The sequence below is a fragment of the Janthinobacterium sp. SUN073 genome (assembly GCF_030397665.1).
Classification (GTDB): domain Bacteria; phylum Pseudomonadota; class Gammaproteobacteria; order Burkholderiales; family Burkholderiaceae_D; genus Janthinobacterium.
Map to the genome: position 1 here is coordinate 1,403,652 of NZ_JAPUBT010000001.1, position 230,686 is coordinate 1,634,337.

At 60.5% G+C, this 230,686-nt stretch carries 211 protein-coding genes, 2 tRNA genes and 4 pseudogenes (2 of these 217 only partly in view); 97 read left to right on the forward strand and 120 right to left on the reverse strand.

Features of this window, described 5'->3' with window-relative positions:
• The 5 genes from hutG to O0882_RS06370 all read right to left on the reverse strand — a co-directional run.
• On the reverse strand, positions 1-292 hold the beginning of the coding sequence (gene hutG, locus O0882_RS06350) for an N-formylglutamate deformylase (protein WP_289946212.1). The gene continues 497 nt to the left of window position 1, outside the view; only the first 292 of its 789 coding nucleotides appear in the window; it begins with the start codon at positions 290-292; its stop codon lies off the left edge, out of view.
• 20 nt (positions 293-312) lie between these two features.
• The gene (gene hutH / locus O0882_RS06355; RefSeq protein ID WP_289946214.1) at positions 313-1,872 is read right to left on the reverse strand and encodes a histidine ammonia-lyase; all 1,560 of its coding nucleotides are present in this window, start codon (positions 1,870-1,872) and stop codon (positions 313-315) included.
• Between the two features lie 19 nt (positions 1,873-1,891).
• The gene (hutU, locus tag O0882_RS06360) at positions 1,892-3,595 is read right to left on the reverse strand and encodes a urocanate hydratase (RefSeq protein WP_289946215.1); all 1,704 of its coding nucleotides are present in this window, start codon (positions 3,593-3,595) and stop codon (positions 1,892-1,894) included.
• A gap of 118 nt (positions 3,596-3,713) precedes the next feature.
• Positions 3,714-5,387: an amidohydrolase gene (locus O0882_RS06365; RefSeq protein WP_289946217.1), complete on the reverse strand. Its 1,674-nt coding sequence runs from the start codon at positions 5,385-5,387 to the stop codon at positions 3,714-3,716.
• Between the two features lie 66 nt (positions 5,388-5,453).
• Entirely contained in the window at positions 5,454-6,068 is a 615-nt protein-coding gene (locus O0882_RS06370) for a GNAT family N-acetyltransferase (protein ID WP_289946218.1), read from the reverse strand.
• A gap of 119 nt (positions 6,069-6,187) precedes the next feature.
• Between O0882_RS06370 and O0882_RS06375 the strand changes: the two genes are divergently transcribed.
• The 6 genes from O0882_RS06375 (at position 6,188) to O0882_RS06400 (ending at position 10,124) form a co-directional block, all read left to right on the forward strand.
• Positions 6,188-7,255 (forward strand): hypothetical protein, encoded by a 1,068-nt coding sequence (locus O0882_RS06375; protein ID WP_289946221.1) that lies wholly within the window; start codon positions 6,188-6,190, stop codon positions 7,253-7,255.
• 467 nt (positions 7,256-7,722) lie between these two features.
• A complete protein-coding gene (locus tag O0882_RS06380; RefSeq protein ID WP_289946223.1) occupies positions 7,723-7,923 on the forward strand; it encodes a hypothetical protein in 201 nt (66 codons plus the stop codon).
• 187 nt (positions 7,924-8,110) lie between these two features.
• Positions 8,111-8,569, forward strand: a complete 459-nt coding sequence (locus O0882_RS06385; protein ID WP_289946225.1) for a hypothetical protein — start codon at positions 8,111-8,113, stop codon at positions 8,567-8,569.
• Between the two features lie 10 nt (positions 8,570-8,579).
• Complete coding sequence (locus tag O0882_RS06390; protein WP_289946227.1) at positions 8,580-9,086, forward strand: hypothetical protein; 507 nt, start codon at positions 8,580-8,582, stop codon at positions 9,084-9,086.
• An 8-nt stretch (positions 9,087-9,094) separates the two neighbouring features.
• Positions 9,095-9,607 (forward strand): hypothetical protein, encoded by a 513-nt coding sequence (locus O0882_RS06395; protein ID WP_289946228.1) that lies wholly within the window; start codon positions 9,095-9,097, stop codon positions 9,605-9,607.
• Between the two features lie 13 nt (positions 9,608-9,620).
• Entirely contained in the window at positions 9,621-10,124 is a 504-nt protein-coding gene (locus tag O0882_RS06400; RefSeq protein WP_289946230.1) for a hypothetical protein, read from the forward strand.
• Between the two features lie 54 nt (positions 10,125-10,178).
• Here O0882_RS06400 and O0882_RS06405 read toward each other — a convergent pair whose 3' ends face one another.
• The 3 genes from O0882_RS06405 to ada form a co-directional block, all read right to left on the reverse strand.
• Positions 10,179-11,834 (reverse strand): mechanosensitive ion channel domain-containing protein, encoded by a 1,656-nt coding sequence (locus O0882_RS06405; protein WP_289946231.1) that lies wholly within the window; start codon positions 11,832-11,834, stop codon positions 10,179-10,181.
• Between the two features lie 74 nt (positions 11,835-11,908).
• Positions 11,909-12,598, reverse strand: coding sequence for a 2OG-Fe(II) oxygenase (locus O0882_RS06410; RefSeq protein WP_289946232.1), 690 nt, complete (start codon positions 12,596-12,598; stop codon positions 11,909-11,911).
• Positions 12,595-13,650: a bifunctional DNA-binding transcriptional regulator/O6-methylguanine-DNA methyltransferase Ada gene (gene ada, locus O0882_RS06415; protein WP_289946233.1), complete on the reverse strand. Its 1,056-nt coding sequence runs from the start codon at positions 13,648-13,650 to the stop codon at positions 12,595-12,597. Before ada ends, O0882_RS06410 begins: the two co-directional genes overlap by 4 nt.
• Before the next feature lie 341 nt (positions 13,651-13,991).
• Between ada and hutC the strand changes: the two genes are divergently transcribed.
• From hutC to O0882_RS06455, 8 genes are all read left to right on the forward strand, one after another.
• The gene (gene hutC, locus O0882_RS06420; protein ID WP_289946234.1) at positions 13,992-14,711 is read left to right on the forward strand and encodes a histidine utilization repressor; all 720 of its coding nucleotides are present in this window, start codon (positions 13,992-13,994) and stop codon (positions 14,709-14,711) included.
• A gap of 330 nt (positions 14,712-15,041) precedes the next feature.
• Positions 15,042-18,365 (forward strand): PAS domain-containing hybrid sensor histidine kinase/response regulator, encoded by a 3,324-nt coding sequence (locus tag O0882_RS06425; protein WP_289946236.1) that lies wholly within the window; start codon positions 15,042-15,044, stop codon positions 18,363-18,365.
• 71 nt (positions 18,366-18,436) lie between these two features.
• Entirely contained in the window at positions 18,437-18,895 is a 459-nt protein-coding gene (locus tag O0882_RS06430; RefSeq protein WP_289946239.1) for a response regulator, read from the forward strand.
• 302 nt (positions 18,896-19,197) lie between these two features.
• Positions 19,198-19,524 carry a thioredoxin TrxA gene (gene trxA, locus O0882_RS06435; RefSeq protein WP_071075390.1) on the forward strand — a complete coding sequence of 109 codons (327 nt, stop codon included), beginning with the start codon at positions 19,198-19,200 and terminating at the stop codon, positions 19,522-19,524.
• A gap of 156 nt (positions 19,525-19,680) precedes the next feature.
• Positions 19,681-20,943, forward strand: a complete 1,263-nt coding sequence (gene rho, locus O0882_RS06440) for a transcription termination factor Rho (protein ID WP_034746249.1) — start codon at positions 19,681-19,683, stop codon at positions 20,941-20,943.
• Between the two features lie 234 nt (positions 20,944-21,177).
• Complete coding sequence (locus O0882_RS06445) at positions 21,178-21,447, forward strand: type B 50S ribosomal protein L31 (RefSeq protein WP_010401544.1); 270 nt, start codon at positions 21,178-21,180, stop codon at positions 21,445-21,447.
• Between the two features lie 153 nt (positions 21,448-21,600).
• Positions 21,601-23,325, forward strand: a complete 1,725-nt coding sequence (locus O0882_RS06450) for a glycosyltransferase (RefSeq protein WP_289946241.1) — start codon at positions 21,601-21,603, stop codon at positions 23,323-23,325.
• Positions 23,326-23,520: 195 nt separating this feature from the next.
• Positions 23,521-24,501 carry a choice-of-anchor A family protein gene (locus O0882_RS06455; protein WP_289946242.1) on the forward strand — a complete coding sequence of 327 codons (981 nt, stop codon included), beginning with the start codon at positions 23,521-23,523 and terminating at the stop codon, positions 24,499-24,501.
• Between the two features lie 76 nt (positions 24,502-24,577).
• Here O0882_RS06455 and O0882_RS06460 read toward each other — a convergent pair whose 3' ends face one another.
• Positions 24,578-26,257 (reverse strand): AMP-binding protein, encoded by a 1,680-nt coding sequence (locus O0882_RS06460; protein WP_289946243.1) that lies wholly within the window; start codon positions 26,255-26,257, stop codon positions 24,578-24,580.
• 133 nt (positions 26,258-26,390) lie between these two features.
• On the opposite strand from O0882_RS06460, the gene O0882_RS06465 reads away from it, so the two are divergent.
• Together O0882_RS06465 and O0882_RS06470 are read left to right on the forward strand one after the other, a co-directional pair.
• Positions 26,391-28,754, forward strand: a complete 2,364-nt coding sequence (locus O0882_RS06465) for a DNA polymerase II (protein ID WP_289946244.1) — start codon at positions 26,391-26,393, stop codon at positions 28,752-28,754.
• A 263-nt stretch (positions 28,755-29,017) separates the two neighbouring features.
• Positions 29,018-30,334, forward strand: a complete 1,317-nt coding sequence (locus O0882_RS06470; protein WP_289946246.1) for a hypothetical protein — start codon at positions 29,018-29,020, stop codon at positions 30,332-30,334.
• A 79-nt stretch (positions 30,335-30,413) separates the two neighbouring features.
• Here the strand turns inward: O0882_RS06470 and O0882_RS06475 are convergent, their stop codons facing one another.
• Positions 30,414-31,178: an SDR family oxidoreductase gene (locus tag O0882_RS06475; protein ID WP_289946248.1), complete on the reverse strand. Its 765-nt coding sequence runs from the start codon at positions 31,176-31,178 to the stop codon at positions 30,414-30,416.
• A 174-nt stretch (positions 31,179-31,352) separates the two neighbouring features.
• On the opposite strand from O0882_RS06475, the gene O0882_RS06480 reads away from it, so the two are divergent.
• The 12 genes from O0882_RS06480 to O0882_RS06535 all read left to right on the forward strand — a co-directional run bounded on the left by O0882_RS06480 (position 31,353) and on the right by O0882_RS06535 (position 40,340).
• Positions 31,353-31,439, forward strand: a tRNA-Leu gene (locus tag O0882_RS06480).
• A 175-nt stretch (positions 31,440-31,614) separates the two neighbouring features.
• A complete protein-coding gene (locus O0882_RS06485) occupies positions 31,615-32,838 on the forward strand; it encodes an integrase arm-type DNA-binding domain-containing protein (protein WP_289946250.1) in 1,224 nt (407 codons plus the stop codon).
• Between the two features lie 13 nt (positions 32,839-32,851).
• The gene (locus O0882_RS06490; protein ID WP_131689431.1) at positions 32,852-33,493 is read left to right on the forward strand and encodes a hypothetical protein; all 642 of its coding nucleotides are present in this window, start codon (positions 32,852-32,854) and stop codon (positions 33,491-33,493) included.
• A 141-nt stretch (positions 33,494-33,634) separates the two neighbouring features.
• Entirely contained in the window at positions 33,635-33,838 is a 204-nt protein-coding gene (locus O0882_RS06495) for an AlpA family phage regulatory protein (RefSeq protein WP_131689430.1), read from the forward strand.
• Positions 33,835-34,416 (forward strand): hypothetical protein, encoded by a 582-nt coding sequence (locus O0882_RS06500; protein ID WP_289946259.1) that lies wholly within the window; start codon positions 33,835-33,837, stop codon positions 34,414-34,416. Before O0882_RS06495 ends, O0882_RS06500 begins: the two co-directional genes overlap by 4 nt.
• On the forward strand, positions 34,413-34,652 hold the full coding sequence (locus tag O0882_RS06505) for a hypothetical protein (RefSeq protein WP_289946261.1): 240 nt from the start codon (positions 34,413-34,415) through the stop codon (positions 34,650-34,652). The genes O0882_RS06500 and O0882_RS06505 overlap by 4 nt, the downstream gene beginning before the upstream one ends.
• Positions 34,649-35,002, forward strand: coding sequence for a hypothetical protein (locus O0882_RS06510; protein WP_289946264.1), 354 nt, complete (start codon positions 34,649-34,651; stop codon positions 35,000-35,002). The genes O0882_RS06505 and O0882_RS06510 overlap by 4 nt, the downstream gene beginning before the upstream one ends.
• Positions 35,002-35,184, forward strand: coding sequence for a hypothetical protein (locus O0882_RS06515; protein ID WP_289946265.1), 183 nt, complete (start codon positions 35,002-35,004; stop codon positions 35,182-35,184). Before O0882_RS06510 ends, O0882_RS06515 begins: the two co-directional genes overlap by 1 nt.
• Positions 35,181-37,367 carry an AAA family ATPase gene (locus O0882_RS06520; RefSeq protein ID WP_289946267.1) on the forward strand — a complete coding sequence of 729 codons (2,187 nt, stop codon included), beginning with the start codon at positions 35,181-35,183 and terminating at the stop codon, positions 37,365-37,367. Before O0882_RS06515 ends, O0882_RS06520 begins: the two co-directional genes overlap by 4 nt.
• Entirely contained in the window at positions 37,364-37,873 is a 510-nt protein-coding gene (locus O0882_RS06525; protein ID WP_289946269.1) for a hypothetical protein, read from the forward strand. The genes O0882_RS06520 and O0882_RS06525 overlap by 4 nt, the downstream gene beginning before the upstream one ends.
• A gap of 170 nt (positions 37,874-38,043) precedes the next feature.
• Entirely contained in the window at positions 38,044-39,114 is a 1,071-nt protein-coding gene (locus tag O0882_RS06530) for a tyrosine-type recombinase/integrase (protein ID WP_289946271.1), read from the forward strand.
• 527 nt (positions 39,115-39,641) lie between these two features.
• A complete protein-coding gene (locus O0882_RS06535; RefSeq protein ID WP_289946274.1) occupies positions 39,642-40,340 on the forward strand; it encodes an SET domain-containing protein in 699 nt (232 codons plus the stop codon).
• On the opposite strand, the gene O0882_RS06540 is transcribed toward O0882_RS06535, so the two are convergent.
• The gene (locus O0882_RS06540; RefSeq protein WP_289946276.1) at positions 40,330-40,896 is read right to left on the reverse strand and encodes a recombinase family protein; all 567 of its coding nucleotides are present in this window, start codon (positions 40,894-40,896) and stop codon (positions 40,330-40,332) included. The genes O0882_RS06535 and O0882_RS06540 overlap by 11 nt on opposite strands.
• A gap of 341 nt (positions 40,897-41,237) precedes the next feature.
• On the opposite strand from O0882_RS06540, the gene O0882_RS06545 reads away from it, so the two are divergent.
• Entirely contained in the window at positions 41,238-41,507 is a 270-nt protein-coding gene (locus O0882_RS06545) for a hypothetical protein (RefSeq protein ID WP_077409174.1), read from the forward strand.
• 444 nt (positions 41,508-41,951) lie between these two features.
• On the opposite strand, the gene O0882_RS06550 is transcribed toward O0882_RS06545, so the two are convergent.
• The 3 genes from O0882_RS06550 to O0882_RS06560 form a co-directional block, all read right to left on the reverse strand.
• Positions 41,952-42,197, reverse strand: a complete 246-nt coding sequence (locus O0882_RS06550; RefSeq protein WP_289946277.1) for a hypothetical protein — start codon at positions 42,195-42,197, stop codon at positions 41,952-41,954.
• Positions 42,198-42,579: 382 nt separating this feature from the next.
• On the reverse strand, positions 42,580-43,158 hold the full coding sequence (locus tag O0882_RS06555; protein ID WP_289946278.1) for an NnrU family protein: 579 nt from the start codon (positions 43,156-43,158) through the stop codon (positions 42,580-42,582).
• 69 nt (positions 43,159-43,227) lie between these two features.
• Positions 43,228-43,620 (reverse strand): Imm10 family immunity protein, encoded by a 393-nt coding sequence (locus O0882_RS06560; protein WP_096237964.1) that lies wholly within the window; start codon positions 43,618-43,620, stop codon positions 43,228-43,230.
• A gap of 147 nt (positions 43,621-43,767) precedes the next feature.
• Between O0882_RS06560 and O0882_RS06565 the strand changes: the two genes are divergently transcribed.
• The 3 genes from O0882_RS06565 to O0882_RS06575 all read left to right on the forward strand — a co-directional run bounded on the left by O0882_RS06565 (position 43,768) and on the right by O0882_RS06575 (position 45,495).
• A complete protein-coding gene (locus O0882_RS06565; RefSeq protein WP_289946280.1) occupies positions 43,768-44,184 on the forward strand; it encodes a GNAT family N-acetyltransferase in 417 nt (138 codons plus the stop codon).
• Positions 44,184-44,930: a M56 family metallopeptidase gene (locus O0882_RS06570; RefSeq protein WP_289946283.1), complete on the forward strand. Its 747-nt coding sequence runs from the start codon at positions 44,184-44,186 to the stop codon at positions 44,928-44,930. The genes O0882_RS06565 and O0882_RS06570 overlap by 1 nt, the downstream gene beginning before the upstream one ends.
• A gap of 64 nt (positions 44,931-44,994) precedes the next feature.
• The gene (locus tag O0882_RS06575; protein WP_289946285.1) at positions 44,995-45,495 is read left to right on the forward strand and encodes a hypothetical protein; all 501 of its coding nucleotides are present in this window, start codon (positions 44,995-44,997) and stop codon (positions 45,493-45,495) included.
• A 3-nt stretch (positions 45,496-45,498) separates the two neighbouring features.
• On the opposite strand, the gene O0882_RS06580 is transcribed toward O0882_RS06575, so the two are convergent.
• Positions 45,499-46,299 (reverse strand): class I SAM-dependent methyltransferase, encoded by an 801-nt coding sequence (locus O0882_RS06580; protein ID WP_289946287.1) that lies wholly within the window; start codon positions 46,297-46,299, stop codon positions 45,499-45,501.
• Between the two features lie 421 nt (positions 46,300-46,720).
• On the opposite strand from O0882_RS06580, the gene O0882_RS06585 reads away from it, so the two are divergent.
• Positions 46,721-47,557: a universal stress protein gene (locus O0882_RS06585; RefSeq protein WP_289946290.1), complete on the forward strand. Its 837-nt coding sequence runs from the start codon at positions 46,721-46,723 to the stop codon at positions 47,555-47,557.
• Between the two features lie 69 nt (positions 47,558-47,626).
• On the forward strand, positions 47,627-48,496 hold the full coding sequence (locus tag O0882_RS06590; RefSeq protein WP_289946293.1) for a hypothetical protein: 870 nt from the start codon (positions 47,627-47,629) through the stop codon (positions 48,494-48,496).
• 52 nt (positions 48,497-48,548) lie between these two features.
• Here the strand turns inward: O0882_RS06590 and O0882_RS06595 are convergent, their stop codons facing one another.
• The 4 genes from O0882_RS06595 to O0882_RS06610 form a co-directional block, all read right to left on the reverse strand.
• Entirely contained in the window at positions 48,549-50,867 is a 2,319-nt protein-coding gene (locus O0882_RS06595) for an NADP-dependent malic enzyme (RefSeq protein WP_289946295.1), read from the reverse strand.
• Positions 50,868-51,097: 230 nt separating this feature from the next.
• On the reverse strand, positions 51,098-51,712 hold the full coding sequence (locus tag O0882_RS06600; protein WP_289946296.1) for an SMI1/KNR4 family protein: 615 nt from the start codon (positions 51,710-51,712) through the stop codon (positions 51,098-51,100).
• Positions 51,693-52,289: an SMI1/KNR4 family protein gene (locus tag O0882_RS06605; protein WP_289946298.1), complete on the reverse strand. Its 597-nt coding sequence runs from the start codon at positions 52,287-52,289 to the stop codon at positions 51,693-51,695. Before O0882_RS06605 ends, O0882_RS06600 begins: the two co-directional genes overlap by 20 nt.
• Before the next feature lie 40 nt (positions 52,290-52,329).
• Positions 52,330-53,517 carry an MFS transporter gene (locus tag O0882_RS06610; RefSeq protein ID WP_289946300.1) on the reverse strand — a complete coding sequence of 396 codons (1,188 nt, stop codon included), beginning with the start codon at positions 53,515-53,517 and terminating at the stop codon, positions 52,330-52,332.
• Positions 53,518-53,642: 125 nt separating this feature from the next.
• On the opposite strand from O0882_RS06610, the gene O0882_RS06615 reads away from it, so the two are divergent.
• A complete protein-coding gene (locus tag O0882_RS06615; protein WP_289946867.1) occupies positions 53,643-54,161 on the forward strand; it encodes a MarR family transcriptional regulator in 519 nt (172 codons plus the stop codon).
• Here O0882_RS06615 and O0882_RS06620 read toward each other — a convergent pair.
• Positions 54,158-54,766 (reverse strand): hypothetical protein, encoded by a 609-nt coding sequence (locus tag O0882_RS06620; RefSeq protein WP_289946301.1) that lies wholly within the window; start codon positions 54,764-54,766, stop codon positions 54,158-54,160. The two genes, O0882_RS06615 and O0882_RS06620, sit on opposite strands and share 4 nt — an antisense overlap.
• A gap of 89 nt (positions 54,767-54,855) precedes the next feature.
• Here O0882_RS06620 and thiL point away from each other — a divergent pair, with 89 nt between their 5' ends.
• The gene (thiL, locus tag O0882_RS06625) at positions 54,856-55,836 is read left to right on the forward strand and encodes a thiamine-phosphate kinase (RefSeq protein WP_289946302.1); all 981 of its coding nucleotides are present in this window, start codon (positions 54,856-54,858) and stop codon (positions 55,834-55,836) included.
• Between the two features lie 7 nt (positions 55,837-55,843).
• Here thiL and O0882_RS06630 read toward each other — a convergent pair whose 3' ends face one another.
• Genes O0882_RS06630 through O0882_RS06640 form a run of 3 tightly spaced genes read right to left on the reverse strand, consistent with a single transcriptional unit; the run spans position 55,844 to position 61,043 of the window.
• A complete protein-coding gene (locus tag O0882_RS06630; protein ID WP_289946303.1) occupies positions 55,844-58,420 on the reverse strand; it encodes an EAL domain-containing protein in 2,577 nt (858 codons plus the stop codon).
• Positions 58,417-60,447, reverse strand: coding sequence for an ATP-binding protein (locus tag O0882_RS06635; RefSeq protein ID WP_289946305.1), 2,031 nt, complete (start codon positions 60,445-60,447; stop codon positions 58,417-58,419). Before O0882_RS06635 ends, O0882_RS06630 begins: the two co-directional genes overlap by 4 nt.
• A gap of 2 nt (positions 60,448-60,449) precedes the next feature.
• Positions 60,450-61,043, reverse strand: coding sequence for a YfiR family protein (locus O0882_RS06640; protein WP_289946307.1), 594 nt, complete (start codon positions 61,041-61,043; stop codon positions 60,450-60,452).
• Between the two features lie 222 nt (positions 61,044-61,265).
• Here O0882_RS06640 and O0882_RS06645 point away from each other — a divergent pair, with 222 nt between their 5' ends.
• Positions 61,266-61,748, forward strand: coding sequence for a CinA family protein (locus tag O0882_RS06645; protein WP_289946309.1), 483 nt, complete (start codon positions 61,266-61,268; stop codon positions 61,746-61,748).
• On the opposite strand, the gene O0882_RS06650 is transcribed toward O0882_RS06645, so the two are convergent.
• Positions 61,738-63,510, reverse strand: a complete 1,773-nt coding sequence (locus tag O0882_RS06650) for a GGDEF domain-containing protein (protein ID WP_289946310.1) — start codon at positions 63,508-63,510, stop codon at positions 61,738-61,740. The two genes, O0882_RS06645 and O0882_RS06650, sit on opposite strands and share 11 nt — an antisense overlap.
• Before the next feature lie 213 nt (positions 63,511-63,723).
• On the opposite strand from O0882_RS06650, the gene O0882_RS06655 reads away from it, so the two are divergent.
• From O0882_RS06655 to O0882_RS06665, 3 genes are all read left to right on the forward strand, one after another.
• The gene (locus O0882_RS06655; RefSeq protein ID WP_289946312.1) at positions 63,724-64,452 is read left to right on the forward strand and encodes a hypothetical protein; all 729 of its coding nucleotides are present in this window, start codon (positions 63,724-63,726) and stop codon (positions 64,450-64,452) included.
• Positions 64,453-64,824 carry a hypothetical protein gene (locus O0882_RS06660; protein ID WP_289946313.1) on the forward strand — a complete coding sequence of 124 codons (372 nt, stop codon included), beginning with the start codon at positions 64,453-64,455 and terminating at the stop codon, positions 64,822-64,824.
• Between the two features lie 79 nt (positions 64,825-64,903).
• Complete coding sequence (locus tag O0882_RS06665; RefSeq protein WP_289946315.1) at positions 64,904-67,723, forward strand: pitrilysin family protein; 2,820 nt, start codon at positions 64,904-64,906, stop codon at positions 67,721-67,723.
• A gap of 2 nt (positions 67,724-67,725) precedes the next feature.
• Here the strand turns inward: O0882_RS06665 and O0882_RS06670 are convergent, their stop codons facing one another.
• Entirely contained in the window at positions 67,726-68,127 is a 402-nt protein-coding gene (locus O0882_RS06670) for a DUF2809 domain-containing protein (protein WP_289946317.1), read from the reverse strand.
• 89 nt (positions 68,128-68,216) lie between these two features.
• Positions 68,217-69,122 carry a LysR family transcriptional regulator gene (locus tag O0882_RS06675; protein ID WP_289946319.1) on the reverse strand — a complete coding sequence of 302 codons (906 nt, stop codon included), beginning with the start codon at positions 69,120-69,122 and terminating at the stop codon, positions 68,217-68,219.
• Between the two features lie 99 nt (positions 69,123-69,221).
• On the opposite strand from O0882_RS06675, the gene O0882_RS06680 reads away from it, so the two are divergent.
• A complete protein-coding gene (locus O0882_RS06680) occupies positions 69,222-70,517 on the forward strand; it encodes a GDSL-type esterase/lipase family protein (RefSeq protein WP_289946320.1) in 1,296 nt (431 codons plus the stop codon).
• On the opposite strand, the gene cysK is transcribed toward O0882_RS06680, so the two are convergent.
• The 3 genes from cysK to O0882_RS06695 all read right to left on the reverse strand — a co-directional run bounded on the left by cysK (position 70,478) and on the right by O0882_RS06695 (position 72,969).
• Positions 70,478-71,410: a cysteine synthase A gene (cysK, locus tag O0882_RS06685; protein ID WP_289946322.1), complete on the reverse strand. Its 933-nt coding sequence runs from the start codon at positions 71,408-71,410 to the stop codon at positions 70,478-70,480. The two genes, O0882_RS06680 and cysK, sit on opposite strands and share 40 nt — an antisense overlap.
• A gap of 84 nt (positions 71,411-71,494) precedes the next feature.
• Positions 71,495-71,959, reverse strand: coding sequence for an FKBP-type peptidyl-prolyl cis-trans isomerase (locus O0882_RS06690; protein ID WP_096237983.1), 465 nt, complete (start codon positions 71,957-71,959; stop codon positions 71,495-71,497).
• A 164-nt stretch (positions 71,960-72,123) separates the two neighbouring features.
• A complete protein-coding gene (locus O0882_RS06695) occupies positions 72,124-72,969 on the reverse strand; it encodes a tRNA threonylcarbamoyladenosine dehydratase (RefSeq protein WP_289946324.1) in 846 nt (281 codons plus the stop codon).
• Positions 72,970-73,081: 112 nt separating this feature from the next.
• Between O0882_RS06695 and pdxH the strand changes: the two genes are divergently transcribed.
• Positions 73,082-74,290: a pyridoxamine 5'-phosphate oxidase gene (gene pdxH, locus O0882_RS06700; RefSeq protein WP_289946325.1), complete on the forward strand. Its 1,209-nt coding sequence runs from the start codon at positions 73,082-73,084 to the stop codon at positions 74,288-74,290.
• 127 nt (positions 74,291-74,417) lie between these two features.
• The gene (locus tag O0882_RS06705) at positions 74,418-75,653 is read left to right on the forward strand and encodes a cyclopropane-fatty-acyl-phospholipid synthase family protein (RefSeq protein ID WP_289946326.1); all 1,236 of its coding nucleotides are present in this window, start codon (positions 74,418-74,420) and stop codon (positions 75,651-75,653) included.
• A 27-nt stretch (positions 75,654-75,680) separates the two neighbouring features.
• On the opposite strand, the gene msrA is transcribed toward O0882_RS06705, so the two are convergent.
• Complete coding sequence (gene msrA, locus O0882_RS06710) at positions 75,681-76,214, reverse strand: peptide-methionine (S)-S-oxide reductase MsrA (RefSeq protein ID WP_289946327.1); 534 nt, start codon at positions 76,212-76,214, stop codon at positions 75,681-75,683.
• Positions 76,215-76,390: 176 nt separating this feature from the next.
• Here msrA and O0882_RS06715 point away from each other — a divergent pair, with 176 nt between their 5' ends.
• Positions 76,391-76,897, forward strand: coding sequence for a flavin reductase family protein (locus tag O0882_RS06715; protein WP_096237985.1), 507 nt, complete (start codon positions 76,391-76,393; stop codon positions 76,895-76,897).
• Positions 76,898-76,935: 38 nt separating this feature from the next.
• Here O0882_RS06715 and O0882_RS06720 read toward each other — a convergent pair whose 3' ends face one another.
• From O0882_RS06720 to O0882_RS06770, 11 genes are all read right to left on the reverse strand, one after another.
• Positions 76,936-77,622: an OmpW family outer membrane protein gene (locus tag O0882_RS06720; protein WP_289946329.1), complete on the reverse strand. Its 687-nt coding sequence runs from the start codon at positions 77,620-77,622 to the stop codon at positions 76,936-76,938.
• Between the two features lie 99 nt (positions 77,623-77,721).
• The gene (locus O0882_RS06725) at positions 77,722-79,092 is read right to left on the reverse strand and encodes an SGNH/GDSL hydrolase family protein (RefSeq protein ID WP_289946330.1); all 1,371 of its coding nucleotides are present in this window, start codon (positions 79,090-79,092) and stop codon (positions 77,722-77,724) included.
• Positions 79,093-79,334: 242 nt separating this feature from the next.
• Positions 79,335-80,354 carry an L-threonylcarbamoyladenylate synthase gene (locus tag O0882_RS06730; RefSeq protein ID WP_289946331.1) on the reverse strand — a complete coding sequence of 340 codons (1,020 nt, stop codon included), beginning with the start codon at positions 80,352-80,354 and terminating at the stop codon, positions 79,335-79,337.
• Positions 80,351-81,547 (reverse strand): 5-(carboxyamino)imidazole ribonucleotide synthase, encoded by a 1,197-nt coding sequence (locus O0882_RS06735; RefSeq protein ID WP_289946334.1) that lies wholly within the window; start codon positions 81,545-81,547, stop codon positions 80,351-80,353. Before O0882_RS06735 ends, O0882_RS06730 begins: the two co-directional genes overlap by 4 nt.
• Positions 81,548-81,562: 15 nt before the next feature.
• Complete coding sequence (purE, locus tag O0882_RS06740; protein WP_289946336.1) at positions 81,563-82,069, reverse strand: 5-(carboxyamino)imidazole ribonucleotide mutase; 507 nt, start codon at positions 82,067-82,069, stop codon at positions 81,563-81,565.
• 1 nt (position 82,070) lies between these two features.
• Positions 82,071-82,964 carry a phosphoribosylaminoimidazolesuccinocarboxamide synthase gene (locus O0882_RS06745; RefSeq protein WP_289946339.1) on the reverse strand — a complete coding sequence of 298 codons (894 nt, stop codon included), beginning with the start codon at positions 82,962-82,964 and terminating at the stop codon, positions 82,071-82,073.
• Positions 82,965-83,072: 108 nt separating this feature from the next.
• On the reverse strand, positions 83,073-84,137 hold the full coding sequence (gene fba / locus O0882_RS06750; protein WP_071075342.1) for a class II fructose-bisphosphate aldolase: 1,065 nt from the start codon (positions 84,135-84,137) through the stop codon (positions 83,073-83,075).
• A gap of 79 nt (positions 84,138-84,216) precedes the next feature.
• Positions 84,217-85,665 carry a pyruvate kinase gene (gene pyk, locus O0882_RS06755; protein WP_289946342.1) on the reverse strand — a complete coding sequence of 483 codons (1,449 nt, stop codon included), beginning with the start codon at positions 85,663-85,665 and terminating at the stop codon, positions 84,217-84,219.
• 110 nt (positions 85,666-85,775) lie between these two features.
• Positions 85,776-86,987 (reverse strand): phosphoglycerate kinase, encoded by a 1,212-nt coding sequence (locus O0882_RS06760; RefSeq protein ID WP_096237992.1) that lies wholly within the window; start codon positions 86,985-86,987, stop codon positions 85,776-85,778.
• A 77-nt stretch (positions 86,988-87,064) separates the two neighbouring features.
• Complete coding sequence (locus O0882_RS06765) at positions 87,065-87,415, reverse strand: AzlD domain-containing protein (protein WP_096237993.1); 351 nt, start codon at positions 87,413-87,415, stop codon at positions 87,065-87,067.
• Positions 87,408-88,154 carry an AzlC family ABC transporter permease gene (locus tag O0882_RS06770; RefSeq protein ID WP_289946346.1) on the reverse strand — a complete coding sequence of 249 codons (747 nt, stop codon included), beginning with the start codon at positions 88,152-88,154 and terminating at the stop codon, positions 87,408-87,410. The genes O0882_RS06765 and O0882_RS06770 overlap by 8 nt, the downstream gene beginning before the upstream one ends.
• A gap of 259 nt (positions 88,155-88,413) precedes the next feature.
• Between O0882_RS06770 and O0882_RS06775 the strand changes: the two genes are divergently transcribed.
• Genes O0882_RS06775 through O0882_RS06790 form a run of 4 tightly spaced genes read left to right on the forward strand, consistent with a single transcriptional unit; the run spans position 88,414 to position 90,706 of the window.
• Positions 88,414-88,608, forward strand: coding sequence for a zinc-finger domain-containing protein (locus tag O0882_RS06775; protein WP_070220739.1), 195 nt, complete (start codon positions 88,414-88,416; stop codon positions 88,606-88,608).
• Positions 88,609-88,666: 58 nt separating this feature from the next.
• A complete protein-coding gene (locus O0882_RS06780) occupies positions 88,667-89,092 on the forward strand; it encodes a nuclear transport factor 2 family protein (protein WP_289946350.1) in 426 nt (141 codons plus the stop codon).
• Positions 89,092-90,117 carry an alpha/beta fold hydrolase gene (locus O0882_RS06785; RefSeq protein WP_289946352.1) on the forward strand — a complete coding sequence of 342 codons (1,026 nt, stop codon included), beginning with the start codon at positions 89,092-89,094 and terminating at the stop codon, positions 90,115-90,117. The genes O0882_RS06780 and O0882_RS06785 overlap by 1 nt, the downstream gene beginning before the upstream one ends.
• The gene (locus tag O0882_RS06790; protein ID WP_289946353.1) at positions 90,110-90,706 is read left to right on the forward strand and encodes a DUF2946 family protein; all 597 of its coding nucleotides are present in this window, start codon (positions 90,110-90,112) and stop codon (positions 90,704-90,706) included. Before O0882_RS06785 ends, O0882_RS06790 begins: the two co-directional genes overlap by 8 nt.
• Here O0882_RS06790 and O0882_RS06795 read toward each other — a convergent pair.
• Positions 90,703-92,292: a M48 family metalloprotease gene (locus O0882_RS06795; protein ID WP_289946355.1), complete on the reverse strand. Its 1,590-nt coding sequence runs from the start codon at positions 92,290-92,292 to the stop codon at positions 90,703-90,705. The two genes, O0882_RS06790 and O0882_RS06795, sit on opposite strands and share 4 nt — an antisense overlap.
• Before the next feature lie 152 nt (positions 92,293-92,444).
• Here O0882_RS06795 and moaC point away from each other — a divergent pair, with 152 nt between their 5' ends.
• Positions 92,445-92,951, forward strand: a complete 507-nt coding sequence (gene moaC / locus O0882_RS06800) for a cyclic pyranopterin monophosphate synthase MoaC (protein ID WP_289946357.1) — start codon at positions 92,445-92,447, stop codon at positions 92,949-92,951.
• Here the strand turns inward: moaC and O0882_RS06805 are convergent, their stop codons facing one another.
• The gene (locus O0882_RS06805; protein ID WP_354670247.1) at positions 92,952-93,332 is read right to left on the reverse strand and encodes a DUF6713 family protein; all 381 of its coding nucleotides are present in this window, start codon (positions 93,330-93,332) and stop codon (positions 92,952-92,954) included. It lies immediately after the preceding gene.
• 163 nt (positions 93,333-93,495) lie between these two features.
• On the opposite strand from O0882_RS06805, the gene O0882_RS06810 reads away from it, so the two are divergent.
• Positions 93,496-94,218: a flagellar brake protein gene (locus tag O0882_RS06810; protein WP_289946360.1), complete on the forward strand. Its 723-nt coding sequence runs from the start codon at positions 93,496-93,498 to the stop codon at positions 94,216-94,218.
• Between the two features lie 21 nt (positions 94,219-94,239).
• Here O0882_RS06810 and O0882_RS06815 read toward each other — a convergent pair whose 3' ends face one another.
• From O0882_RS06815 to recA, 7 genes are all read right to left on the reverse strand, one after another.
• Positions 94,240-94,704, reverse strand: coding sequence for a pilin (locus O0882_RS06815; RefSeq protein ID WP_289946361.1), 465 nt, complete (start codon positions 94,702-94,704; stop codon positions 94,240-94,242).
• Positions 94,705-94,917: 213 nt separating this feature from the next.
• Positions 94,918-95,799, reverse strand: a complete 882-nt coding sequence (gene sucD / locus O0882_RS06820) for a succinate--CoA ligase subunit alpha (protein WP_065306949.1) — start codon at positions 95,797-95,799, stop codon at positions 94,918-94,920.
• Between the two features lie 13 nt (positions 95,800-95,812).
• A complete protein-coding gene (gene sucC, locus O0882_RS06825) occupies positions 95,813-96,982 on the reverse strand; it encodes an ADP-forming succinate--CoA ligase subunit beta (RefSeq protein ID WP_099761992.1) in 1,170 nt (389 codons plus the stop codon).
• A gap of 75 nt (positions 96,983-97,057) precedes the next feature.
• Entirely contained in the window at positions 97,058-97,618 is a 561-nt protein-coding gene (locus O0882_RS06830; RefSeq protein WP_219132569.1) for a DUF2889 domain-containing protein, read from the reverse strand.
• Positions 97,619-97,907: 289 nt separating this feature from the next.
• On the reverse strand, positions 97,908-99,446 hold the full coding sequence (locus O0882_RS06835; protein ID WP_289946363.1) for a class I SAM-dependent methyltransferase: 1,539 nt from the start codon (positions 99,444-99,446) through the stop codon (positions 97,908-97,910).
• A 95-nt stretch (positions 99,447-99,541) separates the two neighbouring features.
• Positions 99,542-99,997, reverse strand: a complete 456-nt coding sequence (recX, locus tag O0882_RS06840) for a recombination regulator RecX (protein WP_289946364.1) — start codon at positions 99,995-99,997, stop codon at positions 99,542-99,544.
• A gap of 227 nt (positions 99,998-100,224) precedes the next feature.
• On the reverse strand, positions 100,225-101,325 hold the full coding sequence (gene recA / locus O0882_RS06845; protein ID WP_096238005.1) for a recombinase RecA: 1,101 nt from the start codon (positions 101,323-101,325) through the stop codon (positions 100,225-100,227).
• A gap of 248 nt (positions 101,326-101,573) precedes the next feature.
• Between recA and O0882_RS06850 the strand changes: the two genes are divergently transcribed.
• The 7 genes and pseudogenes from O0882_RS06850 to O0882_RS06880 all read left to right on the forward strand — a co-directional run bounded on the left by O0882_RS06850 (position 101,574) and on the right by O0882_RS06880 (position 110,423).
• Positions 101,574-102,308, forward strand: coding sequence for a response regulator transcription factor (locus O0882_RS06850; RefSeq protein WP_071075323.1), 735 nt, complete (start codon positions 101,574-101,576; stop codon positions 102,306-102,308).
• Positions 102,305-103,843 (forward strand): sensor histidine kinase, encoded by a 1,539-nt coding sequence (locus tag O0882_RS06855; protein ID WP_289946367.1) that lies wholly within the window; start codon positions 102,305-102,307, stop codon positions 103,841-103,843. Before O0882_RS06850 ends, O0882_RS06855 begins: the two co-directional genes overlap by 4 nt.
• Complete coding sequence (locus tag O0882_RS06860; protein WP_289946369.1) at positions 103,836-104,150, forward strand: DUF4212 domain-containing protein; 315 nt, start codon at positions 103,836-103,838, stop codon at positions 104,148-104,150. The genes O0882_RS06855 and O0882_RS06860 overlap by 8 nt, the downstream gene beginning before the upstream one ends.
• A complete protein-coding gene (locus O0882_RS06865; protein WP_289946370.1) occupies positions 104,147-106,195 on the forward strand; it encodes a sodium:solute symporter family protein in 2,049 nt (682 codons plus the stop codon). Before O0882_RS06860 ends, O0882_RS06865 begins: the two co-directional genes overlap by 4 nt.
• A 110-nt stretch (positions 106,196-106,305) precedes the next feature.
• Positions 106,306-108,333 (forward strand): alpha/beta fold hydrolase, encoded by a 2,028-nt coding sequence (locus O0882_RS06870; protein WP_289946371.1) that lies wholly within the window; start codon positions 106,306-106,308, stop codon positions 108,331-108,333.
• A gap of 159 nt (positions 108,334-108,492) precedes the next feature.
• Positions 108,493-109,163: pseudogene (locus O0882_RS06875) on the forward strand (prolyl oligopeptidase family serine peptidase); the annotation flags it as partial.
• 33 nt (positions 109,164-109,196) lie between these two features.
• Positions 109,197-110,423, forward strand: a complete 1,227-nt coding sequence (locus O0882_RS06880) for a 6-phosphofructokinase (protein WP_289946372.1) — start codon at positions 109,197-109,199, stop codon at positions 110,421-110,423.
• Here O0882_RS06880 and O0882_RS06885 read toward each other — a convergent pair.
• A complete protein-coding gene (locus O0882_RS06885) occupies positions 110,420-111,268 on the reverse strand; it encodes an IclR family transcriptional regulator (protein WP_289946374.1) in 849 nt (282 codons plus the stop codon). The genes O0882_RS06880 and O0882_RS06885 overlap by 4 nt on opposite strands.
• A 163-nt stretch (positions 111,269-111,431) precedes the next feature.
• Between O0882_RS06885 and O0882_RS06890 the strand changes: the two genes are divergently transcribed.
• Together O0882_RS06890 and O0882_RS06895 are read left to right on the forward strand one after the other, a co-directional pair.
• Entirely contained in the window at positions 111,432-113,048 is a 1,617-nt protein-coding gene (locus O0882_RS06890; RefSeq protein ID WP_289946376.1) for a choline dehydrogenase, read from the forward strand.
• A gap of 126 nt (positions 113,049-113,174) precedes the next feature.
• Complete coding sequence (locus O0882_RS06895; protein ID WP_289946377.1) at positions 113,175-114,506, forward strand: MFS transporter; 1,332 nt, start codon at positions 113,175-113,177, stop codon at positions 114,504-114,506.
• A 65-nt stretch (positions 114,507-114,571) separates the two neighbouring features.
• Here O0882_RS06895 and purM read toward each other — a convergent pair whose 3' ends face one another.
• Positions 114,572-115,615, reverse strand: a complete 1,044-nt coding sequence (gene purM / locus O0882_RS06900; RefSeq protein WP_289946379.1) for a phosphoribosylformylglycinamidine cyclo-ligase — start codon at positions 115,613-115,615, stop codon at positions 114,572-114,574.
• Positions 115,616-115,803: 188 nt separating this feature from the next.
• Here purM and O0882_RS06905 point away from each other — a divergent pair, with 188 nt between their 5' ends.
• From O0882_RS06905 to panB, 6 genes are all read left to right on the forward strand, one after another.
• Complete coding sequence (locus O0882_RS06905; protein ID WP_133989202.1) at positions 115,804-116,886, forward strand: AI-2E family transporter; 1,083 nt, start codon at positions 115,804-115,806, stop codon at positions 116,884-116,886.
• 76 nt (positions 116,887-116,962) lie between these two features.
• On the forward strand, positions 116,963-117,631 hold the full coding sequence (gene hda / locus O0882_RS06910; protein ID WP_034788687.1) for a DnaA regulatory inactivator Hda: 669 nt from the start codon (positions 116,963-116,965) through the stop codon (positions 117,629-117,631).
• Positions 117,631-118,302: an HAD family hydrolase gene (locus tag O0882_RS06915; RefSeq protein ID WP_116746131.1), complete on the forward strand. Its 672-nt coding sequence runs from the start codon at positions 117,631-117,633 to the stop codon at positions 118,300-118,302. Before hda ends, O0882_RS06915 begins: the two co-directional genes overlap by 1 nt.
• A complete protein-coding gene (pcnB, locus tag O0882_RS06920; protein WP_289946382.1) occupies positions 118,295-119,668 on the forward strand; it encodes a polynucleotide adenylyltransferase PcnB in 1,374 nt (457 codons plus the stop codon). Before O0882_RS06915 ends, pcnB begins: the two co-directional genes overlap by 8 nt.
• A complete protein-coding gene (gene folK, locus O0882_RS06925; protein WP_289946383.1) occupies positions 119,668-120,144 on the forward strand; it encodes a 2-amino-4-hydroxy-6-hydroxymethyldihydropteridine diphosphokinase in 477 nt (158 codons plus the stop codon). Before pcnB ends, folK begins: the two co-directional genes overlap by 1 nt.
• 109 nt (positions 120,145-120,253) lie before the next feature.
• Positions 120,254-121,135 carry a 3-methyl-2-oxobutanoate hydroxymethyltransferase gene (gene panB, locus O0882_RS06930; protein ID WP_289946386.1) on the forward strand — a complete coding sequence of 294 codons (882 nt, stop codon included), beginning with the start codon at positions 120,254-120,256 and terminating at the stop codon, positions 121,133-121,135.
• Between the two features lie 101 nt (positions 121,136-121,236).
• On the opposite strand, the gene O0882_RS06935 is transcribed toward panB, so the two are convergent.
• The 7 genes from O0882_RS06935 to O0882_RS06965 all read right to left on the reverse strand — a co-directional run bounded on the left by O0882_RS06935 (position 121,237) and on the right by O0882_RS06965 (position 129,590).
• Positions 121,237-122,724, reverse strand: a complete 1,488-nt coding sequence (locus O0882_RS06935) for an aldehyde dehydrogenase (RefSeq protein ID WP_289946389.1) — start codon at positions 122,722-122,724, stop codon at positions 121,237-121,239.
• 30 nt (positions 122,725-122,754) lie between these two features.
• Entirely contained in the window at positions 122,755-123,606 is an 852-nt protein-coding gene (locus tag O0882_RS06940; protein ID WP_289946391.1) for an ABC transporter permease subunit, read from the reverse strand.
• Positions 123,603-124,532 (reverse strand): ABC transporter permease subunit, encoded by a 930-nt coding sequence (locus O0882_RS06945; protein ID WP_289946394.1) that lies wholly within the window; start codon positions 124,530-124,532, stop codon positions 123,603-123,605. Before O0882_RS06945 ends, O0882_RS06940 begins: the two co-directional genes overlap by 4 nt.
• A gap of 7 nt (positions 124,533-124,539) precedes the next feature.
• Positions 124,540-125,688: a polyamine ABC transporter ATP-binding protein gene (potA, locus tag O0882_RS06950; protein WP_289946396.1), complete on the reverse strand. Its 1,149-nt coding sequence runs from the start codon at positions 125,686-125,688 to the stop codon at positions 124,540-124,542.
• A 213-nt stretch (positions 125,689-125,901) separates the two neighbouring features.
• Positions 125,902-127,293 carry an aspartate aminotransferase family protein gene (locus O0882_RS06955; RefSeq protein ID WP_289946870.1) on the reverse strand — a complete coding sequence of 464 codons (1,392 nt, stop codon included), beginning with the start codon at positions 127,291-127,293 and terminating at the stop codon, positions 125,902-125,904.
• An 80-nt stretch (positions 127,294-127,373) separates the two neighbouring features.
• Entirely contained in the window at positions 127,374-128,744 is a 1,371-nt protein-coding gene (locus O0882_RS06960) for a glutamine synthetase family protein (protein ID WP_289946398.1), read from the reverse strand.
• Positions 128,745-128,822: 78 nt separating this feature from the next.
• Complete coding sequence (locus tag O0882_RS06965; protein WP_289946400.1) at positions 128,823-129,590, reverse strand: gamma-glutamyl-gamma-aminobutyrate hydrolase family protein; 768 nt, start codon at positions 129,588-129,590, stop codon at positions 128,823-128,825.
• A 285-nt stretch (positions 129,591-129,875) separates the two neighbouring features.
• On the opposite strand from O0882_RS06965, the gene O0882_RS06970 reads away from it, so the two are divergent.
• Positions 129,876-131,021: an MFS transporter gene (locus tag O0882_RS06970; protein WP_289946403.1), complete on the forward strand. Its 1,146-nt coding sequence runs from the start codon at positions 129,876-129,878 to the stop codon at positions 131,019-131,021.
• A 6-nt stretch (positions 131,022-131,027) separates the two neighbouring features.
• Here the strand turns inward: O0882_RS06970 and O0882_RS06975 are convergent, their stop codons facing one another.
• From O0882_RS06975 to O0882_RS06995, 5 genes are all read right to left on the reverse strand, one after another.
• Positions 131,028-131,828 carry a hypothetical protein gene (locus O0882_RS06975; RefSeq protein ID WP_289946406.1) on the reverse strand — a complete coding sequence of 267 codons (801 nt, stop codon included), beginning with the start codon at positions 131,826-131,828 and terminating at the stop codon, positions 131,028-131,030.
• Complete coding sequence (locus O0882_RS06980; RefSeq protein WP_289946408.1) at positions 131,825-132,382, reverse strand: sigma-70 family RNA polymerase sigma factor; 558 nt, start codon at positions 132,380-132,382, stop codon at positions 131,825-131,827. The genes O0882_RS06975 and O0882_RS06980 overlap by 4 nt, the downstream gene beginning before the upstream one ends.
• 49 nt (positions 132,383-132,431) lie before the next feature.
• On the reverse strand, positions 132,432-134,324 hold the full coding sequence (locus O0882_RS06985; protein WP_289946410.1) for a beta-propeller domain-containing protein: 1,893 nt from the start codon (positions 134,322-134,324) through the stop codon (positions 132,432-132,434).
• A gap of 106 nt (positions 134,325-134,430) precedes the next feature.
• Positions 134,431-135,054 (reverse strand): trimeric intracellular cation channel family protein, encoded by a 624-nt coding sequence (locus O0882_RS06990; protein ID WP_289946411.1) that lies wholly within the window; start codon positions 135,052-135,054, stop codon positions 134,431-134,433.
• A 4-nt stretch (positions 135,055-135,058) separates the two neighbouring features.
• Entirely contained in the window at positions 135,059-137,488 is a 2,430-nt protein-coding gene (locus tag O0882_RS06995) for a PBP1A family penicillin-binding protein (RefSeq protein ID WP_289946413.1), read from the reverse strand.
• 144 nt (positions 137,489-137,632) lie between these two features.
• Here O0882_RS06995 and O0882_RS07000 point away from each other — a divergent pair, with 144 nt between their 5' ends.
• Positions 137,633-138,520 (forward strand): HTH-type transcriptional regulator ArgP, encoded by an 888-nt coding sequence (locus tag O0882_RS07000; RefSeq protein ID WP_289946415.1) that lies wholly within the window; start codon positions 137,633-137,635, stop codon positions 138,518-138,520.
• A 14-nt stretch (positions 138,521-138,534) separates the two neighbouring features.
• Here O0882_RS07000 and O0882_RS07005 read toward each other — a convergent pair whose 3' ends face one another.
• From O0882_RS07005 to O0882_RS07020, 4 genes are all read right to left on the reverse strand, one after another.
• The gene (locus tag O0882_RS07005; protein ID WP_289946417.1) at positions 138,535-139,407 is read right to left on the reverse strand and encodes an ABC transporter permease; all 873 of its coding nucleotides are present in this window, start codon (positions 139,405-139,407) and stop codon (positions 138,535-138,537) included.
• The gene (locus tag O0882_RS07010; RefSeq protein WP_289946418.1) at positions 139,404-140,249 is read right to left on the reverse strand and encodes an ABC transporter ATP-binding protein; all 846 of its coding nucleotides are present in this window, start codon (positions 140,247-140,249) and stop codon (positions 139,404-139,406) included. The genes O0882_RS07005 and O0882_RS07010 overlap by 4 nt, the downstream gene beginning before the upstream one ends.
• Position 140,250: 1 nt before the next feature.
• A complete protein-coding gene (locus O0882_RS07015; RefSeq protein WP_289946871.1) occupies positions 140,251-141,207 on the reverse strand; it encodes an ABC transporter substrate-binding protein in 957 nt (318 codons plus the stop codon).
• 209 nt (positions 141,208-141,416) lie between these two features.
• Positions 141,417-142,307, reverse strand: coding sequence for a TauD/TfdA family dioxygenase (locus tag O0882_RS07020; protein ID WP_289946872.1), 891 nt, complete (start codon positions 142,305-142,307; stop codon positions 141,417-141,419).
• A 214-nt stretch (positions 142,308-142,521) separates the two neighbouring features.
• Between O0882_RS07020 and O0882_RS07025 the strand changes: the two genes are divergently transcribed.
• Positions 142,522-143,007 (forward strand): sel1 repeat family protein, encoded by a 486-nt coding sequence (locus O0882_RS07025; RefSeq protein ID WP_289946420.1) that lies wholly within the window; start codon positions 142,522-142,524, stop codon positions 143,005-143,007.
• Positions 143,008-143,028: 21 nt separating this feature from the next.
• Here O0882_RS07025 and can read toward each other — a convergent pair whose 3' ends face one another.
• From can to O0882_RS07060, 7 genes are all read right to left on the reverse strand, one after another.
• Positions 143,029-143,700, reverse strand: a complete 672-nt coding sequence (can, locus tag O0882_RS07030; RefSeq protein WP_289946423.1) for a carbonate dehydratase — start codon at positions 143,698-143,700, stop codon at positions 143,029-143,031.
• Between the two features lie 136 nt (positions 143,701-143,836).
• Positions 143,837-144,970: a molecular chaperone DnaJ gene (gene dnaJ / locus O0882_RS07035; protein WP_071075292.1), complete on the reverse strand. Its 1,134-nt coding sequence runs from the start codon at positions 144,968-144,970 to the stop codon at positions 143,837-143,839.
• Positions 144,971-145,130: 160 nt separating this feature from the next.
• On the reverse strand, positions 145,131-147,074 hold the full coding sequence (gene dnaK / locus O0882_RS07040; RefSeq protein WP_289946426.1) for a molecular chaperone DnaK: 1,944 nt from the start codon (positions 147,072-147,074) through the stop codon (positions 145,131-145,133).
• A 91-nt stretch (positions 147,075-147,165) separates the two neighbouring features.
• Complete coding sequence (gene grpE, locus O0882_RS07045; RefSeq protein ID WP_071075290.1) at positions 147,166-147,687, reverse strand: nucleotide exchange factor GrpE; 522 nt, start codon at positions 147,685-147,687, stop codon at positions 147,166-147,168.
• Positions 147,688-148,031: 344 nt separating this feature from the next.
• Entirely contained in the window at positions 148,032-149,141 is a 1,110-nt protein-coding gene (gene hemH, locus O0882_RS07050) for a ferrochelatase (protein WP_289946428.1), read from the reverse strand.
• A gap of 149 nt (positions 149,142-149,290) precedes the next feature.
• Positions 149,291-150,958: a DNA repair protein RecN gene (recN, locus tag O0882_RS07055; protein WP_289946430.1), complete on the reverse strand. Its 1,668-nt coding sequence runs from the start codon at positions 150,956-150,958 to the stop codon at positions 149,291-149,293.
• A 47-nt stretch (positions 150,959-151,005) separates the two neighbouring features.
• The gene (locus tag O0882_RS07060) at positions 151,006-151,977 is read right to left on the reverse strand and encodes an NAD kinase (RefSeq protein ID WP_232730743.1); all 972 of its coding nucleotides are present in this window, start codon (positions 151,975-151,977) and stop codon (positions 151,006-151,008) included.
• Between the two features lie 255 nt (positions 151,978-152,232).
• On the opposite strand from O0882_RS07060, the gene O0882_RS07065 reads away from it, so the two are divergent.
• The 3 genes from O0882_RS07065 to gloA all read left to right on the forward strand — a co-directional run bounded on the left by O0882_RS07065 (position 152,233) and on the right by gloA (position 153,560).
• Positions 152,233-152,499 carry a hypothetical protein gene (locus O0882_RS07065; RefSeq protein WP_289946433.1) on the forward strand — a complete coding sequence of 89 codons (267 nt, stop codon included), beginning with the start codon at positions 152,233-152,235 and terminating at the stop codon, positions 152,497-152,499.
• Between the two features lie 106 nt (positions 152,500-152,605).
• Complete coding sequence (locus O0882_RS07070) at positions 152,606-153,028, forward strand: OsmC family protein (protein ID WP_289946435.1); 423 nt, start codon at positions 152,606-152,608, stop codon at positions 153,026-153,028.
• Between the two features lie 124 nt (positions 153,029-153,152).
• Positions 153,153-153,560: a lactoylglutathione lyase gene (gene gloA, locus O0882_RS07075; protein ID WP_289946438.1), complete on the forward strand. Its 408-nt coding sequence runs from the start codon at positions 153,153-153,155 to the stop codon at positions 153,558-153,560.
• A gap of 4 nt (positions 153,561-153,564) precedes the next feature.
• On the opposite strand, the gene O0882_RS07080 is transcribed toward gloA, so the two are convergent.
• A complete protein-coding gene (locus O0882_RS07080; RefSeq protein WP_289946439.1) occupies positions 153,565-154,470 on the reverse strand; it encodes a LysR substrate-binding domain-containing protein in 906 nt (301 codons plus the stop codon).
• Between the two features lie 93 nt (positions 154,471-154,563).
• Here O0882_RS07080 and O0882_RS07085 point away from each other — a divergent pair, with 93 nt between their 5' ends.
• Positions 154,564-155,031 (forward strand): DMT family transporter, encoded by a 468-nt coding sequence (locus tag O0882_RS07085; protein WP_289946442.1) that lies wholly within the window; start codon positions 154,564-154,566, stop codon positions 155,029-155,031.
• Between the two features lie 69 nt (positions 155,032-155,100).
• Here the strand turns inward: O0882_RS07085 and O0882_RS07090 are convergent, their stop codons facing one another.
• From O0882_RS07090 to O0882_RS07105, 4 genes are all read right to left on the reverse strand, one after another.
• Entirely contained in the window at positions 155,101-156,441 is a 1,341-nt protein-coding gene (locus O0882_RS07090; RefSeq protein ID WP_289946444.1) for a TolC family outer membrane protein, read from the reverse strand.
• 140 nt (positions 156,442-156,581) lie between these two features.
• Positions 156,582-156,905 (reverse strand): rhodanese-like domain-containing protein, encoded by a 324-nt coding sequence (locus O0882_RS07095; RefSeq protein ID WP_289946446.1) that lies wholly within the window; start codon positions 156,903-156,905, stop codon positions 156,582-156,584.
• A gap of 13 nt (positions 156,906-156,918) precedes the next feature.
• Positions 156,919-157,569: a protein-L-isoaspartate O-methyltransferase gene (locus O0882_RS07100; protein ID WP_289946448.1), complete on the reverse strand. Its 651-nt coding sequence runs from the start codon at positions 157,567-157,569 to the stop codon at positions 156,919-156,921.
• 170 nt (positions 157,570-157,739) lie between these two features.
• The gene (locus tag O0882_RS07105; RefSeq protein WP_289946449.1) at positions 157,740-158,390 is read right to left on the reverse strand and encodes a TetR/AcrR family transcriptional regulator; all 651 of its coding nucleotides are present in this window, start codon (positions 158,388-158,390) and stop codon (positions 157,740-157,742) included.
• A 336-nt stretch (positions 158,391-158,726) separates the two neighbouring features.
• On the opposite strand from O0882_RS07105, the gene O0882_RS07110 reads away from it, so the two are divergent.
• Together O0882_RS07110 and O0882_RS07115 are read left to right on the forward strand one after the other, a co-directional pair.
• The gene (locus tag O0882_RS07110) at positions 158,727-159,596 is read left to right on the forward strand and encodes a head GIN domain-containing protein (RefSeq protein WP_289946454.1); all 870 of its coding nucleotides are present in this window, start codon (positions 158,727-158,729) and stop codon (positions 159,594-159,596) included.
• Between the two features lie 71 nt (positions 159,597-159,667).
• A complete protein-coding gene (locus O0882_RS07115; protein ID WP_289946456.1) occupies positions 159,668-159,940 on the forward strand; it encodes a YkgJ family cysteine cluster protein in 273 nt (90 codons plus the stop codon).
• Between the two features lie 36 nt (positions 159,941-159,976).
• Here the strand turns inward: O0882_RS07115 and O0882_RS07120 are convergent, their stop codons facing one another.
• Entirely contained in the window at positions 159,977-160,213 is a 237-nt protein-coding gene (locus O0882_RS07120; protein ID WP_289946458.1) for a hypothetical protein, read from the reverse strand.
• Between the two features lie 148 nt (positions 160,214-160,361).
• On the opposite strand from O0882_RS07120, the gene O0882_RS07125 reads away from it, so the two are divergent.
• The 5 genes from O0882_RS07125 (at position 160,362) to O0882_RS07145 (ending at position 165,620) form a co-directional block, all read left to right on the forward strand.
• The gene (locus O0882_RS07125) at positions 160,362-161,132 is read left to right on the forward strand and encodes a DeoR/GlpR family DNA-binding transcription regulator (protein ID WP_289946460.1); all 771 of its coding nucleotides are present in this window, start codon (positions 160,362-160,364) and stop codon (positions 161,130-161,132) included.
• Positions 161,133-161,164: 32 nt separating this feature from the next.
• Entirely contained in the window at positions 161,165-162,313 is a 1,149-nt protein-coding gene (locus O0882_RS07130; RefSeq protein WP_289946462.1) for an MFS transporter, read from the forward strand.
• A 167-nt stretch (positions 162,314-162,480) separates the two neighbouring features.
• Positions 162,481-163,326 carry an undecaprenyl-diphosphate phosphatase gene (locus O0882_RS07135; protein ID WP_289946464.1) on the forward strand — a complete coding sequence of 282 codons (846 nt, stop codon included), beginning with the start codon at positions 162,481-162,483 and terminating at the stop codon, positions 163,324-163,326.
• A 6-nt stretch (positions 163,327-163,332) separates the two neighbouring features.
• On the forward strand, positions 163,333-165,156 hold the full coding sequence (recQ, locus tag O0882_RS07140; protein WP_289946466.1) for a DNA helicase RecQ: 1,824 nt from the start codon (positions 163,333-163,335) through the stop codon (positions 165,154-165,156).
• Complete coding sequence (locus O0882_RS07145; RefSeq protein ID WP_289946467.1) at positions 165,156-165,620, forward strand: hypothetical protein; 465 nt, start codon at positions 165,156-165,158, stop codon at positions 165,618-165,620. Before recQ ends, O0882_RS07145 begins: the two co-directional genes overlap by 1 nt.
• Before the next feature lie 34 nt (positions 165,621-165,654).
• Here the strand turns inward: O0882_RS07145 and O0882_RS07150 are convergent, their stop codons facing one another.
• Positions 165,655-168,432, reverse strand: a complete 2,778-nt coding sequence (locus O0882_RS07150) for a pitrilysin family protein (protein WP_289946469.1) — start codon at positions 168,430-168,432, stop codon at positions 165,655-165,657.
• Between the two features lie 187 nt (positions 168,433-168,619).
• Here O0882_RS07150 and O0882_RS07155 point away from each other — a divergent pair, with 187 nt between their 5' ends.
• A complete protein-coding gene (locus tag O0882_RS07155) occupies positions 168,620-169,600 on the forward strand; it encodes a LysR family transcriptional regulator (RefSeq protein WP_116745716.1) in 981 nt (326 codons plus the stop codon).
• Positions 169,601-169,877: 277 nt separating this feature from the next.
• Positions 169,878-171,164, forward strand: a complete 1,287-nt coding sequence (locus tag O0882_RS07160; protein ID WP_219308343.1) for a Glu/Leu/Phe/Val dehydrogenase — start codon at positions 169,878-169,880, stop codon at positions 171,162-171,164.
• Between the two features lie 178 nt (positions 171,165-171,342).
• Here the strand turns inward: O0882_RS07160 and galE are convergent, their stop codons facing one another.
• The 3 genes from galE to O0882_RS07175 form a co-directional block, all read right to left on the reverse strand.
• A complete protein-coding gene (gene galE, locus O0882_RS07165) occupies positions 171,343-172,362 on the reverse strand; it encodes a UDP-glucose 4-epimerase GalE (RefSeq protein WP_289946477.1) in 1,020 nt (339 codons plus the stop codon).
• Between the two features lie 146 nt (positions 172,363-172,508).
• Positions 172,509-173,189, reverse strand: coding sequence for a tRNA (guanosine(46)-N7)-methyltransferase TrmB (gene trmB / locus O0882_RS07170; protein ID WP_289946874.1), 681 nt, complete (start codon positions 173,187-173,189; stop codon positions 172,509-172,511).
• Positions 173,190-173,281: 92 nt separating this feature from the next.
• Positions 173,282-173,355 (reverse strand) — tRNA-Gly (locus O0882_RS07175).
• A 287-nt stretch (positions 173,356-173,642) separates the two neighbouring features.
• Between O0882_RS07175 and O0882_RS07180 the strand changes: the two genes are divergently transcribed.
• The 11 genes from O0882_RS07180 (at position 173,643) to O0882_RS07230 (ending at position 184,504) form a co-directional block, all read left to right on the forward strand.
• Complete coding sequence (locus tag O0882_RS07180) at positions 173,643-173,897, forward strand: hypothetical protein (RefSeq protein ID WP_289946478.1); 255 nt, start codon at positions 173,643-173,645, stop codon at positions 173,895-173,897.
• A 302-nt stretch (positions 173,898-174,199) separates the two neighbouring features.
• Positions 174,200-174,556 (forward strand): diacylglycerol kinase, encoded by a 357-nt coding sequence (locus O0882_RS07185; protein WP_289946479.1) that lies wholly within the window; start codon positions 174,200-174,202, stop codon positions 174,554-174,556.
• Between the two features lie 273 nt (positions 174,557-174,829).
• The gene (locus tag O0882_RS07190) at positions 174,830-176,248 is read left to right on the forward strand and encodes a mannose-1-phosphate guanylyltransferase/mannose-6-phosphate isomerase (protein WP_289946481.1); all 1,419 of its coding nucleotides are present in this window, start codon (positions 174,830-174,832) and stop codon (positions 176,246-176,248) included.
• Positions 176,249-176,324: 76 nt separating this feature from the next.
• The gene (wbaP, locus tag O0882_RS07195) at positions 176,325-177,788 is read left to right on the forward strand and encodes an undecaprenyl-phosphate galactose phosphotransferase WbaP (RefSeq protein ID WP_354670252.1); all 1,464 of its coding nucleotides are present in this window, start codon (positions 176,325-176,327) and stop codon (positions 177,786-177,788) included.
• 54 nt (positions 177,789-177,842) lie between these two features.
• Complete coding sequence (gene rfbB, locus O0882_RS07200; protein WP_289946486.1) at positions 177,843-178,922, forward strand: dTDP-glucose 4,6-dehydratase; 1,080 nt, start codon at positions 177,843-177,845, stop codon at positions 178,920-178,922.
• Entirely contained in the window at positions 178,922-179,815 is an 894-nt protein-coding gene (gene rfbA / locus O0882_RS07205) for a glucose-1-phosphate thymidylyltransferase RfbA (RefSeq protein WP_289946488.1), read from the forward strand. Before rfbB ends, rfbA begins: the two co-directional genes overlap by 1 nt.
• 24 nt (positions 179,816-179,839) lie before the next feature.
• Positions 179,840-180,385, forward strand: coding sequence for a dTDP-4-dehydrorhamnose 3,5-epimerase (rfbC, locus tag O0882_RS07210; RefSeq protein WP_289946490.1), 546 nt, complete (start codon positions 179,840-179,842; stop codon positions 180,383-180,385).
• Positions 180,386-180,413: 28 nt separating this feature from the next.
• A complete protein-coding gene (rfbD, locus tag O0882_RS07215) occupies positions 180,414-181,298 on the forward strand; it encodes a dTDP-4-dehydrorhamnose reductase (protein WP_354670253.1) in 885 nt (294 codons plus the stop codon).
• Between the two features lie 640 nt (positions 181,299-181,938).
• Positions 181,939-182,730: a sialate O-acetylesterase gene (locus tag O0882_RS07220; protein WP_289946494.1), complete on the forward strand. Its 792-nt coding sequence runs from the start codon at positions 181,939-181,941 to the stop codon at positions 182,728-182,730.
• Positions 182,731-182,745: 15 nt separating this feature from the next.
• Positions 182,746-183,759 (forward strand): acyltransferase, encoded by a 1,014-nt coding sequence (locus tag O0882_RS07225; RefSeq protein WP_289946497.1) that lies wholly within the window; start codon positions 182,746-182,748, stop codon positions 183,757-183,759.
• Complete coding sequence (locus tag O0882_RS07230; protein WP_289946499.1) at positions 183,743-184,504, forward strand: hypothetical protein; 762 nt, start codon at positions 183,743-183,745, stop codon at positions 184,502-184,504. Before O0882_RS07225 ends, O0882_RS07230 begins: the two co-directional genes overlap by 17 nt.
• Before the next feature lie 148 nt (positions 184,505-184,652).
• On the opposite strand, the pseudogene O0882_RS07235 reads toward O0882_RS07230, so the two are convergent.
• From O0882_RS07235 to leuS, 30 genes and pseudogenes are all read right to left on the reverse strand, one after another.
• Positions 184,653-185,063, reverse strand: a pseudogene (locus tag O0882_RS07235) (transposase); the annotation flags it as partial.
• A 1-nt stretch (position 185,064) separates the two neighbouring features.
• A pseudogene (locus O0882_RS07240) lies at positions 185,065-185,667 on the reverse strand (IS3 family transposase); the annotation flags it as partial.
• Positions 185,668-185,835: 168 nt separating this feature from the next.
• Positions 185,836-187,107: a hypothetical protein gene (locus O0882_RS07245; protein WP_289946501.1), complete on the reverse strand. Its 1,272-nt coding sequence runs from the start codon at positions 187,105-187,107 to the stop codon at positions 185,836-185,838.
• Between the two features lie 104 nt (positions 187,108-187,211).
• Positions 187,212-188,267: pseudogene (locus O0882_RS07250) on the reverse strand (glycosyltransferase family 4 protein); the annotation flags it as partial.
• Between the two features lie 116 nt (positions 188,268-188,383).
• Complete coding sequence (locus O0882_RS07255) at positions 188,384-189,373, reverse strand: glycosyltransferase family 1 protein (protein WP_289946503.1); 990 nt, start codon at positions 189,371-189,373, stop codon at positions 188,384-188,386.
• A gap of 46 nt (positions 189,374-189,419) precedes the next feature.
• Positions 189,420-190,460 carry a glycosyltransferase family 2 protein gene (locus O0882_RS07260; protein WP_289946505.1) on the reverse strand — a complete coding sequence of 347 codons (1,041 nt, stop codon included), beginning with the start codon at positions 190,458-190,460 and terminating at the stop codon, positions 189,420-189,422.
• The gene (locus O0882_RS07265) at positions 190,453-191,112 is read right to left on the reverse strand and encodes a hypothetical protein (protein ID WP_289946507.1); all 660 of its coding nucleotides are present in this window, start codon (positions 191,110-191,112) and stop codon (positions 190,453-190,455) included. The genes O0882_RS07260 and O0882_RS07265 overlap by 8 nt, the downstream gene beginning before the upstream one ends.
• Positions 191,113-191,165: 53 nt before the next feature.
• Positions 191,166-192,176: a glycosyltransferase gene (locus O0882_RS07270; protein WP_289946509.1), complete on the reverse strand. Its 1,011-nt coding sequence runs from the start codon at positions 192,174-192,176 to the stop codon at positions 191,166-191,168.
• Positions 192,173-193,225, reverse strand: coding sequence for a glycosyltransferase family 2 protein (locus tag O0882_RS07275; RefSeq protein ID WP_289946511.1), 1,053 nt, complete (start codon positions 193,223-193,225; stop codon positions 192,173-192,175). Before O0882_RS07275 ends, O0882_RS07270 begins: the two co-directional genes overlap by 4 nt.
• Positions 193,218-194,984, reverse strand: coding sequence for an ABC transporter ATP-binding protein (locus tag O0882_RS07280; protein ID WP_289946513.1), 1,767 nt, complete (start codon positions 194,982-194,984; stop codon positions 193,218-193,220). Before O0882_RS07280 ends, O0882_RS07275 begins: the two co-directional genes overlap by 8 nt.
• Position 194,985: 1 nt before the next feature.
• Positions 194,986-195,885: an NAD(P)-dependent oxidoreductase gene (locus O0882_RS07285; RefSeq protein ID WP_289946515.1), complete on the reverse strand. Its 900-nt coding sequence runs from the start codon at positions 195,883-195,885 to the stop codon at positions 194,986-194,988.
• 152 nt (positions 195,886-196,037) lie between these two features.
• Entirely contained in the window at positions 196,038-197,363 is a 1,326-nt protein-coding gene (gene rfbH / locus O0882_RS07290) for a lipopolysaccharide biosynthesis protein RfbH (RefSeq protein WP_289946516.1), read from the reverse strand.
• 18 nt (positions 197,364-197,381) lie between these two features.
• Entirely contained in the window at positions 197,382-198,449 is a 1,068-nt protein-coding gene (gene rfbG / locus O0882_RS07295) for a CDP-glucose 4,6-dehydratase (protein WP_289946518.1), read from the reverse strand.
• Positions 198,449-199,219, reverse strand: coding sequence for a glucose-1-phosphate cytidylyltransferase (gene rfbF, locus O0882_RS07300; protein ID WP_289946520.1), 771 nt, complete (start codon positions 199,217-199,219; stop codon positions 198,449-198,451). Before rfbF ends, rfbG begins: the two co-directional genes overlap by 1 nt.
• Before the next feature lie 65 nt (positions 199,220-199,284).
• On the reverse strand, positions 199,285-200,505 hold the full coding sequence (locus O0882_RS07305) for a Wzz/FepE/Etk N-terminal domain-containing protein (RefSeq protein WP_289946522.1): 1,221 nt from the start codon (positions 200,503-200,505) through the stop codon (positions 199,285-199,287).
• Between the two features lie 104 nt (positions 200,506-200,609).
• Entirely contained in the window at positions 200,610-202,370 is a 1,761-nt protein-coding gene (locus O0882_RS07310) for an SLBB domain-containing protein (RefSeq protein ID WP_289946524.1), read from the reverse strand.
• A gap of 172 nt (positions 202,371-202,542) precedes the next feature.
• Positions 202,543-205,497, reverse strand: a complete 2,955-nt coding sequence (locus tag O0882_RS07315) for a YjbH domain-containing protein (protein WP_289946526.1) — start codon at positions 205,495-205,497, stop codon at positions 202,543-202,545.
• 370 nt (positions 205,498-205,867) lie between these two features.
• Positions 205,868-206,572, reverse strand: coding sequence for a DUF4197 domain-containing protein (locus tag O0882_RS07320; RefSeq protein WP_289946527.1), 705 nt, complete (start codon positions 206,570-206,572; stop codon positions 205,868-205,870).
• A gap of 181 nt (positions 206,573-206,753) precedes the next feature.
• On the reverse strand, positions 206,754-208,358 hold the full coding sequence (locus O0882_RS07325) for an SEL1-like repeat protein (RefSeq protein WP_289946528.1): 1,605 nt from the start codon (positions 208,356-208,358) through the stop codon (positions 206,754-206,756).
• Positions 208,359-208,361: 3 nt separating this feature from the next.
• Positions 208,362-210,566: an EAL domain-containing protein gene (locus tag O0882_RS07330; RefSeq protein WP_289946530.1), complete on the reverse strand. Its 2,205-nt coding sequence runs from the start codon at positions 210,564-210,566 to the stop codon at positions 208,362-208,364.
• 5 nt (positions 210,567-210,571) lie between these two features.
• Positions 210,572-212,725 carry an HDOD domain-containing protein gene (locus O0882_RS07335; protein ID WP_289946532.1) on the reverse strand — a complete coding sequence of 718 codons (2,154 nt, stop codon included), beginning with the start codon at positions 212,723-212,725 and terminating at the stop codon, positions 210,572-210,574.
• A 4-nt stretch (positions 212,726-212,729) separates the two neighbouring features.
• Entirely contained in the window at positions 212,730-212,921 is a 192-nt protein-coding gene (locus tag O0882_RS07340; protein WP_289946534.1) for a hypothetical protein, read from the reverse strand.
• Positions 212,922-212,927: 6 nt separating this feature from the next.
• On the reverse strand, positions 212,928-214,208 hold the full coding sequence (locus O0882_RS07345) for a multidrug effflux MFS transporter (protein WP_289946536.1): 1,281 nt from the start codon (positions 214,206-214,208) through the stop codon (positions 212,928-212,930).
• 151 nt (positions 214,209-214,359) lie between these two features.
• Positions 214,360-215,529 (reverse strand): class I SAM-dependent RNA methyltransferase, encoded by a 1,170-nt coding sequence (locus O0882_RS07350; protein WP_141172846.1) that lies wholly within the window; start codon positions 215,527-215,529, stop codon positions 214,360-214,362.
• 113 nt (positions 215,530-215,642) lie between these two features.
• Positions 215,643-216,260, reverse strand: a complete 618-nt coding sequence (locus tag O0882_RS07355) for a 2-hydroxychromene-2-carboxylate isomerase (RefSeq protein ID WP_289946538.1) — start codon at positions 216,258-216,260, stop codon at positions 215,643-215,645.
• Between the two features lie 10 nt (positions 216,261-216,270).
• Entirely contained in the window at positions 216,271-216,708 is a 438-nt protein-coding gene (locus O0882_RS07360; protein ID WP_289946540.1) for a CopD family protein, read from the reverse strand.
• A 70-nt stretch (positions 216,709-216,778) separates the two neighbouring features.
• On the reverse strand, positions 216,779-218,050 hold the full coding sequence (locus O0882_RS07365) for a glutamate-5-semialdehyde dehydrogenase (RefSeq protein ID WP_289946542.1): 1,272 nt from the start codon (positions 218,048-218,050) through the stop codon (positions 216,779-216,781).
• 23 nt (positions 218,051-218,073) lie between these two features.
• Entirely contained in the window at positions 218,074-219,090 is a 1,017-nt protein-coding gene (gene holA / locus O0882_RS07370) for a DNA polymerase III subunit delta (protein WP_092802781.1), read from the reverse strand.
• A gap of 10 nt (positions 219,091-219,100) precedes the next feature.
• Complete coding sequence (gene lptE, locus O0882_RS07375) at positions 219,101-219,691, reverse strand: LPS assembly lipoprotein LptE (RefSeq protein WP_289946545.1); 591 nt, start codon at positions 219,689-219,691, stop codon at positions 219,101-219,103.
• Positions 219,692-219,693: 2 nt separating this feature from the next.
• Positions 219,694-222,333, reverse strand: coding sequence for a leucine--tRNA ligase (gene leuS / locus O0882_RS07380; RefSeq protein ID WP_289946547.1), 2,640 nt, complete (start codon positions 222,331-222,333; stop codon positions 219,694-219,696).
• Positions 222,334-222,465: 132 nt separating this feature from the next.
• On the opposite strand from leuS, the gene O0882_RS07385 reads away from it, so the two are divergent.
• Complete coding sequence (locus O0882_RS07385; protein ID WP_289946550.1) at positions 222,466-223,254, forward strand: helix-turn-helix domain-containing protein; 789 nt, start codon at positions 222,466-222,468, stop codon at positions 223,252-223,254.
• A gap of 76 nt (positions 223,255-223,330) precedes the next feature.
• On the forward strand, positions 223,331-223,696 hold the full coding sequence (locus O0882_RS07390) for a VOC family protein (protein ID WP_289946552.1): 366 nt from the start codon (positions 223,331-223,333) through the stop codon (positions 223,694-223,696).
• On the opposite strand, the gene O0882_RS07395 is transcribed toward O0882_RS07390, so the two are convergent.
• Positions 223,693-224,598 (reverse strand): LysR substrate-binding domain-containing protein, encoded by a 906-nt coding sequence (locus tag O0882_RS07395; RefSeq protein WP_289946554.1) that lies wholly within the window; start codon positions 224,596-224,598, stop codon positions 223,693-223,695. The genes O0882_RS07390 and O0882_RS07395 overlap by 4 nt on opposite strands.
• A 159-nt stretch (positions 224,599-224,757) precedes the next feature.
• Here O0882_RS07395 and O0882_RS07400 point away from each other — a divergent pair, with 159 nt between their 5' ends.
• Both O0882_RS07400 and O0882_RS07405 read left to right on the forward strand, forming a co-directional pair.
• Entirely contained in the window at positions 224,758-225,939 is a 1,182-nt protein-coding gene (locus O0882_RS07400; protein WP_096238083.1) for an acyl-CoA dehydrogenase, read from the forward strand.
• Positions 225,939-227,186, forward strand: coding sequence for a CaiB/BaiF CoA-transferase family protein (locus tag O0882_RS07405; RefSeq protein ID WP_289946557.1), 1,248 nt, complete (start codon positions 225,939-225,941; stop codon positions 227,184-227,186). Before O0882_RS07400 ends, O0882_RS07405 begins: the two co-directional genes overlap by 1 nt.
• Positions 227,187-227,265: 79 nt before the next feature.
• On the opposite strand, the gene O0882_RS07410 is transcribed toward O0882_RS07405, so the two are convergent.
• From O0882_RS07410 to O0882_RS07420, 3 genes are read right to left on the reverse strand one after another with little or no spacing between them, the layout of a single operon-like run.
• The gene (locus O0882_RS07410) at positions 227,266-227,592 is read right to left on the reverse strand and encodes a barstar family protein (RefSeq protein WP_289946559.1); all 327 of its coding nucleotides are present in this window, start codon (positions 227,590-227,592) and stop codon (positions 227,266-227,268) included.
• 8 nt (positions 227,593-227,600) lie between these two features.
• Positions 227,601-228,410, reverse strand: a complete 810-nt coding sequence (dapB, locus tag O0882_RS07415) for a 4-hydroxy-tetrahydrodipicolinate reductase (RefSeq protein WP_092711959.1) — start codon at positions 228,408-228,410, stop codon at positions 227,601-227,603.
• A 19-nt stretch (positions 228,411-228,429) separates the two neighbouring features.
• Positions 228,430-229,065 (reverse strand): outer membrane protein assembly factor BamE, encoded by a 636-nt coding sequence (locus O0882_RS07420; protein ID WP_354670254.1) that lies wholly within the window; start codon positions 229,063-229,065, stop codon positions 228,430-228,432.
• A gap of 195 nt (positions 229,066-229,260) precedes the next feature.
• Between O0882_RS07420 and fur the strand changes: the two genes are divergently transcribed.
• Positions 229,261-229,692 carry a ferric iron uptake transcriptional regulator gene (gene fur, locus O0882_RS07425; protein ID WP_099761922.1) on the forward strand — a complete coding sequence of 144 codons (432 nt, stop codon included), beginning with the start codon at positions 229,261-229,263 and terminating at the stop codon, positions 229,690-229,692.
• A 48-nt stretch (positions 229,693-229,740) separates the two neighbouring features.
• Here the strand turns inward: fur and hrcA are convergent, their stop codons facing one another.
• Positions 229,741-230,686, reverse strand: partial view of a heat-inducible transcriptional repressor HrcA gene (hrcA, locus tag O0882_RS07430; protein WP_289946566.1) — the 3' portion only. It continues 71 nt past the right edge of the window; only the last 946 of its 1,017 coding nucleotides appear in the window; its start codon lies beyond the right edge, outside the window — the gene reads right to left on this strand; its stop codon occupies positions 229,741-229,743.

Here is a 230,686-nt window from a genome sequence, read left to right on the forward strand (position 1 = left end):
CACGGTAGAAGGTATCGTTGGGCAGCAAGCCCGTCGTATCCTGGCCCGGATACAGATTCGTGTCTTCCTGCGGCCGGTTCAAGTCGATGGTGTAGCGCGACCAGCGCGCCGACAGCACGGAAGCGTCCATCTCCCGCAAAAAACCATACAGCTCGCGCAGATGCCAGTCCGTATCGGCCTTGATCAAGGCCTGCGGCGTCATGCGCGCGGCGATATCGTCCGGTATGTCGGTGCCCACGTGGGGCATCGACACCAGCAGCGGGATGCTGCCTTCGTTGAAGCGGAAATCCATGCTTGTCTCCTTGCGCCCGCTCAGGCGTACAGCGGGGCGAACAAATTCTTGCACGTGCTGCTCAACTCGCCATGCAGCACCATCTGCTTGGCCGCTTCGATATCGGGCGCGAAGAAGCGGTCGGCATCGAAGAACGGTACTTTCTGGCGCAACTGGTGATGCACGTGTTCCAAGTGCGGCGAGGTTTTCAGCGGACGGTGGAAATCGATGCCCTGCGCAGCGGCCAGCAGCTCGATGCCGACGATGACGGCCGTGTTGTGCGCCATGTCGTCCAGGCGGCGCCCCGCGAACGTGGCCATGCTGACGTGGTCTTCCTGGTTGGCGGACGTGGGCAGGCTGTCGACGCTGGCCGGATGGGCGAGCGACTTGTTTTCCGACGCCAGCGCGGCGGCCGTCACGTGGGCGATCATGAAACCGGAATTGACGCCCGGATCGCGCACGAGAAACGGCGGCAGGCCGGACAGCGTGGCGTCGATCAGCAGCGCGATGCGGCGCTCGGCCAGCGCGCCGATTTCAGAAATCGCCAGCGCCAGGGTGTCGGCCGCAAAGGCGACAGGTTCGGCGTGGAAGTTCCCGCCCGAGACGATTTCCGCCTGTCCGCCGGGACCATCCTGGAAGATCAGCGGATTGTCCGTGACGGCATTGGCTTCGATCAGCAGGGTGCGGCCCACATTGCCGATCAAATCGAGGCAAGCGCCCATGACTTGCGGCTGGCAGCGCAGGCTGTACGGGTCTTGCACGCGCTCGTCGCCTTCCAGGTGCGAGGCGCGGATAGCGCTGTTGGCCACCAGCTGGCGGTACATCTGCGCGGCCAGGATCTGCCCCGGCTGGCCGCGCACGGCGTGCACGCGCGCGTCGAACGGCGCATCGCTGCCCTTGGCCGCGTCGAGCGACAGCGCGCCCGTGACCATGGCCGCTTCCAGCAGGCGCTCGGCCATGAACAGGCCATGCAGCGTCAGCGCGTTCGACACTTGCGTGCCGTTGATCAGCGCCAGGCCCTCTTTTGCCGCCAGCACGACCGGCGCGATGCCCGCCTGCGCCAACGCCTCGGGGGCCGGCATCAATTCGCCGTTGACGCGCACGTCGCCCACGCCCAGCATGGCCAGGCTCATGTGCGACAGGGGCGCCAGGTCGCCCGAGGCGCCGACGGAACCCTTGGCGGGAATGGCCGGCATGATGCCCGCGTTGTACAGGGCGATCAGGGTGTCGACGATCAGCGGGCGCACGCCGGAATAGCCGCGCGCCAGGCTGCCGATCTTCATCAGCATGATCAGGCGTACGACGGCGTCCGACAGCAGTTCGCCCGTGCCGACGGAATGCGACAGGATCAGGTTGCGCTGCAATTGCTCCAGCTTTTCATCGGGGATGCGCGTCTTGGCGAGCAGGCCGAAGCCCGTATTGATGCCGTAGGCCGCATCGCCCTTGGCGACGATGGCTTGCACGGCGGCGGCCGACGCCTCGATGACGGGATAGGCCTCGGCGGAGAGGATCAGTTTCACGGGTGCGGCCCAGACGGCGCGCAGGTCGGCCAGGGTCATCGCGCCCGGTTTCAGGGTCCAACTTTTGGCATGCTGTGTCATAGTCATTCGCATCTAGGTCTCAAGGAAGCATGGGAAGAATCAGGCCGTTGCGCTTGGCGCAGGCGGCCGCTGTTTCGTAGCCGGCATCGGCATGGCGCATCACGCCCGAGCCGCTGTCGTTGACCAGCACTCTAGCCAGGCGTTTCGCCGCGCTGTCCGTGCCATCGGCCACGATGACCATGCCCGCATGCTGAGAATACCCCATTCCCACGCCGCCGCCATGGTGCAGCGAGACCCAGGTGGCGCCGCCGGCCGTGTTCAGCATGGCGTTCAACAGCGGCCAGTCGGAGACGGCGTCGGTGCCGTCCTTCATGCTTTCCGTCTCGCGGTTCGGGCTGGCGACGGAACCCGTATCGAGGTGGTCGCGGCCGATGACGATGGGCGCCTTCAGTTCACCCGTGCGCACCATCTCGTTGAAGGCCAGGCCGGCGATGTGGCGCTCGCCCAGTCCCAGCCAGCAGATGCGCGCCGGCAGGCCCTGGAAGGCGATGCGCTCGCGCGCCATGTCCAGCCAGTGGTGCACCTGCGTGTGGTGTGGGAACAGCTGCTTGATCTTCGCGTCTGTCTTGTAGATGTCTTCCGGGTCGCCCGACAGGGCCACCCAGCGGAACGGCCCGCGACCTTCGCAAAATTGCGGGCGGATGTAGGCGGGCACGAAACCAGGGAAATCGAAGGCGTTCTGCACGCCCTGGTCGAACGCCACCTGGCGGATGTTGTTGCCGTAATCGACAGTGTGCACGCCCATGGCGTGGAAATCGAGCATGGCTTGCACATGGGCGGCGCAGGAATCGGCGGCGGCCACCGTCAGGCGCGCATGGCGCTGCGGGTCTTGCTGCGCCGCCTTCCAGTCCGACACGCTCCAGCCGCGCGGCAGGTAGCCGTTGACCAGGTCATGCGCGGACGTCTGGTCCGTCACCAGGTCGGGCAGCAGGCCGCCCGCCTTCGCGCGGCGCACTAGCTCCGGCAGCACTTCGGCCGCGTTGCCCAGGAGGCCGATGGAAATGGCTTCCTTGCGTTCGGTGTGGTATTTGACCAGTTCCAGGGCTTCGTCCAGGCTGGCCGCCTGCTTGTCCAGGTAGCGCGTGCGCAGACGAAAGTCGATGCTGCTTTGCTGGCATTCGATATTGAGCGAGACGGCACCGGCCATGGTGGCGGCCAGCGGCTGCGCGCCGCCCATGCCGCCCAGGCCCGCCGTCAGGATCCAGCGCCCGCCCCAGTCGCCGCCAAAATGCTGGCGGCCCGCCTCGGCGAAGGTTTCATACGTGCCTTGCACGATGCCCTGCGTGCCGATATAGATCCAGCTGCCGGCCGTCATCTGGCCGTACATGAACAGGCCCTGGCGATCGAGTTCGTTGAAGTGTTCCCAGTTGGCCCATTTCGGCACCAGGTTGGAGTTGGCGATCAGGACGCGCGGCGCGTCCGCGTGGGTCTGGAACACGCCCACCGGCTTGCCGGACTGGATCAGCAAGGTCTGGTCGTCTTCCAGTTCGCGCAGCGAGGCGAGGATCTGGTCGAAACAGGCCCAGTTGCGGGCCGCCCGGCCGATACCGCCGTAGACGACCAGGTGCTGCGGATTTTCCGCCACTTCCGGGTCCAGATTATTTTGCAACATGCGGTAGGCCGCCTCGGCCTGCCAACTCTTGCAAGCCATGACCGTGCCGCGCGGGGCGCGGATGGTACGGCTGGCATCAAAGCGTGGATCGGTGTCCATTGTGCTGTTCATGCTGTCTCCTCGTAGGGTGCGAGCGGGCGTACCTGGCCCGATACCTGGCCCGCTCTGGTACTCCCAGCATAGGTTGTCTATACAACCAAGTCAACAGGTTTTTGTTGGCGTCAATTCCTTATTTTTTCTCGAACACACGCTTGCCCGCCACCCACGTCTGCAGCACCTGCGTCTTGCCGATGGCCTTTGGTTCCACCTTGAACAGGTCCTGGTCGACGACGATGAAGTCCGCCCATTTTCCCGCTTCCAGCGTGCCGATGACCTTTTCCTGGTGCGCCGCCCAGGCCGCGTCCAGGGTGAAGCAGCGCAGCGCTTGCGTCACCGTCATGGCTTGCTGCGGATACCAGCCACCGGCCGGGAAACCGTCGCTGTTTTGCCGCGTGACGGCCGCGTGGATGCCTTCGAACGGATTCGGCGACTCGATGGGGAAGTCCGAGCCGCAGGCGATGCGCGAACCTTGCGCAAGGAAGGTGCGCCACGCATACGCACCCTTGATGCGCTCGTGGCCCACGCGCTGCTCCGCCATGTTCTGGTCGGACGTGGCGTGCGTCGGCTGCATCGACGGCACGATGCCCAAGGTCTTGAAACGGGGGATGTCGGATAATTGCACCACCTGCGCGTGCTCCATGCGGTGGCGCAGGCCCACGCTGCGGTATTGCGCGGTCAAGGCTGCATAGCCGTCGAGGATTTGATGGTTGCCCGCGTCGCCGATGGCGTGCACGTTCACCTGGTAGCCGGCGCGCATGGCTTTTTCCATCTTCGCGCGCATGGCAGCGTCCGGGTAGAACAGCAGGCCGCGGGTAGAAGGATCGTCGCTGTACGGCGCCAGCAGGGCCGCGCCGCGGCTGTCCAGGGCGCCGTCGGACAGCAGTTTCACGGCGCGCAAGGCGTACATGTCGCGCGCATAGCTATTGACAGGGCCATTTTTCGACAGCGCGTCGAAGTCTTCCGTGGTGTCTGCAATCATGCCGTACACGCGCACCGTCAGCTTGCCGTGGTCCGCATAGTCGCGGAACAATCGGTCCTGCATCTGGCCGATGCCCGCATCGTGCACGCTGGTCAGGCCCACTTGCGACAGCTGCGCCAGCGCGCCATCGAGGGCGGCGCGGTTTTCCACGTCGCCGGGCTTGGGCAGCACGGCGTCCATCAAGTCCATTGCGCTGTCGACCAGCACACCGGTGGCATTGCCGTCCGCATCGCGTTCGATCTTGCCGCCCGCCGGATCTGGCGTGGCGCGCGTGATGCCGGCCAGCGCCAGCGCGCGGCTGTTGGCCCAGCCCGCGTGGCCATCGACCCGACGCAACCACACGGGCCGCGCGCTTTCCGCCGCATCGAGTTCTGTGGCCGTGGGAAAGCGCCCCAGCTTCCAGATTTCCTGGTTCCAGCCATTGCCGATGATCCAGCTGCGCTCGGGGTGCGCGCGCGCGAAGTCGCCCACGGCCTGCACGGCCGCCGGCAGCGAGGACGAACCGTACAACATCACGCCGCTGGCGATCGTCCCCAGGCCGAACACGTGGCCATGCGCGTCGATCAGGCCCGGCAACACGGTTTTTCCCTGCACGTCGACGTGGGTAGCGCCCTTGGCCGCCTTGCGTTTCACCTGCGCGGCGCTGCCGACGGCGAGCAGCTTGCCAGCGTCGTCAAAGGCCAGCGCCGTGAAGCGCAGCACCTTGCCGGCAGCATTGAGGGTGTAGCCGTTGGCATTGTCGATGACGGTATCGGCATGCGCGTGGGCGAAAGTGCCCAGGCAGGCGAGAACGAGCAGGGTGCGGGGCAAGTGCAGGGTCGGCATTTCCATCTCCAGGTCTTTTAGGCGTTAGCAAAAAGACGAGTGTATAGAAATTGGCAAAATGGTCAATCAGGCAGCGGAAGGTGGTCGTACCATCAGCCAGTAGTCGCTGCCCGTGAGGGCTTGCGCGTAACGCCCCGCCACCACGAAGCCCAGGCGGGCATAGAACTGCAGGCTGCGCTCGTTGTAGGTCTCCAGGAAGCACGCGGCACGCGCCGCATCGACGGCCGCCAGTCCCGGCGCCAGCACGGACGCGCCCAGCCCCTGCCCTTGCGCGGCGGGAGCGATGCCGGCGATCGACAAATACCACGCGTCTTGCAGACCATGCGGCGCCAGCGCGTGCTCCATGTTCGCGACGATGGCAGAGAAGTACGCAAAAACCTGAGGCCCCAGCAGCGTGCGCAAGCCTTGCTCGCGCTGCGCATACGCGGCCTGGCGCAGGGCCGCCGGCGTATCCGTGGTCCAGATGGCGGCGCCATGGCCCGCCGCATCGGCCAGGTCGACGCGCCCCGCCTGCTCGCCCTCGGCCAGCGCCAGCGCGAAGTACGCCTCCAGCATGGCCAGCCGCGCCGCTTCGTCCTCGCCGCATGCCACCGTGACGGTGCGGTAGAACGGATCGCCGGCCAGGGCGGCGGCCAGGCTGCGGGCGATGCGGGGAAATGCGATGTTGGATGGGCTGGACATGTGTTCTCTTTCTTTGTGTTAAAACGCCCGGCATCTTAGCGCAAGCGCGCAGGCCTTGCGCCCGGTCAATACCCGCATGGCGGCGCGGGCCTACGCTGGCGTTTTATCGCGGAGTCCCCATGGCCAGGCACCATGTCATCAGCACCACCGCGTGCGACGTGTTCTTCAAGCTCGTGGCGCACCAGAAGAGCAGCCTGGGCGCGCACTTCGACAGCATGATCGTCACCTTCAGCGCCGACGGCCAGCCCGTACGCGGCGCGGCCCTGCGCGACGCAAAAAGTGGCTGCGAACTGCACCGCCTGGCCGGCCAGCCCGACGAATGCTGGTGCTGCGGCTATGACGAGCAGCTGGAATTCGTCTCGCAAAACAAGGTGCCGCTGGCGTACGCCGACTACCGCCTCACCTTGAGCAATGGCGAAACGTGGACGGGGACGACGGATGCAAAGGGGCGCACGGGGCGCGTGGCCAGCAAGCGGGAGGAACAAATAACAATGGTGGAATTTTTTCCACAAGAAGATAGTCTTCCTTGCTGCTCCGCCGCACCTGCTCCATTGGCGCCGACGGCGATCATACTGGAACTACAAGACGTAAAAACGACGGACAAGGATATCGATACATCAGTAAAACAGGTAAAAATCGATAGCATGGCTCGCCCACTCACCCAGGGTGAAATAGACATGGCATGGATGATTTTCGAGGATGCCGTCGACTATAGCAAAGTCAAAATTCACAAGAGGCCTTATCTATGGCTGTTCCAACCAAAAAACACTGCCATGACACCCAATGGGGAAATGTACTTTCATGAGTCGAGATTTCTGGACGATTTTTCTAATACTGATAGGATCCGGCGCCGTTGGTTCATTCACGAAATGGTCCATGTTTGGCAGTATCAACTGAGATACCCGGTGGCAATGCGGGGCGCATTCAGAATTGGGTTGGACTATAACTATGAGCTCAGCCACACAAAAAGACTAGCTGACTACAACATGGAAGCACAAGGGGATCTACTGGCTGACTACTATGCGTTAAAGTATTTGAAGCATCCTCCAACGATGCAACAGGAGCAATATGCCAATGACCAAGCACTATACGAAGAAGTACTCAGTGACTTTTTCACAGACAGAAAAAGCGAAAAAAATTTACCTGGCGGCAATGTCGAGCGTACTCCTCTCGTCGATATCCCTTGAAGTATCCGCAAGATCGCGCATCGCCGACGCAGAAGTAAGTTCGGTTGACGGCGTACCGTGTTTCACAATCTCACAGAAGGAAGAAAATCGCAACGGCCAGCCACTCCTGGGAGCACTCAGCATTTCAGACCTGTCAGAAAAGCCCGCCGTTGGTGTATGGAGTTTTTATATGACTGGTGGAAAAAAAGTACCGCTCTCGTCAAAAAGCTGCCTTCGGTATGCTGATCTTCCTCAGGGAGCGAACGGCATGCCCGCCCCTGAACTGCAAACAGGACGGGTCTACAGCATTTTCCTCAATGGAAGACCAAATGATCCTTCCGACCCCACCTACGGTTACATGGGAAAATTTTGCATAGTAGCCACATCCACTGGTGAACGAAAAATCATCGCCATTGGCAGCGACACGCCAGCGTGGAGACAGGATAGTTGCCCGGAACATTCGCTCATCAGATAGTGCGAGGCTCGCCATGCCATATCGTCACACGCCTCTATTCCTGCTTGCCACCCTGATGGCTATCGATGCCTCGGCATGGTCGCGCATCGCTGATGCCCACGTTCACTCTGGCAACGGCATGCCCTGCTTCTCCATTACAAAAAAGGAAGAGGCACGCAATGGCCTGCCATTTCTTGGCGCACTCATGGTTTCAGACATGTCTGAGGTACCCTGACTTTTTCGGACACTCTAGTTTGGTAAACTTCACCAACTGGAGAACTTATGACACGTTCAAAAACCTATACACCGGAGCTTCGGGAAGAAGCGGTAAAACTGGTCCTGACACAAGGCCTGCCCAACGCCTCCTTAGCCACATGGCCTTGCGTCATCAAATGCTGTTCATACTGCTCGCGTTCTCGAGCATGAACAGCGACGCGCGCTCACGCATGGCCGATGCCGAAGTCACCTCGATCAATGGCGTGCCCTGCTTTAGCATTTCCAGAAAGGAAGAGAGGCGCAACGGCCAGCCTTTCCTTGGCGCCTTGAGCGTGTCGGACGTGACGCTCAAGCCAACGACGGAAATATGGGGGTTTCTCATGACAGGTGGCAAGAAAATTCCGTTGTCATCAGCAAATTGCATTCTTTATGGAAGAATTCCAGCCAGTGCGGAAGCTGCGCCGGCTCCTGAACTGAAGACCGGCAGGGTGTACGAAGTATTTCTGAATGGCCGGCCTATGGATACTGCCGATCCAACCTATGGATGCGTGGCAAAATTCTGCCTAGTCCAGCAGGTCTCTGCCAAGCCACGTCTTGTCGTCATCCAAAGCGATACACAGGCCTGGATGGATGATACGTGCCCAGCCGAAAATCCTGTCCCATAGAAGGTATGCAATGAATCATCGTCACCGTATTCTTTGTCTGCTGGCGACCTTGACGAGCATGGATGCCGCGGCGTGGTCGCGCATGGCCGAAGCCGAGATTAGCTCATTCAAAGGTATGCCATGCTTCACCATCTCAAAAAAAGAAGAACGACGTAATGGAACGCCAATGCTGGGCGCACTCATGGTTTACGATATCTCCATAAAGCCGCCTGTAGAAGTCTGGTCCTTCATTCTCCCTGGAGCGACGACCCTCCCCATGCATGCAAAAACCTGCTATTTGTATGGCCAAGTACCGGCAGGAGCCGAATCGACTGCCGTGACGATGCTGAAAACAGACAGGATGTACAGCGTCTTTTTGAATGGCAGGCCGGATGACCCATCTGACTCGACCTACGGCTACAAAGGGAAATTCTGTCTCATCACGACAGCGAACAGTGGCCAACAGGTCATTCCCATCAAGCGCGATATGCGGGCCTGGATAGACGAAATTTGCCCAGCAAACACTTCGGCACAATAAGGTCAATAATGTCCATTTATAACAAGACCCTACCGCTGCTCACCTTGCTGACCTGCATGAGCGCCTCGGCCACTTCCCGCATGGCATACGCGGAAGTACAGCTAAAAAATGGCACTCCCTGTTTCTCTATTTCTGAAAAAGAAGAAGCGCGCAACGGGCTTCCTCGGATTAGTGCGGTCGTACTGACAGATGTATCCGTCAAGCCAGCAGTCAAAGTATGGTCTTTTCTTTTACCGGGCGCAGCGACTATTCCTATTCATGCCAAGTCCTGCCTTCTGTATGGAGTTGCACCAGCAACAGCAGAGGTCAAGCCACCCAAAGCCCCGCCGCTGAAAACAGGACGCATGTATGACGTCTTCCTGAACGGTGGGCCAGCCGATCCCTCAGATCCTACTCGCGGTTACGTAGGGAAATTTTGCTTAATCAGCGGCATCTCTGGGGAGCGCAAAATTCTCCGTATCGACAGCGATAGCCAAGCCTGGATAGATGAAATCTGTCCAGAACAGTCGCTCATCAGATAGTGCGAGGGTCGCCATGCCATATCGTCACACGCTGCTATTCCTGCTTGCCACCCTGACGGCTATCGATGCCTCGGCGTGGTCGCGCATGGGTCCCGCCGCCGTCATCACGGAAGCGGGCCTTCCCTGCTTCCAGATTGCCAATGAAGAGGAAAGATCAAGAGGCCCCGTCAGCCTGAAGATGCTGACGATCAGCACACCTGGGCCGAATGGCTGGAAAAATGTATGGACGGTCATGTTCCCCAATGCCTCGTTTGGCGATCCCACCTATCGTCTGCCAGACAGGGGATGCGTGCGCTACGGCAAGGCTCCCGAGGGGGCCGAGAGCAGCGATGCCGCGCCACTGGTTGCGGGAAAGGTGTATGGCGTATCCTTCCTTGGAAGGCCGCCATCCGCATCCGATCCGACTTCGCGCTACTCGGCAGATTTTTGCCTGCTCACAGCCCAAGCTGGGAGATTTCACGTCGTTCAACTGACAAACGGCAAGAATACCTGCGCCCCCGAAGAACTGTCACGATAAGGCATGCAGCATCAGGGAATTGGCCAAAACACTCAAGGTTTGGGCGGAACCACTTCAATCGACGCCTCCCCCCCGCTGCGCCGGCGCCCTGAACCACTCCTCCGGCGGCACCACGTGCGACTCTTTCGGGTCATCAATGTAGTGCGGCGAAGTGATCTGCACGTCGAATTCGTTGAAGACGTCGATGATGTTCTGGTGCAAGCGGTTCAGCACTTCGGCGCGCTGGCGGGGGACTTCGGCGCTGGCGTAGGCGACCAGGCGGTATTGCACGTAGTAATCCTGCAGGGCCAGCTGCATCACGTACGGTTTCGGCGTGGTCGACAGTTCCGTCGTGCGCGACGCGGCCAGTTCCAGCATGGCGTGCACTTGCCGCCATGGCGTCGCGTAGCCGATGGTGACGGTGGAGTCGAGCACGAAGCCGCCACCGGGCTGGGCGCGCGAATAGTTTTTCGTCGTTTGCGACATGACCCAGGCGTTCGGCAAGGCGACTTCCTCGCCCAGGCCCGTGCGCAGGCGCGTCTCGAACATGCCCACGTCGACCACGGTACCCTCGCTGTCGCCCACGCGCACATATTCTCCCTTGCGCAGGGCGCGCGTGTACATCAGGATCAGGCCGCTGGCGCCCTGGCCCACGATGCTCGACGCGCCGATCGACACCATCAGGCCCACCAGCACGGACAGGCCCTGGAAGGCGGCCGTATGCGAGCCGGGCAGATACGGGTAGGCCATGGCCAGCGCGAACAGCCAGATCACCACGCTGGCGATGCGGCGCGTGGGCAGGGCCGTGTCCTTGTCGAGCCAGCCGATCTGCAATTCGCCGCTTTCCACGCGCTTGAACAGCGAGGCGGCGGTAGCGGCGATCAGGCGCGCGATGGCGAAGATCACGCACACCAGCACCAGCCCCGGCAAGGCACCGATGATGGCGTGGAAGACGTCAGCCGCCACGTCGAACAAATAACCGCTCAAGCTTTCGCCCCATGAACGCGTGTAGGGCAAACGGCCCAGCACGAAGGCAGCCCACAAATAGGTGGCCATCAGGCGCAAGCCCCATAGCACGGCGCTCAGCAGTTGATACGCGAAGGCGATGTAGTGCTCGGCGTCGAGCACGCGCACGTTTTTCAGGCGTACGTCGCGCAGGCGCGAGGCCAGCAGAATGCCGCTGCGGCGCTTGGCCCAGCGGTACAGACGCGTCAGCCCCATCCACACCAGCCAGAACACGAGGGTGGCGGCCGCGCATACGGCGGCGGCAATCGCCAGGTAGCGCCAGCTGCCCTGTTCACGGTAATCCAGCACGGCCTTGCGCAATTCCTCAGCGGCCACCTTGGCCACGCTTTCCGTCGTGTCGCCGGCCAGCTGGTTGACGTCGCCGGGCACGACGACGAACAGCTGCACGCCGTCGAGCAGCACCTGCGTGCCTTCCGGAATCATGCGCGTGCTCGTCTGCAAGGGGCCATTCTTCGCCAGCACGCCTTCCAGGCGGCGCTGCGCGCCGATGGCGCGTTCATCGGGCGGATAGCCTGCCAGCGCGGCGCGGAAGACGAATACCTTGCGGTTGGCAAACATCAGCGGCGCAGTCCTGGCCGCAGCAAGCTGCGACGGCGCCACGACGGATGCGGCTTCCGCAACGAGCGCGGGCACGCCATCGTCCGCATGGGCTGCGGGCAGCAGAAAAATGGTCAACAGGCACAACAGGCGGAACAACGCGGACATGGCAGAAATGAAAGAGTGACAAGAAGAGCCATCATGCCATGTAATCCTGGAAACTCAAGCGCCGCAGCTACCGTTCAGCTCGCATCATGGAAAATGATGCCCAGGGTGTGGCGCAAGCCCGCATGCAGGCGCGATACGCCATGGCGCATGTTGACGCGGTAACTGCCGCGCGTGCCGTTGACGGGGCGCTGCGCCACGGGAAAGAGGACGGCGTCGCCCTGCGCCAGCGGCACGACCTCGGCGCGCGACTGCATGCGCGGGCGCTGCTCCGTCAGCACGAACTCGCCGCCCGTGAAATCGTCTTGCGGGCGCGACAGCAGCACGGCCAGTTGCAGCGGAAACACGTGCTCGCCATACAGATCCTGGTGCAGGCAGTTGTAATCGCCTGCGCGGTAGCGCAAGAGCAAGGGTGTGGGCCGGGTTTGCCCCGCCGCATGGCAGCGCGCCAGGAAGTCCGCGTGCTCCAATGGGAAGCGGCTATCGAGTCCCATGCTGGCGTGCCAGCGGTTGGCGATCGCCGCCAGGGGCGAATACAAGCGCGTGCGCAGATCGGCGACGACGTCGGGCAGCGGATACGCCCAGTACTGGTACTCGCCCTGGCCAAAACCGTGGCGCTGCATCACGACCTTGCTGCGAAAGCGCGGCGCCTCGTCATACTGCGCCGCCAGCGCGGCGCAGGCATCCGCATCGAGCAAGCCCGGCACGACGGCATAACCGTATTGATTCAGCGCATCCTCGATCTGGCGCCAGTCCAGCGCCCTCACCGTTCGCCCTCGCGCTCCAGCAGCGCCTGCTTGCGCTCCACGCCCCAGCGGTAGCCGGACAAGGCGCCATCGTTGCGCACCACGCGGTGGCAGGGGATAGCGACGGCCAGGGCGTTGGCGGCGCAGGCACCCGCCACGGCCCGCGCGCCGTGCGGGGCACCGATGCGCCGTGCCAGCTCGGCATAGCTGACCGTGCTGCCGGCGGGAATCTCGCGCAAGGCTTGCCACACGCGCTGCTGGAACACCGTGCCGCGTACGTCGAGCGGCAAGTCCAGTCCCAGGCCCGGCGCCTCGACCAGGCCGACCACCTGCGCCACCGTCCGTTCGTAGTCGGGCTCGGCGCCGCGCAGCTCGGCTTGCGGAAAGCGGTCCTGCAAGTCGCGCAGCAGCACTTCCGGGTCGTCATCGATCAAAATGGCGCAAATGCCCTTGTCCGTGCTGGCCACGAGGATGGCGCCCAGCGAACAGGCGCCGATGGCGAAGCGGATCACGGCGCCGCTGCCGCCAGCGCGAAACGCGCCCGGCGTCATGCCCAGCAAGCCCGGCGTGGCGGCGTACAGGCGGCCGCTGGAATTGAAGCCGGCCGCATATAAGGTTTCCGTGACGTTCGCCGCGCCCTGCAAGCCAGCCTTCAGGCGCTCGCCGCGCCGCGCCGCCGCATAGGCTTTCGGCGTGATGCCCGTGTGCGCCTTGAAGACCCGGTGAAAGTGAAAGCGGCTCATGCCGGCGGCCCTGGCAAGGCTGTCCAGGTCAGGCAACTCGTCGCTGGCGTCGATCAGCCGGCAGATATCGGCCACGATGGCCGCCTGGCGCTGGGCCAGAGGCGGCAAGTTCGGTTTGCAGCGCAGGCAGGGGCGAAAGCCGGCCGCCTCCGCCTGCTCGCACGTGGCGTGAAAAGCCACGTTGCGGCGCAAGGCGGGACGCGCGGCGCAGGAAGGACGGCAATACACGCCCGTCGTGCGCACCGAGTAATAAAAGACGCCGTCGGCGTCGGGCGCGCGCCGCTGCAGGGCATCCCAGCGTTCATCATCGGTCGAATAAGAGTGTTCCATGGCGAACTCCATGCAGGTCAATAGTAAGAGCCTATCCCAGTAGATGAATACATCCCCTGCTGGCGCCCCTCAGAAGCGGGGACGGCGTTGCTCGTCGTCGCGTGGCTCGCCACGCGTCCTCCTCACGCCTTGTCCGCGCTCCTGATGAACTGCCAGCAGAAGACGCTCCCTACTGGGATAGGCTCCAAGTCACCAGCATAGCCAGCGCCCATACGCGCCACACTCCGGCGCTTGCTTTTGAATTCAAAAAAGGCTGGCGGCAGGCATCATGCTCGGTGCTAAAATCGGCCATCGCGCCTCCAGCCGGCGGCGCGCCCTGCCTGCGCCCCGGAGAAACCGCATTGGACGATCACAATACACAAGAAAATACGCCCATTTTCCAGCGCATCAAGGATTTTCTGCTGGCCGGCATCGCCGCCGGACGCTGGAAGGAAGGCGACGTGATTCCCTCCGAGCAAGCCCTGGTAAAACAGTTCGGCGTCTCGCGCATGACCGTCAACCGCGCCGTGCGCGAACTGACCAGCGAGCAGATACTGACGCGGCGTCAGGGTTCCGGCACCTATGTGGCGCAGCAAAAATACCAGGCGACCTTGTTGGAAATCAAGAGTATCGCCGATGAAGTGCGCGCGCGCGGGCATATCCACCGCAGCAGCTTGCAATTACTCGAACGCACCAAGGCGTCCGATTTGCTGGCCAAGCAATTCGGCTTGCCGCCGGAACACCCGCTGTTTCATTCGCTGATCGTGCATTTTGAAAACGGCGTGCCGATCCAGGTGGAAGACCGCTGGGTCAATCCCGAGTGTGCGCCCGACTACATGACGCAGGATTTTTCCAGCATCACGCCGAACGAATACCTGATGGCCGCCGCCCCCCTGCAAGGCGCCACCTACAGCATCGAAGCGCTGTCGGCGCCGCGCGACATCGCCGAAATGCTGGCCATCGACACCAAACAGCCATGCCTGGTGCTGCGCCGCCAGACGCGCTCGGGCGGCAAGATCGCCTCGATCGCCACCATGTGGCATCCCGGACACCGCTATCAGTTTGCAGGAAGTTTCACTTAAGGCTATCGCCGCGATTGAGTAGCACGATTTCGCGCCAACTTTCTCACGAATTCTCACCAAATCGCAAAAAAAATGGCCATTTCGGGGTGAAAAAAATCCCGTTTTGGCCGTTTCTGAACTTAAATACTCCGACTAAATATTCGATGCTATAGTTGCCGCCAGAAAGCGCCGCAGGCGTTTATTTGAGCGCGCATCATGCACTGTCAGCCCAGCCCAATCACGCCCCAGAAAGGGATGCATTTGTCGTATTGCAGCCACACGAGTTTCAGCGCACCACGCCGACGGCGCCCTGCGCTGCGCCGGCTCGCTCGCATGATACTGGCGGCAGGCATGGCATTCTCGCTGCCGGTGCAGGCGGCGGTACATGGCATGGCGCCGACACTGCTGTGGCCGTACGCTGCCGCCAGCGCCACCGCCCTGGCGGGACTGGCTTGCTGGCAAGCCTGGCGGCTGCGGCAACAACTGCGCCACCTCCTCCTGCCCGCACATGCCCTGACCGAACAGGATGCGGGGCAAGCCTTGCGCGGCGCGGCCCTGACTGGCTGGACCTGGCGGCGCCAGTCCGACCGCTTGCAGTTCGCGCCCCAGTACCAGGACGTGCTGGGCGACAAGAACGCCAGGCTCGACCATACACTGGCCGACTGGCTGGCCGAAGTGCACCGCGACGACCGCGCGCGCCTGAGTCTTACATTCCGACAACATCTGGATGGCCAGGCGCACGGCACCTTCAATTGCGAATTCCGTTTGCGCCACAGCGACGGCCACTGGCGCTGGCTGCTGGCGCGCGGCGCCGTGCTGGCACGCGCCTCGGATGGGGCCGCCACCCACGCCAGCGGCATCGTCTGCGATATCAGCGAACGCAAGCAGGACGAACAATCGCGCATGCGTTCCATGCTGGAAGCGGCGCCTGAAGCCATGCTGGTGGCCGACGTCGAGGGCAAGGTGCATTACGCCAACCAGATCGGCGCGCGCTGTTTCGGCTATCCTTTGGCCGAATTGATGGGCATGTCACTGGAACAACTGGTACCGGAAAGCACGGCCAACCACTCCGTGGGCGACCCGCAAGCGCGGCACAGCCTGCCGGGCCGGGTGATGATGGCGCGCCGCCGCGATGGCACGCACTTCCCTGCCAAGGTCAGCCTGTCGCCGCTGAGCATGGCCGGGCAAGTGTTTTCCATCGTCTCGCTACGCGACATGACGCAGCGCCAGCGCGCCGAAGAAGCCTTGCACGCCAGTTCGGAGCGCTACCGCCTGATCGTGCAGACGGCCGCCGAAGGCATCTGGATGACGGATGCGGACGGCAAAACCACTTTCGTCAACCCGAAGATGGCGCATATGCTGGGCTACACGGTGCAGGAAATGCTGGGGCGTCCCATGCTCGACTTCATGGACCGCGACAGCCAGTTGCTGATGCAGCGGCGCCTGGCCAGCCATGGCAGCTTCGCCAGCCAGCCGGACCAGGTCGACTTCCGCTTCTTCCGCAAGGACTTGTCCAGCCTGTGGGGCTTGCTGTCGAGCACCAGTATCCAATCGGACAATGGCGAGCCGGGCGGCACGCTGGCGATGATTACCGACATCACGGAACGGCGCCAGGCGTCGATCGCGCTGTCCAATTCCAGCCAGCGCATGGCCTCCGTGTTCGGCGCCGTGACGAATGGCCTGGTGGTGCAGGACAGCCACGGCCACATCCTGGAAAGCAACGCCGCCGCCGAGCGCATGCTGGCGGCCAATCCGGCCAGTCAGGCCAGCCTGTGGCAAGCCATCCACGAGGACGGTTCCGCCTTCGACCAGCGCAGCCATCCCGTGCACATCACCCTGTCGACGGGTGTCGCCATGCGCGACGTGCTGATGGGCGTGCAGCAGCCCGACGGCAGCCTGTCATGGCTGTCCGTGAATACCGAGGCCATCCGCGATGAGTACGGCAAGGTGGGCATGGTGGTGGCCAGCCTGACGGACATCACGTATCACAAGCGCAGCGAGAGTGCCTTGCGCGAACTCAATGAACATCTGGAAGAGCGCGTGGCTCAGCGCACGGAGCAGCTGGACCAGGCCAAGCAGGTGGCCGAAGAGGCCAGCCTGGCGAAGGGCCAATTCCTGGCCAACATGAGCCATGAAATCCGCACGCCGATGAATGGCGTGATCGGCATGGCGTATCTGGCCCTCAAAACAGATCTGGAACCGCGCCAGCGCGATTACCTGGAAAAAATCCGCTTCGCCGGCGAGCATTTGCTGGGCATCATCGACGATATCCTCGACATCTCGAAAATCGAGGCGGGCAAGCTGGAAATCGAGCGCGTCAATTTCAGTTTCGACCACGTGGTGCAAACCCTGATGACGGTGGTGGCACCGCGCGCCGCCGGCAAGAACCTGGAACTGCTGTTCGAGATCGACCCGCAATTGCCGGCCGTGCTGGTGGGCGACCCGCTGCGCCTGGGGCAAGTGCTGATCAACTACGCCAATAACGCCATCAAGTTCAGCGAACAGGGCAGCATTACCGTGAAAGTGCGCAAGGTGGTGGCGGACGCGAAACACTGCCTGGTGCGCTTCGAAGTGTGCGACCACGGCATCGGCCTGTCGCAGGATGAAATGAGTAAATTGTTCCAGTCCTTCCAGCAAGCCGACACCTCCACCACGCGCGAATATGGCGGCACGGGCCTGGGCCTGGCCATCTGCAAGCAGCTGGCCCAGCTGATGGGTGGCGACGTGGGCGTCGACAGCCGTCCCGGCGCCGGCAGCACCTTCTGGTTCACGGCCAACCTGGGCATTTCCGACCAGGCGGCGCCGGCCATGCTCGACAGCATGGCGCAGACGGCAGCGGCCATGCGCGCCAGCGCCGACGCCGCCCTGGTCCTGCGCACGCTCAAGCATGCACGCATCCTGCTGGTGGAAGACAATACCTTCAACCAGCAAGTAGCGCTGGAATTGCTGGAAGAAGCGGGCGCCTCCGTCTGCCTGGCCAACAATGGCGAAGAGGCGCTCGACCTGCTGCGCCAGACGCAGTTCGACTGCGTGCTGATGGACGTGCAAATGCCGCTGATGGATGGCTTGCAAGCGACGCGCCATATCCGCGCCGACCCGCAGCTGGCGCATCTGCGCGTGCTGGCCATGACGGCCACGGCCACCAGTGAAGACCGCGTGCGCTGCCTGGAGGCGGGCATGGACGATTTCATTTCCAAACCGATCCAGCCGGCCATGATGTACCAGACCATCGCCAGCTGGCTGCCGGCGCGTGAGACGCCGCCGCCCGCGCGCAGCCGCGCCGCGCCCGCCTTCAAGACCACCCTGGCCGGCGACCCGCAAGTGATCGACCTGTCCATCCTGGCCAAGTTGCTGGGTTACAACCCGGAAAAAGTGCGCAAATTTGCCTTCAAGTTCCTGCAGACCACGCAGGATGGCTTTGGCGACATCGATGCGGCCCTGGCGCGCGGCGACGTGCACCAGGTACGCGAACTGGGGCACCGCATCAAGTCGTCGGCGCGCACCGTGGGGGCTCTGGGGCTGGCCGAACTGTGCCACAACCTGGAAACCCTGGCGCCGGGCGAACCGGCCGACGAGGCTGAGCGGGCACAACGCATCGTGGCGCGCCTGTGGCCCCTGCTGGAACTGATTACCGAACAAATCATGAATAACACCAGCTTTGCCAATGACGATTAGCTACCGCCAGTACGTTACGGCAAGGTATCGGCATCGACAACGATGCAGCATATCAATAGGAAGACAGGACGATGAATACTGTATCAAACCAAGCAAGCCGGGAACACAACGAAGCAGGCCTGGCGCCGTTGCGCGTGCTGCTGCTGGACGACGACGTTTTCATGCTCGACGTGCTCAGCGACATGCTCGAACAAATGGGCCCGTTCGACATCCGCTGCGAATCGCACAGCGAACAGGCGCTGGCGACCCTGAAGCAGCACCAGCCCGACCTGCTGATCTGTGACCTGTCCATGCCCGACATCGACGGCATCGAATTTTTGCGCATGGCGGCGGAGAACGGCTTCCGCGGCGGCGTGGTCCTGCTGTCGGGCCTGCATTCGGCCGTGCGCCTGGCGGCCGAACGCCTAGCCATGGCCAATGGCCTGCATATATTAGGCACCTTCCGCAAGCCGATGGAAAGCGCGGAATTGCAGCTCATGGTGAACTTGCAACTGCAGCACACGGCCCGCCAGGCCAGCGCACAGGCCTGAGCGCGGAGGAGGGCCGGAGGGCGGGTACGGTGCTGCGGACCAGCAGGCATGCGGCTTTGCCGCCCTGCCGGCACGCGCGGTGGCGATATGCCTCAAGTTTTTCTGCAATAATCGCCACGCTTTGAAAAAATGGGTTATTATTTCAGCCATCCCCGCCTGCATACCTCTGGTCGCACCTTCCAAGAATATTGAATTTGTGCCCATTGCCCCCATCTGCTAGCTGCATTCCAGGAAGCATGGATGGCGAACCAGCGTATGGTTAATCCCAGGCATTATTGATCCCACCCTCATTTGAGGAAAATATGAGCGAAAATATCAAACACATTAGCGATGCATCTTTTGAAGCAGACGTCCTGAAATCCGACTTGCCCGTCCTGGTGGACTTCTGGGCTGAGTGGTGCGGTCCCTGCAAGGCCATCGCCCCGATCCTGGAAGAAGTGGCCAAGGAATACGCCGGCCGCATCGTGATCGCCAAGATGGATGTGGACGCCAACCAGGCAGTGCCTGCCAAGTTCGGCATCCGCGGCATCCCGACCCTGATCCTGTTCAAGGATGGTGTCGCAGCTGCTCAAAAAGTGGGCGCCATGGCCAAGGGCCAGTTGACCGCTTTCGTCGACAGCAACATTTAATGTATGATAGGCAGCGCTGCGCCCGCAGCGCCGCCTGACTGGAACGACCGGGAAGCAGCTTTGCCATCATTCGTGCACAGCCTCCCCCAATAATTAATCAACGCCACGCAGTCCCCTCCCCTACCTTTACATCCCGTCTCGGGACACTCAACACATATGCATTTATCCGAACTAAAGGCCCTACACGTATCCGCCCTGCTTGAGATGGCGATCGGTCTTGACATTGACAACGCAGCCCGCTTGCGCAAACAGGAGCTGATGTTCGCTATCCTGAAAAAACGCGCCAAGTCCGGCGAACAGATTTTTGGCGACGGCGCCCTGGAAGTGCTGCCAGACGGCTTCGGCTTCCTGCGCTCGCCTGACGCCAGCTACATGGCGTCCACCGACGACATTTACATCTCCCCTTCGCAAATCCGCCGCTTCAATCTGCACACCGGCGATTCGATCGAGGGCGAGGTACGGACCCCGAAAGATGGCGAACGCTATTTCGCATTGGTCAAAGTCGACAAGGTCAACGGCGAATCACCGGAGATGTCGAAACACCGCATCCTGTTTGAAAACCTGACGCCGCTGCACCCGAACGAGCCGCTGCGCCTGGAACGTGAAATGAATGGCCAGGAAAACATCACCGGCCGTATCATCGACCTGATCGCCCCGATCGGCAAAGGCCAGCGCGGCTTGCTGGTGGCATCGCCGAAATCCGGTAAATCCGTGATCCTGCAGCACATCGCGCATGCGATCACGGCAAATCACCCGGATATCACGCTGATCGTGCTGCTGATCGACGAACGTCCGGAAGAAGTTACCGAAATGCAACGCTCCGTGCGCGGCGAAGTCGTCGCCTCGACCTTCGACGAGCCGGCCACGCGCCACGTGCAAGTGGCCGAGATGGTGCTGGAAAAAGCCAAGCGCCTGGTCGAAATGAAAAAAGACGTGGTGATCCTGCTCGACTCGATCACCCGTCTGGCCCGTGCCTACAACACCGTCATCCCTGCCTCGGGCAAGGTCCTGACCGGTGGTGTCGACGCAAACGCGCTGCAACGTCCAAAACGCTTCTTCGGCGCCGCGCGCAATATCGAAGAAGGCGGCTCGCTGACCATCATCGCCACGGCGCTGATCGAAACGGGTTCGCGCATGGATGACGTGATCTTTGAGGAATTCAAGGGTACCGGCAACATGGAAGTGCATCTGGAACGCCGTCTGGCTGAAAAACGTGTCTATCCGGCAATTAACCTGAACAAATCGGGTACCCGCCGCGAAGAATTGCTGATCAAGCCGAACGAACTGCAAAAAATCTGGATCCTGCGCAAGTTGCTGTACTCGATGGACGAGATCGAGGCGATGGAGTTCATTCTGGACAAGATGAAGGCGACCAAAAACAACGCCGAATTCTTCGACATGATGCGCCGCGGCGGTTAATTTGGAGTGAACCCTTGAACCGCCGGGGTCGGACCCTCAGGGTCCGACCCCAGTTTCTGCCTTGGGTTATCGATGCAAGCCGCTCATTGAGCGGCTTTTTTATTGCCTGCAGCCCGAAAGCGCTATATAATCGACGGTTGCATTATTTTAAACCCTGGCAAGTGATCGGCAATCGGGTCAAGAAGCAAGACGACCGACGAAGTGCTGTTTGGCTACCTACTTAGAGAGAATTCCATGAAAGTCGATACCCATCCAGAATACCGCGAAGTTGTTTTCCACGATCTGTCGTGCGATTTCAAATTCGTTACCCGCTCGACCATCCAAACCCGCGAAAAAATCACCCACGACGGTAAAGAATACCCACTGGTGAAGATCGAGGTTTCGGCTGAATCGCACCCATTCTTCACGGGCAAGCACAAAATCGTCGATACCGCTGGTCGCGTCGAGAAGTTCCGTCAGAAGTTCGGTACCGTTGGTTCGAAAACCGCAGTCGCAGCAGGCTGATTTTTGCCGCTCTGCGGCAAAAAAAGGGCAGCTTCGGCTACCAGAGAAAAGGCAGCTACGGCTGCCTTTTTTGTCTTTGGCCGCTTTACTTTATACTCGCGCATACCCGACGCCATTCGTCGCGTCTTGCCACTATTCTGATACCGATTATCGATGAAGCCAGTCCGCCTTCCTGCCGCTGCCACACTCGCGCTGCCACGATGGGCCTTGTTTGCGCTTGGCCTGCTGTATATCCTGCCTGGCCTGATCGGCCGCGAACCGTGGAAGAACGATGATGCCGCCAGTTTCGGCATCATGTGGACCATGGCACATGGCGGCCTGAACGACTGGCTGTGGCCCAACGTGGCCGGCTTGTCGCTGCCAGATGAAGGCCCGCTGGCCTTCTGGCTGGGCGCCATTTTCATCAAACTGTTCGGCTGGATCGACGGCGACGTCTTCGGCGCACGCATGTCGACCATCGGCATCTTCGTCGTCAGCACCCTGTCCGTCTGGTACACCGCCTTCAACCTGGGCCGCCGCAATGACGCCCAGCCCCTGCGCCTGGCCTTCGGCGGCCAGCCCGAGCCGGACGATTTCGGCCGCACCCTGGCCGATGCCGCCGTACTGATCTACCTGGGCTGCCTGGGCTTGCTGCAGCACAGCCACGACATCACGGCCGAAGCGCTGCATGTGTCGCTGATGGCCTATTTGCTATACCGCGCCGTTCGCTATGTGGAAGGCCCATCCATGCGCAATGCCGCCCTGCTGGGCCTGGCGCTGGGCGGCCTGACCCTCACGCGCGGCTGGATCACGCCAGCGGCGCTGAGCATCGCCCTGCTGCTGTGCACCGTCTTCCTGCGCCTGCCGCTGCTGCGCAGCATGCGCCACCTGGCGCTGGCCGTGCTCGTGGCCATCGCACTGACCCTGGTCTGGCTGTTGCCGGGCGAACTGCTGCAACCATACGGCCATTCGCCGCTGCAGGCATGGATAGAGTGGAATGGCCGCCAGTTCAGCGCCCCGAGCCTGAAAAGCCTGCAATATTTCTTGCGTGTCGGCATCTGGTTCTTCTGGCCCGCCTGGCCGTTCGCCGCCTGGGCCGTGTATGCCTGGCGCCGCCAGCACCACGTGCTGCACATCGTCGTGCCGCTGACCTTTGTCGCCATGCTGGCCATCCTGGGCCTGTGCCACCCCGATCCCGAACCGAGCCAGCTGTTGCCCCTGCTGCCGCCGCTGGCCGTGATGGCCGCGTTCGGCCTGCTGACCATGAAACGGGGCGCCATCAACGCCATCGACTGGTTCTCCGTGATGGTGCTGACCATCTGCGCCCTCGTACTGTGGCTGTTCTGGTTCGCCATCCTGACGGGCTGGCCGCCGCAACTGGCCCACAATGCACTGAAACTCGTGCCAGGATTCAAGCCCGAGCTGGAACTGGTGGCCTTCTTCGTCGCCGCTGGCGTCACGGCCGGCTGGATCGCCCTGGTGCACTGGCGCATCTCGCGCCAGCCTGCCGTGCTGTGGCGCGCCGTGGTGCTGTCGTCCGGCGGCCTGATCCTGATCTGGGTCCTGATCATGACACTGTTCCTGCCGCCGCTGAACTACAGCAAGAGCTACGCCAGCGTGGCGCACCAGATTTCCATCCACCTGCCGCCAGGCAGCAAGTGCATCAACAGCAACGTCGGCGCCGCCCAGCGCGCCTCGTTCGCCTACTACGGCCACCTGCCGTTTGCCAGCGTGGAGCAGCAGCAATGCGATGTGTTCTTGTTGCAAGACAGCATCAAGGTTCCTGACAGCAAGGAACAACTGCCAGAGCATCACGGCGCGGACTGGATCAAGCTATGGGAGGGACGCCGCCCCACCGACAATGTGGAGCGCTTCCGCCTGTACCAGCGCGTCAGGTAACACACGAAAAAACCGGGCATGTCCCGGTTTTTTCTTGCCCGCCAGGCCAGCGTCCAGAACAGACAAAATATTGTCTTTAAGTATAGTCAATTAGCTAAAATGAACTAGAATTGCTTTTTATATTATAATGTCGGCCAGCGCGATGGCGGTGTACTTGCTTTCCCGCCCTTCCGTCCCTATTACTAGAGAATATTTATGACATTTTTTGCCTCACGCACCTTTTCGCTCATCAGCGCCGCCCTGTTCGCTTTTTCCTTCAGCGCCTCGGCCCAGGCGACCGTGATTGACCTCGGCGTCGCCAACGGCTACTCGGCCTTCATCTTCGGCAACATCGGCAGCAGCAACTCCAGCGGCTTCACCAGCGTCGGCGGCAGCCTGGCCGCTGGCGGCAGTATCTACCTGGACGGCTACAGCGTCGGCACGAACAAGAAGCCGGGTAGCGCCGCCAACACGCTGGTCGCCGGTAGCAACCTGAACATCGGCGGCGGCACCATCAACGGCACGGGCGTCTACGGCGTGAGCAATGCCAACGGCAGCGTGACAGCGCCATCGTGGTACCCAACGGGCACCTTCAGCAAGGGCAATGCCTCCACCCTGGACTTTGCAGCTGCCCAGCAGCAACTGACGACCCTGTCGGGCGACGTGGCCAAGCTGCAATCGAACGGCACCGTGATCTCCCAATACGGCGGCTTCAAGCTGGTGGGCAACATCAACGCCGACGTGAATGTCTTCACGATCGATGCGGACAACCTGCATAACCTGATCCTGGACGTGTCCTCGCTGAAAAGCACGGCCAGCATCATCATCAACGGCACGGCCACCAAAATCACCATGAGCGGCGGCTTCGACAATTTCGCCAGTTTCGCCGACCGTACGCTGTTCAACTTCGCCAACGCCACCACCACCAGCCTGCAGAACGTCGGCATCAACGGCAGCATCCTGGCGCCGAACAGCGCTTTCTCGGGTTCGGGCAATATGAACGGCACCCTGATCGCCAATTCGGTCAGCTCGATCAATTATGGCCACGTCTCGATGAACGGCTCCGGCTTCAATACCGTGAACGTATCGGCCGTGCCGGAACCCGGCACCTGGGCCATGCTGCTGGCCGGCCTGGGCTTGCTCGCCTTCGTACGCCGCCGTACGCCAGCGCGCGCACCGCAAGCGCAACTGGCCTGAGCTTCACGCTGCAGCCATTAAAAAAACACCGGGCCGCGCGAGCGTCCCGGTGTTTTTTTATGTGCTGGCAAAAGGATTACTCCGCGCTCAGCCCCAGATCCGTGGCAACTTGCTGGCGCAACAAATATTTCTGGATCTTGCCCGTCACCGTCATGGGAAATTCCTCGACGAAGCGCACATAGCGGGGAATCTTGTAATAGGCGATTTGCCCCTCGCAAAAGGCGCGGATATCCTCGCTGGTGGCCTGCGTGCCGGGCCGCAGGATGATGCAGGCGCACAACTCCTCGCCATACTTGGCGTCGGGCACGCCCACGCATTGCACGTCGAGCACGCTCGGGTGGCGGTACAGGAATTCCTCGACTTCGCGCGGATAGATGTTTTCACCGCCACGGATGACCATGTCTTTCGAGCGGCCGACGATGCTGCAAAAGCCGTTCTCATCGATGACGGCCAGGTCGCCCGTGTGCATCCAGCGCGCCGTGTCGATGGCCTCATTTGTTTTTTCCGGGTCGCCCCAGTAGCCCTGCATCACGGAGTAACCGCGCGTGAGCAATTCGCCCTTCTCGCCGCGCGGCACGATCCGTCCTTCCGCATCGACGATTTTCACTTCCAGGTGCGGGTGGACCCGGCCGATGGAAGACACGCGCATCTCGCGCGGGTCTTCGATCGACGTCTGGAAGCTGACGGGCGACGTTTCCGTCATGCCATACGCGATGGTAATTTCCGCCATGTGCATCAACTCGATAACGCGCGTCATGACTTCCATCGGGCACGGCGAGCCGGCCATGATGCCGGTGCGCAAGTTCGACAGATCGTATTGTTTGAAATCAGGATGGTCGAGGATAGCGATGAACATGGTCGGCACGCCATGCAGCCCCGTGCAGCGCTCGGCCTGCACCGTTTCCAGCACGGCCTTCGGATCGAAGCCTTCGCCCGGGAACACCATGGCCGCGCCATGCGTGACGCAAGCCAGATTGCCCAGCACCATGCCGAAACAGTGGTACAGGGGCACGGGTATGCACAAGCGGTCCTGTTGCGTCAGGCGCATGGCTTCGCCGATGAAAAAGCCGTTGTTCAGGATATTGTGGTGCGTCAAGGTGGCGCCCTTCGGCGCGCCCGTGGTGCCGGAAGTGAACTGAATGTTGACGGCATCGTCAAACTGCAAGGTGGCGCTGACGTCTTCCAGGTGGGCCAGGTCGGCGTCCGTGATGCCCTCCATCACCGCGTCGAAGTTGTGCATGCCGGGCGTGGCGGCCACGCCCAGGCGGATGACGTGGCGCAATTGCGGCAGGCGGGGCGACTGCAGGGCGCCCGCGCGCGAACGGGCGATCTCCGGCACCACGTCTTGCACGATGGCCAGGTAATCGCTGGACTTGAAGCTGGGCGACAGGATCAGCGCGCTGCATTGCACCTTGTCGAGCACGTATTCGAGTTCCGAACGCCGGTAGGCGGGGTTGATGTTGACCATGATCAAACCGGCTTTCGCCGTGGCAAACTGGGTCAACACCCATTCGGCACAGTTTTGCGACCAGATGCCGACCCGGTCGCCCGGCTGCAAGCCCAGCTTCAGCAAGCCTGCGGCCAGGCGGTGCACGCGCTGCTGGAATTCGGCATACGTCCAGCGCACGTTCTGGTGCGCCACGATCAGGGCATCGTGCTGCCCGTAGCGGGCGGCGACGCCGTCCAGGTAGGCGCCTATGGTTTCGCCGATCAACGGCGTCTCGTGGGCGCCATGTACATAACTCATTGCTTGCATGCTGTCTCCAGGGTGTGTGGCGCGACGCGCTCTTGTTATCGTCTTCGATGCTGAAAATTATAGCCGCAACCGCCCCCGCCCTGCACCGGCTTGCTGTAATGTGCAGGCCAGCACACCAGACACTCACTGCACCATGACAGGCAACGCGCAGCAACCGCCCGAACAGGGCTTTATTTTGACCCGCCACTGGCGCGACACGCCCGCCGGCACGGAAGTCGATTTTTGGCTGGCAACAGACGCCGGGCCACGCCACGTGCGCCTGCCCGTGCAGACGGCCGTCGCCTTCCTTCCCATGGAGCAGCGCGAGCAGGCGGAGCTGTTGCTGCGCGGCGAGCGCCACGCCGAGTTGCGGCCCCTGTCGCTGTGCGATTTTCACCAGCGCCCCGTGCTGGGGCTGTACTGCAAGCAATACCGGCATTTGCTGAAGCTGGAAAAGCAGCTGCGCGCGCACGGCGTCGACGTGTACGAAGCCGACATCCGCCCACCCGAGCGCTACCTGATGGAGCGTTTCATTACGGCGCCGGTAAGCGTCAAAGGAGAAACAGGACAGGAAGTGCAGCTGAGGCCGTCGCCCGGCTACCGCCCCACATTAAAACTGGCATCGCTCGATATCGAGACGACGGCGCACGGCGAGCTGTATTCGCTGGCCCTGGAAGGCTGCGGCCAGCGCCAGGTCTACATGCTGGGGCCGCCAAACGGCGGCGACGAGGAACGCGATTTCGACCTTGAATACTGTGACACGCGCGCACAAATCCTCGAACGCCTGAACACGTGGATGGAGCGCCACGATCCCGACGCCATCATCGGCTGGAACCTGGTGCAGTTCGACTTGCGCGTGCTCAAGGAACATGCCGAGCGCTATCAAATTCCCTTGCGGCTGGGACGCGGCGGCGGCGTGATGGAATGGCGCGAACATGGCGGCAAGCAGGAACACTATTTTGCCGCCGCGGCGGGACGGCTGATCATCGACGGCATCGAAGCATTAAAATCGGCGACGTGGAATTTTTCCTCGTTCAGCCTGGAAAACGTGGCGCAAACGCTGTTGGGCGAAGGCAAGTCCATCGACAATCCCTACCAGCGCATGGCCGAGATCGACCGGCGTTTCCGCGAGGATAAACCGGCGCTGGCGCGCTACAACCTCAAGGATTGCGAACTGGTCACGCGCATCTTCGCGAAAACCGAGTTGCTGACGTTTTTGCTGGAACGGGCCAGCGTGACGGGCCTGGCGGCCGACCGCAGCGGCGGCTCCGTGGCCGCCTTCGAACATTTGTACTTGCCGCTGATGCACCGGCAGGGTTATGTGGCGCCCAACCTGGGCGACATCTCGGGCGAAAACAGCCCGGGCGGCTTCGTCATGGATTCCCAGTCGGGCCTGTACGACTCCGTGCTGGTGCTCGACTACAAAAGCCTGTACCCGTCCATCATCCGCACCTTCCTGATCGATCCCGTGGGACTGGTGGTCGGCACCAGCGGCGACGAAGCCGATACCGTGCCCGGCTACCGGGGCGCGCAGTTTTCGCGCGTCAAACACTGCCTGCCCACCATCGTGGAACAGGTGTGGCAAGGGCGCGAGACGGCCAAGCGCGAGCGCAACGCGCCCCTGTCGCAAGCGTTAAAAATCATCATGAATGCGTTTTATGGCGTGCTGGGATCGAGTGGTTGCCGCTTCTTCGATCCGCGCCTGGCCTCGTCGATCACCCTGCGCGGCCACGACATCATGCACCGCACGCGCGAGCTGATCACCGAACAGGGATATCAAGTGATCTATGGCGACACGGATTCCACCTTCGTGTGGCTGAAAACGGCGCATACGGATGAAGAGGCGGGCAGGATCGGCCGCGCCCTGGTGGCGCACGTCAACGCCTGGTGGGATGCCCATCTGCGCGAGGAGTTCGGCCTGGAGAATGCGCTGGAGCTGGAATTCGAGACGCATTACCGGCGTTTCCTGATGCCCACCATCCGCGGCTCGGAAGAAGGCAGCAAGAAGCGCTATGCGGGCCTGGTGGGCAAGCCCGATGGCAGCGAACAGATGGTCTACAAGGGCCTGGAAACGGTGCGCAGCGACTGGACACCGCTGGCGCAGCAATTCCAGCAAGAGTTATACCGGCGCATCTTCCAGCGCGCCGCCTACCAGGATTATGTGCGCGACTACGTGGCGCGCACCGTGCGCGGCGAATGCGATGCTTTATTGGTCTACCGCAAGCGATTGCGCCGCCCCCTCGGCGATTACCAGCGCAACGTGCCGCCCCATGTGCGCGCGGCGCGCACGGCCGACGCCTACAACCTGGCGCAGGGCCGGCCGCTGCAATACCAGAACGGCGGCTGGATCAGTTATGTCATCACGGTGGCAGGGCCGGAGCCGCTGGAAACACAGCGTTCGCCCATCGACTACCATCACTACCTGACGCGCCAGCTGCAGCCGGTGGCCGACGCGATCCTGCCTTTCCTGGGCGACGACTTTTCGCGCCTCGTGTCCGGGCAGCAGGATTTGTTTTAGGTCAATTTTACTGACCGGCATGGCCAAGCTGAGGTAATATCGGCGCCTGCCAGGCCAGTCCGCGGGCGCTGTGCGCCGGGGCAGCGTAAAATACGCCATGGCGAAAGAATAAGAGCTGCATGCAGAAGAAGATGCCATTCCAGACGAGAATCGTTCGCAACAGGATTTTCCTCGCTGAAATGGCGCATAATTTACAACTATGTTGAACCAGCGGGCAGTCGCATCAGCCATCTGTCCTGCTAATTTTAGAATGAATTGACACCATGACCGAGATCACGTCCCTGAGAGACATCCCGCAAAAAAATATCTTCCGCAAGGGCGACACCTTTGTGCTGTTCGGCGAGCTGTTCGGCCGCGGCTATGTGAATGGCTTGCTGGACGAAGCACGCAAGGCGGGCATGAATATCGTCGGCATGACGGTCGGCCGCCGCGATGAAAACATGGCGCTGCGTCCATTGAACGCGGAAGAACTGGCCGAAGCCGAAGCCAACCTGGGCGGCCGCATCATCAATGTGCCGCTGATGGCCGGTTTCGACCTCGACGCGCCAGCCGGCGAACCGACGCCGACGGCCCTGCTGGCCGACATGACCCTGAAAAGCTGGCAGGAAGACAAGCTGGACTGGGCGCAGATCGAACGCTGCCGCGAAGCCGGCATCGCCCGCTTCAGCGCTTCCGTGGCGAAAGCCATGGCTGAACTGGATAGCTTGATTCCTGACGGCAGCAATGTGTATTTCGCCCACACCATGGCGGGCGGCATTCCAAAGGTCAAGGTCTTCCTGGCGATTGCCAACCGCATCTACAAAGGCCGCGGCGAGCGCTTCATGTCCTCGCGCGCCCTGCTCGACAGCGACCTGGGCAAGCTGATCCTGATGAACTTCGACGAAGTCACGGCCAACACCCTGCAGCACCTGATCGACGGCAGCGCCGCCATCCGCGCCCGCATCGAGCAAACGGGCGGCCAGGTGCGCTACAGCGCCTACGGCTACCACGGCACCGAGATCTTGATCGACGGCAAATACCAGTGGCAAACCTACAGTAACTACACGCAAGGCCTGGCCAAGAAGCGCCTGGAAAACGTGGCCAAGGCCGCGTGGGACAAAGGCATCAAGGCGACCGTCTTCAACTGCCCGGAAATCCGCACGAATTCGTCCGACATTTTTGTCGGCGTGGAACTGTCCTTGTTCCCTCTGCTCGTCGCGCTGAAAAAAGAAGGCGGCGCAGCCTGGGCCGAAGAGCAATGGAAAATCTGCCAGGGCTTGCTGGAAGACGGCGTCTCACTGCAAGACTTGCTCGACCGTATCGCCACCTACAACGGCGACGCCACCAGCGTGCAGTTCCGCAACTTCGCCGCCTGGCCGATGGACAACACGCCAGAACTGGCCGACGTCATGATCGGTACCTCGGACGACATCACCAAGCTGCACAAGGACCGCAAGGAACTGATCACCGACCACCTGAGCTCGCTGGTGCTGGAAGGCACGGGCCCGCTGATGTTCCACGCCATGTCGGAACCGCCAGCACCCGTCATCTGGCTCAACCACGACATCATCGCTCGCCAGCTGAACTCGGTTCACAACTGAGCTTGATGTAGCGTAAGGTAAGCTGCAAGACACCGACGGCCCGGCTCATCCCGGGCCGTCGGCGTTTCCGGCACCGCGTTTATGCCCGCAGAATGGATACGCCGCCATCGGCCAGCAGCGCCGTGCCGGTGGTGAAGCTCGATGCATCGGATGCCAGGTACAGCGCCGAGCGGGCGATCTCGTCCGGCGTGGCCAGGCGTTTCAAAGCATGCAAGCCCGCCACGAAGGCCTGCGCCTCGGGCGTATTCGCCACTGCCCGTCCCAAGGGCGTATCGGTGCCGCCCGGCAGCAGGGCATTCACGCGGATGCCCGCCGCGCCATACTCGGCCGCCAGGGCCTTCGTCAAGCCGATCACGCCCGCCTTGCTGGCCGCATACGCCGCCATGCCGGCCATGCCCACCGTATGGCCGACAAACGTGGAGGTAAAGATCAGCGAGCCGCCGCCGCGCGCCGCCATCGCAGGCAGCTGGTACTTGGCCGCCAGGAAGGCACTGGTGAGATTGGTATCGACCGCCGCCCGCCAGTCATCCAGGGCAAGCTCCGGCGTGGGCCCCATGGGGCCCAGGGTGCCCGCATTATTAAAGGCGATATCGAGGCCGCCAAAGCATTGCAGCGCCAGCGCCACGGCCCCTTGCGCGCACGCCTCGTCGCCCACATCGCCGGCGCAGGCCACGGCTTGCGCGCCACCGTCCGCCAACTGCGCCACCAGCGCATCGAGTTCCTTCCGCCGCCGCGCCACCAGCACCAGTTGCGCGCCATGGCGGGCAAACAACCGCGCCGCCGCATGGCCGATGCCCGAGCTGGCGCCCGTGATGATGGCGACCTTGTTTTCCAGTTGCAACATTTGATTCCCCTTCAAGTGGTTGAAAGGGAAAAGATAGGACGGCTGGCCAGCCGCGGCACTCCGCTTCTTGCGCTGGAATCGGCACCTTCAAGGATACTCAATGCTGGTGTAAAACACACGCCAAGCATAAAACTTGCCAGATTGTGACAAATCAGTGATAATGCGTCTCGCGTTGCCGGGATGGCGGAATAGGTAGACGCACGGGACTCAAAATCCCGCGCTGGAAACAGCGTGCCGGTTCGATTCCGGCTCCCGGCACCAAATGATCATGTCATATCGTATTAAGAAGTCTTGAAACCCGCCCTTCTCATAGGAGGCGCGGGTTTTTTGTTGTCTTGTGTCGTCTTACGACGTAGCATGACAACGTACAGTTTTGTCGGTACTTATGGCGGTACTTCTGGATACCGCCAAAAAAAGTACCGTCACGGAGAATGACATGGCGCTGACAGACACATTTGTAAGACAGGTGAAGCCCACCAGGCCCACCGGCGACAAGCACACGGACGGCGGCGGAATGTACCTGCTGGTGAAGGAGGCCGGCAAGTATTGGCGCCTGGACTACCGCTACCTGGACAAGCGCAAGACACTGGCCCTGGGCGTCTACCCTGCCGTATCGCTGGCCACCGCCCGCAAGCGGCGCGACGAAGCACGCGAGCTGCTGGCCGGTGGCATCGACCCCGGCCAGGCCAAGCGCGATGACCAGCATGCCAAGACGGCAGCCGCTTCGCATACCTTCGAGGCCATCGCGCGGCAATGGCTGCGCAAAACGAAGGCCGAACGCGCCGAGAGCACCCAGCAAAAGAACACGTCCTGGCTGGAAAAGAATATCTTCCCTGAGATTGGGGCGATGCCGATCGCCTCCATCAAGCCCCGCGACGTGTTGGCTGCCCTGCGCAAGATTGAAGCGCGCGGCGCCATCGAGTCGGCCCACAAGATCAAACAGCTGTGCGGCCAGGTGTTCCGGTTTGCGGTTGCATCAGATCTGGCTGAGCGCGACGTTACCGCCGATCTGCGTGATGCGCTAGCCGCCGTGCCCGGCACGCACTATGCCGCCATCACCGAACCCAAGCAGGCAGGCGGCCTCCTGCGCGCCATCTTCGACTACAACGGCCATCCCTACGCCGTGGCGGCGCTCAAGCTGGCGCCCCTACTGTTTGTACGACCTGGGGAGCTGCGCGCTGCTGAGTGGGCGGAAATCGATCTCGACGATGCACTCTGGCGCATCCCCGCCATCAAGATGAAGATGAACCTCGACCACCTGGTGCCGCTGTCGAGCCAAGCCGTAGCCCTGCTGCGCGGTGTGCACGCGATGAGCGGCACCGGCCGGTACGTCTTCCCCAGCATTCGCACGCAAGAGCGCTGCATGAGCGACAACACCGTCAATGCGGCCCTGCGCGGCATGGGCTACCCGAAGGAAGCAATGACCGGACATGGCTTCCGCGCCATGGCAAGAACCATCATGGATGAGGTGCTGGGCGAGCGTGTTGATCTGATCGAACACCAGCTGGCGCACGCGGTCAAGGACGTGAACGGCAGGGCCTACAACCGCACCAGTCATCTACCGGCGCGCCGGGAAATGATGCAGCGCTGGGCTGACTACCTGGACAAGCTGCGCGTAGGCGCTGATGTCGTAACGCTCCATGGTATTCGCATTAACTAATAAGGAAAATATTATGGAAGAGTTCATAGATAAATCACCTATTGATGAGCGAACACCGACATCGGAGGCTAAAAAAATCTTATCTGGATTAGCTGAAATTCACGTTGAGGCTTTCGGAAATTCTACGGATTTTTATAAAATATGCGTAGAACCAATGTGGAACGACGATGTCCTCGGGGATGATTTGGTCGGCCGAGTGCATAGTGATCCCGAACTGGTTGGATGGGTTGAGAATCCGGTTTTCTCCGGTGAGCGGGAGGCGCGGACATTGGTGGCTTTGATGCGTACAGCCTGCGCCTATGCGATTCAATCGATGAAGGCGCCGGAGATGAGTAGTAGCGCGTGGGCCTATGCTTGCAAAGCGAGCGAGTGGATGGGGATGTCCTTCGGCTTCTTTTCCCATTGTGGTCGGCATGTTGGCAATAAAAAACTATCGCAGAAAGGTGGTATTGCAAAGAATGTCAATACAAATAAGTTAAAAGAATGGGTTCTAAACGAATACAGAGATGGTTCATGGAAATCAAAACGCAACGCCTCATTTGGATTAGTAGACCGTACCATTAAAAAAGCACCTGACTTTAACGCTCGCATTAGTGATCAGGAGGCCCAAAGAACAATTTACAAATGGATACTGTCGGCCTCCGGCAATAAATAGTAATCGCATTACGATGAGCGGCCAGAGGTGTACTGTGTGCCGGCACAGGTGTACCGTGTGCCGGCACATGCAATAGCTCATCGCCATCAATTCAGTAACGATGCCCCCATTGCCTTACGGCGTATTTACAAGGGGTGCATCATGGCGCAACGCATTATCAGACTCGCTGAGCTGGCGAGCACAAAGGGTAAGCCAGGTAAGCTGCCCGTTTCCCCTGACACCATTTGGCGCTGGGTGCGCAGTGGCAAATTCCCTGCTCCGTTCAAGCTGAGCGCTCGCGTCACCGTTTGGGATCTCGACCAGGTAGAGGCATTCATCGCGCAACGCGCCGACGGTGCCGCATGACGCTACACCACCTCTCCCACAAAAATTCTGTTGACGTATGGCGTTTGTCCGCCTATCCTGAAAAGGTCGCGAAAAAAGAAGCGACCGGGTTTGGCGACCTGAATTTGACAAAGGCGGACGACCGCCACCAGGCGGCTTTTTTTCGTCCATTGCACCATTACGTCCTCTATGAGCGGCAGTGGTGGGGATACCTTCGGGTATGCCGGTTTCCTTTGTCACCGGTTCGCCAACCCCACCATCTGCTGCTCTCCCCGTTTGGCGACGGGTTGCGCGGTTTTACAACCGACAAGGAGGCAATCATGCCAGGCACCACCACATCCCAACATTCCCCATCATCGATCACCGGCACCCTGTCCGTCGATCAGCTTTTCCAAACCGCGTTCTACAACGGCCGTACACCACGCAGCCAGGAATACAAGGCCGGCGCCCGCATGGCACTCGAGCACCGCATCGAACATAAAGACCTCGATATGCCGTACCAGGCCGGCACTGCAGCCGCTGATGCCTTCTTTGCCGGTATTGAAGAAGGCAAAACCATCTGGCGCACTGCCATTGCTAAGATCGGCGGTGTGGCATGAGCGCCCGCACTAACATCAAGCCAGCAGACGTCATTGTGCTGGATACACCTTTCGCTGAAATGCACATCACCTTGCAAGCAGCGCCCCAGCACGCCCGCATGCGCGCCCGACAGTTGGTAGAGCTGCTCCGGACAATCAGGCCAAAGAAAGAATCTGACACGTTGCTTTGGCTGGCCCAGCAACTGGCCGACGAAGTTGCTGCCACGCTGTCCGAGCTGGCAGGAGCTGCAGCATGAGCGCCCGTCATATGCCCACACCGGCCAAATTGCCGCTGACCGCCGCAGTACACGTGCCATTCTCATTCTTGCGCGCCAGCCTGAAAGGTGATCAGGATGCGCAATTCGTCGCCATCATGATGGATATTGCCCGTGGCATTGGCCTGTGCCTTGAAATGGCAAGTAACAGCGATTTGGTCAGGACAATGAACGCCGATGCCGATGCGGGCGACGAGGAGCTGCCGTTGCTCGATCCGGCGAGTACCGACTTCCTCATGCGCTTTGCCACGTCCGCCGCGAAATTACTGGCCGAGCATGCAGAGGGCCGCATCAAATGGCTGAACGAGTACCGCGCAAAGGAGGCGAAATAATGGCCACTGCACCACACAAGCCCTGGGGCGTTACCTTTGCTGGCGCAACCATTTCCTTCTCTACGCGCGCAGAAGCCAAGCGCTTCATCCGCATCAATCACCAGGACGTGGCAGATCGCCGCGGTGGCACTTTCAAGGCTGTCATTGTCCGCATTCCTGTGCCGAAGGAGGCTATCCATTGAACGCATCGCTTTCAAACATTGAGGCACAGTTTGCCATCGCCATGGCCGGCTACGACCTGGCCCCGCCCGATATCGTCGCCGATGGCTTGCGCCACCGCTTCGATGCCCCGGACGACAAGAAGGGCAAGAAGTCGGCCTGGTACATCCTCCATAGCGACGGCGTGCCGGCCGGCGCCTTCGGCAACTGGAAAACCGACCTGTCCGAAAAGTGGTGCGGCAAGTCAGACCAGGTGCTGACGCCGGCCGAACGCGCAGAGTACCGCGCGCGCATCGACAAGGCAAAACAGGAAGCCGAGTTCACGCGCCTGCAGCTGGAAGGCGAAGCAGCGGCCGTGTGCGTGCGCATACTGGCCGGCGCGCGCGATGCCACCGACGACAATCCGTACTGCGTCCGCAAGGGGATCAAGCCGTATGGCCTAAAAGAGTTCAAGGACAAGCGCACCCTGATCGTGCCAATACGCGACGCCACCGGCGCCATCACCAGCGTGCAATTCATCTACGAGGATGGCAGCAAGCTCCTCAAGTCGAACGGCAAGGTCAAGGGCTGCTACTACAGCTTTGGCGGCAAGCCTGCCGATACGCTGCTGGTCTGTGAAGGCTTTGCTACTGGCGCTAGTCTGTATGCCGTGACTGGCTACCCGGTGGCCGTGGCCTTCAATGCTGGGAACCTGGAGGCGGTGGCCAAGGTATTGCGCGGGAAACTGCCGGGCATCCGGATCATCGTGTGCGCCGATGACGACAGGTTCAAGGAGAGTAGCAATACCGGCCTGATAAAGGCGAAGGCTGCGGCCGCTGCTGTTGGCGGCTTGCTGGCGGTGCCTGTGTTCCAGTCTGACGATGGACAGCCTACCGACTTCAACGACCTGCATGCCCGTGAGGGAAGCCAGGCTGTCATGGCGGCAATCAGCGCGGCCACGCCGCAGGACGGTAGTCATGCTGCGCCTGTTGCGCTGGCGGCACCGGCGGCAGGGCCAGCTACGAGCTTGACCACGGATCGCTCGATGATTCCGGCGACCGACACGCGCACCGTGAAAATCCGCTGCGCCACCGATATCAAGCCGCTACCGATTACCTGGCTGTGGCCTGGCTGGGTGCCAGCCGGCAAGCTGACCATCCTGGCGGGTGCCGCCGGCACAGGCAAGACCACTTTGGCGCTCGGCCTGGCCTCAGTGCTGACGGCAGGCGGCACCTGGCCGGATGGCAGCGCCTGCAAGCGCAAGGGTAACGTGCTGGTGTGGTCGAGCGAGGACGTGGCCGACGATACCCTGGTGCCGCGCCTGATCGCCTCTGGCGCCGACCTCAGCCGCTGCCATTTTATCGAGGGCATTACGCAAAACGGCGAGAGCGTACCATTCGATCCGGCGCAGGACATTCCCGAGCTGCACCGCGCGGTGGCCGCCATCGGCGGCGTGAGCCTGCTGCTGATCGATCCTATCGTGTCTGCCGTGGCCGGCGACATGCACCGGGCCAATGATGTGCGCCGCAGCTTGCAAGCCGTGGTGGACTTCGCCGAGGCTCACCAGTGCGCGGTGATCGGCATCACCCACTTTGCCAAGGGCGGCGCTGGCAAGGCACCACAGGACCGGGTGATCGGCTCCCAGGCATTCGGCGCGCTGGCGCGCATGGTGCTGGTGACGGCAAAAGAGGAGGACGGCGCCCGCCGCGTGCTGGCGCGCGCCAAGTCGAACATCGCACCGGATGACGGTGGCGTGGCATACGCCCTCGGCATGAAAACGATTGATGGCGGCATCGAGGCCACGCACGCGGTGTGGGAAGGCGTGATCGAGGGCACGGCGCGGGAAATCTTGGGCGACGTCGAGCACGATGAAAACGATGGCGGCGACGGTGGCCAGCGCGCCGACCTGGAGCGCATGCTAATTGACACCCTCACCGATGCTGGCGGTCGCATGGCCACCAAAGCTTTGCAAGGCGAAATCCGCGATGCCGGGCACTCATGGGATGCGGCCAAACGCATCAAGAAATCGCTGGGAATCGAGGCTGTGAAGGCCAGCATGGGTGGTGCATGGATGTGGTGTTTGCCTGGCGCAATTCCCCGAAGGGAGCACGAAGGGAGCGAAGGGAGCACAGAAAATACAGCGCTCCCTTCGCTCCCTTCGGCGCTCCCTTCGCAAAAGATGCGATCCAATGTCATACCAATTTCCTCGGTTGAGGTGACGATATGACCCCCGCAAGCCTGCTGATGGAATGCCAAAAGGTAGGCGTAATTGTCGAGCTGGCAAGCGGGGCGCTCAAACTGAAAGGCCAGCCCGATGCGGTGCATTTCGCCGCCAGCATGCTGCGCCCCTTCAAGGATGAGCTGGTGCGGTACCTCGATCAGCCGATCGCTGAACAACTTGCCCACGTGGCACCACCTTGCCAGGCATCGAGCACGGCGCCGCCCGACGATACCACCCGCGCACGGGCGGCACTGTTTCGTGGCCGGGGCTTGAATCAGGCGGCGGCCATGGTGCTGGCGCACCGGCTGACGGTACGCGACCAGCTGCGCGACGAACGGCGAGTATGCCTGGAGTGCGCGCACATGGCCGGCACCGCCAACGCCAGGCGCTGCGGGCAATGGCGGCAAACCCGGATGAAGGGCCCGGCCATGCCCGCCGACCTGGTGGACGTACTGCAGCGCTGCCACGGCTTTGCGATCCGGGTGCTCCGGGATGGCGAAGCATCACCATGACGGCGCGGCCCGCAAGCCCTGTAACGCTCCGGTAACGCCGCTGTAACGGTGACTGCGTTACTTCGCTACTGCCAAGCCAGCGGCGCGCGCGGATGCGCGGCCCTGGTGCCGCGCCAGCCGTTGTATCTCACACAGCATTGCCACAAAAAATAACTACGTTAGGAAAAAACATGAGCGCAACTTTATTTCGAGTTGGAGAAAGCAAGATTTGGCATTACCGGTACCAGGTGGCCGGCCAGCGCGTCCAGCGCACCACGCGCCTGACGGTGAAGCACGAAGCCGAGATTGTGGCCGCACGGGCCTACGCCGACGCTGTTACCCGGGCGAACGGCGGTAAGCCGGTGCCAACGCTGGCCGAACTGTTCGCCGAGTGGCAGCTGGTGCGCGCCCCTGTGGCCAGCATCCCGCACCGCCGTTCGGTGGACGTGATCCGACGCCTGCACCTTTACGACCTGGGCGACCTGCCTGTAAGCGACATCACCACCCTGCACATCGAGAAAGCACGCAACCTGCACCTGGTCGACCACAAGCCAGCGTCCGCCAATGCCTGGTTGCGGGTGATCAAGCTGATGGTCAATTGGGCCGTCAAGCGCGAGATCCTGCTTCGGTTGCCATGGCGAGTAACCATGTTGAAGGTCCAGAAAGTCCCGCGCGCCATCTTGTCGCTCGCTTCGGCTGGCGACTGGCTCGCCCAAGTCGATGCCGCGACGGAAGACACGCCCGAAGTTGCCGTGGCCATACGGTTGCTGTTCGGCCTGGGCCTGCGTGAGGGAGAGGCAGCCACTGCGCGCTGGGAGTGGATCGACTGGGAACGCAAGACCTACACGCCGGGCATCACCAAGGGCCGCGAGGCCGAGCCTTGCCCTATCCAGCCATGGCTGGTCGACTATCTGGCACCCTTGCGGAAAGGCGAAGGCCTGATCGCGCCGCGCGCCGACGGCACACAGCTGCAATCCGGCTATGCCCGTACGGCGATGAAAACCGCCAATGCGAAGAGCCAGATCAAGGGGCTCACGCCGCACCGCCTGCGCGGCAGCTACGCCACGCTGCTGTCGGAGGCCGGTGCGAACATCCAGACCATACAGGCAGTCATGCGTCACAAGAGTCCCATCACGACGATGGCCTACCTCGAAAAGGATATGGATTGCGTGAAAGCTGCGCAAGCGAGGATGGCTGAGAAGATGGGTTTTGGCCGGCGAGAAAGTGAAACGGCCGCTCTGCTCCCTCCTGCGGAAAAGTAACCACCATGTTTATCGGGAATCATCGGAGATTTTCACGCCATTTTCACGGTTTTGGGCCATTTCGAGGCAGTTTCGACCATCGGCCCCACTACTGCCAGGGTGGCGATTCGGCCCAAAATAGAGCCGAAGCAACGCCGAACACTTTTCACGCGCTTGGGCCACAACATCAGTGGCCCCTCATAGGGAAAAATCCAAGTAGGCCAGCAAGGCATGGAACGCCCTGTTGCGGCGTTTTACCGAAGGCGCGGCGCTATCCGCTCGATGTAAAAGACGGTATGTCGACAAACTTTTACACACCGTCCTCGGTCACACGTGGGGCGCACTGCTTGATTCGGCTGCGCTCGACGATATTTGACCATCGCTTAAGTTTTTTGCTTGAAGCACGACGCGGCCTTAAGTGCGCACCAAAGCCCCCCTTTGGTGATGGCTTTGGTGAAGGGCCGCGACGTCTTTACCGGGTAGTGCAACGCTGAACGCCGCAGCACCTCCAAAAAAGGAAACATAACCGAAATCAGAAAGTGCGATACATGCAACTCGCGACAACGAATGAAACCGATCTCAACGAGATCCGGTATGACTATGAGCGGTGGCTCGTTGAATATGGCTTTTCGCATGAATTTGTGCGTGTGGTGGTGGAAGATTTGAGCGATCACATTGCTATGCCACCCGAGTTCGACGCCTTCGAACTTCGCGCTTCGGCCATCCACGGGCAGGGACTATTTGCCACGCACCTGATATCCGCCGGCGAACTGATTGCTCCGGCCCGAATTGCAAGGAAGCGCACGCATGCGGGGCGTCTCACGAACCATTCAATTCGGCCCAATGCCAAGTTCACTCGGAAGGCAGAGGCAGCCGACAGCGACATGGATATGGTTGCCACCCGTCTGATCGACGCCGGTGAAGAGGTGCTGGTCGACTACCGCCAGGCCAGCAGCGAAAACGGGAATGGGATACGGCCAGACAGGGCCAAGTCGATTGAAACCGTAGTTCTGCGACTGCATCGTAGCGGCTTTACAGGTGTCACCGAGCTTGAGTTAGAGCATTTCCTGACCGGTGTCCTAGTGGCGACCGGCTACATACCATCCGACTTGGTCTCTTGGATATGCGCCGGACGGATCAACAATATGGCCGAACATGTTGGTTACCTACGCGCTGGGCTGTTCGTAGGGAAGATGTTTGCGCTTGGCGCGGTGGCCGGCAAACACTCCTGGCCGATTATGCCTTGAGGATGCGCCCGATGCTGGCACGAGATATATCGTAGGTGCGGGCCAGCTCGCTGATCGACGAACCTTTTGCATGCTGCGCAACGATGGCCAGTCGCTGGCTGTCATTTGTTTTGGTCGGGCGGCCCAACTCCGTTCCTTGCTGCTTGGCGCGCGCCAACCCTGCTTGGGTACGCTCGACCAAAAGATCCCGCTCCATTTCCGCGACGGCGCCCAGCATGGTCAGCATGAGCTTTCCTGCCGGCGAGGTCAGATCAAGCTTGCCGAGCTGCAGCACGATCACCTCGATGCGGCGGGCGGCCAGCGCCTTGATAGTGGCGCCGACGTCCTGCGCATCACGCCCCAGGCGGTCAAGCTTGGATACAACCAGCGTTTCGCCAGCGCGTATCTGCTGCTGTAGCTGCGCAAACTGTGGCCGCTGCGCTGCTGGCACCTTTCCCGATACGCCCTCGTCTGCGAACCAGTAATCGATCACGATCCCGGCACGCTCAATCTCCTGGCGCTGGTTCTCGGTGGTCTGGTCTGCCGTGCTGACTCGGCCGTATGCGAAAGTTGCCATTTCTATCTCCAAGGGTGAGCAAGCATGTTCAATAACGTGTTCAATATATATGAACATGCCCATAAATCAAAGGGGTATTTTATGAACATCACTGAGGAGGGGTTTTATCGCCTGTTCATAAACGGTCGTTTTTGAACATGTTGTTGAGACGCTGGTGCCCTGGTTCAAGTGCGTGCAACATGACCAGGATTACCATATTGTCGATATCGGCCATGCGCATGCTGTTTGATGATGCTGGCAAGCTGGCCCCTCGGCAACGGTGCGTGAATCAAATACTTACTGGCCAGGCTGCGATGGTACGGCCCGGCGTTACCTCAATGACGAAAAATAGGAGCACGAGCATGACACCTACCGAAATCGATGTCCTCACCAGACTTGCGGAAGCAATAGAAAAAATGCAGCGCACTCCACTACCGCTATCCATAGACCTTTGGGATATGGAAATGCTGGGGCAATACTTTAAGCGAAACCCGCAGGTCGTGCGCCAGAACATCGCCTGTCTTCCCAGCTTCCCAAAGGCGATCAGGCTGCCGACGAAAGCGAAATCGCATCCGCTGTACAGTGCAAAGGAAGTGGTCGAGTGGGCACAGCGCCACCGTGACAAAAACTGATAGTCTGGCCCGGCGACGAATTTCAGCGTCTTCGCCAACCCTGCAGTTGCCGAGTGCCCCGCTCAGCGCCATCGATGTAGGAGTTGGTATCGCAACAGCGATCCATCCGGGCCGTGATCCCAAGCACGCAATACAGAGTACTTTTCTTTTTGACGGTACTTTTGACGGTACCTCAATGCCGTAACGGCGAAGAGTTAGCCGTTCATGCGGGTTTCTGGTGCAAATTCGATTCCGGCTCCCGCACCACAGAACACATCAAAGAAGTACCGATAAAGCCATTAAATCCAATGAAAACAAGGATTTAGTGGCTTTTTTCTTGTCCGTTCATTCCGAACACCAGCGATTATTCCCGATGGCGCTCCATGACCCGCCTGCCGCTGCTGCCCTGGCCGCAGCGGGGAAGTGCGGCCGCGTCACTGGATAGCGGCCGACTATTCCTTGCCATCATAGGAAGGTCATTTCCAGACCGGCCATCCTGACAACGAAGAAGGTGACGATCCCCAAGGCCAGGAGCAACAGCATGAAGACTGCGACCACCTTGCCGCTTGCGCGCAGCACCGCGCGGTTTTGCTTCGCCTTATCCTGATCCTTCTTCCCTTGGTCGTAATGCCACTTGATGGCGAAGAACATGCCCGTGCAGAGCACGAAAGCCTTGAATGTCACGAAGACTATGGGGGTCCAATCGATCATTTTGCGTATTTCCAGTCTATTACTTGACACTATCTATCGTGAGGAGCACTACCTCAAAACGCTGCTTCAGCAGCTTCTGTTCCAACCATCCCCCAGGCATCCTGTTTGACTCTTTCATTATAGCTACCTATGAAATAACAATGGCATCGGGCGCAGTGATTGGCCGAATACGGATGAGAGAGGAGAAAACGTCAGCGACTGCCATGCAAGGATGCTGCCGCACGTTCTGAAGCATACTACTTCAAAACAATTTCCATACATTGAGACAAAATGTCCCAGTTGAAAACCATGCAAGATGATCATTTGGCCATCTGCTTGCCGCGATGCGCCGGGAACGAGGGAGCGGAACAGCAGCAGGGAAGCTGCCGCCTCAGGCGAGTACTTAACCAAACGGCCGCACGCCAAACAGCACGCCGTGCAGCCAGAACGCCAGCAGCAGCCACAGCGCGACCCCGGCGCCGATGGCGATCAAGGTGCCTGGCATGCTGCCACCCTGGTAGCGGGTGCCGGCCGCGCGGTCGCGCCGCACGGCCGCATACAGATCCACTGACGACCAGACGAGGAAGCCGCCGAACAGCAGCACGTCGGCCACGCTGCCGTTGGCCAGCAGATGCGCCACGGCCCAGAGTTGCGTGCCCAGCAGCATGGGGTGGTGCACCCAGGTCTTGATGCGGTTGCGCGGCACATTGGCCGCCGCTAATAAAATCAGCGAGAACAGCATCAGCAGGCCGCTGGCGTGGCGCAAGCCCATGGGCGGCGCCCACAGCACCAGCGGCTGCTGGCGCGCCAGGGCGTAGCCCCAGATGATCAGACCCAGCCCGGCGAACGCCACGAGCGAATACAGTCCCTTCCAGCGCTTTTCGCCGAGGCGCGCCAGCTGGGCGCTGCGCCAGCCGTCGGCGACGATGCGCACCGAGTGCAAGCCCAGGAATAACAGCAAACCGAGTATCAGCACCGTCATCGTCTTCTCCCGCAGTCAATACCAGCTACCGAGCATAGACGACGCCATGGCCGGCGTCGTCCGCGCAGATCAACGTTCCTCGCGATAGTAGTCGCAGCCCTCGAACGTGGTGCGCAGCGCCTGCTGCAGTTGGGCGTAGCGCTCCGGCGTCAGGTTGAAACGCACGTCGATCTGGCCGTCGTCATCCATCTGCATGGCCGCCTCGGCATCCATCTGCACGGACAGGCGGTTCGGATGCAGGATCACGGCGTGCATGTGGCCATACCAGGCAAATTCCTGGCCGCAATATTCAATATAGGGTTCGTCCATGCCCATGGCGACGTCCTGCTCGTCATACTCGTCGGCGCGCTGCAGCATCAGGTAGACGGGCTCGCCTTTGCCGGCCGGCGCGGCCAGGGTGGTGATCAGGGCGTCGTCTTCATTCATAACGGACAACTCGGTGGCGGTAAATCCTGCGGACATGGCGTGCTTTCAACAAATAGGGGGATGACGCCACCATAGCGCAAAAGCGACCCGGACGACATAGGCGCGGGCGAATAAAGCGTGCCGTCACGAAAATCCATCGCCGCCTATAATTACCGCTCCAAACTATTTCCACAGGAGACAGCCTTGACCGCAACATCGCCCTACACCATCCGCCTGGCCATTCCCGCCATCGACACCTACCAGCACCTGCGCGTCGCCGCCGGCATGAGCGCGAAAACCGCAGAGGCGGCGGCCAAGGGCTTGCCCAACTCCCTGTTTGCCGTGCAAGTGCTGCTGGGCGACGAGGTGGTGGGCATGGGCCGCATCATCGGCGATGGCGGCTGCTTCTTCCAGGTGACCGATATCGCCGTGCTGCCCGCGCACCAGGGCAAGGGCCTGGGCAAGCGCATCATGGGCGAGATCATGCAATTCATCGAGAAGGACGTCCCGCAAAGCGCGTATGTCAGCCTGATCGCCGATGGCCAGGCGCAAGAGCTGTATGCGCAATTCGGTTTCAAGCATACGGCGCCCGTCTCCGTCGGCATGGCACTGGTACGCTAGTGCCGGCCTGGCTGGCTGCCAGCACGGCGCTGGCGCTGCTGTTGAGCGCCGCCGCCTGGCGCGCCGAGCGCCTGCTGCAGCGGCGCGGGCGCACGACGCGCTGGCTGTGGCTGGCGGCCATCGCAGCCTCCGTCATCGTGCCGCTGGCGTGGCTGCCCGGCGTGCTGGCGGCCATGCCTGCGACACAATCGCAGCTGAAACTGGGCTGGTTTGTCTTATCCAGCGGCATGCTGATGCTGTTGCTGCTGCGCAGCGCCTGGCTGCTGTCGCACCAGCGCCGCTGGCAAAAAACCACCTTGCTGGGTACGCCCGTGTACTTGAGCGGCGGCATCGGCCCTTGCGTGGCGGGGCTGCTGCGGCCGCGCATCGTGATGCCCGTCTGGCTGCAACTGATTCCTCCCCGGCAACAGGCGCTGCTACTGGCGCACGCACAATGCCGGCTTGCCGCGCGCGACCCGCAGCTGCTGGCCCTGGCCTACGCCTTGATCGTGCTCATGCCCTGGAACCTGCCCCTGTGGTGGCAGCTGCACCGGCTGCGCTTTGCCATCGAAGTCGATTGCGACGCGCGCATGCTGGCACACGGCCACGCGTTGCGCGACTATGCCACGGTGCTGCGTCGGCACGGCCAGTATTACTCGGGCTTGACGGGCGCCGCCCCCATCGTGCTGGGCGACCCGCGCGCACTGCGCCGGCGCCGCCATCTGATGGCCAGATTTACCGGGAAGCAGACGGCGAACTTGCTATAGTAGCGGCAACGCCGCGCGGCGCGCCCGCGTTCCCGGCTCCCCCCTTAGAAATCAGAGAGATACCATGCTTTACCTGCTTGCCATCGTGATCGTCATCGCCCTGCTGTACTACGTCTTCAGCGGCCGCACGCCCGCCAAACCGCTGCACAAGCCGCTCATGTCCGTGCGCCAGTACGTGCCGGCGATTCCCGCAGGCGCACCGGCGCACCACTGGAGCGACGAGGGGCGCTTTGCGTCGGAGGTGGAAAACGAAGCGATGTACCAACCCGCCATCGCCAAACTGGCCGGCGAGCACGGTCCCGGCAACGCGGAAGAAAAGTGCCTGGCCCTGCTCGTCTGCGACGATGCCAATCCGTTCCAGGACAAGGCCATCGCCGTCTTCATCGATGGCCAGCTGGTGGGCTACCTGTCGCACAACGACGCCCTGCGCCTGCGCCGCAACCTGGGCCGCCAGGACCTGGTCGGCCAGCTGACCTCATGCGACGCCGTCATCCGTGGCGGCGGCCTGTGGAACGGCAAGCGCCTGTCGTATGCCGTCTGGCTGGACTTGCAGCCCTACAATTAAAACCTATCCCGCGCGCGCCAGCCTGACAGCGCGCGTGGCAATAAAGCTGGGCAGGTATTTTTCAATTTCAAAGCGCGGGTGGGGATGCATTTCCTCGTGGTAGCCTGCCAGCACGAAGCCCGCCGCCAGCTGGCCGCCGATCTGGCTGTCCAGGCCATGGCCGAAAACCAGCGCCTCGCCCTTCTCCATGCGCGTCGCCAGCGCATCGGCGTCCATATCCTCCACATCCGAATACGGCAACACGAAACGGGGCCGTATCAAGCCCTGCTGTGCCCATTGCGGGTCGCGGTCGCCGATGAACACGGCCGGGTTGAAGAAACTGCTCAGCAGCACGCCGCCATCGGCCAGCACGCGCGCGCATTCGCGCCACACGGGGGCGATATCGGGTACGTACTGGTTCGATACAGGATGGACGATGACATCGAAGCTGGCGTCGGCAAAACAAGCCAGGTCACGCATGTCGCCCTGCACGGTGGCCAGCTGCAAACCGTCGCGTTCCGCCACCATGCGGTCTTGCGCCAGTTGCTGCTCAGACAAATCGAACACGGTGACGTGCGCGCCAGCGGCGGCCAGCACGGGCGCCTGCTGCCCGCCGGCACCGGCCAGGCACAGGATGCGCTTGCCGCTTACCTCGCCCAACCAGCCGGCCGGCAAGGGGCCGGGCGTCAGATGGATCTGCCACTGCCCGGCGCGGGCAGCCGCGATGGTGGCGCTGTCGACGGGCTGCGACCACGGGCTGTTGCGTGCAGCCTGGGCATCCCAGGCTTGCTGATTATGCTGCAAGAAGTTGTTACTTAAAGGCATCGTCATCCTTTCAGAAAAAAGCAGGATGCGAATGTAGCATGACGCCAGGCAAGGCGTCGCACTGCGCATGCTGGCCGAAAAAGGACTACGAGAAAGTATCGAAACCTGAGAAGTGAACTCCCGCCACGGCCAGCGTTGTTGCGTCACACAAAGCAATGCCGGACAGATGGCGCCGGCGCCGATGCAGACCACTGGAAGGGCAAGGAGTTCAATGCCATTATCGCTGGCACGGGGCCAGGCATTTTGATGCACATCAAACAGCTCGCAATTTCCTGGCCGTGGCCTTGCGGAAGGCCACGGCCCGTGTTTTTTTGACCCATATCAAGTCCAGCATAAGAAAACCGCCGCCCGGCACGGCAATGCTGGACTTGCCCGTGTTGCCGTTCTAGCCTTGTTGCCATCCTGACTACCGAGTGACCACATGGCTTACAAATCCATCCTCGTCCACGCCGACCTGTCGCGCCATGCGCCGCAGCGCATCGCCATCGCGGCGCGGCTGGCGCACGCACACCAGGCGCACCTGATCGGCGCGGCGATGACGGGCCTGTCGCGCTTTACCCTGGAAAACAACCGCGGCATGCGCGGCGGCGCCGTGGCGGCGCAGATCAACGCCCTGCACGGGCAGGCGGAACAGGCGCTGGACCAGTTCGAAACGCTGGCGCGCCAGGCCGGCGCCGTCTCGCTCGAGCGGCGCCTGATCGAAGACGATGAAGATGGCGGCATGGCCGTCAGCGCCCGCTACAGCGACTTGACAGTGCTCAGCCAGCACGACGACAGCGAAGCATTGCCCGGCGCCATGAGCGACCTGGTGCCCTACGTGATGCTGAACGCGGCCCGTCCCGTACTGATCGTGCCGCGCAGCGGCCAGTTTACGGAAGTCAACAACACCGTGGTGGTGGCCTGGGATGGCAGCATGGAAGCGACGCGCGCCATCGGCCACGCCCTGCCGCTCTTGCGCGCGGCGCGCCTGGTGGTGCTGGCCCTGCTGCACCCGCCGGCCGGCCACGCGCAGCCGGCCCGCCACCCGGGCGCCGACATCGCCGCCTACCTGAGCCGCCATGGCGTGCCCGTCGAAGTGCGCCCCGCCATCGCCACGGGCGACATCGGCGCGGCGCTGCTGGCCATGGCCGCCGAAGTGCATGCGAACCTGCTGGTGATGGGCGGCTACGGCCACGCGCGCTTCCGCGAAATTTTATTGGGCGGCGTCACGGAAACCGTGCTGCGCCAGATGACCTTGCCCGTGCTGATGGCGCACTGAGCTAAGGCGCGCCACGTTTATTTGCTAAATAGCTATAATTGCCTGATTAATTACTTCAAGGCAATGTACATGAAGCAACAACTGATCAATTGGGGCAGCACCCTGGCGCCGTTCGGCAGCGACCTGCTGTGGACGGTCCTGCCGTGGATGCTGCTGTATGGCGTGATCGGCTTTGTGCTGGCGCTCGGCATCTGCTACCAGCTGGCCAGAAAATGCCTGCTGGTGCGCCGCCCGCCCGCCTGGCACGTGGCCGCCAAGCTCAGCTATGTGTTGATCCTGCTCGCGCTGCCGCTCCTCGGCGGCGGGCTTGGCGCCGTGCATAGCGTGCACCGCGTGGTCGACCAGGCCCTCGAGCGCGACCTGCAGCCGGTATTCGAAGCACAGATGCCGGCGCTGCGCGTCTACCTGGAACAGCAGGTCAAGCTGATCGCCCCGGGCCAGCCGATCAGCGTGCGCAGCCTGCTCGAACCGCTCGTGCAAGGCATGTATTACCGGCCCACGTCCGGCAGCTACTGGGAACGCAGCAAGGCGCGCTGGATCAATGAATTCATCCTGCGCCGCGGCAGCGTGCTGCTGACGCAGGTGCTGCAAGAACAACTGATCGCCAGGGTCGGCCTGCTCGGCGAAGCGCTCAAGGGCGCCAACTTCCGGGGCCAGGCGACCGGTGACTTGGCCGCGCTGGGCACCGACCTGGCCGTGCGCCTGACCACCGACGTGGCGCGCCAGGCCGATTTCAGCAAACTCGACAAATCGGTGCCGATGATTTTCATCGACGCCATCAAACGCCAGGCGGGCGCCTATTTCAATTCGTTCAAGATCACGCTGGGCCTGTTCGCGCTGGCGGCGCTGCTGCTGGTGTGGGGCGAGATCATGCTGTACCGCCACTATTACCTGCGCCGCCATCCGCCCGCCGCGGCCCTGCCCGTGGCGCCCATGTAAAAAAGCCGCGCCTCCTTGCGGATGGCGCGGCCTTCAAGCGGCAGCTAAAACCTTAGGCTTTGCGCTGTGCCACTGCGTCGACCACGCACAAGGCCGTCATGTTGACGATGCGGCGCACGGTGGCCGATGGCGTCAAAATGTGCACGGGCTTGGCGCAGCCGAGCAGGATCGGCCCCACGGCGATGCCGTTGCCGGCGGCCGTTTTCACCAGGTTGTAGGCGATGTTGGCCGACTCGATGTTGGGCATGACCAGCAGGTTGGCATCGTGCTTCAGTGCCGAGTTTGGCATGATTTTTTCACGCAGCTTGCTGTCGAGGGCCGTATCGCCGTGCATTTCGCCGTCGATTTCCAGGTCCGGCGCACGTTCCTTGATGATGGCCAGCGCGGCGCGCATCTTTTGCGCCGAGGCGCTGTCGCTGGAACCGAAGTTCGAATGCGACAGCAGGGCCGCGCGCGGCGACAGGCCGAAACGCGTCATTTCCTCGGCAGCCATGATGGTGATCTCGGCCAATTGCCCGGCGTCCGGGTTTTCGTTGACGTGCGTGTCAACCATCACCAACTGGCGCTCCGGCATGATCAAGACGTTCATGGCCGCGTAGACATTGCTGCCGGCGCGCTTGCCCAGCACCTGGTCGATGTATTTCAGGTGCAGCTGGGTGGTGCCGAAGGTACCGCAAATCATGCCGTCGGCGTCACCCTTGTGGATCATCATCGAACCGATCAGGGTATGGCGGCGGCGCATTTCCAGCTTCGCGTACTCCTCGGTGACGCCTTTGCGGCTGGTCATCGCGTAATACGTGTTCCAGTAATCGCGATAGCGCTCGTCGAAGTCCGGGTTGATGACGTCGAAATCGACGCCTTGCTTGAGGCGCAGGCCGAACTTCTGGATGCGCGCTTCGAGCACCGGTGGACGACCCACCAGGATGGGACGCGCCAGTTTTTCATCGACCACCACTTGCACGGCGCGCAGCACGCGCTCTTCTTCGCCTTCGGCGTAGACGATGCGTTTGAGTTCGGCCGGGGTGGATTTGGCCATCAGGAACAGCGGCTTCATGAAGGTGCCGCTGCGGTAGACGAATTGCTGCAGGCTGTCCGCGTACGCTTGCAAGTCCTTGATCGGACGCGTGGCGACGCCCGATTCCTCGGCTGCCTTGGCCACCGCTGGCGCGATCTTGATCAAGAGGCGCGGGTCGAACGGCATCGGGATCAGGTATTCAGGACCGAACGACAGATTGCTGATGCCGTAGGTGGTGGCGACGATGTCCGACTGCTCGGCATGCGCCAGGTCGGCGATCGCGTGCACCACGGCGATTTCCATCTCGCGCGTGATCGTCGTCGCGCCGCAATCGAGGGCGCCACGGAAGATGTACGGGAAGCACAGTACGTTGTTGACCTGGTTCGGATAGTCCGAACGGCCCGTGGCGATGATGGCGTCGCTGCGCACGGCCTTGACTTCTTCCGGCAGGATTTCCGGATTCGGATTGGCCAGCGCCAGGATCAGCGGGTTCGGCGCCATCTTGCGCACCATGTCCTGTTTCAGTACGCCGGCGGCGGACACGCCGAGGAAGATGTCGGCGTCCGGGATGACTTCGCCCAGGGTGCGCAGCGGCGTGTCTTGCGCGAAGCGTTCCTTGTCCGGGTCCATCAGTTCCGTGCGGCCCTTGTAGACCACGCCGGCCAGGTCGGTGACGTAGATGTTTTTCAGGGGGAAGCCCAGGTCGACGATCAGGTCCAGGCAGGCCAGCGCCGCGGCGCCCGCGCCCGACACGACCAGCTTGCAGTCCTCGATTTTCTTGCCGACGGCTTTCAGGCCGTTCAGGATGGCCGCGCCGACGATGATGGCGGTGCCGTGCTGGTCGTCATGGAAGACGGGAATCTTCATGCGGCTGCGCAACTGGCGCTCGATATAGAAGCACTCGGGCGCCTTGATGTCTTCCAGGTTCACGCCGCCGAAGGTCGGTTCCAGCGAAGCGATGATGTCAACCAGCTTGTCCGGGTCCATCTCGTTGATTTCGATGTCGAAGACGTCGATGCCGGCGAATTTCTTGAACAGCACGCCCTTGCCTTCCATCACCGGCTTGGCGGCCAGCGGGCCGATATTGCCCAGTCCCAGCACGGCCGTGCCGTTGGTGATGACGGCCACCAGGTTGCCGCGCGCCGTATATTTATAGGCATTCGCCGGATCGATGACGATTTCTTCGCACGGAGCGGCCACGCCTGGCGAGTAGGCCAGCGCCAGGTCGCGCTGGTTGGTCAGTTGTTTGGTGGGCGTCACGCTGATTTTGCCGGGGCGCGGGCACTCGTGATATTCGAGTGCGGCCAAGCGCAATTGTTGACGCAATTCTTCTTTTTTATCAGATGACGAATCCATGCTGTGCAGCCTTCCTGTTTGGTCGATCGGGTGTTCCGGATTTTATCAGACCGATTCTTTCAATTAGCTAGGTATTTTCCGCTAGCCACAGTCTGATATCACGAAAACGCATAACCTAGCATTGTAAGGCCGTCCGGCGGCACAAACGTCCCCGGCAGGAAAAACTATCAAATTTTATATTTCAATTAATTTTCATAATTACCATCCGCCAGCGCGCGGCGATGGTGCATCTAGTCGAAATTTTCATCGGTCAAGAAGGCATACTCGTCATCGATCAGCATTTGCAGATAGGCGTCGAAGCTGTCGGCGATGACCAGGTAGCTATCGGGATCATGCAGGAAGCGCACCACCTGACCGCAGGTACCGGACGCCGTCGGCGTGAAATCGATATACAGCCGCGACGAGCCGCCATTGTTCATGCAATGCGAAAAACACAGGCGCCGGCCCTGCTTGATGCCGGCGTCGATGCGGGCGTCGACGATGCCGGGATCGTCGTCAAGGTAATGGCCGTAGATCTCGGCGATGCTACGCTGGTTCGCCAGTCCGTCCTTGAGGATTTGCTCGACGGAGCTCAGGTAATACGGATACTCGAACACGTCCGAGCCCAGCAGATAAACGGACACCGTGCCGCCAGCATATTTTTCATGATAGGTGCCGTTATAGATACTCAGCAGCTGCAACAGGGTGTCCGGGCACAGCGGATAAGCCTGGCGCAACTGATCGAGTTGCTGCGCGCTGGCGCCGCTGGCCAGCGCCAGCTCGTCCAGGCTTTCCTGCGGCAAGCGCTCATGCACGCCGGCGAGGTAGGTTTCAAGAAGGGGGGATTTATTGATCGGGGTCGACAAACGCATACTCCTGGTTGATCTGCAATTGCAGGTAATCATCAAAACTGGCAGCAATCACGCGGTACTCATCGGGGTCGTGCACAAAACGGATTACCTGTCCCGTCACGCCGCCAGAGCCTGGCGCAAAATCGAGCGACAGCATCGAGGTGCCGCCATTGTTCATGCAGTGCGCAAAACACAGCCGTTCGCTGCCGCTGGCCTGCGCATCGATTTTACTGTCGAGCGTGACGCTAGCGTCGCCCGCAAGCTCGCCATATATCTCCACTATGCTGTCGGGATACAGTTGCCGGTCTTCCAGTATCTGTTCGACCGAGCGCAAGAAATACGGGTAACGGCCCATGGCAGGGTCGGCGCCCAGCACCAGCACGGCCGTGCCGTTGCCATCTGCGTCATCGTCCCAGTGAGTGCCGTTGAGTTGGCCCAGCAGGGACAGCAGGCTGGCGGGACAGTCAGGAAACGCCCGCAGCAAGCGTTGCAGCTGCGCCGCGCTGGCGCCGCTGGCGCCGGCCAGCCGTGCCAGCGGGGTGGGCGGCAAGGCCAGTCGCAGTCCTGCCAGATAGTGGTCGACGATGTTCATGGGCGAAATATAGCAGCTGCCGGCACCCGGCAGGAGCACGCTAACGCGACGGGGCCAGATGAGCACCGGGCGCGAAGCGCATGGCGATCAGCAGCAGCAGCACCACGCCGCCCGCCATCACCATCCATGCCTGGGCCAGGCTGGACGAATGCTGGCGGATCAGGCCGGCAATGAAGGGCATGCTGCTGGCGATGATGTAGCCGCCGCCCTGCACAAAGCCCAGCAGCGCGCCGGCGCCGGCCGGGTCCGCCACATGGTCCATGCTGACGATCAGCGACAACGGGAAAAGGGAACCGATGCCGCAGCCCAGCAGGATCACGGCGGGCAGCGCCAGTTGCGCCGGCGCCACGATCAGACAGGCCAGCCCCCCCAGCACGGACAACAAGACGGACAGCAGCAGGATGCGGCGGTCGGGAAAGCGGTGGATGATGCTGGAAATCACCAGTCCCGCCAGCACTTCCACCAGAGTCAGGGCGCCCAGCAGCAAGCCGCTGTCGGCCGCGCTCCAGCCCAGTTCCGTGTAAAACGGCGGCAGCCAGGCCAGCACCAGGGTGTAGGCGCCCGTGCCGATGCCGAAAAACACCATCAACAGCCAGGCGCGGCCACTGCCCACGGGCAGGCTGGCGCCCACGCCGCCGGCCACGTCCACGCGCGCAGCGGCAGCGCGGCGCCACAGCAGGGCGGCGGCCACGGCGGGCAGCGCCCACAAGGCCAGCAGCGCGTTCCAGCCCCAGCTTTGCGCCAGCGGTGAAGCGGACGCGGCGGCAATGGCCGCGCCGCCCATGATGCCGGTCGTATAAAACCCCATCAACTGGCCCGCCCGCGCGGGAAAATGCCGTTTGATGAAGGCTGGCAGCAAGGCTTGTACCAGTGCGATGCCCAGGCCGCCCAGGGCCGCCGTGGCGATCAGGCCGCCGCTTCCATGCAAGGGCCAGCGCAGCGCGCAGGCGGCAGCGATGATGGCGATGCCCAGCGCGATGCCACGCGCCACGCCCAGGCGGCGCTGCAGCTGGGCGCCCGCCAGCGCGCACACGCCCATGGCGAACACGGGCACGGTGGTCAGCAAGCCCGCATCGGCATTGCTGATGCCCGTGCTGGCCTGGATGCTGTCGAGCAAGGGGCCGATCGCGGCCAGGATGGGCCGCAGGTTCAAGCCCAGCAGGATGATGGCGGCCACCAGCAGGGCGGACGAGGGCAGTGGGGAAGATACGGGGCGTTCAAGAGGCATGGCAGAGTTGTCCTTGCCTCGCAGGGAGGCACATGGTTTAATGCGTTACATAATAACTTGATGAAAAGTATCTTAGCATAAAGATAGAAATCTATCTTGATGTCGAGATAAATGCATACACCATGATGGATATCCCGCAAGAACACACGCGCGCGCAATTTGCCGCCGCACAATGGCAGCGCGAATTGCCGCAGATGGATACGCATGCCATGCAACTGGTGGGCCAGCTGGGCACGGTAGCGCAGCTGATGGCGCGCGACTGGCTCAATCCGCTGTTTGCCGAACATGGCTTGCAACCGGGCGAATTCGACGTGCTGGCGACATTGCGCCGCTCGGGCACGCCCTATGCGCTGACGCCGACGGCCCTGTACGAGGCGGCCATGCTGTCCTCGGGCGGCATGACCAACCGCATCGACCGGCTGGAAGCGGCCGGCCTGATCGAACGCCAGAAACACCCGGCGGACCGGCGCGGCGTGCTGGTGGCCCTGACGCCGAAGGGATTGGCACTGATTGACAAGCTGGTGTTGCTGCACGTGGAGAACGAACGCGCCATGCTCTCGCCTTTGAGCGCGGACGAGCAGCGCCAGCTCGACGAATTGCTGGCCAAGCTGCTGCAGGGCATGGCGCAGGCGAAGAAAGTTTAAGGAGCGAGCAGCTGCGCCAGCTCGCGCAGCGCCGCATTGCCGCGCCGTGCCAGGCGCTGCAGTTCGGCAGGGTCGCGGCTGTCGTACAGGGCCTGGACATGGCCCACGCTGGCCGCGCGCAAGTCGATATCGCTGTCGCGGTCCGCAAGCTGGGCGTCGGCCACGTGGCCCTCGACCAGTGTCAGATAGTAATGGCGGGGCTTGCCGCGCAAGTTGGCGGCAAACTGCAGCACCAGACCACTGTCGAACAGCAGGGCGCCGCTGCGGCCCCCCTGTTCCAGCAGCACGCGAAACGCCGGCAAGGGCTGCCGCGCCGCGCGCAGGAAACTGGCCAGGTGCACCTGATAACCGAGGTCCAGGCCATTCGCGCCCAGTTGGTCGCGCTGCAGATACGCCTTGAATGACGCCTGCACCTGCCGCTTGCCCCTGCGGAACAGGCGCTCGTCCTCGTACAGGCACAGCTGGCCGCCGTCGCTGATGGCGTCGAAGCCCCACGCCACCAGTTCCTGCGCCTCGAAGGAGGCCAGGCCGACGGCTTGCGGGTCGCGCAGCCAGCCATGGTCGAGCCAGGATTGCAGCAGGTCGTGAATATCGAGAATGGGCATGGCAGGTTGCTCGGCAGTGGAAAAGACCCGTATTGTAGGCCAGCCTATAATAGCCGGGCCACACCATCACTCAACGCACAGACTACGCCATGGCCCCACACGACGCGCTTTCCGAATTCGACCTGATCAAACACTATTTCGTGCGCCAGCGCCCCGGCCGCGCCACCCTGGGCATCGGCGACGATTGCGCGCTGATGACACCCGGCACCGGCAAGCAGATCGCCATCTCCTCGGACATGCTGGTCGAGGACCGGCACTTCTTTGCCGGCGCCGACGCCCGCATGCTGGGGCATAAAAGCCTGGCCGTGAACCTGTCCGACCTGGCCGCCATGGGCGCGCGTCCCGTGGCATTTACTTTGGCGCTGGCGCTGCCGCAAGCCGAGCGCGCCTGGCTGGCCGGCTTTGCCGAAGGCCTGTTTGCACTGGCCGATGCATTCGGCTGCGAACTGATCGGCGGCGACACCACCAAGGGCCCCTTAAATATCTGCATCACCGTATTCGGCGAACTGGCGCCGGGCCAGGCCTTGCGCCGCAGCGCGGCCGTGGCGGGCGACGATATCTGGGTCAGCGGCACCCTGGGCGACGCGCGTCTGGCGCTGGCAGGCTACCGCATGGAACAGGAACTGGCGCCAGACGACCTGCTGACGGCCGCCGCGCGCATGCACACCCCCACGCCGCGCGTGGCGCTGGGCTGCGCGCTGGCCGAAGCGGGCCTGGCGCATGCGGCCATCGACATTTCCGACGGCCTGGTGGGAGACTTGGGGCACATCTTGAAAGCGTCGCAGGTGGGCGCCACCCTCGACGTCGACGCCCTGCCGGCCGGCCCCGTGCTGGCGCGGCAGGAAACCAGCCTGCGCCGCCGCTACACGGCCGCCGGCGGCGACGATTATGAGCTGTGCTTCACGGCGAGCGCCTCGGCGCGCGAGGCCATCGCCGCGCTGGCGGCCAGCTGCGGCACACCCGTCACGCGCGTGGGCCGCATCGAAGCGGAAAGCGGCTTGCGACTGGTCGATGCGGCCGGCTTGCCGCTCGATCTGGCGTTGAGTTCTTTCGACCACTTCAGCGAATAAACAAGCGCTAGCGTACCGCCGCCCGCGCCAGCCCCGGCTGGTTCACCATCCAGTAGTGCTGGAAGGCCAGGCGGATGTTGTCACGCAGCTGGGTGTCGTCCCACGGTTTCGTATAAAAACGGTAGATGGCGCCCCGGTTGATCGAGTCGAGCACCGCTTCGAGGCCCGTGTAGCCGGACAAGATGATGCGGATGGTTTCCGGGTACAGCTCTTTGACTTTGCTCAAGAACTCCGTGCCGCTCATGCTGGGCATGCGCTGGTCGCAGACGATCACGTGCACGCGGTGCAGGGCCAGCATTTCAAACCCTTCGGCCGGCGTGCTGGCCGTGAGGATCTGATAGCCCTCGGGACGGAACAGGCGGTGCAGCGAGGACAGCACGTTGACGTCGTCGTCGACGATGAGCAGGGTTTGCGCCGGCTGGGCAGCGGGATCGTGGCCGGGCGGCAGGCCGGCGCCGGCGGCGATCATCTGCCCCAGTTCCAGCGCCGGCAGGGCGCGGCTGAAATAAAAGCCCTGGATCTCGTCGCAGCGGTTGCGCCGCAGGTATTCGAGCTGCGGGCGCGATTCCACGCCCTCGGCCACCACGCTCAGTTTCAGGCTGTGCGCCATGCTGACGATGGCCAGCGCGATGGCCGCGTCGTTCGGGTTGCTGGTGATGTTGCGCACAAAAGCGATGTCGATTTTCAGCTTATCGATGGGGAAGCGCTGCAAATACGCGAGGCTCGAGTAGCCGGTACCGAAATCGTCGATGGCCACCTTCACGCCGATTTTTTTCAGTTTGCCCAGCACGACGATGGTGCGCTCGGCGTTCGACATCAGCGCCGTTTCCGTCAGCTCCAGCTCCAGCAGTTCCGGCGCCACGTCGTACTGCGCCAGCGCGCGCGTCACTTCGCCTTCCAGGTCGCCTTCGGCAAACTGGCGGCTCGACACATTCACGGCCACGCGCACGGGCCCCACCTCGCTGTCGCGCCACTCGGCGATCTGGCGGCAGGCGGCCTGGATCACCCAGGCGCCCACGCGCACGATCAGGCCCGTGTCTTCCAGCACCGGCACGAATTCGGCCGGCGCCACCAGGCCGTAGCCGGGACGGCGCCAGCGCAGCAGCGCTTCCACGCCGCTGATGCGGCCCGTGCGCAAGTCCACCTTCGGCTGATAGTACAGGATGAACTGCTCGTGCTCGAGCGCATGGCGCAGCGCCAGTTCCAGGTCCAGGCGCGCCAGCACCTGCACGTTCATGCCGGCCGTGAAAAAGCGGTAACCGTCGCGGCCCGCCTGCTTGGCGCCGCCCATGGCCGTATTCGCGTATTTAATGAGCGTTTCCGGGTCGGTGGCGTCGTCCGGATACATGGCGATGCCGATGCTGGCCGTCAGGGTGGCCGCGTGGCCGCGCAAGTCGAACGGCGCGCGCAAGGCTTCGCGCACCTGGTTGGCCACCGCCACGGCTTCCTGCTGGTTGCGGCTCATGGTGAGTATCAGCGCGAATTCGTCGTTGCCCAGCCGGCCCACCGTGTCGCGCAGGCGCACGCATTCGACCAGGCGGTTGCTGAACTGGCGCAGCAGCTCGTCGCCCAGCGCCGCGCCCAGGGTGTCGTTGATGCTTTTGAAGCGGTCCAGCGCGATGAACAGCACCACGATGCGCCAGCTTTTCTCTTGCGCCAGTTCGACGGCCTGCGCCAGCGTCTGGTAAAACAGGCTGCGGTTCGGCAGCCCCGTCAAGCCATCGTAATGGGCCAGGTGCTTCAGGCGCTCCTGCGCCTGGCGCCGCTCGCTGATGTCGCGCGCCACAGCGATCAGCAGCAGGCCTCCCGTGGCATGGCCGCCGGCCACGGGCGCCTGCGCATACCAGTGCCAGCCCAGTTCCACGGGCACCGGGCTCAGGTCGCGCCGCAGCAGTTCGCATTCCGTCACTTCCGTGGCCAGGTGGGCCGGGCCGCCCGGCAGCGCGGCCAGGGGCGGGGCCGGCGGCGGCGGCAGCAGGGTGCCGGGCGCCAGCGCCAGCAGTTCGGCGCGCGCATAGCCGAGCAGGCGGCACGCGCCGTCGTTGGCGTCGACCAGGGTCATGCCCTGCACGTCGACGAGGAAGATGGCGTCGGTGGTGGCGTCCATGGCGCCGCGAAAGCGCTGCAGTTCGGCCGTGCGCTGCCCCACCGTGCGTTCGAGCAAGGTGTTGTAGTGGCGTGCGGCGCGGTGCAGCAGCCGCACTTCGAGCATGTTGCGGATGCGCGTGAGCACTTCGAGCGCGTCAAACGGCTTGCTGATGAAGTCGCGCGCGCCCGCTTCCAGCGCGGCCAGCTTGGCGTCCGGGTCGGCGGCGATGACCAGCACGGGCAGGTAGCCTTCCAGTTCCAGCGGGCGCAAGGCATCCATCACGTCGTAGCCGCTCATGCCGGGCATCACCAGGTCGAGGATGATCAGGTCGAACTGGTGGCGCTGGTGCAATCCGGCCACGGCGCGCGCGTCGAGGGTGCTGCTGATGGCCGTGTAGCCGCCGCTGCCCAGCAAGTGCTCGAGCAGGCGCAAATTGACTTCCTGGTCGTCGACGATGAGAATTTTCGCCGCATAGATATCGGCCTGGCTGATCATGGCGCGCGTGTTCCCTTCTGCCGGCGCTGCTGCGCCACATAGGCCAGCGTGCTGTTGATCGCCTCGGTAAATTCATCGAGGTTGATCGGCTTGGTCAGATAGCGATAAAAGCCCAGCGCCATGCTGCGCTCGACGTCGCCCGGCATGGCGTTGGCCGTCAGGGCGATGACGGGGATGTGCGCCGTGCGCGGATCGGCGCGCAACAGTTTCAGCGCGTCCGTGCCGTTCACATGCGGCAGGTTGATGTCCATCAAGATCAGCTGCGGCAAATGCGTGCGCGCCATCTCCACGCCCAGGCGGCCATCCGTGGCCGTCAGCAGCTGCAATTGCGGGCAGTAGCGCACGATTTCCTCGACCAGGGTCAGGTTGGCGGGATTGTCTTCCACATACAGCAAGGTCACGGGGGCGCTGTGTTCGAGCAGCGCGCCGGCCAGGTCCGGCCGCGGCAAGGCCGGGGCCACGGGAATGGGCACGGCGTCGACCACGCGCAGCTCGATCCAGAAAGTGCTGCCCTCGCCGGGCGCGCTGGAGACGCCGATATTGCCATCCATCAACTCCACCAGGCGCTTGGTGACCACCAGGCCGATGCCGCTGCCTTCTTCCGTGCCGCCCTCCTGCCCCAGCCGGTTGAAGGGCTGGAACAGCAGCGCCAGCTGTTCGGCATCGAGACCCACGCCCGTGTCGCGCACGCTGATGCGTACCCTTCCGCCCGCGTGCGGCGCGCAATCGATGGCCACCTGCCCCTGCTCGCGGTTGTACTTGAGCGCATTCGACAGCAGGTTCAACAGGATTTGCTTGAGGCGCGTGCGGTCGGCCAGCACGTTGAGGGGACAGGCATCGGGAAAGGCCATGCCGATGCCGCGCTGGCTGGCCAGCGGCGCGATCATGTCGCGGCATTCCTGCAAGATGGCGTCCAGGCCCACCGGTTCCAGCGACAGGCTGACCGTGCCCGACTCGACCTTTGCCAGGTCGAGGATTTCATTGATCAAGGTCAACAAATGGCGCCCCGATTTGAGGATATGGCCGGCGAATTCCTTCTTTTGCTCCAGGGTCGACGGCAGGCGGTCGGAACTGAGGATTTGCGCGAAGCCCAGGATGGCGTTCAGCGGTGTGCGCAATTCATGGCTCATCGACGACAGGAACGCCGACTTGGCATAGTTGGCGCTGCGCGCCTCCTCCATCGCCATGGCCAGTTCGCCATTCGTCATTTCCAGCTGCATCGTGCGCTCGTGCACGCGCACTTCCAGCTCCTGGTTCAGGCGCATGACTTCCTGCTGCGCCTGGGTGCGCTGCTCGCCCTCGCGCGCCAGTTCGCCGTTCGAGCGTTCCAGCGCGTGCGTGCGCAGCTCGATCTCGGCCAGCATCTTGTTGAAGGAGTCGACCAGCTGCGCCACTTCGTCGTCGCTGAGCTTGCGCGCGCGGCGCGAGTAGTCACCCGTCTCGATCACTTCGCGCGCCACGTCGGCGATATCGAGGATGGGCTGCGTGATGACGAAATCGAGGCGGCGCAGCAGCAGCAAGGCCACCAGCAGCGCCAGCACCGTCACGCCCAGCGCGATGGCCAGGTAATCGGCCGTGCGGCCAGCCAGCTCGTAATCGGCGCGCAGATACACGGTGCCCAGCAGCTCGCCATTGTCGACGATGGGCTTGAACAGTTCCACCGAGCTGCCGGCGATGCTTTCGCCTTCCTTGCCCACCTTCGCCGGCAGCGCGCCCACATTCTGGTTCGCGCGGTAGCTGGCAAACAGGCTGCCGTCGGCCTTGTACAGGGCGCCGGCCGTCACGCGCGGGCGGATGCGCATCAGGTTGAGGTTTTCCAGCGCCAGGCGCTCGTCGTCGAAGGCCAGCGCGGCCGAACTCATGTGCCCCAGCAGCTCGGCCTGGGTACTGATGTCGGCCACCAGGTTGCGGTGATAGGCGCGCAAGTCGTAGACGACGATGGTGCCCAGCGAAATGACGAGCGCCACCAGGGTGGTCAGCAAGACCACCGACATCAGCTTGTGGCGGATGGAACGCAGTCGCAGCATGGTCAGGCGCCCCCCGTCTGCACGCGATAGGCGGCCAGCAGCATGCGCGCGCTGATGCGGATATGCGCCTGCGCCACGGGTTTTAAGGCCACGTCGAAGCGGACCTTGTCTTCGGCCATCACAAAATTAATCATGCTGCCCATCGCGTAGACCTCATCCGAATCGGACACCGTCAACAACGCCAGGCCACGGCTGGCGGCCAGCATCTCCTGCAGCGCCGTTTTTTCCAGCGCGCCCAGGTACAGCACGTGCAGCCCGGCCAGCGTTTCGCCGCGGCGCACTTTTTTCACCTGCACGGCGCGGCCGTTGACGCTGTGCCCGGCCACGCTCTGTTCGAGCTGCTCGGCCAGCGCATCGGCGCCCGCCACGCCGATCACCAGCGCAGAGTCGGGCCGGGCAAAGCTGCCGTCGGGCCACTCGACAAAACCGGCAAACTTGTACAGATACGCGGCCTTGACCTGACGTTCCAGCTCACCCGGCACCTGTGCCCGCGCCTCGGCGCACAGCACGCCCAGGAGCAGCAATAGCCAGCCCCAGCGAAGCGGGCGGCGCAGGGGGCCAGGATGACGCCACCAGGTCCAGTTCAGAATTGCCATGACAACCGAGTAAGATAATGCATACGAAGGCGCGGCACCATGCCGCTTGCCGGTTCGGGCGATGCGCACCAGGGTGGCGCAGCGACAGAGCGCCTGCCGGCCCGAAGTGGTAGCAAATGTATAAAAGAGTGTACGCATTTTCGCTGGTACCGGGGAAAGTTTCTTTTACCGTTGGCCATGCTACAGTCTCGCCACCCTTACCACCGCATGCAGGAGTCCTCCATGAGCAACGCACTCGCCTCCCTCTCCACCGCCGTCGGCCTGGCCTTGCAGGCGAAGGGCCTGCTGCTGGCCACGGCCGAATCGTGCACGGGCGGCGGCGTGGCCCAGGCCGTCACCGACATCAGCGGGTCGAGCGCCTGGTTCGAACGGGGCTTCGTCACCTATTCCAACGGGGCCAAAAGCAGCATGCTGGGCGTGCCCGCCGAGCTGATCGCCGCACACGGCGCCGTCAGCGAGGAAGTGGCCGCCGCCATGGCGCAGGGAACGCTGGCGCACAGCGAGGCCCAGGTGGCCGTCTCGACCACGGGAATCGCCGGCCCCACGGGCGGCGTGCCCGGCAAGCCCGTCGGCACCGTCTGCTTCGGCTGGGCCATGGACGGGCGCGTACAAACAGAGCGCCGGGTATTCGCCGGCGACCGGCAAGCCGTGCGCGAACAGGCCGTCCTCCATGCGCTGCAGGGGCTCTTGCGCTTTATCCAGTAGCGTCGGCGATGCAGGCGCGGTCGCGGCCCGCCTGCTTGGCCGCGTACAGGGCGCTGTCGGCGCGCAGCAGCAACTCGTGGCGGCCGGCGCCGTGGCGCGGATACTCGGCAATGCCCGCCGAAAAGGTGCAGCCCGTCAAGCTGTGCGGCGCCTGCCGGATCAGCAACTGGCGGTAACGCGCGGCGATATCGTCGATCTTGTGCGCGGCGATGCTGCTGTCGGCATCGCGCAACAGCAGGCAGAATTCCTCGCCGCCATAGCGGCATACCATGTCGCTGCCGCGCAGCTGGCTCTCCACCAGGCGCGCGAACTGGATCAGCACTTCATCGCCAAAGTTATGCCCGTAGGTGTCGTTGACGCGCTTGAAGAAATCCAGGTCGATGATGGCGATGGCCACGGGCGCATCCGCATCGGCCGCGTGCAGGATGGTATTGAGGCAGGTTTCAAAATGGCGGCGGTTGTACAAGCCCGTCAGGTGGTCGCGCATGGCCTGTTCCTTCAGGCTGTCCTGCAGCGAATTGACGTGCAGGATCTGGTGCGCCAGTTCGCGGTTCAGGTGTTCCAGCTTGACGTTTTCCGTCTCGCGCGCCGCCTGCAGCTCCAGCGCCTTGTCGCGCTCGGCTTTCAGGCTGTGCATTTCCTTTTCCAGGTTGCGCATCAGGCTGCGCGAGGCGCGCGCCGACTTGCTGCTGGCCTCGAACACGGCCTGGTATTGCTGCAAGAAGCCGTACGCCGCCTGCCATTCGCCCAGCTGGGCATTGATCTCGGCCAGTCCCCGCAAAATCTGCTGCTGGTGAAACGGATTGCGCGTCCAGCTCAGCAGGCTGTGCGCCTGCGTCAGCGAGGCCAGCGCCTGCGCCGTCTGGCCCGCGTGCAGGTCCAGCTTGCCGCGCACCAGCCACGCATGCATCTGCTCTTCCAGGTCCTGGCCGCGGCGCGCATAGTCCTCGGCGCGCAGCAGCAATTGCAAGGCGCTATCGGGCTGCCGCAGCAGGATGGCGGCGTGCGCGGCAATGCAAAACAAAAAGGCGCGGATGGCCAGGTCTTCTTCCGGCCACTCGTAAAACGGTTCCACCAGCGCCAGCGCCTCGGCCGGCTTTCCCGTGGCTAATAAACACATGGCCAGGTTGGCCGAAACGATGGTTTGCTGGTATTTTAATTTTTGCGTGCCGATGATCTCGAGCGCCTCGACCAGCAGGGGAATCGCATCTTCATCGTTGCCCAGGTCATGCTGCGACGACGCCAGGTTCGACAGGCTATTGACCCGGTGCGCGGGGCTGCCGAAGCGTTCGGCGATGTCCAGCGCCAGCAAAAAATTGCGCGGGCCGTCTTGCGTATCGCCACGGTTCAGGGCATCGACGCCCAGACGCGCATACAGCATGAACTTGTGCAGTGAGTCGGGTATCTGCGCGGCCTGGCTGCGCGCTTGCAGGAAATGCTGCTCGGCATCGGCAAAGTCGCCGCGCCGGCTCGCATACGCGCCCTGCAGGGCGGCCACTTCCATGCCCCCTTCCAGGTCGCCGCTGTGCTGGAAATACGCGTACAGGCGCTCGCACGACGGTTCGGCCTCGCCCGCGTAATACGCCAGCCAGCAATGATTCAGTTCCGCATACGCGCCGCCGCGCGCATACTGTTGTCGTTGCGCCGCCGCCAGCGCCATCTGCGCCAGCCGGCGTGCCTGGCGGCGGTTGCCGACCAGGCAAGACAGGGCTTGCTGATTCAAACGGTCAATGTCGGCTTTATCGAGACTGGAGATCGGCACTGCGTCCTCGTTCACACTCTGGGGGTGGATTTTTCACACAAAACTTGCTCTGTATCAATGGTATCCTGATTAACATCATAACCAGATTCGCTGTCCCGCATGGCATATTCGCAAACGATTGTGGTAAAAATGCCAGTCGTGGCCTGGCCTGGCGCCTGCGCCGCTGTCACGGATCTTTGATTGTCACTGACGCAACAACTTGGAGTAGTCGCAATGCAAAACACGGTACATTTCATCCTGCAGGGCAAGGGTGGCATCGGCAAGACCCTGGTATCGACCCTGCTGGCCCAGTGGATAGGCGGCAAGGACGACACGCCCTTGCGCTGCTATGACACCGATCAGGAAAACGCCACGTTCTCGCGCTACAAGGCGATGCAGGTCAAGCACGTGCCTGTGATGACGGATGCGCGCAACATCGACCCGAAACGCTTTGACGCGCTGATGATCGACATCCTCGACACAGACGGCAACTGCGTGATCGACAATGGCGCGAATACCTTTTCGCCGCTGATGGGCTATCTGCTGGAAAACGATTGTTTCTCGCTGCTGGAAGAATCGGGCCGCAAGGTGTACATCCACACCATCGTCGGCGGCGGCGACACCCTGCACGACACGGCCACGGGTTTTGTCGCCACGGCGCAAGCGACGAAAGTGCCGCTGGTGCTGTGGCAAAACGAACACTTCGGCCTGCTGCAATCGGCGTCCGGCAAGCAGTTTGTCGAATCGCAGTCGTATGCCGACAACCGCGCGCGCGTGAAAGGCAGCATCACCTTGAGCCAGCGCAATCCCGACACCTTCGGCGCGGATGTCAAGAAAATGAATACGGCACGCCTGACGATGCAGGAAGTGATGCAGAACGACAAGTTCAACATCATGGAAAAACAGCGCATCAAGGTCGTCTACCGCGACATCTTCGAACAGCTCGACAAGGTGCAATGGTAGATGGACCAGCACAAACTGCGCAGCCATGTGTTCGACAAGACGGGCATCAAGATCGACGTCGATGACCCGATATTCGCCCTGGTGGCGCTGAACGAAGCGGTGCTGGCGGAAACCGTCGAGCGCCAGCTGGCCCTGCTGGACGCCGCCACGCAAGCGCTGGCGGCGCAGGCGCGCGCGGCGGGCGGCTTGCCGGCCTTGCCGGCGCCAGCCATGCACCAGCCCGCGCCGCAAGCGCCGGCACCATCGCCATCGCCGGCCGGGCCGGCCGGCTTTACGCCGCGCGAATGGCGTTTGCTGGGCGCAGCCGCCATCGTCTCCGTCGCCTGCGCGCTGCTGGTGCTGGGCGGCGCGGCCCTGCTGTATAAACTGTAGCACCGAGCGTAGCACTGTCGCGCTGCGCCAGCCACGAGCGACGCGCAGCGTCTTCCCCCACCCTAGCCTGGAAGCATGCATGAAACCGATCAAATTGCTGGCCATACCCGCCCTGTTGCTGTCGCTGTACGGCGCCCCCCTGAACCTCGCCCACGCCGCCGGCGCAGCCGCCGCGACGGCCGTGCCAAATGTTGCCTACGAAAAATACACGCTGCCGAATGGCCTCGACGTGATCCTCGTGGAAGACCATAAATTGCCCGTCACGGCCGTCAATGTCTGGTATCACGTGGGTCCGGCCAATGAAGCACCGGGCCTGACGGGCTTTGCGCACTTGTTCGAACACATGATGTTTGCCGCCACCAAGCACGTACCGCGCGGCATGGCCGACCAGTTGCTCGAAGGCGCGGGCGCCACCGATTCGAACGGCAGCACGGATTTCGACCGCACCAATTATTTCGACACGGTGCCGTCGAACCAGCTGGAACTGGCCCTGTGGGCCCATTCCGACCGCATGGGCTATCTGCTCGACGTGCTCGACCAGACGGCGCTGACGAACCAGCAGGACGTGGTGCGCAACGAACGCCGCCAGAGCGTGGAAAACGCCCCGTATGGCATCGTGCAGGAAGCCCTGTACCACCAGCTGTTCCCGAAGACCCACCCGTATTACGCCAGCGTCATCGGTTCGCATGCGGACATCCAGAACGCGAAGCTGGCCGACATCAAGGAATTCTTTACCAAATACTATGGTCCCAACAATGCCAGCCTGGTGATCGCCGGCGACATCGACAAGGCGAAAACCAAGCAACTGGTCAACAAATACTTCGGCAGCTTCAAGAGCGGCCCCGCCGTAGCGAAACCCGATGTGGTGACGCCGCCCATCACGCAGGAACGCCGCATCGTGGTGCAGGACCGGGTCGAACTGCCGCGCGTCTTCATGGCCTGGCTGACGCCGTCCGCCTACGCAAAGGATGACGCGGAACTGTCGATGGCCGCGCACATCCTGGCCGGCGGCAAATCCAGCCGTTTATATAAATCGTTGGTGTACGACAAGCAGATCGCGCAGGACGTGGGCGCCAACCAGAGCTCGAACGCCCTCACTTCCGTGTTTAGCCTCGACGTGACGGCCCGCCCCGGCCACCAGCCCGAGGAAATCGAGCAAGCCATGCAGGCGGAGCTGGAGCAATTGCGCGCCCAGGGGCCCAGCGAGAAGGAAATCGAGCGGGCCCGCAACAGCATCGAAACAGCCATGCTGAGCCAGGTGGAAAAAGTGGGCGGCAACGCCAACATGATGAACCAGTACAACCAGTACCTGGGCGACCCCGGCTACCTGGGCAAGGATATCGAGCGCTACCGCCAGGTGACGGCGGCTGGCGTGCGGCGCGCCGTCGACACCTACCTGAAAAACCAGGCGCGCGTGGTCGTGTATGGCGTGCCGGGCACGCCGGACCTGGGCCCGGAAGTGGCGACGCCAGCGCCGGGCAAGGTCAAGGCGGCACCAGGCACGGCCATCAATACGGACGAGCCGTGGCGTAACAAGGTGCCGGCCGCCGGTCCCGCGCCAAAGATTGTGCTGCCACAAGCGACGTCCTTCACCCTGAGCAATGGCTTGACCGTGATCCACAATTACAACCCGGCCGTGCCGCTGATTTCCAGCCAGCTGGTGGTGAAAAGCGGTTCGGGCGCCAATCCGCTGGCGCAGCCGGGCTTATCTAGCTTTACGGCGCAATTGCTGCAGGAAGGCACGGCCACGCGCAGCGCGCCGCAGATCGCCGACGACGTGGCGCAGCTCGGCGCCTTCCTGGGCACGGGCTCCGGTGCGGACGCCTCGTTCGCCCAGCTGACGTCGCTGAAAACCACCTTCCCGCAAGCGCTCGACGTGCTGGCCGACGTGGTGCAGCACCCGCAATTCCCGTCGGCCGAGGTGGAACGCCAGCGCGCCAGCCGCATCGGCGAACTGGCACAGCAGCGCGAAAACGCGGGGGCCGTGGCGGCCCGCGTGGAAGCGGCGGCCCTGTATGGCCCGCAACATCCATACGGCTTTATCCAGCTGGGTACGGAAGCGGCCCTGAAAGCCACCAGCCGCGCCGACCTGCAGGCGTTCTGGCAGCAGCATTACGTGCCCAACAATGCGGCCCTGATCGTCTCGGGCGACATCGCTGTCGCGGAATTGAAGGCGCTGGCCGAAGCCAGGTTCGGCAGCTGGAAAGCGGGCGCGGTGGCGCCTTCCGTGACGGCGGCGCCGGCCACGACAAAAGCAAAACTGATCCTGGTCGACAAGCCGGGCGCGCCGCAGACGGCCGTGCGCCTGTCGACCATCGCCGTGGCCCGCACGACGCCCGATTATGCGCCGCTGCAAGTCATGAATGCGGCGCTGGGCGGCTTGTTTACGAGTCGGCTGAGCAATAATCTGCGCGAAGAAAAGGGCTACACGTATGGCGTGCGCTCGCAATTCCAGTACCGCAGCCAGCCGGGACCGTTCTCGATTGCCGCCGGCGTGCGCACGGACGTGACGGGTCCTGCCGTGTCGGAAACCTTCAAGGAAATCCGCGCCATGATCGCCAAGCCGTTGACGGCCAGGGAATTGTCGAATGCGCGCAATTCGCAGGTGCTGTCGCTGCCGGGCCAGTTCGAGACGAATGCCAGCATCAGCGCCAGCATGGCCAACGTGTATATCTACGGCCTGGGCCTCGACTACTACGCGACCCTGCCGCAGCGCTTTGCGGGCGTGACGGACAAGCAGGTGCAACAGGTGGCGAAGAAATACCTGCAGCCGGAAAAGCTGATCGTCATCGGCGTGGGCGACAAGGCGAAGATCGCCCCGCAATTGTCGAAGCTGAAGCTGGCGCCCGTGGAATTGCGCGATGCCGAAGGTAACCTCAAGGAGGGTAACGCCAAGTAAGACTAGCGGCGCTTGAACAGCGCCAGCTTGTCGATGAACGCCGCCACGGCCACACCGGCCGTGTAGGCGATCAAGTCGGCCCAGCCGAAGGTGGAACCGAGCACCAGGTGCCCCAGCGGATGCGCACGCAACTCGACGAGCCATGACGCCTGGACCAGCTGGCCGAATTCCACGGCAAAGCAAATCAGCAAAGACCACAATGCCAGCTGCCACGTGCGCATGCGCGTGGCGATGGCGCCCAGCGCAAAGACAATCATCATGGCCCACAGGGCGTCGCCCGGATATTTGCCGAGCGCGGCGGGAAGAAATTGGGGATAAGCGCGCGAGGCCAGGCCCAGCGCGATGACAGCCACGGTTGCGCCCACCTGCAGCAGGCGGCGGCGTTCAGGTTTTACCAGGAACATATTTCCATTCAAAGACACAATTCGGGCCGAACCATTGCGGCCCGTCCGATATTGTACTGCGCGGCCGTGTCCGCCTGCAGCCTATCGCATCAAGCCAGGTCGACATGCTGCGCCAGGAAGTCGAGAAAAACGCGCACGCGCAGCGGCACATGGCCGCCTTGGCCCACAAACACGGCATGCACTTCCTCGCTGTCGCCGGGGTTGAACGCTTCCAGCACGGCCTGCAAGCACCCGGCCGCGAGATCGGCGCGCACCTGGAAGGCGGCCAGGCGCGCCAGTCCCAGTCCCGCCAGCGCCAGTTGCCGCAAGGCTTCGCCATCGCTGGCCTGCGCATTGCCGGTAACCGGCACGACCAGGTCGCCCTCGGGCAGGCGCAGCGGCCAGCCCGAGCGGGCGCGCGCGTAATTGGCGTCGAGCAGATTGTGCGACGCCAGGTCGGCAGGCAACAGCGGCGTGCCGCGCCGCGCCAGGTAGGATGGCGACGCCACGATCACCATGCGCGTCTGACCCAGCTTGCGCGCCAGCAGGCTGGAACTTTTCAGGGAGCCTGCCCGCACGGCCACGTCCGTGCGTTGTTCGAGGATATCGACGACTACATCCGTGAGCACGATGTCGAGCGTCACCTCGGGGTAGCGTTCAAGAAACAGCGGCGCCAGCGGCAGCAAAAAATGCTGGCCGAACGGCACGTTCGCATTCACCCTGATCTTGCCACGCGGCACATCCTGCGCGCCCGCGCAGCGCTCGGCCTCGTCCAGCGCCGCCAGCACCTGTGTTCCCCGTTCATACAGGCCGCAGCCTTCGGCCGTCAGCTGCAGCTGGCGCGTGGAGCGGTTCAGCAGGCGCGCGCCCAGACGCTCTTCCAGCCGGGACACGAGCTTGCTGACGGCCGACGGCGTCATGCCGCAGGCGCGCGCGGCGGCGGAAAAGCCGCCCAGTTCGACCACGCGCACAAACACTTCCAACTCACCGGAACGGTTCACTTCCAGTCTGGCCATTGTGAATTCAACTCATAAATGTTCTTCGATAGGATAGTCTAGTGCATAAATGGCTTTGCTTTCATCATGCGCACATTCCCCTTGATGAAACGAGCCGCCATGCAACGATACTCCCTCCTCCCCGCCGCCCTGCTGAGCTTGGCACTGGGCGCCAGCCCTGTCCAGGCCGCCAACGCCGATACCAGCTGGCTGGCCAGCTGGACAGCCAGCCCGCAAGCCGTGTGGGGCAGCGACTTCCTGTTCCCCAGCAATGTGCCCGCCGTGCTGCAAGCGCAGACCGTGCGCCAGGTGGCGCGCCTCAGCGTGGGCGGCCCGCGCGTGCGCATCGTGCTGTCGAACGCCTACGGCAAGGTGCCGCTGCGCATCGGCGCGGCCACCGTGGCGCTGGCCGCTTCCGGTTCGGCCATCGACGCCGCCAGCCTGCGCACGCTCACGTTTTCCGGCCAGCCCTCGGCCAGCGTGGCGCCGGGCGCGCCGCTCGTCAGCGACCCCGTCGAGCTGTCCGTGCCGGACCTGGCGCGGCTGACGGTGAGCCTTCACCTGCCGCAGGCCAGTCCCGTCTCCACGTTTCACTGGGATGGCCGCGAGACGGCGTGGATCGCGCCGCAGGATCAGACCCGCGCCATCCGCATCGATGACGCACCCGGCGTGCAGACCACCACGGCGCGCCTTTTACTGAGCGCCATCGAGGTGGAGGCGGCACCGGGGGCGCAAGCCGTGGCCATCCTCGGCGACTCGATCACCGACGGCGCCAGCGCCAGCCTGGGGATCGATGCACGCTGGCCCGACTTTCTGGCCCGGCGCCTGGCGCCGCACGGCGTGGCCGTGATCAATGCGGGCATTTCCGGAGGGCGGCTATTGTCCGACGGCATGGGCGAGAACGCCCTGGCGCGTTTCGGGCGCGACGTGCTGGCGCAGCCGGGCGTGCGCACGGTCGTCGTCTTGTTGGGGATCAATGACATCAGCTGGCCCGGCACGGCGTTCGCGCCACGGGCACCAAGGCCGACCCTGGAGGAGTTGACGGCCGGCTACGCCCGGCTGGTCGCCCAGGCCCGCCGCCGCGGCGTGCGCGTGCTCGGCGCCACCCTGACGCCGTTCGCAGGCGCCCTGCCCGGCACGCCCCTGGACGACTATTATCAGCCTGATAAAGATGCGCTGCGCCAGCAACTGAACGCGTGGATACGCGCCAGCGGCACGTTCGACGCCGTGCTCGACTTCGATGCATGGGCGCGCGACCCCGCGCACCCGCAGCGCCTGCTGCCCGCCTACGACTCGGGCGACCATTTGCACCCGGGTGACGCAGGCAACCGGGCGCTGGCGGAAGGGATAGACCTGCCGCTACTGTTCAATAAAAATCAGTCGCCCAGGCCTGCATACAGCGCCGTGCTCAGGTAGCGCTCGCCAAACGACGGGATGATGGTGACGATGGTCTTGCCCGCGTTTTCCGGACGGCGTGCCACCTGCAGGGATGCCCACAGGGCGGCGCCCGACGAGATGCCGACCAATAAACCTTCATCGCTGGCGGCCAGACGCGCCGTGGCGAACGCATCGTCGTTCTTGACGCAGATGATTTCATCGTAGATGGCCGTGTTCAAAATCTGCGGCACGAAACCGGCGCCGATGCCCTGGATCGGGTGCGGCCCCTTGGTGCCTTTCGACAGCATCGGCGACGCTTCCGGTTCCACGGCAATCACTTGCAGACCGGGCTTGCGTTCCTTCAGCACTTCGCCGATGCCGGTAATCGTGCCGCCCGTGCCCACGCCGGCCACGACGATATCGACTTGCCCATCCGTATCGCGCCAGATTTCCTCGGCCGTCGTGGCGCGGTGGATGGCGGGATTGGCGGGATTGTTGAATTGCTGCAGCATCAGGTAGCGCGGCTCGGCCGCCACCATTTCCTCGGCCTTGCGGATGGCGCCCAGCATGCCTTCGCTGCCGGGCGTGAGCACCAGCTCGGCGCCGTAGGCGCGCAGCAGGATGCGCCGTTCGCGGCTCATGGTGTCGGGCATGACGAGGGTGCAACGGTAGCCGCGCGCGGCGCAGACCATGGCCAGCGCGATGCCCGTGTTGCCACTGGTAGGCTCGACGATGACGGTATCGGCATGGATCTTGCCAGCGGCTTCGGCCGCAACGATCATGGACAGGCCGATGCGGTCCTTGACGCTGTGCGCGGGATTGTAGAATTCGAGTTTGGCCAGAATGGTGGCCACACTGCCGGCGGCGATGCGGTTGATGCGCACCAGGGGGGTGTTGCCGATCAGTTCAGTGACGTCGTTGGCGATGTTCATGGAAGGAATCTCCGCTATTTCAAGAATCCCCAGTCTACCGCTTTTAGCGGCAGCGCGAGCATGCGCCGCCGCCAAACGGAACAATTACTTAACGTCCAGCAATTCCACGTCGAAGATCAGTGCCGAGTTCGGCGGAATGTCGCCATTGCCGGCGCCGCGCGGACCGTAGGCCAGTTCGCCTGGAATGATCAGGGTGCGCTTGCCGCCCACTTTCATGCCGGCCACGCCCTGGTCCCAACCCTTGATGACCATGCCCTTGCCGAGCGGGAAGTCAAACGGGCCACGGCCCACGGAGCTGTCGAACTTCTTGCCGCGCGAATCTTTCGCCAGGGGACGGTACAGCCAGCCCGTGTAGTGCACGGTGACGTTATTGCCGGCGGACGCTTCCTTGCCGGTGCCGACCTTGTTGTCGATCACGATCAGTTTATCGGCGACAGGGCCGGGGCTCAGCGAGACGGCGGAGGCGGGAACAGGCGCTGGCGCCTGTGCCTGCGCCAGCGACGCGGCGACGGAGCAGATCAGGGCAAACAAAACGGAGCTACGCGTCATGATGGTTTCTTTCAGTGAGTTTCGGTGAGATCCCTGCAGTCCAGATAGCGCAGGGACAACAATAATAGCAAACCGCTGCCCGAAGTTGAAAACCCTGTCACAAGACTTACACTTTGCACGCCCGCTGTCGGCGCGCAAGAAGAACTGGCGCTGCCGGCATGGACTTAGACAAGGTCCGGCAAGGCTGAGGCACCAGGCTGGCGCAAGCTTTTCAGCGCATGGGCGGCCGCCACCATGCCGAAGCTGGCCGTCACCACCACGCTGGAACCGAAGCCGGCGCAATTGAGGCCCGTGACGCCGGCGGGCGCGCTGCCATCGATGGCGCATGCTTCGGCGCTCTCGGGGGTGCTCAGCGGCTCCATGGAAAACACGGCGTCGACATTGAATTTGTTTTTCACGCCACGGGGGAAACCATATTCGGTGCGCAACAGTTTGCGTACGCGCTTGAGCAGCGGCTCCTGCTCCGTTTTCGACAGGTCGCGCACGGCGATCAGGGTCGGGTCCGTCTGCCCGCCCGCGCTGCCGATGGTCAGCATGGGGACATTGCGCGCGCGGCAATACGCGATCACGGCCGCCTTCGCCTTGGCATTGTCGATGGCGTCGACCAGGTAGTCGAAATGGCGCCCGCCCAGCAACTGCTCCAGGTTATCGGGGGCAATAAAATCCTCGATCTGCGTCACCTGGCACAAGGGGTTGATCAGCTCGATGCGTTCGGCCAGGGCCGTGATCTTGGCCTTGCCGATGGTGTCGCTCATGGCCTGGATCTGGCGATTGATGTTCGATTCGGCAACATTGTCGAGGTCGATCAGGGTCAGACGGCCGATGGCGCTGCGCGCCAGCGCTTCGACGATCCAGGAACCGACGCCGCCCACACCGATCACACACACATGGGCGGCGCGGAAGCGTGCCAACGCGGGGGCGCCGTACAGGCGGGCAATGCCGCCGAAACGCCGTTCAAAATCGATCTCGGTCAAGTCCATGGAAATTAGTTCATTGGTGGAGGTATGCATGGCGCCATTTTAACGGACACTGCGCTGGCAGATATTCTAAAATAGCCGAATTGACACAGCGACAAGCCGCATTGTCGCCGCGCCCCCACACCGCCCACCTCGAGAACTCGCCATGACCTCTCCCCTGTTCGACTCCGTTCCCGGCTTTGACCAGCCCATCGCCGTGCTCAAGCATTGCCACGACAAGATCCGCAAGCAGCTGACGACCCTGCAAAATCTGCTGGGCCACCTGGGACAGAACGGCAACACGCCGGAAGCGCAGCAGGCGGCCAAGGCAGTGTTGCAATACTTCAATAAAGCTGCCCATCTGCACCATGATGATGAAGAGCAAGACCTGATGCCCATGCTGCAGGCGACGGCCACGGGCGAGGACGCGGCCCTGCTGGCCACTCTGGTGCCGGAAATCCTGGCCGACCACCAGCGCATGGACCAGGCCTGGCTGACCCTGCGCCCGGAACTGGACGCCATTGCCGCCGGCACGGACTCGCAGCTGTCGCACGATGGCGTGCGCGACTATGTCGCCGCCTACCAGGCCCACATGGCCAAGGAAGAAGGGCAACTGGCGCCCATGGCCAAGCGCCTGTTCAGCGCGCAGCAGATGGAGCAACTGGGCACGGCCATGCAGCGCCGCCGCGGCATCGCGCCCGATGCGCCGGAAGCTCCCGCAGTGCCGGACGCGGCCGCCGTGCTGGCAGCCATGCGCACCGATTACGTGCAATCGAGCCTGAGCGAGACGGATGTGCTGGCCGATCCCATCGCCATGTTCCAGAAATGGTTTACCGAAGCCGTCAAGGCCCAGGTGATGGAGCCGAACGCGATGGACTTGTCCACCGTCAGTCCCGACGGCAAGCCCAGCTCGCGCATCGTGCTGATCAAGCAGTTCGACGAGCGCGGCTTTACCTGGTACACGAATTACCACAGCGACAAGGGCCAGCAACTGGAACACAACCCGCACGCCGCCCTGTTGTTCTTCTGGCGCGAGCTGGAACGGCAAGTGCGCATCGAAGGCACGGTGGTGAAAACCACGGCGGCCGAGAGCGACGAGTATTTCAATATGCGCCCCCTGCAAAGCCGCTTGTCGGCGATTGCCTCGCAGCAAAGCGCCCCCATCGACAGCCGGGCCACACTGGAAAGCCATTATGAGGCCGTGGCCGCCACTTTCGGCGACGCCCAGCCGCCGCGCCCGGCCCACTGGGGCGGCTACTGCTTGCAGCCGGAGCGTATCGAATTCTGGCAGGGACGCCGTTCGCGCTTCCACGACCGCATCGTATTTACGCGCGGTGCCGACGGGCAATGGAGCATGCAACGCTTGCAACCCTGAGCAAGCTGGTCAAGGCGGCGCAAAGCAAGCTGGTCAATATAGGTGTAGGCTATGAGGGTAGAAGTTACTAAATGACATTGTTTCTCAATTTGCGGCTGCCACGGCGGCGGCTGCATTGGAGGCCATTTTGTTTGTACAAAACCAACTCAAGTCCTGGATCGCCAGCATCCGCAGCAAGACCGCCTTGCCGCTGCGCATCGAATTGTGGAACGGCCAGCATGTCGACCTGTCCAGCGAAGCGCCGCGCGTCACGATCCGCCTGCCGACCGTCGCCTCGGCCCGCTATTTGCTGAACCCCTCGCTGGCCAATCTGGGTTCGGCCTATGTGGAAGGCAATATCGAAGTCAAGGGCACGGCCCAGGACATGATTTCCATCTGCAATGCCCTGGCGCGCAATACCTTGAAACCGGAAGGCAAGCTGGCCCGCATCGTGCGCAGCTTTACGCACGACAAGAGCAAGGATGCCGAAGCCATCCGCTACCACTACGACGTGTCGAACGCGTTTTATGAACAATTTCTCGACCCCGCTCTCGTGTATTCCTGTGCCTATTTCGAACATGGCGATGAAACCCTGGCGCAGGCGCAAGTCAAGAAGATCGACCATATCCTGAAGAAAATCCAGCTGCAGCCGGGCCAGACCCTGCTCGACATCGGCTGCGGCTGGGGTGCGCTCGTCATGCGTGCCGCGCAGCAATATGGCGCCCGCTGCGTGGGCGTGACCCTGTCGGAAAACCAGTACGCGCTGGCGCGCCAGCGCGTGGCGGCGGCCGGCCTGGCGCACTTGATCGAGATCCGCCTGCAAGACTACCGCGACGTGACGGGCCAGTTCGACCGCATCACCAGCGTGGGCATGTTCGAGCACGTGGGTTTGAAACACTTGCCCGACTACTTTTCCATCCTCAACAAGCTGCTGGCACCGGACGGCATGGCGATGAACCACGGCATCACCTCGACCGATCCGGAGAATGGCGAAACGCCGTATGGGGGCGGGGAATTCATCGAGAAATATGTGTTTCCGCACGGCGAGCTGGCGCACATCGGCAATGTCCTGAAAACCATGCAGCAAGGGGGGCTGGAAGTGCTGGACGTGGAAAACCTGCGGCGCCACTATGCGCGCACCTGCGCCCTGTGGACGGAAAATTTCGAAGCCCATGCCGAGCAAATTCGTCCGCTGGCGGGCGAGCGGCGCTTCCGCATCTGGCACGTCTACCTGGCCGGCTGCGCCTATGCCTTCGAGCAAGATTTGATCAGCCTGTACCAGATCGTCTGCGTGAAGGCGGGCCGGCGCTCCGCCACCCTGCCCTGGTCGCGCAACTACATGTATGCGCAGGATGCCAGGCCGGCGCCCGTGCTCACGCCCTGACAGGCGCGCGCGGCACCGGGGATTGCCTCACTTCAGGCGTCCCGCGTACATAGCGCGGAATTTCTCCACCTTGGGCGCGACGACCAGCGCGCAATAACCCTGCAAGGGATGCTGCGCGACATAATTCTGGTGGCAATCCTCGGCCGTGTAAAAGGTGGCTGCCGGCGCCAGCTGGGTGACGATGGGCGCATCCCACACGCCGGCCATCTCGGCCAGCACCTTGCGCGCCACGCTTTCCTGCTCCGCCGACTGGTAATAGATGACGGAACGGTATTGCGTGCCGACATCGTTGCCCTGCCGGTTCAGGGTGGTGGGATCGTGCAGCGTGAAAAAGATTTCCAGCAAGTCGTGGTAAGCGATGACGGCGGGATCGAATTCCAGGCGCACCACTTCCGCGTGGCCCGTATCGCCCGCGCACACCTGTTCATACGTGGGATCGGGCACGCTGCCGCCCGTGTAGCCGGAGGCGACGCGCGTCACGCCGCGCACCTCCCCATACACGGCAGCGAGGCACCAGAAACAGCCGCCGCCGAATACCGCCACTTCCGTCTGTTGGTTCATGATGTCCTCCCGCAACGCCTGTGCGACGTATCATTTCACTACTGTAACGCAAAGCGCCATGGCCTGCAGTGCCGCTTGAAACGGCGCGTGGTGCACCGCACATCAGCGTACGCCGGCCACGATTGCGCTGGCACGGCCGATTTTTGGCATAATGTCAGCAAATAGACAGGTCACCCATGAACACACGCTCTCCCCGCGCGCCAGCGCAAGAATTCGATACGACACATTTCCGTCAGGCATTGTCGCAGTTTGCCACCGGCGTGACGGTCATTACCACGCGCCTGGCCGACGGCAGTTTCCGCGGCTTGACGGCCAGTTCCTTCAATTCCGTTTCGCTGTCGCCGCCCCTGGTGCTGTGGAGCCTCGGTTCCGTGGCGAACAGCATGCCCATTTTCAGCGGCAACTCGCATTACGTCATCAATGTGCTGGGCGCCGAGCAGGCGGAACTGGCACAGCGCTTTGCACGCCGCACGCCGAATCCCTTCGACGACGTCGAATACGAACTGTCGCGCACGGGCCAGCCCATCCTGAAAGGCGCGTCGGCGTGGTTCGAATGCCATAACCGCAGCCGCTATCCGGAAGGCGACCACGTCATTTTCGTGGGCGAAGTGGAACAATGCGCATTTGCCGCGCAACCACCGTTGATCTTCCACAATGGAAAGTTCAATACACCGCCAGCCTGAGCGGGACAAAAAAAATCCGCCGAGGCGGATTTTTTGTTTTACAGCGTAAAGTTGTACCCGATGCTGATACTCACGGCAACCGGGTCGAGCTTGATGTCCTGCGTCTGCCCCGTCGAGAATTTCGCCTTGGTTTTCAGGTAGGTCTTGACCACGGCCACATCGGCGAACCAGCGCTCGTTGATGGCCACGGTGCTGCCGACCACCAGGCTGCCTGTCAGCTTGTTGTCCATGCGGTAGGTGACTGGTTTTCCACCCGGATCCAGCAAGGCCGTCATCTGGCCCGAGCCTTTTTCTTTCTGGAAATAGGCATACGTCAAGCCAGCGCCCACGTAAGGACGGATCATCGCATTGGGCTGGAAGAAACGGTACTGGATGAAGGCCGTTGGCGGCAAGGCTTCGGCCGTCCCCAGCTTGCCCGTGCCCTTGATCGAACCATCACCCATCAGGTCATGCTTGTACGGCACGCCCAGGATCATTTCAGCGGAAATATTGTCCGTGATCATGTAGGCAAAGGTCAGGATGGGCTTGGTATCGGCCTTGACGTCGGCTTTCGTGCCCGGCAGTGCCGGTGCGGAAATGTCGCCACTGTCCACGTGCGGCGTGATCTTGTTGAGACCAACCTTGGCCATCCAGGTGCCGGCGCTTTGCGCCGAGGCGCCCGTCGCCACGGTCATCGCGGCAACCGCGGCCAGTACGCGCACGGCGGTATTCAAATGATTCTTCATCTTGTCTCCTGATCATTATGTGCGGATAGCTCAGGCTATCCAGTCTTGTCACTGCCAGCGCCAGCCACGTCCCGGGGACGCAGCCGGCGCGGCCATTCCTTACAGCCAGCCCCGCACGACCATGTCCTTGGCCACATAACGGGCCAGCAACAGGTTGTTGAACGGCGAAGGATGCACATCGTCGGCATAGGAGTAATGGCTGACGTCGCCGGCGATCAGGTTGCTGCCGTTGCACACCAGCGAGCTGCCCAGCGGATTCTTGGCAGCGGTCAGGTCGCATGCCGGTTCCTTGACGTTGGTCAGGCCATACGGACCAGGGTTGCTGGCCTGGTCGTGGCTGACGGCAAACACGTCGACCAGCAAGACCTTGTCATTCGCGGCCAGGCCGGTGCTGATCTGGGTATTGAAGGCGCTTACCATGGCATTGATCAAGGCCTTGGTATTGGCATCCTTGTTCAGGCCCGATGGCGTATTGGCCACGTCCGGCAGGTTGTTGACGACCACATGGGTCGCGCCCTTGGCGATGATCTGGTCTTTCACCAGCGCTACCAGTTCGGTGCCGGCCGTGCCCATCGCGGTCACCAGTGCCGGACCGTTGGCGGCGGCGTAGTCGGCGCCGGCCTTGGCGCCAGCGGCGGTGGCGGCGGTTTGTGCCGTGGCAACCATCGGGCCATACACGGCGGCCGAAGCGACCGCCGAATTGCCAGGCTGCACAGCAGCGGTGCCAACCGCAGCTTGCACGATCGTGGTGGTGGTGGCGCCTGGCGCCGCGCTTGCCGTGCGTACGGCAGCGGTAATGGCGGCACCGGCGGTGGCAGGATTGGTGGCGCCGGCGGCCAGCAGCGGAATCAGGGTGCTGGCAAACGTGGCGCTGCCGGCGGCGGTGCCGGCGGCCGTCGCTGCCGCTTGCAAGGAGCCCAGCTGGAACAGCAAGTCATTGCCGCCCGCCATCACGAACACTACTTCGGTGCCGCTGAACTTGCCGCCCGATGCCGCCAGGTGGTTGGCGATCTGGGTGGTCACCGGCACGGTCAGGGCGCCCAGCGCGCTGCCCGTCAATTTGTTGTTCGGGCCGACCGGGTTGGTCACGCGCGAGCCGCCCATGGCGTAACCGAAGCAGCCGGCCTTCTTGACCGATGGTACCGAAAAGCCCTGGGCCGCATTGCCGTCCAGGCCGGTTTGCGCGGCGCATGGTGCTGGCAGGCCGAATTGCGCGGCCAGGTGCTCGGTCCAGTTCTTGCCGGTCAGCTCGGGATTGATGGCGGTATTGTCGCCATTGATGGTGAATTTGCCGCCTTTCAGGGCAAGGACCGTGCCGACCGCATACGAACCGACATCGGACAGGCTGTCGCCGAACGACACCTGCGCCGTGTATTTGACTTTCAAGGTTTGATCACCGCCACTGGCGCCGCCGCAACCTGCCAGGACAGCCGCAGCCAGCACGGCCAGCGCGAATTTTGTTTGATGCATTTTGTCTCCTCGGTCTTTTTTCTGGTTTCTAAACGAACGGGCGTGCTATTCGCTACCCAACTAATATGCCATCGTTCCTCGGGCTTGTATAGAAAATATGTTTTAAAAATCAACGAAATAACAACACCGCCAGCGCCCTGTCATGACCGGGCGATCAGCTGAATTATGGAGGATATAAGATGTTTCGTGGCAAGCATCGCTATTGCGCTGCATCAAGAAAAAGCCCCTTGCGGGGCTTTTCATTATGCGGATAGAAACTGCTGCAAGATACCACTTGAGCCGAACGCGGCGCGCCGCAAACGGTCATTCACGCCCAGCCACGCGGGGCCGGTGGGCGGTGCTTCGACGAGTATCAGCTCGGCGCCGACCTGGTCCATCGTGCGCAGCGAGGCATACAGCGCATGTGCGTAATTTTCCGGGGTCGCTGCCAGGCGCACGCTGGCGCTGGCCGGCGGCAAGTCCGAGTAATGGATCAGGGCCACGCGGCGCCCGTCATTGAGCAAGCGGTTCAAGGTGGCGCGCACGTCGTCGCTGTGCTGCATCGCAACAGGCGTATGCGGTGCGTAATGCGATTCCAGCGTGCCCGAGGCGCGCGGCGCGGCCGCGTCCGCCATGGCCGGTGCGCGGCCGATGACGGCGGCGATCTGCTCGCTGCTGATATGGCCGGGACGCAAGAGTACGGGACCGTGCGTGGCCAGGCGCGACAGGTCGACGATGGTCGACTCGATACCGACCTCGCTCTGGCCGCCATCGAGGATCTGGCCCAGCAAGCCGCTGTCCAGTTCCGCCGCGAATTCATCGCGCACATGCTGCGCCGTGGTGGGGCTGACGTTGCCGAATTTGTTCGCCGACGGCGCCGCCAGGCCGCCCTTGCCGCCCTTGAAGGTGCGTAGCAATGCGATAGCCACCGGATGCGACGGGCAACGCAGGCCCACCGTGTCCTGGCCGCCGGAAACGGCGTCGGGAATATGCGCGGCGCGCTTGACGATCAGGGTCAGCGGGCCGGGCCAGAAAGCGGCCACCAGCTGCTGCGCTTCGGGCGGGATGTCATCGGACCAGTGCGCCAGGTCGGCACCGGGTGCCACGTGCACGATCACGGGATGGTCCGAGGGGCGGCCCTTGGCTTCGTAGATGCGCGCCACGGCGGCCGGATTTTCCGCATCGGCGCCCAGGCCGTACACTGTTTCTGTCGGAAATGCGACGAGGCCGCCCGCTTCCAGCACGGCGGCGGCCGCCGCCAGGTCTTGTGCGGGCACGCTCACGGCGCGATTCCCAGGATCACGCAAGCATCGCGCAGGCGTTGCTGCGCCTCTGGCAAGGTGGCCGCGATGAAGGTCAGATGGCCCATCTTGCGGCCACGGCGCGGATCGTCCTTGCCATACAGATGCAGGCAGGCGCCAGGCAGCGCCAGCACCTGGTCCCAGGCCGGTTCGCAGGCAGCATCGCTGCCGTCGGCAAACCAGGCGTCGCCCAGGATGTTGAGCATCACGGCCGGCGAATGCTGGCGCACGTCGCCCAGCGGCAGGCGCGCCATGGCCCGCACCTGCTGCGCGAACTGGCTGGTGACGCAGGCATCCATCGTGTAATGGCCGCTGTTGTGCGGACGCGGCGCCATTTCGTTGACCACCAGGCTGCCATCGGTCAGCACGAAAAATTCGATGCACAGCACGCCGACATAGCCGAGTTCGGCGACCATGGCTTGCGCCGCCCGCTGCGCCTTGGCGGCGCAGTCGTCCGACACGTTCGGACCCGGCACGGTGGTGGTAAACAGCACGCCGTCGCGGTGCACGTTTTCGGCGATCGGGTACACGACCGACTGGCCGTCCACGCCGCGCGCCGTCAGCACCGACACTTCATACGCCAGCGGCAGCATTTTTTCCAACAGGCAAGTTACCTCGCCCATTTCCGCGAACGCGGCGCGCACCTCGTCGCGCGTGCGCACGCGGAACTGGCCCTTGCCGTCATAGCCCATGCGCACGGTTTTCAGTATGCCTGGCAGCAAGTCGTCGACTATGCCGTCGATATCGGCCTGCGTGGCGATGACCATGTGCGGCGCCGGCAGTACGCCCGATTTCGAGGCGCAGTCGACAAAGAAACGCTTTTCCGCGATGCGGTCTTGCGCCACCGACACGCCGTGGGCGTTGGGGGCAACAAACACGCGTTCGGCCAGGCGCGACAGGCTGTCGGCCGGCACGTTTTCAAATTCCGTGGTGACGGCCAGGCATTGCGCCGCCAGGGCGTCGAGCCCGGCTGCATCGTTGTAGCCGGCATTGACCAGGCGCTGCGCCACCTGCCCCGCAGGGCAGGCATCGGACGGTTCCAGTACGGCAACCTGATAGCCCATGCTCTGGGCGGCCTGGGCAAACATGCGGCCGAGCTGGCCGCCACCCATCACGCCCAGCCACGCCGGTGGGTTGGCGGCGGGCAGCAATGGGGGAGTCGATTTACTATTCATTATTTTTCAAACACATTATTCAGGCAAGACCATGGCCTTGGCGGCGGCCGTTTGCGAGGTACGGAAGGCTTCGAGCTGGTCGGCCAGGGCGTCGTCGTTGGCGGCAAGCATCGCCACCGCCGTCAGCGCCGCATTCGCCGCACCCGCTTCGCCGATGGCGAAAGTGGCCACCGGCACGCCCTTGGGCATTTGCAGGATGGACAACATGGAATCTTCGCCGCGCAAGTATTTCGACGGCACGGGCACGCCCAGCACGGGCACGATGGTCATCGCCGCCACCATGCCAGGCAGGTGGGCCGCGCCGCCGGCGCCGGCGATGATGGCGCGCAAGCCGCGCGCGCGCGCGCTTTTCGCGTACGCATACATCTCGTCGGGCATGCGGTGCGCGGAAATGACTTGCGCTTCGTACGGCACGCCAAACTGTTTCAGGATGGCAACCGCGTTCTGCATCACTTCCCAGTCCGAGGACGACCCCATGATGACGCCGACCAGCGGCTTGGGGTTCAACTTGTGCTCACTCATTTCAGGCCTTCAGCTTCTCGCCCGTCAGGCGTTCGATGGCTTCAAAATACTTGGCCTGGGTTTTTTCGATGACGTCGGCTGGCAGCGCGGGCGCCGGTGCGGTCTTGCCCCAGGTCAGTGTTTCCAGGTAGTCGCGCACGAATTGCTTGTCGAACGACGGTGGCGAGATGCCAGGCTGGTAGGAATCGGCAGGCCAGAAGCGCGACGAGTCGGCCGTCAGTACTTCATCCATCAGATGCATGACGCCATTGTCGTCCAGGCCGAATTCGAACTTGGTATCGGCGATGATGATGCCGCGCGTGGCGGCGTACTCGGCGGCCGTCTTGTACAGGGCGATGGCGACGTCACGCATCTTGGCTGCCAGTTCGGCGCCGATGCGCTCTTCCATTTCAGCAAAGCTGATGTTTTCGTCATGCTCGCCCAGCTCGGCCTTGGCCGCCGGGGTGAAGATCGGTTCCGGCAGCTTTTCCGCCTGTTGCAGGCCGGCTGGCAACTGGATGCCGCAGATGCTGCCTGTCTCTTGATAGTCTTTCCAGCCCGAGCCGATGATGTAGCCGCGCACGACCGCCTCGACCATGATGGGTTTCAAGCGCTTGGCCACCACGGCGCGGCCCTGGACTTGCTCCACTTCATCGGGCGCCACAACGGATTCCGGTGCCACGCCGGTCAGGTGATTCGGCACGATATGGCCCAGTTTCTCGAACCAGAAGTCGCTCATCTGGTTGAGGACCTTGCCCTTGCCGGGGATAGGCTCGTTCATGACGACATCGAAGGCCGACAGGCGGTCCGTGGTGACGATCAGGATCTTGTCGTCGCCGACGGCGTAATTGTCGCGGACCTTGCCGTGGCCCAGCAATGGCAGGGAGTGGATGGAAGTCTGATAGAGGCTGTTCATAGCGGGGGGAATAGTTGGATGAAACGAAACCGGCAGGCAGGGAAGGCGCCCGCCGGTCGAGAAAATCGGGCACGGAGATGCGGCTTCCGGCCCGTTCCAGACAGAATTTTACTTCACAATTTGCGACAGCTCGCCGGCCTTGTAGCGCTCGGCCATTTTTTCCATCGTGATGACCTTGATTTTCGACGCCTGGCCTTCGCAACCGAATGCCTGCATGCGGGCGCGCACGATTTGCTCTGCAGCAAGACGGGCTGGCTTCAGGTAGTCGCGCGGGTCGAATTTCGATGGATTTTCAAACAGGTATTTGCGGATCGCGGCCGTCATCGCCAGGCGGATATCGGTGTCGATGTTGATCTTGCGCACGCCGTGACGGATGCCTTCCTGGATTTCTTCCACTGGCACGCCATAGGTTTCCTTCATGTCGCCGCCGAATTCGCGGATGATGGCCAGCAATTCCTGCGGCACCGACGAGGAACCGTGCATCACCAGATGGGTGTTCGGGATGCGCGCGTGGATTTCCTTGATGCGGTCGATGGCCAGGATGTCGCCCGTTGGCTTGCGCGTGAATTTATACGCACCGTGCGAGGTGCCGATGGCGATCGCCAGGGCGTCGCACTGGGTGCGCTGCACGAAGTCGGCAGCTTGCGCCACGTCCGTCAGCAGTTGCTCGCGCGTCATGGTGCCGTCGGCGCCGTGGCCGTCTTCCTTGTCGCCCTTCATGGTTTCCAGCGAACCGAGCACGCCCAGTTCCGCTTCCACCGTCACGCCGATGGCGTGCGAGAATTTCACCACTTCACGCGACACTTCCACGTTGTATTCGTAGGAGGCGACCGACTTGCCGTCCGCTTCCAGCGAACCGTCCATCATCACGGAAGTAAAACCCGAGCGGATGGCGGCCATGCAGACGGCCGGCGACTGGCCGTGATCCTGGTGCATGACGACGGGAATGTGCGGATACGCTTCGACGGCGGCGTCGATCAGGTGACGCAGGAACGCTTCACCGGCGTACTTGCGCGCGCCAGCGGACGCTTGCATGATCACCGGCGAGTTCAAGGCATCGGCGGCGGCCATGATGGCTTGCACTTGCTCCAGGTTATTGACGTTGAAAGCAGGAATGCCATAACCGTTTTCGGCGGCATGGTCCAGCAGTTGACGCATGGATACGAGAGACATGGTAATACTCCAGATAACAATAGAAACCGTTGCGGCGCTTCGCGGCTCATCGCCGCGCCAGCGCCTGAATTCTTGGACCTTAGTCGAATTCGCCTACCTTCACAATTTTCAGGGCATTGGTACCGCCCACCTGACCCATCGGCTCGCCCCAGGTGACGACGATCATGTCACCTTTTTTGACGATGCCCTGCGCCACCAGCAGCTCTTCCGCCTGCTTCAGCACTTGTGCGCTGGGGGCGTTCTGCATCAGATGATACGCCCGAACATTGCGGTACAGCGCGGCTTTGCGCAAAGTCGTCACACTGGGCGTGAGCGCGTAGATCGGCGTGTCGATGCTGTGGCGGCTCATCCACAAGGCGGTGGAACCGGATTCCGTCAGCGCCACGATGGCTTTGACGCGCAAATGGTGGGCCGTGAACAGCGCGCCATACGCGATCGACTGGTCGATGCGGGTAAATGTGACGTTGAGGAAATCGGCATCGAGCTTGTTGTATTCGGACTGTTCCGCCTCGACGCAGATGGCGGCCATCATTTCCACCGTCTCGATCGGATACTTGCCCGAGGCCGTTTCGGCCGACGTCATGACGGCGTCCGTGCCATCGAGCACGGCATTGGCCACGTCGGACACTTCGGCGCGCGTGGGCACGGCGTTGACGATCATCGATTCCATCATCTGCGTGGCCGTAATGGCCAGCTTGTTCGACGCGCGCGCCATCTTGATCATGCGCTTCTGCAAGGCCGGCACGGCCGCATTGCCCACTTCCACGGCCAGGTCGCCGCGCGCCACCATGATGCCGTCGGAGGCGTCGAGAATCTCTTGCAAGGCAGGAATGGCTTCGGCGCGCTCGATCTTGGCGATCATCATCGGCTTGTGGTGGTAGGGCTCTCCGGCGATATTGGCCAGCTGGCGTGCCATTTCCATGTCGGTCGCGCATTTCGGGAAGGAAATGGCCAGATAGTCGGCCTGGAAACTCATGGCCGTCTTGATATCTTCCATATCCTTGGCCGTCAGCGCGGGCGCGGACAGGCCGCCGCCCTGGCGGTTGATGCCCTTGTTGTTCGACAACTCGCCGCCAATCTTGACGGTGGTGTGGATTTCGCTGCCGTGGATGCGCTCGACGATCAGCACGATGAGGCCATCGTTCAGCAGCAGCACGTCGCCCTTGTGCAAGTCGCGCGGCAAGGCCTTGTAGTCGAGGCCGACCCGCTCCTGGTTGCCCAGTTCGCCGTTTTCTCCCCACTTGGCGTCGAGGATGAAGCGCTCGCCCGCTTCGAGCTGGATGCGGGTGTTTTCAAACTTGCCGACACGAATCTTCGGGCCCTGCATGTCGGCCATGATGGCCACTTCGCGGCCGCATTCAGCTGCCGCCAGGCGTACCAGCGCGGCGCGGTCGATATGGTCTTGCGCCTTGCCGTGGGAAAAATTCAAGCGCACCACGTCGACGCCCGCACGTATCATTTTGACCAGGATATCGAAGTCCGTGGAGGCAGGGCCGATTGTTGCTACGATTTTTGTACCACGTGGCATAAGAATCCTTGTGCGCGAGCGAAGGTGAGCAAGACCTGGCGGCTGAACCGCCCGGCAAGGTAAAAGCGCAGCGATCAGGCTGCGCTTGGTGGCACTACAGTCAGGCTGGATCAGCCTGCGCGTTGCATCAGTATCTCAACTGCTGGCAAAGTCTTGCCTTCCAGGAATTCCAGGAAAGCGCCGCCGCCCGTCGAGATATAGCTGATTTTATCGGTAATGTCGTATTTGGCAATCGCCGCCAGGGTGTCGCCACCGCCAGCGATGGAAAATGCTTTCGATTCGGCAATGGCCAGGGCCAGGGTCTTGGTACCGTGACCGAACTGGTCGAATTCGAACACGCCGACCGGGCCGTTCCACACGATGGTACCGGCGGCAGCGATCTGCTGCGCCAGCAGGGCGGCTGTTTTCGGGCCGATATCGAGGATCATGTCGTCGTCCGCCACGTCGGCCACGTCCTTGACGGTGGCAGCGGCCGTAGGCGAAAACTCCTTGGCGCACACGACATCGACGGGAATCGGCACTTGCGCGCCGCGCTTGGCCATGATCTCGATGATGGCCTTGGCTTCCTCGACGAGTTCCGCTTCCACCAGCGACTTGCCGACGTTCAAGCCAACGGCCTTCATGAAGGTGTTGGCGATGCCGCCGCCGACGATCAGGTTATCGACCTTGTCGGACAGGGCTTTCAGGATGGTCAGCTTGCTCGATACTTTCGAACCGGCGACGATGGCCAGCAGCGGGCGGGCTGGCGCGTGCAAAGCTTTGCCCAGCGCATCGAGTTCGGCGGCCAGCAGCGGGCCGGCGCAGGCGACGGGCGCGAACTTGGCAATGCCGTGCGTGGACGCTTCGGCGCGGTGGGCCGTGCCGAACGCATCGTTCACATAGATATCGCACAGCTTGGCCATTTTTTGCGCCAGTTCATCGCTGTTTTTCTTTTCGCCCTTGTTGACGCGCACGTTTTCCAGCAGGACGACCTGGCCGGCCGCCAGGTTTTCCAGGCCGGCACCGTCGATCCAGTTTTGCTTCAGTGCCACTTCCTGGCCCAGCAGCTCGGACAAACGGGCCGCCACGGGCGCCAGGCTGTCGGCCGGCTTGAACTCGCCTTCCGTCGGACGGCCCAGATGCGACGTCACCATGACGGCGGCGCCAGCGTCGAGGGCGGCGCGAATGGCCGGCACCGAGGCGCGGATGCGCGTATCTTCGGTGATCTTGCCACTGTCATCTTGCGGGACGTTCAGGTCGGCGCGGATAAACACGCGCTTGCCTTGCAGTGCATTTTGGGCGATCAAATCTTGCAGACGGATGAAGTTGAGAACAGCTGACATGGCGATCCAGATGACGAGTGGAAGGAAGTGCGCTATTTTACCGCAATGACCAGACCAAATCCCCGATTTGTCCTGCTTTACTGAAAAACATGCAACAGTCGCAAGCCCGTGAAAACCAGCATGCCGAATACAATGGTTTGCAACATATTGCGGCGGATCACGAAAAAGAGCGTGGCGGCAATCCCCGACAAGAGTTTCAAGTTAGACAATTCGAAGTACACTTGCTGCCCCTCCATCAGCATGTCGGGCGCGATGATGGCCGCCAGCGCGCAGGCCGGCGCATAGCGCAGCATCTCGCCCACGCGGCGCGGAATGGTGATGTGATGGCCGACCAGCCAGAAGGTGCTGCGCGTGGCGGCCGTGGCCACCACCAGCACGGCGATGGCGATCCACACGTCGGCCCTGCCCCAATCGATGCCGTCAAACATGGCGTTTGTTCCATTTCTCGGTCAATTCTTCCACGGCCATGGCGCTGACCATGCCCACCACGACGGCCACCAGCAAGCCCAGTTTATATGGCAAGCCATAGGCCAGCACGGCCACCGTGCCCGCCACCAGCACGCCGCACAGGGCCGCGCGGCTGAGGATCAGCGGCACCGTCACGCACAGGATCGCCAGGGTACCGGCAAAACCCAGCCCCCATTCGGCCGGCACGACGGCGCCCAGCACGATACCGATGAAGGAACCGATCTGCCAGGCCAGCCAGTTGGGGTAAATCAGCCCTTTGAGGAAGGGCAGCTTGGCCGGGTCCGGCGTTTCATGGGGGTAGCGCTGCAGGAACAGGCCCACCGTGATATCGCCCGCCACATAGCCGAGCGCAAAGCGCTGGCGCCACGGCAGATGGGAAAAATGCGGGGCCAGCAGCACGGAAAAGATGACAAAACGCAAATTGACGACGAGCGCCGTGGCGAAGATCACCCACACGGGCGCCTGCGCGGCCAGCAGAGGCAGCGAGGCGAGCTGGGCCGAGCCGGCAAAGACAAACAGGGTCATCGCCCCCGCCTGCGCTACCGTCAGGCCGCTTTTCACCATGGCCACGCCCACCACCATGCCCCAGGCGGCGATGCCCAGCAGGGTCGGCGCGCCCAGGTTCAGGCCGGCGCGCCAGGCGTCTTTCAGCAGGGCGTCGTCGCTGGCGGCCGGGACGGCGCTCGCGCGGGTGTTCACGCGAGCCCCCGACAGGCTGAGTGTGGTAACTGCACAACAATGGTGCGCGCAGTGGCGCTACGCAACGGTGATACCGGCAAGGCAAATCCAGTCAGTGTGGCGCTGCAGCTGCCATCTTTCCGCAAAAAAACCGCGCTGCAGCCGCAGATGATCGAGCCGCCATTTTAGCCATGATTTTTGCTGTCTGCCTGAATCCGTTAAAATCGTACTTTTGGCAGCAGCCGACTTCCTTCCATACAGCCTCACGGAGCATGACAAGATGACAAAAACCACCCAGCCAGCGGTCGAACTTGACGGTAAAGACTTGCCAGCCCACTGCCCTAACCCGGCCATGCCGCTGTGGTCGTCGCATCCGCGCGTGTTTCTGGAATTCAACAAAGACGGTATCGCCAAGTGCCCCTACTGCGGCACGGCGTATACCCTGAAGGAAGGCGCCAGCGCCGGCCATCATTAAACTGCCCAGCGGCGCGCCCCCAGCGCGCCGTTTTTATGTGCACCAGTCCGGAGTCGTCATGAAACGTCTGAAAGAACTCAATGGCAGCGCCGCCGAAGTCGAAGTGGCTTTCTACGATGCCTTGCACCGCGCCGACCTCGAAGCGCTGATGGCGCTGTGGGCCGACGATGAAGAGATCGTCTGCATCCACCCGGGCGGCGCGCGCCTGATCGGCCATGCCGCCATCCGCGCCTCGTGGGAAACCATTTTGACGGGCGGCGGCCTGCACATCGTGCCGACGCAGCTGCATGAAACGCACAATTTGATGAGCTCGGTGCACACCGTCATCGAAGGCATCACCGCCGAAGAAGGCGCTCCGGCGCATCTGCTGGCGACAAATGTGTACGTCAAGACGCCGCGCGGCTGGCGCATCGTGCTGCACCACGCCTCCGTCGCCCCCGGTGGTGCGCCGGCCGACGCCACGGGAACGCAGATCCTGCACTGATGTCTTTGCTTCTTTCCTATACCGCCCCGCTCTGGCTGCCTGGCGGCCACGCGCAGACGATTTATCCGGCCGTGTGCCTCGCCAAGCCAGCGGTGGCCTTCCGCCGCGAGCGCTGGCAGGCGCCCGATGGCGACTTCGTCGACGTCGACTTGGTCGACGGCCAGCCGGGCCAGCCCTTCGTGGTGCTGTTCCACGGCCTGGAAGGCTCATCGAACAGCCATTACGCGCGCGCCCTGATGGCCGAGGTGGCGGCGCGCGGCTGGTCGGGTGCCGTGCCGCATTTTCGCGGCTGCTCGGGCGAAGCCAACCTGGCGCCGCGCTTTTACCATTCGGGCGATGCGCAGGAAGTGGACTGGATCGTGCAGCGCCTGCGCCCGCGCGCGACGGGCAAGTTTTACGCGGCCGGCGTCTCGCTGGGCGGCAACGCCCTGCTGTGCTGGCTGGGCCAGTCGCAGCACCAGGCCGATTTCATCGATGCGGCGGCCGCCGTGTCCGCCCCGCTGGACCTGGCGCAAGGGGGCAAGGCCCTGTCTTCGGGAGCCAACCGGCTCTACACACGCATGTTTTTGAACACCTTGAAACCCAAATGCCTGGCCAAGCTGGAACAATTTCCCGGCCTGTTTGCGCGTGACGCCATGCTGGCCGCGCGCGACTTGCACGCCTTCGACAATGTCGTCACGGCACCGCTGCACGGCTACCGCGACGCCGACGATTACTGGCACCGCGCCAGCGCCAAGCACGTCTTGCCGGACATCACCGTGCCGACCCTGGTGCTCAATGCCCAGAACGATCCTTTCCTGCCCGGGCGCTACTTGCCGCGCAGCGCCGCGCCGCGGGTCACACTCGAATATCCGCGCCACGGCGGCCATGTCGGCTTTGCCACTGGCAAGTTGCCGGGAAGCACACGCTGGCTGCCGCAGCGCCTGATCCATTTTTTTGAAGGCGGCAACACGGCGCCCTCTTCCCCGCAAAGCTGTCACGCTGCTAGCTCGCAAACGCACACGGAAAACGCTACACATGGATGAACTCGTCAAACAGGCGCTGGCCAAATGGCCTAACGTACCCCACTGCTATGGCTGGCTGGGCCTGGATGCGCGCGGCCACTGGCGCATGCGCGACCAGCAGGCGCAACAGCAACAACTGCCCGGCGACAAGATCGCCCATACAGCGCTGTTGGGATTTATCAACCGCAATTACGCCCAGGATGAACGCGGTTGCTGGTTTTTCCAGAATGGCCCGCAGCGCGTGTATGTGAATCTGGAAGCGACGCCGTACATCGCCCGCAGCGACCCGCAGCACGGTTTTGTCTTGCAGACGGGCGCGCCGCTGGAACAGATCGAGCAAGTGTATTGGTGCGACGACGGCATGCTGATCTTGCGCCGCGGCGATATCGTGGCGCAGGTCGATGACCGCGACATTTCGCAAGTGCTGGACGCGCTGCACGTCGATGGACAGGTGGCCAGCGACGACGACTTGCTGGCCTGGCTGGAATTGCGCCAGGGTAGCTTGACTCTATTGCACGCGGACAAGCACATTGCCGTGCAGCCGCTGGCTTATGCCAGCGTGCCGCTCACCTTCGGCTTCCAGCCGGTGCCGCAAGCCGATCAAGACTAGCCCTTCTGGTCCTTGATCTGTTCGCGGCGCTTTTCCTGCAATTCGCGCTCGCGCGCATCGATCACCGCCTGGTCATAAAAGGTCGCGTCCGTCGACTTGCGGGCGATGGTCAGCTGGTCCAGCGCGGCCATGGTGGCGCCCTGCAGCACGTAGGATTCGGCCAGCGCCATGTGCTGCAAGGTCATCTTGCCCTGGTCCGCATAGGATTTCGCCAATAAATCATACAGTTCCGGCTCTTCCTTGTAGAGCTGCACCTGGTCGCGCAGATACAAGGTGGCCTGCTCCAGCTTGCCGGCAGCCATCAGCGCTTCCGCATACTGATGCGCAATGCCGCGCGAGAGGGGAAACTGCTGGCGCGCCGCATCGGCCGCCGTCAAAGCTTGCTGCGCCACTTCCTTCTTCTGCGCCGGCATCAACAGCACTTCCAGCCCCATCGCCGCCAGCAGCGAGTTCGGCGCCTGCGTGCCGCCCGAGGTAAACACATTCGGCCCGGCCGGCCGGTGCAGGGCGGCATTGGCGGCATCGAGTTCCTTCTGCGCATCAAACGGCTTGCCCTGCTTGACGGCGACAAAGGACAGGCCGTAATGGGCGGCCACCACCTGGAAGCGGCTTTGCTGTTCCAGCTGCGTCTTGAAGACGGCCTTGGCATTCAACAGGCCTTGCACGCTTTCATCCTGCAGCACGCGGGCACGCGCCCGGGCCAGGTGAAAACTCAGGCTGTCCGGACGCTGCTTGTAGGGTTGCTCGCGGATGCGCGCCTGGATGTCGGCGATGCGTTCCGTCGTCAGCGGGTGGGTCTGCAGATAGGCGGGCATCAGGTCGCTGTACGAGCGGCTGGCCGCCTGCATGCGGCCGAAGAAGGCCACCATGCCGGTGGTATCGAAACCGGCTTCGCCCATGATCTGGAAGCCGATGCGGTCGGCCTCGCGTTCGGCATCGCGGCCAAAATTGAGCTGGCGCTGGATGGCCAGGCCCTGGCCGGCGGCAAACACGCCCAGCGCCACATCGCCGCCCGCGCGCGATGCCAGCGCCGCCAGCAGCATGGCCGCCAGCGGCATCAGGGCATCCTGGCGCTGCTGGCCCAGCATGCGCGCGATATGGCGCTGCGCCACGTGGCCGATCTCGTGCGACAGCACGGACGCCAGTTCCGCCTCCGTTTGCGCCGCCAGCACCAGCGCCGAATGGACGCCGATGAAGCCGCCCGGCAAGGCAAACGCGTTCAACTGGGGATCGCGCACGGCAAAGAAGAAATAATCGTAATTCGTTTCGCCGCGCACGCTGGGGCGCGCCGCCACGAGGGCGTTGCCGAAAGTGTTCAGATATTCCAGCAGCGGGGCGTCATCGAGGTAGTCGCGGTCGCCGCGGATGCCGCGCATGATTTCCTCGCCGATCTTGCGCTCCATCGCCGGCGACAGGTCTTCGCGCGACGTATCGCCCAGATTCGGCAAGTTCGGCGCCGGCGGCACGGCCAGCGGCGTCCAGCTGCTGGCAGGCTTGGCCGCCGTGCTGGGGGCCGCCGCCACCGGCGCGGACGTATAGGTTTGCGCCAGCGCAAACGGCGCCGCCAGCCACAATGCAGCCAGCATGGATGCGCGCCGGGAGCGGCGCAGCCATGCCGGACCGGCGTTTTCAAGGATGATAGGAAGGGGAGTTTTTGAATTCACGGGTGCTATCATACCTTGTTAGCGGCGCCTATTCCCACGCGTGCCGCGCCCCACTCCTCACCTATTTTGACGCCATGACAACAGCAGACAAGCAAGCCCCCGCCGGGGAACTGACCCATTTCGACGCCACGGGCCAGGCCCATATGGTCGATGTGGGCAGCAAGGAAGACACGCGCCGCAGCGCCGTGGCCGCCGGCACCATCCGCATGCAGCCCGCCACCTTGGCATTGATCATTTCCGGCAATGCGAAAAAGGGCGACGTGCTGGGCATCGCCCGCATCGCCGCCATCATGGGCGCCAAGCGCACCAGCGACCTGATTCCCCTGTGCCACCCGCTGGCCCTCACGCGCGTCACCGTCGACTTCGAAGTGGAGGTAGCGGCCAACAGCGTGCACTGCCGCGCCCAGGTCGACACCACGGGCAAGACGGGCGTGGAAATGGAAGCGCTCACTTCCGTGCAGATCGGCTTGCTGACGATTTATGACATGTGCAAGGCCGTCGACCGGGGCATGGTCATGACGAATGTGCGCGTGCTGGAAAAGCATGGCGGCAAGTCGGGCGACTGGCACGCGCAGGTGTAATTATTTTGCCTGACGTGCAAGATGGATCTTGGCGCGGCGCACGTCGCGCAGCAGCCAGACGGCACTGACCAGGCACAGCACGATGATGGCCACGGACAGGGGCAAGTGGAATTGTTCCATCCCCGCCAGCGCAAAGCCGGCATGGATCAGACAGGTTCCCACGCCCAGCGCGGCGCACACACAAGCGTACAGGGCCGCCTGCGGGGTGGCCAGCAGCACGTGCCGGTAACCGACGAGCACCAGGGCAATCGCTGCCAGGTTAAACACCAGGAAACCCTGCACGCCGCCCGGCACATGAAACATCTCCCACTCTTTCCAGTAGGCAGCGTCGATTTGATGCAGCATAAGGAACAACATGGTCCAGAAGTAGCTGCGTGGCATAAGATTTACATTCGTCAATATTGACGCAATTGTAAAGCCAGAGGCGCGCACCGGTACGCGCACAGGGCATTTTTCTATGCGAATATGAATTTCATTGATATGAGTGCTTTTTCATCAAGAAATCATGCATACTGCGATTCGTCCATATCCAGATGAGCATCGCATGACTAGCAACAAGCCCGCCGCGGAAAGCAAGCTCCAGGACTTCGAATTCGAGGCGATGAATCTGCAGGTGGGCGGACGCATCCAGTTCATCACGCATCGCACCATCAAACCGATCCAGCATTTCTCGACCCTGATCGGCTACGTGAAAGACGAGTACCTGATCGTCAAGATCCCGATGGAAAACGGTGCGTCCATCGTGCTCAACGAAGGCGACAAGCTGACCATCCGCGTGTTTTCCGGCGTCACCGTGTGTTCGTTTGCCTGCAGCGTGCTGCGCATCTTTGGCCGCCCCCTCAATTATGTGCACTTGAGCTTTCCCGACGCCATCCAGGGCACCAGCCTGCGCACGGCCATGCGCGTGAAAGTGGACATTCCGGCGCAGCTGAGCTACCGCGACGTGGCGGCCGTGCCCGTGTTCATCGTCAACCTCAGCGTCTCGGGGGCGCTGATCGAGGCGCCCAGCATGCTCACGCCGGACGACGAGGGTGTAGCGCTCAGCTTTACCCTGCTGGTGCAGCCGAACAAGCATCAGATGCGCGTCAACACGCGCGCGCGCATCCAGAACGTCAGCGTGGGCAAGCCGTCGAATGGCAATGCGGCCGAGGTCGCCGAAATCTATACGTATGGCGTGCAATTCATCGACCTGGAACCGACCCACTACACCTTGCTGCAAAACCTCACCTACGAAGCGCTGATCGCGGACCGGCAAAAAATCGTCTGACACGGGCGCGCCAGGCACCGCTCACTGCGTCGCCACCACCTTGGGAATATTGTTCCTGGTAAGGGCTTCCTTCGCCGCCGCATTCGTCACGCTGGTGCTGTTAAACCAGCTCAGGCTGCTGGTGCCGAGCTGCAGCTCCATGCTCACCGTCTGGCCGCCCATGCCACTGCCCAGGTCGCCCGCCAGGGTCAGCTCGATATTGCCCTTGTCGACCTTGGCACTGGCCACTTCGCGCGTCGGGCTGAACACAGGAATGGCGCTGGGCGCGGCTGGCGTAGGTGTACTGCAGGCATCTGCCAGTCCACCGTTTTCCTGCACGCACAGGGCCACGGCTGTCTTCAGCGGTGCGGCCGCCGCCAGCACGTTGCTGACCTTGGCCCGCATCGTATAGTCGCCGTACTGGGGAATGGCCACGGCCGCCAGGATGCCTGCGATGGCCACCACGATCATCAGTTCTATCAGGGTAAATCCGCTCTGCGCGCGCATCGTCTTCTCCCACGGTACATTGCTCACGCCATGCACGGTGCAAGCGCCATGCCAGCGGCGCGCCCGGGCAGCGGCGGTACAGGTGGAAAGAAAAGCGACACTTTTGGGCGGGTTCGGACCAACTGCGTCGGCCCAGGCCGGGAGGTGGCCTGTCTTGCGGACAAAAAAAAGGAGCCGAAGCTCCTTTTTTGTACTGCGTGAACCAGGCTGAAATTACAGCATGGCTTTCAGCAGACGCGCCATTTCCGACGGGTTTTTGGTCACGGTGATGCCGCAAGCTTCCATGATTTCCAGCTTGGCTTGTGCCGTATCGGCACCGCCCGAGATCAGCGCGCCGGCGTGGCCCATGCGCTTGCCTGGAGGAGCGGTCACGCCAGCGATGAAGCCAACGACCGGTTTTTTCATGTTGTCTTTGATCCAATACGCCGCGTTGGCTTCGTCCGGACCGCCGATTTCGCCGATCATGATGACCGCGTCGGTATCTGGATCGTCATTGAACATCTTCATGATGTCGATGTGCTTCAGACCGTTGATCGGGTCGCCGCCGATGCCGACTGCCGACGATTGGCCCAGGCCCAGTGCGGTCAATTGACCGACCGCTTCATAGGTCAGGGTACCCGAACGCGATACCACGCCGATGCGGCCCTTTTTATGGATGTGACCTGGCATGATGCCGATCTTGATTTCGTCTGGCGTGATCAAGCCTGGGCAGTTAGGGCCCAGGAGCAGCGTTTTGCTGCCCGACTTGGCCATGCGGTCTTTCAAGGCCATCATGTCACGTACAGGAATGCCTTCGGTGATGCAAATGGCCAGATCCATTTCAGCTTCGACAGCTTCCCAGATCGCCGCTGCCGCGCCTGCTGGCGGCACGTAGATCACGGAAACGTTGGCGCCGGTTTCTTTTTTCGCTTCGGTGACGCTAGCGAAAATAGGAATGCCTTCGAAGTCTTCGCCGGCTTTCTTCGGGTTCACGCCTGCCACGAAGGCAGCTTTGCCGTTCGCGTAGTCGCGGCAACCGCGGGTGTGGAACTGGCCGGTCTTGCCGGTGATCCCTTGGGTTACGACTTTGGTATCTTTATTGATCAGAATGGACATGTTGATTCCTTAATTAAGCTTGACCGGCAGCAGCGGCAACGACGCTCTTGGCTGCATCTTCCATGGTGTCGGCTGCGATGATAGGCAGACCGGAATCGGCCAGCATCTTTTTGCCCAGATCTTCGTTGGTGCCCTTCATGCGCACCACCAGCGGTACGTTCAGCGAAACGGCTTTCACCGCGGCGATGACGCCTTCAGCGATCACGTCGCAACGCATGATGCCGCCGAAAATGTTCACCAGGATGGCTTTCAGGCCTGGGTTTTTCAGCATGATCTTGAACGCTTCGGTCACTTTTTCTGCCGTGGCGCCGCCGCCGACGTCCAGGAAGTTGGCTGGCTCGCCGCCGAACAGTTTGATCGTGTCCATGGTGGCCATGGCCAGGCCGGCGCCGTTCACCAGGCAACCGATGTTGCCGTCGAGCGAGATGTAGGCCAGGTCGAATTTCGACGCTTCGATTTCAGCTGGATCTTCTTCGTCCAGATCGCGCAGGGCGATGATTTCCGGGTGACGGAACAGGGCGTTCGGGTCAAAGTTGAACTTGGCGTCCAGGGCGATGACTTTGCCGCTGCCGGTGACGATCAGCGGGTTGATCTCGGCCAGCGAGCAATCGGTTTCCCAGTAGGCTTTGTACAGGCCTTGCAGGTTGACGCGGGCGTCGGCGATCGAACCGGCAGGCACGCCGATTTTGGCCGCGATGTCGTCTGCCTGGGCATCGGTCAGGCCGACGCTAGGCTCGATGGTGACGTGGTGGATCTTCTCTGGGTGGCTCTCGGCCACTTCTTCGATGTCCATGCCGCCTTCGGACGAAGCCATCAGGACGATTTTCTGGGTCACGCGGTCGGTGACCAGCGAAACGTACAGTTCTTGTTTGATGTCGGCGCCTTCTTCCACCAGCAGGCGGTTGACTTTCTGGCCTTCGGCGCTGGTCTGGTGCGTGATCAGCTGCATGCCCATGATCTGGTCAGCGTATTCTTTGACCTGTTCGATCGATTTTGCCACTTTCACGCCGCCGCCCTTGCCGCGGCCACCTGCGTGGATCTGCGCCTTGACGACCCATACCGGGCCGCCCAGGGTTTCCGCGGCCTTGACTGCCTCGTCGACGGACATGCACGGAATGCCGCGTGGTACCGTCACTCCGAATTGCCGGAGGATTTCTTTGGCTTGATACTCATGGATTTTCATGCTGGCTTCCCTTCTGATACTGATTTGTAAAAATACGGTTAGTGGTGCAAAAAAACAGGAAATACAGCGCCGGGGTCACGCTTTGGCTACCCAGCGCGGGTAGTACTGTGCAACCGCCCCGCCATCGGTGCGCAAGGCGTGACACTTGTCGAGTTGAAACGGCTTTTCATGCGACAAATCAGCATTCTCACCGTCACGGGTCGACCAGACATCGCCGGCAAATGCCTGAACCGTCGCAGTCGGCAAGACTTGCGCCAGTTCGGTCAAATGGGTACAGCCGGCGATTCCCGCCAGGCGCTGTTTCAAGTCGCGGCGGAAATTCTTCAATAAATTCAAACCGATCAGCGCCCTGTAAGCGGGGCCGATGGTATCGCAAAAACCGGGATAGGGCACGGCATCGGAGGCGGCTTCGGCCTCGACAATGGTCAGTTCGCGATCGACGGTAATGCGTAAATGGAGGTCATGCAGGGGAGTGCCGGCGGGACGGGGGCCGGAGGCCAGGGTCGCGTCATAGCTTTTGATATCAGTGATACGGGCGTCAATATCCCACAGGCCGTCGTCGCGCATATACGCTTGGACGTCGATAACGCGGGAGTGCCGTAAGGCGCGCCGGGATACGGGAGTTGACAGGGGCATAAGACCGATGCCGCTTGCGCGGCCAAAATTTAGTAAGCAGCCATGTGCATAAAGCACGCCGTTCGCAGCTTCTACGAACAGCAACCGCACCTGCGGCGCCGCAAAAACCCTAAAAGTGTAGCACATTGGGCGCAGGTTGCGCCGCAACATAATTTTTCATTGCATCGTTAAAAACATTTCAAATTATAAATAGAAAACAGTGATTTTCATGAAGTCATTCACGAAACAAATGATTGATATCATAAAACTCACTACCATTGCCATGCCGCGAGGTGCTTCGGCATCTGCATCAATCGGCCACGCCCAGCGTCTGCAGGATGGGCAGCACGGTGACGCGGAAGCTTTCCGCCTGCACGGCCAGTTCGGCCAGGTTGTCTTCTTCCGTCGTCAGCACTGTGCCATTGCGCACCATGGTTTGCTGCAGTGCGCGCAAAGCCTGCCAGGCAAATGCCGCCCAGGCCTCGGCCTCCTGATGCCCTTCCAGCCTGGCCAGCAGGAACAACTGTTGCAAATGCAACACACCGACGCCACCGCCCGTCACCGGACTGGCCAATGCGGCCAGGTCGGTGCGGCCCAGGGCCTTTTCCAGCAGATGCCGGTTCAGCTTGGCCGTGGCCGGTCGCGCCAATGCGATCGCCGCGTCATCCTGCACCGGCGAGATGCAAGCTTTATGTGCCAGCACCAGCAGCATCTGCAGCAGGCTGCCCAGGTCAGCCAGATAGGCGGGCAAACGCTGTTGCAGCTCGGCTATGGTATGGGGTTTGCCGTCACCGAGCAGCTCCAGCAGGGGGCCATACACGGCCGGGTCCAGATCGGCCTCGCCCAAGGCGCCCGTCACCTTCATGGAAATCTGCCCGACCGGCGCCACCAGCAGGATGCGTACGGCGCGCAATGCGGTAGCCTGTTCATGGGCGCTCAGCTTGCGACTGCCCTTGACCCAGTAATCCTGGCGAAACTGCCGGTTCATCATGAAATCGGCGGTGTTCTCGCGGAAAGTGGCATCCGGAATCTGCGCCAGGAAAGCCAGGTGTTCGGGCGAGAAATTGAGCGGGGCAACATGATCGGGGTAGGCGGCCGAACCGGCAAACTCGAGCTTGACCGCGGCCAGCACCGGCTTGATGGCCGAAAACGATACCGGTTGCCAGTAATGATTGAAGTATTCGTGGGACAGGTAGTTCGGGTCCTGCTCACTAATCTGTTGCAGCCGCAGGGCGATGGTGGGATTGGCCAGCAGGTAGCGCGGCTTGGTCTCCATCATGCGGTTGACGAAGGATAGCGCGCTGCCCACGCGCGTCAGGGAATCCTGCCCCGGCGCGCTCAGCACGCGGCTGTGCTGCTCCATCAGGTCGCGGATCGGCGCCATCGCCGCCCAGCCCGCCTGCGTGTTGTAGCTGATGTACAGCACGCCGCCCGGCCTGAGCTTGCGCGCCAGGAAGTCGCTGATATGCGCCTGGTTTTCCGGCGAGATCCAGCTCCAGATACCGTGCAGGGCGATGAAATCGAAGTCAGGCAGGTCGCTACGGGCACAAAAATCCTGGAACGATTGCTCCGACAGCACGGCGCCATTGCCGGAGACCTCGGCCAGTTCCTGCGCAAAGGCGGTCTGGGCCGGATTGAAATCGGTGCCATACCAGCGTGTGCAGGACGCCGCGGCATGGACATTGACGGTCATGCCCTGGCCAAACCCGAGTTCGCATGCGGTGCTGACCTTCGGCGGCTGTATGCCCCAGCTCAGCAGCAACAACTGTATGCGCAAGGGGTTCAATTCCGTGTAATAGCCGTAGGTGTATGCGGTTTCGGCCGTGTAGCCGGCATGCCAATTACTCATCAGGTGTCCCGTATATCAAGTAAAAAAGCTGGGACGCAACATGCGCAGCAGCAATTGGGCAGAATAACTGATCCTTGCTGTCAAGTTAATAAATATTACTCGTCTTCGGGCTCCAGGCCTTTCAAGGCCACCTGCACGGCGCGCTGCGAAAAGCCGCGTTGCATCAGGAAGCGCACCTGCTTGTTGCGCTGTTCGGCATCCTGCGCCACTTCACCGAATTTGCGGCGCCACACTTCGCAGGCGCGCGCGGTCTCGCCTTCGGCCAGGCCCGCCTTGAGTTCCTGCAGCGCTTCACCGCCGATGCCATGGCTTTGCAATTCCGCCATGATGCGGCTATTGCCAAAACGGGCCGAGCGGCGGTGGATCAGCGACTCGGAAAAGCGCTCCTGCGACAGCCAGTTGGCTTGCTCCAGGCTGTCGAGCAAGGCTTCCACATCGTCGCCTTCCTGCGCATGGCGCTGCAGCTTGCGCCGCAATTCCATGCGGCTATGCTCGCGCATCGACAGAAAGCGGAGCGCCCTGCCCTTCAGGCTTAGTTGTACTGCAGCCATACACCCACCTTGTCTTTCATTCCACGATCACAGCACCCAAACACAATCGCCGCCCGGCGCAACAGCGCGGGACGGCGACCAGGGTCCTACCTTGCGGCAAGCCATGCGTAGGTCGGATCAGGCCCCTTGGGCCGTCATCCGACAACATTGTTGGCGTCTGATCCGACAACATTGTTGACGTCTGTGGTGTTGTCGGATTACGCGCGGCTTTGCCGCGCTAATCCGACCTACTCTGCCTTGGCTTCCGCCTTGGCAGCCTTGTCAGCGGCTTTATCCGCTTTTTCCGGCTTTTCAGCAGCCAGCGGCGGCAGTTCACGCACGCCCAGCGAAGCGCGAACCTTGTTTTCAATTTCGCGGGCCAGCGCCGGACGCTCTTGCAGGAAGGCGCGGGCGTTGTCCTTGCCCTGGCCGATGCGTTCGCCGTTGTAGCTGTACCACGAACCGGATTTTTCCACGATCTTGGCATCCGAGCCCAGGTCCAGGATTTCGCCTTCGCGCGAGGTGCCGGCACCGTACAGGATGTCGAAGTGCGCTTCCTTGAACGGTGGCGCGATCTTGTTCTTGACGACCTTGACCTTGGTTTCGTTGCCGATCACTTCATCGCCGGACTTGATCGAGCCGGTGCGGCGGATATCGAGGCGCACGGAGGCGTAGAATTTCAGCGCATTGCCGCCGGTGGTGGTTTCAGGACTGCCGAACATCACGCCGATCTTCATGCGGATCTGGTTGATGAAGATAACCAGGGTATTCGTGCGGTTGATGGAACCGGTCAATTTACGCAGGGCTTGCGACATCAGGCGCGCTTGCAAGCCTGGCAGGGAATCGCCCATGTCGCCTTCGATCTCGGCGCGTGGCGTCAGTGCGGCCACGGAGTCGATGACGACCAGGTCGACGCTGCCCGAACGCACAAGGGCGTCGCAGATTTCCAGCGCCTGCTCGCCCGTGTCCGGTTGCGAGATCAGCAATTCATGCAGGTTCACACCCAGCTTTTGCGCGTAACCGACGTCGAGCGCGTGCTCGGCATCGATAAAGGCGCACGTGCCGCCGAGTTTTTGCATTTCAGCAATGGTTTGCAGGGTCAGCGTGGTTTTACCCGACGATTCAGGACCGTAGATTTCCACCACGCGGCCGCGCGGCAAGCCGCCCACGCCCAGCGCGATATCGAGGCCGAGCGAACCGGTCGACACGACTTGCACTTCTTCGATCACCGCGCTGGCATCCATGCGCATGACCGAACCTTTGCCAAACTGCTTCTCGATCTGCGCCAGTGCGGCGGCGAGCGCCTTGGCTTTTTCCGATGCGGGTACTACAGCTTTTTTATCGTCCATATGTTCTTTCAGCCGTTCTACAGTTGCGGACTCAGTGGAATCCGGCAGCCTGCGATAGCGCCAGTGGGTTAAATTCTTTACACAGACAGTACTGTATAAAAAAACAGTGATCAATGCAAGCGGAACGTGGATTTGTTTTGAAACAGATCAATACAAGCCTGTTTTTCACAAAAATTCGCCACCTTGCGGAAAATGAAACACAATACAGACTTCAGATGTCCTGATGTTGCAAGCATAGGAAGTGCACCATGCGTATTTTACTTGCCGAAGATGACAGCGTGCTGGCCGATGGCCTGACCCGCTCGCTGCGCCAGTCCGGTTATGCCATCGACTACGTCAAGACCGGCCAAGAGGCCGATACGGCCCTGTCCACCCAGGAATTCGACCTGCTGATCCTCGACCTGGGCCTGCCGAAGATGTCCGGCCTGGAGGTGCTGCGCCGCCTGCGCGCGCGCGCCTCGCTGCTGCCGGTGCTGATCCTGACGGCCGCCGATTCCATCGAACAACGCGTGAATGGCCTCGACCTGGGTGCCGATGATTATATGGCCAAGCCGTTCGCCCTGTCGGAACTGGAGGCAAGAGTGCGCGCCCTGACGCGCCGCGGCGCCGGTGGCGGCGCCACCGTCATCAAGCACGGCCCCCTCAGCTACGACCAGGTAGGGCGCAGCGCCTACATCAACGACCAGATGCTCGACCTGTCGGCGCGCGAACTGGGCTTGCTGGAAATCCTGCTGGGCCGCACCGGCCGCCTCGTCTCGAAAGAGCAGCTGGTCGACCATCTGTGCGAATGGGGCGAAGAAGTGTCAAACAACGCCATCGAAGTGTATGTGCACCGCTTGCGCAAGAAGATCGAGGTGGGCGGCGTGCGCATCGCCACCGTGCGCGGTCTCGGCTATTGCCTGGAAAAATACTCGGAAGCGGCGCGCCTGAACGCCGAAGCGGGCGAGGCGGCAGGCCCGGCCAGCGGACCCGCCAGCAAGTGAAGGCGCGCGAAGCGCCAGCGGACGAGGTGGACGACGACGACTGGTTCGAGCCGCCCACCACGGAGCAGGATGACACCATCGAGCATTCGCTGTTTGGCGAAATCCTCGACTGGATGCTGGCGCCCTTGCTGCTGCTGTGGCCGATGAGCATCGCCATCACCTACCTGGTGGCCAAGGGCATCGCCAATCAACCGTTCGACCATGCGCTGGAAGACAGCGTGACGGTGCTGACGCAGCAGGTCAAGCAAGCCGACGGCGCGATGCTGCGCCGCATGCCGGACAAAAACAGCAATAACAAGGGCCGCGACTTCCTGCGCGGCGACGATGTCGACACCCTGTATTACCTGGTGGTGGGCGGGCGCGGCGAATACCTCGACGGCGACCGCGACTTGCCGCCGCCGCAAGACCCCGACAAATACCGCAGTGGCATGGTGCTGTTTCGCAACGACACCATCCACGGCACGCCCATACGCGTGGCGTTCAGCTATCTCGACATGCCGTCCGGCAGCGACGACGAATCGCGCCGCACGCTGGTGCAAGTGGCCGAGACGCTGGAAAAACGCGCCCAGCTGGCCAACGAAATCATCAAGGGCGTGATCTTGCCGCAGTTCATCATCCTCCCCGTGATCCTGGCCCTGGTCTGGTTTGCCCTGGCGCGCGGCCTGTCGCCGCTGGCGCAATTGCAGGAACGCATACGCGCCCGGCCGCCCGACGACCTCTCCCCCATCGAATCGGGCCAGGTGCCTGAGGAAATCACGCCATTGGTCGGTTCGCTCAACGAGATGCTGGCGCGACTATCGCTGTCGATCGACATGCAGAAACGCTTCATCGCCGATGCGGCGCACCAGATGAAAACGCCGCTGGCCGGCATGCGCATGCAATCCGAGCTGGCCCTGCGCCAGACCGACCACGACGAGATTCACCGCTCGCTGCTGCAACTGGCGAAAAGTTCGGAAGCGGCCACGCGCCTGGTAAACCAGCTGCTGGCCCTGGCGCGCGCGGAAAACCAGCCGCAGGCGGGCACGGCGTTCGAACCGATCGAGCTGAGCGAACTGGCGCGCGGCGTGGTGCAGGACTGGGTGCAAGCCTCGTTTGCCCAGCATATCGACCTGGGCTTCGAGCAGCCCGCGTATTCGATCATGATTTCCGGCAATGCCATGATGCTGCGTGAACTGCTGAGCAATCTGATCGACAATGCCCTGCGCTACACGCCGGCCGGCGGCAGCGTCACAGTCCGCGTGCGCAGCACCCTGGAACTGGCCATCCTGGAAGTGGAAGATACGGGCCCCGGCATACCGCAGGCCGAGCGCGCGCACGTGTTCGAACGCTTTTACCGCATTCTCGGCAGCAATGTCGATGGCAGCGGCCTGGGCTTGGCCATCGTGCGCGAGATTGCCCAGCAGCATGGCGCCGAAGTCGATATTTTTAACAATCCGCGCGCGCACTCGCCGAAGCTGCCGGGCACCCTGCTGCGCCTGAGCATCGCCCTGCTGTTGCCGGACGCGCCAGAAGAGGATGACATCACGTATGGATAAGCCCAGCCTTCCCGCAGCGCCGCCGCGGCCGGCGCGCACGCCCAGCCCCGAGCTGCAGGCGCGCCTCGACGTGCACTGGCACAAGACGCGGCGCCTGACGGCCATCCTGCTGCTGATCTGGCTGCTGACGGGCTTCCTGACCGTGTTTTATGCGCGTGAACTGTTGCACCTGAACCTGTTCGGCTGGCCGCTGCCTTTCTATATGGCGGCCCAGGGCGCCTCGCTGGTGTACCTGGCCATCATCGCCTTCTATGCCTGGCGCATGCGACGCCTGGACCGGGATTTTCATGCTGCGGAGCAAACATGAGCGGCCAGCGCAGCTTCTTTGCACGGCTGTGCCGCTACTACCTGCTGTTTACGGCCGGTTTCGCCGCCTTCCTGCTGGCCCTGTCGGTGCTGGAACAGGAAGGCATGCCGCGCGCCTGGATCGGCTACCTGTTCATGCTGGTCACCATCACCCTGTACGCCACCATCGGCGTCATCAGCCGCACCTCGAACGTCACCGAATACTATGTGGCGGGGCGCAGGGTGCCGGCCATGTTCAACGGCATGGCCACGGCCGCCGACTGGATTTCGGCCGCCAGCTTCATCAGCCTGGCCGGCGGCCTGTATCTGAACGGCTTCGACGGTCTGGCCTTCATCATGGGCTGGACGGGTGGCTATTGCCTGGTGGCGCTATTGATCGCGCCCTACCTGCGCAAGTTCAGCCAGTACACGATTCCCGACTTCCTCGCCGCCCGCTACGGCAGCGGCACCGACAAACGGGGTGCCAGCGTGCGCGTGGTGGCAGTGGCCGCCACCATCATCGTATCGTTTACGTATGTGGTGGCGCAGATCTACGCCGTCGGCCTGATCGCCTCGCGCTTCACGGGCGTGGATTTTTCCGTCGGCATCTTCCTGGGCCTGGCCAGCATCCTCGTCTGCTCCTTTCTGGGCGGCATGCGTGCCATCACCTGGACGCAGGTGGCGCAATACATCATCATCCTCGTCGCCTTTCTGATTCCCGCCATGTGGCTGTCGGTCAAGCATGCGGACAATCCCGTGCCGCAGATCGCCTATGGCAAGGTGTTGCCGCAACTGAGCGCGCGCGAACACGTGCTGGAAACGGATCCGAAAGAAAACGAAGTGCGCGCCATCTTCCGCCAGCGCGCACAAAGCTACCAGGCGCGCATCGCCGGCTTGCCCGGTTCCTGGGAGCAAGGCCGGCTGGCGGCCCAGCGCCAGCTCGATAGTTTACGCCAGCGCAATACCTCGCTGTTCGATATCCGCAACGCGGAGCGCTACCTGATCGCCTATCCGAAAAGCCCGGACGAGGCACGCGTGCTGTGGCAGGCGGCGCAGGTACAAAATCAGAAACGCGCCGAACCCATCATTCCGCACGCGCAGCCGTTTCCCGCCGCCGACCGCGAGCAGTCCGACATCAAGCGCAACAATTTCCTGGCCCTCGTGTTTTGCATGATGATGGGCACGGCCGCCCTGCCGCATATCCTCATGCGATCCTACACCACGCCCTCCGTGCACGAAACGCGCGTCTCCGTCTTCTGGGCCCTGTTTTTCATCTTGTTGATCTATCTCACGATTCCCGCGCTGGCCGTGCTGGTCAAGTACGATATTTACTCGGCACTGGTAGGCACGCAATACACGAACCTGCCCACCTGGGTATCGTACTGGGCCAATGTGGACAAGCTCAGTCCCCTGATCAGCATCGTCGACGTCAACCGCGACGGCATCGTGCAACTGGCGGAAATTTCCATCGATGCCGACGTGCTGGTGCTGGCCACGCCCGAGATCGCCGGCCTGCCCTACGTGATTTCCGGCCTGGTGGCGGCCGGCGGCCTGGCCGCCGCCCTGTCGACGGCCGACGGCTTGCTGCTGGCCATTTCAAATGCCCTGTCGCACGACATCTATTACAAGGTGGTCGATCCCAGCGCCTCGACGCAAAAGCGCGTGACGATTTCCAAATTGCTGCTGCTGGCCGTGGCCTTCATCGCCGCCTATGCGGCTTCGCAAAAGCCGGCCGATATCCTGTCGCTGGTGGGCGTAGCGTTTTCCCTGGCCGCCTCGACCCTGTTCCCGCCGCTGGTGCTGGGCGTGTTCTGGAAACGCGCCAATTACCAGGGCGCGCTGGCCGGCATGTTCACGGGCTTTGGCGTCTGTCTCTACTACATGCTGCACACGAGCGCCATGCTGGGTGGCAATGCCAGCGGACAATGGTTCCATATCGCACCCATTTCCGCCGGCATCTTCGGCGTGCCGGCCGGCCTGGCCGCCGCCGTGCTGGTCAGCTGGCTGACGCCGGCGCCAGGGCGGCGCAGCACGGGGCTGGTGGAACATATCCGGGCGCCGGAATGAAGACCTAAAAAATAACGTACAGAAACATCCTGAGAGACTGCATCAATGTTAATCTTGTGGAAATGGTGCTCAAATGACTACCACATTTCGCAACACCATATGGAGCATGGATGCGGTCCAGTCTTGCCAGTCTTCTCTGCGCCATCGGCGCCCCGCTTTTCCTGCTACTGTCTGCCGCCAGCCACGCGAACGACGACGGGGCAACCGTCACCGTCACGGCAGCCTTACCCATGGAGCAGTTTTTCGAGAATGCCGCGCTGAGCGGCGCCCTGCTGTCGCCCGATGGACGCCAGCTGGCCCTGCGCGTGGTTCCCAGCGACGGACACGACCGCCTGGCCGTGCTCGACCTGGCCAGCATGCGCATGCAGCCCGCGGCCGGCTTCACCGACGCCGCGATAGGTGATTTCCTGTGGGTCAATGAGCGGCGCCTGGCCTTCCGCCTGACGGACCGTTGGCAAGGCCAGGGACGCAGCCGCTACGGTTCGGGCCTGTACGCCGTCAACAGCGATGGCAGCGCGTTTCGCCAGCTTGCCGCGCGCCAAAGTACGCGGCAGTCGAAAGCCGGACGAACCTTGCTGCCACCAAATACGATCTTGATGGAAAGTATCGGCGACCAGCGCGGCACCGCCATCCATGTGCTGCAAACCGAGCATGGCGAACACGGCGCCGTGCAGTCGGCAACGCTGCTGCACCTCGATAGCGTCAATGGCAACCATACGGAAATCGACGCCCCCGCCGGTATCCGCTACTGGTTGTATGACCAGGGCGGCCAGGCGCGCATCGCCACGGCCCAGACCGATGACCAGAACCGCGTGTACTGGCGCGATCCCGCCACGGAACAATGGCAGTTGCTGGCGCAATTCGATCCGCGCAGCAACGCAAAAGACGTCTTCGAACCTGCTTTCCTGACGCCGGACGGCCACTTCTATGTCAGCGCCAGGAATGGCGGCGACAAGGCGGCGCTGTACCGTTACAACCTGCAGACAAGGCAACGCGACGCGCAGCCTGCCGTGGCCTCGCCCGATCACGATATCCGCGCCAGCATGGTGCGCAGCAATACCCGCCTGCTGGGCATCCGCTACACCACCGACACGGAAACCACCGTCTGGCTTGATGAGGACATGCAAGCCGTGCAAAAGAGTGTCAACGCCCTGCTGCCCACCACCGTCAACACCCTGAGCGTGGGCACGCGCAGCGAAACGCCCTTCGTGCTCGTAGCCAGCTGGTCGGACACCCAGCCCGCCATCTACCATCTGTACCAGCGCGACACGGGCCGGCTCACGGTCCTGGCCAAGTCGCGTCCCGGCGTAAACGCCGCGCGCATGTCTGCAAAGCAATTGCAGCACTACACGGCGCGCGATGGCCTGCGCATCCCCGCCTGGCTGACCCTGCCCAAGGCCGGCGCCGGCAAGGCACAGGCCGCGCGGCTGCCGTTGATCGTGTTCGTGCATGACGGTCCCTGGCAACGCGGCACTTGGGGCTGGAGCGGCGAGGCGCAGTTTCTCTCCTCGCGCGGCTACGCCGTGCTGGAACCCGACTACCGCGGCAGCGAAGGCCTGGGCGACGCGCATTTCCGCGCTGGCTGGAAGCAATGGGGGCTGGCCATGCAGGACGACCTGGCCGATGGCGTACGCTGGGCCATCGCACAAGGCTACGCCGATCCGCGCCGCGTCTGCATCGTCGGCACCGGCTATGGCGGCTACGCTGCGCTGATGGGGCTGGCCAGGGATGGCGAGCTGTACCGCTGCGGCGTGGCCCTGTCCGCAGTGACCGAGCTGGAGACCATCGCCGACGGACGCTGGCGCGTCGGCGCCAGCCTGTACGAGCGCTACGACCGCTATCCCGCCAGCAGCCTGATAGGCGAGGCCCCCCGCGATGCAGCCCAGTGGCGCGCCAGCTCGCCCCGCCATGTGGCCGCGCGCATCACGCAGCCCGTGCTGCTGGCGCATGGACAGCTCGACCGTCGCGTTTCCGCCAGCGACGCAGCCAGCCTGTACCAGGCCATCCGGCAAGGCAACCCGAACGCGGAATGGCTGCGCTACGACGATGAAGCCCAGGGCTTGACACTGCCCGGCAACCGCATCGACTTCTGGCGCAAAGTCGAGCAATTCCTGGCCCGCCACAATGGCCCTCGCTAACCCTGATCCTGCTCTTCCATGACCTTATCGCATTTCCTGCGCGCCGCCCTGGCGGCCGTTTTCCTCGTCGCCACGAACGTCGGCCTTCTTTTCGAATCCCGAATTCAGCGGCGCCCTGCTCTCGCCCGAGGCGCGCTACCTGGCCGTGAAGGTCAATGCGGCCCGTATGTCCGCGGCAGCTCCTGGCAATGGAATGCCGAAGTGCAATTTCTTGCCTCGCGTGGTTATGCTGTGCTGCAACCGGAATTTCGCGGCAGCACAGGCTTTGGCGCCAAGCATTTTCGGGCCGGCTGAAAACAATGGGGTTTGAAGATGCAGGACGATCTTGCCGATGGCGCGCACTGGGCCATCGCCGGCGCCAGCTATGGCGGCTATGCCGCTTTGATGGGCCTGGTCAACGATCCCGACCTGTTCCGCTGCGCCGTCGACTGAGTGGGCGTGACCGACATTAACCTGCTGTATAGCGGCCACTGGAGCTTCAAGTCCGACCTCGGCGATGACTGGAAACAGTACGGCATGCCCGAACTGATTGGCGACCAGACGGCCAACGCGGCCCAGTTCCAGGCCACCTCGCCCATCGCTCAGGCTGCGCGCATCACCCAGCCCCTGCTGCTGGCATACGGCGCCGCCGACCAGCGGGTGCCGCTGTACCACGGCAAGCAGTTTTATGCGCCGTCAAACAGCACAACCGCGATGTCGAATGGGTGGTCTACGACGAGGAAGGCCATGGCTGGACGCTGCCGCAGAATCGCATCGACTTCTGGGGCCGGGTGGAAAAATTCCTCGACAGAACTATCGGAAAAGACAGCGCCCCGGCAAAAAAGGAGTAGGCTGGAGGGCCGCTCCATTTACGAGGAAATCCCATGCCGTCTGGAAAAATTCTTGTTGCCCAGGGAGGCGGCCCCACCGCCGTCATCAACCAGTCGCTGGTGGGCGTGGTGCTCGAATCGCGGCGCTTTCAACATGTCACGCGCGTGTATGGCGCGCTGCACGGCGTACGCGGCATCATCAATGAGGAATTCGTCGATCTGACGCAGGAAACCAGCCACAACCTGGAACTGGTGGCCGCCACACCGTCCTCGGCCCTCGGCTCCACGCGCGACAAGCCTGATATTGCCTACTGCCAGCAAATCTTTGAAGTCTTGCGCGCGCACGAGATCGAGCATTTCTTTTACATCGGCGGCAATGATTCGTCCGATACCGTGCGCATCGTCAGCGAGGAAGCGCACAAGGCTGGCTATCCGCTGCGCTGCATCCACATCCCGAAAACCATCGACAACGACCTGGTCGGCAGCGACCACACACCGGGCTTTCCCTCGGCCGCGCGTTTCGTCGCGCAAGCGTTCGCCGGCGCCAACCTCGACAACGCGGCCTTGCCCGGCGTCTACGTGGGCGTGGTGATGGGCCGCCACGCGGGCTTTTTGACGGCCGCCTCGGCGCTGGGCAAGAAGTTCCCCGACGATGGCCCGCACCTGATCTACCTGCCCGAGCGCGTCTTCGTGCTGGAGCAATTCCTTGCCGACGTGAAAGCCACATATGAAAAATACGGCCGCTGCGTGATCGCCGTCTCGGAAGGCATCCACGATGCCTCGGGCGAACCGATCGCCAGCCTGCTGGCCAAGCAGGTGGGCAATGAAGTGGAACGCGATGCGCACGGCAATGTGCAATTGTCCGGCACGGGCGCGCTGGCCGACCTGCTGTGCGACGAGATCAAGGCGAAACTGGGCATCAAGCGCGTGCGCGGCGATACCTTCGGCTATCTGCAGCGCTCCTTCATCGGCTGCGTCTCCGATGTCGATCAACGCGAAGCGCGCGAAGTGGGCGAAAAGGCGGTGCAGTTCGCCATGTGGGGCGACCGCGACGGCTCCGTCGCCATCAAGCGCACGGGCTTTTATTCCGTCGACTACGAGTTGCTGCCCCTTTCCGACGTGGCGGGCAGGACGCGCACCATGGAAGACGAATTCATCAGCGCCAGCGGCACGGACGTGACCGATGCTTTCAGGCTGTATCTGCGCCCGCTGCTGGGTTCGGGCATGCCCGATGCCTTCCGCCTGCGCGCGGCGAAAGTAGCGAAGGTGCTGAAACCCTAGCTGGACTCCGCCAGCAGCAGCGGCCGTAGTTTCACGGCCGCTTCCTTCAACTGTGGCACGTGCTGCAGCAGCTGCTCCACGGACTTTCTCGCCACGGGCGCGTGGCAGGCCACGGCCGCCACGATGCGCCCGTCGGCGGCGCAGATGGGCACGGCCACGGCCACCATGCCGTGCACGAATTCCTCGTCGTCGATGCCGATGCCCAGGCGGGCGATGCGCACGATCTCGCGTTCCAGCAGCACCGGGTCCGTGATGCTTTTCGGCGTGCGCGCCTCCAGGCTCAGCATGGCCAGCAATGCGCGCCGCTCCAGCAGGGTCATGTGTGCCAGGAATAATTTCCCGCTCGCCGTGCAATGCATGGGCGCGCGCGTGCCGAGCACCAGGTGCAGGCGCAGCGGTTCCTGCGTTTCCACCCGGTCCACATACACGATCGCATTGCCTTCGGGAATGGCGAGATTGCAGGTCTCGCCCGTGGTCGCCACCAGGCTGCCCAGGATGCTGCGGCTCACGCGGATCAGGGCATTGTTGCGCAAGGTCGCCAGCGCCAGGTTAGTCGAAGCGGCACCGGGTACATAGCCGCGCCCCACGGGCGTGCGCAGCACATAGCCATGTTGCTCCAGCGTATCGAGCAGGCGCATCATGCTCGCTTTCGGCACCTGCATGCGCGCCGCCAGCTGCGACAGGGTCAAGGGCTGGCTGGCGCTGGCCAGGTGCTCGATCAGGCGCAGCACGCGCAAGCCACGCGCCTCGTCGCCATGGCTGGCCGCCGCGCTGGCAGCCACCACGCCGCCCGCCGAGCTGTCTTCTTCGGCCTCGGCCTGCCGTTTTTGAAACGTATCCTGCATGTTCTGTTTCACCTCTCGCGTATGCGGCTGTTTCCGCTTGTCCCGGCGCTGCTCGTCTTTTATAAATGGAACCAGACGTTCCAAAACATCAAATAAAAGACCAGTGTATCGCAGAAATCGCCCGCAAAGGCAAGCGATACCACCAACGCGGGAGACCAGGGCAATGTCACAAACACACTACGATTACATCGTCGTCGGCGCCGGTTCGGCCGGCTGCGTGCTGGCCAACCGCCTGTCGCACGACAGCAACAACCAGGTACTGCTGCTGGAAGCGGGCGGCAAGGACAACAATCCATGGATACACGTGCCGGTCGGCTATTTCAAGACCATGCACGATCCCAAGCTGGACTGGTGCTACCGCACGGAAGCGGACGCCGGCATCGCCGGGCGCCAGTTGCAATGGCCGCGCGGCAAGGTCCTGGGTGGCTCCAGCTCGCTCAACGGCTTGCTGTATGTACGGGGCCAGAAAGAAGACTACGACCGCTGGGCCGAGCTGGGCAATGCAGGCTGGAGCTATGCCGAGGTGCTGCCCTATTTTAAAAAATCGGAAGACCAGGAACGCGGTGCCAGCGATTACCACGGCGTCGGTGGTCCCTTGAAGGTATCGGACCTGCGCCTGCGCCGCCCCATCGCCGAACATTTTATTGCCGGCGCCACGGAAAGCGGCATCCCCTTCAACGCCGATTACAACGGCGCCACGCAGGAAGGCGTCGGCTACTTCCAGCAGACGGCCAGCAAGGGCTTGCGCTGGAGTACGGCGAAAGCCTTTTTGCGTCCGGCGCGCAAGCGCGCCAACTTGCGCGTGGAAGTGCGCGCGCAGATCACGCGCGTGCTGTTCGAGGGCAAGCGCGCCGTCGGCATCGAATTTCGGCAAGATGGCCAGCTGCGCCAGGCGCGCGCCAGCGGCGAAGTGATTTTATGCGCGGGCGCCATCGGCTCGCCGCATATCCTGCAATGCTCGGGCGTGGGGCCGCGTGCCCTGTTGGAAGAGGTGGGCGTGCCTCTGGTGCACGACTTGCCCGGCGTGGGGCAGAACCTGCAAGACCATTTGCAGATCCGCCTGGTCTTCAAGACACGGCTGAAAACCCTGAACGATGAAGTCAACAGCCTGTGGGGCAAGCTGTGGGTGGGCATGCAATATGTGTTTTCCCGCTCCGGCCCACTCACTTTGGCGGCCAGCCAGGTGACGGTGTTTACCAAATCCTCGCCCGAGGTGGAGCGGCCCGACATCCAGTTCCACATGCAGCCGCTGAGCGCCGACAAGCCGGGCGAAGGCGCGCATCCGTTTTCAGCGTTTACCTCGTCCGTGTGCCAGCTGCGCCCGCACAGCCGTGGCCACGTCTCGATCAAGTCCGCCGATCCCCTCGCCTATCCGGGCATTTATCCCAATTACCTGTCCGACCCGCGCGACCAGCACACTGCAATCGCCGCCCTGCGCGTGGCCCGGAAAATCGCCGCCGCCCCGTCGCTGGCGCCGCACATCATTTCCGAGTTCGTGCCCGGCCCGCAATTCGAGACGGACGCGCAGCTGCTGGACGCGGCGCGCCGCTTCAGCCAGTCGATCTACCACCCCAGCGGCACCTGCAAGATGGGCCACGACGCCATGGCCGTCGTCGATGACCGCCTGCGCGTGCACGGCATGCAGAACCTGCGCGTGGTCGACGCCTCGATCATGCCGGAAATCGTCTCGGGCAATACCAACGCGCCCACCATCATGATCGCCGAAAAAGCCGCCGACATGATCCTGGCGGACGCCGTGCGCCTGCCCAGGGCCGCCTAGCCAACGCCCCGTCCACTTCCACCGACAAGGAGGATGCCAGCGGCGGGCAGACGGCCCCGCCTCCAATGACCCGGCGACAAGCCAGGCATCAAACACATAATCGATATCGATTGGAGACTAGATATTATGGATAACAATCCGAACCATCCGAAAAAGGCCAAAGAGCTGCGGAAAGTCGTGATGGCCAGCGTGATCGGCGCCACCATCGAGTGGTACGACTTCTTTTTATACGGCGTCGTCGCCGGCATCGTGTTCAGCAAGCTGTATTTCCCGGGCGGCGATCCGCTCGTCTCGACCATGCTGGCCTATGGCACCTTCGCCGTGGGCTTTTTGTCGCGCCCCATCGGCGGCGTGATCTTCGGCCACTTCGGCGACAAGATCGGCCGCAAGAGCATGCTGGTGATGACCCTGATGATCATGGGTGTCTCCACCTTCCTGATCGGCGTGCTGCCGACCTACGACCATATCGGCTACTGGGCGCCCGGCCTGCTGCTGTTCCTGCGCGTGCTGCAGGGCATCGGCCTCGGGGGCGAATGGGGCGGCGCCGTGCTGATGGCGTACGAATACGCGCCGCCGAAAGAGCGCGGCTTCTACGCCAGCCTGCCGCAGATCGGCCTGGCCATCGGCCTGTGCCTCGCGTCCGGCGTGGTGGCGATCCTGTCGTACACCCTGACGGATGCGCAATTCCTCGCGTGGGGCTGGCGCGTCGCCTTCATTTTATCTGCGGCCCTGGTCTTCATCGGCATGTGGATACGCTTGAACGTGATGGAAACGCCGGAATTCCAGGCGGTGAAAGAGAAGAACGCGGAGACGCAGATTCCATTTTTCGACCTGCTGAAGCGCTATCCGGGCAATGTATTAAAAGGCATGGGCGCGCGCTATATCGACGGCGTGTTCTTCAATATCTTCGGCGTGTTTTCCATCACCTATCTGACCAACACCATCAAGATCGCCCGCACGGAAGCGCTGATGGGCGTGATGGCGTCGGCCGTCGTGATGTGCTTTTGCATCCCGTTCTTTGGCCGCCTGTCGGATCGCATCGGCCGCAGCAAGGTGTTTTTCTGGGGTGCATTGATCACGGGCGTGTCGGCCATTCCCGCCTTCTGGATCATGCTGCACCACGCCGACAATCCGCTGCTGCTGTGGTGTTCCGTGATCATCCCGCTGGGCGTGCTGTATTCGGCCGTGTACGGCCCGGAAGCGGCCCTGTTCTGCGACCTGTTCGACGCCAAGGTGCGCTACACGGGCATCTCCTTCGTGTACCAGTTCTCCGGCATCTTCGCCAGCGGCCTGACGCCCATCATCGCCACCTACCTGCTGAAAACGGGCAATGGCGAGCCGTGGCATATCGTCGGCTACATCCTGTTCGCCTCCCTCGTCTCGGCCGTCAGCGTGGCCATGATCGGCAGGGGCGGCGCGCAATCGGAAGGCCGCATGAAGACGGCGCACGCAAGGTAAGACCTCCGGACGTAAAAAAAGGCAGGCCTCTCGCGAGTGCCTGCCTTGTTTGTTCAAGCTGAAGCTTAGATCACGATAGTCTGGTGCTCGTCGCCCACGCGCGCGCGGATGGTGCCGATGCGCGAGACGCTTTCGCCAGCCGCTTGCAATTGCGCGATGGCGGCGTCCGCGTTTTCCTGCGAAACGATGACGGTCATGCCGATGCCGCAGTTGAAGACGCGGTGCATTTCGGCGTCAGCCACGCCACCGTGCTGTTGCAGCCACGTGAACAGCGGCGGCATGGTCCACGATTTCGAGTCGAGCTCGGCCACCAGGCCAGGCTGCAGCACGCGGGGGATGTTTTCCACCAGGCCGCCACCGGTGATGTGCACCATGCCTTTGACTTCCATGGCGTCCATCAGTGCCAGCAGCGGCTTGACGTAGATGCGCGTCGGCTGCATCAGCACGTCGGCCAGCTTGCGGCCGTGGAAGTCGCCTTCCAGGTCCGGCTTCGCCACTTCGATGATCTTGCGCACCAGCGAGTAACCGTTCGAGTGCACGCCCGACGAGGCCAGGCCCAGCACCACGTCGCCCGGGGCGATCTTGGTGCCGTCGATGATTTTCGATTTTTCCACGGCGCCGACGGCAAAACCTGCCAGGTCGTATTCGCCGGCAGGGTACATGCTCGGCATTTCCGCCGTTTCGCCGCCGATCAGCGCGCAGCCCGCCTGTTCGCAACCCTGGGCGATGCCCTTGATGACGTCGGTGGCAATCGCCACGTCCAGCTTGCCGCAAGCGAAATAGTCGAGGAAGAACAGCGGTTCGGCGCCTTGCACCAGGATGTCGTTGACGCTCATGGCGACCAGGTCGATGCCGACCGTGTCATGGCGGTTCAGTTCGAACGCCAGGCGCAATTTGGTGCCGACGCCGTCGGTGCCCGAGACCAGCACCGGTTCCTTGTACTTCTTGCTGATTTCAAACATGGCGCCAAAACCGCCCAGGCCGCCCATCACGCCTTCGCGCAGGGTGCGCTTGGCAAACGGCTTGATTGCTTCGACTAAAGCGTCGCCTGCGTCGATATCGACGCCAGCGTCACGGTAGGAAAGGGAAACATTAGAAGTCTGGTTCATGGTGTGGTGGCAGCGGAGGCGGTAAAATAGAAGGCGGATACCCGCCGGCACGCGCGCGCAACTATGTTTTTCAACATCGTGCGGCAGGACGCCAGCGGGTGAATTCGGTCGATCAAGACGCTATTTTATCAAACTGCCCCGCCATTTCGTAATTAACTGCCTTTTTTTAACGCAACAGCACAAACTACATGCCATTCGCCATCACCGCCGAGCAGAAGCAAACAGCATTTTGGATCGCGGTCTGGCTGGCATTCTTGCTGCTGCTCGTCAGCCTGGGCCCCATCCTGACGCCCTTCCTGGCCGCCGCCATCCTCGCCTACGTGCTCAATCCTGGCGTGGACCGCTTGCAACGCCTGCATTACAAGCGCTTTTACGTGCCCCGACCGCTGGCCGTGCTGGTCGTCGTGGTGTTGTTTTTCCTCGCGATCACGGCGCTGGTGCTGATCGTGGTACCGGTATTGCAGAAGGAAATTCCCCTGCTGCAAGCGCAGATCCCGCAGTTCCTGAACAAGGCGAATGATTTCCTGGCGCCAAAACTGCGCGACCTGGGCATCCGGGTACGGCTCGACGGCACGGGCATCAAACGCATGCTGAGCCAGCAGATGGCCACCAGTGGCGATGAAATCTGGAGCACGGTACTCGCCTCGGCGCGCATCGGCGGCACGGCCGTGCTGGGCTGGCTGGCCACCGTGGTGCTGATTCCCGTGGTGCTGTTTTATTTGTTGCTGGACTGGCATCCGATGCTGGCGCGCATCGCCGGCGCCGTGCCGCGCCGCTGGGTCGGGCGCACGGTGGGCATGGCGCAGGAAGTCGACACCCTGCTGGCGCAATACCTGCGCGGCCAGCTGCTCGTCATGCTGGTACTGGCCACGTATTACTCGGTGGCGCTGGCCATCGCCGGTTTTGAAGTGGCATTGCCTGTCGGCATCATTACGGGCTTGCTGGTGTTCATCCCCTACCTGGGCTTCGGCCTGGGGCTGATGCTGGCGCTGATCGCCGCCCTGCTGCAGTTTGCCGACTGGAGCGGCGTCATCGCCGTGGCCGTCATCTACGGCTGCGGCCAGGTCATCGAAGGCTTTTTCCTCACGCCGCGCCTGGTGGGCGAGCGCATCGGCCTGAACCCGCTGGCCGTCATCTTCGCCTTATTAGCTTTCGGACAATTGTTCGGTTTCGTCGGCGTTTTACTCGCTTTACCCGCTTCTGCCGTGCTGATGGTCGCTTTTAAGCATCTAAGACGCCACTACCTGTCCAGCAGCTTCTATAATACCTAGTAAAAGCGGATATCATATCAACCTGACAATACCACGATGCACAAGCAGTAATGAAAAACAGGACAAGGCGTACGCCATGAAACAACTGGTGCTCGATTTAGGCACAGACCAGGCGCACAGCCTCGATACCTTCGAGGTGGGACAGAATGCCGAAGTGGCGCAGCTGATGCGCCAGTTCGCCGCGCGCACGTCGCGCGAACATTTTGCCTACCTGTGGGGCGAACTGGCCGCCGGCAAGAGCCATCTGCTCAAGGCCCTGGCCAGCACCGAGCGCGCGCGCTATATTTCGCCGTTCTCGATCGAGTCCGAATTCGTGTATTCGCCCGACGTCGACCTGTACCTGCTCGACGACTGCGAAAAGCTGTCGCCGCTGGCGCAGATCGACGCGTTTGCCCTGTTCAATGAAATCCGCGCCAACAAGGCCTATATGGTGTGCAGCGGCGCCGTGCCGCCGGCCGTGCTGCCCGTGCGCGAAGACTTGCGCACGCGCATGGGCTGGGGCCTGATCTATCAAATCCACGGCTTGACCGACGATGAAAAGATCGCCGCCCTGACCCAGGCGGCCACCACCCGCGGCTTGACCTTGTCGCCGGGCGTGTTACCCTATCTGCTGTCCCATTTCCGGCGCGACATGCGTTCGCTGTCGACGATGCTGGACTCTCTCGACCTCTACTCCCTTGAAACCCAACGCCCGATCACCTTGCCATTGTTGCGCGAGTTGCTGCAGGCGGAAGCGAAAGAATGATGAATCTGGCCCTGTTTGACCTCGACCACACCCTGCTGCCCATCGACTCGGATCACGAGTGGGGCGAATTCCTGGTACGCATCGGTGCCGTGGACGCCGCCGAATTCACCCGCCGCAACGACGAATTTTTCGCGCAATACCAGGCCGGCACGCTCGACCCGGTGGAATACCTGGAATTTTCCCTCGGCACGCTGGCGCAGTTCCCGCGCGAACGCCTGGAAGCGCTGCACCGGCAATTCATGGCCGAAGTGGTCTTGCCGGCCATCCGCCCCGAAGTCGTGGCCCTGCTCAAGCAGCACCAGGATGCGGGTGATTTGCTGGCCATCGTCACGGCCACCAACCATTTCATCACCAAGCCCATCGCCGATGCGCTGGGCGTCGAGCACCTGCTGGCCGCCATGCCCGAATATGACGCTGCAGGCAACGTCACGGGCAAGCTGCTGGGCACGCCGACCCTGGGCGCGGGCAAGCTGACCCACACCCACGCCTGGCTGGAAAAGATGGGCAAGGAACTGGGGCAGTTCGAGCGCAGCTATTTTTACAGCGATTCACACAACGACATACCCTTGCTATCGGTCGTGACCCACCCTGTCGCGACCAATCCCAACACCGCTTTGAGCGCACACGCATCCCTCCACGGCTGGCCATCACTCCATTTATTCAATGATTAAAAAATTCATCCGCAAGATCCTCGGCGTTAAAAAAGAGGCAGCGCGCGACACCACGGCACCCATCGTGCTCGGTCCCGCGCAACACGGAATCGACCCGAAACTGGTGTCGTCGAATGCCATCCGCGTCACCAGCAGCCTGCAGGAAGCGGGCTTCGAGGCCTTTGTCGTCGGCGGCGCCGTGCGCGACCTGCTGCTGGGCGTCAAACCCAAAGACTTCGACATCGCCACCAACGCCACGCCGGAACAGGTCAAGCGATTGTTCCGCCGCGCCTTCATCATCGGCAAGCGCTTCCAGATCGTGCACGTGATGTTCGGCCAGGATTTGCTGGAAGTGACGACCTTCCGCGGCGCCGGCGCCGACTCCGCGCCCAAGGATGAACATGGCCGCGTCCTGCGCGACAATACCTTCGGTCTGCAGCACGAAGACGCGCTGCGCCGCGACTTCACCATCAACGCCATGTACTACAACCCGGCCACGCAGGAAGTGCTCGATTACCACGGCGGCGTGGAAGACATCCGCGCCAAGACCTTGCGCATGATCGGCAAGCCGGAAGAGCGCTACCGTGAAGACCCCGTGCGCATGCTGCGCGTGGTGCGCTTCGCCGCCAAGCTGAAATTCACCATCGAGCCGCATACGGCCGCGCCGATTCCCATCATGGCGCCGCTGATCAACAATGTGCCCGCGCCGCGCGTGTTCGACGAGATGCTGAAGCTCCTGATGAGCGGGCACGCGCTGGCCTGCCTGCAGCAGCTGCGCAAGGAAGGCTTGCATCACGGCTTGCTGCCGCTGCTCGACGTGGTGCTGGAACAGCCGCTGGGCGCGAAATTCGTCACCCTGGCGCTGGACGCCACGGACCAGCGCATCGCCGCCGGCAAGACCGTCTCGCCGGGCTTCCTGTTTGCCTCGCTGCTGTGGCACCAGGTGCTGGAAAAATGGACGGCCTACCGCGCCGCCGGCGAGTCGACCATCCCCGCGCTGCACCTGGCGGCCGACGACGTGCTCGACTCGCAAACGGAAAAGCTGGCCCTGCAGCGCAAGATCGGCTCCGACATGCGCGACATCTGGTCGATGCAGCCCCGCTTCGAGCGCAGAGTCGGCAAGGCGCCACATAAACTGCTGGAACACCTGCGCTTCCGCGCCGGCTACGACTTCCTGCTGCTGCGCTGCGCCTCGGGCGAGATCGACATGGAGATCGGCGAATGGTGGACCGCGTTTTATGAAGGCGACGAGGAAACGCGCGAAGCGCTGCTCGTCAGCGCGAATGCCGCGCCGGGCGCCGTCAAGAAGAAGCGCCCGCCACGCCGCAGTACACGCAGCAAGACGGGTACAGGCGGCTCGACCACCGGCAGCAGCGGCGACGAATAATGGTCGTCATTGCTTACATCGGCATCGGGGCCAACCTGGGCGATGCGCGCGCGAATGTGCAGGATGCGATTGCGCGCCTGGCGCGCCTGCCCGGCGCCAGCTTGCTGGACGCCTCGTCCAGCTACCGCACGGCGCCCATAGCTTCCAGCGGTGACGACTACATCAACGCCGTGGCGCGCATCACGACCAGCCTGCCGGCCGAAGAGCTGCTGCTGGCGCTGCACGCCATCGAGGCGGCGCACGGGCGCGAACGGCCTTACCGCAACGCCCCGCGCACGCTGGACCTGGACTTGCTGCTGTACGGCAATGAACGGATCGCCAGCGCCAGCCTGACGGTGCCGCATCCACGCATCACCGAGCGCGCCTTCGTGCTGGTGCCGCTGCTCGAACTGGCGCCCGCCGTCGTCGTGCCCGGCCTCGGGGCGGCGCAGGACTACCTGGCAAGCGTCGCTGACCAGGCCATCAGCCAGCTCTGAGCCGTCTCGCTCGCATCCTCTACAATGCCGCTCCTGCAGCGCGCCGCATAAAGTACTACACTAGCGGCGTCGCAATCGCATCACCCCCCTTTCACTCTAGAGAATACCTATGTCCGCTTATTTGCAAGGAACAGATCTGGCCGCCAAAGACAAGGCCGCCACACCGGCGCCGGCGCCGGCGCCATCCAAGCCTGTCGCCAACAAGGCCGTGACCATCCACACCCTGGCCACGCTGCGCGCCGCCGGCGAAAAGATCACCATGCTGACCTGCTATGACGCCAGCTTCGCGTCGCTGATGGACCGCTGCGGCGTGGAAATCCTGCTGATCGGCGATTCGCTCGGCATGGTCTGCAATGGCCACAACTCCACCCTGCCCGTCACCGTGGCCGAACTGGCCTACCACACGGCATCCGTGGCGCGCGGCAGCAAGTCGGCCATGATCCTCGCCGACCTGCCGTTCGGCGCGTATGGCACGCCCGAGACAGCCTATGCCAACGCCGTCATTCTGATGCAGGCTGGCGCGCACATGATCAAGATCGAAGGCGGCGCCTGGCTGGCCGAGATCGTCCGCTTCCTCACCGAGCGCGGCATCCCCATCTGCGCCCACATCGGCCTGACGCCGCAATTCGTGCACCAGCTGGGCGGCTACAAGGTGCAGGGCAAGAGCACGGAAAGCGCCACGGAGCTGAAGAACGACGCGCTGACGCTGCAAAACGCGGGCGCCGCCATCGTGCTGATGGAAGCCATGCCGTCGCAGCTGGGCAAGGAAGTGACCGAGATGCTGACGATACCGACGATCGGCATCGGCGCCGGTCCCGACTGCTCGGGCCAGGTGCTCGTCATGCACGACATGCTGGGCGTCTTCCCAGGCCGCAAGGCGCGCTTCGTGCGCAACTTCATGGAAGGCGCGGCCAGCATCGACGACGCCGTCATTGGCTACGTCAAGGCCGTCAAGGATGGCAGCTTCCCGGCGCTGGAACACTGCTTCTGATGCTTTGATTGGAGTTCGTGGGTGTTCGCTGAACCCATAGCAACTACCGGGGTCAGACCCTCAGGGTCTGACCCCAGCCCTTCGTTTTGGGTTATCTGTATTTACCCCACCTGTATCCAAGTCGTCTTCAATTCCGTGTACTTGTCCAGTGCGTGCAATGACTTGTCGCGCCCGTTGCCCGATTGCTTGTAGCCGCCGAACGGCACGGTGATGTCGTCGCCGTCGTACTGGTTGACGTGCACGGTACCGGCGCGCAGGGCGCGCGCCGTCTGGATCGCCTTGCTGATGTCGGAGGTCCACACGGCCGCCTGCAAGCCGTACGGCGTGGCGTTGGCCTGTTGGATGGCGTCGGCGATATCCGTAAAGCCCAGCACCGACAAGACGGGGCCGAAGATCTCTTCGCGCGCGATCGTCATGCCGGTATCCACGCCGAAGATGGTCGGCTGCACGTAATAGCCACCCGTCTCAAGGCGCACGGCCTCGCCGCCACCGAGCAGCTGCGCGCCTTCGTTCTTGCCGGCCGCGATATAGCCCATCACCGTGTTCATCTGCGTGGCGTCGACAATCGCGCCCATGACGGTGGCTTCATCGAGCGGGTCGCCCGGCTGGAAGCGGGGCAGCATGGCCAGCGCCTTGGTGACAAATTCTTCCTTGATCGATTCTTCCACGAACAGGCGCGATGGTGCGTTGCAGCTTTCGCCCTGGTTGAAGAAGATGGACCCGACGGCGGCTGCCACGGCCTTGTCCAGGTCCGGGCAATCGGCGCAAACGATGTTGGCGGACTTGCCGCCCAGTTCCGTCCATGCCCGTTTTAAATTCGACTGGCCCGCCATCTGCACGATCAACTTGCCCGTGCGCGTGGAACCCGTAAAGCCGATGCAATCGACATCCATGTGCAGCGCCAGCGCGGCGCCGGCTTCATTGCCGTAACCTGGCAGCACGTTGAAGACACCCGCCGGTACGCCCGCCTCCAGCGCGATGTCGGCCAGGCGCAGCGCCGTCAGCGGTGATTTTTCGGACGGTTTCAATATCACGCTGTTGCCGGCTGCGAGGGCGGGCGCGATCTTCCAGGCGGCCATGATCATCGGGTAATTCCACGGCACGATGGCGGCGACGACACCCACCGGTTCGCGCGTGATCAGGGCCAGGCTGTTGGCCGGGGTCGGCGCGATTTCATCGTAGACCTTGTCGATCGCCTCGCCATACCAGCGCAGGCAATTGGCCGTGGCGCCCACGTCCACGCTCTGGCTGTACTTGATCGGTTTACCCATGTCCAGCGTTTCCAGCAGGGCCAGCTCGGGACCGTATTTCTGCACCAGGTCGGCGAACTTGATCAATATCCGCTTGCGCTGCGCGGGCGACTTGCCTGCCCAGCGGCGGTCATCGAAGGCGGCGCGCGCGGCCTGCACGGCCGCGTCCACGTCGGCGCCATCGCAGCGGGCCACCTGCCCCAGCAGACGCCCATCGATGGGCGACAGATTGTCGAAAGTCTGGCCGGACCTGGCCGCGACCCGCTCGCCGTTGATGAAGGCGCGTCCATCGATCGCGAGCGCTGCGGCCCGTGCATGCCAGCTGGTGTTTTCCGTCATGGTCATCTCCTGTGTCAGTGTAAGAGCAGCTTACTCCTGGTCTGCCAAATAGGCCGCAGACAGTTGCTTGCGGCGCTGCCGGTCGGCGCGCGCCAGCAGCACGGCATACACGATGACGGCGAGCGTCACCACCAGAATCGTCAGCGCGGCGATGGCATTCACACGCGGATCGAGCCCCAGGCGCGCGCGCGAGAAGATCACCAGCGGCATCGTCGTCGAACCGGGGCCGGACAAAAAGGCCGACAGCACCACGTCGTCGAGCGACAGGGTGAACGTCAGCAACCAGGCTGAGGCCAGCGCCTGCGTGATGTTCGGCAGGGTCACGAGAAAGAACACCTGATGCGCGCGGCAACCCAGGTCCATCGCCGCTTCGGCCAACGATTTACTCATCTCCTGCAGGCGCGACTGCACCACCACGGCCGCATACGCCATGCCCAGCAGGGTGTGACCGAACCACATCGTCAGCACGCCCCGCTCGGGGAAACCGAAGACCTTTTGCATGGACACCAGCATCAGCAGCAGGGACAGGCCGATGATCACTTCCGGCATCACCAGCGGCGCGCTGACCATGGATGAAAACAGGGTGCGGCCGCGGAAGCGCTGGTAATTGGTCAGCGCAAAGGCGGCAAACGTGCCCAGGATGACGGACGAGGTGGCCGACATGAAGGCGATTTTCAATGACAGGCCGAAGCCCGAGATGATCTGCGTATCGTTCATCAACTCGCTGTACCAGCGCAGTGAAAAGCCGCTCCACACCATGTCCTGGCGCGAGCTGTTGAACGAGAAGACGATCAGCACGATGATGGGCAGGTACAGGAACAGATAGCCCAGCGAGAGCCAGCCGCGCCCGAACCAGCGCTGCAGGAAATTACGTCCGTTCATGTGCGCTCCTCCGCGTCCTGGTCCGTCTTGTATTTGTTAAAAATGGCCATCGGCACGAGGATCAGCAAGACCACCAGCACCGTCACGGACGAAGCCATGGCCCAGTCGTTATTCGTGAAATATTCATCCCACAGCACGCGGCCGATCATCAACGTTTCCGGTCCGCCCAGCAGCTCGGGAATCACGTATTCGCCCACGGACGGGATGAACACCAGCATGGCGCCGGCGATGATGCCCGATTTCGACAGCGGCACCGTGATGCGCCAGAACGCCTGCAAGGGCGTGGCGCCCAGGTCGGCCGCCGCTTCCAGGTAGCGCATGTCCATTTTCACCAGATTCGCATACAGAGGCAGGATCATGAACGGCAGGTAGGCGTACACCATGCCGACCACCAGCGAGAATGAGGTATTCATCATGTGCAGCGGTTCCTGCACGATGCCCAGCACGAGCAGCAGGTCGTTGAGCAAGCCGTGGTTGGCCAGGATGCCCTTCCACGCATACACGCGCAGCAGGAACGAGGTCCAGAACGGCAGCATCACCAGCATCATCAGCACGGGCCGGATCGACGGTTTGGCGCGCGCCATGAAATAGGCGAACGGGTAGCCGATGAACAGACAGATGGCCGTGGTGATGGCCGCATACTTGATGGAACTGAGGTAGGTGAGCAGATACAGTTCATCGGCGGCGATAAACAGGTAGTTGGCAATTTTGACCTTCAGCACAACGATGCCGTCGACGTACGACAGCAAGCCGCCGAACGGGCTGCCCGCCGTGTCCATGTCGGACAGGCTGATGCGCAGCACGATCAGGAAGGGAACCAAAAAGGCGGCCGCGAGGAACAGTGACGGCACGGCGATGACGGCGTTGCGCCCGGTGACCCAACGCAGCGTGACCAGGCTGCGCAGCGATTGCAGAAGGGACGTCATGATGGCCTCAGCTGGTCAGCACGACGATGTCGGCGCCATCCCACCAGACCCACACGCGCTGTTCGCGCTCCAGGCGCGCGGCGTCGTGGCGGGCCGCGTTGGTGCGCGAGACTTTCACCACCGTGCCGCTGTCGAGGCGCACATGGTAGCTGGTTTCATTGCCAAAATACGCCATGGCGACGATCACGCCCTGGGCGCAGTTGTAGCCATGTTCCGCTGGCGACGCGCGCTCTTCCAATGTCGGTGGCTCGATCTGGATGCCGATTTTTTCGGGGCGCACGGCCACCGAAACATCCATGCCCAGATTACCCGTGATGCCATGCGCGACATAGTGCTCGCCATCGGGCGTGGCGATCACCACGTGATCGGGCTCGTCTTCCGTGATGCGCCCGTCGAACAGGTTGACGCTGCCGATGAAATCGGCGACGAAGCGGCAGTTCGGCGTCTCGTAGATTTCGCCCGGCGCGCCCACTTGCAGGATGCGCCCTTCGCTCATGACGGCGATGCGCGTGGCCATGCTCATCGCTTCATCCTGGTCATGCGTGACCATCACGCAGGTGACGCCCACCTGCTCGATGATGTTGACCAGCTCCATCTGCGTGCGTTCGCGCAGTTTTTTATCCAGCGCGCCCAGCGGCTCGTCGAGCAGCAGCAATTGCGGCCGCTTGGCCAGGCTGCGCGCCAGCGCCACGCGCTGCTGCTGCCCACCCGACAACTGGTGCGGCTTGCGCTTCGCGTACTGACCCAGCTGCACCAGCGCCAGCATCTGCTCGACCCGCGACGCCACTTCCGCTTTCGGCAAGCCGTCGCGGCGCAGACCGAAGGCGATGTTGTCCCACACGGACAGGTGCGGGAACAGCGCATACGACTGGAACATCATGTTGATGGGACGCTGGTGCGGCGGCACATCGACGATGCTGTTGCCCGCCAGGGCGATGCGGCCCGATGTCGGCGTCTCGAAGCCGGCCAGCATGCGCAGCAGGGTCGACTTGCCGCAACCTGAACTGCCCAGCAGGGCGAAGATCTCGCCCTGGTTGATCGTCACGGAAATATCATTGACGGCGCGCACGCCATCGAATTCCTTGACCAGCTGATCAATCAGCAAGAAAGGCGCTGGGGCGTCGCTGGCCGACGCGGCTGGTGTTGCTATCGTCATGTGGGTGCTTTGGGTAAGAGGGTCTCAAAATGAAAAACTGGCCACTACAAGAGCGGCCAGGATGGAAGTTTAGCGGAACTGCCGCGATTCTGGTCCAAAAAAACTTGAGTTAGCGTCTATTTGGGTGAAAAACTGACACCACCCCCAGAGCAAACCCCGGGGTCGTACCCTGAGGGTACGACCCCAGCCCTTGCGTTTGGGTTCAGCCAGAACCTACACCCAGCCCTTCGCTTTCACATCCGCATACGTCTTGTCCAGGCACACGCGTATCAGGCCCACCATTTCATCGATCTGCGCGCGCGTCATCACCAGCGGTGGGGCGACGATCATGCGTTCGCCCACGGCGCGCATGATGACGCCATTGTCGAACATGTGGCCGCGGCAGATCATGCCCACGCCCTGGCCCTCCTCGAACAACTCATTCTCATGCACGGTGGCGCCCTTCTTGCGCACCAGGTTCAGGCCCGCGACCAGGCCGCAGCTGTCCGCATAGCCGACCAGCGGATGCTCGCCCAGGCTGGCGAAGCACTGTTTCAGGTACGGCCCCGTATCCTCGGCCACCTTGGCCACCAGCTGTTCTTCCTCGATGATGCGGATGTTTTCCAGCGCGGCCGCACAAGCGACAGGATGACCCGAATAGGTAAAGCCATGCGTGAATTCGCCGCCCTGCTCGATCAGCACCTTGGCCACCCGATCCCCCACCAGCACCCCGCCCAGGGGCACATAGCCCGAAGTGACGCCCTTGGCAAAGGTGATCAGGTCGGGCTTGATGCCGAACAGCTCGGAGCCGAACCAGCGCCCCAGGCGGCCGAAACCGCAGATGACTTCATCGGCGATCAGCAAAATGCCGTACTTGTCGCAGATGCGCTGGATTTCTGGCCAGTAGGTGCTTGGTGGGATGATCACGCCGCCGGCGCCCTGCACCGGTTCGCCGATGAAGGCGGCCACCTTGTCGGCGCCGATCTCGAGGATTTTTTCTTCCAGCCAGCCGGCCGCTTTTACACCGAATTCCTCGGGACTCAATCCGTGGCCCGATTCCAGGTAATTGGGCTGGCCGATATGCGCGATGCCCGGTATCGGCAAGCCGCCCTGCGCATGCATGCCATCCATGCCACCCAGGGACGCCCCCGCCACCGTGCTGCCGTGATACGCGTTGTGGCGGCTGATGATGGTGTGGCGCTCCTGGTAGCCGAGGATGTCCCAGTAGCGGCGCACCATGCGCAAATTCGTGTCGTTGCCTTCGGAGCCGGAACTGGTGAAGAACACGTGCTGGAACTGCGGCGGCGATATTTGCGCCAGCTTGGCCGCCAGTTGCGCGGCCGGCACGTTGGTCGTGCCAAAGAAGCTGTTATAGAACGGCAGCGTCTCCATTTGCCGGTACACGGCTTGCGAGATCGAGGTGCGTCCATAGCCCACGTTGACGCACCACAGGCCCGACATACCGTCGACGATCTTCTTGCCCTGGCTATCCCACAGGTAGACGCCATCGCCGCGCACGATCACCCTGGCGCCTTTCGATGCCAGGTCCTGGAAATCGGTGAACGGGTGCAGGTAGTGGGCCGTATCCATTTTCTGGATGGCGTTTGTATCGTACACCTGCGGCATCGCGTTTTTCTGCGCCACGGAAGATACAAAAGCGGCGCTCGGCGCCAGCGGATTGTTGGTTGTGCTCATGCGTGTTCCTTTTAAACGTGTAATAACAGGTGTTCGCGCTCCCACGGACTGATGACCGTCATGAATTCCTGGTGCTCCAGGTCCTTGATGGCCGCATACACGTCGATGAAGCGCTCGCCCAGCACCGTGCGCAGCTTGTCTTCCGCACGCAGCAGTTGCAGGGCTTCGGGCAAGCCTTGCGGCAGTTCGAACTTCATGTCGTAGGCGCTGCCCACCATCATCGGCGTCGCTTCCAGCTGCTCAGTCATGCCCAGATAGCCGCAGGCCAGGGTCACGGCCAGCGCCAGGTACGGGTTCGCGTCGGCGCCGATGATGCGGTTCTCCACGCGGCGGTCCTGCACGCCCGACTCGGGCACGCGGAAACCCACCGTGCGGTTGTCCAGTCCCCATTGGATATTGATCGGTGCGGCCGTATGGCGCACGATGCGGCGGTAGGAATTCACGTAGGGCGCGACGATGGCCATGGCCGACGGCATATAGCGCTGCAGCCCCGCGATGTAATGCTTGAAGATGGGCGCGGCCGAACCGTCGTCGTTGCTGAAGATGTTCAGGCCCGTCTTCGCGTCGACGACGCTCTGGTGCACATGCATGGCGGACCCTGGTTCGCCGGCCATGGGCTTGGCCATGAAGGTGGCGTACATATCGTGCTTCAAAGCCGCTTCACGCAGGGTGCGCTTGAAGAAGAAGACCTTGTCGGCCAGGCCCAGCGGGTCGCCGTGCAGGAAGTTGATTTCCATCTGCCCTGCGCCGATTTCGTGGATCAAAGTGTCGACGTCGAGGTTCATCAGTTCGCAGTAATCGTAGATATCCTCGAACAGCGGGTCGAATTCGTTGACGGCGTCGATGCTGTACACCTGGCGGCTCGTTTCGGCCCGGCCGCTGCGCCCGATGGGCGGCTTCAGCGGCAAGTCGGGATCCGTGTTTTTCGCCGTCAGGTAGAACTCCAGCTCCGGCGCCACCACGGGCTTCCAGCCCTTGTCCGCATACAGTTTCAGCACGCGCCGCAACACGGATCTTGGCGCAAAATCGACCAGCATTCCATCGGAAAAATAGCAGTCGTGGATCACCTGCGCGGTGGGATCGGTAGCCCATGGCACCATGGTGATCGTGGTGGGATCGGCCTTCAAGATCATGTCGCGGTCGGTGCTGGAAATGGCGCGGTCATAGCCGCCATCGTCGACCGGGTAATTGCCCGTCACCGTCATGCCCAGCACCGCTTCCGGGATGCGCATGCCGCGCTCCTGGGTGAATTTCCCGCGCGGCAGGATCTTCCCGCGCGCCACGCCCGTCAAGTCGGGCACCAGGCATTCAATTTCCGTGACGCGCTTTTCATTGAGCCACAAATCCATATCCGTATAGGTGAAATTTTCGCGTATTGCCATGTTTCCCTCTCGCTGGTCTTGCGCTTTTCCTGATCAAGCGCCGCGTACTGCGGGCGGCGCGCCTGTCATCCCGTCCTGTCATTCTTTTTTTCTGTGCTGCTGTTCCTGGTAATCGCAGCAAGCCTGGCCAAAGGCGCCGAACAACCGCATCGACTGCGGATTGTCTTCCACCTGCCATTCCGGGTGCCATTGCACGGCCAGCGTAAAACCGGTGGCGCTGGCCACCGTATAGGCTTCCACAAGGCCGTCGTCGGCCAGGGCGTCCACCAGCAAGCCATCAGCCAGCCGGGCGATGCCCTGGCCATGCAGGGAATTGACCATCATTTCGCTCTCGCCGCCCAGCAGCCGTGACAGCAGGCCGTCCGGCATCAACTTGATGCGATGCGCGGGCGCGTACTGGCGCGCCAGGGGATCGAGCACATTCTCGCGATGGTCCATCATGCCCGGCACCGCATGCACGGCCTGGTGCAGGCTGCCGCCCAGGGCCACGTTGACTTCCTGGAAGCCGCGGCAGATGGCGAGCAAGGGCAGCTGGCGCGCCAGCGCGGCGCGGATCAGGGGCAAGGTGGTGGCGTCGCGCGCAGGGTCTTGCGGCAGGTCGGGGTGGAGAATTGCTTCGCCATACAGGCGAGCGTCGACGTTCGAGGCGGAACCGGTCAGCATGACGCCATCGGCGACCTGCAGTGCCGCGTGCAGGTCGGCGTCCAGGCCCAGCGCGGGCAACAGCAGCGGCATGCAGCCGGCGCCGCGCAGCACGGCGTGCAGGTATTTATCCTGCGCCATGTGCCAGGCGTGGCTGCCGAGTTGGCGCTGGCAGGCGGGGACGAGAACGATGGGACGGCGCATAGAGTGCTACCTCGCTGGCGTGACGATCCAATGACAGCGCCATGACAGCGCTGCCGCTCGCTACACTGTACAGCAGAGCCGGTGGAGGCGACCACACTGATGGGCGTGGCCAGCGGCGGCACACATCGCCTACACTACGACTTTGCGATATAGCTTTTATTAAAATCATCATATGCCCGTCCGGCGCCAAACACCAGCGCCACCGGCAAAGTCCCCTTACTTTCCCATGCACCCATACCGTTTTCCAGCCTGCCGAAACTCCTTTTTCACCCTGCGGGGGCAATCATGAAGCACATGCCATGGCGTGACTTCTTTGCCCTCGTGGTCAGCATCGGCGTGGTCGGCCTGGGCCTGGGCGCGACCATGCCGCTCACCGCCTTGACCCTGCACCAGCGCGGCGTGGGCACGGACATCATCGGCATGATCACGGCCGTCAGCGCGCTCGGCATCCTGGCCGCTTCGCCATTCGTCTCGCGCTGGGTGGGGCGCTTCGGCGCGCGCGCCACCATGCTGGGCGCGGTGTGGGTGGCGTCACTGGCGACGATCGCCATGCAGTTCACCGATCATCTGCTGGCGTGGAGCGTGCTGCGTTTCCTGTTTGGCGGCGCCATGGGCGTGCTGTTCACCATCGGCGAGGCGTGGGTGAACCGCCTGGCGCCCGACAATTCGCGCGGGCGCGTGGTGGCCATGTACACCACCAGTTTTACCTTCTTCCAGCTCATCGGCCCGGCCCTCGTGGCGCTGTTCAACGACAAGATCAGCTGGAGCTTCGCCGCCTGCGGCCTGCTGTTTTTGCTGGCAGTGCCGGGCCTGATGCTGATCTCGAACAGCGGCCCGGAAAGGGAGCCGGAAGAACACGGTGTGAAGTGGACCTTGATCCTGCCGCGCATGCCGATGATCGTGCTGGGCGCCGCCTTCTTTGCCCTGTTCGACACCCTGGCATTGAGCCTCCTGCCCCTGTATGCGATGGAGCACGGCATCAGCACGGACCTGGCCCTGCTGTCGGCCACCGTGGTGCTGGTGGGCGACACGGGCCTGCAATTCGCGCTGGGATGGATGGCCGACCGCTTCGGCCGCGCCAAAGTGCACGCGGCCTGCGGCGTGGCCGTCTGCCTGCTGCTGCCGCTGCTGCCATTTGCCGTCGGCACGCCGTGGCTGTGGTGGACCTTGCTGCTGTTGCTGGGCGCGGCGGCGGGCGGCATCTACATGCTGGCGCTGGTGGCCTGCGGCGAACGCTTTACGGGCCTGTCGCTGACCAGCGCCAGCGCCATCGTCAACGCCACCTGGGGCGTGACCAGCGGCGGCGGTCCCCTGCTGACGGGCGTGCTGATGCAATCGGTAGGCGTGAACGCCCTGCCGGCCGTGATGTGGGTGTGCTGCGCCATTTTCGTGGGCAGCGCCGTGTGGGAACGCAGGAAGGGGATCGTCTAGCGTTTTTTACTTTTTCTCCAGCCGCTGCCGCAGCTCCTCGGCCACCGGATAGTCGGGATAGGCTTGCCGGAACGCGGCCCATTCCTCCTGCGCCAACGCCGCTTCGCCCGCCTTGAGCAGGGCGTCGATCTTCACCAGCCACACGGAAGCGTCAAGCTTTGCCGGCGGCGGCAACGGCGCCGACTTTGCTGCGATGGGAGCGGGCATGGCCAGCGCGCGCTGCACCGGTGCCTGACGCCGCAGGCTCGATTCGGCCTGCATGGCGGCTTGCTGCTCCATCGCCTCCCGCATTGCCGGGGGAGGTGGCGGGGCCGGAGGCGCTGGCGCGGGTACGGATGCTGGCGCCGGCTCGGCTTGCGCCGGCGACCTCGGTGCGGCCTTGGCCATGGCGCGCGGTGCTGGCGGTAGTGGCGCAAACTCAGTCTCAGGTGCGGCGGCCGGTGCAATGACCGGTGTGGCTGCCTGCATCACCTCCTGCGTGACCGGTTCCCCGACCACGGGAAATTGCGCCGGCTTCGAGCCGAACCAGTCCACGCCGATCAGGTTGACCGTCAGCAGCACGGCCGCCGCCAATCCCAGCGGAATGCGCCAGCGCTGCAGGTAGTCGGGCGCCTTCTTGACGGGCAAAGTGCGCAGCACGCCATCGGCGCTGTCGTTGGCCGCTGCCGGCTGGTGCAAGGCTTTTTCCGCGTCGGCCAGAATGGCGGCATCGAGCGCGCTGGAAGGCGCGGGCTGCGGCAGGCTGGCCAGCAGTGCCTTCAATTCCTCGTCATTCGGTTCGTCGTGATCTTGATCGTGCGTATTCATGCCTGTCCTCCCGCGCTGTCCAAGCCCGCGCGCAACTTCTGCATGGCGTAGCGCAGCCGGCTCTTGACGGTTTCCGCTTCCGCCCCCGTCACCACGGCGATCTCGAGGATGCTCATGCCGCTGAACTGCTGCAGCACCAGCGCTTCCTTTTGCTCGGCCGGCAGCGCCGCGATGGCCGCATGCAGCAGCGCATGCTGCTGTTTCTGCTCCAGCGACTGCGGCGGCGATGCGCCCTCGTCGGCCAGCTCGCCTGCTTCCCCTTGTTCCTGCCCTTCCCGCTGGCGCAGGAGATCGATCAGGCGGTTGCGCGCGATCTGGTACAGATAGGTGCGAAACGCCGCCTGCGGCTGGTAGCCCGTGCGCGCCGCATGCAGGCTGGCCCACGCATCCTGCACGATCTCGTCGACCCACGCGCGGCGCGGCGCACGCCATGCCACGAAGCGGTACAGGCCCTGGCTATGGCGCCGGTACAATTCGCGAAACGACGGCAGGTCGCCGGCGCTGTAGCGCAGCATCAGTTCTTCATCCGTGGCAGTGAGTAATGTGTCGGGCATGCGAAGCAGTGTAGCCGAACTGCGCGGCAGCGACAATTCCCCTACTCCTTCAGCGTACAGTCGGCGCAATGGGCGCATAGCTGATGCGGCGTACTTCACGGATCTGTCCATCCTTGAGCGCCCCTTCCACCACTTCATAGCCGAGCAGGGCGAAGACCCGGCCCTGCAGGAACAGGGGCCGCGCATTGCCATACCAGTCCACGCAGGATGCGCGGCAACCATCGTCCGCCGCTGATAATTGGACCGGCCGCGCGGCCAGCGCCCCCAGTTCCGTCAATGTCAAACCACTGTTGCGCAGGTACAGGACGGAGGCGGCCGGCCGGCTTGATCCTGGCCGCTCGTCCGCGCCCAGGATGGGCAGGCCGATCATGCCCTCGCTGGCCGTGTGCGGCTTGTAGAAAAAGCCGTGGCTGCGCGACTCGCCCTGCGCCGCATCGGCGCGGATGTAGCGCGTGGCAATCGCCGCCTGCGTCCCCAGGCGGATGCTGCTGAAGTGCAGATCCTTGCCCTGCGCGCCGATCACCACGGCGTCATTGCCCAGCGCTTCGATGCGCTCCACGCCGTGCGGCAGGGACAAGGCTTGCACGCTGCCCGCATCAGCCCAGCGCACGGCATACAGGGGCTGGCGCGGCCATGCCTGATCCGCCTTGCGGCGTCCGGGATTGCCCGGATTGCCGTACAACAGATACGGCCCCACATAGCGGTTCTGCAGACCGTAACCGCCACCACCGGGCAACGCCTGGTAGCTGCTCGCGGGCGCACTGTCGCGGCCATCGGAAAACGACGTCAATGGCACGCGCAGCAGGGCCATGTCGCCGCGCCCGCGCGTGCCATCCCACATCGCGTCGCCCTGGCCTTCGGCGCGCAGCAGCACGTTCAGGTGGCCGTCAGCGCTTTCCAGGAACGAGAACTGGTCGACGGGAGCGCCCGCCACCTTCAGGGCGCTGGGCGCCGAACCATCGAGCGGAATGCGGAACACGCCCGAGTCGCTGCCCCGGCGCGTAGTCCACACGAAAACGGATTCGCCCGACACATAAAACACGCGGCCCTGCGGCCCCATCACGGCGGTCGCTTCGCAACGCATGTCGCGCTGCGCCAGGTCGCACACGGTGACCGTGTGCAGGGTCAGACCAAAGCCCGGTTCAGGCTCTTCATCGGTGCGGTAGATGCGCGTGGCAGGGGCGATGCGCTTGAAATCGGACGGCACGGCGTCGGGCCGCCAGCGGCGCAGCGCGGGAAAGCCGCCAAACGGATCGCCCCGGCGCAAGTTCAGCGACAGGGGCGAATAGAACACCAGTTTGCTGCCGATCAGGCGGCTGGCGTAATTGCGCGACGAGTAATAATCGTTGGAGCGCAAATGGTAGGTCGAGCGGTAGGCCAGTTTGCCATCCGCATCGATGTCGAACAGGCCGATTTCCGTGCCGCCACGGCTGTAGCTGTAGCCGATCACCACCAGCGTATCGCCGTCGATCAGCATCTCGTCATACCAGCTGCCCGACGGGTCGCTGCCCGGCGCATACGCATCGAGCGAGGACACCGGCTGCAAGGCATTGCCCCCCACCTGCACGGTGAACAGCTTGCCACGCCTGAGCATCACCAGGTGCTTGCCATGCAGCTTGACGATGCCGCCTTCGTCCACGCCCGCCGTCTGCACATTGGTGACCGATTCCGCCGCTTCCGCCGATGCTGCTGGCGCAGCCTTGGCCACCATCGGCGCGGGAGGGGCCGGCAGCGCCGACATGGACTGCGCGGTGGCGCGCTGCAGTTTCTGCTGCTCCTTCTGCAGTGCCGCCTGGCGCGCCTGCAGTTGCTGCAGGTAGCTGCTCAAGGCCTGCTCGCTGGCGAACGGCGCCAGGGTTTTCCTTGGCGCCGTGTCGGCGGCATGGCTGCCTGCCGACAGCAGCAGGGACAGCATCAATGTAATTTTAAGGGCGCTGGGCATCGCTTCTTCTCCGGTTGGCTGGGGTGTCCAACATGAAACGCAGCGGCGCAGAAAAAGGGGTTAAGGCGCGTGAAAATATTCACGCAGTAGTCACACAACTGCCGCCTTACTCAAAACCCCGTATGCGGTCGCCGTTGAAATTCGGCAGGCGCCACTCGAAATGCAGGGCCAGGAAGCGGAACAGGAAACCGGCACCGATGGACGACAGCTGCGCCACGGAGCTGTCGACCTTGAAGTGCAGCAAGCCGACATACAGGGCGCCCGTGAACAGGGCCACGGTGGCGTACACTTCGCGCTGCAGCACGAGGGGAATCTGGTTGCACAGGATATCGCGCAGCAGGCCGCCGAAGACGCCCGTGATCATCCCCGCCAGCACGACGATGGCCGGATGCATCTTGGCCGACATGGCGATGTCGCAGCCGATCACGCAAAACGCCACCAGGCCCAGGCCGTCGACCAGCAAGAAGATGGCGCGCAGATGGTGCAGGTAGCGCGCGACAAAGGCCGTGACGACGGCCGCGCCGATGGTAAACAGCAGGTACTCGGGATGCGCGATCCAGCCCAGCGGATAGTGCCCCAGCAGCACGTCGCGCACGGTGCCGCCGCCGAGCGCCGTGACGGTGCCGATCATGCAGATGCCGAACAAATCCATGCCGCGCCGCATGCCCATGATGGCGCCGGACATCGCTTCGGCGACAATCGCCACCAGGTAAATCGTATATAACAGCATGCTATTACTCTTCCGAAAATGATTTGAGAATTTGTTCGCGTTCGCGCGCTTCGCTCAAGGTGCGCGCCTCGTTCGTACCCGTGCTGGAGCCGCCATCGCCAGCGTCACCGTGCGCCATGCGCGTGTCCGCATCACCGCTGCCGCAGCTGATACTGCTGTGGATAAAGGCAAAGTTATCCTTCAGACAGTCGCCGGCCAGGTATTCGGCATACACATAATCGCCATCGAGCAGCGCCAGGCCGGGCGGCTCGGCCAATACCTGTTCGCGGCGGCCCTGCACGGCCACCTGCATGTAGTCGCGCCAGACGGGCAGCGCCAACGTCCCCCCTGTGGCATTGCCCAGGCTCTTGGGCTGGTCGTAGCCGAGCCAGACGACGGACACCAGGCCCGAGGAATAGCCGGCGAACCAGGCGTCGTAGGCGTTGTTCGAGGTGCCCGTCTTGCCGGCCGCGTCGCCGCGCCCCAGCGCCTGCGCGCCGCGTCCCGTGCCGCTCTTGACGACGTCGCGCAGCATGCTGTCCATGACGTAGGCATTGCGCGTGGAGATGACTTGCGTGCCCCGTGCCGGCGCACCCTTGGCGCGTGGCGCCGCATCGCTGAACAGCACTTCTCCGCTGCGGCTGCGCACTTGCTTGATCAGCTTTGGCGGCATCTGCATGCCGCCGTTGGCGAAGACCGCATACGATTGTGCCAGTTGCAGCGGCGTGACGGCGCCCGCACCCAGCGCCAGCGGCAGGGAGACGGGATTGCGCGCGCCCTCGAAGCCGAAGCGCGTGGCGTAGTGCTGCACGTAGCCGGGACCGGCCGCCTGCATCAGGCTGACGGCCACCAGGTTTTTCGAGCGCACGAGGCCACGCCGCACGCTGATGAAACCTTCATAGTTGTTGCCGTAATTGCGCGGACGCCACTGCCGCGCGCCCGTTTCCTGCGGCAGCAGCAAACGCTGCGTATCGTCCACGGCCGTACCGGGAAAATAGCCCTTTTCCAGCGCCGCCGAATACACGAAGGGCTTGAAGCTGGAACCGGGCTGGCGGTAGGCCTGCATGGCGTGGTTGTAGTGGTTGCGGTAAAAATCGAAGCCGCCGGCCATGGCGACGATTTCGCCGCTGTGCGCCTCGACGGAAATGAGCGCACCTTCCATCTCGGGCAGCTGGCTCACCAGCCAGCGCTTTTTCGCCGCGTCGTGCACCACGCGGATCACGCTGCCCTCGACGATGGCGCGCTTGCCATCCCACTGCAGCTTGCCGCCCAGGCGCGCGTCCGATGCCGTCAGCACGATGTCGTCGCCATTGCGCAGCTGCGCCGTCAGCTGGCGCTTGCCGCTCGTCTCGACCTTGCGCACCAGCGCGGCGCGCAATTCTCCGCTGTCCGGATAGGCGGCCAGCTGGCGCGCCACGCTATCTGCGGAGGGGGCCAGGCGCGCTTCCGGGCCACGGTAGCCGCGCCGCGCCTGCGCGTTCAATAAGCCATCGCGCAGCGACTTGTCGGCCGCGATTTGCGGCGCCATGCGGATGGTGGTCGTCACGTCCAGGCCCATGCTGTAGGCGCCTTCGGGATAGCTTTGCAAGATCAATTGACGCGCTTCCTCGACCGCATACGCGGCCGCGTGCACGGAGCTGTTGCGATCCTTGTTCAGGGCCAGTTTTTCCGCCACGGCCGCGTCGTATTCGGCCGGCGTGATGTAGCCCAGTTCGCGCATGCGCTGCAGGATGTAGTGCTGGCGCACGGTGGCGCGCTGCGGATTGGCGACGGGGTTGTAGGCCGACGGCGCTTTCGGCAAGCCTGCCAGCATGGCCGCTTCCGCGATGCTGACCTCGGCCAACGGTTTGTCAAAATAAATGTTCGAGGCGGCGGAGAAGCCGTAGGAGCGCTCGCCCAGGTAAATCTGGTTCATGTACAGTTCCAGCAACTTGTCCTTGCCGTAGTGCTGTTCCAGCTTGTAGGCGAGCAGCATCTCCGTCAGCTTGCGCTGCACCGTCTTTTCGCGCGACAGGAAAAAGTCGCGCGCCACCTGCATGGTGATGGTGCTGGCACCCTGTACGTGGTGGCCCGTGACGATGTTGGCCAAGGTGGCGCGCGTCAAGCCATAAAAGTCGACGGCGCCGTGTTCATAAAAGCGCGCATCCTCGATGGCCAGCAAGGCCTGGCGCATGCGCAGCGGGATCTCCTTCAGCGGCAGGAATTCGCGGCGCTCTTCGCCGTATTCGGCCAGCAGCTCGCCTTCGCTGGAAAAAATGCGCAGCGGCAGCGCGGGCTTGTACTGGGCCAGGTGCTCGACGGCCGGCAAGTCCTGCCATGCCTGGCGCAGCCACCAGCCGCCCGCCAGGGCTACGGACAAGCCCAGGCCCAGGGTCAGTCCCAGGCCGAATTTCAGATTGCGCGCCAGCTTTGATGGCGGCTTGCGGGTGGTGCTGTCGTTCGCTTGTGCTTCCATGGTGGTATTTCCTTGCTGCCAGGAGGCCGCGCGCTGGCGCGCGGCACTCCATCAAAGAGACATTGTGCACTGCAACACACCTATCCTTATCAAAAGTAAGTATTATTTAGTATTGATAAATTTTTCTTATGTTAGGCGCGCACCATGGATCTCAATCCCAAGCACACGGAAGCGTTCCGCGCCGTCGTCGAAACGGGCAGCTTCGAGCAGGCGGCGCTGCGGCTGCACCTGACGTCGCCGGCCATTTCGCAGCGCGTGCGGGCGCTGGAAAGCCAGCTGGGCAATGCCTTGATCGTGCGCAGCCGCCCCGCGCGCGCCACGCGCATGGGCCAGCGCCTGATGCAGTATTTGAAGCGGGCCAAGCTGCTGGAAGCGGACTTGCAGGCGGAGCTGGCGGTGCAGCAGGACGCCCCGCTGACCCTGGTGCTGGCGCTGAACGCCGACTCGATGGGCACCTGGTTCTTCCCCGCCCTGTCGGAAGTGCTGATACGCGAGCGCGTGCTGCTGGACCTGACCGTGGAAGACCAGGACCATACCTACACCTTGCTGGAAACGGGCATGGCCATCGGCTGCATCAGCACGGAAGCCAAGCCCATGCGCGGCTGCACGGCCGAACCGCTGGGCGTGATGCGCTACTGGCTGGTGGCCACGCCCGCGTTCCGCCAGCAGTGGTTCGCGCACGGCCTGACGCGCAAGGCGGCGCGCATGGCGCCCGTGGTCGCCTACACGCGCAAGGACACCCTGCAGTCGTCGTACCTGCAAGAGGCGCTGGGGCTGCCCGAGGGCGCTTACCCCTGCCATTACGTGCCGGGCGCCACCTCGCACTTCAACGCCATCCGTTATGGCCTCGGCTACGGCATGGTGCCGGAGTTGCTGCTCAAGGCGAACACGGATGGCGCGCTGGTGGAAATGCTCACACCCAAGACCCCGGCCGACGTGGTCCTGTACTGGCACACGTGGAAAGTGCAGTCGCCGCGCATGGAGCAGCTGTCGCGGCAAATCATCGCGGCGGCGCGCAAGATCTTGAAATAATTATGGTGAGATAACTACCGCTGCATGCCCCAGCGTTTCAAGGTGACGCGCTCCAGGCTGCGAAAGCCGATGTTTTCCACGATTAAACCGATGACGATGACGGCCGCCAGGCCGGCAAATACCTTGTCCGTGTACAGCTCATTGCGATTCTGGAAAATGTACCAGCCCAGGCCGCCCTGTCCCGATGTCGTGCCGAACACCAGTTCGGCCGCGATCAGGGTGCGCCAGGCAAACGCCCAGCCGATTTTCAGGCCCGAGACGATGGAGGGCAAGGCGCCCGGCACGAGGATGTGCAGCACCAGGCGCAAGCCGTTCAAGCCATAGTTGCGGCCCGCCATGCGCAGGGTTTCCGGCACGCCCTGGAAGCCCGCATAGGTGTTCAGGGCCAGCGGCCACATCACGGAATGGACGATGACAAAGATCAGACTGGCGCGGCCCAGGCCGAACCACAGCAGGGCCAGCGGCAGCAGGGCAATCGCCGGCAAGGGATTCAACATGGCCGTCAGGGTTTCCAGCAGGTCGCGCCCGAGGCGGCTGGACACGGCCAGCAAGGTCAGCACGAAGGCGGCCAGCACGCCCACCGCATAGCCTTGCAGCAAGACGATCAGGGAGGCGGCCGTGCGCGTCAGCAATTCACCGCTGGCGATGCCGCCGATAAACGCCTGCGCCGTCTGCAGAAAACTGGGCAACAATAAATCGTTCTGCGTCCAGCGCGCCGCGCCTTCCCACAGCAGGGCCAGGCTGAGCAAAATCAAGGCCTTGCGCCACAGCGCGTGCTGGCTCCAGCGCTGCCAGCGCGACAGTGGCTGCTCGACGGTGACGCCGGCCGGCTGCGGTGCCGCATACACGAATTCCTGGCGAATGGGCGGCTCCAGCAACACGTTCATACGGCCTCCCGCTGCGCGCTGGCTGCCTGCGGGGCCGCCGTTGTTTCTTCATCGAACAACAGACCGTGGATGCGGCTGCTGGCGGCCTGGAATTCCGCGCTGCCGGCGCTGTGCAAGCCGAACTGATGGCTGTTGAGTTCGGCGCGCACCCTGCCCGGATGGGGCGACAGCAGCAGGATGCGGTTGCCCACGACCAAGGCTTCCTCGATCGAATGCGTGACGAACACGAGGGTAAAACGCAACTCTTCCCACAAGCGGCTCAGCTCTTCCTGCATCTTGCGCCGCGTCAAGGCGTCGAGCGCGGCGAAGGGCTCGTCCATCAGCAGCACTTCCGGCTGCATGGCCAGGGCGCGCGCGATGGCCACGCGCTGCTTCATGCCGCCCGACAAGGTATGCGGGTGGGCATCCTCGAAGCCGGCCAGGCCCACCTTGGCGATCCAGTGATGGGCGCGCTCGCGGGCCGCCTGCTTGTCGAGACGCTTGCTGGCCAGCAAGGGGAACATGACGTTTTCCAGCACCGTTTTCCACGGCGGCAACTGGTCGAATTCCTGGAACACGACGACACGGTCCGGCCCCGGTTGATGAATCGGCTGGCCGTGCATGGCGATGCTGCCAGTGCGCGGCGCGATGAAGCCGGCCACGGCTTTCAGCAAGGACGACTTGCCGCAGCCCGATGGCCCCAGCAAGACAAAACGGTCGCCGCGGAACACGTCGAAACTGACGTCGTGCGTGGCGCGCACGGTGCGCTGCTCCGTGCGGTACTCCAGGCTGACATGCTTGACGCTGAGGAGCGGCTGTAGCGCAACGGGAGGACGGACCAGGTGAAAAGCGGGTGCGTTCATGTCAGCCTCCTTGCGTGATGGCAGGGTCGTCAAAAAAATAATCGCGCCAGCTGTCGGGCAGATTGCGGATGGCGCTCACGCGGTGCAGGAGTTGCGCCAGGCCATGGGTGTTTTGCGGCGCGATCTTGAATTGCACTTGCGGGTTGGCAAAGATTTTCAACAGCAGATTGCGGTCCACCTTGCTCTTGTTGACCTTGATATAGATGTCGGCCGCGCCTTGCGGGTTGCTGCTCGCATACTGCGCCGCTTCCGCCAGGGCGGCGATGAAGGCGCGGTACGTCTTGGGATTGTCCTTGCGGTATTTTTCCGTCGCATACAGCAGGGTCGACGAGCTGGGCCCGCCTTGCACGTCGTAGGAATTGAGGATGACGTGGGCGTTCGGGTTTTGCGCCAGTTCCTGTTCCTGGAACGGTGAATTGCCGAAGTGGCCGCTCAACTCCGTGCCGCCGGCGATGATGGCGGCGGCCGCATCCGGGTGCGGCAGGGTTTGCGTGATTTTATCCAGGCGGGCAAATTCCTTGTCGCCCCACTGTTTTGCCACGGCCATTTGCAGGATGCGCGCCTGCACGGAGACGGACACGGCCGGCAAGGCGATACGGTCCTTGTCCGTCAAGTCCGCCAGGGTTTTCACCTTGGGATTGTTGCTGACCAGGTAGTAGGGGAAGTTGCCCAGGGAAGCCACGCCGCGCACGTTCTGCCGGCCTTTCGTGCGGTCCCATATGGTCAACAGCGGCCCCAGGCCGGCACCGGCAATGTCGATATTGCCCGACAACAAGGCGTCGTTGATGGCGGGGCCGCCGGACAGGGTGATCCACTCGACCTTCACGTCGACGCCCTGCTGCTTGGCATGCTTTTCGATCAGCTTTTGTTCCTGCGCAATATTGAGCAACAGAAAAGTGATGCCATGCTGGCCGGCGATGCGGATCTGGCCTTCGGCCCGGGCCATGGGCATGGCCATGCACAGCACGGCAATGGCGGCGAGCAGGTGGCGGGAAAAGGTCAAGATCGGCAACATGGACACTCCTTGGGTCAGGCTTACAGGAAAAAATCAGAAACCGCACCTAACAGAACCGTAGCGAGCGGCAACGAGTTGTGGCTGAGAAGCGGAACTGTGCGAATGCACAGTGAGCATCAGAGGCCGCAAATCGCGACGCGCAGTAGGTTATGTTAGGTGTTGTAAGGCGCATCGCCTTCGATGGTAGTGCGATAGAGTTTGCGGCGCTGCTCGGGCGGACACCCCGTCGCCAGGTGCATCAGCGAACGGTTGTCCCAGAACACCAGGTCGTGCGGCTGCCAGCGGTGCACATATACATGCTCGGGGCGCACGCTGTGCACGAACAATTCGTCGAGCAGGGCGCGGCTTTCATCCTCGGGCAAGCCGACGATACGCGTGGTGAAATGTTCGCTGACAAACAGGGCACGGCGTCCCGTTTCCGGATGCACGCGCACGACGGGATGCGTGACGGGGCTGACTTCATCGATCTGCGCCTGCGTCAGTGCGGGGCGCCAGGGATTGCGGCGGCGCAATTCCTCATACTGGCTCAGGTAACTGTGTTCGGCACGGGCGCCGCGCACGGCGTGGCGCAGCGCTGCCGGCAAGCTTTCCCAGGCCAGGTGCATGTTCGCAAACACGGTATCGCCGCCCTCGTCCGGCAACTCTTGCGCGTGCAACATGGAACCGAGGCTGGGCACTTCCTTGTACGACAAATCGGAATGCCAGAAATGGCCCGCATCGCCCAGGCCGATGGGCTGGCCATCCTCGACGATGTTCGAGATGATCAGCACTTCCGGCTGCGTGGGCAGCTGGAACTGGCGCAGCACGTGAATTTGCAGCGGGCCGAAGCGGCGGCTGAAATCGACCTGCTGCTGCGGCGTGATGTGCTGCTCGCGGAACACCAGCACGTGATGGTCGAGGTGGGCGTGGTGCAGGCGCTGGAAGTCGCCCAGCGACAGCGGCTGCGCCAGATCCAGTCCCAGCACTTGCGCGCCGAGCGGCGCATCGAACGTCTCGATACGGAAATGGCTGGTGGAGTACTTGGGTTTCAGGACGGCCGACATGATGGCTTCATCAGTGAACAAGGGAAGTCCACTGTATGCCCGCTCGCCCGTCCTGCAAACGAAGCATTTCTGATATGGATATGCGCAGCGCGTTGCGCCAGGCTGCCACAGGCCACTGTCACGCAATGGCACAGCAGTTATCGGCCGTGCCCGGGAGTGGTGCTAGCACACAACTTGCTTGACTATCAATTTTCAACGCCTACACAGGAACGCCATGCCCATTCTCGCCCTCTTGTTCGCCTTGCTGTTCCCCATTCCCACCCATGCGCAGGATAGCCAGGGTGAAAGTGATCTCAGCTACAAAGCCTATGTGCACAGCGACAAGCGCATCAAGTGCTTGTACGGCTATGCGGCCGACAAGACGGGCGACCATGCGGCCGCCGTCGCCATCTTTGAAGATTGCATCCGGCGCTGGAACGATGTGTATTCGATGATTTGGCTGGCCCAACTGTATGAAACCGGCATCGGCGTGCCTAAAGACCTGGAGCAGGCGACGGCGCTGATGCGGCGCGGTGCGCATACGAATGATGACGCGGCCTATGCGCGGCTGGCGCGCTACCACTATGGCGTGGCGCTGGCCGAGGGCCGGGGCACGCCGCAGGATATTGCCCAGGCCAAGACCTGGCTGCGCCGGGCGGCGCAAGAAGGTGTGCCGGAGGCGGCCGATTATCTGGGCCGCCTGGAGCGCGCGGCACCTTAGCACCGCGCCAGCATTGCTTGTTTACGCCGTTGCTTCGTAGCGGGCCAGGCGGGTCGCCATGCGCGGCGCCAGTTCGTGGCCGGCCGTGACGGTCACTTCCAGGTCGTTCAGCAAGCCATCCTTCAAGCCATAGACCCAGCCATGGACGCTGAGTTCCTGGCCCCGTTCCCACGCATCTTGCACGACGGTGGTCTGGCACACGTTCAAGACCTGCTCGACCACGTTCAGTTCGCACAGGCGATCGCCGCGCTGGCGGCTCGTCAGCACGTCGCCCAGGTAGCGTTCGTGCTTCTGGCCCACGTCCTGCACGTGGCGCAACCAATTGTCGACCAGGCCGATGCGCGTGCCCGTCATGGCCGCATGCACGCCCTTGCAGCCATAATGGCCGACGATGATGACATGTTTGACTTTCAGCACGTCCACGGCAAATTGCAGAACGGACAGGCAATTGAGGTCGGAATGCACGACCACGTTGGCAATATTCCGGTGCACAAACACGTCGCCAGGCGCCATGCCCAGCAGTTCGTTGGCGGGCACGCGGCTGTCGGAGCAGCCGATCCACAGGTATTCGGGCGACGTTTGCGCTTCCAGGTTCTTGAAGAAGTTCGGGTCTTTCGCCACCATCGAGTCGGCCCAGCGGCGGTTACGCTGCAGCAGTTCCGCCAGGGCCATACCATTTTTCGGTTCGGTCATATCGCTCCCATTGTGTAAGTACGACTGCATTGGCGGCAGATCGCGCCCATAGGCCGGCGATGTGCGCACATGGCTCAGTCGTAGTGAAAAAAACGCCGGGATGTTTCAGCATCCCGGCGCATGGTATTACGTGTGCTTACTCAAAGAAGTCCTTGACCTTGTCTTTCCAGGTCTTGCTTTGCGGACTGTGCTTGGCACCGCCCTCGGTGGTCGACTTTTCAAAGTCGCGCAGCAGGTCTTTCTGTTTTTCCGTCAGTTTCACCGGTGTTTCGATCGCCACGTGGCAGAACAGGTCGCCCGCGTAACCGGAGCGCACGCCCTTGATGCCCTTGCCTTTCAGGCGGAAGGTCTTGCCCGACTGGGTGCCCTCAGGAATCGTGAACGACACTTTGCCGTTCAGGGTAGGCACTTCGATTTCGCCGCCCAAGGCCGCCTTGGTAAACGAGATCGGCATTTCGCAATGCAGGTCGTCGCCTTCGCGCTGGAACACGGCGTGCGGCTTGATGTGGATTTCCACATACAGGTCGCCCGACGGACCGCCATTCGTGCCCGGTTCGCCGTTGCCGGACGAACGGATACGCATGCCGTTGTCGATACCGACTGGAATTTTCACTTCCAGGGTCTTGTTGCGCTTGATGCGACCAGCGCCGCCGCACGGCGTGCAGGGGTCGGTGATGACCTTGCCGCTGCCATGACATTTCGGGCACGTTTGCTGGATGCTGAAGAAACCTTGCTGCATGCGCACCTGGCCGTGGCCACCGCAAGTACCGCAGGTGGTTGGCGACGTGCCCGGCTTGGCGCCGCTGCCGTGGCAGGTGTCGCACTTGTCCCAGCTCGGCACGCGGATGGTCGTGTCGAAGCCGTGCGCAGCTTGCTCCAGTGTAATTTCCAGGTTGTAGCGCAAGTCGGCGCCACGGTACACCTGTGGCCCCGCATTGCGGCTGCGTCCTCCGCCACCGCCAAAGATGTCGCCGAAGATATCGCCGAAGCTGTCGGCAAAGCCGCCAGCACCGCCACCGAAGCCGCCACCGCCGCCCATGTTCGGATCCACGCCAGCGTGACCATAACGGTCATACGCTTCGCGCTTTTCCGGATTGGTCAGCATTTCGTAGGCTTCTTTGACTTCCTTAAACTTTTCTTCCGATTCCTTACTGTCCGGATTGCGGTCCGGATGGTATTTCATCGCCAGTTTACGGTAAGACTTTTTGATCTCTTCTTCCGAAGCATTTTTTGCGACACCGAGTGTCTCGTAAAAATCACGCTTTGCCATGTTGTCGGCACCTTGCAGTCTATCTACTGATGTAAAAATTACACGAAAAAGCCGAGTCGAGTGCTGCACTGGGCAACGACTCGGCTCGGCCGGTCTTCGCGGCTAATCCCGCGATGTAGCGTTCAGCCCGGCTACCCCCAGTTCATGGGAGCGCAAGACATTACTTGCTGTCTTTGACTTCTTTGAAGTCAGCGTCAACAACGTCGTCTTGCTTGGCGCCTGCGTCCGATGCGCCAGCAGCTTGCTGTGCACCTTCCGCGCCGCCGGCAGCTTGCTGCGCTTGCATATCGGCATACATTTTTTCGCCCAGTTTCTGCGATGCGCTCGACAGTGCTTCCACCTTGGCGTCGATCTCAGCCTTGTCACCCGCCTTGATGCTTGCTTCCAGGTCGGTGATCGCCGCTTCGATCTTATCTTTCTCGCCCGCATCGAGCTTGTCGCCGTATTCGGTCAAGGATTTCCGGGTCGAGTGTACCAGAGCATCGGCCTGGTTGCGCGACTCGGCCAATTCTTTGACCTTCTTGTCTTCTTCCGCGTTCAACTCGGCGTCTTTCACCATCTTCTGGATTTCAGCCTCGGTCAAGCCGGAATTGGCCTTGATCGTGATCTTGTTTTCCTTGCCGGTGGCCTTGTCTTTCGCGCCGACATGCAAGATGCCGTTGGCGTCGATGTCGAAGGTCACTTCGATCTGCGGCGTGCCGCGCGACGATGGCGGGATGCCTTCCAGATTGAATTCACCCAGGCCTTTGTTGCCGGCGGCGATTTCGCGCTCACCCTGGAAGACCTTGATGGTCACCGCAGGCTGGTTGTCGTCGGCCGTCGAGAACACCTGGCTGAACTTGGTCGGAATCGTCGTGTTTTTGTGAATCATCTTGGTCATCACGCCGCCCAGGGTTTCGATACCCAGGGACAGAGGGGTGACGTCCAGCAACAGCAAGTCTTTGCGTTCGCCCGACAGGACCGAACCTTGAATCGCTGCGCCCACGGCCACGGCTTCGTCCGGATTCACGTCTTTGCGTGGATCTTTGCCGAAGAATTCCTTCACTTTTTCCTGTACCTTCGGCATACGCGTCATGCCGCCGACCAGGATGATGTCATCAATGTCCGACACTTTCACGCCAGCATCTTTGATGGCGGTGCGGCATGGCTCCATCGTCGCGATGATCAGTTCTTCCACCAGCGACTCCAGCTTGGCGCGGGTCATCTTCAGGTTCAGGTGGACCGGTGCGCCATTGGCCATGGCGATGTACGGCTCGTTGATCTCGGTTTGTTGCGACGACGACAATTCGATCTTCGCGCGCTCGGCCGAAGCCTTGATGCGCTGCAGGGCGATCGGATCTTTTTTCAGATCGATGCCGTTGATCTTCTTGAACTCGTCGATGATGTAATCGATGATGCGCTGGTCGAAGTCTTCGCCGCCCAGGAAGGTGTCGCCGTTGGTCGACAGCACTTCAAATTGCTTTTCGCCATCAACATCCGCGATTTCGATGATCGACACGTCGAACGTACCGCCACCCAAGTCATACACGGCGATTTTACGGTCGCCTTTTTCGGTCTTGTCCAGGCCGAACGCCAGCGCTGCCGCGGTTGGCTCGTTGATGATGCGCTTGACGTCCAGGCCAGCGATACGGCCGGCATCCTTGGTCGCTTGACGCTGCGAGTCGTTGAAGTACGCAGGCACGGTGATGACGGCTTCGGTGACTTCTTCACCGAGGTAGTCTTCTGCCGTTTTCTTCATCTTGCGCAGCACTTCAGCGGAAATTTGCGGCGGCGCCAGTTTTTTGTCGCGTACGCCGATCCATGCATCGCCGTTGTCGGCTTTCATGATTTGGTACGGCATCAGCGCGATGTCTTTTTGTACTTCTTTTTCGTCGAACTTGCGACCGATCAGACGCTTGACTGCATACAGCGTGTTTTTCGGATTGGTCACGGCCTGGCGTTTCGCTGGCGCGCCGACGAGAATTTCGCCATCTTCTTGATAAGCAATAATCGACGGCGTCGTGCGTGCGCCTTCAGCGTTTTCGATTACCTTTGGTTGACCGTTTTCCATGATGGAAACGCAGGAATTCGTGGTTCCCAGATCGATACCGATAATTCTACCCATGATTTTTTTCCTTTTATTTGCTAGATTTCAGATGGTTCTTATATGTGGCAAAGCGGCATGGTTTCAAGGCTTGCTTGATGCCGCACTCTGATTATTTTGCTTGCGCGGTCGTGACAATGGCTGGACGCAGCAGGCGGTCCGCAATCATATAGCCCTTTTGCAGGACTGACACGATGGTATTGGCTTCCTGCTCCGCTGGCACCACGGCAACAGCCTGGTGTTTCATCGGATCGAGCTTTTCACCCTGCACCGGCAACACTTCCACCAGGCGGTTGCGCTCGAACGCGGCGTTCAATTGCTTCAGGGTCATCTCGACGCCTTCTTTCAGCGATTCGATGGTCGGTGCTTCCACCGTCAGCGCCGTTTCCAGGCTGTCTTTCACCGGCACCATGGCTTCGGCAAAGCTTTCCACTGCGAATTTATGCGCTTTAGCAACATCTTCCTGCGCACGGCGGCGAATATTTTCGCCATCAGCCTTGGCGCGCATGAAGGCATCGTGCATCTCTGCAAGACGCGCTTCGGTACTCGCCAGCTGCTCTTCCAAAGTAGGCTCTGCGGGAGCCGCGGCGTCCGCTTGCGGATTAGGTACAGCTTGGTTTTCCTGATCTTGCATCTGAAAAGCTCCTACAATCAATGACTTAAATGAGTTAGTCTAACTATCTTTACAACACTAACGGGCAGATGGGGCTATATCCTATTGTTTCAAGGGGTATGCATGGCAAAACCAGATTTACATCGATCCATGTTACAGCTTATTACAAAACGCGACCCATTTCGGCCAGCGATCCGTGCGCGCCCCCTTGATTTTCCAGGCTTCCCAGCGTAAAGCGGGCATTCTACCAGCCCCGCCGCCGCCGTCGCCACTGGCGACGTTGCTATCTGGATAGTACTTTTGTCGCGCCAGACATGACAAAGCCGCGCAAGCGCGGCCCTTGATTGTCAAAGAATTAATATTCGTTAATTCGCCGCACCCAGCGCCAGCGCCGCCTCGCGCGCCCGTTCGCCCGCTTTCCTGTCCGCCTCGCGCTGCGGCGCCGTCTTCATCGTCGGCCAGCCAATCATGTGCTGTTCGGCAATTTCCGCCATGCCCGCGATCCAGGCTGGCGTTTCGTTCAAGCAAGCGATGTAATGAAACTGCTGGCCGCCGGCCGTTTCGAAATCATGCTTGGCTTCCATGGCGATCTCTTCCAGCGTTTCCAGGCAATCGCTGGTAAAGCCCGGACACAGCAGGTCGACACGCTTGACGCCCTGTTGCGCCAGCGCCACCAGGGTCGGTGCCGTGTACGGCTGCAGCCATTCGGCCTTGCCAAAGCGCGACTGAAAGGTCACCACGTATTGCTCTTTACTTAACTTTAACTTTTCCGCCAGCAAGCGCGCCGTTTTCAGGCATTGACAGTGGTAGGGGTCGCCCAGCAGCAAGGTACGCTTGGGCACGCCATGAAAACTCATCACCAGTTTTTCCGGACGGCCATGCGCTTCCCAGTGGTTCAGCACGGAATCGCGCAAGGCGTCGATATACGTGTCGTGCTCGTGGTATTGCTTAATAAAGCGCAATTCCGGCACATTGCGCACCGTGGCGTAATGGGCAAACACGGCGTCGTAGATGGAACCCGTCGTCGTGCCCGAGTATTGCGGATACGCAGGCAAGATGGCGATGCGCTCGCAGCCTTCGCTTTTCAGCCTGGCCAGTACTTCGGGCAGGGAAGGCGAGCCGTAGCGCATGGCCATGGCCACCGTCACGCCGTCATGGCCCCGCTCGGCCAGCGCGCCGGCCAGCAATTTGGCCTGCTTTTGCGTATGCACTTTCAGGGGCGAGCCCTCGCGCGTCCAGATCGACGCGTATTTCTTGGCCGACTGGCCGGAGCGGAACGGCAAGATGATCAGGTTCAAAATACACCACCAGACCAGGCGGGGAATCTCCACCACGCGCGGGTCGGACAAAAATTGCTTCAGATAGCGCCGCACGGCCGACGAGGTCGGCGCATCGGGCGTGCCCAGGTTGACCAGCACCACGGCGCTGCGGTCGATGCTGCCATGCGTGTACGGCGGTTCTGTTTGAAATGACATGAAGGCTCTTCGAAGGCGTTGGATGGATTGGTCGCCCATTATAGTTACATTGCGTCAACACTGGTACTGGGGTCAGACCCCCAATACCGCTGACATCAAGCTCCGAGTCAACATATCCGGGGGTCTGACCCCAGGGTTGAAGACTGCGGTCAAATCGCCAGCAATTCGCGCGCATGCTTGCGCGTGGTGGCCGTGATTTCCAGGCCGCCCAGCATGCGCGCCACTTCTTCCACACGGGCCTTGGCGTCGAGCACGTCGATGCGCGACGCCGTCTTGCCATTGTCCAGGGTGCTTTTTGCCACCTGGAAATGCTGGTTCGCCTGGCTGGCCACTTGCGGCAAATGGGTCACGCACAGTACTTGCCGTCCCTGCCCCAGGCGTTTCAGCAGCCGCCCCACGACTTCGGCGACGGCGCCGCCGATACCGCTGTCGACTTCGTCGAAGATCAGGGTCGGCGTGGTGGTGGCGTGCGAGGTGATGACGGAAATGGCCAGCGCGATGCGCGCCAGTTCGCCGCCGGACGCCACCTTGGCCAGCGAGCGGGGCGCCGTGCCCGCATGGCCGGCGACGAGGAATTCCACTTGCTCGAGGCCGTGCGCGGCCGGTGCGCACGGGTGCAGGGCGATCTCGAAGCTGCCGCCCGTCATGCTCAGTTCCTGCATGGCGCGCGTGACGGCGTGCCCCAGCTCCAGGGCGGCGGCGCGGCGCGTGTCGGACAAGCGCTCGGCCACGCCGCGGTACTCAGCCTCGATCTTCGCTTCCTGGCGCAGCAAGCCCTCGATGTCGGAAGCGTCCGCCAGGTGCTGCAGCTTTTCCGACAGCCTGGCGTGTTCCTCGGGTAGTTCTTCTGGCGTGACGCGGAATTTGCGGGCCGTGCTGTGCATGGCTTCCATGCGCGCGTCGAGCTGGTGCAGACGCTCCGGGTCCAGCTCCACGCGGTCCAGGTAGTTGTTCAACGCGTACACGGATTCCTGCAGCTGGATGCGCGACGATTCGATCAGGTCGACGATCGGCTGCAATTCCGCATCGACGGACACCAGCTTGCCCAGCTTCTGATTCAGGGCCGACAGTTGCGACACGATCGGGTGGTCTTCCGACTCGGAAATGAGGGACAGCGCTTCCTGCGCCCCTTCCAGCAGGCTGGCCGCGTGCGACAGGCGGCTGTGCTCGTTCGTGATCTCCGTCCACTCGCCCGGCTTGGCGGCCAGTTTTTCCAGTTCGCCCACTTGCCATTCCAGGCGTTCGCGCTCGTACAGCACGTTGGCGGCGTTGGTTTCGAATTCTTCGCGCTGGCGCACAAGGGCGCGCCAGCGCTTGTGCAGCGCCGCCACCTGCCGCGCATCCTGCTCCACGCCCGCTTCGCGCGCCGTCGCCTGGCCGTCGAGCAGGGCGCGCTGCGCCTCGCTTTTCAGCAGCGACTGGTGCGCGTGCTGGCCGTGGATATCGACCAGCATGTCGCCCAGTTCGCGCAACTGCGCGGCCGTGGCGGGAATGCCGTTGATATACGCCTTCGAGCGGCCCGCATTGTCGATCACGCGGCGCAGCAGGGCGCCGCCATCGTCGTTGGCAAATTCGTTGGCCACCAGCCAGGCCTGCGCCACCTCGCTGACGGAAAAATCAGCCGTGATGTCGGCCTTGGCCGCACCTTCGCGCACCACGCTGGCGTCGCCGCGCCCGCCCAGGGCCAGGGTCAGCGCATCGATGAGGATGGACTTGCCGGCGCCCGTCTCCCCCGTCAGCACGCTGAAGCCAGCGGAAAATTCCAGTTCAATGGTATCGACAATGACAAAATCGCGAATGGACAGTGTATGGAGCATGGCTTCTGTGGTTAGGCGGCGCACCGCGGGTTAGCGTGGAGAAAATGTTAGCTGAGCTTGCCCTCGCCCGACGGGTACTCATTCCAGTGCAATTTTTCACGCAGGGTGTTGTAGTAACTCCACCCTTCCGGATGCAGGAAGGTAATCGTGTGCGGCGAACGGCGGATGAGGATGCGGTCTTGCTGCACCAGGCTGGCAAAGGTCTGCATGTCGAAATTGACGCTGATATCGCGCCCGCGCACGATTTCCACCACGATCTGGCTGGAGTCGGGCAAGACGATGGGCCGGTTCGACAGCGCATGCGGGGCAATCGGCACGAGCACGATGCCGCCCAGGGTCGGATGCAGCAAGGGGCCGCCGGCCGACAGCGAGTACGCGGTCGAGCCCGTGGGCGTGGAAATGATCAAGCCATCCGAACGCTGGTTGTACATGAAGTGACCATCGACTTCGACGCGCAATTCGGCCATGCCGGCGCCGCCGCCGCGCGAGACGACGACATCGTTGACGGCCATGCCCACGTGTATCGACTCGCCGTCGCGCAGCACGCTGCCTTCGAGCAAGGTGCGGCGTTCGGCCTTGAAACGGCCACCGAGAATTTGCGCCAGTACGGGCAGCATGCGCTCGAGCGGGATATCGGTCATGAAGCCCAGGCGTCCTTGATTGATACCGATCAAGGGGACATCGAATGGCGCCAGCTGGCGCGCGATGCCCAGCATGGTGCCGTCGCCGCCCATGACGATGGCGCAATCGGCGGCGGCGCCGATCTCGGCCGGCGACATAGCGCGCACGCCGGGAAACGCCAGGTTCAGATGCGCGGCCGTCTCCGCCTCGAAGACCACCGTGTGGCCCAGCACTTGCAGGAAATCGACGATGCTTTTCACGGGTTCGGCAATGCCATCCGTATTCTGGCGCACGACCAGGGCGATGGTCTTGGCGCCCAGGTTGAAGCGCTCGCCCGGGGCTGGCAAGGTCGCGGCTGGCTGTTCGGCACGTTGTTCGGCGTGTGTATCGACGGGCATAAGAGTCTCGGTAGTGAATTCGGTGGCAAACCGCCCCAGGCTGTCGCGTCGCACGCCGGCATCGCATGATACTGTATATATGCACAGTATAGTGCGGCTGCCGTGTGCCCGCAAGGGGCGTTCTTGGTGTTGCACGCAGTGTAGCGCAGAAAAAGAATCGTCCATGCGTGCGCCAGCGCTCCCAGCTCGGACAAATCCGCTTGCAGGCGGCCTGGCGCGGCAGGACACTGCTTGTACTTACTGTCAGGAGGCCATATGGTTAGCCAGCATAGCGAACGCAAGATCAATACCGATGAAAAGGTCCAGAATGACGGTGTCGACCGCCTGCCGCACGAGCGCGACGAATCGCCCGATGCGCAAAACGTGCGCCCGCGCAAAATCATGCAACAGGCGGCCAGCGACCTGGAACGCGGCCTGGTCGACACGGACCGCCACGCCCAGCCCGGCGTGGAAAAGGTCAAGCCGGCCGCGCCGCGACAAGCCCGCCCCGATGGGCAACTGGAACCAAAGAAGGCGCGCTGAATCGAACTGTCGCGGGCCTCGCATGCTCCCACAGTGTGACGCAACGAACGGAAGCGGCAAGCCCCGGCGCGCATGATGGACGCTCGAACCACGCAAGGAGTACATCATGAAAAAAACAGGATCAGCCGTCTGGAGTGGCGGCCTTAAAGATGGCAAAGGATTCTTTTCCACCGAAAGCGGCGCGCTCGACAATGTGGCATATGGCTTCAACACGCGCTTCGAGGACGGTCCCGGCAGCAATCCGGAAGAACTGATCGGCGCCGCCCATGCCGCCTGCTTCACCATGGCCCTGTCCGGCCAGCTGGGCGAGGCGGGCTTGCGCGCCACGGCCCTGAAAACCACGGCCGATGTCAGCCTGGAAAAAATCGATGGCAGCTATGCCATCACGGCCGTCCACCTGACCCTGGTGGCCACCATTCCCGGCGCCACTGACGCAGCGTTCCAGGATGCGGCACTGCGCGCCAAGCTCGGTTGCCCCGTGTCCAAATTGCTGGCCACGGAAATCACCTTGGACGCCCGTCTGGAGTAAATCCAGAGGCACCCAGGTCACCGTCCGCTGCTGTCCTGCACCAGGGCAGCCGGGGCGGTCTCGGCAAGAAAGCCATAAACCGCATAAAATCCTGTCATTCCCCTATCACCATCAAGGATTTACGATGCGTATTTTGCACACCATGTTACGGGTCGGCGACCTGCAGCGCTCCATCGATTTTTACACCAAGGTCCTGGGCATGAAGTTGCTGCGCACCAGCGACAATCCTGAATACCAGTACACGCTGGCCTTCGTCGGCTATGGCTCGAACCCCGACCACGCGGAACTGGAACTGACGTATAACTATGGCACCACCAGCTACGAGCTGGGCACGGCGTATGGCCACATCGCCATCTCGGCCGACGATATCGTCGCCGCCTGCGACGCGGCACGGACGAATGGCGGCAACGTCACGCGCGAACCGGGCCCCGTGAAAGGCGGCAATACCGTCATCGCCTTCATCACCGATCCGGATGGCTACAAGATCGAATTGATCGAACGCAAGTTCGACGGCCAGGGCGGCGGCCTGTAAGACCTCAGCCTGGCTCGGCGGCCTTGGCAATGGCCGCGCGCAGCCAGGCGATGCCCGCATCACCATCCGTGCGGCGGTGCCGTATCACTTCAAATGCAAATGGCGCGATGGCAAATGGCACAGAGTGCTGTGCCAACCCCTGCGCCGCGCTGCCGTGCAAGGCGCGCCGCGCCACCGTCAGTATCAAATCCGTCCCCATCACGACATCCGCTGCTACCGTCCAGTACGGCACGCGCACGGCGATGCGGCGCGCCTGGCCCAGCTGTGCCAGCGCCGCATCCACTTCGGCGGCCATGCCACCCTCGCCGGATGCCACCAGCACATGCGGGCGCGCCAGGTAGGTCTCCAGACTCAGCGCTTCACCCGGCGCCAGGCTGGCCGGGTCCAGCGCGCACACGAACGTTTCCTCGAATAGGGTTTCTCTATGTAACTGCTCAGGCAGTTGCGGGAACACGCCCAGCGCCAGGTCGATCTCGCCATCCTGCACGCCAGCGATCACGGCAGGACGGCTGGCGTAGCTGACGGCCAGGTCGATGCCGGGCGCTTCCACGCGCAAGCGGCGCAGCAAAGCGGGCAAGAGCAACGCCGCGCCGTAATCCGACATGGCCAGGCGAAACACGCGCTGCGCCGTGGCCGCCTCGAAAACGGCGCCGCCCAGCACGGAACGCACGCTTTGCAGCGCTTCGGCCAGCGGCCGCGCCAATGCCAGTGCGCGCGCCGTCGGCTGGAAGCCGCCCTTGCCGCGCATCAGCAGTGGATCGTCGAGCAGATGGCGCAGGCGCGCCAGCGCATGGCTGACGGCAGGCTGGCTCATGTGCAAGCGTTCGGCCGCGCGCGACAAATGGCGCTCGCTGAGCAGCGCTTCCAGGATCACCAGCAAGTTCAAATCGACGGCGCGCAGATTATTCATTTGGTGCATAGTTGGATGACAAACTACGAATTGGATTTAATGATGACAGCATAATACGATGACTCCATCAACTCAACACGCAGGGAGTCGCACATGAATGGATGGATCACCTTGTTTGCCCCGCTGGCCATGCTGGCCGGCGCCGTCGTCCCCTTCCAGGCAGGCGCGAATGCCGCGCTGGGCCGCAACCTGGGCCACCCGTTGTGGGCCACCCTCGCCTCGCTGGCCGTCAGCGCCATGCTGGCCTCGCTGGTGATGCTGCTCTGGCGGGTGCCGGCGCCCGATGTCCAGCTCGCCATGCGGGGACCGGGCTGGTCCTGGCTGGGCGGCGCGGCCGGCGTGTTTTACATTACGGCCGCGCTGATGCTGGCGCCGCGCATGGGGTCCGGCCCCTTCATGGCGGCCGTCATCGGCGGGCAAATGCTGGCCGCGCTGGCCATCGACCGCTACGGCTTGCTGGGCTTTGCCGTCAAGCATATTTCTCCGCTGCACTGGGCCGGCGCGGGCTTGGTGGTGGCCGGCGTGATCCTCACGCAAGTGGCCAACAGCCGCGCTGTATAAGCGGGTGCCAGGGCGAAAAAAAACCAGCGCCGTCACCGGTGCTGGTTTGCATTCAGAGCAAGATCGCGCTTACTTGTCGAGCAAGGCATTGACGGGCATCAAATCCGTTTCCTTCAGGGTGCCGGCCGCGGCCTTCAGGCGCAAGCCGTTCATGATGGTGTCGTAACGGGCTTTCGACAGGTCTTTTTGCGTCGAGAACAATTGTTTCTGTGCATTCAAGACGTCGATATTGATGCGCACGCCCACTTGATAACCGAGCTGGTTCGATTCCAGCGCCGATTTGCTCGACACTTCCGCCGCTTCCAGCGCCTTGACCTGGGCCAGGCCGCTGTTGACGCCAAGGAAAGCCTGGCGCGCGCCCTGCGATGCCGTGCGGCGGGCCGTTTCCAGGTCGTTGCGGGCCTTGTTTTCCAGCGCAATCGATTCGCGCACTTTGCTGGTGACGGCAAAACCGCTGAAGATCGGGATGCTCCACTGCACGCCGATGGCATTATTGTTGTTGCCGTTGCCATTGCCGCCCCCCGAGGAATAGGTATGGCCAGCGTTGGCGATCAGGTCCAGGGTCGGGTAGTGGCCGGCGCGGTTGCGGCCGATGTCGCGCTTGGCCGATTCCACGTTGAACTGGGCCGTGACGACGCCGTAGTTCTGCTCTTCCGCCGAGCTCACCCACGGATCGATGGCGGCCGGTTCCGGCGCGCTGAGGACCACGCCCGTGCGCATCGGCGCCAGCGATGTCGGGGCCTCGCCGATGATGGTTTGCAGCGCGCTGCGCTTATTGGCCAGGTCATTGATGGCGGCAAATTCCTGCGCCACCACCAAGTCGTAGGCCGCCTGCGCTTCATGCGTGTCGGTAATCGTTTGCGTGCCGACTTCGAAATTGCGCTTGGCCGATGCCAGCTGCTCCGTCGTGGCGACCTTTTGCGCCTGCGTCGCGCCCAGGTTGTCTTGCGCGCTGAGCACGTCGAAATAGGCCTGCGCCACGCGCGTGATCAGATCTTGCTGTACTTGAGCAAATTGCGCTTCGGCTATCGCTTGCGCCAGTTTGCTTTGCTGATAGGTTTCCCAGCGGTCCCAGCGGAACAGCGGCTGCGCCAGGGTCAGGTTGTAGCTGTTCGTGCGCACGTTCACGGATGGCGAGGTGATCTTGTTGCCGCCATTGTTCTGGACGATTTGCTCCTGATTGCCGCGCGTATTGCTGCCCGAAGCGGAGATTTGCGGCAGCAAGCCTGCCATGCCCTGCGGAACCCGCTCCATCCCGGCCGACAGCGCCGCGCGCGCACTGGCGTACTGCGCGTCATTGGCCAGCGCCTGCTGGTACACCTGGATGAGATCGGCCGCCTGCGCTTGCAGCGAGCATGTCATCGAGACAAAGGCGCTGGTCATCAGCACGGCGATAAGGGGTTTCCGCATTGCATTTCTCCGTTGGAGTCGTCAAAAGTTGATGGAATCAAAAATCTGCTACCGCTGGCCTTGCACCCGCCGGATGAGCGGGGTACAGGCCTCCGCAGGCATGCAGGAAAACATGCCTGGGTGCATCTACTGCAAGTGACTTAGTATGTAGGCATTGCGCTGTCGACTTGCAGCGCCCAGGCATGCACGCCGCCCGTCAAATTACTGATCTTGCCAAAACCATTGCGCTCCAGGAAGGCCGCCACTTGCATGCTGCGCATGCCGTGATGGCAGATGCAGACGATCTCGGCATCTTCATCGAGGTCATCGATGCGCGCAGGAATCGAATTCATCTGCATCAGGGTGGCACCGTCGAGGTGGCACAGGTCGAACTCCCACTGTTCCCGCACGTCCAGCAAAAACGGGGGCGGGCGGGAAGGGTCAGCCAGCCAGGCGGCCAGCTGCGGTGCACTCAAATGCTCCATCGAATCGGTCGCCTCAGAACTGGAAATGCGACGGTGCCACCGCTTGCAGCGGCGTGACATTGGTTTCAAACAGCTTGCGCGTGTCGTAAGCCTTGTCCGAGCTGCGCGTGATCAGATGCGCCGACATGATCGGCGCTTCGCCGATGATGGCCAGGATGCGGCCGCCGACTTTGACTTGTTGCAACAGTGCTTCTGGCAACACGGCCAGGGCACCGGACACGACGATCACGTCGTACGGTGCGCCCTTGCTCCAGCCCTGGGCGCCGTCGCCCAGTTCCACGGTCACGTTCGTCACGCCGTTGGCGGCCAGGTTCTGCTCGGCCAAGGTTTTCAATTGGGGAACGATTTCCACGCTCGTCACATGGCGTGCCTTGTGCGCCAGCAAAGCGGCCATATAGCCGCTACCAGTGCCGATCTCCAGCACATTTTCATGCTTCTTGACGGCTACGTCTTGCAAAATGCGCGCTTCCAGCTTTGGCGTCAACATGCATTCGCCGCCGCCCAGTGGAATTTCCGTATCGACGAAGGCCAGGTTTTTATAGGCGACCGGCACGAAATCTTCACGCTTGACCACGTTCAACAGCTCCAGCACGTCGAGATCCAGTACGTCCCATGGACGGATCTGCTGTTCGATCATATTGAAGCGGGCTTGTTCGATATTCATCTTTGGACTCGGTAAGTGAAGTAATAATCCGCCATTTTATCGTTGAACTGGCTGAAAGCACATGTTAACCATAAAGGCGGGGAATGGAGGAAATTTGCGACGATCTGCAGATTTGGGGGGGCGAACCTTGGAAAAGGGGCAACTGAACGGTTGTAGCCAGGCCCGGCGCATCAGCTTTTTCCGGGCGCCTCCACCTGCAGGCTGCGCACGCTCATGTCGATAAACGCATCCATGTAGGCGAGCGGATCGATATTCTTGACCTCGCATGGCAGGTAAGAGTGCGTCCACATCATGAGCATGGTGACGGGTGCGCTGAGGATGGTGCTGACCAGCACGGGATCGACCTGGCGGAATTCGCCGCGCTGCATGCCCCGTTCCAGCAGGCTGACGATCAGCGCATTGCCGCGCGTGACGACTTCTTCGTTGTAAAACTGCGCCAGTTCCGGGAAATTGTTCGCTTCGGCCAGCATCAGCTTGGTCAAGCCGGCCAGTTTGGTGGCGCCGAACTCTTCCCACCACTGCATCATCACCTTGCGCAACAACTCGGCGCTGCTGCTGTCCGAAGCGGCCATGCTGTCTTCCGCCTCGCCGATCGACTGCACGATATTGTCGCGCACCACGGCCTTGAACAGCTCTTGTTTATTCTCAAAGTACAGATACAAGGTGCCTTTCGACACGCCGGCCCGCTTGGCCACATCCTCCAGGCGCGTCGATGCGAAGCCCCGTTCGACAAACAGGTCGAGGGCGGCGGCGAGCAATTCCTGCGGGCGGGCATCCTTGCGCCGCTCCCAGCGGGGCTTGGTATCAATCGGGGCTTGCATGTATCTTTCCAAGTAACTTACTTTTGAGTCATTAATAGTAGACCTGTCTACCGCCAAGGTCAAGCGCTGGCCATGTGCGCAGCACGGAACACTGCCGGGCATGCCGAACACGGGTATTGTACGCTCCGTGCTGGCGTTGGCGACACCTCCTCTGGCACCGGACCTGCGGCGCCGGGTGAACCAGAATGCGTTTCAGCCCCCGTTTTGCGCAGTTCATCGCATTTCCACTCAGCAAGCGTGTCCGATTTGCTATCTTGCCATCGACAGCACGGCAGCCGCGGCGCGGCAGCCGGCTTTTTTCTTGTCCTGAACTACAACAATCATAAAGGAAACACCATGCGTACCTTGCTGGCCCTGTGCTGTGCCGTTACCCTTGGCGGTTGCGCCATCGTCATCAACCCCAACGATGGCGAAGTGCGCTATGCAGAATCGGGCGGCAATGCCATCCAGGGCAACGAGCAAGTGAGCCGCGACGTGCGCCAGGTCAGCACCATCAACACGCTCGACATCGACAGCATGAAGCGCATCGATATGAAAATCGATGTGCGCGTCGGGCCGGCAACCTCGCTGGTGATCGAAGCGGACAGCAATCTGCAGCCGCGCATCCATAGCGAAGTGAGCGGCAATACCCTGCGCATCTGGAGCGATGCGAATATTCGCAGCAGCAATGGTATCCACGTCATCTATACGACGCCACAATTGAAGAAGATCAACATCTCCGGCTCGGGCCGCCTGGTGGCCAGTGGTTTCAATGGCGAAGATTTCAGCCTGGAGCAGCGCGGTTCGATGAAGAGCGAATTGTCGGGCACGGTGGGACGCTTCGACGTGGCCAACAATGGCTCGGGCAGCATCAACGCGGCGGCCCTCGTCAGCGGCAACACGGACGCGGTGCAGAACGGTTCAGGCAACATCCAGTTGGGCAGCCTGCGCGGTGAACGCATCAACGTGGCCCTTAACGGCTCGGGCAGCATCAGCGCCAGCGGCACCGTGCAGCGCCTCGACGCCAACGTGAATGGCTCGGGCGATATCAACCTGGCGGCCCTGCGCAGCGACGTTGCCTATCTGGCGAGCAATGGTTCCGGCGACATCGACGTCACCGTCCAGAATGAAGTCAATGCCCGCACCAGCGGTTCCGGCCGCATCACCGTGCATGGCGATCCGGCCCGCCGCACCCTGTCGGGCAAGCGCGTCAGCATCGTGCGCTAATCGCGTTCCTGGCGAGACACGGGGGCCGGCTTGCTATACTGTCGGCTCCTCACCCGCCCGTCTGAAATCCCATGTCACCTTCTGCCACCCTGGCATGCCGGCCATCCTGCGGCGCCTGCTGCACCGCACCGTCCATCACCAGCCCGATTCCCGGCATGCCGGATGGCAAGCCTGCGGGCGTGCGCTGCGTGCAGCTGGCCGACGACAACCGCTGCAAGATCTTTGGTCAGCCGGAGCGGCCCGCCTTTTGCGGCGGCCTGCAGCCGTCCGAGGACATGTGCGGCAGCAGCCGCGAACACGCGGTGCGCTGGCTGGACGAGCTGGAACGGCTGACGGCACCCTGAGCGGCGGCGCCACCCGCGGCCCTGCCCGCCTTGCGCTTATCGCGCGTCCCCGGCTTCTTCGGCGTCGCGCTGGCGCTTGTACTCCAGCAACGTGGCAATCGCCAGATAGATCGACAACAGGCACACGGAATCGCGTGCATCGCTCCAACCCAGCGTGCCTTGGCGTATCCAATGCAGCCCGTTCAACACGATCACCATGCCCAGGATGGACCATCCATTACGGCGCATCGCGCGGCCCAGCAAGCTTGCCTTGAAAGAGGTAATTGAAAACATGGCTTCCCTTATTTCATTCCATTTTTTACAACACTAACAGAATTTATATCTTTTCGGCAATATTTTACGGCGCCATGCCGTACGCTTGACTCCGATTACACGTTTGCGTATATTCATGCACATTCCTGCACGTTTTAGAAATATACCCATGTCCGCCACCCTGCTCCTCAAACAACGCCATGCGCTGATCCAGCAACAATTGCACGCCGACGGCCGCGTGCTGGCGCTGGACCTGGCGCGCCAGCTCGATGTCTCTGAAGATACGATACGGCGCGACCTGCGCGAGATGGCGGCGGCCGGCCTGTGCCAGCGCGTGTATGGCGGCGCCCTGCCGCTGGCGCCCGATGGCGGCACCCTGACGCAGCGCAAGCAGGAAGCGCCGGAACGCAAGGCGCGCCTGGCGCAAGCCGCCGTGTCCCTCGTGCGCGCGGGCCAGGTGCTGTTCCTCGATGCGGGATCGACCAACCTGGCCATCGCTGGCGCCTTGCCAGAGTTGGCGCTCACTGTCGTCACGAATGCACCGTCCATCGCCATGTTGCTGATGGAACGCCCGGAAATCGAACTGATCATGGCTGGCGGCAGGGTCGACCGCCGCGCTGGCGCCAGCCTGGGGCCGCAGGCGCTGCGCACCGTCGAGCGCATGCATCCCGACCTGTGTTTCCTCGGTGCCTGCGGCGCCGACGCGGACGCGGGCGTGACAGCGTTCAACTACGACGAGGCCGAATTCAAGCGCAGCATCGCTGGCGCCAGCAAGGCCGTCGTCGTCGCCGTCACCAGCGACAAGCTGGGCACGGCCGCGCCCTTCGGCGTGCTGGCCACGGGCTTGCTGCAGCACCTGGTGCTGGAAGCCAATGCCGATGCGGTCCATGTGGCCGCCTTTGAACGGCTGGGCGTGCAAGTGCTGCGCGCCCGCGCCTGATTTTATCCACCCGACTCTTGAAAAGCTCTCCCATGCATCTCACCGGTACCCTGCAACAACGCGCCACGCGCCTGGTCTTTTTTGCCGCCGGCCTCGGCATGGCCGCCTGGGCACCTTTAGTTCCCTACGCCAAGTCGCGCCTGGGCCTCGATGAAGCCACCCTCGGCATCTTGCTGCTGTGCCTGGGCGCCGGTTCGCTGTGCGCCATGCCGTTTACGGGCATGCTCACGGCCCGCTTCGGCTGCCGCAAGGTCATCGTTGGCGCCGGCCTGTTGTTGATCGCCATCCTGCCTGGCCTGGCGCTGGCCGCCACGCCGCTGCAACTGGGCCTGGTGCTGCTGGTGTTCGGCGCAGCCATGGGCACGTTTGACGTGGCCATCAACATCCAGGCCGTGATCATCGAAAAAGCCAACGGCGGCGCCATGATGTCGGGCTTTCATGCGCTGTTCAGCGTGGGCGGCTTCGCCGGCGCGGCCTGCATGGCCCTGCTGCTGTGGCTGGGCCTGACACCGGCCTGGTCCTGCGTGGTGGTGATGCTGCTGCTGTGCGGCGTGCTGGGCGCGGCGCAAGGCCATCTGCTGCCGACGGCGTCAGCCTCGGGCGAAAAGACGCCGCTGTTCGTCATGCCGCATGGCGCCGTCATTTTCATCGGTCTGCTGTGCTTTATCGTCTTCCTGGCCGAAGGCGCGATTCTCGACTGGAGCGCCCTGTTCCTCACCACCACGCGCGGCGTGGAAGAAGCCAAGGGTGGCCTCGGCTACGCCGCCTTCGCCATCGCCATGACGGTGGGCCGCTTCACGGGCGACAAGGTGGTCAGCCGCTTTGGCGGAAAGCGGGTGCTTACTTTTGGCGGGCTGTGCGCGGCGGCCGGCTTCTTCCTCGCCGTGCTGGCGCCGCACGCCAGCCTGGCCATGCTTGGTTTCGTGCTGATCGGCCTGGGCGCGGCGAACATCGTGCCCATCCTGTTCACGGCCGCCGGCAACCAGCGTGCCATGCCGGCCAGCCTGGCGGTGGCGGCCATCACCACCATCGGCTATGCCGGCATCCTGGCCGGTCCGGCCGTCATCGGCTTCGTGGCGCACGCCACCAGCCTGAATATCGCCTTCGCCATGCTGGGCGCCGCCCTGCTGCTGGTGGCGGCCAGCGCGCGCCTGGTGGCGCCGGCAAAACAGCGTCCCTGATCCTCCTCCTGCCTGGCGGACGGCGCTAAAAAAGCACCGTCCGTCAGCGCCCAAATAAGGTCGGCAAGCCGCTGTCGTGGTAAGCTTCGACCCCGCGCGCATTGCTGGCGCCACGCGCTGACCCCATCCTGTCAATTACACCCGTACTTATACCCTTTTATACATCTATGGATCTCATTCTTGCGTTAAAAGCCATCATCATGGGGCTGGTCGAAGGTTTTACCGAATTCTTGCCGATTTCGTCCACCGGACATTTGATCCTTGCCGGCAGCCTGCTCGACTTTACCAAGGATGTCTCGAAAGAAGTCATGGATGTCTTCGAGATCGCCATCCAGGCCGGCGCCATCCTGGCCGTCTGCTGGGAATACCGCCAGCGCATCGGCAGCGTGCTGTCCACCTTCAGCACCGAGGTCAAGTCGCGCAAGTTCGTGCTGAACGTGGCCATCGCCTTCATCCCGCTGGCCGTTATCGGACTGGCCATCGGCAAGATGATCAAGCATGCGCTGTTCAAGCCCGTGCCCGTGGCCATGGCCTTCATCATCGGCGGCATCATCATCTTGCTGGTGGAGCGCCGCGCGCGCACCAATCCCGTCACCGTGCGCGTCAACTCGGTCGATGAAATGACGCCGCTCGACGCCTTGAAAGTGGGCTGCGCGCAGGCGTTTGCACTGATTCCCGGCACCAGCCGTTCCGGCTCGACCATCATCGGCGGCATGCTGCTGGGCCTGTCGCGCAAGACGGCTACCGAATTCTCGTTCTTCCTGGCCATCCCCACCCTGCTGGCCGCCACCTTCTACTCGCTGTATAAAGCGCGCGACATCCTGTCGGCCACCGACGTGCCCCTGTTCGGCCTGGGCACCGTGGCCGCCTTCATCTCCGCCTTCCTGTGCGTGCGCTGGCTGCTGCGTTACATCAGCTCGCACGACTTCACGTTTTTTGCCTGGTACCGCATTGTGTTTGGCTTGCTGGTCCTGGCCAGCGCCCACTACGGCTGGGTTGTTTGGGCAGAATAAGGCACTATGAATCAAGATCTTAACCAGCGCGCGCTGCACCTGCTGCAGACCGTTTTCGGCTATCCGGCCTTCCGCGGCCAGCAAGCCGACATCGTCGACCACGTCAGCCATGGCGGCGATGCGCTGGTGCTGATGCCCACGGGCGGCGGCAAATCTCTGTGCTACCAGATTCCTGCCCTGCTGCGCGATGGCGTGGGCGTCGTCGTCTCGCCGCTGATCGCACTGATGCAGGACCAAGTGGACGCGCTGGAGGAAGTCGGCGTGCGCGCCGCCTTCCTCAATTCCACGCAAACCTACGAAGAAGCGAGCCGCATCGAGCGCCTGGTGCGCACGGGCGGCATCGACGTCGTCTACGTGGCGCCCGAGCGCCTGATGACGCAGCGTTGCCTGGACCTGTTCCAGGCCTCGAAGATCTCCCTGTTCGCCATCGACGAGGCGCATTGCGTGGCCCAGTGGGGCCACGACTTCCGTCCCGAATACATCAAGCTGTCGGTGCTGCACGAGCAGTTCCCGGACGTGCCGCGCATTGCGCTCACCGCCACCGCCGACCCGCAGACGCGCGCCGAAATCGCCCTGCGTTTGCAGCTGGAAGATGCGCGCCAGTTCGTCTCGTCCTTCGACCGCCCGAACATCCGCTACCAGATCGTGGAAAAGGCGAATGGCCGCAAGCAGCTGCTCGACTTCATCAATACGGAACACACGGGCGACTGCGGCATCGTCTACTGCCTGTCGCGCAAGAAGGTGGAAGAGACGGCGGAATTTTTGAACCAGAGCGGCATCCGCGCCCTGCCGTATCACGCCGGCATGGAGTACGCCAAGCGCAGCGCCAACCAGGCGCGCTTCCTGCGCGAAGAAAACATCGTCATGGTCGCCACCATCGCCTTCGGCATGGGCATCGACAAGCCCGACGTGCGCTTCGTGGCGCATCTGGATCTGCCGAAAAGCATCGAGGGCTATTACCAGGAAACGGGGCGCGCTGGCCGCGACGGCATGGCCGCCAACGCCTGGATGGCGTACGGCTTGCAGGACGTGGTGCTGCAGCGGCGCATGATCGACGAATCGGAAGCGGAGGACACCTTCAAGCGCGTGCTGGGCGTGAAACTCGACGCCATGCTGGGCCTGTGCGAAACGCTCAGCTGCCGCCGCATGCGATTGCTCGAATACTTTGGCGAACCGGCTTCGCCATGCGGCAATTGCGACACTTGCCTGGTGCCGCCCGTGTCGTTCGACGGTACGGTGCCCGTGCAAAAACTGCTGTCGGCCATCTACCGCGTCGACCAGCGCTTCGCCGGCGGCCACGTGATCGACGTGCTGCGCGGCGTGGAATCGGAACGCATCAAGACCTGGCACCACGATTCGCTGTCCGTCTTCGGCATCGGCTCGGACCTGGGCGAAGCGGAATGGAAAGCGATCCTGCGCCAGGCCATCGCGCTGGGCCTCGTCTCGGTCGACCATGAACAATACAGCTCGCTGAAACTGACGGACGCTTCGCGCCCCGTGCTCAAGGGCGGCCAGAAAGTGCAGCTGCGCCAGTACCAGAAACCGGTGAAGACCAGCAAGCGCAGCACCAGCGTGGCGAAGGGCTATGTCGAGACGGATCTATCCACCAGCGAGCAGGCCATCTTCGACAAGCTGCGCTGGTGGCGCGTGGAGACGGCGCGCACGCACAATGTGCCCGCCTACGTCATCTTCGTCGACGCCACCCTGCGCGAAATCGCCAAGGCCAAGCCCACCTCGCTGGAGCAGATGCGCGGCGTGAGCGGCGTGGGCGAGAAAAAACTGGCCTCGTACGGCGACGAAATCGTCGCCATGATCCTGGAGATGATTTGATGGAAGCACTCTCGTCCGACCTGATTTACCAGGCCGTGAAACTGCTTGGCGCCCAGTCGGACGCCGACGACGCGGTGGAAGCGCAAGTCCGTGCCCTGGTCGGCGACGACCTCACCGTGCGCCGTTTGGCCGACGTGGTGCCGGAAGCCTTCGGCCTGGTGCTGGCATCGCACCTTCCCGGCGCCGAAAACATGACCTTGCCCGACACCTTCCGCGCCCAGGACGACGACGGCGAGTGGGTGGAATTCCCCTTGCGCCGCGAACCGATCTTTGTTGTCGCCCTGGACATCGCCCAGCATACCTTCCACAACGGCCCGCGCGCGCTGATGCAGAACCTGGCCGACCGCAGCTCCTTGCTGTCGGCCATCAACAAGGCCCTGAACGCGGGCGGCTCGCTCGATGGCACGACGCTTGGCCCGCCGTCCTTCTTCGGCCTGCCGGCATCTCTGTACCAGGCGGCATAATGAAAAACGGCGCCCGCAGGCGCCGTTTCAACGATTATCGTGCCAGCGGCACGCCGTCGGCATCGAGTACCGTCACCTCGCCCCAGCCCAGTTCGCGCACGCCCGCCTCGATCTTGCGCAGGTCGCCGATGACCAGCCACACCAGCTCGTCGGGCCGTACGAACCTGGCGCCGGCACTGGCCAGCTGCGCTTCGTCGAGCGTCCGCATCCTGGCCGAATAAGCGGACCAGTACGTGTCAGGCAAACCCTGGTTAAGACTCGTCAATGCCGCCGAATCGAGTGCTGCCAGGGTTTCAAAACGGCCCGCCAGGCGCGAGTTCATATTGCGCATGATGCTGTTGAACTCTTCGCCCTGCACCGGCCGCTCGCCCGCCACGCCGCGGATTTCCTTCGCCACTTCCTGCATCGCCTCGCGCGTCTTGTCCGTCTGTACTGGCGCCAGCACCATGAAGGCACGCTGGCCGCGTGGACGCGTCAGCACGCCGCTGGTGCCGTAGCTCCAGTGCTTGTCCAGCCGCAGATTGCGGTTCAGGCGCGAGGTGGCCATGCCGCCGAAGTTCTGCATCAAGGGTTCCATCGCCAGGTCTTCCGGCTGTCCCGGCGGCAGCGACAGGTGTGCGGCGACAATAGTCGATTGCGGCGCGTCGGGTTTGTCGATCAGGAAGACGCGCTTGCCCGCCGTGCGGCCCGGTGCGGCCAACGCCTTGGCTGGCGCGCTGCCGCCCTTCCAGCTGCCGAACGACGCTTCCAGTGCCGGCATCAGCTGCGCCAGCGTGGTGTCGCCTGTGACGATGAGGGTGGCGCTGCCCGGCTTGAACCAGGTGGCGTGCCATTGCGCCACGTCGGCGCGCGTCAGGCCTTGCACGCTGTTGACATCGCCCGAAGCGGGCCGGCCATAAGCGTTCTGCGTGCCATACAGAATAGCCGGCACGATGCGCATGGCCAGGCTGGTCGGCTGGGCCTTTTCCTGGCCGATCTGCGCCAGCCGGCGCTGCTTCTGCTGCGCGAACAGGTCCTCACCAAAGGCCGGCTGCAGGGCCGCGTCGGCCATCAGCGCCAGCGATGGCGCCAGGTTGCCCGCCGTCGATTGCAGACGCAGCAGGGACAGGTCGTCCAGCGAACTGCTGGACAGGCTGGCGCCCAGCGATTCAAGCGCGTCGGACAGCTGGAAGGCATTGCGCGTGCGCGTGCCCTTGTCGAGCAAATCCATGGCCAGCGACGCCGTGCCCGCCTTGGCGGCGCTATCCGAGGCGCTGCCCGCGTCGAGCGCCAGGGTCACGTTGACGATGGGCGCCGCGTGCCGCTGCAGCAGCACCACCTTCACGCCATTTTTCAGCTGCGCGCGCTCGATGGCGGGAAACGCCACGTCGGGCGGCGTGCCGAGGGCCGGCAGCAGCTTGCGGTCCAGCGTGGATTTTTCCGCCGCCAGCTGCGCGAACGGTTTGACGGTCATGGTGTGGCTGTAGCCATTGAGCCAGGCCGCGCCGCTGCGCCGGACTTGCTCCGGCGTGGCATTGGCGACCGCTTCCAGCTTGTCCAGATACGCTTCCGGCGTGGCGCCAAACGTCGCGTTCTCCGACAGCTGGTTGGCCCGACGGCCGAGACGCTCGTTGCCACGCGCCACTTCCGCCAGCGCGCTCGTCTTGACGCGCGCCAGCTCCGCTGCCGTCGGTCCCTGCACCAGCAACTGCCGCAGCACGCTCTCCATCTCGCGCTCGGCATCGGCGGGCGAGACGCCCGGCTTGACCGTCACGATGATATTGAAGGTGCTGCCCAGCTCTCCTTCGTTGACGCCCGCCTGGACGGATGTCGCCAGGCTTTTGTCGTACACCAGGCGGCGCACCAGGCGTGAGCTCTTCGACCCCGCAAGCACATCGGCCAGCAGCGACAGGCGCACCACCTCGGGGTCGCTGACCGCCGGCGCGTGGTAGCTGCGGTAGATGCGCGCCTGCGGCACGCGGTCTTCCATCTCGCTGCGGATATTGCTGTCCAGGCGCGGAATCCAGCTCTGCGTGCGCGGCAGCGGCGGGCCCGGCGGGATGGCGCCGAAATACTGCGTCACCAGCGCCAGAGCGCGCTCCGGCGTGATGTCGCCGGCCAGCGAAATGACGGCGTTGTTCGGGCCATAATAGGTGCGATACCACTGCTTGATATCGTCCAGCGAGGCCGCATTCAAGTCGTCCATGCTGCCGATCGTCGACCATGAATAGGGGTGCGAATACGGATACATCTGCGCGCTGATTTCTTGCCACACGCGGCCATACGGCTGGTTTTCGCCCTGGCGCTTTTCATTCTGCACCACGCCGCGCTCGCGCTCGAGCATCTCCTTCGAAATGTAGTTGCCCAGGTAGCCCATGCGGTCCGATTCCAGGTACAGGGTACGCTCGAGCGCGGACACGGGCACGTCTTCATAAAAATTGGTGCGGTCGCCATCGGTCGTGCCGTTGCGGTTGCTGGCCCCCAGGTCATCCATCGCTTCGCGGAAGCCATGCGGATAGTTTTCCGACCCGTTGAAGAAGAAGTGCTCGAACAGGTGCGCAAAGCCCGTCTTGCCACGCTGCTCATTGCGCGATCCCACGTGGTACCACAGGTTCACGGCCACCACGGGCACGCTGTGGTCTTCATGCACGATCAGGGTCAGGCCGTTCTTGAGCACGAATCTCTGCTGCTTGAGGGCGTAAGTGCTGCGCTGGAACGGCACCTGGGAGGCCGGCGCCGCTTTCACGGTCGCGGCCGGCGTGGCGGCATGCAGGGGAACGGCCATTTGCGCGGCGGCGGAAAGGGCCAGGGATATCAATAATTTCTGTTTCATTGCATTCCTGAAAAAAGAAAACTTCGCATGGGAAGATGCGGCGCAGTAGGCACCATGGCTGGCCGCAGCAGTGAAGTATTCTGCCAGATGTTTTGATAGCAAAGAATTATTTATTGCATTTTAGAAATCTCGCCCGGCGGGCGCCGGCACCCTTTGCATTTGCCCATAAAGGCGGTACGATCCTGCGATGGAAACCAAATGGCTGGAAGACTTCATCTCGCTCGCTGAAACGCATAATTTCAGCCGTTCCGCGGCCCTGCGCCACGTCACCCAGCCGGCCTTCTCGCGGCGCATCCAGTCGCTGGAAAACTGGCTCGGCATCGACCTGGTCGACCGCACCTCCTACCCCACGCGCCTGACGCCGGCCGGCGCCGTGTTTTACGAGCAGGCGCTGGAAATGCTGGGGCAGATCAACGGCGTGCGCGCCCTCTTGCGCGGCAAGCGGGCGGCCACGCAAACGAGCGTCGACTTCGCCGTGCCGCATACCCTGTCGCTGACCTTCATGCCGAAATGGCTGACGGCGCTGGAAGACGGTTTTGCGCCGATCAACAGCCGTTTGATGGCCCTGAACGTGCACGACGCCGTGCTGCAGCTGGTCGATGGCGGCTGCGACCTGCTGCTGTGCTATCACCATCCGCGCCAGCCGGTGCAGCTCGACCCGGGCCGCTACGACATGCTGGTGATGGGCCGCGAAACCGTGCGCGCGTATGCGCGCTGCGGCCAGGACAAGGTGCCGGACTTCGTCCTGCCTGGCAGCGCCAAGGAGCCGCTGCCCTTCCTCTCCTACACCAGCAATGCCTACCTGGGACGCATGGTGGAACTGCTGGTGGCCGACGCCAAGGCCCCCCTGTTCCTGGAAACCTGCTACGAAACAGACATGGCCGAAGGCCTCAAAATGATGGCGCTGGAAGGACGCGGCATCGCCTTCCTGCCCGAATCGGCCGTCATGCGCGACGTCAAATACAAGCACCTGGCGCGCGCCGACGGCGGTGCGCCGGGCTGGGAAATTGAGCTGGAAATCCGTTTGTACCGGGAACGCCCGTCAAGCCTGCGTCCCGGCAAGCAGATCGTCGAAAGCCTGTGGCAGTATCTGGTGCAGGCGCAGGAAAGCGCCGCACGCGGCGGAAAAAAACGCCGGCGCGCGGCTGTCACCGCAATTCCATCCTGATCTCCTAACTATGCAATAAATGCATAACCGGATGCGCACAAAGCATTGGCCGGGGCATGAGGCTATCGCCTACGATGCGGTTCCGCTGCGCGCAACTCAATTGACTGCGCCTACCACAGCATTTTTGAATGCCAGGAAAAATCGTAGCGAGCGGCAGTGATTTGTGGCCGAGAAGCGCAGCTGTACGAAGGTACAGCGAGCATCGCCGGCCGCAAAGCACGACGCGCAGTAGATTTTTCGGCATTACACCACCGTTTTGTCCAGGAGCTTATCAAGCATGACCAGCAAGCACGCACTTCCTTCCTACCTCAATCCTGAAGACCTGGGCCCATGGGGCGTCTACCTCGAGCAGATCGACCGCGTTACGCCGTACCTGGGCAACCTGTCGCGCTGGGTGGAAACGCTGAAGCGTCCTAAGCGCATCCTGACGGTCGACGTGCCTATCGAGCGCGATGATGGCACCATTGCCCACTACGAAGGCTACCGCGTGCAGCACAATCTGTCGCGCGGCCCGGGCAAGGGCGGCGTGCGCTTCCACCAGGACGTGACCCTGTCGGAAGTGATGGCCCTTTCGGCCTGGATGACGGTCAAGAATGCAGCCGTCAACGTGCCATACGGCGGCGCCAAAGGCGGTATCCGTGTCGATCCGAAGACCCTGTCGCGCAATGAACTGCAACGCCTGACCCGCCGCTACACGAGCGAGATCAGCATGATCATCGGACCAAACAAGGATATTCCGGCGCCGGACGTCAACACGAATGAACAAGTCATGGCGTGGATGATGGACAGCTACGCCATGATCGGCGGCAACATGTCGACCGGCGTGGTGACGGGCAAACCGATCTCGCTGGGCGGTAGCCTGGGTCGCCGCGATGCGACGGGCCGCGGCGTGTTCGTCGTCGGTTGCGATGCGGCCGCCAAGGTCGGCATGTCGCTCGAAGGCGCGAAAGTCATCGTGCAAGGTTTCGGCAATGTGGGCGGCGTCGCCGCACGCATGTTCGCTGAAGCCGGTTCGAAAATCGTCGCGGTACAAGACCACAAGACCACCGTGGTGCATGCCGGCGGCTTGAACATCCCGCAATTGCTGGCACACGTGGCCGAAGTGGGCAGCGTCGAAGGCTTCCCGGGCGCCGAGGCATTCGTGCCGCGCGAAGATTTCTGGGGCATCGATTGCGACATCCTGATCCCGGCCGCACTGGAACAGCAGATCACGGCCGAACGCGCACAAGTCATCCGCGCCAAGATCATCCTGGAAGGCGCCAATGGCCCGACCCTGCCGGCAGCGGACGACATCCTGACCGACCGCGGCGTATTGATCGTGCCGGACGTGCTGGCCAACGCCGGCGGCGTGACCGTCAGCTACTTCGAGTGGGCACAGAACTTCTCGAGCTTCTTCTGGACCGAAGAAGAAATCAACAGCCGCCTGACCCGCATCATGCGCGAAGCGTTCGACGCGGTATGGCAAGTGTCGCAAGAGAAGAAAGTGTCGATGCGTACCGCCACCTTCATCCTGGCATGCACGCGCGTCCTGCAAGCTCGCGAAGTGCGCGGCCTGTATCCTTAATGGCTGCCTGAGAAAAAGCCCAGGGCGTTGTTGCCCGCCCCTCGCCGTACTGGCGTACTGTCTTCGGGGCGGCGCCTAGCCCTGGGCATTTTTCAGGCGCCATTGGTTTGCTGCTGCTCTAAAAAAATCCCGCCACACTTGCGTGTGAGCGGGATTTTTTATGGGCGTCGGATTTGCGTCAGGCTGAATAACCTTGCGGGTTCTGGTGCTGCCAGCGCCAGTGGTCGGTGCACATGTCATCGATGTTCTTCTGCGCTTGCCAGCCCAGCAATTGCTTCGCCTTGTCGGCCGAGGCGTAGCAGCTGGCAATGTCGCCCGGGCGGCGCGGCACGATGTCGTACGGCACGGTGCGGCCGCTGGCCGCTTCGAAGGCGCGCACGGTATCGAGCACGCTGTAACCGTGGCCCGTGCCCAGGTTGACGGTAAAGCCGCCCTCGGTGGAAAACAGGCGGTTCAACGCGGCCACATGGCCCAGCGCCAGATCGACCACGTGGATGTAGTCGCGCACGCCCGTACCATCCGGCGTAGTGTAGTCGTTGCCGAAGACGGCCAGGCGCTCGCGGCGGCCCACGGCCACCTGGGCGATGAAGGGCATCAGATTGTTCGGGATGCCGGCCGGATCTTCACCGATCAAGCCGCTGGCATGCGCGCCCACCGGATTAAAGTAGCGCAGCACGCCGACTTGCCATTGAGCATCGGCATGCACGAGATCGGCCAGGATCTGCTCGACCATCAGCTTGGAGCGGCCGTACGGGTTGGTCACGGACAGGCGCGACGATTCCAGGATCGGCAAGGCTTCCGGATCGCCGTACACGGTGGCCGAGGAGCTGAACACAAAACGCTTCACGTTCGCCGCCGCCAGCACTTCCAGCAGCGCCACGGTGCCCGACACATTGTTATCCATATACATCAGTGGCTGCGCCACGGATTCGCCCACCGCCTTCAAGCCCGCGAAATGGATCACCGCATCGATGGCATGCTCACGCAAGACGGTGGCCATGGCCACGCGGTCGCGTACGTCAACCTCGTAGAAAGGCACGCTTTTGCCGGCAATGCGCTCCACGCGCGCCATGGCTTCGCGCGCGCTATTGCACAGATTATCCACCGCGACGACATCAAAGCCGGCAGCCAGCAATTCGACGCACGTATGCGAGCCGATGAAACCGGATGCGCCGGTGACGAGTATTTTCTTGGACATAATATCAATCAATACAAAAAAGATGAGGCTAACGTAATTCCCCCACCGTGCCTAGAGCGCACGCCAGCGCGCATGAAAAAAGCCTGCGGCGTCGCTGCCGCAGGCTTGTTCTCGTGCAAACGGTACCGGTGGGCAAACCGTCAGGTTTAATTCTTGATGAAGACCAGATCCCACACACCATGGCCCAGCTTCAAGCCACGGTTTTCAAACTTGGTCAGTGGACGGTACGCTGGCTGCGGCGCATAAGCATCGGCGCTGTTGCGCAGTTGCGGCTCGGCGCCGAGCACGTCCAGCATTTGCACCGCGTAATCTTCCCAATCGGTGGCGCAATGCAGATAGCCTCCCGGCGCCAGGCGATCGGTCAATTGCTTGACGAATGGCGACTGGATCAGGCGGCGCTTGTTGTGGCGCGCCTTGTGCCATGGATCGGGGAAAAACACGTGGATGCCGGCCAGCGAATTGGCAGGAATCATGTGCGTCAGCACCTCCACGGCATCGTGCTGCAGCAGGCGCAGATTCGTCAGCGACTCTTCGCCGATCAGTTTCAACAGACTGCCGACACCGGGCGTATGCACTTCGACGCCGATAAAATCCTTCTCCGGCATGGCCTTGGCGATATGCGCGGTCGTCGCCCCCATGCCAAAACCGATTTCCAGGATGACCGGCGCCTTGCGGCCGAACACCTGTTCGAAGTCCATCGATTCCTTGGCGAAAGGCACCAGGAACTGCGGCCCCAAGGTCTCAAGCGCGCGCGCCTGCGCGACAGACAGCCGTCCCGCGCGGGTCACGAAGCTGCGGATGCGGTGTTCGGTCGGATCGTACATCATCGGCCGCGCCGGGCCGTTTGCTGGGGTATCAGAAGACATGGGAATGAAGAAATAAGTGGCCGCGCCGCATAAAACCAGGCGCCAGCGAAAAATGGAGCGGGTGAAGGGAATCGAACCCTCGTCGTAAGCTTGGGAAGCTTCTGCTCTACCATTGAGCTACACCCGCGAAGCCTGCATTTTACGCGGGATGGCAAGGACTTGGCAAACTTGTGAAGTACCATCCGATACCATAACGCGCCATCCAGCAACCGTGAACTATCGCTCAGGTACATGACGGATTTGTCAACTCAGAGCAACATCATGAAGAAAAACGAAGAAAATGCTTTAATATGAAGTCGAAATACCGTTAATTATTGTCACCATGAAGTGTGCAGCGCAGACCAGCATGAGAAATATTGCTACAATCGCGTGACAGCTTTAACATTTTCCCTGTTCAACCTCAAAGGATATCCCATGAAAAAAATTCTGATCGCTTCGGCAATCCTGTGCTTCGCTTCCGCGCAAGCAATGGCTCAATCCGCTCCTGCTCCTGCTCCAGCAGCTACAACTGCCGCTGGCGCTGGCGCTGGCGCTGGTGCAGCTGCTGGTGCTACTGTTGCCGGCCTGAGCGTCAGCACCTTGATCGCTATCGGCGCAGCAGTTGCCGTTGTAGCCGGTGCAGCAAGCTCGGATTCGACCACCGCGCACACCACCCCAACCCACCATTAATACCTGGCTGCCCAGGCAGCGACAGGTAGGTCCATCCTGCAGCTTGATATCGAGTCAAAAGGTGAAGGCCTGGTGCCGCAATAGCTGATATACATCAAATATGTCGACTATTGCAATAAAAGCCCTTTTCATTTGAAAACGGGCTTTTTTACTTTTTAGAAAATAACGAAGAGGCTGACGTCAGCTTTTCTGTTTTGACGGACGATGCAATATTGCGCGTGCATACATGCGGTATCCATTTATCCATTAAGAAATCCAGCTGCCATGTTCGTGAGATACCCTATTCAAGCGCCTCGCTCACCATGAAGAACCAGCCCTTTTTCAAGCGCATGGGATTTGCCTTGAGCGGCATTGCCGTCGCCCTGCGTCTCGAATCGAGCTTTCGCTTGCAATGCCTTGCCGCCCTCATGGTCGTGATCGTGCTCGCCTGGAGCAAGCCGGCAATGATCTGGTGGGCACTGCTGCTACTCAACTGTGGCTTGGTGCTGGCAGCTGAACTGTTCAATACGGCGCTTGAACACTTGATTGACCACCTGCATCCTGGCCTGCACCCCAGCATCAAGATCGCCAAGGACTGCGCCGCAGGGGCTGTGTTCATTCTCAGTATCAGTGCCGCCTGCATTTTTGTTGCTTTTTTGCTGGAAACGTTTTCCAGTTGAGTAGCTATAGCTGCCAAGCAAATTACAATGCATGGGTCGCCAAGGCGCCTCCCTGTTCACGTCAACATTCGAGGCGGCGAGAAGAAATACATAGATTCCTATAATTCATTAAAATAATGCCTTTTTGAAATATTTGATCTTTACCAATACTGATTTTCAGCACGCCTTGTGGCTTGCATGACAATTGCGTAAAACAATAATCGCTTACTTTCGAGCGGCTAACGACTCAGTTTCCCTTTAGCGAAGCTGTTTTAATTATGAATTGATGCGTAGATGAATACTCCCCTTGTACCAGTGATTCTTTGCGGTGGTTCCGGCACACGCTTGTGGCCCCTGTCGCGCGAAGGCTACCCTAAACAGTTCTTGCGTTTGTCCGGCGAGACCAGCATGTTGCAGCAGACGCTGCAACGGCTAACTGGTATTGATGCCTTGGCGCCGGCTTTGCTGGTGTGTAATGAATCGTCGCGTTTCATTGTCGCGGAACAGCTGCGTGAGATAGGCCTGACCAATGCCCGCATGGTGCTCGAACCGATGCGCCGCAATACGGCGCCGGCCATTGCCACAGCGGCGCTGCAAGCCATGGAAAACGGCGGCGACCCCATCCTGCTCGTTTTGCCTTCCGACCATGTCATCCTGGATACCCCAGCGTTCCACCGCGCCATCAACCTGGCGCGCGATGCTGCAGAGCAAGGCAACTTGCTCACCTTCGGCATTACCCCGACCGGACCGGAGACAGGTTACGGCTATATCCGCGCCGAAGGCGGCGCAGCTGGCCAGGTCCAGCGTATTGTCGAATTCGTCGAGAAGCCGGCCCTGGCGCTGGCTGAACAATATATTGCCAGCGGCGATTATTTCTGGAACAGCGGAATGTTTGTGTTCCGCGCCAGCCGTTACCTGGCAGAACTTGAACGCTTTCAGCCTGCCGTCGTCGCGGCGTGCCGGGAAGCGCTGTCCAAGGCGAAAAGCGACCTCGATTTCATCCGCCTGGACCACGATGCCTACGCCGCCAGTCCCGATATCGCCGTCGATTACGCCGTCATGGAGCGCACCAGCCATGCGGCCACCATCGCGCTCGACGCCGGCTGGAACGATATCGGCTCATGGGCCGCCGTCTTCGACGTGGCAAAAAAAGACGCCAACAACAATAGCGCCCAAGGCGATGTGTTGATGCAGGATTGCAATGATTGCCTGGTGCATGGGAATAGCCGCCTGGTGACCGCCATCGGCATGCGCAATACCGTCATCGTGGAAACGGCCGACGCCGTATTGGTCATGGATGCGGATCAGGCGCAACATACCAAAACCCTGGTGGCGCAGTTGATTGCCAAGGACCGTGCTGAAGCCACCATGCACCGCGAAGTGTTCCGACCGTGGGGATCGTACGATTCCATCGGCAACGGCGAGCGCTTCCAGGTCAAGCGGATCACCGTCAAGCCGGGCGCCAAACTGTCGCTGCAAATGCATCACCACCGCGCCGAACATTGGATCGTGGTATCCGGCACCGCCCAGATCACCAATGGCGACAAGGAATATCTGCTGACCGAAAACCAGTCCACCTATATCCCCCTCGGCGTCGTCCATTCTCTGGCCAATCCAGGCAAGCTACCGCTGGAATTGATTGAAATTCAATCGGGTAGCTACCTTGGGGAGGACGATATCGTCCGCTTTGAAGACCGCTACGGCCGCGTTTAAACGAGCCGATCGCAGTGATATCACTGCGATGCATCAAGTCATCCACACTGCAGTTTATAAGGTTGAGCAAGTCATCATGAAACCAATCGAAGGCATATTTCTACAAGAGCTAAAATGGTATTGCAGCAGCAGGGCAGAAAAATACTTTCTGACTTTTGCCGATGCGCTCGCCATGTTCGCCGCATTCTGGCTCGCTGGGAAATGGACCCTCGATACCAGCGACTTGAACAGCGTCGGGCTGGATAGCTCGCGCCTGCTCAGCTATGGCCTGCTCTCCCTGGTCACTCTGGCGATCTTCAAACTGAAGGGCCATCATGCCAAGCGTCGTCCGTACTCAAATGAAATCAAGGAACTGCTGAAGATCGCCATGGTCATGGGCCTGATCGACGCGGCCCTGGTCTTCCTCGACAAGCGCGACTCCTCGCGCGAAGCACTATTGGCCACCTGGCTGCTGGTGCCATGCTTTGTCTTGCTGCTGCGCGGCATCGTCAAGTACCTGCTGATGAAAGCGGGCGGATGGATACGCCCCATGGTCATCATCGGATGGGGTGACAATGCCTTGCAAACAGCGCGTGCCTTCGATGAGGAAGCGTTGATGGGCTATCGCCTGATTGCCTTCCTGATACCCGAAGGCCAGGAACGCTTCGAACATCACTACCTCAACCGCAACAAACAGTCCGTTCCCTGTATTTCGCTCGGTGATGATCCGGAAAAAACACTCAAAATGCTGGGCGATCCGCATGCGGTCGTCGCCTTGGAGCAAGGAGGCATTGACGCTTATCAGGGCATGATCCAGCAAGTCAGCCGTTGCGTTGCCAATATGCAAGTGGTACCGGCCGTACGCGGCCTGCCCCTGTATGGCATGGAGGTCAACCATTTCTTTACACATGAGGTGCTGCTGCTGACCATGCGCAACAACCTGGCACGGCCAGGTTTGCAACTGATTAAACGCTGCTTTGACCTGACGACGTCGATCGCCGTGATGATCGTCGGCGCGCCCATCCTGCTGTGGATCGCCGCCAAGGTCATGGCTTCCGGCCGCCCCATCTTCTACGGCCACAAGCGTGTCGGCCAGAATGGCAAGCATTTCCTCTGCTATAAATTTCGCACCATGGCCGTGAATGCCGACGTGCTGTTGAAAGAGTTACTGGAACGCGACCCGATCGCCCGTGCCGAATGGGACCGTGATTTCAAACTGAAAAACGACCCGCGCATTACCTCGATAGGTCATTTCCTGCGCCGGACCAGCCTGGATGAATTGCCCCAGCTATGGAACGTATTAAAAGGCGAAATGAGCCTGGTAGGCCCACGTCCCGTGGTCGATGCCGAACTGGAACGCTATGGTACACAGCTAGACTACTATCTGGAAGCGAAACCGGGGGTGACGGGACTCTGGCAAGTGAGCGGCAGGAACGATGTCAGCTACGATACGCGCGTCTATCTCGACGCCTGGTATGTCAAGAATTGGTCTCTGTTCAATGACATCGTCATTTTGCTGAAAACGGTCAAAGTCATCTTCAAGAAAGATGGCGCGTATTAACAAAAATACAGCCAAAAAAATAAATAATTTGCAAGGCAAGAAAAGGATAAGAGCATGATTTTAGTGACCGGCGGCGCCGGCTTCATCGGTTCAAATTTTGTACGCGATTGGCTGGCGCTCAACGATGAACCCGTCATCAACCTCGACAAACTGACTTACGCAGGCAACCTCAGCAATCTGGCCAGCCTGGAACAGGATCCGCGGCATATCTTTGTCCGCGGAGACATTTGCGATACAGCACATATCTCGCGCCTGTTGGCAGAACACAAGCCGCGCGCCATCGTGCATTTTGCGGCGGAAAGCCATGTCGACCGCTCGATCCATAGCCCCGGTGAGTTCATTTCGACCAACGTCAATGGCACTTTCAGCTTGCTCGAAGCCGCGCGCGCCTATTGGTCCGGCCTGACGGGCGAGGCCAAGGATGGTTTCCGTTTCCTGCACGTCTCGACCGATGAAGTCTATGGCACCCTGGGTCCGCAAGATCCGCCATTCACGGAAACGACGCCGTATGCGCCGAACAGCCCCTACTCGGCATCGAAAGCCGCCTCCGACCATCTGGTACGCGCCTATTTCCATACATATGGCATGCCGGTGCTGACGACAAACTGCTCGAACAACTATGGCTCTTTCCATTTCCCGGAAAAACTGATTCCCCTTATCATCAGCAACGCCCGTGCCGGCAAGCCATTGCCTATCTATGGCGACGGCATGCAAGTGCGCGACTGGCTGTATGTGGGCGACCATTGCGCGGCGATTCGTCGCGTGCTGGAAGCGGGACGTCTGGGCGAGGTCTACAACGTGGGCGGCTGGAATGAAATGGCCAATCTTGAAGTCGTGCATACCCTGTGCGACATCCTCGATACGCTGGACCCGAAAGCGTCCGGCAGCTATCGCGCACAAATCACGTATGTGCAGGATCGCCCCGGCCACGACCGCCGCTATGCCATCGACGCGCGCAAGATTGAGCGCGAACTGGGCTGGAAGCCGGCAGAAACCTTTGCCACGGGCATACGCAAGACCGTCCAATGGTACCTGGACAACCAGGCCTGGGTACGCGACGTGCAATCGGGCGACTACTTGAAGTGGGTAGAAAAAAACTATGCGGCACGCGATGCGGCAAAGGAAGCAATCTGATGAGCGCAGCGATCGAACGCAAAGGCATCATCCTGGCCGGTGGTTCCGGCACGCGCCTGTATCCCGTCACCATGGCCGTATCGAAGCAGTTGCTGCCTGTGTATGACAAGCCGATGATTTATTATCCGCTGACCACCCTGATGCTGGCTGGCATACGCGATATCCTGATCATTTCCACGCCGCAAGATACGCCGCGGTTCCAGGAGTTACTCGGTGATGGCAGCCAATGGGGCATCAAGCTCAGCTACGCCGTGCAGCCCACGCCCGACGGCTTGGCACAGGCCTTCATCATCGGCCGCGAATTCGTCGGCGACGCGCCATCGGCGCTGATCCTGGGTGACAACATCTATTACGGCCACGACTTCGAAACGCAATTGCGGGAAGCCTCCGCACGCACCAGCGGCGCCACCGTATTTGCCTATCATGTCACCGATCCGGAACGCTATGGCGTGGTCGATTTCGACGCACAGCGGCGCGCCGTCAGCATCGAAGAAAAACCACTCAAGCCAAAATCGAACTACGCCGTCACCGGCCTGTATTTCTACGACAGCCAGGTGTGCGACATCGCCGCCGGCATCGCTCCGTCACCACGTGGCGAGCTGGAAATCACCGATGTCAACCGCACTTATCTGGAGCGAGGCCAGCTGAACGTCGAATTGATGGGGCGCGGCATGGCCTGGCTCGATACCGGCACGCATGAATCGTTACTGGAAGCAGGCCAATTCATCGCCACCATCGAAAATCGCCAGGGCTTGAAGGTTGCCTGCCCAGAAGAAATCGCCTACCGTCGCGGCTACATCGACGCCGCCAAACTCGAAGCTTTGGCGCAGCCCTTGAAAAAGAACGCTTATGGCCAATACCTGCTGCGCCTGCTCGAAGAAAAAATATACTAAAGCCTGAACGGCTCATTTCACACCATGCAAATTCAAACCACAGCCATACCCGACGTCCTGATCATCGAGCCTACTGTCTTTGGCGATGATCGCGGCTTTTTCTATGAGAGTTTTAACCAGAAACGCTTTACCGAACTGACTGGCGTTACGCACGACTTCGTACAGGACAATCATTCCAAGTCCGCCAAGGGCGTGTTGCGCGGCCTGCACTACCAAATCCAGCAACCGCAAGGCAAGCTGGTGCGTGTGACGGCCGGTGAAGTCTTCGACGTTGCCGTCGACCTGCGCAAAAGCTCGCCAACCTTCGGCCAGTGGGTTGGCGTAGTCCTGTCGGCCGCCAACAAACGCCAGTTATGGATACCTGAAGGTTTCGCCCACGGCTTCGTGGTAACCAGCGACAGCGCAGAGTTCCTGTACAAGACCACGGACTACTGGGCGCCGGAATTCGAACGCAGCATCCTGTGGAATGACCCGGCGATCGGCATCGACTGGCAACTGGACGGCGAACCGTTACTGTCGGGCAAGGACAAAGTCGGCACATTGCTGGCCAATGCCGACGTCTTCGCCTGAGCACTGCAACACTGCCACTCCCCCCTTCATGGAAACAAATATGAGCCGTATCTTAATTACAGGAAAAAACGGCCAGGTCGGCTACGAACTGGAACGCAGCCTGCAAGGTCTGGGAGAGATCATCGCGCTAGACCGCAGCCAGATGGACCTGGCCGACCTGGACCAGGTGCGCGACGTAATCCGCCGCATCAAGCCGACCCTGATCGTCAATCCGGCCGCCTACACCGCTGTTGACAAGGCCGAGAGCGAGCCTGAACTGGCACTGCGCATCAACGGCGAAGCACCGGGCGTGATGGCGGAAGAAGCCAAAAAACTGGGTGCCGCGATGATCCATTACGGCACCGACTACGTGTTTGATGGCTCGAAAGATGGCCCGTACGTCGAAACCGATCCGACCTGCCCGATCAATGTCTACGGCAGCAGCAAGCTGGCCGGGGAACAGGCGATCCAGGCCACCGGTATCCCCCACCTGATCTTGCGCACCAGCTGGGTCTATAGCACGCATGGCAAGAACTTTCTGTTGACCATGCTGCGCCTGGCAAAGGAGCGCGAAGAACTAAGTATCGTATCCGATCAGTTCGGCGCACCGACGTGGAGTCGTACCATAGCCGATACCACGGCGCATATTGTGGCGCAAAGCCTGGCGGCAAGCGACCAGCAAGCATGGTGGCAGGCACGCTCCGGTCTGTATCATTTGACGGCGCAAGGAAGGACCAGCTGGTTCGGTTTTACCGAAGCGATCATGAGCCATGCGTCAGTGCATAAAAACCCGCGTTTGAACGAGATAGAGGCAAAAAACTATCCGGTGCCGGCCAAACGTCCCACCAATTCGGTGCTGTCCTCACAACGCCTGATAGATACTTTTTGTGGTCTGCCTCAATGGCAGGAAGCCTTGAAGCTGTGCCAAGACTGAACCGGGATACAACTTAAGGCGATTTCAATTAACCACGATTTAAAAATCGACCTTCTGAATAATCGAAAGGATAAAAAATAAAGGTGCCAAAAAAAGTGGTTTTTCGAGCAACCCTTAAGTAGGCTATGTCTGGTAAATCAGCGGGCTATTTCAATCCTCCTTCCTAGCTCATTATAGTTGTGTTGTGTAGCTTGATTAACACTCATTAATAAGAAAGGAGAACGCTATATACACGTGTCCGGTTCGCAAGGAATGCATTATTTCTATTAAATGGATTGCGGACCTAATATGCATGCGGAGAGTGTAACTTACTGCAACAAAACGTAACACAGTGAGTCAAAGGAACTTCATCAATGTGCTCGATAGGCGCATTTTTCTTGAGGTAAAAAATATAAACGCTAAGCATGTTGCAATTTTCGTATTGATAGTTACAGAGACGTGCTTTCATGCACATTGCATACCATCTTGAAGAACTGTGTTTTAATATTTTCAATGACGTGATTGATGTAGCTCCACGGAGGGCGCCCGAACAACTGATGAAATTTTATAAAACTTTGTGAATATCGATAAAATTTCAGATAGAAAAATAATACATTAAGATCAATAACATTAATTATTCAATAAAATAAAAACTATTTTTATGAGAAATATAAAATATGTGACACTCACAATTTTGTCACTCTTTGGTTTTTTTGTAACGGCATGTGGTGGTGGCTCTAGCGGAAATGGAACTATCACGGTTTCTCCACCCGTCATTAGTTTACCCATACAGGAACTCAGGATTCTAGTTATTGGACAGTCTATATCTTCAAATTGTAATGAATATGTCTATGGCCCCGTGGATAATGTTTTTCAAGTTGGTATCGAGGGTACAGTTAAAGCTGCTAGTGATCCGTTCGAATGGGCTGATTGTAGAAATGGTTCCATGTGGATGCCACTCGGAAAAAAAATTATTGAGGCTGGTATTGCACGAAAAGTAGTTTTTATGCCGATCGGTATTGCTGCTACTAAAGTCGAGGATTGGCAGGTCGGTGGTACTGCCTTTGGAAAATTGACCAGCGCGATCGCGCAGATTCAAAAAAGAGGGATGATCTTTGATTTAGCTTTTTGGCATCAAGGTTTTTCAAATTCAGGAACAGAAAAATCTGTGTACATAAATAAGGTGAGTTCTGTCTTGGACTATGTTGACAGCAAAGTTAAAATTGATCGTTGGCTTATTGCCGTGCATTCCCGATGTTATGACGGATATGATCGTAACATTGAAGCGGCACAGGTGGTTTTGGGAGGGATGAGTGAGTTGAAACGTTATCCCGGCCCCAATAATAATTTATTAGGAAATGAATATAGATTTGACAACTGCCATCTTAAACAAATTGGTCAAGAAAAGATGGCATTAATGTGGCTTGACTCAGTCAAGGCAGCCCTTAAATAGTTGAATTAGCTTTAAATGAAATCAAAATTTAGATACTCTTTGGAGAATTTTCGAGGCATTGCAATAATTTTTGTTATGTTTTCACATATCATGTCGATTCAGGGAATAGGGAAGCTTGGCGGATATTTGTATTATATCGTTGGCGATGCTACTACCTGGTTTGTATTTATTTCTGGCTATTTGTTCTATTACCTAGAGGCGAATAATTTCAAATATGGTGCTTATCTTATGAAAAAGGTAAAGTACGTTATTCTTCCGTATTTAATCCTTTCGATCCCAGTAATATTTTTCTGGCTGTCCGCCTCTCAAAATGTCTTGTATGGCCTGACGCCATTAAACTTCATGCTATGGTCCTTGATTGCTGGGGGAATAGCTGTGGGGCCCATGTGGTTTATTCCCATGATAGCACTCTTCTTTACTTTTACACCAGCATTCAGATTCCTTGCAAGGACAAAAGCAATTTACATAGTGACTTTGACTTTTTTGATATTCAGTATGTTTTCTTCTCGTTCTATATACAATGCTAATGCATTTTTATCTTTTTTGCATTTTTTTGGTTTTTATATGCTTGGAATTGTTGCAGCCAAGGATGCGGCAGTTTTGGAAAGATTGAAAACTGAAACCAAGAAAAAAATTATTTTCATTTCAATTCTAGCATTTATTTTTTTTGGATATTTTTTTCCTGGTATGGCAAGCATGCCAAATAGTTTTTTTAATGGCTTAGGACTTCTAAACTATATTTTGGTGGGTAAGCTTTTTTTGTTAATAGCAATTTTCTTCATCTTCGAGCAATATTACAATCGAGAAAACAAGAGTCTCGGCTATCTCGCAAGAATCAGTTTTGGTCTATTCTTTGCCCATGGTTTTATGGCAGCTATATTTGCCAAGGTACTGAAAAGTATAAATTATATTGACCCAATAGTGACTTTGTTTGCAGAGATAGGCGTAGTGATTTTTGTTTCTATAGGAATCGTTGTTTTGGTGAAAAAAGTTTTGAAAAAATGGAGCCGCTATGTTATTGGCTGTTAAATTATTTATCGCAGTACTGATTTTCTTCTCATTAGGGGTAGCAAGCGCCAAGGATGTTTATTTGTTGGTGTTAAAGGAGGCGATATCTAAGAACTGCGAAGCCATAAACTTGGGAGATACTGAGGGACTGTATCAGGTTGGTTTAGATACCCGCGAGGTTTCTGGCCGGTTACCACTTTCTTGGTCTGGTTGCATGGATTTTGGATTTTTAGCCCCATTAAGAAAAAAAATGATCGAATCTGGCATGGCGGAACGCGTTATAGTCATGCAGATTGAGATAGCGGGAAGCAATTTAAGAGACTGGGAGGCAGGTGGTCGTTTTCACGTGAAGTTGAAATCTGCCCTTGCAGTTGCCAATTCGCATAATATTAAATTTGACTACGCATTATGGCAAGGACGGTTTATTCATGCTAACTTTGACCGGTCAAGCTATGTCGGTGATGTTCGCCGTCTGATCAAGTCGATCAGTCTCAGCACAAAGATTGATAAATGGATCATTGGACTAAGCGCAAGTTGCATAGGGGAAAATGGAGCGAAGACTCTTCCTGTTCAATGGGCGCCTCTCCTGAATCGTTTTCCCGGACCGGATATCGGCGAGTTTGAGAATGTATACCATTCTGACAGATGCAACCTAAATCAAGCCGGACAAAGGAAAATAGTAGACCGCTGGTTCAGTGCCATGAAAAAAGCAGATATCGAGAGTGACAAATACCAAAAAGAGTCTTTGCTTTATTATTTTAAGTAGTTGAGCTAAGTTCACGATAATTGGGCGATGTTATCCCTAACTCAAGTGGATAAATTGCCGGGCAATGAAATCGGCGGCTCTAGAGCGGTGGTGATCAATTCGCTTTCGTAGCGAGGTTGGCGTGCCAAATAGCCAAGCGGCGAGCCACTCAAGCCCATTTTTCGTTCGATTTGACGCGATGCTCGCGTCTTTTTGTCATCAAGACGGTATGGGATTCAGTGATCGTAAAGCGCCTTCCGGCCAACACCAAATTGGCGAAGGCGAACAACGTAAAGAGCTGTGCAGTGTTTTTGGCCAGGCCGCGATAGCGAGTTTTACGATGACGGAACAGGTTCTTGACGACATGAAACCGATACTCAGCCTTCGCGCGAACGCTGGCCTTCAGATTCTCCAGCTTTTCAGTCAGGCGACGCAGTTTACTTTTGGCTAGCGCCTTGCGTTTGGAACGTTTCATGGCCACGTGCCACGTCACCGATTTGCCGATGTTCTCTGACCGCTTTTCCACGCTCTGGTAGCCGGCGTCGCCGTGCAGCAAGGCATGCGTTTGAGTCACGTCCGACCGTACGCAGGCTCATTTCCAGCTCCTTGCACGCTGGCGCAAGACGGCTTCCGGCGTCCACCACCTCACGGACTAGCTCAATACATTTCAGGCGATCCGGGACACAGGTCAGTCTTCCTCTTTGCCCCCCAGATCGCCTGGACATCTTTCCGCAGGATCAGCAGCGCAGCCGCTTCAGCCAGCGCTTTCTCCTTGCGATTCAAGTCTTTCTCCAATTCGCGGATGCGCTTCTTGTCTTCCTTGGCCTGCTTCTGCTGCTCGCGCGTGAGCGGCATCAAGCTGGCATTGGCCGACATGCAGGCCGCTTTCCACGCGGCGATTTGCTCGGCGTACAGTCCTTTGCGGCGGCAATATTCCGCCAACTCGGCTGCGTTCAGCGCCGCCGTTTCCGGCACCACCGCAAACTTGTCTTCCGAGGTTCATTCCTTAGCATTTTCCCCCCTACCTAGCACCGGTGTTTCTTGATTACGAAGTTGACGGCGCCAAGTATAAAGGGTTTGCTCCAGGATTCTACTCTCCCGGGACAACTCCAACACCGGCTTGTTTTGGGCGACATCATCTGCCGCATTAACGCTTCTCTTCGTTCTGCTGGATACTTGTTCACACGACTCTCTTGCATGCCCCAGATACGTTTTTACTCCTCAGGTGACGCGACAACTATTCTGACACCGGGGGTGCTTTTGGGTGGTCAAATTTTTGCAAATTTTCGCCATAGCGGCGCCTCTCAGCAAAGGTATTGCACTTGGTGCTCGAGAACACCCATTCATGATATTCAACTATCCGAATAACGATTATTTAATAATAATAGTGAAATCAAAAACCAATAAATTGCCATTACAGGAATATATAAAAAAGCACCGTCAGAAATTGCTAATACAAGATATATAATCAATCCGGACATAATGGATTTTTTATATAAAGAGCCACCAAATGGCACTCGTCTTAAAAAACCATAAATAACAGGAGACAGCATAGCTAACAAAAATGATAAGAACCCTAATATACCAAAGCTATCCAATACCGACATATAAACAATTTCCGACACTTGGGAAAATTTCTTTTCAGGAAAAAAAGTTAATTTATCTATGACATTTAGCTGATCAATTCTTCCCCCAAGATTTTTATCAAATAAAAATGAGGCGTTTTGCCCAATCATAAAAATCATATAAAAAACAGCTCCGCAAAATAAAATTATCCCAATAAATGAAAATAAAATAGCAATAAAATCCGCCTTCCTTATCTTCAATTCTAAAAATAATCTAGGAATGAATAACAAATGCTTACTTGTGGAATTTATTGAAAAGTAAAATAGTTTTAAGAGTTCGTATATAATCATTCCCAACCAAACCGTCCTAGACAAAGTCAAAACTAATGATGTTTTAACAATAATTCTTTTAATCTTTGAATTCTCAAGAAATTCGTATAAAGGAAGAAGCATCAATATGCAAATACCGTAGATGTTCCCATTATTATAAGTTGATATTAATTTAAATATACCTCCTCTATCGATATGTTTCCCCTCAAGTTCACCAAGGTCATCATAATTTACAGTTAAAAATGGAATTTCAAGAAAGGAACCTGTATACAATTTATAAATAAATAAAAATATACCAAACAACGACACAAATATTATGCCTCTTTTTACCATACTAAAAAGATATGATAAGTTCATTTCCTCCATATATTGATGGAATAGTATAATAAATGTAAATGGTAGAAATATCACGGAAACAATAAATGAAATACCAAAACCAAAATTTTCAACGCCATTAAATATAAAGCTAAAAATTACAATACTCTGAAATGGCAACAAAGAAAAAAACACATTCAAGCGACATGTAGAAAAAGAAATATTTCCAATATTCAGAAGAAAACGAGGAATAGCCATAATTGAAAAAATGAAAATTGCCACATACCCCCACGTTAAAGGTATGCTCCCAATTTTCACCCCTCCCTTAGGAAAATAAATAATAAAAACTGTCATCATAAAAACTGCCAATTTATATTTAGGGGCTGAATTACTAAATTTACCTATGGAATTCATCTTTTAAATTCACCATTTTTGTCTAAATTAACTTACTTTTTGCTTGAAAAATCTAACCATTTCGAACGTACATAGTTCGAAAATTCAAGATTAAATCTTTCAGTCGAAAAACGTTCAGAATTGCTCCGACAGTTAATGGGAAGAAAATGATGACGTCGTTTTTCGAAATCTTGAACGGCCATACAAACAGCAGAAACCGTTTGCTCCATAAAAAATAAACCTGTCGGTTTTGGTCCTCTGTCAATTACAGTTTCCAAGACCCCGCCCTTCCCAAAAGCGATAACTGGTGTACCACATGCCTGAGCTTCAACCGGAATAATCCCGAAATCCTCCTCAGCAGCAAAGACAAATGCCTGCGCCCGTTGCATCATGTCTTTTAGCACCGAAAAAGGTTGATAGCCCAACATTTCAACATTTTTTCCTGCTTTGGCCTTGATCTTCTGCATATCAGGTCCATCACCAATGACAATCAAACGCTTTTCAGGCATTTTTGAAAATGCCTCGACGATCAAGTCCATTTTTTTGTAAGGAACGAGACGTGAAGCAGTAAGATAAAAGTCTTCTTTCTCTTCAACTAGAGAAAAATCAGATATATTAACTGGTGGATAAATCAGATCAGCATCTCGACCATAAACTTTCTTAATACGACGTGCAATAAATTTTGAATTAGCAACAAAATGATCGACACCATTTGCCGTTCTAACGTCCCACATACGAATTTTATGTAGCATCCATTTCGCTATCCATCCCTTCAGACCAGTGTCAAGTCCAGACTCGCGTAGGTACTGATGTTGTAAGTCCCAGGCGTATCGAATTGGGGAATGGACATAACTGATGTGCAACTGATCTGGTCCAGTAATAACCCCTTTCGCAACAGCATGACTACTGGATATTACCAGTTCATATGAAGACAAGTCTATTTGCTCCACGGCAAGCGGCATCAAAGGTAGATATGAACGAAACGATTTCGAGGCCCACGGTAAATTTTGAATAAATGTTGTTGTCAGTTTCCGATTACGCAAAAAATCAGTAGCTTGCACAAATTCAGTATCTGCGTATATAGCGAACATATCGGCTTCGGAATACAGTCCAGATACCTGCTCCATTACCTTTTCTGAGCCTGCCAGAGTGGTGTACCATTCATGCATTAATGCGATTTTTTTCATTAAACCATACCAAAATTTTTAAATTAAAATGCTAAAAATAAAAATTATATATCCAGAAATTTAAAAACATAGGAAATATTTATTTTATAAAAATATGAAAATACAGGCTATCAAATATTATCGATAACAGACTTTATTTTTTCAGCAGTTTTATCCCAAGAAAAAATTTTCGCTTGAACAATACCTTTATCACGCATATCTATACGCAATTTCTGATTATAAAATAAATCTCTAATTCCTCCTGCAATCTCACTTACAGATTCAGGATCAACTAGGATAGCAGCGTCGCCGGAAATCTCCGGTAAGCAAGTTGTATTTGAAGTAAGTACCGGGATCCCGCAAGCCATCGCTTCAATTACGGGCAAGCCGAATCCTTCATATAAGGATGGAAATAGCAATGCTAATGAGCCAGTATAAAGACCTGGTAGATTTTCTTCAGGCACTCGACCGGTAAAAACAACCCTTTTAGATAGATTCAAAGCTTCAATCTGCCTACGGATTGACTCGTTTTCATTTCCGGTAAAAACTAGCCGGACGTTAACATCAATTTTCGATAATAGAAATGCTTCCAGCACCCTAATTTCATTTTTATGAGCTTTACGATTACTGACACATAAGAAATACTTATAGCCAGGATTCCAAGGGGTAGCATCCGGATGATAGTTTCCATCAACGCCATTGCCAACGTTAATCACTTTATCTATATCGATGCCAGCCCAAGTTGCTATACGATTACGAGAAAATTCAGACACTGTAAGGACACGATAAGCCTTGATGCAAGCCCTACGCATGATTAGTCGATAATATAATCGCTTCATCACGCTACTATTTTCTGGCCGATCAATATGGTTAAGGTCATGAATGGTAAATATGTAGGGTCGCAAAAAAAATAATGGAGCATTGTATCCTGGACTAAATACCGCTTTCACTTTGCCAATTTGAAAAAGCATAAACAAAAAAAGACGCAACGGTTCCAGCGGTGAAGATGGATTTCCGTTCATATTCAAACTCGGAAAATTAAGCCGTTGATCAATCTCCCGTGCAAAACGACCAATCCCATGTTCTCCGATCCAACGGGAATCAAATTTAACCATTACCATAGGTGCTCTCAAAATTACACCTCACATTGCAGCAAATACAAATCAATCATTTCACCGATCCAAAATGGGGGCTACGTCCCAATGTTTTTCTAATATAAGCAGTTAACCGATCAAATCCGTTTGCACCAAAACAGTAGCAAATAATAAAGTAAGCATGAAACATCGGATATTTGTTAAACCCAATCCGTCCGTATGCTCGATAAAGTTTATAATAATCAGAAAATGGTAGCTTTAACTGATCTCTTATATATGGATAAAAATAATTCGCATAATCTCGCATAATTGGTGCAGTTACCGGCAGGTCACTTTGTTTTTCAAGTGCAGTAGCGATACGGATAACTCCACTAATCATATTGATGCGCGCAGCGGGCGTATAAGTACCAGGTGTGTAGATCCCTTTTTCGCTGGCACTATTACCAAAATCTGGCGGTTCACTATTACGACATAAAACTAAGACTTTTGGCATAGTGATGGCGTTCATTTTGGCAAGCACAACACCTACAATATGCATCTGGTAGTAAAGGGTACCGTCAAATTCAGATGTAGCCGCCCCATCAGCAGTATCTCGATGAATAATAAAACCCGAAATTACGCCAGATCGTCTGAAGCATACAGAGATAGCTTCGGTCCCAGCAGCAAGAAATTTTTCTTCGTTAAAATAGCGTACTTCTTGATTAATTTTAGTTGGAACCTCATCAAACCAAGCATAGCTTTTGAGAACAAAACCGATGTTGTCGTTAGCCTTAATTCGTTCGGAAACTGCTGCCAACGAACCTTCACACATGATATCGTCATTGCCCATAAAGAAACAATATTCACCACGTGCCAAATTTACAAGATTTCGTATATTTCCATCATATCCGAGGTTATTAGTATTTTCGTAATAACGTAGTGTTCCAGGATAACGTATGCTGTATTCGGCTACAACTTTTGCAATTTCAGGTCGTTCTTTTGAAAGATCCTCACAAATAACAATTTCAAAGTTAGAGAAGCTCTGCTTATAAATCGAGTCTAAAAGAACAGGTAAATGTACAACCCGGTTATAAGCAGGAATACATATTGAAAACATGCGACGTGGTTCAGACATATCTTTCCCATTTCTTTGAAACATTATTAAATTTTTTAATAGATCTTGCCGGAATACCTGCTACCATGGTCACAGCTGGAATATCATTACGTACTACAGAATTTGATGCAATAATCGCGCCATGACCAATTGAAACGGGGCCGACGATATTTACATTATCACCAATCCATACATTATTACCAATCATCACAACACCAGAGGAATATAGTAATCGTTTAGCTGGAACCTCCATGGGATCACTATGGGGATTTTTTTCTCCACTATAAACACCATGATTATGATCTGAAACATAAACATTGCTTCCGAACAATACGTCAGCTCCTATTTCTACTCTATTTATTGCGGTTATATGAACACCGTCTGACATTTTAATCCGATTCCCAAGTACAATTTGCGGGGAATATTGATGGCCATCATATTCAACAACAGCCTCAAGCCATAGATTTTTATGAGCATAGATTTCACTGCCAAACTTTATATGGTTTTTACCTAAAATATGACAACCAGGTCCTAAAATTATATTTGAAGCATTCAGGATTTTTGAATAAAACAAGGACTTTAACTTAATTTTCAATCGTGAGAAAAGAAAAATTGAAGCAAGAATAAATCCTTCTGATTTTTTTTTCTTAATTAAAATATTTAAAAATTTCATTTTTGATTTTAATTCCGAAATATAATTTATATTATTTTTTAAAAATTTAAAAATTAAAGGAAAATAAAGCCCATTTTTTTGTTTAATTTATTAAAAACTCTTACCAAAATGAAGAAAAATTTGCGTAAGAAAAGTGAGTTCGACAGTATAGGTTTTAAAAAAATCTTGAAGTAAATTTTCTCACCAAATGAATTGTAAATTGCAGTATTTATATCTTCGTTTGTAAAGTTACTTTTAGAACCGATCTTTCCAAATTGAGCTATAAGTTCTCCCGGGATCAGCCTAGTTATAACTGCATTAGACATTATCTGCGTCGATTTCAAAGTATCCAGAGGAAAATATTTATTCGTCAAATTTATTAAATTCACGCCAAATACTTCTATAAATTTGTAACCTCCCGTGTTGCCTATCAAAGCACCAAACATGGGTGTACGAATAAAAAAATGATTATCTACCGCTTTTAATGCACTGTATGTCCAAGCCATTTGCGGTAGAAATGTATTAATATCTGATTTTGAGTTAAAGTCAGGGAATTTTTTAATCACTGCAAGTTTATTTGTAATATTAGCGGAAATAAAAGTCAAAAAAATATTTGCATTTCTGAATAATAACTCTGAATTTAGACTGATTATTTCAGGCTTTTCTGGTATCGACAAGTCACCTATAATATGCTCATCTTCACTTTTGAAACCACCATTTTCCAAATGTAAAATTCCAAAATCATTATTACTACAAATTTCGAAAATATATTTTAATGAATTTCGATATAATATTTCATCATCACCTAAAATCCATAAATACTTCCCAGAAGTGGCATCAAAGCATGATGCAATATTTCCATCCATGCCAATATTATTCGGTCTACGAACGTACTTAATTGGAATTATATCTAAAAAATTGCTAACTATCTGTGCCGTATTATCAGTAGATGCATTATCCAAAATAACTACCTCAATACCATTTGGCCAAACAGAAAAACTATTACTGAGCGAAAAGAGCAACAAATTTAATTTTTCGGCGCGAGAATATGTCGGAATCACAATAGAAAGAACAAATGAATTCATCTAAATAAATTCCTTATTTTTTTAAAGATACTTCTAGAAAGAAATAAAAATAAAAAGTTAATAAATAAAATATTTTGTGTAGAATTTGATTTGACCTGAAAAAAATTTTTAAAAATAAATTTCTTACTGTAAGTAAACCCAATTTTGAGCATCTCAAAGGTGCCAATTTTTCTCGATTGCATCCCGTAATGAGTACAAAGATTCTCATTATTCAGAATATTTTTATATCCAAAAGACGCACCAATTAAACCACGCATAAAAACTTCAGCTTGCAGCGTGCTTTTCTCTTTGACCGAAATACTGAGAGTGTTAATATGCTGACAGAAATTGATAGCCATATGCAGTCGAGATTCAGGCATGAAAAAAGCCTTCTTACTTGATCCATTCGTACCAAAAGATTTTATTTTTGCAGCCATTACGCCGCTTTCGGTCTGAATGATAGTTGGATAATAAATTATAGCATCACCCAACATGCATAAATCGCCAAAAATAAATTCAAATGGAAACAAATCAACAATTTCAAAATCGAAATAATTTTCAGTAATATGTAAATGATTTATTAAAGACCTATTAAAGAAATATCCTGTGGGATGTCTTGCGTGATATGCAATTTCTCGCACTGCAGGAAATCCTCTGTCTATCCGATTAAAATCCCGATTTGAATCTGAGTAGTATTGGCAAAACCCCGCAGCAATATCCGGCTGATTCAATAAAACTGATTTGAACTTTGGTATCTCCCTGGATAAAAATTTATCTTTATCAGTGCAAAAAATCAAATATTTTCCTTTTCCTTTATTGACAGCATTCAATATATTAAAAAGAAATCCTTTATTGACTCCGTTTGAATAAATGGAGAGTCGCTTATCATTTATAGTCTGCAACATTGACAATGTATTATCTGTAGAACCATTGTCCAGAACAACTACCTCAATATCAGGATCTTCACATTTTAATATTTCCAAAACATTTTCATGTAAAATTTCACAACGATTATATGTTGGAATACAAAAGCTTAATGACATTTCTGCCATCTTCAGTTTATCATCCATTGGATAAAATTTCCGTCTTCTTAGCAATTTTGCCTTTTTGAAGCTCAATAATATCAGTACAATTTCTCAAAGTATTTAACCGATGAGCAATGATTAGGATAGTGATATTTTCATTTAACTCTTCAATTGCTTGCATAACTGCCTGTTCTGTTTCTGTATCGAGTGCACTGGTTGCCTCATCGAATACAATAATATCGGCCTGTTTGTACAAAGCACGGGCTATTCCGATACGTTGCCTTTGTCCACCAGACAGCTGTACACCGCGCTCGCCAACAACTGTGGCATAACTATCTGACCACATTTCGATAGTATCCGAAAGCTGAGCTTGTTTTGCTGCCTGCCTGACACGCTCTTGTGAAATCTTGTGTTTTGGTACACCAAATGCGATATTTTCCTCAATACTATTGTCAGTCAGAAAAACTGTCTGCGGCACATGAGAAATCCGGGATTGCCAGGATCTCATATTTTTATTCGATATCGGCTTACCATCAATCTCCAAATATCCAGAGACAGGATTGAGCAATCCCATTATGATATCAATCATTGTGCTTTTTCCACTACCTGTTCCTCCAATAAAACCGATACGGCTACCTTTCAATATCTCAAGATTAATATTCTCGAATATCCAAGGAGTCTCTGGGTTATATCGAAATGAAACATTATTTAAAGTTATTTTCTGATCGAAAGAAATTTGTATATTTGCTACTTCATCGGCATGCAAAGGTAGAGGCTGATCTAACAAGACTAAGGCATCTTGCAGAGATACTTGTGCACCTTGTATTAATGACCATGCATTATATGCTTGCTGAAGTGAAGGTAAAATACGCTGTAGACCAAGTGCTAATGCTGCTAAGATAGGTATTGCATTAGCAATTCCATCTTCTCGTTGGGATAATATAAATGCAAGTCCCGCAATTAGAATTGTTCCTAAACTCTCCATTGCAAAGCGTGGACTTTGACTAATAAATTGATTACTGCTCTGCGCAGTGCGTAAAATTTTGTCAGTCTTGTGATATATTTTACAAAAACTTTCTTGGCTGCCGTCAATTAATATATCACGGATCCCACCTAAACCTTCTTGCAATGCCTTAGTAACATTGTTTGACTCCACAGCAATTCTTCGACTACTTTCCTTCAAATGCTTTCGCGTGATCTTTATGATGATTCCATAGAAAATTCCAAAACATCCGATAATCCCGAGAGCTACGCCCGGAATTATGTAGCATAAGGCAAAAACAATAGCTATGACCATTGCAATGGAACTAATTAATGTCAAGCCAGGCATGAGGATATAAAAAATTACTTCACTTATTTTTATCCATATAACATTAATTATTTCGCTACTATTTCGAGAGATATGAATCGCATATGGCTGATATAATGTTCGGCGATAGACATCATTACTCAAATCTGATCCTACTTCAAAGGAAATTTTTGTAGATACTCGAAGGACGAACATCCTTAAAGCACCAGCCAACAGTGCAGCAATGCTAAAAATTATAGTTAACGGCAACAATAACTGACTTGCTGACGATATAGCCAGTATACGGATAAAATCCGAAAAAGCCGGGTTATTAAAGATACGTTCCGGGTTTGTCAATGCACCAATAAAAGGAAGAACAGCGCCAAGGCTAAGTATTTCAGCGAATGACGCCAAAACTGTCAAGATGAGTAATAAACCAAATTGCCCTCTGCGACGACGGCCAATATGGTGCCACAATCGACCTATCAGATCGGGGAGATTTTTTTCTGCTTGCATTTTATTTAATATCTATTACTTTATATTTTTTCAATATTTTCTCTATACCATTTTGTAATGTTATAGTCGGATTCCATCCTAGCGCCATTAATTTTTTTATCTCGGCTTTAGATTCCATAATCTCGTCGCTTCGATACCCAATAGCACCGAAGTTTAACTTCGTCATACTTCCAGACAAGTGTTGTATTGTTTCAATCATTTCTCGAACTTCATAACTACGACCAGTTCCGACCTCAAACGTTTCAAAGCAAAAATTATTCTTACTTCCATACTGTATAAGTTTGATGTAGGCAGCCACAACATCATCTATATAAACAAAATCACGCTTTTGATGTCCATGGGTAAAATTTATTTCTGGTACTTTTTGAACTGCTATTTTTTGAATTGTATTTTCAATAAATTTTGATGTATCATCATCTGGGCCATATATATGTTCAAGAACCACATTAATGATTTTTATATTTTTCGGCAGTTGCTTCAACCAATTGATTAAACTTTTTTTCGACAGTGAATAGTTAGCTAAGTTAGAGTATGTAGTTGTTCTTTTTGTGAAAAATGAATCAGTATTGATAAAACATTCAACGCCATGATTCAATCCTATCTCAACTAAACGCATGGGTAGAATTAGATTTGCTTCGAGTAGCTTCACTATCGGCGTAGTACCCCGACCATACTCTGTGGCTGCATGTATTATAGTTTTAATAGAATATTTTTTAAATAGTTCCTGGGGATCATAGATATCAATATCAAAAAAATAGACATTCTCATGCGTCAGAAAATCTTCTATTTTTTTTGTATTGGAAAAAGATCTTTTAATGACAACAACCTTATCCCCATTATTCAATAATTCGGCAAGTATGCGGCTACCTAAAAAACCAGTACCACCAGTTAGTAAAATCATAGCCTCACTCCACATTGCAATATTGCTTAATAAAATTGATACCGACCATAAAAAGCATCCAGAAATAAAAAATATTATATTATTTGGAGCAGTAAATGATCGGGATTTACTTAAATTAAATAAATAATTAATATATTTATTTTCCGCATTAATTAAAAGTTTATACCGAAGAATTCTTCGATTTTTCTAATCGAGAAGTCCATCATTTCCTTGGTCAGGCCAGGGAAAACACCAATCCACAGGGTATCGTGCATTATGCGATCCGTATTGGTCAGCTCGCCCGATACGCGGTAATTGCGACCAATCATGTATGGCTGGCGCGTCAAATTGCCAGCAAATAACAGACGCGTACCGATCTTGTGTTGATCGAGGAAGGTCAACAGGTTGACCCGGTCCACATTGGCCTCTGGACGCAAGGTGATCGGGAAGCCGAACCAGGATGGATCCGAATTCAGTGTCGCCTCTGGCAAGATCAGGAACTCCTCGCAGCTTTTCAGCCCGTCCTTCATGTACGCGAAGTTGTCCTTACGTGCCTGTACAAAGCCAGCCGCGCGGTCCATCTGCGCCAGGCCGCAGGCGGCCTGCATGTCGGTGATTTTCAGGTTATAGCCGAGATGCGAGTACGTGTACTTGTGATCGTAACCTTCTGGCAGTGTGCCCAGCTTGCAGCAGAAACGCTGGCCACAAGTATTGTCCTTGCCCGGTGCGCAGTAGCAGTCGCGGCCCCAATCGCGGAACGATTCGGCAATCGCTTTCAGTTCCGGATTGTTGGTAAACACTGCACCGCCTTCACCCATGGTGATGTGGTGTGCAGGGTAGAAACTCATGGTGCCAATATCGCCGAAGGTACCGCACATCTGGCCGTTATACGTGGCGCCCAGGGCGTCACAGCAATCTTCGACCAGCCATAGATTGTATTTTTTGCACAGCGCGACGATGACTTCCAGATTGAACGGGTTACCCAGGGTATGGGCCAGCATGATGGCCTTGGTCTTGTCGGTAATGGCCGCTTCGATTTTGCTGGCGTCGATATTGTACGTTCCCAGTTCGACGTCGACGAACACGGGCACGGCACCATATTGCAAGATCGGATTGACGGTGGTCGGGAAGCCGGCGGCCACGCCGATGACTTCGTCGCCAGGCTGAATCGCGCGTGCGCCCAGTTTTGGAGACGTCAAGGCGGAAAAAGCGACCAGGTTGGCGGACGAACCGGAGTTCACGGTGATCAGAAATTCGACGCCAATGAACTTGGCCAGGCGTTTTTCAAACTCGTCATTAAAACGACCCGTCGTCAGCCAGGCGTCCAGCGAGGCTTCGACCATCAGGCCCATTTCAGGGGCGCCGACCACTTTACCGGCCGGTGGAATCACGGTCACGCCCGGTTCGAATGGTTTCGGTACGCTGGCCAGTGCGCCATATTGCGCCACCAAGGCAGCGATCTGTTCGCGGATTTGTTGTTGGGTCAGTTGTTCGTTCATGGTGCAGCCTTCAATTTGTTAGGTATTTTGATAAGTAGTGATTTGCGCCAGCGTCATTGCACGCATGTCCGCGCCCTGGTCGCAGGCTTTATGCCATTCGACAATTTTGGCAATCGTCTGACCGATGTCCCAACGCGGATGCCAACACAGTTGGCCACGTGCCTTGGAGCAATCGAGCTTCAGATAGGTCGCTTCGTGTGGATGATCCTGACCATCGAGCGACCAGGACGCGCCCGCGCCCCATTCCTGCGTCATGCGTTCGATAATCCACTCGACGGGTTTGGCATCGGTGTCGTGCGGACCGAAGTTCCAGCCTTCGGCATGCACAGGACCTTCGGTGTACAGCTTTTCCGCCAACGTCAAATAGCCGCTCAACGGTTCTAGCACGTGCTGCCATGGTCGGATCGAGTGCGGATTGCGTATCATTACCGGCTGGCCGGCGCCTATGGCGCGCAGCATGTCGGGAATCAGTCTATCCATGGCCCAATCGCCGCCACCGATCACATTGCCGGCGCGGCCACTGCCTAATGCAATGCCATGTTCCGCATACTTTTCGGCATTGAAAAATGAACTGCGGTAGCCTGCCGTCACCAGTTCGGCGCAACCCTTGCTGTTGCTATAGGGGTCGTAGCCACCCATGGCTTCGTTTTCGCGGTAGCCCCATGGCCATTCGCGATTTTCATAGCATTTGTCGCTGGTAACATTGACAACCGAACGCACGCCAGGCGTAGCACGCACGGCTTCGAGCAGATTGACCACGCCCATCACGTTGGTGGCGTAGGTTTCCACCGGATTCGCATACGAGTAGCGCACCAGTGGCTGGGCCGCCATATGGATCACGACTTCCGGCCGCGCTTGTGCCATGGCGCGTTTGAGCGCTTCACCATCACGCACGTCGCCGATGATGGAAACCATGCCGCGCGCCACGCTCGCCACTTCGAACAGGCTGGGCGTAGTTGGCGCTTCCAGCGCATAACCGGTCACGTCGGCGCCCAACTGCTGCAGCCACAAACTGAGCCAGCCACCTTTGAAACCCGTATGGCCGGTCAGGAAAACCCGCTTGCCTTGCCAGAATGCTGCGTTCATCAGCAAGCCTTCCAGGGAGCTTTACCCGATTGCCACAGCTCTTCCAGGTGCACCTTGTCGCGCAGGGTGTCCATAGGTTGCCAGAAACCACGGTGGAAAAAGGCATCCAGCTGACCTTCGGCAGCCAGGCGTTCGAGCGGCTGCTTTTCCCAAGTGGTGCTGTCGTCCGCGATGTAATCGATGACCTTTGGCGACAATACAAAATAGCCGCCGTTGATCCACGCGCCATCGCCTTGCGGCTTTTCCTGGAAGCTATTGATCTTCTGGCCATCCAAGATCAGCGCGCCGAAACGGCCCGGAGGCTGAGTCGCGGTCAGCGTTGCCAGCTTGCCGTGCGCTTTGTGGAAGGCGATCGATTCAGTGATATTGACGTCGCTGACGCCGTCGCCATAGGTGAAACAGAACGCTTCTTCGCCTTCCAGGTACTGCTTGACGCGCTTCAGGCGGCCGCCGGTCATGGTTTCATCACCGGTATCGACCAGCGTGACTTTCCACGGTTCGGCATTGCGCGCGTGAACTTCCATCTGATTATTCTGCATGTCGAACGTCACGTCCGAGGTGTGCAAGAAATAATTGGCGAAGTATTCCTTGATGACATAGCCTTTGTAGCCGCAGCAGATGATGAAGTCATTCACGCCATGCGCCGAATAACTTTTCATGATATGCCAAAGAATCGGCTTGCCACCTACTTCCACCATCGGCTTTGGTTTGGTGGAAGTTTCCTCGCTAATGCGGGTTCCCAGTCCACCCGCCAGAATAACAGCTTTCATTTTTCCCCTACTTATTAAATTGAAGTAATAGACCTATCAAGGAATAATCATCAAGAATTGGAAAATTAAATATTTTTACTTTTCCAAGCACTCTTTAAAATATACCAACGATATTTTCCAGCATCATTTTCAATAGACCGCTGGTAAGCATCTCGCATCAATGCCAAGAATAGCGCCAACAATCCACCACCAAAAAAACCAAAAAAGATAATAATAAATCTTCTTGGCTTTGATTTCTTCTCTGCTGGCACCGCATCATCAAGAACTTGTATATTCGAAGATTCCTTGGCTTCGTCAATTTTGGCTAACTCATATTGCTTTGAAAGCAATTCAAATATGGTTTCCCGATATTTAACATCGCGTAAGCTACGCATATACTCGACCCCAATTTCAGGAATCTTTCCGGTTGGTACCATCACATCACCACCCTTGGATAATTTTCCCGTTTTCAGTTTCTTAAGTTGAACCTGATACCCCTGAATTTCCCCCTGCAAACGCACAAGCTCCGGGTTATTTCCTGTTGCAAAACTACGCATCGCATTCAGTTGCACTTCTTTGGCAGCAATCACTCCTTCGAGTTGGGCAATATTGCTTATGATTCCTCTAACTTGGCTATCCAATTGCAGTATTCCAGTTTTTTCCTGAATTTTTTGCAATTCAATTTCGACATTCACCAACTCATCTTTAGCTGCGGTTAACTGTTTTTCAAAGAATAAACGACGTTGTGCTGCATCGCCGATTGCCAAACCATTAGTTAATCTCGATAATTCATTGACAAATGCATTAGCCAATTCGGCAGCAAACTTCGGATCTTTGTCTTCAATCTGGATAGAGATAGTTCCAGCCTTATCATTGAGTACAGTCGCCATTCCACTCAGCACATTACGCGCGTCGTCAAAAGTTTCCACCCCGAAGCGTTTTTTTAAATCGAAACGGGCCACTAACTTGTCCGCGATAGTCCGACTTTGTAGCATAGCGACATACAAATCATTTGGATTTTTCAATCCAGCAATACTGCCAGCGGCCCCTGCCAATCCACCAAGTTGTCCCAACATGGCAGAGACGCTTGAACTTTGCTGCTGAGGAGGTAAAATCACTGCTGTCGATGAAAATGTCGGCTTAATCAGGAGTGCGGCAGCAATTGCCAATACTCCAGTTATAAATGGCACCATTAATAATATATTTTTTTGCCGGACAAGCGCCGTCAACACATCGAGCAAGTGAATTTCATCATTATTTTCATTCATCACTGCACTCTGGTCTCTACTTTTCAATTGCTCAGACATCTTTTTCTCTCGAGTAACAACCCATCATATTTTAAATATCACCAAGGCTCATTGGTCTTGCGTATATCGCATAATTTTCAAGCCCCCTAGTATCTCCATGGTCATTAGTTTTTCAACACTTTCAACCCCGCCGCACCCAAACCAAACTGGTAAAAGATCGATGTCCATTCCTTCAAACTCTGCATAAACGTGCTGCGATCAATTTTTTCCGGCACCACGACGGTATCACCAGGATTCAAAGCCGTGCCGCCAATGCCGCTGAACCAACCCGTACTTTGCCCACTCTGCGCCGTACCGTCCGCTCGTATCACGTACATCTCGGATTTGTCCGCAGTAATGGTCAGACCACCAGCTTGCTGGACATAGTCGTTGACCGTGCGCTGCGGGCGGTAGACAAAGGCATTTTGCTGAAATACCGAGCCAAGCACATCCACAGTGCCCGGCCGGCGCGGGATCAGGATGGTATCGCCATCCTGCAAGGGCAAGTCGGGAAAGTTCTTGATTTGCGTCTCCACACCAGGCAAATCGAGCACGATGCGGCCTTCCGCCTTGATGCCGCGCAGTTTTTTCACGATGCTGCGCTGTTGCTCAATTTCTGCAGCCAGTTTAGCCGCGTTAGCCTGATCGGCCGAGGCGCCCATGCGCTGGGTGGCGTTCGACTCCAGGTCGCGTTCAAAACGGTCCGCCACTTCATTCAACTTGGCTTGCTGGGCACGCCGTACCGATTCGCGGTTCAACTGGGTGGCGTACAGATAACCGTTTTCATTCGGGCCGCCCACGCGGGCGATCAACTCGCGCAGGGTTTCGCCTTTCTTCAGCAGAAAGATGCCGCTTTGTTTGGCTTCGCCGGCCACGCGCACGTATTCATTCTGGATCTGGGCCTGCACCGGCACGGCGCCCGGCGCAAACACGCGCAGCACATCGGTCGGTTTAACGGGGATACTCGCCAGCTGGGTGTTGGTGACGGTTTTGTCGGCGATCAGTTCCACCACCGTCTTGTATTGATTGTCGACGTTCTTTTCAACGATCACTTGCTTCGTTTCCGCTGCGGAATCAAAGCCGCCGGCCCAGGTCAATACATCGGCCAGGCTGGCATTGCCTTTCAATTCGAAAATGGCGGGCTGCTTCACATTACCCGTCAAAGCCACCAAGGGACCGACTTCCGGAATGTAAATCACGTCGCCGTCGCGCAAGGTCATGTCGCTGCTCTTGTCGCCTTTGGCCAGCATGTCGTACAAGTCGAAGGTGCTGACGGTTTGTGCGCCACGCTTCAATTGGATGTTGCGCATGCTACCCGTGGCGTCCGGGCCGCCTGAGGTGAACAGGGCGTTCAACAGCGTGCTCATGGCGCTCAGGGTATAGGTGCCGGGACGCACGGCGTGGCCGACCACATACACTTGCACGGCGCGTGTCTGGGCGATGCTGGCCGTCAATTCAAAGTTGGTGTAAATCTTGCCGACGGCTTTCTTCAGGTAGCCCTGCAGATCCTTGTACTGCACGCCGCTGACCTTGACGGAGCCGACGCGGGGAATGAAGATCGCGCCGCTGCGGTCGACCGTGGCGCTGACGTCGATATCGACCATACCCCAGCCGCGCACCTGCAACTCGTCGCCCGTGCCGATGACATAATCTTGATTGACCTGGGCTGCATCAAACGGCGCGAAGGTGGATGGTACGTCGCTGAACAGGTCCTTGCCAAAAATGGCCAGGTTTTGTCCTGTGACGCCTGCTGCATAGGCTTGAAACGGCCCTACTTCGGCGGCGGCACGCTTGGCCGGACGGCTGGCGGGCGGGTTCTGCGCCTGGCGCTGTTCGCCACGGCTGCGTATGGCCGGCAGGCCGCTGCCCGTCTCCATCGATTGCATTTTGGGAGTGTCACTCGTGCCAAGGTCTTGCGCAACGGCGGACCCCATTCCCATCAGGCAAGCCGAGAAAATGAGATGTTTCACGAAAGGCTGGGAAGTACGAAATTGCTTTTTCATGCTGGTCTTTGTCTGGATGAATAATGTTTTATAGGTAAGCAGATCTATTGCTCGCTTAGTATTTGGCTTGCCAGGTCACGCTAATTTCCTTCGGTCCCGGATTGATCGACAAACCCGATTTGCTCTGGTCGCGCTGCGCGTGCCACAGCCAGCTGCCCATAGCGTAGCCGACGATGCCGCCGGCGACCGTGTCGGACACCCAGTGCTTGCGGCCAAATACGCGGCCGGCTGAACCCACGGCAGCCACGCTGTATAGCCATGGCGCATCGTATTCCTTGGCAAACGGCGTCACGGCGGCAAAGCCGATGGCGGCATGCGCGGAAGGGAAGGATGAATTCGAACGGGAACTGCCGCTGCCGACACGGCTCCACGCTCCGAGGTCTTCCTCCGGACGGGCGCGGCCAAACGCATATTTGCCCACCACCGCCACGCCCGTGGCCGCGGCAACCGATTGCAGGGAAATGAGTCCCGTATTTTGCATGCGCTCATCACCCAGGGCGAAGGCGGCCGCCGCCGCTCCCACTGCCGCGTATGGCATGGCCTTGCCCAGCTTGTCCCAGTTGCGGTACACCTTGGAATCTTGATGTTTCTTGACGAAACGGTCGACGGGTTTGTCGCTGAGGGCTGATGCCAGCACCACGCCCCCGACCACAGCCGTCGCCTTGAGCCATTCAGGGGCGCTCGGCGTAGCCGATGCGGATTGCTCCAGGCGCGCGCGCATGGCGGGCCATGGGCTGACAAACGGCCGGTCTGGCGGATTGACGGCAGGCAGGTGCTGTTCGTCCGGGCGCTCGGCAAAGTTACCCAGGCCATCGTAGCTGTGCATGTCGGCGCGCGGACGCTCGAACATGTCGTACAGGTCGCCCGGCGAGGCCACCATCTGCCCCACGTCGCGCGTCCATGGGGAGATGGCGAAGCCGGCCGTCGACTGCGTGTCCATCGGCAACATGCTGTTCAAGGGCACGGACAGGAAGATGCCACGGTCCTGGTATGGCTTCGATGGCGTGCCAGGACTGGTGATATCGTTGCCGTTCGTATGCGTGTACCAGGCGCCCACTTCGATACCGGACTGGAAGCGGCGCTTGAATTCCAGGCGCACACCCGTGTCTTTGGCCAGGAAGCGGCCGGCGCGCGCCGTGACGGTAATGTCGTGCGGCAAACGGTAGTGCAGGGAGCCGATCGCCGTCACCGTCTTGTAGTCGCGCGAGTCGAGCAAGCCCTTGAAACCACGCTGCTGCAAGGCATCGACGGCCACGTCGGCCGCCCAGCGGCTGTCCTTCGGCAGGTACAGCACCTGGCCGCCCACACCGCGGAACATGTCTTCATACAGGCCGGCCGACAGGCGGGTATACACGCGCTCGGCGGGATTGTCATATTTGTTCAGCAAGACGCGGCTCAACGAGAAACGTCCGCCACGCAAATACTCCGCCACATCCGTGCGCACATGCGGCAAGTTGCTGTTCGATGGCTGCTTGACGCCCGATACCGTTTCCAGCAACTGCAGGCTGGCGGCGCTATTCAGGTACAGGCCATCGCCCAGGCGGCGATCGTAGTTGGCCACGGCCGAAATCGAATAGCGGAAGGCGCCGCTCGGATCATTGAAGAAGAAGCCCACCTTGGGAGCGATTTTGAAACGGTTCGCTTCCCGGTCCAGCGATTTGATCTGCACCACGTCGCCATCGACGCCGACACCGACGGCCAGCTTGCCGTCGTCCTTGAGGACATCGGCTGCCTTGGCGGCTGTGGGCGCGGGCGCCGCCGGCGCAAGGACTGGCGCTGTGGGCGCAATGGCGAGAGCCGATGCGCTGGCAGGTGCCGCAGCCGGTACCGGTGCAGCGGCCACGACGGGCGCCGGCGTGTCGAGGAATTCTTTCAGCCAGCTTTGCTGATCATCCCGGATGACATCGCTTTTCTCCGGATAGCGCAGCAGCACCACGTCGAGGAAAGCCTTGCGGTCGATCTTGCCTGCCAAATAGTCGTTCAGTTTTGGCAAATCAAAGAATTCGTAGGTGGCGATCGGCTGGTCCAGCTTGGTGTACGTGATGCGCAGGGCCGTCACGCCCTTCGGCGTGAAGGCGACGGCAGTGCGCGCGGCACGGCCAACGACGCGGCCCATGTTCGAAATACGGCTGTTGGTCAGGCTCAGGCTGAGGGTATTGCCTTCCTGCTCGACACGGATATTCTTGTAGTCCTGCTTTACCAGCGCCTTCACCAGATCGGCGCCGTACACGGCGTCGCGGTGCCATTCTTCCTTGCTCGGCAGCGGCGGTGGATTCTTGTCGTCGACAAAATACGCCGGTTCGTACACCTTGGGGACGAACTCGCGCTCGCCAAACGGAATGCTGACAAAAGCGTTCAGGCTGAACTGGTCGCGGTTGCGTGCCGCTTGCAGGGCAAGCCAGCCCCAGCGGTACTCCAGGCCCACGGAGGCGCCCTTGCGGCGCTTGCCGGCATTCGTTTCGCTGGCGCGGAAGTCACGCAGATAATTGGTGGTATCGTACTCGGCCACCACCGACCAGCGCGGCAGCGCGGCCGGCGTCCAGCGCGCGCCGGCAAACACGCCGTCCGGGCGTTTATGGGCATAGCCCAGGCTCGCTTCGATATTCTTGCTGGCGCCAAAAGTCTTGGTGGCAACCACATATTGCCCCTTGAACAGCTCGGTACCGAACAGATCCGTCATGCCAACGGCGACCGACGGCATCCACTCCGTTTCCGTCCACAGGCGCAATTTGCCGTCGACGACTTTATCCTTGTAGCGGCCATAGCCACTGCCATACTCACCGGGCACGTTGGTAAAACCAGGAATGCCCGTGATCGACACATAACGTCCCGTCATTTGCAGGAAAGGCAGAATATCCGACGTGACCCATAACTGGCCGTACGGGCTATCGTAGCTATAGCCGACGCTGAAGGTACCGTCCGTTTCCACCACGGCGCTGGGCATATTGATATACCCGGATTGACCGCCATGATTCGGCGTCGCGGCAATCGCCGAAGGCGCGCCAAGCACCAAGCAGCCACACCAGGTATATTTAATTGATTTTCTGAGTACGCTTAACAAATCCGGCTACCTAAAATATCCTGCACCTGGAATTCCTGACATTCTATTCAGAAAATCAACGAGCCTGAGGGAACGTGAATGAAACGAAAAAAGGCCAACCATGGGGACATTGATTAATGTCACGCATCAGTTCGCCGCTAACAAATCGAAAACTCTTGCATCACTAAAATAATAAGTCATGCATGCAAGAATTTATGTCACGGAATTTTAACATTATTTTCTTGTAGCAAATGCTTAAGCTGTTTCGCGAACACGACATTCGCCGGCTGTTCCGCCTACGCCGTGTGCGATCCCGTCCCTCGTTTTATCCGGCAAGCCACTACTTCAAGCTGCCAAATACCTTGCCGATAATCTTGCTGCCATACGCGAGCGGATTACTGCGGATGGCTTTCTCTTCCTCGCCTATCATCAGATACAGGCCGTCAAGCGCCCGGTCGGTCACGTAAGCTTCCACCGTCGATTGTTGCTGCGGCACCAGTCCCGTCTTGCCGATCTGGCTCATGGTACTGTTGTATTTGCTGGCCAGGCCGGAACGGTCGGTCACGGATTTCACGATGGGCAGGAATTTGACGGCCAGCGGTGCCGAGGTCTTCTGGCGGAAGAAATCCGTGACAGAAGTATCGCCACCGGACAGGATATTCTTTGCATCGGTCACGCTCATCGACTTGACCGCATCGAGCAGCAAAGGCTTGGCCATGGGCACGGCCGATTCGGCGGCACGGTTCATCGCCACCACCAGATCGTCCAGTTGCTGGCCGCGGCCCGTCATTTTCAGCAAAGGCTGGGCTTGCTCCAGGATGCGGGGCAGCTTGATTTTGACCTTGTCGTTGTTCAGGAAACCATTTTCGACACCCAGTTTCGATACGGCGGCGGCGGAACCGGCTTGCAGCGCCGCTTTCAAACCATTGCTGGCATCCTGGTTGCTGAGGGCATCGAGGGGACTGGCGGCGCCTGCGCCGGACGACAGCAGCGCCAGCGCGCACAGGATGGCGGCCGGCCAGCCAGGGAAAGAGTTCAGGCGCATGGTTTTCCTTTTCTAAAGACTATACAGACCACCTTCTTCTGGAACATTAGCACATCAAAACTGCAAATACTGCAGCAATTTGTTGTGTCCGGGGCAAACAAGGGGGTCCGCAGATGGCGGAGGGAAAGGACTATACAGCACCTGCTGTTGTATCCGCGCACGCTAACGCCGGCGGCGCAGTTCAGCCTGCTATCGCCGCCAGATGTTCGCGTACCCGCGCCAGATCTGTCTCGCGCATGCGCGCCGCTGTCTGGCGCAAGGATTTTTCCGCACCGGCCACGCCGGCCGCCGCCGCCATCGACAGCCAGATATACGCCTGCTGCAAATCGAGCGGGCCACCCTGGCCGCTGGCCGCCATCAAGCCCAGATTCATTTGCGCCCGTGCATGACCCTGGCGCGCGGCCAGCGCGTACCAGTCCCAGGCGGCAGCATAATCCTGCGGCACATCCTGGCCATTGTCGTGCCGCAGGCCCAGCGCAAACTGGGCCAGGCTGTGGCCCTGCGCGGCGGCGCGGCAATAGCAGGCGCAGGCCTGCTGGCTGTCGGGCGCAGGGCCATCGTCGCGGTCGTGCAAGACGCCCTGCATGTATTGCGCCGGCGCGTAATCCTGCTCGGCGGCGCGGCGGTACCACTCCAGCGCCAGCGACAGATCCTGCGGCACGCCCTGGCCATGTTCATAACGCAGGCCCAGGTCGAATTGCGCCCGCACATGTCCCTGGTCGGCCGCCTTGCGGTACCAGAAGATGGCTTCCTGCGCATCGGCAGGCATGCCCTGTCCATGCTCATGCAGGAGTCCCAGCTGATACTGCGCGGCGGGAAAACCCTGCCCGGCCGCCTGGCGGTAGAACACCTGCGCGCGGGTATAGTCCTGCGCGCCATGTTCATGGTGCAGGCCCAGGTTGTGCTGGGCCGCCGCGTGGCCCTGCCCTGCCGCCTTCACGTACCACGCCAGCGCCGCCTGTTTATCGCAGGGCACACCCTGGCCATTGTCGTAGATCAGGCCCAGATTGAACTGCGAACTAGCGTGGCCCTGCTCGGCCGCGCGCCGGTACCAGCTGATCGCCTGCCTGCTGTCCTGCGGCAGCACGTCGCCGTTTTCATAGCGCAGCGCCAGGTTGAACTGGGCCGGCGCATAGCCCTGCTCGGCAGCCTTGCGCATCCAGGCGGTCGCCTGCTGGCGGTCCTGCCGCACGCCCTGGCCATTGTCGTAGCGCAGGCCCAGGTTGAACTGGGCGCGCGCATAGCCCTGTTCGGCCGCCTTGCGATACCAATTGATGGCTTGCACGAAATCCTGCGGCACGCCCTTGCCATTGTCATACATCATGCCCAGATTGTTTTGCGCGCCCGCGTCGCCCTGCTCGGCCGCGCGGCTGAACCACAGCATGGCTTGCCCGCTATCTTGCGCGAGTCCCTGGCCCTTGGCATACAGCCAGCCCAGGTTGTACTGCGCCGCCGCGTAACCCTGCTCGGCCGCCTGCTGGTACCAGTGCGCGGCCTGCACAAAATCCTGCGCCACGCCCTGTCCCTTCTGGCACATCACGCCCAGGTTGTATTGCGCGTGTTCGAGCCCCTGCGCGGCAGCCAGGCCATACCAGTGCAGCGCCAGCGCATAGCTTTGCTCGATACCCTGGCCGTTGAAATACATGAAGCCCAGGCTATGCTGGGCATTCGCATTGCCCTTCTCGGCCAGCCCTTTCAGGCGCAGGTAGTCGGCCGTGTAATGCGCAGCTGTGTAATGAGCAGCTGTGGAATGTGCGGCCGTGGAGCGGGGAGCGGCAGGCGGCATGGCTCAGGCCTCGATGGCCAGCGTCTGCGACAGCGCGGGGGCGGTATCGGCGATCAGGCGGTTCTGCTCCTGCAGCACGCCGATGAAGCTGCCCAGCGAAATGGGCCGGTGGTACAGATAGCCCTGCATCGTGGTGCAACCCTTGTCTTGCAGATAGCGCGCCTGGCCTTCCGTTTCCACGCCTTCGGCGATCAGGTGCAGGCCCAGGCCGCGCGCAATCGAGATGATGGCCAGGATCACGGGATAGTGTCCGTGCTCGTCGTGGATTTCCTTCACAAACGACTGGTCGATCTTGATGGTGTGGATGGGGAAGCGGTGCAGGTACGACAGCGAGGAATAGCCGGTGCCGAAATCGTCGATGGCGACCGACACGCCCAGCTGGCACAGCTTGTTCAACTGCTCGATCGCATATTGCGGATTGCGGATGCAGATGTTTTCCGTGATTTCCACTTCGATCTTTTCCGGCGCGATGCCGTAGCGCGTCAGCGCACCGCGCATCTTTTCGAAAAAATCGCCCCGGTCCAGGTATTGCGGCGACAGATTCAGCGACAGGCGCACGGCTTCGCCGCCGGCCGCGTTCCACTGCACCAGGTCGCGGCACAGGGCGCCCAGCATCCAGTCCGAGATCGGCAGCATCAAGCCGTTTTCCTCGGCGAACGGCAAAAATTCGCCGGCCGTCAGCAAGCCCCGCTGCGGGTGGTTCCAGCGCATCAGGCCTTCGGCGCCAACGATGCGGCCCGTCATCACGTCCACCTGCGGCTGGTAATACATCTCCAGCTGGTTCAGCTCCAGCGCCTTGCGCAAGCTCTGCTCAAGCGCGATCTTCTGGTGCGATACATCGAGCATGGACTCGTGATAAAAACTGTGGCCGTTCTTGCCCAGCGCCTTGACCTGGTACATGGCGATGTCGGCATGGCGCAGCAGCTCGTCGATGGTCTCGCCGTCACCCGGATAGATGGCGATGCCGATCGAGGCCGAAATATGCACCTGGTTGCCATCGAGGTCGAAGGGCTGGTGCAGGCATTCGAGGAATTTGTCGGCGATCAGGCGCGCATCCTGGCGGTCGCGCAGTTCCGGCAGCACGATGGTGAATTCATCGCCGCCCTGGCGCGCCAGCGTATCGCCGCGGCGCAAACAATCCTTCAGGCGCAGCGCCACCTGCTGCAGCAACTCGTCGCCCTTCACGTGGCCCAGGGTATCGTTGACCAGTTTAAAACGGTCCAGGTCGATGAACATCACGGCCAGTTCCGTCAGCTTGCGCCGCGCCTGGATCACGGCCAGGCCCAGGCGGTCCTTGAACAGCATGCGGTTCGGCAGGTCCGTCAGGATGTCGTGGTAAGCCTGGTAGGAGATGACTTCCTCGGCCCGTTTGCGGTCGGTGATGTCGCGCGCCACGCCATAGGTGCCGAAGTATTCCTGCTTCCTGGCGTCGTGATCGAGGCCGTGCATGCCGATCGAATTGAGCGGAATCGTCATCAGTGTGTTGTTGAAGGTACGGTCGCTGCCACTGCCGCTATGGCACTTCAGGCGCAATTCCACATTGCGCGAGGCACGCTCGTCGAGGCGGCGCTCATTGAAGGCATAACGCGCGCGCTCCTGGTCTTCATCATGCACGAGGATCGAATAATGGCTGCCGATCAGCTCTTCGCGGCTAAAGCCCAGCAACTGGTGCACCCGATCGTTGATGAAGGTGATGCGGCCTTCGTGGTTCAAGGTATAGATGATATCGGGCGAGCTGTCGACCAGGTAGCGGTACATCTTTTCCGAGTTTTCCAGCTGCAGCGCGATGCGCTCGTTTTCCAGCGCCAGCTTGCGCTTTTGCAGCGCGTTCTCCACCGTCTTGAGCAGCTCCTCGCGGCTGTAAGGCTTGCGCAGGTAATCGTAGGCGCCACGCTTCAGGGCGCCGATGGCCGCCTCGATGCCGACGTCGCCGCTCATGACGATGACGTCGCCCTCGATGCCGCGCCGGTTGATGTGGTCCATGATTTCATGGCCGCTCATGTCGGGCAGGCGCAAGTCGAGCAGGATCAGGTCGAAGCGCAGTTTCGACAACTGCGCCAGCGCCTCGCTGCCGCAGGTGGCCGTGTACAGCTGGTAGCCGCGGTCCTTCAGCAATTCGTGGAGGGAAGCGAGCAGGCGGGGCTCGTCATCGACCAGCAGGATGCGCGGGCTGTTTTCCAGGTCAAATGGAATGGCGGAGGAGTTCATGGAGGTTACGAAGACAGGGCGGTATTGCCGGGCGCGGGCAGCGCGGCTGCAGCGCTCGCCGGCAAGGGAATGGGCAGCAGAATTTCGAACGAGGTGCCGGACTTGCTGCTGCGGCAGCCGATCACGCCATGCAGGCGCGTGACCAGGTCATGCACGATGGACAAGCCCAGGCCGTGATGCGCCCCTTCCTTGCTGCTGCGTACGGGAGAAAACAGATTCGCCAGCACCTCGGGCGCCAGGCCGGCGCCATTATCGCTGACGCACAGTTCCAGATACAGGCGGCGGTCGCGGTTGACGTGGCCACGGTTCGCCACTTCGATGCGCCCGCCATCGGGCAAGGCTTCGACGGCGTTTTTCAGCAGATTGAGCAGGATTTGCTTGAGCATGTCGGCATCGGCCTCCACCTCGCATGGCGCGTCCTGCATGCGCGTGACCACCTCGATCTTCGGCGGCAGGAAGTCCGTGGCGCGGAACAATCGCAGCACATCGTCGACCACGCGCGCGCAATCGGTCACGCCACTAGACGCCACCGGCTGCAGATCGGCCAGGCCGCCGATCAACTGCCCGACCCTGTCGATCTCTTCGTTCAGGATAGCCATCTCGCCGCTGACCGGCTCTTGTTTCTCCAGCTTGTGATCGAGTACGCTCAGGTAGTTCTTGATGATGGACAGCGGGTTATTCACTTCATGCACGACGCGGCGCGACGCGGCACGGTATTCCTCGGCCACGTGATCGAGCTGGCGCCGTGCCAGCCCGCGCGCATTGACGGCCGTTTCCAGCGCCGTGGCGGCCTGGTTGGCATACGCGCGCAGGAAACCCTCGCGCTTCTGGCAAGCGGCAATCTGCCACGCCGCCACGCCGCCGATCAGCACCCCAAGGCTGCGCTGGCCCGCCACCAAAGGCACGCAAACCAGGCTGTCGGTACCGAGAATGCGGAACAGCTGCTCCTCGACGATGCCCAGCGCCGGCATGTCGCGTTTTAAAAAGGCCAGCTGGCACTCCAGCGCCGCGGCGGCCAGGGGCCCGCCCTTGGCCAGCGGGATCGAGAAGCCGGCCAGACGCTGCTGATGTTCGCCCGCCGCCACGCCCACCAGCGCATGACCGGTGGGGTTTTGCAGCAGGATGATGGCGGTGTCGAAATCGAACAGGATGCGCGCCGAGCGCGTGATGGCTTCGAGCAGGCTGCTCTCGCCCTGCTGCCGGGCAAAGGTCTGGCCCACTTCGGATACCAGCACCATGTTGCGCACTTCGTCGGACAGGCGCTGCTGCACCGGATCGACGGATGGCGGCGCATACGCGGGCGGGGTGGCGATATCGTCCGCGCCGGCCAGGTCGATGCCCAAGTGCTGCGCGGCCTGCTGCACCTGGCGCGCGACGCCGCCGGCCAGGTTTTCCAGTACCTCCAGCTCCAGCGCGCAAAATTGCGCCGCCTGCGCAATCGATTCCGCATCGTCGGCATGGCAGCACAGCAGGTGCGCCAGGCGCACGATGCGGATCAAGGGATGACTGGCTTCCAGGCGCGCCAGCGGTTCATGGTGATACAGCACGCTGTCGGCCAGGAAGGAATCGAGCTGCCAGCGCTCGATCAGCCAGGCGCCCGCTTCGGCATGCGTGATCTGCAAGGTGCGCTGCTCCACCGCGCACAGGGCGGCATCGTCGCGCGCCGTGAAATTGAACGCGTATTCCTTCGGCGCCGTGGCCAGCAAGGCCAGGCGGCCCACGTTGTGCAGCAAGCCTGCCAGATACGCCTCCTCGACGTGCGGATAGGCCATGGCCTTGGCCAGCGCGCGCGCCATGACGGCGACCGACAGCGAGCTTTTCCAGAAGGCGCGCAAATCCGTGCTGCCGGAATGGGGAAAGCTGTTGAAGGTCTGGAAGACGGATTCGCTGATGACCAGGGTCTTGATCATGTCCGTACCCAGCGACACGAGCGACTGTTCCAGGCTGACGACCTTGCCCTGGCGATGGTAGGCCGAGCTGTTGGCCACGCCGAGGATCTTGCCGGTCATGCCCGCATCCTTGCCGATCAGGGCGGCCAGCTCCGGCATGCCGGCATCGTCGGCCTGCAAGTGGGCGATCAGTTTGATGAGGATCTGCGGCATGGCCGGCAGGCGGGCAATCAGCAGGCGATTGCGAATATCTTGATCAGATTGTTGCATCGTATCAGGCATTGCCGGTTCGAAAAGGATGAGCGCTCAGCAGCGAAGCGCGGCCACGTCCAGAGGAATCCTCCACTCCTGTAACCCAAAAATAGACTGCCTGAGAGGATGCCGGGGAAAAAGTCATCTTATCATAGCATCCAATATTAATTGCAATATAGAAAATTAAGTTGAAATAAATCCAGCGTTCTGCCATGGAAACTTATGCCTTGAAGGAACCCAGCAAACGGTGGCGAAAGCGCCGCGAGATCATCCACAGCGTCAGCGCCAGAGCTGTAAATGCCAGCTGGCCCGAGGCCAGCCACAGCACTGAACCGGACAGCAGGGGCGAGATCACGCCGGCCACCACGGCACCGAGCAAGGTGCTGGCGAACGACTGGCACGAGGCGACAGTGCCGCGGATATGCGGGAACAGGTCCAGCGCCAGCAGGGTCGCGCCCGGCCCCACCAGCGACATGCCGAAGGTGTAGAAGAACAGGGGAAGCACCGACCAGGGCAGCGATGGTGGCAGGAACAGGTGGTACACGACATTGACGCTGGCAGCGCACAGCAGGAAGGCAAAGCCGATGCCGATCTGGCGCGCGAACGTGACCTTGCCGGCGATGCGGTTGGCCGCCAGGGCGCCCATGAAAATCCCGCTCACGCAAGGAATGAACAGCCAGGCGAATTGCGATGGCCCCAGGCCCAGCTGCTTGGGCAGCATTTCCGGCGCGGCCGTGATGAACAGGAACAGGCCCGCGAAATTGAGGGCGACGATGCCGGCCTTGATGTGGAACAGGGGCGAGCGCAGGATCTGGCCATAGCTCGATGCCAGGAAACGGGGATTGAAGGGCTGGCGCTTTTCCATCGGCAGGGTTTCGGGCAGGCGCCAGTAGCAGAACGCCAGCAGCACCACCGTGTAAAAGGCAAGGAACAGGAAAATCGAGCGCCAGTCGAACCAGATGACGATCCAGCCGCCCAGAATCGGCGCGACGGCGGGGGCGATGGAAAAGATCATCGTCACCAGCGACAGCAGCCGCGCCGCCGCCGCATCGGCATACAGGTCGCGGATGATGGCGCGGCTGATCACCACGCCGGCACCGGCCGAGACACCCTGCAGGATGCGGAAGAACCATAAATAATGCACCGTGTGCGCCGAAGCGCAACCGAGCGAGCCGATGGCAAACATCAGCAGCGATACCAGCACCACGTTGCGCCGGCCAAAGGTGTCCGAGATCGCGCCATGCCACAGCACCATGCCGGCAAAGGCCAGCATGTAGAACGTCAGCGACTGCTGCACTTCCAGCGGCGACGCCTGCAGCGAACCCTGGATCGCGCCAAAGGCGGGCAGATAGGTGTCGATCGACAAAGGCCCCAGCATCGACAGGCCCGCCAGCAGCATGGCCAGCGCACCGCGACTCAGCGGCGCCATGTGGCTCGGGGTGGGAGGCGGAACGGGCGTGACCGGGTCGGGCGGCACACTCGCCGGAGGGATGGGAAACATGGCGGATCCAGGGTGACACATCCGGCTTTCTCAGCTGCCAAAATATCTGAGAAAACCGTAGCGAGCGGAAGTGAATTGTGGCCGAGAGCGCAACCGTACTTTAGTACGGTGAGCACCGCAGGCCGCAAGTCACGACGCGCAGTAGGTTTAATCAGATATTTTTAGGTTTTGCTTCTTCGCGGCGGTTGTAACCTGCCACCATATCGAAGCGGAACAGACGGCATTCCAGCGCGCCGTTGAAGAAAGGCGTCTTGCGCGCTTCTTTCAGGCGCAGCAGCTTGGGCAGGCCCAGGTCGGCCGTGAAGAGGAACACCGTCCAGCCGGCGAAGCGCTGCTTCAGGGTCGTGCCCATGGCCGAATAGAAGGAGGTCGACAATTCGTCTTCCGGGATGGTGCTGTCGCCGCGCACGCCGATACGCTCGCCGTACGGCGGGTTGGTCAGCATGATGCCCGGTACGTCGCTTGGCGGCTTGACTTCCTGCGCCTCGATCTGTTTCAGGGGCACGTCGAAACGCACGCCGGCGCAACGCAGGTTATGGCGCGTCATGGCCACCATATCGCCCGAGATGTCGCTGCCGAAAATCGTCGGTTCGGCTGGCAGCGGATTGACCTTGATGGCGTTTTTCATGGCATTCCACGGCGCCGGATCGAAGTCGTGGAAGTTTTCAAAGGCGAACTGGCGCGTGGCGCCGGGCGGAATGCCCTGCAGCATCTGCGCCGCTTCGGCCAAGATGGTGCCGGAACCGCACATCGGGTCGAACAGCACCATGCCCGGCTTCCAGCCCGACACGCGCAACAGGCCGGCGGCCAGGTTTTCGCGCAGCGGCGCGTCGCCCGTCTCTTCGCGCCAGCCGCGCTTGAACAGGGCTTCGCCCGAAGTGTCGAGGTAGACGGTAAACGTGTGCGCGTCGAGGAAGCCGACGATACGCATGTCCGGTGTCTTGGTGTTAACCGATGGACGCTCGTTGAACTGGTCGCGGAAGCGGTCGCAGATCGCATCCTTGATTTTCAATGTCGTGAATTCCAGGCTGCGCAGCGGCGATTTCACGGCCGTGACGTCGACGCGGATCGTGTGGTGCACGCCGAACCAGTCTTCCCAGGCTTGCGCCAGGGTCAGGTCATAAATATCGTTTTCCGTCTTGTAGCCGGAATGGGCCATGCGCATCAGCACGCGCGAAGCGATGCGCGAATGCAGGTTAATACGGTAGGAGTCCAGCAGGTCGCCCGAGCAATGTACGCCGCCCGGTACCTGGTTGTGGACCTTCATGGTCGAACTATCCTGGGCGATCTCGCCCAGTTCCTCGGCCAGCGCCGCTTCCATGCCGCGCGGGCATGGGCAAAAATATGAAGCCATGGTGTACCTTTTATCCGTTGAAAAACAATTAACTAAAAATCTCAAAACTTGTCGGATTACGCGCGCAGCACTAATCCGACCTACAACGTCTCCAGCGCCCGCTCGACAAAATCGAGGCGGTCCTGGCCCCAGTACCCTTCGCCATCGACGATGTACCACGGCGAGCCGAAGACGCTGGCGGCCGTTGCCGCATCCGTATTGGCATCGTATTCGGCCTGCACGCTGGCCGTTTCCGACGTTTTCAGCAACTGGCGGCCTTCAAAGCCCGCATCGACGGCGATCTGCACCAGGGTTTCCTCGTCGCCGATGTTGCGCTCTTCGGCCCACAGGCCGCGCATGATGGCGTGCGCCAGGTTCAGCGATGCTTCCACGCCGTGCGCCAGGCGCGTGGCGATGATCAGCTTGGCCGACGCTTCCGGCGAGACGGGGAAGAACTTTGGCTGCAAGGTCAATGGCACTTGCAAAAAGGCCGACCAGCGCGCCAGTTCGGCCAGGCGATACGCCTGGCGCTGCGGTGCGCGCTTGGCCAGCGGCAGGCCGCCCGAGACGCTGAAGACCTTGCCCAGGTCGAAAGGGCGAATGTCGATCTGGGCGCCCGTCTTCGCGGCGATGGCCATCAGGCGCGCGTGACCCAGGTAGGTCCATGGCGAGTGGGGCGCGAAGAAATACTGCACGACTTTGCTCTGGCTTGCGCTCATCTCGATTCCCTTAGAAAGGCTTGACCACGACCAGCACGACGACGGCCAGCAGCATCAGCACCGGCACTTCATTGAACCAGCGGAACCAGGTGTGGCTGCGCTTGTTGACGCCTTTTTCGAACTTGCGCAGGATGGCGCCGCAGGCATGGTGGTAGCCGAGCAGCAGCACCACAAATGTCAATTTGGCATGCATCCAGCCCGGAATCTTCATGCGGCCCTCGCCGCCGCCGTACAGCATCCACAGCAGCACCAGGCCCAATACCATCGCCGGCAACGCCAGCAGGGACATGAAGCGGTACAGCTTGCGCGCCATCAGCAACAGTCGCTCGGTGGCCACCGTTTCCGTCTCCATCGCCAGGTTCACAAAAATACGCGGCAAATAAAACAGGCCGGCAAACCAGGACATGACGAAGATGATGTGGAAGGCTTTGGTCCAGAGAAAGAGCATGGGGTTCCCAGTGTCAGAGGTGGAGAAAAATGCGAGCGCGGGCCGCCTTGTGGGCAACCCGCGAAAGAGACTATTTGCGGACCTCGCCGTGGCCAAAGACCACGTACTTGAGCGATGTCAGGCCTTCCAGTCCCACCGGGCCACGCGCGTGCAGCTTGTCGTTCGAGATGCCGATCTCGGCGCCCAGGCCATACTCGAAGCCATCGGCAAAACGCGTCGACGCGTTCACCATCACCGAGGCGGAATCGACTTCGCGCAGGAAGCGCAGCGCATCGCTGTAGTCTTCCGTGATGATGGACTCCGTGTGCTTGGACGAATACCGGTTGATGTGGTCCATCGCTTCATCGATGCCGTCGACAATCCTGATCGACAGGATCGCCGCCAGGTACTCGGTGGACCAGTCTTCCTCGGTGGCCGGCACCAGGTGCGGATAAGCGGCGGCGGCCAGGATCGCATGGCTTTCCGGATCGGCACGCAGTTCCACCTGCTTGGTCAGGTACAGTTCGGCCAGCTGCGGAAGCACGGTAGCGGCGATGGCGCGCGACACCAGCAGGGTTTCCATGGTGTTGCAGGTGCCGTAACGGTGGCACTTCGCGTTGAAGCCGATATCGATCGCTTTCCTGATGTCGGCCTTGGCGTCGATGTATACGTGGCAGATGCCATCGAGGTGCTTGATCATCGGCACGGTGGCCTCGGCCATCAGGCGCGCGATCAGGCCCTTGCCACCGCGCGGCACGATGACGTCGACGTATTGCGGCATGGTGATGAGGGCGCCGACGGCGGCGCGGTCGGTGGTGTCGACCACTTGCACGGCATCGGCCGGAAGACCTGCCCCCAGCAAGCCCTCGGCCACCAGCTTGGCCAGCGCGCGGTTGCAGTGTATCGCTTCCGAGCCGCCGCGCAAGATCGTCGCGTTGCCGCTCTTGATGCACAGGCCGGCCGCGTCCACCGTCACGTTCGGACGCGCTTCATAGATGATGCCGATGACGCCCAGCGGCACGCGCATCTGCCCCACCTGGATGCCCGTCGGGCGGAATTTCATGTTCGAGATCTCGCCGATCGGGTCGGCCAGCGCGACGATTTGCGTCAAGCCTTCGACCATGGTGGCAATGGCGGCGTCGGACAGGGTCAGACGGTCCAGCATGGCCGGTGCCAGGCCGGCGGCGGCAGCCGCATCGAGGTCGCGCTGGTTGGCCGCGCGCAGCAGGTCCGCGTCGCGCACGATGGCGGCGGCGATCAGGGTCAGGGCGCGGTTGCGCGTGGCGCTGTCGGCACGCGCCATGGCGCGCGAAGCGGCGCGCGCGCGCGTGCCCACGTCCTGCATATATTCTGTGATGTCCATGCTCGTATCCATATAGTTAAAAACTAGCCTCGGGCGATCTTCAGGCCCAGCTGCAGCATGGCATCCCAGGCATCGCCTGCATATCCCTTGGCGCGCAAGCCCTTGATCATCTTGTCCACCTGCGCCGCCTGCTGCAGCGCCGCTTCCAGCACGGGCAGCGAGATGCGCCGCAGGGCCGGTTCCATCATCCGCTCGCGCGGTCCCCAGATGCGGTATTCCTTCAGCAGCGCGCCCAATGGGCGCCCTTGTGCCATGCCGGCCTTCAATTTTAACAGCGTGCGGATTTCCTCGGAGACGGCCCATAACACCAGCGGCAGCGCCTCGCCCTCGCCTTTCAAGCCTTCGAGCATGCGCACCAGGCGCGCCGGATCGCCGGCCAGCATGGCTTCGGACAGCTTGAAGACATCGTAGCGGGCCACGTTCAGCACCGCGTCCTGCACTTGCTCATACGTCAGCTTGCCCGCCGCGTGCAGCAAGCCCAGTTTCTGGATTTCCTGGTGCGCCGCCAGCAAATTGCCCTCCACCCGTTCGGCGATGAAGTCGATGCTGGCGCGCTCCGCGCTCTGGCCCTGCGCGGCCAGGCGCTGCGATATCCAGGCCGGCAACTGCGCCCGTTCCACATTCGGAATCTCGATATACACGGCCGCCTGCTGCAGGCTGGCGACCCAGGCCGCCTTCTGCGTGGCCCAGTCCAGCTTGGGCAAGGTGATCAGGGTCAGGTTGTCGGGACTGAGGTTTTTCGCGTAGCTTTGCAGCGCCGCCCCGCCATCCTTGCCCGGCTTGCCGGTGGGGATGCGCAGCTCGATCAGTTTTTTATCGCCGAACAGCGACAGCTCCTGGTTCGCCGCCAGCAGTTCGCCCCACTTGAAGCTGCGCTCCACCGTCAGTACGTCGCGCTCGGAGTAGCCCTGCGCACGCGCCGCGCGACGGATCTTGTCGGCCGCTTCCAGCGCCAGCAAGTGTTCGTCGCTGGTGATCACATAGAGCTGCGCCAGCGGCTTGGCCACATGCCCGTCGAGCGCGTCTATCCGCAATTGCATGGCGTCCCCGTTACTGCTGCGGGGCTGCCGGCGCGACCGGCGTCACTGGCGCCACTGACATGGCCGGCAACACCGGCTTGATGGCGGCCAGGCGGCGCATGATCTGCTGCACCAGGTCGTTGCGCATGTCGCGGTACAGCGCCGCCTCCTCGCTTTCCTTGGCCAGTACCTGCGACTCGTCGAAGGTAATCGGGCGCACCAGACTGATGGTCGTCGGTGCCAGCAACTGGTTGCCGGCCTTGTCCACGACACGGAAATTGATCGAATAGCCGAGTTGATACTCTTGTACGCGGCCATTTTTGTTCAGCGACAAAATGGTCTTGGTACGATTCCTCTCCGGGTCGCTGAGCACTTCAAGGACAGCGTCGGCGCCATCCTTGGTGCTCACCACCTCCGTGCTGCCGATGGCGCGGATATAGCGCTTCAGGCCAATCGCCAGCGGCGATGTCTCGGGCAAGCCGATGTACATCGTCGCGAACGGCAGCATGAAACTGCCGTTCGATCCGCGCAAATGAAAGCCGCAGGCCGACAGCAGAACGGTCAGACCCAAAGCCAGCACAGCGCGGCGGCCCAACAGCGATACTTGAGAGGAAGTCGTCATGATTACACCACGATGCTGATTAACTTGCCTGGCACGACGATGATCTTCTTCGGCGTGGTTTCGACGTACTTTTGCACACTTTCGCACGCCAGCGCGGCCGCTTCGATACTGGCCTTGTCCGCATCCTTGGACACCGTGATCGAGCCGCGCAGCTTGCCGTTCACCTGGATCATCATCTCGATCTCGGACTGCTCCAGCGCTTGCGGGTCGACCTGCGGCCAGGCGACGTTCAGCAGGTCGCCGTGCACGCCGGCGTAGCCCAGTTCCTGCCACAGCACGTGGGTGATGTGCGGCGCGACAGGATTGAGCAGGCGCAGGAAGATGGAGAAGCCTTCGGCGATCAGCGCCTTCGACTGCGCGCTATCGTCCAGCTTGGCCGATTCCAGCGTATTGAGCATCTTCATGCAGGCCGACACCACGGTGTTGTACTGGATGCGCTTCAAGTCGTAATCGGCTTGCTGCAGCAGCTTGTGCAATTCGCGGCGCAGGTTTTTCTGCGCGTCGCCCGTGGCCGGTGCGGCGCCGCCAGCCAGCGCGGCTTGAATCGTGGCTGACTGGGCGTAGCCGAAGTTCCACACGCGGCGCAGGAAGCGGTTCGCGCCTTCAACACCGCTGCCCGACCATTCCAGCGTCTGTTCCGGCGGCGAGGCGAACATGGTAAACAGACGGGCCGTATCGGCGCCGTACTGCTCGATCTGCGCTTGCGGGTCGATGCCGTTGTTCTTCGACTTCGACATTTTTTCCGTGCCGCCGATTTCCACCGGCTGGCCATCGGCCACCAGGATGGCGCTTTGCGGACGGCCCTTGTCATCGAGCGACAGGCGCACGTCGTCCGGGTTGAACCAGGTGGTCTTGCCCACCGCGTCCTTGCGATAATATGTTTCGTTGAGCACCATGCCTTGCGTCAGCAGATTGACGAACGGCTCGTCGAACTTGACCAGGCCGAAGTCGCGCATGATCTTGGTCCAGAAGCGCGCGTACAGCAAGTGCATGACGGCGTGTTCGATGCCGCCGATGTACTGGTCCATCGGCATCCAGTAGTCGTTGCGCGCGTCGACCATGGCATCGTTCGAGCCTGGCGAGGTATAGCGCATGTAGTACCACGACGAATCGACGAAGGTATCCATGGTGTCCGTCTCGCGGCGCGCCGGCTTGCCGCACTGCGGGCAATCGCACTGCAGGAAAGCTTCATATTTGTTCAGCGGGTTGCCCGTGCCGTCCGGCACGCAGTCTTCCGGCAGCACCACCGGCAAATCTTTTTCCGGCACCGGCACCACGCCGCAGTCAAAGCAATGGATCATCGGGATCGGCGTGCCCCAGTAGCGCTGGCGCGAAATGCCCCAGTCGCGCAGGCGGAAGGTGGTTTTCTTTTCGCCCAGGCCCAGGTCTGCCAGGTCGGCGGCCACCGCATCGACGGCGGAAGCGAAATGCAGGCCGTCGTATTTGCCGGAGGCGACACAGACGCCGTCCTTGCTGCCATACGATTCCAGCCAGGCATCCGTCGAAAATTCCTGGCCCTTGACTTCGATGACTTGCTTGATCGGCAGATTGTATTTCTTGGCAAAGCCGAAATCGCGTTCATCATGCGCCGGCACGCCCATCACGGCGCCATCGCCGTAGGTCATCAGGACGTAATTGCCGACCCATACTTCCACTTGCGCGCCCGTCAACGGATGGGTGACGAACAGGCCGGTCGGCATGCCCTTCTTCTCCATCGTCGCCATGTCCGCTTCGATGACGGATCCGAGTTTACATTCGGCGTTGAAGGCGGCCAGCGCGGGATTGCTTTGCGCGGCGTGGAGGGCCAGCGGGTGCTCGGCGGCCACGGCGCAGAAGGTCACGCCCATGACGGTGTCAGGGCGGGTGGTAAACACATACAGCTTGCCGTCGCCGATCAGGGCGCCTTCGGCATCCTTGATGGCATGCGGGAAAGCGAAGCGCACGCCCGTCGACTTGCCGATCCAGTTGGTCTGCATGGTGCGCACGCGCTCGGGCCAGCCCGGCAGCTTGTCGTCCACATACGCCAGCAACTCTTCCGCGTAATCGGTGATGCGCGCGTAATACATGGGGATTTCGCGCTTTTCGATCAGCGCGCCGGAACGCCAGCCGCGGCCATCGACCACTTGCTCATTGGCCAGCACGGTCTGGTCGATCGGATCCCAGTTCACGGTACCGGTCTTCTTGTAGATGATGCCTTTTTCCAGCATCTTCAGGAACATCCACTGGTTCCATTTGTAGTATTCGGGCTTGCAGGCGGTCATTTCGCGCGACCAGTCGATGGCCAGGCCCATCGATTCCATCTGCTGCTTCATGTGGGCGATGTTCGAATACGTCCATTGTGCGGGCGGCACGTTGTTGGCCATGGCCGCGTTTTCCGCCGGCATGCCGAACGCATCCCAGCCCATCGGCATGAGCACGTTGTAGCCGTTCATGCGCAGGTAGCGGTACATCACGTCATTGATCGTATAGTTGCGCACGTGACCCATGTGCAGCTTGCCCGAAGGGTAAGGCAGCATCGAGCAGGCAAAATACTTGCCTTTTGGGAAACGCGGGTCGTGTTCGACGGCTTTGTAGGCGTCGATCGCCTTCCAGTGCGATTGGGCGGCTTGTTCGACGTCGGCGGGACTATATTTATCTTGCATGATGTGCGGCCAATAGTGGATATGAACCGAGCATTATACTGGTTGTCGCCGCCCGATAGCGCGGCGCGCTGGCGGCCCGGCCTGGCAAATTTTGGCCGGCGCACAATTATGCTGTGTAATATATGGGCAATCTTGTTCTTTGCATCAAAGCCGGCCATGATCGTCTACCAGGAATATCTGCCCATTCCCGCCCTGCGGCCCTGGCTGGACTGCGTCTGGACCTGCCGCGTGCAGACGGGCGCCACACCCGTCACGCACCAGGTCTTGCCCGACAATTGCATCGACATCCTGTGCCAGGACCAGCAGGATGCCAGCTTTGCCGTGGGCATGATGACGGCGCCGATTGCCGTCGCCAGTCTGGGCCTGGTGCAGACGGTGGCGGCCCGCTTCAAGCCGGGCGCGGCGGCGCGCTTCTTCCAGCTGCCCCTGTGCGAACTGAGCGATGGCCGCACGGGACTGCGGCAACTGTGGGGCCGCGAGCTGGCGGCACGCCTGGGTGACGCGCTGTGGAGCGAGCCCTTGTCGAATGCGCAAAGAGTTTCTGTTTTGCAAGATTATCTGCTGCTGCGCCTGCGCAGCGCGCCGCCACTGCACCAGGCCGGCGCGGCCGAACATGCCATCGCGGCCATCGAACGCGCATCCGGCCAGGTGCGCGTGGAGGGACTGGCCGCGCAATTGGGCGTGTCGCGCCAGCACCTGGCGCTGCAATTTCGCCAGCACGTCGGCATCAGCCCGAAATTGTTTGCCCGTATCTGCCGTTTTCGCGCTGCCAGCGCCGGCATGCAAAGCCTGGCGGGGCAGCCGGACTGGGCACAAGTGGCCTTGCAATTCGGTTATTTCGACCAGTCGCACCTGATCCGCGACTTCCAGGATTTCGCGCACAGCTCGCCCGAGGCGTGGTTCATGCGCCGCCACCATTGAAACCTTCCATTTTTACAATCACGCGGCGCGCGCCGGTGGCATGATGGCGTTATTCTTCATTCACCAGGAGCAGAACATGATCAAGGGTTTACGCACCGTCACCTATCCCGTCCCCGACCTGGGCAAGGCCAAAGCCTGGTACAGCCAGGTATTTAACACGGCGCCGTATTTCGACCAGCCGTTTTATGTGGGTTTTGCCATTGGCGGCTTCGAACTTGGGCTGATGCCGGGCGGCGAGCCAGGCACGCAAGGCAGCGTGACGTACTGGGGCGTGGACGGCATCGAGCAGGAAGTCGAGCGCATCGTCGCGCTGGGCGGCACCCTGCACCATCCGATCACGGACGTGGGCGACGGCATCCGCACGGTGGAATTGCTCGACCCGTTCGGCAACCAGATCGGCCTCATCGACAATCCCCACTTCGATACCGCCAAGGTCGTCTAGGCCGCCTCGTCTTGCAGCCATAAGCGGAACTGCTGCAAGGCCGTTTTTTCATGCGCCGTTTCGGGTGTGATCAGGTAATACGCGCGCTGGCCGCGCAGTGGGCGCTCGCAGACGATGCGCAGTTCGCCACGCGCCAGTTCCGCTTCGACCAGCATGCGTGGCAGCAGGACTGTCCCTTGCCCCTGCACGGCCGCCATGGCCAGCATGGAAAACAGTTCGTAGCGGGCGCCGTAGTGCGCCCCATCGCGCCCCTCTCCTTCGACCTGCATGGCATCAAACCACTGGCGCCAGGCGCCCGGGCGCGTACTTTGTTGCAGCAAGGTCAGTTCCAATACATCCTGCGGCTGCCAGTCGCTGCGCGCCGCCAGCAGGCGGGGGCTGGCGACGGGCACGATTTCTTCGTGCATGAGCAAGGTGGCGCGCGTGCCGGGCCAGCGCGCCAGTTGCTCGGGCGTGCCCGCGTACAGGGCGCCGTCGTATTCCGTATCGGCAAACATGAACGGTTTTGTATACGCGTCGATATGCACGACGATGTCGGGGTGCAGCCCTGCCAGCGAGCTCAGGCGCGGCATCAGCCAGCGCGTGGCAAACGTGGGCACGGAAGCGAGCTGCAATACCCCGCCGCCGCCCTGGCGCGCCATGGTGTCGAGCGTGTCGCGCTCCAGGCCATCGAGGCGTGCCGCGATCTGGCGCGCATACGCGGCGCCGGCGCTGGTCAGCAACACGCCATGGCGCGTGCGCTGAAACAGTTGCACACCAAGAAAGCTTTCCAGTGAAGATATCTGCCGCGAGACGGCGCTTTGGGTCAGCGACAGTTCGCGCGCCGCGTGCGTGTAGCTCTGGTGGCGCGCGGCCGCCTCGAAACAATTGAGCGCCTGCAGCATCGGGATTTTGCGTGACATGGGGTATCCGGCGGGTAAAAGAACCCTAGTATGCCGCAAGATATGCGCAAAACGCATGTCTGGGTGCGAAAAAATCGTTTGCGCAAGGCTAGGCAAGAACCTACCATGAGCCATATTCAATCTTGCGCCGATCACCGGCGCTCACCTGCGAGGCCTGTGATGAGCAAAACCGTATTCGACTGGAATTCCCCCCTGCTGCTGGAAGAACAACTGACGGGCGATGAGCGCGCCGTGCTGGAAGCGGCCCGCGACTATTGCCAGGGCAGCCTGGTGCCGCGCGTCCTCGAATCGTTCCGCCATGGCCGCACGGACGCGGCCATCTTCCGCGAAATGGGAGAATTGGGCTTGCTGGGCACGACCATTCCCGAAGAATACGGCGGCGCCGGCCTGAACTATGTCTGCTACGGCCTGGCCGCGCGCGAAGTCGAGCGCGTCGATTCGGGCTACCGCTCGATGATGAGCGTGCAATCGTCGCTGGTGATGGTGCCGATCCATGCCTTCGGCAACGAAGAAACGAAACAGAAATACCTGCCGAAACTAGCGACGGGCGAATTCATCGGCTGCTTCGGCCTGACGGAACCGAACCACGGCTCCGACCCGGGCAGCATGGTCACCCGTGCGCGCAAGGTGCCGGGCGGCTACAGCCTGTCCGGCGCCAAGATGTGGATCACCAACAGCCCGATTGCCGACGTGTTCGTCGTCTGGGCCAAGGATGATGAAGGCGCGATCCGCGGCTTCGTGCTGGAAAAAGGCTGGAAGGGTTTGTCGGCGCCGGAAATCCACGGCAAGGTCGGCTTGCGCACCAGCATCACCGGTGAAATCGTCATGGATGAAGTGTTTTGCCCGGAAGAAAACGCTTTCCCCGACGTGCGCGGCCTGAAGGGTCCATTTACTTGCCTGAACAGCGCCCGCTACGGCATCGCCTGGGGCGCGCTGGGCGCGGCGGAAGATTGCTACCTGAAGGCACGCCAGTACACGATGGACCGCCAGCAATTCGGCCGTCCACTGGCCGCGAACCAGCTGGTGCAAAAGAAACTGGCGGATATGCTGACGGAAATCACCATGGGCTTGCAGGGCTGTTTGCGCCTGGGCCGCATGAAGGATGAGGGTTCGCCCGCCGTGGAAATCACCTCTATCATGAAACGCAACAGCTGCGGCAAGGCGCTCGATATCGCCCGCGTGGCGCGCGATATGATGGGCGGCAATGGCATTTCCGATGAGTTCGGCGTGATCCGCCACCTGGTCAACCTGGAAGTGGTCAACACCTATGAAGGCACGCACGATGTGCACGCGCTGATCATCGGCCGCGCGATCACCGGCATCGCCGCCTTCAACAACTGATGGGCGCCTTGGCTTCCACCCTGCGGCCCTCACCGCTGACCGGTTTGCGCGTGCTCGACCTGTCGCGCGTGCTGGCCGGCCCGTGGGCCGGGCAGATGCTGGCCGACCTCGGCGCCGACGTGGTCAAGGTTGAACAGCCGGGCCGCGGCGACGACACGCGCTCCTGGGGTCCGCCGTATCTGAAAGATGCAGACGGCCGCGACACCGCCGAGGCCGCCTATTTCCAGTGCGCCAACCGCAACAAGCGCTCCTTGTGCATCGACCTGGCCGCGCCTGAAGGCCAGGCGCTGGTGCGCCAGCTGGCCGCCGAAGCGGATGTCTTGCTGGAAAATTTCAAGCTGGACGGCTTGAAGCAATATGGCCTCGATGCGGCCAGTTTGCTGGCACTCAATCCGCGCCTCGTGTACTGCTCCATCACGGGCTTCGGCCAGGACGGGCCGTACGCGGCGCGCGCCGGCTATGACTTTTTGATCCAGGGCATGGGCGGCTTGATGAGCATCACGGGCGTGCCCGATGGCCAGCCGGGCGCCGGGCCACAAAAAGTGGGCGTGGCGCAAACGGACATCATGACGGGCCTGTACGCCACCATCGCCGTGCAGGCGGCGCTGGCCGAGCGCGAGCGCTCGGGCCTGGGCCAGCATATCGACCTGGCCCTGCTCGACGTGCAAGTGGCGGCGCTGGGCAACCAGGCAGCGAATTACTTATGCGGCGGCAAGGTGCCGCAGCGCATGGGCAATGCGCATCCGAACATCGTGCCGTATCAAGACTTCCCGACAGCCGATGGCGACATGATTCTGGCGATCGGCAACGATGGGCAATTTTCGCGCTTTTGCGCCGTCGCCGGCCACCCGGAATGGGCACAGGACGAGCGTTTCATGAGCAATCCGCAGCGCGTGGCAAACCGGGCGATTCTGATTCCCTTGATGCGCCAGACCACGGTCATGCGCACGACGGCCGAGTGGATCAGCGCGTTCGAGGCGCAAGCCGTGCCGTGCGGTCCCGTCAACCGCATCGACCAGGTATTTGCCGATCCGCAAGTGATCGCGCGTGGCTTGAAAGTGGAGATGCCGCATCCGACGGCAGGCACGGTGGCGCTGGTGGCCAATCCCGTGCGCCTGTCCGGCTCGCCCGTGCAATACCGCTTGCCGCCGCCGTTGCTGGGACAGCATACGCAGGAAGTGCTGCAGCAGTGGCTGGGCCTCGATGGCAGCCAGATCGACGGTTTGCGCGAACGCAAGGTGGTGTAACTCACCCCAACGGCGGAACGGCTGGGGTCGGACCCTGAGGGTCCGACCCCGGTATTTCGCCGTTGGGTTGATACGACAATTATTTCAGGGTCAACTTCAACGCCGGCTTTTCACCATAATCTTCATAGCGCTCATTGATGCCGGCGATACAGAAGGTGATTTCTTCCAGCAAGTCCGGCGCCTGCGCCTTCATTGCCTCCGCATCCTGCACGACGATTTCCAGCACTTCGTTCGGTTTCAAACGGAACTGCGTCATGTTTTCGTCGTCACGCAGATAACTGAGGCAATCGACCCAGGCATCCATGCTGTTGCCGTAGAACGCGGGGAAACCGAAGGCTGGCACGCATTGCGCGTGAAAGCTCGCTTCGTCGGTGATGTCTTTTCCATTCAGGATGGCAGTGGCCATGATCTTCCTCAGTTCTTCAGCGACAGCACGTCCTGCATGTCGAACAGGCCGGTCGGCTTGTCGGCCAGGAAACGCGCGGCGCGCAGGGCGCCGTGGGCGTAGGTGACGCGGCTGCTCGACTTGTGGCTGATCTCGATGCGCTCGCCGATGCCGGCAAACAGCACCGTATGGTCGCCGACGATATCGCCGCCGCGGATGGTGGCAAAGCCGATGGTCGACGGATCGCGTTCGCCCGTCACGCCTTCGCGGCCGTACACGGCGCATTCCTTCAGGTCGCGGCCCAGGGCGCCGGCCACTACTTCACCCATTTGCAGGGCGGTGCCAGATGGCGCGTCGACCTTGTGGCGGTGGTGCGCTTCGATGATTTCAATGTCATAGCCTTCGGACAGGCTTTTCGCCGCCAGTTCCAGCAACTTCATGGTGACATTCACGCCCACGCTCATGTTCGGCGCGAACATGATGGCCGTCTTTTCGGCGGCGGCGGCAATGGCCGCCTTGCCCGCGTCATCGAAGCCGGTGGTGCCGATGATCATCTTGATGCCATGCTCGGCGCAGTACGCCAGGTGCTGCAAGGTGCCTTCGGGACGCGTGAAGTCGATCAGGTAATCGGCGCCGGCCAGGCCGGTGGCCAGGTCGGACTCGATCAGCACGCCGGCAGGCTTGCCCAGAAAGGCGGCGGCGTCCTGGCCGACGGACGGCGAGCCAGCGCGGTCGAGCGCACCGGCCAGCACGGCGTCGGGCGCGTTGCTGACGGCTTCGATCAGGATATGGCCCATGCGGCCGCTGGCGCCAGCGATGGCGATTTTCAGTTCAGTCATTTTATTCTCTTACAGCAACTTATTTGGTGGGTTCGGCAGTGGGTGCAGGCTCGGCGGCAGGGATCGTTGCAGGTGCGGGTGCAACGTCAGGCTTGCTCACGGGAATGGCAGGCGCGGCATCGGCCGGCACGGGCACGGCGCTCGGCGCCACGGGCGACGGCATGGCGGCGGCAGGCACGTCGGCCTTGGCGACCTTGGCGAACGGCGACGGACCGGCGATGCGGTCGATGTACTCTTTCTCCGTCGGCAAGTTGCCGCCTTCGAAACGGGCCACTTTGCCTTCTTTATCAAAGAACACAACCACGCGGCTGCTGGTGGTTTCGCCACTGCCCCGTGCCAGGCGGAATGGGTAATCCCAGCGGTCGGCATGGAAGATATCGGTCAGCAGGGAAGTGCCGAGGACGAAACGCACCTGATCGCGCGTCATGCCCACTTTCAACTGGGCCAGCATCTCTTCGGAGACAAAGTTGCCTTGTTGAATGTCAGGACGATACGGCGAGAAAAACCACATGAATTTTTGCAGCGGCGTCACCGTGGTGGTCTGCGCACCTTTTTCCGGAACGACTTCCTGGCCTTCCTTGAGCGTCACCGCTGGCTTTTCGCCAAGGATGCCGCGGCTGGCGCAGCCGGACATGACCAGCGCGACACAGACCATGCCTGCCACGACTGGTGCTCGAAATGAAATACGGTGCCAGAGAGATGGCAATACAGCCGGTGTTACGCGCATAAATGACCTCAATTGGATGAACAAAACGCCAGGAGTGACCGGCCTGCCAAAAAATGCATATTTTGGCACTCCCCGACAAAACGCTATATGATAAAGCACCTGACCCACATATGAGCAACAAACATGAGTAACAATCCTAGTGATCTCAAGGCAAGCGGCCTGAAAGCCACCCTGCCACGCCTGAAGATACTCGATATCTTCCAGAGTAGCCCGGTACGCCACCTGACAGCGGAAGACGTCTATAAAATTCTGCTGGCCGACAATATGGATGTCGGTTTGGCAACTGTCTACCGTGTCCTGACGCAGTTTGAACAGGCAGGCTTGCTCAACCGCAACCATTTTGAAACCGGCAAGGCAATTTTCGAACTCAACGAAGGTTCCCACCACGACCATCTGGTGTGCCTCGACTGTGGCCGGGTCGAAGAATTCTTCGACGAAGAGATCGAAATCCGCCAGCAAAAAGTGGCTGAAGAGCGCGGCTTCAAGATCGCCGAACACGCCTTGGCCATCTACGGCAACTGCATCAAGACGGCTTGCCCGCATAAAACCGCCTGACGCTTGCCGGCCGCTCCCACGGGGCGGCTGGCACGGCATGGAGCGGCATCAATGATGGCTGAGTGCGCTCGACAGTAATTTAGCCGTAATATCGACGATCGGAATGACGCGCTCGTAAGCCATGCGCGTCGGTCCGATCACTCCCAACGTTCCCACGATCTTGCCGTTGACCTCATACGGCGCCGTCACCACGCTCATCTCATCCATCGGCACCAGGTTCGATTCGCCGCCGATGAAAATCTGCACGCCCGTCGCCTTGCTCGACACGTCGAGCAGCTGCATCAAGCCCGTCTTTTGCTCGAACATGTCGAACATCTGGCGCAGCGAATGCATATTCGATGACAGATCGCTCACGCTGAGCAAGTTGCGTTCGCCGGAGATCACCATGTCGTCGCTATGGTCGGCCATCGCTTCGCTGCCCGCTTCCACGGCCGCCTGCATCAGGCTGCCCATGTCATCGCGCAGCTGGCGCAGTTCGCCCTGCAGGCGCACGCGTACGGCGTCGAATGACAGGCCGCCATAGTTCTGGTTGATGTAATTGGCCGATTGCACCAGTTGTGTCGGCGTATAGTCAGCCTCCGTCAGCAATAAACGGTTCTGCACGTCACCGCCGGGGGCAACGATGACGAGCAGGATGCGCTTTTCGGACAGGCGCAGGAATTCGATTTGCTGGAACACGGATTCGCGGCGCGGACTGAGCACGACGCCGGCAAACTGCGACAGCGACGACAGCATCTGCGCCGCGTTGGCGATGGTTTTTTGCGGCTGCGGCGTCTGCAGACGCATGCGCGATTCCACCATATGCTCGTCCAGGTGCCGGACGGTCAGCAAGGTGTCGACAAAGATGCGGTAGCCGCGCGGCGTGGGGATGCGTCCGGCCGATGTGTGCGGACTGGACACATAACCGAGTTCTTCCAGGTCGGCCATGATGTTGCGGATCGTGGCCGGCGACAGGTCCAGGCCTGAAATTTTCGACAGGGCGCGCGAACCGACC

Bases quoted from the DNA above. Each gene is read 5' to 3' on its own strand.
- O0882_RS06465 (WP_289946244.1), top strand. From the start codon at position 26,391: ATGACAGGCAACGCGCAGCAACCGCCCGAACAGGGCTTTATTTTGACC.
- purE (WP_289946336.1), bottom strand. From the start codon at position 82,069: ATGAGTGAGCACAAGTTGAACCCCAAGCCGCTGGTCGGCGTCATCATG.
- O0882_RS06885 (WP_289946374.1), bottom strand. From the start codon at position 111,268: ATGCAGGATACGTTTCAAAAACGGCAGGCCGAGGCCGAAGAAGACAGC.
- leuS (WP_289946547.1), bottom strand. From the start codon at position 222,333: ATGCAAGATAAATATAGTCCCGCCGACGTCGAACAAGCCGCCCAATCG.
- rfbB (WP_289946486.1), top strand. From the start codon at position 177,843: ATGATTTTAGTGACCGGCGGCGCCGGCTTCATCGGTTCAAATTTTGTA.
- O0882_RS06765 (WP_096237993.1), bottom strand. From the start codon at position 87,415: ATGTTTGACGGCATCGATTGGGGCAGGGCCGACGTGTGGATCGCCATC.
- O0882_RS06475 (WP_289946248.1), bottom strand. From the start codon at position 31,178: ATGTTGCAACTGGAAAACAAGGTCGCCATCATCACGGGCGCCAGCTCG.
- O0882_RS06945 (WP_289946394.1), bottom strand. From the start codon at position 124,532: ATGACGTCCCTTCTGCAATCGCTGCGCAGCCTGGTCACGCTGCGTTGG.
- O0882_RS06405 (WP_289946231.1), bottom strand. From the start codon at position 11,834: ATGTCCGCGTTGTTCCGCCTGTTGTGCCTGTTGACCATTTTTCTGCTG.
- O0882_RS07010 (WP_289946418.1), bottom strand. From the start codon at position 140,249: ATGAACGCACCCGCTTTTCACCTGGTCCGTCCTCCCGTTGCGCTACAG.
- O0882_RS07095 (WP_289946446.1), bottom strand. From the start codon at position 156,905: ATGGAGCATTTGAGTGCACCGCAGCTGGCCGCCTGGCTGGCTGACCCT.
- O0882_RS07230 (WP_289946499.1), top strand. From the start codon at position 183,743: ATGTTATTGGCTGTTAAATTATTTATCGCAGTACTGATTTTCTTCTCA.
- O0882_RS07350 (WP_141172846.1), bottom strand. From the start codon at position 215,529: ATGGAAGCGGCGCTGGCCGAGGAACTGGGCGAGATCGCCCAGGATAGT.
- sucD (WP_065306949.1), bottom strand. From the start codon at position 95,799: ATGTCCATTCTGATCAATAAAGATACCAAAGTCGTAACCCAAGGGATC.
- O0882_RS07285 (WP_289946515.1), bottom strand. From the start codon at position 195,885: ATGATTTTACTAACTGGTGGTACTGGTTTTTTAGGTAGCCGCATACTT.
- O0882_RS06665 (WP_289946315.1), top strand. From the start codon at position 64,904: ATGAAACCGATCAAATTGCTGGCCATACCCGCCCTGTTGCTGTCGCTG.
- O0882_RS07125 (WP_289946460.1), top strand. From the start codon at position 160,362: ATGTCCGCCACCCTGCTCCTCAAACAACGCCATGCGCTGATCCAGCAA.
- O0882_RS06555 (WP_289946278.1), bottom strand. From the start codon at position 43,158: ATGACGGTGCTGATACTCGGTTTGCTGTTATTCCTGGGCTTGCACTCG.
- pyk (WP_289946342.1), bottom strand. From the start codon at position 85,665: ATGCCACGTGGTACAAAAATCGTAGCAACAATCGGCCCTGCCTCCACG.
- O0882_RS06810 (WP_289946360.1), top strand. From the start codon at position 93,496: ATGACTAGCAACAAGCCCGCCGCGGAAAGCAAGCTCCAGGACTTCGAA.
- O0882_RS07135 (WP_289946464.1), top strand. From the start codon at position 162,481: ATGGATCTCATTCTTGCGTTAAAAGCCATCATCATGGGGCTGGTCGAA.
- O0882_RS07020 (WP_289946872.1), bottom strand. From the start codon at position 142,307: ATGTCGGCCGTCCTGAAACCCAAGTACTCCACCAGCCATTTCCGTATC.
- O0882_RS06540 (WP_289946276.1), bottom strand. From the start codon at position 40,896: ATGGCAACTTTCGCATACGGCCGAGTCAGCACGGCAGACCAGACCACC.
- hemH (WP_289946428.1), bottom strand. From the start codon at position 149,141: ATGTCATTTCAAACAGAACCGCCGTACACGCATGGCAGCATCGACCGC.
- O0882_RS06550 (WP_289946277.1), bottom strand. From the start codon at position 42,197: ATGATCGATTGGACCCCCATAGTCTTCGTGACATTCAAGGCTTTCGTG.
- O0882_RS06455 (WP_289946242.1), top strand. From the start codon at position 23,521: ATGACATTTTTTGCCTCACGCACCTTTTCGCTCATCAGCGCCGCCCTG.
- panB (WP_289946386.1), top strand. From the start codon at position 120,254: ATGTCCGCTTATTTGCAAGGAACAGATCTGGCCGCCAAAGACAAGGCC.
- lptE (WP_289946545.1), bottom strand. From the start codon at position 219,691: ATGACGACTTCCTCTCAAGTATCGCTGTTGGGCCGCCGCGCTGTGCTG.
- grpE (WP_071075290.1), bottom strand. From the start codon at position 147,687: ATGCAAGATCAGGAAAACCAAGCTGTACCTAATCCGCAAGCGGACGCC.
- O0882_RS07105 (WP_289946449.1), bottom strand. From the start codon at position 158,390: ATGCAAGCCCCGATTGATACCAAGCCCCGCTGGGAGCGGCGCAAGGAT.
- O0882_RS06380 (WP_289946223.1), top strand. From the start codon at position 7,723: ATGCCATATCGTCACACGCCTCTATTCCTGCTTGCCACCCTGATGGCT.
- O0882_RS06890 (WP_289946376.1), top strand. From the start codon at position 111,432: ATGTCACAAACACACTACGATTACATCGTCGTCGGCGCCGGTTCGGCC.
- O0882_RS07365 (WP_289946542.1), bottom strand. From the start codon at position 218,050: ATGGACATCACAGAATATATGCAGGACGTGGGCACGCGCGCGCGCGCC.
- O0882_RS06980 (WP_289946408.1), bottom strand. From the start codon at position 132,382: ATGCCCGACACATTACTCACTGCCACGGATGAAGAACTGATGCTGCGC.
- O0882_RS06485 (WP_289946250.1), top strand. From the start codon at position 31,615: ATGGCGCTGACAGACACATTTGTAAGACAGGTGAAGCCCACCAGGCCC.
- O0882_RS06400 (WP_289946230.1), top strand. From the start codon at position 9,621: ATGCCATATCGTCACACGCTGCTATTCCTGCTTGCCACCCTGACGGCT.
- O0882_RS07015 (WP_289946871.1), bottom strand. From the start codon at position 141,207: ATGGCCATGCCCATGGCCCGGGCCGAAGGCCAGATCCGCATCGCCGGC.
- O0882_RS06500 (WP_289946259.1), top strand. From the start codon at position 33,835: ATGACGCTACACCACCTCTCCCACAAAAATTCTGTTGACGTATGGCGT.
- recQ (WP_289946466.1), top strand. From the start codon at position 163,333: ATGAATCAAGATCTTAACCAGCGCGCGCTGCACCTGCTGCAGACCGTT.
- thiL (WP_289946302.1), top strand. From the start codon at position 54,856: ATGGCCCCACACGACGCGCTTTCCGAATTCGACCTGATCAAACACTAT.
- O0882_RS07305 (WP_289946522.1), bottom strand. From the start codon at position 200,505: ATGTCTGAGCAATTGAAAAGTAGAGACCAGAGTGCAGTGATGAATGAA.
- O0882_RS06785 (WP_289946352.1), top strand. From the start codon at position 89,092: ATGTCTTTGCTTCTTTCCTATACCGCCCCGCTCTGGCTGCCTGGCGGC.
- O0882_RS07245 (WP_289946501.1), bottom strand. From the start codon at position 187,107: ATGAATTCCATAGGTAAATTTAGTAATTCAGCCCCTAAATATAAATTG.
- O0882_RS07310 (WP_289946524.1), bottom strand. From the start codon at position 202,370: ATGCAATCGATGGAGACGGGCAGCGGCCTGCCGGCCATACGCAGCCGT.
- O0882_RS07220 (WP_289946494.1), top strand. From the start codon at position 181,939: ATGAGAAATATAAAATATGTGACACTCACAATTTTGTCACTCTTTGGT.
- O0882_RS06850 (WP_071075323.1), top strand. From the start codon at position 101,574: ATGCGTATTTTACTTGCCGAAGATGACAGCGTGCTGGCCGATGGCCTG.
- O0882_RS06495 (WP_131689430.1), top strand. From the start codon at position 33,635: ATGGCGCAACGCATTATCAGACTCGCTGAGCTGGCGAGCACAAAGGGT.
- O0882_RS07345 (WP_289946536.1), bottom strand. From the start codon at position 214,208: ATGTTTCCCATCCCTCCGGCGAGTGTGCCGCCCGACCCGGTCACGCCC.
- O0882_RS06860 (WP_289946369.1), top strand. From the start codon at position 103,836: ATGGATAAGCCCAGCCTTCCCGCAGCGCCGCCGCGGCCGGCGCGCACG.
- O0882_RS06525 (WP_289946269.1), top strand. From the start codon at position 37,364: ATGACCCCCGCAAGCCTGCTGATGGAATGCCAAAAGGTAGGCGTAATT.
- moaC (WP_289946357.1), top strand. From the start codon at position 92,445: ATGACAACAGCAGACAAGCAAGCCCCCGCCGGGGAACTGACCCATTTC.
- fur (WP_099761922.1), top strand. From the start codon at position 229,261: ATGAGTAACAATCCTAGTGATCTCAAGGCAAGCGGCCTGAAAGCCACC.
- O0882_RS07280 (WP_289946513.1), bottom strand. From the start codon at position 194,984: ATGCAAGCAGAAAAAAATCTCCCCGATCTGATAGGTCGATTGTGGCAC.
- pdxH (WP_289946325.1), top strand. From the start codon at position 73,082: ATGACCTCTCCCCTGTTCGACTCCGTTCCCGGCTTTGACCAGCCCATC.
- O0882_RS06870 (WP_289946371.1), top strand. From the start codon at position 106,306: ATGCGGTCCAGTCTTGCCAGTCTTCTCTGCGCCATCGGCGCCCCGCTT.
- O0882_RS07155 (WP_116745716.1), top strand. From the start codon at position 168,620: ATGGAAACCAAATGGCTGGAAGACTTCATCTCGCTCGCTGAAACGCAT.
- hda (WP_034788687.1), top strand. From the start codon at position 116,963: ATGAAACAACTGGTGCTCGATTTAGGCACAGACCAGGCGCACAGCCTC.
- O0882_RS06790 (WP_289946353.1), top strand. From the start codon at position 90,110: ATGGATGAACTCGTCAAACAGGCGCTGGCCAAATGGCCTAACGTACCC.
- O0882_RS07005 (WP_289946417.1), bottom strand. From the start codon at position 139,407: ATGAACGTGTTGCTGGAGCCGCCCATTCGCCAGGAATTCGTGTATGCG.
- O0882_RS07420 (WP_354670254.1), bottom strand. From the start codon at position 229,065: ATGGTCTGTGTCGCGCTGGTCATGTCCGGCTGCGCCAGCCGCGGCATC.
- O0882_RS07190 (WP_289946481.1), top strand. From the start codon at position 174,830: ATGAATACTCCCCTTGTACCAGTGATTCTTTGCGGTGGTTCCGGCACA.
- O0882_RS07270 (WP_289946509.1), bottom strand. From the start codon at position 192,176: ATGAATTCATTTGTTCTTTCTATTGTGATTCCGACATATTCTCGCGCC.
- O0882_RS06560 (WP_096237964.1), bottom strand. From the start codon at position 43,620: ATGTCCGCAGGATTTACCGCCACCGAGTTGTCCGTTATGAATGAAGAC.
- O0882_RS06955 (WP_289946870.1), bottom strand. From the start codon at position 127,293: ATGCCGCAGGTGTACGATACAAACGCCATCCAGAAAATGGATACGGCC.
- recA (WP_096238005.1), bottom strand. From the start codon at position 101,325: ATGGACGATAAAAAAGCTGTAGTACCCGCATCGGAAAAAGCCAAGGCG.
- potA (WP_289946396.1), bottom strand. From the start codon at position 125,688: ATGACGATAGCAACACCAGCCGCGTCGGCCAGCGACGCCCCAGCGCCT.
- rfbF (WP_289946520.1), bottom strand. From the start codon at position 199,219: ATGAAAGCTGTTATTCTGGCGGGTGGACTGGGAACCCGCATTAGCGAG.
- hutU (WP_289946215.1), bottom strand. From the start codon at position 3,595: ATGAACAGCACAATGGACACCGATCCACGCTTTGATGCCAGCCGTACC.
- O0882_RS06595 (WP_289946295.1), bottom strand. From the start codon at position 50,867: ATGGATTCGTCATCTGATAAAAAAGAAGAATTGCGTCAACAATTGCGC.
- cysK (WP_289946322.1), bottom strand. From the start codon at position 71,410: ATGAACATCGCCAACGACGTCACTGAACTGATCGGCAACACCCCCCTG.
- O0882_RS07130 (WP_289946462.1), top strand. From the start codon at position 161,165: ATGCATCTCACCGGTACCCTGCAACAACGCGCCACGCGCCTGGTCTTT.
- O0882_RS06895 (WP_289946377.1), top strand. From the start codon at position 113,175: ATGGATAACAATCCGAACCATCCGAAAAAGGCCAAAGAGCTGCGGAAA.
- O0882_RS07340 (WP_289946534.1), bottom strand. From the start codon at position 212,921: ATGGCAGAACGCTGGATTTATTTCAACTTAATTTTCTATATTGCAATT.
- O0882_RS06780 (WP_289946350.1), top strand. From the start codon at position 88,667: ATGAAACGTCTGAAAGAACTCAATGGCAGCGCCGCCGAAGTCGAAGTG.
- O0882_RS06990 (WP_289946411.1), bottom strand. From the start codon at position 135,054: ATGCTGTTATATACGATTTACCTGGTGGCGATTGTCGCCGAAGCGATG.
- O0882_RS06795 (WP_289946355.1), bottom strand. From the start codon at position 92,292: ATGCTGGCTGCATTGTGGCTGGCGGCGCCGTTTGCGCTGGCGCAAACC.
- O0882_RS06775 (WP_070220739.1), top strand. From the start codon at position 88,414: ATGACAAAAACCACCCAGCCAGCGGTCGAACTTGACGGTAAAGACTTG.
- O0882_RS06745 (WP_289946339.1), bottom strand. From the start codon at position 82,964: ATGAACAGCCTCTATCAGACTTCCATCCACTCCCTGCCATTGCTGGGC.
- purM (WP_289946379.1), bottom strand. From the start codon at position 115,615: ATGAACCAGACTTCTAATGTTTCCCTTTCCTACCGTGACGCTGGCGTC.
- O0882_RS06970 (WP_289946403.1), top strand. From the start codon at position 129,876: ATGAAGCACATGCCATGGCGTGACTTCTTTGCCCTCGTGGTCAGCATC.
- O0882_RS06425 (WP_289946236.1), top strand. From the start codon at position 15,042: ATGGCATTCTCGCTGCCGGTGCAGGCGGCGGTACATGGCATGGCGCCG.
- O0882_RS07100 (WP_289946448.1), bottom strand. From the start codon at position 157,569: ATGAATATCGAACAAGCCCGCTTCAATATGATCGAACAGCAGATCCGT.
- O0882_RS06445 (WP_010401544.1), top strand. From the start codon at position 21,178: ATGAAAGTCGATACCCATCCAGAATACCGCGAAGTTGTTTTCCACGAT.
- O0882_RS07325 (WP_289946528.1), bottom strand. From the start codon at position 208,358: ATGCCGCCTGCCGCTCCCCGCTCCACGGCCGCACATTCCACAGCTGCT.
- rfbC (WP_289946490.1), top strand. From the start codon at position 179,840: ATGCAAATTCAAACCACAGCCATACCCGACGTCCTGATCATCGAGCCT.
- O0882_RS06735 (WP_289946334.1), bottom strand. From the start codon at position 81,547: ATGAATAGTAAATCGACTCCCCCATTGCTGCCCGCCGCCAACCCACCG.
- O0882_RS06880 (WP_289946372.1), top strand. From the start codon at position 109,197: ATGCCGTCTGGAAAAATTCTTGTTGCCCAGGGAGGCGGCCCCACCGCC.
- O0882_RS06610 (WP_289946300.1), bottom strand. From the start codon at position 53,517: ATGCCTCTTGAACGCCCCGTATCTTCCCCACTGCCCTCGTCCGCCCTG.
- fba (WP_071075342.1), bottom strand. From the start codon at position 84,137: ATGTCTCTCGTATCCATGCGTCAACTGCTGGACCATGCCGCCGAAAAC.
- O0882_RS06715 (WP_096237985.1), top strand. From the start codon at position 76,391: ATGAACACACGCTCTCCCCGCGCGCCAGCGCAAGAATTCGATACGACA.
- O0882_RS06530 (WP_289946271.1), top strand. From the start codon at position 38,044: ATGAGCGCAACTTTATTTCGAGTTGGAGAAAGCAAGATTTGGCATTAC.
- O0882_RS07085 (WP_289946442.1), top strand. From the start codon at position 154,564: ATGAATGGATGGATCACCTTGTTTGCCCCGCTGGCCATGCTGGCCGGC.
- O0882_RS07405 (WP_289946557.1), top strand. From the start codon at position 225,939: ATGGGCGCCTTGGCTTCCACCCTGCGGCCCTCACCGCTGACCGGTTTG.
- O0882_RS07000 (WP_289946415.1), top strand. From the start codon at position 137,633: ATGGATCTCAATCCCAAGCACACGGAAGCGTTCCGCGCCGTCGTCGAA.
- O0882_RS06635 (WP_289946305.1), bottom strand. From the start codon at position 60,447: ATGCTGCGACTGCGTTCCATCCGCCACAAGCTGATGTCGGTGGTCTTG.
- O0882_RS06390 (WP_289946227.1), top strand. From the start codon at position 8,580: ATGAATCATCGTCACCGTATTCTTTGTCTGCTGGCGACCTTGACGAGC.
- O0882_RS07265 (WP_289946507.1), bottom strand. From the start codon at position 191,112: ATGAAATTTTTAAATATTTTAATTAAGAAAAAAAAATCAGAAGGATTT.
- O0882_RS06720 (WP_289946329.1), bottom strand. From the start codon at position 77,622: ATGAAGAATCATTTGAATACCGCCGTGCGCGTACTGGCCGCGGTTGCC.
- hutH (WP_289946214.1), bottom strand. From the start codon at position 1,872: ATGACACAGCATGCCAAAAGTTGGACCCTGAAACCGGGCGCGATGACC.
- O0882_RS06680 (WP_289946320.1), top strand. From the start codon at position 69,222: ATGCAACGATACTCCCTCCTCCCCGCCGCCCTGCTGAGCTTGGCACTG.
- O0882_RS06805 (WP_354670247.1), bottom strand. From the start codon at position 93,332: ATGCCACGCAGCTACTTCTGGACCATGTTGTTCCTTATGCTGCATCAA.
- O0882_RS06830 (WP_219132569.1), bottom strand. From the start codon at position 97,618: ATGCCCCTGTCAACTCCCGTATCCCGGCGCGCCTTACGGCACTCCCGC.
- O0882_RS07260 (WP_289946505.1), bottom strand. From the start codon at position 190,460: ATGTCTGAACCACGTCGCATGTTTTCAATATGTATTCCTGCTTATAAC.
- O0882_RS07090 (WP_289946444.1), bottom strand. From the start codon at position 156,441: ATGCGGAAACCCCTTATCGCCGTGCTGATGACCAGCGCCTTTGTCTCG.
- galE (WP_289946477.1), bottom strand. From the start codon at position 172,362: ATGTCCAAGAAAATACTCGTCACCGGCGCATCCGGTTTCATCGGCTCG.
- O0882_RS06385 (WP_289946225.1), top strand. From the start codon at position 8,111: ATGAACAGCGACGCGCGCTCACGCATGGCCGATGCCGAAGTCACCTCG.
- rfbG (WP_289946518.1), bottom strand. From the start codon at position 198,449: ATGAACGCAGCATTCTGGCAAGGCAAGCGGGTTTTCCTGACCGGCCAT.
- recN (WP_289946430.1), bottom strand. From the start codon at position 150,958: ATGCTCCATACACTGTCCATTCGCGATTTTGTCATTGTCGATACCATT.
- O0882_RS06985 (WP_289946410.1), bottom strand. From the start codon at position 134,324: ATGCCCAGCGCCCTTAAAATTACATTGATGCTGTCCCTGCTGCTGTCG.
- O0882_RS06630 (WP_289946303.1), bottom strand. From the start codon at position 58,420: ATGATCAGCCAGGCCGATATCTATGCGGCGAAAATTCTCATCGTCGAC.
- O0882_RS06675 (WP_289946319.1), bottom strand. From the start codon at position 69,122: ATGGCCAGACTGGAAGTGAACCGTTCCGGTGAGTTGGAAGTGTTTGTG.
- O0882_RS07060 (WP_232730743.1), bottom strand. From the start codon at position 151,977: ATGCCCGTCGATACACACGCCGAACAACGTGCCGAACAGCCAGCCGCG.
- O0882_RS07275 (WP_289946511.1), bottom strand. From the start codon at position 193,225: ATGGATGATAAACTGAAGATGGCAGAAATGTCATTAAGCTTTTGTATT.
- dnaK (WP_289946426.1), bottom strand. From the start codon at position 147,074: ATGGGTAGAATTATCGGTATCGATCTGGGAACCACGAATTCCTGCGTT.
- O0882_RS06450 (WP_289946241.1), top strand. From the start codon at position 21,601: ATGAAGCCAGTCCGCCTTCCTGCCGCTGCCACACTCGCGCTGCCACGA.
- O0882_RS06975 (WP_289946406.1), bottom strand. From the start codon at position 131,828: ATGAATACGCACGATCAAGATCACGACGAACCGAATGACGAGGAATTG.
- O0882_RS06370 (WP_289946218.1), bottom strand. From the start codon at position 6,068: ATGTCCAGCCCATCCAACATCGCATTTCCCCGCATCGCCCGCAGCCTG.
- rfbH (WP_289946516.1), bottom strand. From the start codon at position 197,363: ATGAACGAACAACTGACCCAACAACAAATCCGCGAACAGATCGCTGCC.
- O0882_RS06395 (WP_289946228.1), top strand. From the start codon at position 9,095: ATGTCCATTTATAACAAGACCCTACCGCTGCTCACCTTGCTGACCTGC.
- O0882_RS06995 (WP_289946413.1), bottom strand. From the start codon at position 137,488: ATGGAAGCACAAGCGAACGACAGCACCACCCGCAAGCCGCCATCAAAG.
- O0882_RS06695 (WP_289946324.1), bottom strand. From the start codon at position 72,969: ATGCATACCTCCACCAATGAACTAATTTCCATGGACTTGACCGAGATC.
- O0882_RS06510 (WP_289946264.1), top strand. From the start codon at position 34,649: ATGAGCGCCCGTCATATGCCCACACCGGCCAAATTGCCGCTGACCGCC.
- O0882_RS06590 (WP_289946293.1), top strand. From the start codon at position 47,627: ATGAAGCAACAACTGATCAATTGGGGCAGCACCCTGGCGCCGTTCGGC.
- O0882_RS07320 (WP_289946527.1), bottom strand. From the start codon at position 206,572: ATGCGCCTGAACTCTTTCCCTGGCTGGCCGGCCGCCATCCTGTGCGCG.
- msrA (WP_289946327.1), bottom strand. From the start codon at position 76,214: ATGAACCAACAGACGGAAGTGGCGGTATTCGGCGGCGGCTGTTTCTGG.
- O0882_RS07070 (WP_289946435.1), top strand. From the start codon at position 152,606: ATGAAAAAAACAGGATCAGCCGTCTGGAGTGGCGGCCTTAAAGATGGC.
- recX (WP_289946364.1), bottom strand. From the start codon at position 99,997: ATGGCTGCAGTACAACTAAGCCTGAAGGGCAGGGCGCTCCGCTTTCTG.
- O0882_RS06490 (WP_131689431.1), top strand. From the start codon at position 32,852: ATGGAAGAGTTCATAGATAAATCACCTATTGATGAGCGAACACCGACA.
- O0882_RS07330 (WP_289946530.1), bottom strand. From the start codon at position 210,566: ATGAACTCCTCCGCCATTCCATTTGACCTGGAAAACAGCCCGCGCATC.
- trxA (WP_071075390.1), top strand. From the start codon at position 19,198: ATGAGCGAAAATATCAAACACATTAGCGATGCATCTTTTGAAGCAGAC.
- O0882_RS06605 (WP_289946298.1), bottom strand. From the start codon at position 52,289: ATGAACATCGTCGACCACTATCTGGCAGGACTGCGACTGGCCTTGCCG.
- ada (WP_289946233.1), bottom strand. From the start codon at position 13,650: ATGGAACACTCTTATTCGACCGATGATGAACGCTGGGATGCCCTGCAG.
- O0882_RS06815 (WP_289946361.1), bottom strand. From the start codon at position 94,704: ATGCGCGCGCAGAGCGGATTTACCCTGATAGAACTGATGATCGTGGTG.
- rho (WP_034746249.1), top strand. From the start codon at position 19,681: ATGCATTTATCCGAACTAAAGGCCCTACACGTATCCGCCCTGCTTGAG.
- dnaJ (WP_071075292.1), bottom strand. From the start codon at position 144,970: ATGGCAAAGCGTGATTTTTACGAGACACTCGGTGTCGCAAAAAATGCT.
- O0882_RS06660 (WP_289946313.1), top strand. From the start codon at position 64,453: ATGGACCAGCACAAACTGCGCAGCCATGTGTTCGACAAGACGGGCATC.
- O0882_RS06620 (WP_289946301.1), bottom strand. From the start codon at position 54,766: ATGCCCATTCTCGATATTCACGACCTGCTGCAATCCTGGCTCGACCAT.
- O0882_RS07390 (WP_289946552.1), top strand. From the start codon at position 223,331: ATGATCAAGGGTTTACGCACCGTCACCTATCCCGTCCCCGACCTGGGC.
- O0882_RS07355 (WP_289946538.1), bottom strand. From the start codon at position 216,260: ATGAGCGCAAGCCAGAGCAAAGTCGTGCAGTATTTCTTCGCGCCCCAC.
- dapB (WP_092711959.1), bottom strand. From the start codon at position 228,410: ATGACTGAACTGAAAATCGCCATCGCTGGCGCCAGCGGCCGCATGGGC.
- O0882_RS07395 (WP_289946554.1), bottom strand. From the start codon at position 224,598: ATGTCACGCAAAATCCCGATGCTGCAGGCGCTCAATTGTTTCGAGGCG.
- O0882_RS06535 (WP_289946274.1), top strand. From the start codon at position 39,642: ATGCAACTCGCGACAACGAATGAAACCGATCTCAACGAGATCCGGTAT.
- holA (WP_092802781.1), bottom strand. From the start codon at position 219,090: ATGCAATTGCGGATAGACGCGCTCGACGGGCATGTGGCCAAGCCGCTG.
- O0882_RS06645 (WP_289946309.1), top strand. From the start codon at position 61,266: ATGAGCAACGCACTCGCCTCCCTCTCCACCGCCGTCGGCCTGGCCTTG.
- O0882_RS06915 (WP_116746131.1), top strand. From the start codon at position 117,631: ATGAATCTGGCCCTGTTTGACCTCGACCACACCCTGCTGCCCATCGAC.
- O0882_RS07110 (WP_289946454.1), top strand. From the start codon at position 158,727: ATGCGTACCTTGCTGGCCCTGTGCTGTGCCGTTACCCTTGGCGGTTGC.
- O0882_RS07185 (WP_289946479.1), top strand. From the start codon at position 174,200: ATGAAGAACCAGCCCTTTTTCAAGCGCATGGGATTTGCCTTGAGCGGC.
- O0882_RS06460 (WP_289946243.1), bottom strand. From the start codon at position 26,257: ATGCAAGCAATGAGTTATGTACATGGCGCCCACGAGACGCCGTTGATC.
- sucC (WP_099761992.1), bottom strand. From the start codon at position 96,982: ATGAAAATCCATGAGTATCAAGCCAAAGAAATCCTCCGGCAATTCGGA.
- O0882_RS06585 (WP_289946290.1), top strand. From the start codon at position 46,721: ATGGCTTACAAATCCATCCTCGTCCACGCCGACCTGTCGCGCCATGCG.
- O0882_RS07145 (WP_289946467.1), top strand. From the start codon at position 165,156: ATGGAAGCACTCTCGTCCGACCTGATTTACCAGGCCGTGAAACTGCTT.
- rfbA (WP_289946488.1), top strand. From the start codon at position 178,922: ATGAGCGCAGCGATCGAACGCAAAGGCATCATCCTGGCCGGTGGTTCC.
- O0882_RS07400 (WP_096238083.1), top strand. From the start codon at position 224,758: ATGAGCAAAACCGTATTCGACTGGAATTCCCCCCTGCTGCTGGAAGAA.
- O0882_RS07025 (WP_289946420.1), top strand. From the start codon at position 142,522: ATGCCCATTCTCGCCCTCTTGTTCGCCTTGCTGTTCCCCATTCCCACC.
- O0882_RS07065 (WP_289946433.1), top strand. From the start codon at position 152,233: ATGGTTAGCCAGCATAGCGAACGCAAGATCAATACCGATGAAAAGGTC.
- O0882_RS06865 (WP_289946370.1), top strand. From the start codon at position 104,147: ATGAGCGGCCAGCGCAGCTTCTTTGCACGGCTGTGCCGCTACTACCTG.
- O0882_RS07335 (WP_289946532.1), bottom strand. From the start codon at position 212,725: ATGCAACAATCTGATCAAGATATTCGCAATCGCCTGCTGATTGCCCGC.
- O0882_RS07410 (WP_289946559.1), bottom strand. From the start codon at position 227,592: ATGGCCACTGCCATCCTGAATGGAAAAGACATCACCGACGAAGCGAGC.
- O0882_RS07225 (WP_289946497.1), top strand. From the start codon at position 182,746: ATGAAATCAAAATTTAGATACTCTTTGGAGAATTTTCGAGGCATTGCA.
- O0882_RS07150 (WP_289946469.1), bottom strand. From the start codon at position 168,432: ATGAAACAGAAATTATTGATATCCCTGGCCCTTTCCGCCGCCGCGCAA.
- pcnB (WP_289946382.1), top strand. From the start codon at position 118,295: ATGATTAAAAAATTCATCCGCAAGATCCTCGGCGTTAAAAAAGAGGCA.
- gloA (WP_289946438.1), top strand. From the start codon at position 153,153: ATGCGTATTTTGCACACCATGTTACGGGTCGGCGACCTGCAGCGCTCC.
- O0882_RS07080 (WP_289946439.1), bottom strand. From the start codon at position 154,470: ATGAATAATCTGCGCGCCGTCGATTTGAACTTGCTGGTGATCCTGGAA.
- O0882_RS06470 (WP_289946246.1), top strand. From the start codon at position 29,018: ATGACCGAGATCACGTCCCTGAGAGACATCCCGCAAAAAAATATCTTC.
- O0882_RS06940 (WP_289946391.1), bottom strand. From the start codon at position 123,606: ATGAACGGACGTAATTTCCTGCAGCGCTGGTTCGGGCGCGGCTGGCTC.
- wbaP (WP_354670252.1), top strand. From the start codon at position 176,325: ATGAAACCAATCGAAGGCATATTTCTACAAGAGCTAAAATGGTATTGC.
- O0882_RS06365 (WP_289946217.1), bottom strand. From the start codon at position 5,387: ATGCCGACCCTGCACTTGCCCCGCACCCTGCTCGTTCTCGCCTGCCTG.
- O0882_RS06515 (WP_289946265.1), top strand. From the start codon at position 35,002: ATGGCCACTGCACCACACAAGCCCTGGGGCGTTACCTTTGCTGGCGCA.
- O0882_RS06670 (WP_289946317.1), bottom strand. From the start codon at position 68,127: ATGTTCCTGGTAAAACCTGAACGCCGCCGCCTGCTGCAGGTGGGCGCA.
- trmB (WP_289946874.1), bottom strand. From the start codon at position 173,189: ATGATGTACGATCCGACCGAACACCGCATCCGCAGCTTCGTGACCCGC.
- O0882_RS06640 (WP_289946307.1), bottom strand. From the start codon at position 61,043: ATGGCAATTCTGAACTGGACCTGGTGGCGTCATCCTGGCCCCCTGCGC.
- O0882_RS06935 (WP_289946389.1), bottom strand. From the start codon at position 122,724: ATGACGGAAAACACCAGCTGGCATGCACGGGCCGCAGCGCTCGCGATC.
- O0882_RS06655 (WP_289946312.1), top strand. From the start codon at position 63,724: ATGCAAAACACGGTACATTTCATCCTGCAGGGCAAGGGTGGCATCGGC.
- O0882_RS07360 (WP_289946540.1), bottom strand. From the start codon at position 216,708: ATGCTCTTTCTCTGGACCAAAGCCTTCCACATCATCTTCGTCATGTCC.
- O0882_RS06905 (WP_133989202.1), top strand. From the start codon at position 115,804: ATGCCATTCGCCATCACCGCCGAGCAGAAGCAAACAGCATTTTGGATC.
- O0882_RS06545 (WP_077409174.1), top strand. From the start codon at position 41,238: ATGACACCTACCGAAATCGATGTCCTCACCAGACTTGCGGAAGCAATA.
- O0882_RS06690 (WP_096237983.1), bottom strand. From the start codon at position 71,959: ATGACGCGTAGCTCCGTTTTGTTTGCCCTGATCTGCTCCGTCGCCGCG.
- O0882_RS06760 (WP_096237992.1), bottom strand. From the start codon at position 86,987: ATGTCAGCTGTTCTCAACTTCATCCGTCTGCAAGATTTGATCGCCCAA.
- folK (WP_289946383.1), top strand. From the start codon at position 119,668: ATGGTCGTCATTGCTTACATCGGCATCGGGGCCAACCTGGGCGATGCG.
- O0882_RS06580 (WP_289946287.1), bottom strand. From the start codon at position 46,299: ATGCCTTTAAGTAACAACTTCTTGCAGCATAATCAGCAAGCCTGGGAT.
- O0882_RS07255 (WP_289946503.1), bottom strand. From the start codon at position 189,373: ATGGTAATGGTTAAATTTGATTCCCGTTGGATCGGAGAACATGGGATT.
- O0882_RS06725 (WP_289946330.1), bottom strand. From the start codon at position 79,092: ATGCATCAAACAAAATTCGCGCTGGCCGTGCTGGCTGCGGCTGTCCTG.
- O0882_RS06615 (WP_289946867.1), top strand. From the start codon at position 53,643: ATGGATATCCCGCAAGAACACACGCGCGCGCAATTTGCCGCCGCACAA.
- O0882_RS06960 (WP_289946398.1), bottom strand. From the start codon at position 128,744: ATGGCAATACGCGAAAATTTCACCTATACGGATATGGATTTGTGGCTC.
- O0882_RS06835 (WP_289946363.1), bottom strand. From the start codon at position 99,446: ATGAGTAATTGGCATGCCGGCTACACGGCCGAAACCGCATACACCTAC.
- O0882_RS07160 (WP_219308343.1), top strand. From the start codon at position 169,878: ATGACCAGCAAGCACGCACTTCCTTCCTACCTCAATCCTGAAGACCTG.
- O0882_RS06575 (WP_289946285.1), top strand. From the start codon at position 44,995: ATGCTTTACCTGCTTGCCATCGTGATCGTCATCGCCCTGCTGTACTAC.
- can (WP_289946423.1), bottom strand. From the start codon at position 143,700: ATGACCGAACCGAAAAATGGTATGGCCCTGGCGGAACTGCTGCAGCGT.
- O0882_RS07115 (WP_289946456.1), top strand. From the start codon at position 159,668: ATGTCACCTTCTGCCACCCTGGCATGCCGGCCATCCTGCGGCGCCTGC.
- O0882_RS06505 (WP_289946261.1), top strand. From the start codon at position 34,413: ATGAGCGCCCGCACTAACATCAAGCCAGCAGACGTCATTGTGCTGGAT.
- O0882_RS06965 (WP_289946400.1), bottom strand. From the start codon at position 129,590: ATGCGCCGTCCCATCGTTCTCGTCCCCGCCTGCCAGCGCCAACTCGGC.
- O0882_RS07120 (WP_289946458.1), bottom strand. From the start codon at position 160,213: ATGTTTTCAATTACCTCTTTCAAGGCAAGCTTGCTGGGCCGCGCGATG.
- O0882_RS06430 (WP_289946239.1), top strand. From the start codon at position 18,437: ATGAATACTGTATCAAACCAAGCAAGCCGGGAACACAACGAAGCAGGC.
- rfbD (WP_354670253.1), top strand. From the start codon at position 180,414: ATGGAAACAAATATGAGCCGTATCTTAATTACAGGAAAAAACGGCCAG.
- O0882_RS06375 (WP_289946221.1), top strand. From the start codon at position 6,188: ATGGCCAGGCACCATGTCATCAGCACCACCGCGTGCGACGTGTTCTTC.
- O0882_RS07180 (WP_289946478.1), top strand. From the start codon at position 173,643: ATGAAAAAAATTCTGATCGCTTCGGCAATCCTGTGCTTCGCTTCCGCG.